General features: G+C 68.5%; 187 protein-coding genes, 5 tRNA genes and 1 pseudogene (1 of these 193 cut by a window edge). 121 read left to right on the top strand and 72 right to left on the bottom strand.

The window, feature by feature from the left end; translation table 11 throughout:
* Positions 1-459 precede the first annotated feature (459 nt).
* The 6 genes from ABZV44_RS03345 to ABZV44_RS03320 are packed head-to-tail and all read left to right on the top strand — an operon-like array spanning position 460 to position 5,264.
* On the top strand, positions 460-1,401 hold the full coding sequence (locus ABZV44_RS03345; protein WP_354831315.1) for a DUF4129 domain-containing protein: 942 nt from the start codon (positions 460-462) through the stop codon (positions 1,399-1,401).
* Positions 1,402-1,450: 49 nt separating this feature from the next.
* Complete coding sequence (locus tag ABZV44_RS03340; protein ID WP_354831313.1) at positions 1,451-1,954, top strand: hypothetical protein; 504 nt, start codon at positions 1,451-1,453, stop codon at positions 1,952-1,954.
* 20 nt (positions 1,955-1,974) lie between these two features.
* Positions 1,975-2,937 carry a MoxR family ATPase gene (locus tag ABZV44_RS03335; protein ID WP_354831310.1) on the top strand — a complete coding sequence of 321 codons (963 nt, stop codon included), beginning with the start codon at positions 1,975-1,977 and terminating at the stop codon, positions 2,935-2,937.
* Positions 2,938-2,944: 7 nt separating this feature from the next.
* Complete coding sequence (locus ABZV44_RS03330; protein ID WP_354831308.1) at positions 2,945-4,219, top strand: DUF58 domain-containing protein; 1,275 nt, start codon at positions 2,945-2,947, stop codon at positions 4,217-4,219.
* The gene (locus ABZV44_RS03325) at positions 4,216-4,671 is read left to right on the top strand and encodes a hypothetical protein (protein WP_354831306.1); all 456 of its coding nucleotides are present in this window, start codon (positions 4,216-4,218) and stop codon (positions 4,669-4,671) included. Before ABZV44_RS03330 ends, ABZV44_RS03325 begins: the two co-directional genes overlap by 4 nt.
* Positions 4,672-4,718: 47 nt before the next feature.
* A complete protein-coding gene (locus ABZV44_RS03320) occupies positions 4,719-5,264 on the top strand; it encodes an RNA 2'-phosphotransferase (protein WP_354831303.1) in 546 nt (181 codons plus the stop codon).
* Positions 5,265-5,285: 21 nt separating this feature from the next.
* Here the strand turns inward: ABZV44_RS03320 and ABZV44_RS03315 are convergent, their stop codons facing one another.
* From ABZV44_RS03315 to kstD, 3 genes are all read right to left on the bottom strand, one after another.
* Positions 5,286-5,633, bottom strand: a complete 348-nt coding sequence (locus tag ABZV44_RS03315; protein ID WP_354831300.1) for a hypothetical protein — start codon at positions 5,631-5,633, stop codon at positions 5,286-5,288.
* A 344-nt stretch (positions 5,634-5,977) separates the two neighbouring features.
* Positions 5,978-6,838: a MaoC/PaaZ C-terminal domain-containing protein gene (locus ABZV44_RS03310; RefSeq protein WP_354831297.1), complete on the bottom strand. Its 861-nt coding sequence runs from the start codon at positions 6,836-6,838 to the stop codon at positions 5,978-5,980.
* A gap of 265 nt (positions 6,839-7,103) precedes the next feature.
* Positions 7,104-8,807: a 3-oxosteroid 1-dehydrogenase gene (gene kstD, locus ABZV44_RS03305; RefSeq protein WP_354831294.1), complete on the bottom strand. Its 1,704-nt coding sequence runs from the start codon at positions 8,805-8,807 to the stop codon at positions 7,104-7,106.
* Positions 8,808-8,959: 152 nt separating this feature from the next.
* Here kstD and ABZV44_RS03300 point away from each other — a divergent pair, with 152 nt between their 5' ends.
* The 5 genes from ABZV44_RS03300 (at position 8,960) to ABZV44_RS03280 (ending at position 14,107) form a co-directional block, all read left to right on the top strand.
* Complete coding sequence (locus ABZV44_RS03300) at positions 8,960-9,745, top strand: 2-keto-4-pentenoate hydratase (protein ID WP_354831291.1); 786 nt, start codon at positions 8,960-8,962, stop codon at positions 9,743-9,745.
* 58 nt (positions 9,746-9,803) lie between these two features.
* Entirely contained in the window at positions 9,804-10,712 is a 909-nt protein-coding gene (locus ABZV44_RS03295) for an acetaldehyde dehydrogenase (acetylating) (RefSeq protein ID WP_354831289.1), read from the top strand.
* Between the two features lie 12 nt (positions 10,713-10,724).
* Positions 10,725-11,789: a 4-hydroxy-2-oxovalerate aldolase gene (gene dmpG, locus ABZV44_RS03290; protein ID WP_354831288.1), complete on the top strand. Its 1,065-nt coding sequence runs from the start codon at positions 10,725-10,727 to the stop codon at positions 11,787-11,789.
* 380 nt (positions 11,790-12,169) lie between these two features.
* Positions 12,170-13,105: an NADP-dependent oxidoreductase gene (locus tag ABZV44_RS03285; protein WP_354831285.1), complete on the top strand. Its 936-nt coding sequence runs from the start codon at positions 12,170-12,172 to the stop codon at positions 13,103-13,105.
* Between the two features lie 69 nt (positions 13,106-13,174).
* Entirely contained in the window at positions 13,175-14,107 is a 933-nt protein-coding gene (locus tag ABZV44_RS03280) for an AraC family transcriptional regulator (RefSeq protein ID WP_354831282.1), read from the top strand.
* Positions 14,108-14,198: 91 nt separating this feature from the next.
* Here the strand turns inward: ABZV44_RS03280 and hsaB are convergent, their stop codons facing one another.
* From hsaB to hsaA, 4 genes are read right to left on the bottom strand one after another with little or no spacing between them, the layout of a single operon-like run.
* Positions 14,199-14,783 carry a 3-hydroxy-9,10-secoandrosta-1,3,5(10)-triene-9,17-dione monooxygenase reductase subunit gene (hsaB, locus tag ABZV44_RS03275; RefSeq protein WP_354831279.1) on the bottom strand — a complete coding sequence of 195 codons (585 nt, stop codon included), beginning with the start codon at positions 14,781-14,783 and terminating at the stop codon, positions 14,199-14,201.
* A 21-nt stretch (positions 14,784-14,804) separates the two neighbouring features.
* Positions 14,805-15,704, bottom strand: a complete 900-nt coding sequence (gene hsaC, locus ABZV44_RS03270; RefSeq protein WP_354831276.1) for an iron-dependent extradiol dioxygenase HsaC — start codon at positions 15,702-15,704, stop codon at positions 14,805-14,807.
* 2 nt (positions 15,705-15,706) lie between these two features.
* The gene (gene hsaD / locus ABZV44_RS03265; protein ID WP_354831274.1) at positions 15,707-16,585 is read right to left on the bottom strand and encodes a 4,5:9,10-diseco-3-hydroxy-5,9,17-trioxoandrosta-1(10),2-diene-4-oate hydrolase; all 879 of its coding nucleotides are present in this window, start codon (positions 16,583-16,585) and stop codon (positions 15,707-15,709) included.
* Between the two features lie 5 nt (positions 16,586-16,590).
* On the bottom strand, positions 16,591-17,760 hold the full coding sequence (gene hsaA, locus ABZV44_RS03260; protein ID WP_354831271.1) for a 3-hydroxy-9,10-secoandrosta-1,3,5(10)-triene-9,17-dione monooxygenase oxygenase subunit: 1,170 nt from the start codon (positions 17,758-17,760) through the stop codon (positions 16,591-16,593).
* Between the two features lie 196 nt (positions 17,761-17,956).
* On the opposite strand from hsaA, the gene ABZV44_RS03255 reads away from it, so the two are divergent.
* Complete coding sequence (locus tag ABZV44_RS03255; RefSeq protein ID WP_354831268.1) at positions 17,957-19,162, top strand: Rieske 2Fe-2S domain-containing protein; 1,206 nt, start codon at positions 17,957-17,959, stop codon at positions 19,160-19,162.
* Positions 19,162-19,491: a hypothetical protein gene (locus ABZV44_RS03250; RefSeq protein ID WP_040854414.1), complete on the top strand. Its 330-nt coding sequence runs from the start codon at positions 19,162-19,164 to the stop codon at positions 19,489-19,491. Before ABZV44_RS03255 ends, ABZV44_RS03250 begins: the two co-directional genes overlap by 1 nt.
* 84 nt (positions 19,492-19,575) lie before the next feature.
* Here the strand turns inward: ABZV44_RS03250 and ABZV44_RS03245 are convergent, their stop codons facing one another.
* Both ABZV44_RS03245 and ABZV44_RS03240 read right to left on the bottom strand, forming a co-directional pair.
* The gene (locus ABZV44_RS03245) at positions 19,576-19,986 is read right to left on the bottom strand and encodes a cupin domain-containing protein (protein WP_354831265.1); all 411 of its coding nucleotides are present in this window, start codon (positions 19,984-19,986) and stop codon (positions 19,576-19,578) included.
* 78 nt (positions 19,987-20,064) lie between these two features.
* Positions 20,065-21,123: a saccharopine dehydrogenase NADP-binding domain-containing protein gene (locus ABZV44_RS03240; RefSeq protein ID WP_354831262.1), complete on the bottom strand. Its 1,059-nt coding sequence runs from the start codon at positions 21,121-21,123 to the stop codon at positions 20,065-20,067.
* A 96-nt stretch (positions 21,124-21,219) separates the two neighbouring features.
* On the opposite strand from ABZV44_RS03240, the gene ABZV44_RS03235 reads away from it, so the two are divergent.
* Positions 21,220-22,134: an AraC family transcriptional regulator gene (locus ABZV44_RS03235; protein WP_354831261.1), complete on the top strand. Its 915-nt coding sequence runs from the start codon at positions 21,220-21,222 to the stop codon at positions 22,132-22,134.
* Positions 22,135-22,208: 74 nt separating this feature from the next.
* Positions 22,209-22,946: a Sir2 family NAD-dependent protein deacetylase gene (locus ABZV44_RS03230; RefSeq protein WP_354831259.1), complete on the top strand. Its 738-nt coding sequence runs from the start codon at positions 22,209-22,211 to the stop codon at positions 22,944-22,946.
* A 5-nt stretch (positions 22,947-22,951) separates the two neighbouring features.
* On the opposite strand, the gene ABZV44_RS03225 is transcribed toward ABZV44_RS03230, so the two are convergent.
* Positions 22,952-23,704 (bottom strand): DUF427 domain-containing protein, encoded by a 753-nt coding sequence (locus ABZV44_RS03225; protein WP_354831256.1) that lies wholly within the window; start codon positions 23,702-23,704, stop codon positions 22,952-22,954.
* A gap of 163 nt (positions 23,705-23,867) precedes the next feature.
* Here ABZV44_RS03225 and ABZV44_RS03220 point away from each other — a divergent pair, with 163 nt between their 5' ends.
* Complete coding sequence (locus ABZV44_RS03220; protein WP_354831254.1) at positions 23,868-25,358, top strand: amino acid permease; 1,491 nt, start codon at positions 23,868-23,870, stop codon at positions 25,356-25,358.
* Positions 25,359-25,380: 22 nt separating this feature from the next.
* Here ABZV44_RS03220 and ABZV44_RS03215 read toward each other — a convergent pair whose 3' ends face one another.
* From ABZV44_RS03215 to ABZV44_RS03180, 8 genes are all read right to left on the bottom strand, one after another.
* Positions 25,381-25,707 (bottom strand): heavy metal-binding domain-containing protein, encoded by a 327-nt coding sequence (locus ABZV44_RS03215; RefSeq protein ID WP_354831663.1) that lies wholly within the window; start codon positions 25,705-25,707, stop codon positions 25,381-25,383.
* Between the two features lie 216 nt (positions 25,708-25,923).
* Positions 25,924-27,174 carry an MFS transporter gene (locus tag ABZV44_RS03210; RefSeq protein WP_354831660.1) on the bottom strand — a complete coding sequence of 417 codons (1,251 nt, stop codon included), beginning with the start codon at positions 27,172-27,174 and terminating at the stop codon, positions 25,924-25,926.
* Positions 27,175-27,284: 110 nt separating this feature from the next.
* Positions 27,285-27,743, bottom strand: a complete 459-nt coding sequence (locus ABZV44_RS03205) for a MarR family transcriptional regulator (RefSeq protein ID WP_354831252.1) — start codon at positions 27,741-27,743, stop codon at positions 27,285-27,287.
* A 133-nt stretch (positions 27,744-27,876) separates the two neighbouring features.
* Positions 27,877-28,920: an acyl-CoA dehydrogenase family protein gene (locus ABZV44_RS03200; RefSeq protein WP_354831249.1), complete on the bottom strand. Its 1,044-nt coding sequence runs from the start codon at positions 28,918-28,920 to the stop codon at positions 27,877-27,879.
* Positions 28,921-29,002: 82 nt separating this feature from the next.
* A complete protein-coding gene (locus tag ABZV44_RS03195) occupies positions 29,003-30,046 on the bottom strand; it encodes an acyl-CoA dehydrogenase family protein (protein ID WP_354831247.1) in 1,044 nt (347 codons plus the stop codon).
* Between the two features lie 19 nt (positions 30,047-30,065).
* A complete protein-coding gene (locus ABZV44_RS03190; RefSeq protein ID WP_354831245.1) occupies positions 30,066-31,217 on the bottom strand; it encodes an acyl-CoA dehydrogenase family protein in 1,152 nt (383 codons plus the stop codon).
* A complete protein-coding gene (locus tag ABZV44_RS03185) occupies positions 31,218-32,135 on the bottom strand; it encodes an enoyl-CoA hydratase (RefSeq protein WP_354831242.1) in 918 nt (305 codons plus the stop codon).
* 89 nt (positions 32,136-32,224) lie between these two features.
* On the bottom strand, positions 32,225-33,772 hold the full coding sequence (locus ABZV44_RS03180) for a FadD3 family acyl-CoA ligase (protein ID WP_354831240.1): 1,548 nt from the start codon (positions 33,770-33,772) through the stop codon (positions 32,225-32,227).
* Between the two features lie 71 nt (positions 33,773-33,843).
* On the opposite strand from ABZV44_RS03180, the gene ABZV44_RS03175 reads away from it, so the two are divergent.
* The 8 genes from ABZV44_RS03175 (at position 33,844) to ABZV44_RS03140 (ending at position 42,744) form a co-directional block, all read left to right on the top strand.
* Entirely contained in the window at positions 33,844-35,064 is a 1,221-nt protein-coding gene (locus ABZV44_RS03175) for an acyl-CoA dehydrogenase family protein (protein WP_354831657.1), read from the top strand.
* Positions 35,061-35,855, top strand: coding sequence for an SDR family oxidoreductase (locus ABZV44_RS03170; protein WP_354831237.1), 795 nt, complete (start codon positions 35,061-35,063; stop codon positions 35,853-35,855). The genes ABZV44_RS03175 and ABZV44_RS03170 overlap by 4 nt, the downstream gene beginning before the upstream one ends.
* Positions 35,856-36,062: 207 nt before the next feature.
* Positions 36,063-36,815, top strand: coding sequence for a hypothetical protein (locus ABZV44_RS03165; RefSeq protein WP_354831234.1), 753 nt, complete (start codon positions 36,063-36,065; stop codon positions 36,813-36,815).
* A 47-nt stretch (positions 36,816-36,862) separates the two neighbouring features.
* Positions 36,863-37,471, top strand: coding sequence for a TetR/AcrR family transcriptional regulator (locus tag ABZV44_RS03160; RefSeq protein WP_354831231.1), 609 nt, complete (start codon positions 36,863-36,865; stop codon positions 37,469-37,471).
* An 83-nt stretch (positions 37,472-37,554) separates the two neighbouring features.
* Entirely contained in the window at positions 37,555-38,706 is a 1,152-nt protein-coding gene (locus ABZV44_RS03155; protein WP_354831654.1) for an acetyl-CoA C-acetyltransferase, read from the top strand.
* A gap of 148 nt (positions 38,707-38,854) precedes the next feature.
* A complete protein-coding gene (locus ABZV44_RS03150; protein WP_354831651.1) occupies positions 38,855-40,684 on the top strand; it encodes a multicopper oxidase domain-containing protein in 1,830 nt (609 codons plus the stop codon).
* A gap of 66 nt (positions 40,685-40,750) precedes the next feature.
* Positions 40,751-41,158: a hypothetical protein gene (locus ABZV44_RS03145; protein WP_354831228.1), complete on the top strand. Its 408-nt coding sequence runs from the start codon at positions 40,751-40,753 to the stop codon at positions 41,156-41,158.
* A gap of 206 nt (positions 41,159-41,364) precedes the next feature.
* A complete protein-coding gene (locus ABZV44_RS03140) occupies positions 41,365-42,744 on the top strand; it encodes a solute carrier family 23 protein (RefSeq protein ID WP_354831226.1) in 1,380 nt (459 codons plus the stop codon).
* Here the strand turns inward: ABZV44_RS03140 and ABZV44_RS03135 are convergent.
* Positions 42,733-43,611: a metallophosphoesterase gene (locus ABZV44_RS03135; RefSeq protein ID WP_354831223.1), complete on the bottom strand. Its 879-nt coding sequence runs from the start codon at positions 43,609-43,611 to the stop codon at positions 42,733-42,735. The two genes, ABZV44_RS03140 and ABZV44_RS03135, sit on opposite strands and share 12 nt — an antisense overlap.
* Positions 43,612-43,696: 85 nt before the next feature.
* Here ABZV44_RS03135 and ABZV44_RS03130 point away from each other — a divergent pair, with 85 nt between their 5' ends.
* Positions 43,697-44,530, top strand: coding sequence for an SDR family oxidoreductase (locus tag ABZV44_RS03130; protein ID WP_354831221.1), 834 nt, complete (start codon positions 43,697-43,699; stop codon positions 44,528-44,530).
* A gap of 175 nt (positions 44,531-44,705) precedes the next feature.
* Here the strand turns inward: ABZV44_RS03130 and ABZV44_RS03125 are convergent, their stop codons facing one another.
* Positions 44,706-45,617, bottom strand: a complete 912-nt coding sequence (locus ABZV44_RS03125; protein ID WP_354831218.1) for an SDR family oxidoreductase — start codon at positions 45,615-45,617, stop codon at positions 44,706-44,708.
* A gap of 28 nt (positions 45,618-45,645) precedes the next feature.
* Complete coding sequence (locus ABZV44_RS03120) at positions 45,646-46,434, bottom strand: SDR family oxidoreductase (protein WP_354831648.1); 789 nt, start codon at positions 46,432-46,434, stop codon at positions 45,646-45,648.
* A gap of 56 nt (positions 46,435-46,490) precedes the next feature.
* Here ABZV44_RS03120 and ABZV44_RS03115 point away from each other — a divergent pair, with 56 nt between their 5' ends.
* The 7 genes from ABZV44_RS03115 (at position 46,491) to ABZV44_RS03085 (ending at position 53,403) form a co-directional block, all read left to right on the top strand.
* Positions 46,491-47,255 (top strand): enoyl-CoA hydratase family protein, encoded by a 765-nt coding sequence (locus tag ABZV44_RS03115; RefSeq protein ID WP_354831217.1) that lies wholly within the window; start codon positions 46,491-46,493, stop codon positions 47,253-47,255.
* 15 nt (positions 47,256-47,270) lie between these two features.
* Positions 47,271-48,149, top strand: a complete 879-nt coding sequence (locus ABZV44_RS03110) for a CoA-transferase (RefSeq protein WP_354831215.1) — start codon at positions 47,271-47,273, stop codon at positions 48,147-48,149.
* Positions 48,149-48,907 carry a CoA-transferase gene (locus tag ABZV44_RS03105; protein WP_354831212.1) on the top strand — a complete coding sequence of 253 codons (759 nt, stop codon included), beginning with the start codon at positions 48,149-48,151 and terminating at the stop codon, positions 48,905-48,907. Before ABZV44_RS03110 ends, ABZV44_RS03105 begins: the two co-directional genes overlap by 1 nt.
* Positions 48,904-49,983: a nitronate monooxygenase gene (locus ABZV44_RS03100; protein ID WP_354831210.1), complete on the top strand. Its 1,080-nt coding sequence runs from the start codon at positions 48,904-48,906 to the stop codon at positions 49,981-49,983. Before ABZV44_RS03105 ends, ABZV44_RS03100 begins: the two co-directional genes overlap by 4 nt.
* A 601-nt stretch (positions 49,984-50,584) precedes the next feature.
* The gene (locus ABZV44_RS03095; RefSeq protein WP_354831208.1) at positions 50,585-51,829 is read left to right on the top strand and encodes a hypothetical protein; all 1,245 of its coding nucleotides are present in this window, start codon (positions 50,585-50,587) and stop codon (positions 51,827-51,829) included.
* A 10-nt stretch (positions 51,830-51,839) separates the two neighbouring features.
* Complete coding sequence (locus ABZV44_RS03090; protein ID WP_354831205.1) at positions 51,840-52,352, top strand: ImmA/IrrE family metallo-endopeptidase; 513 nt, start codon at positions 51,840-51,842, stop codon at positions 52,350-52,352.
* A gap of 19 nt (positions 52,353-52,371) precedes the next feature.
* A complete protein-coding gene (locus ABZV44_RS03085) occupies positions 52,372-53,403 on the top strand; it encodes a hypothetical protein (RefSeq protein ID WP_354831203.1) in 1,032 nt (343 codons plus the stop codon).
* Positions 53,404-53,991: 588 nt separating this feature from the next.
* Here ABZV44_RS03085 and ABZV44_RS03080 read toward each other — a convergent pair.
* The gene (locus tag ABZV44_RS03080; RefSeq protein WP_011207048.1) at positions 53,992-54,408 is read right to left on the bottom strand and encodes a helix-turn-helix domain-containing protein; all 417 of its coding nucleotides are present in this window, start codon (positions 54,406-54,408) and stop codon (positions 53,992-53,994) included.
* Between the two features lie 358 nt (positions 54,409-54,766).
* Positions 54,767-55,933 carry a steroid 3-ketoacyl-CoA thiolase gene (locus ABZV44_RS03075; protein ID WP_354831197.1) on the bottom strand — a complete coding sequence of 389 codons (1,167 nt, stop codon included), beginning with the start codon at positions 55,931-55,933 and terminating at the stop codon, positions 54,767-54,769.
* Between the two features lie 206 nt (positions 55,934-56,139).
* Here ABZV44_RS03075 and ABZV44_RS03070 point away from each other — a divergent pair, with 206 nt between their 5' ends.
* Entirely contained in the window at positions 56,140-57,336 is a 1,197-nt protein-coding gene (locus tag ABZV44_RS03070; protein WP_354831645.1) for a cytochrome P450, read from the top strand.
* Between the two features lie 118 nt (positions 57,337-57,454).
* Here the strand turns inward: ABZV44_RS03070 and ABZV44_RS03065 are convergent, their stop codons facing one another.
* Genes ABZV44_RS03065 through ABZV44_RS03050 form a run of 4 tightly spaced genes read right to left on the bottom strand, consistent with a single transcriptional unit; the run spans position 57,455 to position 61,006 of the window.
* Complete coding sequence (locus ABZV44_RS03065; protein WP_354831195.1) at positions 57,455-57,871, bottom strand: nuclear transport factor 2 family protein; 417 nt, start codon at positions 57,869-57,871, stop codon at positions 57,455-57,457.
* Positions 57,868-59,034 carry a thiolase domain-containing protein gene (locus tag ABZV44_RS03060; RefSeq protein ID WP_354831192.1) on the bottom strand — a complete coding sequence of 389 codons (1,167 nt, stop codon included), beginning with the start codon at positions 59,032-59,034 and terminating at the stop codon, positions 57,868-57,870. The genes ABZV44_RS03065 and ABZV44_RS03060 overlap by 4 nt, the downstream gene beginning before the upstream one ends.
* Positions 59,031-60,065, bottom strand: coding sequence for a thiolase domain-containing protein (locus ABZV44_RS03055; protein ID WP_354831189.1), 1,035 nt, complete (start codon positions 60,063-60,065; stop codon positions 59,031-59,033). Before ABZV44_RS03055 ends, ABZV44_RS03060 begins: the two co-directional genes overlap by 4 nt.
* A gap of 17 nt (positions 60,066-60,082) precedes the next feature.
* A complete protein-coding gene (locus ABZV44_RS03050; RefSeq protein WP_354831642.1) occupies positions 60,083-61,006 on the bottom strand; it encodes an OB-fold domain-containing protein in 924 nt (307 codons plus the stop codon).
* 134 nt (positions 61,007-61,140) lie between these two features.
* Here ABZV44_RS03050 and ABZV44_RS03045 point away from each other — a divergent pair, with 134 nt between their 5' ends.
* The 4 genes from ABZV44_RS03045 to ABZV44_RS03030 all read left to right on the top strand — a co-directional run bounded on the left by ABZV44_RS03045 (position 61,141) and on the right by ABZV44_RS03030 (position 66,248).
* Positions 61,141-62,187 (top strand): LLM class F420-dependent oxidoreductase, encoded by a 1,047-nt coding sequence (locus ABZV44_RS03045; RefSeq protein ID WP_354831187.1) that lies wholly within the window; start codon positions 61,141-61,143, stop codon positions 62,185-62,187.
* Between the two features lie 274 nt (positions 62,188-62,461).
* Complete coding sequence (locus tag ABZV44_RS03040) at positions 62,462-64,111, top strand: acyl-CoA synthetase (protein WP_354831184.1); 1,650 nt, start codon at positions 62,462-62,464, stop codon at positions 64,109-64,111.
* Between the two features lie 105 nt (positions 64,112-64,216).
* Positions 64,217-65,212, top strand: a complete 996-nt coding sequence (locus ABZV44_RS03035) for a sigma-70 family RNA polymerase sigma factor (RefSeq protein ID WP_354831182.1) — start codon at positions 64,217-64,219, stop codon at positions 65,210-65,212.
* Positions 65,213-65,603: 391 nt separating this feature from the next.
* Positions 65,604-66,248 (top strand): hypothetical protein, encoded by a 645-nt coding sequence (locus ABZV44_RS03030; protein ID WP_354831180.1) that lies wholly within the window; start codon positions 65,604-65,606, stop codon positions 66,246-66,248.
* A gap of 12 nt (positions 66,249-66,260) precedes the next feature.
* Here ABZV44_RS03030 and ABZV44_RS03025 read toward each other — a convergent pair whose 3' ends face one another.
* The gene (locus ABZV44_RS03025) at positions 66,261-67,097 is read right to left on the bottom strand and encodes an AMP-binding protein (protein ID WP_354831178.1); all 837 of its coding nucleotides are present in this window, start codon (positions 67,095-67,097) and stop codon (positions 66,261-66,263) included.
* A 69-nt stretch (positions 67,098-67,166) separates the two neighbouring features.
* Positions 67,167-67,580 carry a VOC family protein gene (locus tag ABZV44_RS03020; RefSeq protein ID WP_354831175.1) on the bottom strand — a complete coding sequence of 138 codons (414 nt, stop codon included), beginning with the start codon at positions 67,578-67,580 and terminating at the stop codon, positions 67,167-67,169.
* Between the two features lie 94 nt (positions 67,581-67,674).
* Between ABZV44_RS03020 and ABZV44_RS03015 the strand changes: the two genes are divergently transcribed.
* A complete protein-coding gene (locus ABZV44_RS03015) occupies positions 67,675-68,871 on the top strand; it encodes a nucleotide disphospho-sugar-binding domain-containing protein (RefSeq protein WP_354831172.1) in 1,197 nt (398 codons plus the stop codon).
* Between the two features lie 75 nt (positions 68,872-68,946).
* On the top strand, positions 68,947-69,642 hold the full coding sequence (locus tag ABZV44_RS03010; RefSeq protein ID WP_354831169.1) for a maleylpyruvate isomerase family mycothiol-dependent enzyme: 696 nt from the start codon (positions 68,947-68,949) through the stop codon (positions 69,640-69,642).
* A gap of 123 nt (positions 69,643-69,765) precedes the next feature.
* Here ABZV44_RS03010 and ABZV44_RS03005 read toward each other — a convergent pair whose 3' ends face one another.
* Together ABZV44_RS03005 and ABZV44_RS03000 are read right to left on the bottom strand one after the other, a co-directional pair.
* Entirely contained in the window at positions 69,766-70,893 is a 1,128-nt protein-coding gene (locus ABZV44_RS03005; protein WP_354831166.1) for an acyl-CoA dehydrogenase family protein, read from the bottom strand.
* 20 nt (positions 70,894-70,913) lie between these two features.
* Positions 70,914-72,107: an acyl-CoA dehydrogenase family protein gene (locus ABZV44_RS03000; protein ID WP_354831163.1), complete on the bottom strand. Its 1,194-nt coding sequence runs from the start codon at positions 72,105-72,107 to the stop codon at positions 70,914-70,916.
* 153 nt (positions 72,108-72,260) lie between these two features.
* Here ABZV44_RS03000 and ABZV44_RS02995 point away from each other — a divergent pair, with 153 nt between their 5' ends.
* The 20 genes from ABZV44_RS02995 (at position 72,261) to ABZV44_RS02900 (ending at position 102,479) form a co-directional block, all read left to right on the top strand.
* Positions 72,261-72,449 carry a ferredoxin gene (locus ABZV44_RS02995; RefSeq protein ID WP_040854753.1) on the top strand — a complete coding sequence of 63 codons (189 nt, stop codon included), beginning with the start codon at positions 72,261-72,263 and terminating at the stop codon, positions 72,447-72,449.
* A gap of 45 nt (positions 72,450-72,494) precedes the next feature.
* Positions 72,495-73,397, top strand: coding sequence for a 3-oxoacyl-ACP reductase (locus ABZV44_RS02990; RefSeq protein ID WP_354831159.1), 903 nt, complete (start codon positions 72,495-72,497; stop codon positions 73,395-73,397).
* Positions 73,398-73,720: 323 nt separating this feature from the next.
* On the top strand, positions 73,721-74,485 hold the full coding sequence (locus ABZV44_RS02985) for an ABC transporter permease (RefSeq protein WP_040854757.1): 765 nt from the start codon (positions 73,721-73,723) through the stop codon (positions 74,483-74,485).
* Between the two features lie 4 nt (positions 74,486-74,489).
* Positions 74,490-75,341: an ABC transporter permease gene (locus ABZV44_RS02980; RefSeq protein ID WP_354831156.1), complete on the top strand. Its 852-nt coding sequence runs from the start codon at positions 74,490-74,492 to the stop codon at positions 75,339-75,341.
* A 130-nt stretch (positions 75,342-75,471) separates the two neighbouring features.
* Positions 75,472-76,605, top strand: a complete 1,134-nt coding sequence (locus ABZV44_RS02975) for an MCE family protein (protein ID WP_354831639.1) — start codon at positions 75,472-75,474, stop codon at positions 76,603-76,605.
* Positions 76,602-77,636 carry an MCE family protein gene (locus ABZV44_RS02970; protein ID WP_354831154.1) on the top strand — a complete coding sequence of 345 codons (1,035 nt, stop codon included), beginning with the start codon at positions 76,602-76,604 and terminating at the stop codon, positions 77,634-77,636. The genes ABZV44_RS02975 and ABZV44_RS02970 overlap by 4 nt, the downstream gene beginning before the upstream one ends.
* The gene (locus ABZV44_RS02965; RefSeq protein ID WP_354831152.1) at positions 77,633-78,700 is read left to right on the top strand and encodes an MCE family protein; all 1,068 of its coding nucleotides are present in this window, start codon (positions 77,633-77,635) and stop codon (positions 78,698-78,700) included. Before ABZV44_RS02970 ends, ABZV44_RS02965 begins: the two co-directional genes overlap by 4 nt.
* The gene (locus ABZV44_RS02960) at positions 78,697-79,947 is read left to right on the top strand and encodes an MCE family protein (protein ID WP_354831149.1); all 1,251 of its coding nucleotides are present in this window, start codon (positions 78,697-78,699) and stop codon (positions 79,945-79,947) included. The genes ABZV44_RS02965 and ABZV44_RS02960 overlap by 4 nt, the downstream gene beginning before the upstream one ends.
* Positions 79,947-81,185, top strand: coding sequence for an MCE family protein (locus tag ABZV44_RS02955; RefSeq protein WP_354831147.1), 1,239 nt, complete (start codon positions 79,947-79,949; stop codon positions 81,183-81,185). Before ABZV44_RS02960 ends, ABZV44_RS02955 begins: the two co-directional genes overlap by 1 nt.
* The gene (locus tag ABZV44_RS02950) at positions 81,182-82,591 is read left to right on the top strand and encodes an MlaD family protein (protein ID WP_354831145.1); all 1,410 of its coding nucleotides are present in this window, start codon (positions 81,182-81,184) and stop codon (positions 82,589-82,591) included. The genes ABZV44_RS02955 and ABZV44_RS02950 overlap by 4 nt, the downstream gene beginning before the upstream one ends.
* Positions 82,588-83,484, top strand: coding sequence for a hypothetical protein (locus tag ABZV44_RS02945; RefSeq protein ID WP_354831142.1), 897 nt, complete (start codon positions 82,588-82,590; stop codon positions 83,482-83,484). The genes ABZV44_RS02950 and ABZV44_RS02945 overlap by 4 nt, the downstream gene beginning before the upstream one ends.
* Positions 83,481-83,969 (top strand): h domain protein, encoded by a 489-nt coding sequence (locus ABZV44_RS02940; protein ID WP_354831139.1) that lies wholly within the window; start codon positions 83,481-83,483, stop codon positions 83,967-83,969. The genes ABZV44_RS02945 and ABZV44_RS02940 overlap by 4 nt, the downstream gene beginning before the upstream one ends.
* Before the next feature lie 396 nt (positions 83,970-84,365).
* Positions 84,366-85,289 carry an acyltransferase domain-containing protein gene (locus ABZV44_RS02935; protein ID WP_354831136.1) on the top strand — a complete coding sequence of 308 codons (924 nt, stop codon included), beginning with the start codon at positions 84,366-84,368 and terminating at the stop codon, positions 85,287-85,289.
* A gap of 3 nt (positions 85,290-85,292) precedes the next feature.
* Entirely contained in the window at positions 85,293-86,519 is a 1,227-nt protein-coding gene (ccrA, locus tag ABZV44_RS02930) for a crotonyl-CoA carboxylase/reductase (RefSeq protein ID WP_354831134.1), read from the top strand.
* Positions 86,516-91,516, top strand: coding sequence for a type I polyketide synthase (locus tag ABZV44_RS02925; RefSeq protein ID WP_354831131.1), 5,001 nt, complete (start codon positions 86,516-86,518; stop codon positions 91,514-91,516). The genes ccrA and ABZV44_RS02925 overlap by 4 nt, the downstream gene beginning before the upstream one ends.
* Entirely contained in the window at positions 91,513-97,773 is a 6,261-nt protein-coding gene (locus ABZV44_RS02920) for a type I polyketide synthase (protein ID WP_354831128.1), read from the top strand. The genes ABZV44_RS02925 and ABZV44_RS02920 overlap by 4 nt, the downstream gene beginning before the upstream one ends.
* 19 nt (positions 97,774-97,792) lie before the next feature.
* Positions 97,793-99,253 carry a polyketide synthase gene (locus ABZV44_RS02915; RefSeq protein WP_354831126.1) on the top strand — a complete coding sequence of 487 codons (1,461 nt, stop codon included), beginning with the start codon at positions 97,793-97,795 and terminating at the stop codon, positions 99,251-99,253.
* 52 nt (positions 99,254-99,305) lie between these two features.
* Entirely contained in the window at positions 99,306-100,115 is an 810-nt protein-coding gene (locus ABZV44_RS02910) for an acyl-CoA thioesterase domain-containing protein (RefSeq protein WP_354831123.1), read from the top strand.
* Between the two features lie 19 nt (positions 100,116-100,134).
* The gene (locus ABZV44_RS02905; protein WP_354831120.1) at positions 100,135-101,328 is read left to right on the top strand and encodes an acyl-CoA dehydrogenase family protein; all 1,194 of its coding nucleotides are present in this window, start codon (positions 100,135-100,137) and stop codon (positions 101,326-101,328) included.
* 26 nt (positions 101,329-101,354) lie between these two features.
* Positions 101,355-102,479: an acyl-CoA dehydrogenase family protein gene (locus tag ABZV44_RS02900; protein ID WP_354831117.1), complete on the top strand. Its 1,125-nt coding sequence runs from the start codon at positions 101,355-101,357 to the stop codon at positions 102,477-102,479.
* Positions 102,480-102,539: 60 nt separating this feature from the next.
* Here ABZV44_RS02900 and ABZV44_RS02895 read toward each other — a convergent pair whose 3' ends face one another.
* On the bottom strand, positions 102,540-104,438 hold the full coding sequence (locus tag ABZV44_RS02895) for an alpha/beta fold hydrolase (protein ID WP_354831114.1): 1,899 nt from the start codon (positions 104,436-104,438) through the stop codon (positions 102,540-102,542).
* A gap of 341 nt (positions 104,439-104,779) precedes the next feature.
* Between ABZV44_RS02895 and ABZV44_RS02890 the strand changes: the two genes are divergently transcribed.
* Genes ABZV44_RS02890 through ABZV44_RS02865 form a run of 6 tightly spaced genes read left to right on the top strand, consistent with a single transcriptional unit; the run spans position 104,780 to position 109,932 of the window.
* Complete coding sequence (locus ABZV44_RS02890) at positions 104,780-105,907, top strand: cytochrome P450 (RefSeq protein WP_354831112.1); 1,128 nt, start codon at positions 104,780-104,782, stop codon at positions 105,905-105,907.
* Positions 105,907-106,848, top strand: coding sequence for a ketoacyl-ACP synthase III (locus ABZV44_RS02885; protein WP_354831109.1), 942 nt, complete (start codon positions 105,907-105,909; stop codon positions 106,846-106,848). The genes ABZV44_RS02890 and ABZV44_RS02885 overlap by 1 nt, the downstream gene beginning before the upstream one ends.
* Positions 106,849-106,873: 25 nt before the next feature.
* Positions 106,874-107,611 carry an SDR family NAD(P)-dependent oxidoreductase gene (locus ABZV44_RS02880; protein ID WP_354831106.1) on the top strand — a complete coding sequence of 246 codons (738 nt, stop codon included), beginning with the start codon at positions 106,874-106,876 and terminating at the stop codon, positions 107,609-107,611.
* Positions 107,602-108,072, top strand: a complete 471-nt coding sequence (locus ABZV44_RS02875; RefSeq protein ID WP_354831103.1) for a nitroreductase/quinone reductase family protein — start codon at positions 107,602-107,604, stop codon at positions 108,070-108,072. The genes ABZV44_RS02880 and ABZV44_RS02875 overlap by 10 nt, the downstream gene beginning before the upstream one ends.
* Positions 108,069-108,881: a class I SAM-dependent methyltransferase gene (locus tag ABZV44_RS02870; RefSeq protein WP_354831101.1), complete on the top strand. Its 813-nt coding sequence runs from the start codon at positions 108,069-108,071 to the stop codon at positions 108,879-108,881. The genes ABZV44_RS02875 and ABZV44_RS02870 overlap by 4 nt, the downstream gene beginning before the upstream one ends.
* A gap of 55 nt (positions 108,882-108,936) precedes the next feature.
* Positions 108,937-109,932: an oxidoreductase gene (locus ABZV44_RS02865; RefSeq protein ID WP_354831098.1), complete on the top strand. Its 996-nt coding sequence runs from the start codon at positions 108,937-108,939 to the stop codon at positions 109,930-109,932.
* Between the two features lie 57 nt (positions 109,933-109,989).
* Here the strand turns inward: ABZV44_RS02865 and ABZV44_RS02860 are convergent, their stop codons facing one another.
* Complete coding sequence (locus ABZV44_RS02860) at positions 109,990-111,471, bottom strand: trehalose-6-phosphate synthase (RefSeq protein ID WP_354831095.1); 1,482 nt, start codon at positions 111,469-111,471, stop codon at positions 109,990-109,992.
* Between the two features lie 3 nt (positions 111,472-111,474).
* On the bottom strand, positions 111,475-111,642 hold the full coding sequence (locus ABZV44_RS02855) for a hypothetical protein (protein WP_162958162.1): 168 nt from the start codon (positions 111,640-111,642) through the stop codon (positions 111,475-111,477).
* Positions 111,643-111,871: 229 nt separating this feature from the next.
* On the opposite strand from ABZV44_RS02855, the gene ABZV44_RS02850 reads away from it, so the two are divergent.
* The 3 genes from ABZV44_RS02850 to ABZV44_RS02840 all read left to right on the top strand — a co-directional run bounded on the left by ABZV44_RS02850 (position 111,872) and on the right by ABZV44_RS02840 (position 113,323).
* The gene (locus ABZV44_RS02850) at positions 111,872-112,705 is read left to right on the top strand and encodes an alpha/beta hydrolase (protein ID WP_354831092.1); all 834 of its coding nucleotides are present in this window, start codon (positions 111,872-111,874) and stop codon (positions 112,703-112,705) included.
* Positions 112,706-112,843: 138 nt separating this feature from the next.
* Positions 112,844-113,086 carry an MbtH family protein gene (locus ABZV44_RS02845; RefSeq protein WP_019931522.1) on the top strand — a complete coding sequence of 81 codons (243 nt, stop codon included), beginning with the start codon at positions 112,844-112,846 and terminating at the stop codon, positions 113,084-113,086.
* Between the two features lie 165 nt (positions 113,087-113,251).
* Positions 113,252-113,323: transfer RNA gene (locus ABZV44_RS02840), tRNA-Thr, on the top strand.
* A gap of 196 nt (positions 113,324-113,519) precedes the next feature.
* On the opposite strand, the gene ABZV44_RS02835 is transcribed toward ABZV44_RS02840, so the two are convergent.
* Positions 113,520-114,476 (bottom strand): helix-turn-helix domain-containing protein, encoded by a 957-nt coding sequence (locus ABZV44_RS02835; RefSeq protein WP_354831087.1) that lies wholly within the window; start codon positions 114,474-114,476, stop codon positions 113,520-113,522.
* Positions 114,477-114,783: 307 nt separating this feature from the next.
* Here ABZV44_RS02835 and ABZV44_RS02830 point away from each other — a divergent pair, with 307 nt between their 5' ends.
* Together ABZV44_RS02830 and ABZV44_RS02825 are read left to right on the top strand one after the other, a co-directional pair.
* Positions 114,784-115,521, top strand: coding sequence for a response regulator transcription factor (locus ABZV44_RS02830; RefSeq protein WP_354831085.1), 738 nt, complete (start codon positions 114,784-114,786; stop codon positions 115,519-115,521).
* A complete protein-coding gene (locus tag ABZV44_RS02825; RefSeq protein WP_354831082.1) occupies positions 115,518-116,996 on the top strand; it encodes a HAMP domain-containing sensor histidine kinase in 1,479 nt (492 codons plus the stop codon). Before ABZV44_RS02830 ends, ABZV44_RS02825 begins: the two co-directional genes overlap by 4 nt.
* Before the next feature lie 37 nt (positions 116,997-117,033).
* Here the strand turns inward: ABZV44_RS02825 and ABZV44_RS02820 are convergent, their stop codons facing one another.
* Complete coding sequence (locus ABZV44_RS02820; RefSeq protein WP_354831079.1) at positions 117,034-117,459, bottom strand: HIT family protein; 426 nt, start codon at positions 117,457-117,459, stop codon at positions 117,034-117,036.
* Between the two features lie 92 nt (positions 117,460-117,551).
* On the opposite strand from ABZV44_RS02820, the gene purD reads away from it, so the two are divergent.
* Positions 117,552-118,835 carry a phosphoribosylamine--glycine ligase gene (purD, locus tag ABZV44_RS02815; protein WP_354831076.1) on the top strand — a complete coding sequence of 428 codons (1,284 nt, stop codon included), beginning with the start codon at positions 117,552-117,554 and terminating at the stop codon, positions 118,833-118,835.
* Positions 118,836-119,046: 211 nt separating this feature from the next.
* Here the strand turns inward: purD and ABZV44_RS02810 are convergent, their stop codons facing one another.
* Entirely contained in the window at positions 119,047-120,141 is a 1,095-nt protein-coding gene (locus ABZV44_RS02810) for a M23 family metallopeptidase (protein WP_354831073.1), read from the bottom strand.
* Between the two features lie 71 nt (positions 120,142-120,212).
* Between ABZV44_RS02810 and ABZV44_RS02805 the strand changes: the two genes are divergently transcribed.
* The 5 genes from ABZV44_RS02805 to ABZV44_RS02785 all read left to right on the top strand — a co-directional run bounded on the left by ABZV44_RS02805 (position 120,213) and on the right by ABZV44_RS02785 (position 125,247).
* Positions 120,213-121,370, top strand: a complete 1,158-nt coding sequence (locus tag ABZV44_RS02805) for a pyridoxal phosphate-dependent aminotransferase (RefSeq protein ID WP_354831070.1) — start codon at positions 120,213-120,215, stop codon at positions 121,368-121,370.
* Between the two features lie 69 nt (positions 121,371-121,439).
* The gene (locus tag ABZV44_RS02800) at positions 121,440-122,045 is read left to right on the top strand and encodes a TetR family transcriptional regulator (RefSeq protein ID WP_354831067.1); all 606 of its coding nucleotides are present in this window, start codon (positions 121,440-121,442) and stop codon (positions 122,043-122,045) included.
* 107 nt (positions 122,046-122,152) lie between these two features.
* Entirely contained in the window at positions 122,153-123,574 is a 1,422-nt protein-coding gene (gene purB, locus ABZV44_RS02795; protein ID WP_354831064.1) for an adenylosuccinate lyase, read from the top strand.
* A gap of 146 nt (positions 123,575-123,720) precedes the next feature.
* Positions 123,721-124,155, top strand: a complete 435-nt coding sequence (locus tag ABZV44_RS02790; protein WP_354831062.1) for an HIT domain-containing protein — start codon at positions 123,721-123,723, stop codon at positions 124,153-124,155.
* Between the two features lie 132 nt (positions 124,156-124,287).
* Positions 124,288-125,247, top strand: coding sequence for an alpha/beta hydrolase family protein (locus ABZV44_RS02785; protein ID WP_354831059.1), 960 nt, complete (start codon positions 124,288-124,290; stop codon positions 125,245-125,247).
* 42 nt (positions 125,248-125,289) lie between these two features.
* Here the strand turns inward: ABZV44_RS02785 and ABZV44_RS02780 are convergent, their stop codons facing one another.
* A complete protein-coding gene (locus ABZV44_RS02780) occupies positions 125,290-125,562 on the bottom strand; it encodes a DUF397 domain-containing protein (RefSeq protein WP_083868551.1) in 273 nt (90 codons plus the stop codon).
* A gap of 384 nt (positions 125,563-125,946) precedes the next feature.
* On the opposite strand from ABZV44_RS02780, the gene ABZV44_RS02775 reads away from it, so the two are divergent.
* Entirely contained in the window at positions 125,947-128,103 is a 2,157-nt protein-coding gene (locus ABZV44_RS02775) for a S9 family peptidase (protein ID WP_354831056.1), read from the top strand.
* A 104-nt stretch (positions 128,104-128,207) separates the two neighbouring features.
* Here ABZV44_RS02775 and ABZV44_RS02770 read toward each other — a convergent pair whose 3' ends face one another.
* Complete coding sequence (locus ABZV44_RS02770; protein ID WP_354831054.1) at positions 128,208-129,716, bottom strand: glutamate decarboxylase; 1,509 nt, start codon at positions 129,714-129,716, stop codon at positions 128,208-128,210.
* A gap of 131 nt (positions 129,717-129,847) precedes the next feature.
* On the opposite strand from ABZV44_RS02770, the gene ABZV44_RS02765 reads away from it, so the two are divergent.
* Positions 129,848-130,057 (top strand): hypothetical protein, encoded by a 210-nt coding sequence (locus tag ABZV44_RS02765; protein ID WP_354831051.1) that lies wholly within the window; start codon positions 129,848-129,850, stop codon positions 130,055-130,057.
* Between the two features lie 13 nt (positions 130,058-130,070).
* Positions 130,071-131,453 (top strand): dipeptidase, encoded by a 1,383-nt coding sequence (locus tag ABZV44_RS02760; protein ID WP_354831049.1) that lies wholly within the window; start codon positions 130,071-130,073, stop codon positions 131,451-131,453.
* A gap of 99 nt (positions 131,454-131,552) precedes the next feature.
* Here ABZV44_RS02760 and ABZV44_RS02755 read toward each other — a convergent pair whose 3' ends face one another.
* Positions 131,553-132,197, bottom strand: a complete 645-nt coding sequence (locus ABZV44_RS02755) for an MBL fold metallo-hydrolase (RefSeq protein WP_354831047.1) — start codon at positions 132,195-132,197, stop codon at positions 131,553-131,555.
* A gap of 153 nt (positions 132,198-132,350) precedes the next feature.
* Here ABZV44_RS02755 and purS point away from each other — a divergent pair, with 153 nt between their 5' ends.
* Both purS and purQ read left to right on the top strand, forming a co-directional pair.
* The gene (gene purS, locus ABZV44_RS02750; RefSeq protein WP_040803258.1) at positions 132,351-132,584 is read left to right on the top strand and encodes a phosphoribosylformylglycinamidine synthase subunit PurS; all 234 of its coding nucleotides are present in this window, start codon (positions 132,351-132,353) and stop codon (positions 132,582-132,584) included.
* Positions 132,581-133,258 (top strand): phosphoribosylformylglycinamidine synthase subunit PurQ, encoded by a 678-nt coding sequence (purQ, locus tag ABZV44_RS02745; RefSeq protein WP_354831043.1) that lies wholly within the window; start codon positions 132,581-132,583, stop codon positions 133,256-133,258. Before purS ends, purQ begins: the two co-directional genes overlap by 4 nt.
* Positions 133,259-133,275: 17 nt before the next feature.
* Here purQ and ABZV44_RS02740 read toward each other — a convergent pair whose 3' ends face one another.
* Complete coding sequence (locus ABZV44_RS02740) at positions 133,276-134,343, bottom strand: substrate-binding domain-containing protein (RefSeq protein WP_354831040.1); 1,068 nt, start codon at positions 134,341-134,343, stop codon at positions 133,276-133,278.
* 47 nt (positions 134,344-134,390) lie between these two features.
* On the opposite strand from ABZV44_RS02740, the gene ABZV44_RS02735 reads away from it, so the two are divergent.
* Positions 134,391-134,828 carry a MarR family transcriptional regulator gene (locus tag ABZV44_RS02735; protein ID WP_354831037.1) on the top strand — a complete coding sequence of 146 codons (438 nt, stop codon included), beginning with the start codon at positions 134,391-134,393 and terminating at the stop codon, positions 134,826-134,828.
* Positions 134,829-134,995: 167 nt separating this feature from the next.
* On the top strand, positions 134,996-136,303 hold the full coding sequence (locus tag ABZV44_RS02730) for a M18 family aminopeptidase (protein ID WP_354831034.1): 1,308 nt from the start codon (positions 134,996-134,998) through the stop codon (positions 136,301-136,303).
* On the opposite strand, the gene ABZV44_RS02725 is transcribed toward ABZV44_RS02730, so the two are convergent.
* Entirely contained in the window at positions 136,293-137,549 is a 1,257-nt protein-coding gene (locus tag ABZV44_RS02725; protein ID WP_354831032.1) for a glycosyltransferase 87 family protein, read from the bottom strand. The two genes, ABZV44_RS02730 and ABZV44_RS02725, sit on opposite strands and share 11 nt — an antisense overlap.
* Before the next feature lie 317 nt (positions 137,550-137,866).
* Between ABZV44_RS02725 and purL the strand changes: the two genes are divergently transcribed.
* Positions 137,867-140,161, top strand: coding sequence for a phosphoribosylformylglycinamidine synthase subunit PurL (gene purL, locus ABZV44_RS02720; RefSeq protein WP_354831029.1), 2,295 nt, complete (start codon positions 137,867-137,869; stop codon positions 140,159-140,161).
* 94 nt (positions 140,162-140,255) lie between these two features.
* Here the strand turns inward: purL and ABZV44_RS02715 are convergent, their stop codons facing one another.
* Positions 140,256-140,543 (bottom strand): YiaA/YiaB family inner membrane protein, encoded by a 288-nt coding sequence (locus ABZV44_RS02715; protein WP_354831026.1) that lies wholly within the window; start codon positions 140,541-140,543, stop codon positions 140,256-140,258.
* A 151-nt stretch (positions 140,544-140,694) separates the two neighbouring features.
* On the opposite strand from ABZV44_RS02715, the gene ABZV44_RS02710 reads away from it, so the two are divergent.
* Genes ABZV44_RS02710 through ABZV44_RS02700 form a run of 3 tightly spaced genes read left to right on the top strand, consistent with a single transcriptional unit; the run spans position 140,695 to position 143,533 of the window.
* Positions 140,695-142,449: an alpha/beta hydrolase gene (locus ABZV44_RS02710; protein ID WP_354831023.1), complete on the top strand. Its 1,755-nt coding sequence runs from the start codon at positions 140,695-140,697 to the stop codon at positions 142,447-142,449.
* A 2-nt stretch (positions 142,450-142,451) separates the two neighbouring features.
* Positions 142,452-143,195, top strand: a complete 744-nt coding sequence (locus ABZV44_RS02705) for a CPBP family intramembrane glutamic endopeptidase (protein WP_354831020.1) — start codon at positions 142,452-142,454, stop codon at positions 143,193-143,195.
* Positions 143,147-143,533 carry a sterol carrier family protein gene (locus ABZV44_RS02700; protein ID WP_354831017.1) on the top strand — a complete coding sequence of 129 codons (387 nt, stop codon included), beginning with the start codon at positions 143,147-143,149 and terminating at the stop codon, positions 143,531-143,533. Before ABZV44_RS02705 ends, ABZV44_RS02700 begins: the two co-directional genes overlap by 49 nt.
* Before the next feature lie 10 nt (positions 143,534-143,543).
* Here ABZV44_RS02700 and ABZV44_RS02695 read toward each other — a convergent pair whose 3' ends face one another.
* Positions 143,544-144,848: an ABC transporter permease gene (locus ABZV44_RS02695; protein WP_354831638.1), complete on the bottom strand. Its 1,305-nt coding sequence runs from the start codon at positions 144,846-144,848 to the stop codon at positions 143,544-143,546.
* A 167-nt stretch (positions 144,849-145,015) separates the two neighbouring features.
* On the opposite strand from ABZV44_RS02695, the gene purF reads away from it, so the two are divergent.
* The 6 genes from purF to purM all read left to right on the top strand — a co-directional run bounded on the left by purF (position 145,016) and on the right by purM (position 153,617).
* Entirely contained in the window at positions 145,016-146,581 is a 1,566-nt protein-coding gene (purF, locus tag ABZV44_RS02690; RefSeq protein WP_354831015.1) for an amidophosphoribosyltransferase, read from the top strand.
* A 277-nt stretch (positions 146,582-146,858) separates the two neighbouring features.
* Positions 146,859-148,445, top strand: a complete 1,587-nt coding sequence (locus ABZV44_RS02685) for an ABC transporter substrate-binding protein (RefSeq protein ID WP_354831013.1) — start codon at positions 146,859-146,861, stop codon at positions 148,443-148,445.
* Between the two features lie 118 nt (positions 148,446-148,563).
* On the top strand, positions 148,564-149,574 hold the full coding sequence (locus tag ABZV44_RS02680; protein ID WP_354831635.1) for an ABC transporter permease: 1,011 nt from the start codon (positions 148,564-148,566) through the stop codon (positions 149,572-149,574).
* A complete protein-coding gene (locus tag ABZV44_RS02675) occupies positions 149,574-150,596 on the top strand; it encodes an ABC transporter permease (RefSeq protein WP_354831010.1) in 1,023 nt (340 codons plus the stop codon). The genes ABZV44_RS02680 and ABZV44_RS02675 overlap by 1 nt, the downstream gene beginning before the upstream one ends.
* Positions 150,589-152,325 carry an ABC transporter ATP-binding protein gene (locus tag ABZV44_RS02670; RefSeq protein ID WP_354831008.1) on the top strand — a complete coding sequence of 579 codons (1,737 nt, stop codon included), beginning with the start codon at positions 150,589-150,591 and terminating at the stop codon, positions 152,323-152,325. The genes ABZV44_RS02675 and ABZV44_RS02670 overlap by 8 nt, the downstream gene beginning before the upstream one ends.
* Positions 152,326-152,537: 212 nt before the next feature.
* A complete protein-coding gene (purM, locus tag ABZV44_RS02665) occupies positions 152,538-153,617 on the top strand; it encodes a phosphoribosylformylglycinamidine cyclo-ligase (protein ID WP_354831006.1) in 1,080 nt (359 codons plus the stop codon).
* A gap of 342 nt (positions 153,618-153,959) precedes the next feature.
* Here the strand turns inward: purM and ABZV44_RS02660 are convergent, their stop codons facing one another.
* The 4 genes from ABZV44_RS02660 to ABZV44_RS02645 form a co-directional block, all read right to left on the bottom strand.
* Positions 153,960-154,172 (bottom strand): DUF3073 domain-containing protein, encoded by a 213-nt coding sequence (locus tag ABZV44_RS02660; protein WP_354831003.1) that lies wholly within the window; start codon positions 154,170-154,172, stop codon positions 153,960-153,962.
* Positions 154,173-154,359: 187 nt separating this feature from the next.
* Positions 154,360-155,322 (bottom strand): asparaginase, encoded by a 963-nt coding sequence (locus tag ABZV44_RS02655; protein WP_354831000.1) that lies wholly within the window; start codon positions 155,320-155,322, stop codon positions 154,360-154,362.
* A gap of 47 nt (positions 155,323-155,369) precedes the next feature.
* Positions 155,370-156,041: an MOSC domain-containing protein gene (locus ABZV44_RS02650; RefSeq protein WP_354830997.1), complete on the bottom strand. Its 672-nt coding sequence runs from the start codon at positions 156,039-156,041 to the stop codon at positions 155,370-155,372.
* Positions 156,038-157,159 carry a folate-binding protein gene (locus ABZV44_RS02645; RefSeq protein ID WP_354830994.1) on the bottom strand — a complete coding sequence of 374 codons (1,122 nt, stop codon included), beginning with the start codon at positions 157,157-157,159 and terminating at the stop codon, positions 156,038-156,040. The genes ABZV44_RS02650 and ABZV44_RS02645 overlap by 4 nt, the downstream gene beginning before the upstream one ends.
* Positions 157,160-157,419: 260 nt before the next feature.
* On the opposite strand from ABZV44_RS02645, the gene ABZV44_RS02640 reads away from it, so the two are divergent.
* The 5 genes and pseudogenes from ABZV44_RS02640 to ABZV44_RS02620 all read left to right on the top strand — a co-directional run bounded on the left by ABZV44_RS02640 (position 157,420) and on the right by ABZV44_RS02620 (position 164,863).
* Positions 157,420-158,346 carry an aminodeoxychorismate lyase gene (locus ABZV44_RS02640; protein ID WP_354830992.1) on the top strand — a complete coding sequence of 309 codons (927 nt, stop codon included), beginning with the start codon at positions 157,420-157,422 and terminating at the stop codon, positions 158,344-158,346.
* A 179-nt stretch (positions 158,347-158,525) separates the two neighbouring features.
* Positions 158,526-160,001, top strand: a complete 1,476-nt coding sequence (locus ABZV44_RS02635) for a cytochrome ubiquinol oxidase subunit I (RefSeq protein ID WP_354830989.1) — start codon at positions 158,526-158,528, stop codon at positions 159,999-160,001.
* 9 nt (positions 160,002-160,010) lie between these two features.
* Positions 160,011-161,060, top strand: coding sequence for a cytochrome d ubiquinol oxidase subunit II (cydB, locus tag ABZV44_RS02630; protein ID WP_354830986.1), 1,050 nt, complete (start codon positions 160,011-160,013; stop codon positions 161,058-161,060).
* Between the two features lie 66 nt (positions 161,061-161,126).
* Positions 161,127-162,851, top strand: a pseudogene (cydD, locus tag ABZV44_RS02625) (thiol reductant ABC exporter subunit CydD); the annotation flags it as partial.
* Positions 162,852-163,186: 335 nt separating this feature from the next.
* On the top strand, positions 163,187-164,863 hold the full coding sequence (locus ABZV44_RS02620; RefSeq protein ID WP_354830983.1) for an ATP-binding cassette domain-containing protein: 1,677 nt from the start codon (positions 163,187-163,189) through the stop codon (positions 164,861-164,863).
* Between the two features lie 410 nt (positions 164,864-165,273).
* Here ABZV44_RS02620 and ABZV44_RS02615 read toward each other — a convergent pair whose 3' ends face one another.
* The 6 genes from ABZV44_RS02615 to ABZV44_RS02590 form a co-directional block, all read right to left on the bottom strand.
* The gene (locus tag ABZV44_RS02615; protein WP_354831633.1) at positions 165,274-165,942 is read right to left on the bottom strand and encodes an FABP family protein; all 669 of its coding nucleotides are present in this window, start codon (positions 165,940-165,942) and stop codon (positions 165,274-165,276) included.
* A gap of 274 nt (positions 165,943-166,216) precedes the next feature.
* Entirely contained in the window at positions 166,217-166,522 is a 306-nt protein-coding gene (locus tag ABZV44_RS02610) for a DUF1416 domain-containing protein (protein ID WP_354830981.1), read from the bottom strand.
* 6 nt (positions 166,523-166,528) lie between these two features.
* Complete coding sequence (locus ABZV44_RS02605; protein ID WP_354830980.1) at positions 166,529-167,362, bottom strand: sulfurtransferase; 834 nt, start codon at positions 167,360-167,362, stop codon at positions 166,529-166,531.
* A gap of 69 nt (positions 167,363-167,431) precedes the next feature.
* Entirely contained in the window at positions 167,432-167,941 is a 510-nt protein-coding gene (locus tag ABZV44_RS02600) for a DUF4395 domain-containing protein (RefSeq protein WP_354830978.1), read from the bottom strand.
* A gap of 255 nt (positions 167,942-168,196) precedes the next feature.
* Positions 168,197-168,655, bottom strand: coding sequence for a thioredoxin family protein (locus tag ABZV44_RS02595; protein WP_354830975.1), 459 nt, complete (start codon positions 168,653-168,655; stop codon positions 168,197-168,199).
* Entirely contained in the window at positions 168,652-169,527 is an 876-nt protein-coding gene (locus ABZV44_RS02590; protein WP_354830973.1) for an LmeA family phospholipid-binding protein, read from the bottom strand. The genes ABZV44_RS02595 and ABZV44_RS02590 overlap by 4 nt, the downstream gene beginning before the upstream one ends.
* Positions 169,528-169,773: 246 nt before the next feature.
* Between ABZV44_RS02590 and ABZV44_RS02585 the strand changes: the two genes are divergently transcribed.
* The 7 genes from ABZV44_RS02585 to ABZV44_RS02555 all read left to right on the top strand — a co-directional run bounded on the left by ABZV44_RS02585 (position 169,774) and on the right by ABZV44_RS02555 (position 177,487).
* The gene (locus tag ABZV44_RS02585) at positions 169,774-170,529 is read left to right on the top strand and encodes a response regulator transcription factor (RefSeq protein WP_040854884.1); all 756 of its coding nucleotides are present in this window, start codon (positions 169,774-169,776) and stop codon (positions 170,527-170,529) included.
* On the top strand, positions 170,529-171,425 hold the full coding sequence (gene mshD / locus ABZV44_RS02580) for a mycothiol synthase (protein WP_354830969.1): 897 nt from the start codon (positions 170,529-170,531) through the stop codon (positions 171,423-171,425). Before ABZV44_RS02585 ends, mshD begins: the two co-directional genes overlap by 1 nt.
* 230 nt (positions 171,426-171,655) lie before the next feature.
* Positions 171,656-172,774: a phosphate ABC transporter substrate-binding protein PstS gene (gene pstS, locus ABZV44_RS02575; protein WP_354830968.1), complete on the top strand. Its 1,119-nt coding sequence runs from the start codon at positions 171,656-171,658 to the stop codon at positions 172,772-172,774.
* Positions 172,775-172,888: 114 nt separating this feature from the next.
* Positions 172,889-173,860 carry a phosphate ABC transporter permease subunit PstC gene (gene pstC, locus ABZV44_RS02570; protein WP_354830965.1) on the top strand — a complete coding sequence of 324 codons (972 nt, stop codon included), beginning with the start codon at positions 172,889-172,891 and terminating at the stop codon, positions 173,858-173,860.
* Positions 173,857-174,756 carry a phosphate ABC transporter permease PstA gene (gene pstA, locus ABZV44_RS02565; RefSeq protein ID WP_354830962.1) on the top strand — a complete coding sequence of 300 codons (900 nt, stop codon included), beginning with the start codon at positions 173,857-173,859 and terminating at the stop codon, positions 174,754-174,756. The genes pstC and pstA overlap by 4 nt, the downstream gene beginning before the upstream one ends.
* 12 nt (positions 174,757-174,768) lie before the next feature.
* Positions 174,769-175,545 (top strand): phosphate ABC transporter ATP-binding protein PstB, encoded by a 777-nt coding sequence (gene pstB / locus ABZV44_RS02560; RefSeq protein ID WP_040854892.1) that lies wholly within the window; start codon positions 174,769-174,771, stop codon positions 175,543-175,545.
* A 325-nt stretch (positions 175,546-175,870) separates the two neighbouring features.
* The gene (locus tag ABZV44_RS02555; protein ID WP_354830959.1) at positions 175,871-177,487 is read left to right on the top strand and encodes an MFS transporter; all 1,617 of its coding nucleotides are present in this window, start codon (positions 175,871-175,873) and stop codon (positions 177,485-177,487) included.
* 57 nt (positions 177,488-177,544) lie between these two features.
* On the opposite strand, the gene phoU is transcribed toward ABZV44_RS02555, so the two are convergent.
* The 8 genes from phoU to ABZV44_RS02515 form a co-directional block, all read right to left on the bottom strand.
* Positions 177,545-178,216, bottom strand: a complete 672-nt coding sequence (gene phoU / locus ABZV44_RS02550) for a phosphate signaling complex protein PhoU (protein ID WP_354830957.1) — start codon at positions 178,214-178,216, stop codon at positions 177,545-177,547.
* Between the two features lie 110 nt (positions 178,217-178,326).
* Positions 178,327-180,480, bottom strand: a complete 2,154-nt coding sequence (locus ABZV44_RS02545) for an LCP family protein (protein ID WP_354830955.1) — start codon at positions 180,478-180,480, stop codon at positions 178,327-178,329.
* A 264-nt stretch (positions 180,481-180,744) separates the two neighbouring features.
* Positions 180,745-181,893 (bottom strand): tRNA dihydrouridine synthase DusB, encoded by a 1,149-nt coding sequence (gene dusB / locus ABZV44_RS02540; protein ID WP_354830952.1) that lies wholly within the window; start codon positions 181,891-181,893, stop codon positions 180,745-180,747.
* Between the two features lie 72 nt (positions 181,894-181,965).
* Complete coding sequence (locus ABZV44_RS02535) at positions 181,966-182,787, bottom strand: hypothetical protein (RefSeq protein WP_354830949.1); 822 nt, start codon at positions 182,785-182,787, stop codon at positions 181,966-181,968.
* A 4-nt stretch (positions 182,788-182,791) separates the two neighbouring features.
* Positions 182,792-183,565 (bottom strand): alpha/beta hydrolase, encoded by a 774-nt coding sequence (locus tag ABZV44_RS02530; protein WP_354830946.1) that lies wholly within the window; start codon positions 183,563-183,565, stop codon positions 182,792-182,794.
* Between the two features lie 137 nt (positions 183,566-183,702).
* Entirely contained in the window at positions 183,703-184,689 is a 987-nt protein-coding gene (locus ABZV44_RS02525) for an acyl-ACP desaturase (RefSeq protein WP_354830944.1), read from the bottom strand.
* A gap of 210 nt (positions 184,690-184,899) precedes the next feature.
* Complete coding sequence (locus tag ABZV44_RS02520; protein WP_354830942.1) at positions 184,900-185,484, bottom strand: DUF937 domain-containing protein; 585 nt, start codon at positions 185,482-185,484, stop codon at positions 184,900-184,902.
* 134 nt (positions 185,485-185,618) lie between these two features.
* Positions 185,619-185,691: transfer RNA gene (locus tag ABZV44_RS02515), tRNA-Lys, on the bottom strand.
* A 1,119-nt stretch (positions 185,692-186,810) separates the two neighbouring features.
* Between ABZV44_RS02515 and ABZV44_RS02510 the strand changes: the two genes are divergently transcribed.
* The 6 genes from ABZV44_RS02510 (at position 186,811) to ABZV44_RS02485 (ending at position 188,982) form a co-directional block, all read left to right on the top strand.
* Entirely contained in the window at positions 186,811-187,476 is a 666-nt protein-coding gene (locus ABZV44_RS02510; RefSeq protein ID WP_354830940.1) for a TetR/AcrR family transcriptional regulator, read from the top strand.
* Between the two features lie 92 nt (positions 187,477-187,568).
* Positions 187,569-187,641 (top strand) — tRNA-Glu (locus ABZV44_RS02505).
* A 35-nt stretch (positions 187,642-187,676) separates the two neighbouring features.
* Positions 187,677-187,750: transfer RNA gene (locus ABZV44_RS02500), tRNA-Asp, on the top strand.
* Positions 187,751-187,807: 57 nt separating this feature from the next.
* A tRNA-Phe gene (locus ABZV44_RS02495) sits at positions 187,808-187,881 on the top strand.
* Positions 187,882-187,986: 105 nt separating this feature from the next.
* Positions 187,987-188,157, top strand: coding sequence for a hypothetical protein (locus ABZV44_RS02490; protein WP_354830937.1), 171 nt, complete (start codon positions 187,987-187,989; stop codon positions 188,155-188,157).
* A 123-nt stretch (positions 188,158-188,280) separates the two neighbouring features.
* A complete protein-coding gene (locus ABZV44_RS02485; protein WP_354831630.1) occupies positions 188,281-188,982 on the top strand; it encodes a polyprenol monophosphomannose synthase in 702 nt (233 codons plus the stop codon).
* On the opposite strand, the gene ABZV44_RS02480 is transcribed toward ABZV44_RS02485, so the two are convergent.
* Both ABZV44_RS02480 and ABZV44_RS02475 read right to left on the bottom strand, forming a co-directional pair.
* Positions 188,983-190,512: an HAD-IB family hydrolase gene (locus tag ABZV44_RS02480; protein ID WP_354830934.1), complete on the bottom strand. Its 1,530-nt coding sequence runs from the start codon at positions 190,510-190,512 to the stop codon at positions 188,983-188,985.
* Positions 190,509-192,878 carry a glycerol-3-phosphate 1-O-acyltransferase gene (locus tag ABZV44_RS02475; RefSeq protein WP_354830932.1) on the bottom strand — a complete coding sequence of 790 codons (2,370 nt, stop codon included), beginning with the start codon at positions 192,876-192,878 and terminating at the stop codon, positions 190,509-190,511. Before ABZV44_RS02475 ends, ABZV44_RS02480 begins: the two co-directional genes overlap by 4 nt.
* Before the next feature lie 208 nt (positions 192,879-193,086).
* On the opposite strand from ABZV44_RS02475, the gene ABZV44_RS02470 reads away from it, so the two are divergent.
* On the top strand, positions 193,087-194,421 hold the full coding sequence (locus tag ABZV44_RS02470; RefSeq protein ID WP_354830929.1) for a salicylate synthase: 1,335 nt from the start codon (positions 193,087-193,089) through the stop codon (positions 194,419-194,421).
* A 3-nt stretch (positions 194,422-194,424) separates the two neighbouring features.
* On the opposite strand, the gene ABZV44_RS02465 is transcribed toward ABZV44_RS02470, so the two are convergent.
* Positions 194,425-195,294 (bottom strand): oxidoreductase, encoded by an 870-nt coding sequence (locus tag ABZV44_RS02465; protein ID WP_354830926.1) that lies wholly within the window; start codon positions 195,292-195,294, stop codon positions 194,425-194,427.
* 23 nt (positions 195,295-195,317) lie between these two features.
* Complete coding sequence (locus ABZV44_RS02460; RefSeq protein ID WP_354830924.1) at positions 195,318-196,955, bottom strand: AMP-binding protein; 1,638 nt, start codon at positions 196,953-196,955, stop codon at positions 195,318-195,320.
* 141 nt (positions 196,956-197,096) lie between these two features.
* On the opposite strand from ABZV44_RS02460, the gene ABZV44_RS02455 reads away from it, so the two are divergent.
* The 4 genes from ABZV44_RS02455 (at position 197,097) to ABZV44_RS02440 (ending at position 203,521) form a co-directional block, all read left to right on the top strand.
* Complete coding sequence (locus ABZV44_RS02455; protein WP_354830921.1) at positions 197,097-200,627, top strand: amino acid adenylation domain-containing protein; 3,531 nt, start codon at positions 197,097-197,099, stop codon at positions 200,625-200,627.
* A 282-nt stretch (positions 200,628-200,909) separates the two neighbouring features.
* On the top strand, positions 200,910-201,791 hold the full coding sequence (locus ABZV44_RS02450) for an oxidoreductase (protein WP_354830919.1): 882 nt from the start codon (positions 200,910-200,912) through the stop codon (positions 201,789-201,791).
* Positions 201,792-201,810: 19 nt separating this feature from the next.
* Positions 201,811-202,173, top strand: a complete 363-nt coding sequence (locus tag ABZV44_RS02445; RefSeq protein ID WP_354830917.1) for a PH domain-containing protein — start codon at positions 201,811-201,813, stop codon at positions 202,171-202,173.
* A gap of 250 nt (positions 202,174-202,423) precedes the next feature.
* Positions 202,424-203,521, top strand: a complete 1,098-nt coding sequence (locus tag ABZV44_RS02440) for a 3-deoxy-7-phosphoheptulonate synthase (protein ID WP_354830915.1) — start codon at positions 202,424-202,426, stop codon at positions 203,519-203,521.
* 128 nt (positions 203,522-203,649) lie between these two features.
* On the opposite strand, the gene ABZV44_RS02435 is transcribed toward ABZV44_RS02440, so the two are convergent.
* Entirely contained in the window at positions 203,650-204,231 is a 582-nt protein-coding gene (locus ABZV44_RS02435; RefSeq protein ID WP_354830911.1) for a GNAT family N-acetyltransferase, read from the bottom strand.
* A 96-nt stretch (positions 204,232-204,327) separates the two neighbouring features.
* On the opposite strand from ABZV44_RS02435, the gene sigJ reads away from it, so the two are divergent.
* From sigJ to ABZV44_RS02420, 3 genes are all read left to right on the top strand, one after another.
* Positions 204,328-205,257 carry an RNA polymerase sigma factor SigJ gene (sigJ, locus tag ABZV44_RS02430; protein ID WP_354830908.1) on the top strand — a complete coding sequence of 310 codons (930 nt, stop codon included), beginning with the start codon at positions 204,328-204,330 and terminating at the stop codon, positions 205,255-205,257.
* A gap of 69 nt (positions 205,258-205,326) precedes the next feature.
* On the top strand, positions 205,327-206,511 hold the full coding sequence (locus ABZV44_RS02425) for a pyridoxal phosphate-dependent aminotransferase (RefSeq protein WP_354830906.1): 1,185 nt from the start codon (positions 205,327-205,329) through the stop codon (positions 206,509-206,511).
* A gap of 140 nt (positions 206,512-206,651) precedes the next feature.
* Positions 206,652-207,296, top strand: a complete 645-nt coding sequence (locus ABZV44_RS02420; protein WP_354830903.1) for a LysE family translocator — start codon at positions 206,652-206,654, stop codon at positions 207,294-207,296.
* A 56-nt stretch (positions 207,297-207,352) separates the two neighbouring features.
* On the opposite strand, the gene ABZV44_RS02415 is transcribed toward ABZV44_RS02420, so the two are convergent.
* The 4 genes from ABZV44_RS02415 to ABZV44_RS02400 form a co-directional block, all read right to left on the bottom strand.
* Positions 207,353-208,756 carry a M1 family metallopeptidase gene (locus tag ABZV44_RS02415; protein ID WP_354830900.1) on the bottom strand — a complete coding sequence of 468 codons (1,404 nt, stop codon included), beginning with the start codon at positions 208,754-208,756 and terminating at the stop codon, positions 207,353-207,355.
* A gap of 63 nt (positions 208,757-208,819) precedes the next feature.
* A complete protein-coding gene (locus ABZV44_RS02410; protein WP_354830898.1) occupies positions 208,820-209,458 on the bottom strand; it encodes a LysE family translocator in 639 nt (212 codons plus the stop codon).
* A gap of 63 nt (positions 209,459-209,521) precedes the next feature.
* Positions 209,522-210,190 (bottom strand): DUF3239 domain-containing protein, encoded by a 669-nt coding sequence (locus tag ABZV44_RS02405; RefSeq protein ID WP_354830895.1) that lies wholly within the window; start codon positions 210,188-210,190, stop codon positions 209,522-209,524.
* A 37-nt stretch (positions 210,191-210,227) separates the two neighbouring features.
* A complete protein-coding gene (locus tag ABZV44_RS02400; protein ID WP_354830892.1) occupies positions 210,228-211,886 on the bottom strand; it encodes a DNA repair helicase XPB in 1,659 nt (552 codons plus the stop codon).
* Positions 211,887-212,114: 228 nt separating this feature from the next.
* Between ABZV44_RS02400 and ABZV44_RS02395 the strand changes: the two genes are divergently transcribed.
* Both ABZV44_RS02395 and ABZV44_RS02390 read left to right on the top strand, forming a co-directional pair.
* Positions 212,115-213,737, top strand: a complete 1,623-nt coding sequence (locus ABZV44_RS02395) for a cellulase family glycosylhydrolase (RefSeq protein ID WP_354830889.1) — start codon at positions 212,115-212,117, stop codon at positions 213,735-213,737.
* Between the two features lie 322 nt (positions 213,738-214,059).
* On the top strand, positions 214,060-214,590 hold the full coding sequence (locus tag ABZV44_RS02390) for a hypothetical protein (protein WP_354830886.1): 531 nt from the start codon (positions 214,060-214,062) through the stop codon (positions 214,588-214,590).
* Between the two features lie 93 nt (positions 214,591-214,683).
* On the opposite strand, the gene ABZV44_RS02385 is transcribed toward ABZV44_RS02390, so the two are convergent.
* On the bottom strand, positions 214,684-215,630 hold the 3' end of the coding sequence (locus tag ABZV44_RS02385) for a helicase-associated domain-containing protein (protein ID WP_354831627.1). 1,327 nt of this gene lie beyond the right edge of the window; only the last 947 of its 2,274 coding nucleotides appear in the window; the start codon falls outside the window, past its right edge; it ends in the stop codon at positions 214,684-214,686.

The following is a 215,630-nucleotide window of genomic DNA, read 5'->3' as shown; positions in this document are numbered from 1 at the left end:
GTGTCGCCGGGCTGCTGTGTCGCTGGGCTGCTGTGTCGCTGGGCTGCTGTGTCGCTGGGCTGCTGTGTCGCTGGGCTGCTGTGTCGCTGGGCTGCTGTGTCGCTGGGCTGCTGCGCCGCCGGGGGGCGGCCTGGTGTCCTCCCGGCCTCGAATGTGCCGAAGATGGGCCGAGCGGCCCGCCTGCCTCGCGGGACCGGCCGGCCTCTGGCAGTGCCGCACGATCTTGATCCGCGCGCCGGGTTGCCCGGATCGTGCACGGATGGTGATAAGTGGGGTTGCGGCGGCAGGCTCGGCCTCGACCGGGATGACCTGGGTTTTCGGGTCTGGCGCGGGATGCCGCGCAGGTGGGGGATTTATGCGCGGCGGGTATGTGATTCCAGCTTCACGATTTTGGTCCTGACGGACCGCTCGGCATGTAACTATGTGCCTGATTCCGCTGGACTCTGGTTAGGAGTATTCGTGACTGGGGTGGGGACGGTGGCAGCACGCGCGATCGCATTGATCGGGCTCGTGATGCTGGCTGTCGTCGCACTGCGCGGGTACATTCCGGGAACCGGAGGACCCGCGGCGCCACATCCGTCGTCGGCGGTGTCACTGGCCTTGATGCCGGTGCTGCTGCTGGTCTCGATGGTGATTCTGGTGGCGGGTGTGATCAACAGCCAGCATCGCCTCCCGCTCGCCATGCCCGAACCCGACCGCGAGTCCGCGGTGCGCGTGCCGGGCCTGCGGCGGCTCGGGCTCCTGCTGCTGGTCGGGATCGCGGCCATCGCGCTGATCGTGACCGCGGTGCTGTCGGTGTACCTGGTAACGCCGGCGCGGCAGACCCAGGTGGGGACCCCGCCGAGCGTGTCCGCCACCGGGACCGCCCCGCAGCCACAGGAGACCGCGGCACCGCCGGAGGAGGCGGTCCCCGAGCCCACCCTCACGGGCACCGCGCTGCTGCTGGTCGGCATCACCGCCGGCGTGCTGGTGCTGATCGCCATGACCGGCCTGGTCGTGGTGGCGGTGGGCTCCAATCGCCGGCCCTCGCTGGAGCGCACGCCTCTGCCACCGCCCACGGCCACCGAGGCGGTCTCACTGGCCAAGGTCGCCGAGATGGGCCTGGCGGCCATGATCGCGCCGGGCCAGGACCCGCGCACCGCCATCATCGCCTGCTATGTCGCCATGGAACGCGGTCTGGCGCAGGCGCGGGAGGTCGCCCCGCTGGCCTCCGACACCCCGTCCGAGGTGCTGGCGCGAGCCTTCGACCGCGGCTTCCTGCACGACGCGTCGGCGCGGGAGCTGGTGGCCCTGTTCGAGGAGGCGCGGTTCAGCCCGCACTCCATGCTGGAGTGGCAGCGGATGCGCGCCGAGCAGCTGCTCCGCATCGTGCTGGCCGATCTACAGGGGCAGGCGGCATGAAAGACGGTGTGGCAGTGCGGACCCCGACGGATCGAACGGGGGTCCGGCCATGAATCGGAGCGCGATCGTGGTGGGCGCGGTGGCGCTGGCTCTGCTGTTCGAGCTGCTCGCTCTCGGCGATCAGCGCGAGCATCTGGTCGCCCTCACCGCCGTTCCGGTGGCCGCGGCGCTGGGACTGCTGCTGTGGTCGCTGGTGGAGCGTTCGCGCCGGCTCGCCCCGCCCGAACCGGACGACAACGACATCGACAACGGCCCCGTCGAGATGCTGCGCCGCTGGCAGGCGCGCGCTCAGATGCTGGCCGACCGCTCCGAGGGCTCGCGCGCCGACTGGGATCGGCACCTGCGGCCGCTGCTGGCCAAGGAATTCGAACTGACCAGCGGGCACCGGATGGCCAAGAACCGGCGTGCGCTGGAGGTGGCGGGACAGCTGCAGTTCGGGCCCGAGCTGTGGCGCTGGGTGGACCCGGCGAACTCGGCACCGCGCGATCAGGTCAATCGGGCCCCCGGCCGGGAGGCCCTGGACGAAATCCTGCGCCGACTGCAGAACATGTGAGATGAGATGCGAGACATGCGATGACATCACCGATGGACGTGACCATCAAGCGCACCGACGCGGTGCTGCGTGAAGTATCCCGGGTCGTGGTCGGCAAACGGGACGAACTGCAGCTGATCATGGTCGCGGTGCTGTCCGGGGGCCACATCCTGATCGAGGACCTGCCCGGACTGGGCAAGACCCTCATCGCGCGCTCCTTCGCGACCGCGCTCGGGCTGAACTTCACCCGCGTGCAGTTCACCCCGGATCTGTTGCCCGCCGACCTCATCGGGTCGACGATCTACGACATGCATTCGGGCCGTTTCAGTTTCCGGCGCGGCCCGGTCTTCACCAATATGCTGCTGGCCGACGAGGTCAACCGCACCCCGCCCAAGACCCAGGCCGCCCTGCTGGAGGCCATGGCCGAGGGGCAGGTCTCCATCGACGGCGAAACCTTCCCGCTGCCACAGCCTTTCGTCGTCTTCGCCACCGACAACCCGATCGAGTACGAGGGCACCTACCCGCTGCCCGAGGCCCAGCTCGACCGCTTCGCCATGCAGCTGCGGCTGGGCTACCTGTCGGAGACCGACGAGATGAACATGATCCGCCGCCGCCTGGAACGCGGCTCGCAACCCGCCCAGATCGGGCAGGTGGTGGATGCCGACGGCCTGCTGGAGATGCGGCAGTCGGTGGAATTCGTGACGGTGCACCCGGATGTGGTGGGCTACGTCGTCTCCCTCGCCTCGGCCACCCGCGGGCATCCGCAGGTGGAGGTCGGCGCGAGCCCCCGCGCCGAGCTCGACCTGGTGCAGATGGCCCGCGCCCGGGCCCTGCTGCACGGCCGCGACTACGTGGTCCCCGAGGACGTGAAGGCGCTCGCCGTGCCGGCCATGGCCCATCGCATCACGTTGCGCCCCGAGATGTGGGTCCGCCGCATCCGCGGCGAGGACGTGATCTCCGAACTGCTGCGCCGCCTGCCGGTCCCACGCGCCACCCAGGCCTGAGGCGCGTATGAAGCATCGCGACACGAGTACGGCGGTCGAGGCCGAATTGCGCTGGCGGCCCGCACCGTTGGTGTTCATGCTCGCCGCGGTGTCCGTGCCCGCCCTGGTGCTGGCGCTGGTACTGGGCAAGTGGCAGCTGGTGGTGTTCGCCGCGCCCATGCTCGGGGTGCTGGCCACCGCGCCGCTGCAGCAGTCCCGCACCTTCATCCAGGTGGACGGGGCGGGGGTGCTGCGCTGCTTCGAGACCGAAGAGGTGGTGCTGACCGCCGCGGCGTTCGTGGAACGCGGGCACGCACTGCTGCGGCTGCATCCGGAACCCTTGCAGAGCATGGAGATCCACGTCGAGGAGACGGTGGACTCCGGCCCCGCGCCCGCCGGGTTGCGGCTGGCGCTGTCGGCCCCGCGCTGGGGCCGATATCCGGTGCCGATGCGGGTGACCGCGCTGAGCCCGGCCGGGCTGGCGGTGGCCTCGGTGCGATTGCGCGCCGGGGAGGTGTACGTCTATCCGATCACCGATCCGCAGCGGATGCGCCTGCCGCGCACCGAACTTCCCGAACGGATGGGCACCCATCTCACCCGGCGGGCCGGGCCGGGCGTGGAGTACGCGGATATCCGCGCGTACACGCCGGGGGATCAGCTGCGCACCGTGAACTGGCCGGTGAGTGCGCGGCGCGGGCAGCTGTTCGTGACCGAGCGCTTCACCAACCGGGCCGCGGATGTGGTTGTGCTGGTGGATACGTCGATGCAGGCGCCCGGGCCCGCGTCGGACTCGCTGGAGCTGTCGGTGCGCGGCGCCGCGCAGGTGGCCCAGTCCGCGTTGCAGGCGGGCGACCGCACGGCCGTCGTGTGCCTGGGCCGCACCCCACGCTGGCTGCGACCGGATATCGGCCGCCGCCAGTTCTATCGCATCGTGGACGCCGTGCTGGATGTCGGCGACGAGCACATCCTCACCGAGGGCACGCTGGCGCCGCACGCCGCGGTGCCCGTCGGGGCGGTCATCGTCGCCTTCTCCACGCTGCTCGACACCCAATTCGCCCTGGCCCTCATCGATCTGCGCAAGCGCGGCCACGTCGTGGTGGTGGTCGACGTGCTGCGCGGAACGCCGTTCGGCGACGGCCTGGACTCCACCCTCGCGCGCATGTGGCAGCTGGAACGCACCTCCATGTATCGCGATATGGGCACCGTCGGCGTCGACATCGTGCCCTGGCCCGAGGACACCCGCCTCGATCAGGTCATGCGCCTGCTGCCCGAACACCGCCGCACCGTGAGGGTTCGCCGATGACCAAGTTCCTCGCCGTGCTGTCCGGGCTGCTGCTGGCGGGCGCGGTGGCCATCGTGCTGCCGTGGGCCGCGATACCGGTGATCGTTCTGGCGGTGGCCGGCTGGCGCTGGCGGGTGTGCGCGGTGCTGGCCGTGCTCGCGGCCATGGCGGCGCTGGCCTGGGTCGGGACCGGGGCGCTGGTGGCGGGCGGCATCGGGCTGGTCGCGACCACCTACCTGCTGAACACGGCGACCGTGTCGGCTCCGGTGGGCGTGGTGCCGACGACGATTCCGTCGGTGGCGGGCGCACTGGTGTTCACGGTGGCGGCGGGGGCCGCGACGGTGCTGCCCACCGGACTCACCTGGGTGCCGATCCTGGCGCCGTTCACCGTGATCGCGTTGTACGCCTTGCTGGTTCGCGGACTGACGGACGACCGGACGGTCGGCCGAGCCGAGAACACGCCCGGCGGCTGAGCCGAAAATCGCTTCGAATCCGGCTGTGGGACTGGTTCACTCGCGCCATGAACGAACAGCAGATGATCAAGACCTCGAAACGGTTGTCGAGGCATCTACGGCACGCGCCCGAGGCCATCGGCATCGAGCTGGATCCGGCCGGGTGGGTGGACGTCGCCACGCTGCTGTCGGCGCTGGGCCGGCACGGGCGGGCGCTCTCGCGTCCCGAACTGGACGAGGTGGTGGCGCGGAACAACAAGCGCCGCTTCGAATTCGATGCGACGGGGACCCGGATCCGCGCGAGTCAGGGGCACAGTGTCGACGTTGACCTGGAGTATCGGGCGACCGTGCCGCCCGCGGTTCTCTACCACGGCACCGTTGCCGCGGCCCTGCCCGGAATTCGCGCCGAGGGGCTGAAGCCCATGCGCCGCCACGACGTTCACCTGTCGGCGGATATGGAGACCGCCGTCAAGGTCGGGGCACGACGTGGCAGACCCGTGGTACTGACCGTGGCTGCCGGCGCGATGCACCGCGACGGGCACGAATTCCGGGTCAGCACCAATGGGGTCTGGCTGGTGGCCGCCGTCCCGCCCGGATACCTGTCCGGACTCTGAGCGGGGCGGCCGCCGCGGCGACTACTGGAGGGCGGGGGGCATGCGGGTCGGCTTGATGCGGCCGGCGTCGATGAGCGCCCGGAATGCCGCGGCCTTGCGCGCGCACTCCGCAACCGGGCAGCGGCGGTGCTGCTGCATGGTGCGATGGGCTTCCTGGACGCCCAGCGGGTGATCCGGAGCGAGGTGCGACCAGGTGGAGGTGTCGGGAGTTGCCAGCGCTGATACGCTGCGTTCCTTGTTGATTCGATCGCGGATGCGTTCTACGGAGAGTCGGTCCGGATCGTGATGGGGGTGGTGCAGGCTCATGATGGTGACAGCCATGATCACGAGCGTTGCGAGGGTGGCCGTGAACACTTGCCAGGCGGCCATTTGTTCACCTTCTCCATGTCTTTCGGTAGTAGTCAGCTAGATATTCAGTTGGTTAGCTAGATATTCACCGTATGCCTGAAGACGTTACGCCTCCAGCGCGTCTTGGGTCAGGTTCAATCGAATTTCGGCCGCTTTGAGCAACTCGGCTGTCGCCGATCCCGCTGTCGCGCTGCAGATTTGCGGCCATCTCCATATCCGGTATGCGGCTTATGGCCGAATTGTCGTGTCACCCACCGGGTCTCGGCCTCGGCGCCGACTGCTCAACGAGATCAGGGAGCTCCCACGGGGGAAATCTGTCCGATTTCCCGCGGTGAGAGCTCCCTGATCTCGAGGCTCTGTTCGGGTTACGAGTGGGTGAGGACCACGTCCGCGAGGACGGGGGCGTCGTCGCGCTCGACGACGGTGACCGCGATGACGAGTTCCCCGTCCTGCTGCCAGATTCGGGAGCGCAGGGTCTCACCGGGGTACATGACGCCGGCGAAGCGGGCGCGGAAACCCTTGACGCGGGACGCATCCGAGGCCAGGACGGTGTCGGTCGCGGTCTTCAGGACCAGGCCGTAGGTGCACAGGCCGTGCAGGATCGGGTTGGGGAAGCCGGCATTGCGGGCGAATTCGGGGTCCGAGTGCAGCGGGTTGCGGTCGCCGCACATGCGGTAGAGCAGCGCCTGCTGCGGCAGGGTGGGGGTCAGGACCTCGAAATCCGGTGCCCGGTCCGGAAGTTCGGTCTTCGCGCTGGGGCCGCGGTCGCCGCCGAAGCCGCCCTCGCCCTTGGCGAAGATGGAGGAACGCGATGTCCACAGGGGTTCGCCGTCGGAGCCGACGGCGGTGTCCTCACGCCAGATGACGGCATTGGAGCCCTTGTCCCAGATCTCGCTGATGCGGCCGGAGATGCTGCCCTTGCCGGAGGCCGGGATCGGGCGGTGCACGATGATCTCCTGGCTGCCGTGCACGACCTTCGCCAGATCGATGTCGATGCCGTCGAACTTCACCTTCGGCGGCTCGGTCTCGTGGAAGGACGGCGCGACGGTCGCGAAGGACGGCAGCACCTGCGGCTCGCGATCGTCGACGTAGCGCAGCTCGGCGGCGTCGGTCCAGCGGTTGCCCGCGCCGAGCGCCAGGTTGTAGGTCTGCACATCACTGGCGGACCAGCTGAATTCGCGCGCGGGAATCTGCGCGCCGAGCGCGACACTCAAATCGATGGGCATGAAAGGTTCTCCTCGTCACTCGCGTCCGATGGTCCGGCGCGGCTCGCCTCCCCGCAAGCCGCCGCCCCGCTGACCGGGTCGCGCTCGAAAGTCTGGTTCCCGGCCCGCCGCGGGAAAGAGCGTTCGCGGCGGCGGGCACGGGCTGTTCAGTTGTCCGCGCCCCGCCGGGATAGAGCGGTACGGCGGGGCATGCGGGGTGGGTTGGGCGCGGACTCGACGTGACCCGACTCGCGCCCAACCCGATCCTGAACCGGGTTGGGACGGTTCAGGATGCTTTCTCGGCCAGCGGCGCGCCGTTCTTCGCCTTGGCGGCGATGTCCAGGGCGGCCAGGTAGCCGAAGGTGATGGCGGGGCCGATGGTCGCGCCGGGCCCGGCGTAGGTGTGGCCCATCACCGGGGACGAGGTGTTGCCGGCGGCGTACAGGCCCTCGATGACGGTCCCGTCCTCGCGCAGCACGCGGGCATCGTTGTCGGTGACCAGACCGCCCTTGGTGCCGAGGTCGCCGGGGACCATCTTCACCGCGTAGAACGGGCCGACCTCGAGCTTGTTCAGGCACGGGTTCGGCTTGATGGTCTGGTCGCCGTAGTAGCGGTCGTAGGCGCTGTCGCCGCGGTTGTAGTCGAGGTCCTTGCCGGTCGCGGCGAAGCCGTTGAAGCGCTCGATGGTGGCGGCCAGCTTGTCGGCCGGGACGCCGATCTTCTCGGCCAGTTCGGCCACCGTGGGCGCGACGACGATCAGGTCGTTTTCCATCCACCGGGACGGAATCCGCTGGCCAGGCTGCAATCCGGCGAAGATGTACCGGGACCGGTAGCGCTGATCGAACACCAGCCAGCACGGCACGTTCTCGCCCGGACCCTCACCCTGCCCGTATTCGCCGCCGTACATGGTGTGCACAGCCTCGACGTAAGGAGCGGACTCATTACCGAATCGCTGACCTTGCGTATTGATCATGATGCTGCCGGGCAGATTTCGCTCCGCGAGGCAGAACCAGGGCTTTCCTTCACCGCGGAAGGTGGTCGGACCCCACCAGGCGTCGTCCATGAAGTCGATGTCCGCGCCCGCCGCGATGCCGGCCCGGATGCCGTCGCCGGTATTGGCGGCCGCGCCCGTGGTCCATTCGGTGGTGATGGGCTCGCGCTGGTACTTGTGCCGCATGTCGGCGTTGTGCTCGAAACCGCCGCTGGCCAGGATGACGCCGTACTTGGCGTTGAACCGGACGGCCTGCCCGTTCTCCTCGGCGTCGACGCCGGTGACCACGCCGTTGTCGATGACCAGTCCGGTGAGCGGGGTGTTCAGCAGCACCGGCACATTCGCGTCCAGCAGGCCCTTGCGCAGGCCGGCGATGATGGCCTGGCCCATGCCGACCAGCGCCTTGCCGGTGACCTTGCCCCACGCCCAGCGGGTGCCGACGCGCAGCACACGCGCGATGCCGACCGGGTGGCGGCGAATCAGGTTGAGCTTCTTGTAGTCCGCCTGCATGACGACGACGTTCAGCGGCGCCTTGCTGTAGGCCGGCTCCAGCTTGAAGCGCTCCTCGCCCAGGACTTTGAGGTTGAACGGCTTGGGCTCGCAGCTGCGGCCGTCCGCCTTGCCGCCCGGTGCCTCCGGGTAGTAGTCGGAGTAGCCGGGCACCCAGGTCATCTTCAGGGCGGAGTGGTCGAGCACGTAGTCGAAGGCTTCGGCGCCGCGATCGATGTAGGTGTCGATCTTCTCCTTGGGCACCACGTCGCCGATGATGCTGTACAGGTAGGTGCGCGCCTCGTCGAGGTCGTTCCCACGGCCCGCGGCCTTCAGCACCTTGTTTCCGGGAATCCAGACGCCACCGCCCGATCGCGCGGTAGAACCGCCGTAATGAGCGGCCTTTTCGATGAGCACCGTGCGCAGACCGTGGTGCGCAGCGGTGAGGGCGGCGGACATACCGGCGGCACCGCTGCCGACCACCACCACGTCGTAATCCCGATCAGTCATGTAGAACACGTTATAGAATCGATCCTGGTTTGGTCTATGTTGGTCTGGCAGATGGGACTGCTGAAGCGACGTTATTCACAAAAACTCGTTTCAGTTTCTAGTCTCGTTACTGGATGGCCACCGGCCGGTACCCCCGATGGAAGGAACACAGCGTGCTGACCGACGCGCTACGTAAGGAACTGGCCGACGAGCTCGCGGCGGCCGAGCGGACCCGGGTTCCGATCGATCCGCTGGCCGTGCGGCATCCCGAGATCGACGTGGTCGATGCCTACGAGATCCAGCTCATCAATATGCGGCAGCGCTTCGACGGCGGCGCCAAGGTCGTGGGCCACAAGGTGGGCCTGTCCTCCAAGGCCATGCAGCAGATGATGGGCGTGGACGAACCCGACTACGGGCACCTGCTCGCGGAGATGGAAGTCTTCGAAGACGTTCCGGTCGACACCTCCAAGTACCTGTACCCGCGCGTCGAGGTCGAGGTCGGCTTCATCCTGGGCGCCGACCTGCCCGGCGAGGACTGCACCGAGGAGGACGTGCGCAAGGCCACCGTCGCCTACGCGCCCTCCATCGAGCTCATCGACACTCGCATCAAGGACTGGAAGATCGCGCTCTGCGACACCATCGCCGACAATGCGTCCTCCGCCGGATACGTGCTGGGCAAGCAGCGGGTCTCGCCGGACCAGCTGGATATCAAGAACATCGACGCCGTGCTGACCCGCAATGGCGAGGTCATCGCCGAGGGCCGCTCGGACGCCGTGCTGGGTGACCCGACCATCGCGGTGGCGTGGCTGGCGCGCAAGGTCGCCTCCTTCGGGGTGCGCCTCAAGGCCGGCGACATCGTGCTGCCCGGCTCCTGCACCCGCGCCATCGACGCCCGTCCGGGCGACGAGTTCATCGCCGAGTTCGCCGGACTCGGTTCCGTCCATCTGGGTTTCGCGTAGACCTGAGCCGATCAGGCCGCGTCGCACAGACACTGACCTCACCGAGTAGGAGAAAGCCGTGACTGCAAGCAAAGTCACCGCCGCGATCGTCGGGTCCGGCAATATCAGCACCGATCTGCTGTACAAGCTGCTGCGTTCGGAGAAGATCGAGCCGCGCTGGATGATCGGCATCGACCCGGAGTCCGAGGGCCTCAAGCGCGCCCGCGGCCTGGGCCTGGAGACCTCCGCCGAGGGCGCGGACTGGCTGCTGGCGCTGCCGGAGAAGCCGGACCTGCTGTTCGAGGCCACCTCCGCCTACGTGCACCGGGCCTACGCGCCCAAGTACGCCGAGGCCGGCATCCGTGCCATCGACCTCACCCCCGCCGCCGTCGGCCCGGCCGTGATTCCGCCGGTCAACCTCGACTCGCTGCGCGACGAGATGAACGTCAACATGATCACCTGCGGTGGGCAGGCGACGATTCCGATGGTGCACGCCGTGTCCCGCGTGGTTCCGGTCGAATACGCCGAGATCGTGGCGTCGGTGTCCTCGGTGTCCGCCGGTCCCGGCACGCGCGCGAACATCGACGAGTTCACCAAGACCACCTCCGCCGGTGTCGAGACCATCGGCGGGGCGAAGCGCGGCAAGGCGATCATCATCCTGAACCCGGCCGAGCCGCCGATGATCATGCGCGACACCATCTTCTGCGCCATCCCCGAGGACGCCGACCGCGACGCCATCACCGAGTCGGTGCACCGGATGGAGAAGTCCATCCAGGAGTACGTGCCCGGCTACCGGCTGCTCAACGAGCCGCAGTTCGACGAGCCGTCGCTGGTTTCCGGTGGCATGGCGAAGGTTTCGATCTTCGTCGAGGTCGAGGGCGCGGGCGACTTCCTGCCGCCGTACTCGGGCAACCTCGACATCATGACGGCCGCCGCCACCCAGGTGGGCAACGTGCTGGCCGACCAGATCATCTCGGCTCGGGTGTAAGGAGTACCGACAGTGAGCAATTCGAATATCGTCAAGCCGTTCTCTGCGGATCTCGACATCCGTGTCACGGACACGTCGCTGCGTGACGGCTCGCACCACAAGCGCCACCAGTTCACCGTTCAGGAAGTGCGCGACATCGTCGCGTCCCTGGACGCGGCCGGCGTGCCGGTCCTCGAGGTCACCCACGGTGACGGCCTCGGCGGTTCCTCGTTCAACTACGGTTTCTCGAAAACCCCTGAGCAGGAACTGATCAAGGCCGCCGCGGAGACCGCCAAGCAGGCCAAGATCGCCTTCCTGATGCTGCCGGGCGTCGGCGTCAAGGAAGACATCAAGATCTCGCAGGACAATGGCGCGAGCATCTGCCGCATCGCCACCCACTGCACCGAGGCCGACGTCTCGATCCAGCACTTCAACATGGCCCGCGACCTCGGCCTCGAGACCGTCGGCTTCCTGATGATGGCGCACTCCACCACCCCGGAGAACCTCGCCAAGCAGGCCCGCATCATGGCCGACGCGGGCTGCCAGTGCGTGTACGTCGTCGACTCCGCCGGTGCGCTGGTGCTGGAGCAGGTCACCGACCGCGTCTCCGCCCTGGTCGCCGAGCTGGGCAATGACGCGCAGGTCGGCTTCCACGGCCACGAGAACCTGGGCCTGGCCGTCGCCAACTCGGTCTACGCCGTACGCGCCGGCGCCACCCAGATCGACGGCAGCGCACGCCGTTTCGGCGCGGGCGCGGGCAACCTCCCCGTCGAGGCCTTCATCGGCGTCTGTGACAAGCTCGGCATCAAGACCGGCGTCGACTTCTTCGCCGTCACCGATGCCGCCGAGGACGTCGTCCGCCCGGCCATGCCGAGCGAATGCCTTCTCGACCGCCAGGCCCTGATGATGGGCTACGCCGGCGTCTACTCGTCGTTCCTGCGTCACGCCGAGCGCCAGGCCGAACGTTACGGCGTCTCCGCCGCCGAAATGCTCGTCCGCGCCGGCCGGCGCAAGCTGGTGGGCGGCCAGGAAGACCAGCTGATCGACATCGCCCTGGAACTCCAGCGCGAAAAGGAGAAGTCGGCCGCCAACGCCTGACTCCACCCAGTCACTGGGCCGCAACCGACTCCGGTTGCGGCCCAGTCTTGTTCAGTACCGATGCCTCGGCCGAGGGGTGGTTCAGCGTGCGGTCACTGTGGGCTTGGGTGCGACGGATGTATGACGTGCGACGGCGATCGGCCGCGCTGGCGCGGCTGCAGAAGGCGGTTGCGGGCGGCGCGGTCGATCTTGGTGTGTTGGAGGATAAGCGGAACTACCGACGCTGAGTATTTGAACACCGCCTTCGTGGTCACGTACGTCTCTGCATGGATACGTAGGGATAAAAATCTAAGACTCTGTGGCATTCAAAGTCTTTCTAGCCCTGCCTAACGTTGTCGATGTTCGGTTCGAGGAACGGGCCGAGTGACAGCGTCAGGGAGATGAAGGCGATGCGTGCGGTGATTCAGAAGAGCTTTGGTGGGCCTGAGGTTTTGGAGGTTGTGGAGGTCGAGAAGCCGGAGTTGTTGTCGGGGGAGGTGCTCGTCAGGGTGAAGGCCAGTGCGGTCAATCCTGTTGATGTGGCGGTGCGGTCGGGGGCGTTCCCGTTGCTGGGGGAGCCGCCGTTCGGGGTCGGGTGGGATATTTCCGGGGTGGTGGAGGCTGCTGGGCCGGGGGCGCGCTATGAGATCGGGGAAGAGGTTTATGGGATGCCGTTCTTTCCCAGGGCCGCAACGGGTTACGCGGAGTATGTGGCTACGCCCTCGCGGCAGGTGGCTCGGAAGCCGAAGTCGCTGAGCCATGTTGAGGCTGCGGCGCTGCCGCTGGCGGCGCTGACCGCGTGGCAGGGGCTGGTGGACAAGGCGGGTGTCAAGGAGGGGGATCGGGTGCTGATCCACCGGGCGGCCGGTGGGGTCGGGCATCTGGCGGTGCAGATTGCGAAGGCGCGGGGTGCGTATGTGATCGCGCTGGCCAGTGCCGGGAAGCACGACTACGTGAAGAGCCTCGGCGCGGATGAGGTGATCGATTACCGGACAACCGATTTCACCGCGGTCGTGAAGGATGTCGATAGTGTCTTCGACTCTGTCGCTGACGGTGCGCGGTCGCTTCAGGTGTTGAAGACGGGTGGGGTGCTGGTGACGATTCTCGAGCATGTGAATCCGGAGCTGGAGCGGGCCGTGAAGGAAGCCGGGCGCCGGTTCGCGGGTGTTTCGGTGGAACCCGACTACTGGGCGCTGGAGCAGATCGCGGAGCTGGTCGACGCGGGGAAGCTGCGGCCGACCATTGCCGAGACGCTGCCGCTGGAGGAGGCGGGGAAGGCGCACGAGATCGTGGCGTCGGGGCAGACCGTGGGCAAAGTGGTGCTGAGCGTCGAGTGAGGGGCGGGGCGAATAATCGGGGCGGGATCCGGGTTGCAGGGCGCGGATTCGAGGTGAAGGAGATCTGTCATGGATGTGCTGAGTGAGGCCCTGGCTTCGATGCGGACCGGTGCGCCGAACTCGGTGCGGACGGATGGGCGGGTGCCGTGGGCGCTGCAGCTGCCGCCGACGGCGGGTGCGGGATTCCATGTGGTGCTGCACGGGACCTGCTGGTTCTATCCCTCGGACAGCAGTGCCCGGCCGATCGCGCTCGGGCCCGGCGATGTGGTCTTCGTCCGGGACGGAGCGGGGCATATTCTCGCCGACCACCCGTACACCCCTCCGGAGATTCCCCGGCCCGAGCAGTACACCCAGCGTCCGCCCGTGGGCGCGTTGCAGATCGGCGGGGACGGCCCGGCCACCAGTCTGCTCTGCGGCAACTATCACCTCGACGGGCAGCGGCCGCATCCGTTGCTGCGGCAGCTGCCGGAGGTGATCCATCTGCCCGCCCGCCACGGCCGGCACCCGGAGTTGAATGCCGCGATCCAGCTGCTCGGCGCGGAGCTCGACAATCCGCGCATCGGATCGCACGGCATCGTGCCGGCGCTGATCGACTCGCTGCTGCTGTACATCCTGCGCGCCTGGATCGAGGAGCAGCCGCAATCCGAGGCGGTGGGATGGGCTGCGGCGCTGCGTGATCCGGCCGTCGCCCCGGCGCTGGAAGCCATGCACGGCGATCCGGCCGCGCCCTGGACCGTGCAGTCCCTCGCCGATCACGCGGGCCTGTCCCGCGCCGCGTTCGCCCGCAAGTTCAATGCCATGGTCGGCGAACCGCCGCTGGCGTACCTGACCCGCTGGCGGCTCACCACGGCGGCCCGCCTGCTGCGCGAGGACGAGCTGGCCATCGAAAAGGTCTCCGCCCGAGCGGGATACAGCTCGGAGTTCGCGTTCGGGAAGGCATTCAAGCGTGAATATGGCCTTGCCCCTGGCCAATACCGTCGGCAGGCTCGCGCTGCTGCGTGATCCATCCACAACACTCACAGATGCAAAGTGCCCCTGTGGATGAATTCCACAGGGGCACTTTTCTATCGCCAGGGTTCTGGAGGAACCCGATTCACAACCAGGTGTCCAGGGTGGTGGTCGTGAGGAAGTGTTCGAGGTCCGCGCGCCAGGGCGCGGGCGTCGTCTTCTCCGGTTCGATGGCCGTGTACTGGCCCCGGTAGAAGAGCAGCGGCCTGCCGGAGTCGGTGGACTCCGACAGGGCCTGGACCCGGCCGATCACGATGTAGTGATCGCCGCCGTCGAGCACGTTGTCCACAGTGCACTGGATCGTGGCCAACGCGCCGTCCAGCACCGGGAGATCCAGTTCCGAGGTGTGCCAGTCGATTCCGGCGAACTTGTCGGGTTCGCGGGAGCCGAAGCGGGCGCACACCGGCTGTTGCTCCTCGGCGAGCATGTTCACGGCGAAGCTGCCGTTGCGTTCGATCGCCGCCCAGGAGCGGGACTCCTTGGTGGGGCAGAAGAGCACCAGCGGCGGATCGAGGGACAGGGCGGCGAACGACTGGCACGCGAAGCCGATGGGGGCCCGCGCGCCGTCGACGCCGTCGAAGGTGGTGATGACGGTGATGCCGGTGCAGAACTGCCCCAGCACGTTCCGGAACTGACGCCCGTCGATGACGGGATTGGCGTCGGTGGTCATTGGCCGCCCCTGTTCGTCTCGCTACTTGAATCCGACGCTGAAGTCGTGGCCCCACAGGCTGACCGCGGTGGATTCCCGCGCGATCCACGAGTGGTCGTCGACTTCCAGTCCCTCACAGCCGAATTCGATATCGAACCCGCCCGGCGTCTTCATGTAGAACGAGAGCATCTTGTCGTTGATGTGCCGCCCGAGGGTGGCCGACATCTTCACCTTCTTGCGGTTGGCGCGGTCCAGGCAGAGGCCGACGTCGTCGGAGTTCTCCACCTCGACCATGAGGTGCACGATGCCCGTCGGGTTCGGCAGCGGCAGGAACGCCAGCGCGTGGTGGCGCGGGTTGCAGCCGTAGAAGCGCAGCCAGGCCGGGTCGCCGTCGGCGGGACGGCCCACCAGCTGCGGAGGCAGCCGCATGGAGTCGCGCAGCCGGAAGCCCAGCACGTCCTGGTAGAACGCCTGCGCCGCAGCGTCGTCCGTGCAGGTGAGGACCACGTGGCCCAGGCCCTGCTCGGCGGTGACGAACTTGTGGCCGTAGGGGCTCACGAAGCGGCGGCCCAGGTACTGCGCGCCGTAGAACGCCTCGAGGGTGTTGCCGGCCGGATCCTGGAATCGGATCATGCCCTCGACCCGGCGCTCGCCGAGCTCCTCCTTGGTGCCCTCGGTGAAGGCGACCCCGGCCTTGGACAGGGTCTCGCGCAGCTGCTGCAGCCCGCGGGCGTCGGTGACCTCCCAGCCCGAGACCAGCAGCCGGTCCTGCTCGCCGGGGACGATCACCAGCCGTGCGGCGAAATCGTCCATGCGCAGGTAGAGCGCGTCGGGGTTGAGCCCGTCGCCCTCCATCATGCCGAGCACCTTGAGGCCGTACTCGCGCCAGGCCGCCATATCGGTGGCCTCGATGCGCATGTAGCCGAGCGCCTTGATACTCATGCTCACTTCTCCTTGACGCCGAGCAGGAAGTCGGTTGCCAGGCGGTTGAATTCGTCGAACTTCTCCAGCTGTGCCCAGTGTCCACAACCGCCGAAGACATGCAACTGCACGCGCGGCACCATCTTCAAGGCGACCAGGGCGCCGTCGATCGGGTTGACCCGATCCTCACGGCCCCAGATCATCAGCACCGGCTGCCGCAGCTTGAACGCGTCGCGCCAGATCATGCCCTTGGCGAAATCCGCTCCGGCGAAGGACTTGCCCATCGCGCGGGTGGCGGCCAGCGACTCCGGCTGCGAGGCCGAGGCGAAGCGCTCCTCGACGAGTTCCGGCGTGATCAGCTTCTGGTCGAAGACCATGATCCGCAGGAACGCCTCCAGGTTCTCCTTCGTGGGTTCGAAGTTGAACTTGGACAGCAGCTTCACGCCCTCGGTGGGATCCGGCGCGAACAGGTTGGTGGACAGGCCGCCCGGGCCCATCAGCACCAGCTTGCCGGCGCGGTCCGGGTAGTCCAGCGCGAAGCGGGTGGCCGCGCCGCCGCCGAGCGAATTGCCCAGCAGGTGTACGCGTTCGGTGATGCCGAGGGTGTCGAGCAGGTCCTTCAGCGCCGAGGCCGAGTGCACGAAGTACTGCGGGTGCTCGGTCGGCTTGTCGGATCGGCCGAAGCCCGGCTGGTCGACCGCGAGGACGTGAAAGTCCTCGGCCAGCACCGGAATGTTCTTGGCGAAGTTGGACCACGAGGACGCGCCCGGGCCGCCGCCGTGCAGCAGCACGATGGTGGGTCCGTTGCCGACCCCGGCCTCGTGGTAGTGCAGCTTCAGGTCCGGCCGCACCTGCGCGAAGCGCGAGGTGGACTCGTAGGTGATTTCTCCCACTGCGGTCATGGGGATTACACCATTCCGTCGGTGACCGGGAGACCGAAGGCGTGGGTGCCGTACATGACGTAGGCGCGCTCCGGATCCTGCGAGGCGTGCACGCGGCCGGCGTGGGCGTCACGCCAGAAGCGCTGCAGCGGAGTGCCTTCCACGAGCGCGGTGGCGCCGGCGGCCTCGAACAGGCGGTCGACGGACGCGATCACGCGGCCGGTGGCGCGCACCTGGTCACGGCGCGCGGCGGCGCGCATCTCGAACGGAACGTCCTTGCCCGCCACGATGCACGCGTACTCGTCGGCGATATTGCCCGACAGCTGACGCCAGGCGGCGTCGATGTCGCTGGCGGCCTCGGCGATCCGGACCTTTGCGAACGGGTCGTCCTTGGTGTTCTCGCCCGCGAAGGCGGCTCGGACGCGCTTGCCCTGGTGCTCCACGTGGGCCTCGTAGGCGCCGTAGCCCATGCCGATGATCGGCGCGGTGATGGTCGCGGGGTGGATGCTGCCCCACGGCATCTTGTACAGCGGGTCGGTATTCTGCTCCAGGCCAGGCGATTTCAGTTCGCCCATGGTTCGCATGCTGAGGAAGCGGTGCCGGGGGACGTACACATTCTCGACCACGACGGTGTTGGAGCCGGTACCGCGCAGGCCGACCACGTGCCACACGTCGTTGATCTTGTACTCGCTCCGGGGGATCAGGAACGAGCCGAAGTCGACCGGCTTGCCGTTCTTGATGACCGGTCCGCCGACGAACACCCAGTCGGCGTGGTCGGAGCCGGAGGACCAGGCCCACGAGCCATTGACGATGTAGCCCTCGCCGTCCTCGGTCACCACGCCCGCGCCCATCGGGGCGTAGGAGGAGGAGATCCGGACCTCGGTGTCGTTGCCCCACACCTCTTCCTGTGCGCGCTGGTCGAACAGCGCCAGGTGCCAGTTGTGGATGCCGAGGATGCCGGCGCACCAGCCGGTGGAGCCGCACGCGCTGGCGATCTTGCGGACGGTGTCGTAGAAGATCACCGGGTCGCAGGCGTAGCCGCCCCACTGCTTGGGCTGCACGAGCTTGAAGAAGCCGGTCGCCTGCAGATCCTTGACGGTCTGGTCGGGAAGGCGGCGCAGATCCTCGGTCTCCTGGGCGCGCTCACGCAGGGTCGGCAGCAGCGCCTCGACCCGCTCAACTACTTCTTGCGTCATCTCGCCAGTTGCTCCTGCCTGGTGTTACGGGAAGCGGTCTTCGTTTGTCCCTGAGAGTAGAACACGTTCTTATTCCTGTCGAGAACGTAGTACAAGCGCAGCTCAGAGAGCCCCTATCCAGGTAGTGGGACCTATCGCTGGCCAACTGTCAGCCGATTTTGTAACGTGTTCTAGTACATCCATAGGAGGATCAACGATGGCGACAAGCGCCCAAGGGCCCCGCGGGAAGGTCCGCGAGATCGACGTGGGCTCGACGCCCACCCGCTACGCCCGGGGTTGGCACTGCCTCGGCCTTGCCAAGGACTTCCGTGACGGCAAGCCGCATGCGGTCAACGTATTCGGTACCAAGCTGGTCGTTTTCATGAACAGCCAGAACGAACTGAAGGTACTGGACTCCTACTGTCGTCACCTGGGCGGCGACCTCTCCATGGGTGAGGTCAAGGGCGACTCCATCGCGTGCCCGTTCCACGACTGGCGCTGGGGCGGCGACGGCAAGTGCACCGGCATCCCCTACGCGCGACGCGTGCCCCCGCTGGCCCGCACCCGCGCGTGGATCACGCTCGAGCGCAACGGCCAGCTGTTCGTCTGGCACGACCACGAGGGCAACCCGCCGCCGGACGAGGTGACCATCCCGTACATCGAGGGTCCCTACACCAATGCCGACGGCAGCTCCTCGGAGACGCTCAACGAGGGCTGGACCGACTGGACCTGGCACTCGCTGCTGATCGAGGGCTCCAACTGCCGCGAGATCATCGACAACATCGTGGATATGGCGCACTTCTTCTATATCCACTACGCCTTCCCCACGTTCTTCAAGAACGTGCTCGAGGGTCACGTCGCCACCCAGTACCTGGAGACCAAGGCCCGGCCGGACATCGGCAACGCGGCCAAGGCCGGCATCGACGTGCTGCTCAAGTCCGAGGCGTCGTACTTCGGGCCGTCGTACATGATCAACCCGCTGCTCAATATCTACAGCGGCTTCGAGGTCAAGACGGTCCTCATCAACTGCCACTACCCGGTCACGCAGAACTCCTTCATGCTGCAGTGGGGCGTCTCGCTGGAGAAGCCGAAGGGGCTGCCCGAGGAGCAGGCGCAGATGTTCGCGGCCAAGATGACCGAGGGCGTCAGCGAGGGCTTCCTGCAGGACGTCGAGATCTGGAAGCACAAGTCCAAGATCGACAACCCGCTGCTGACCGAGGAGGACGGGCCGGTCTACCAGCTGCGCCGCTGGTACGACCAGTTCTACGTCGATGTCGCCGACATCGACCCGAAGTCGGTGCAGCGCTTCGAATTCGAGATCGACACCTCCAAGGCCAACGAGGCCTGGGGTCTCGAGGTCGAGGAGAACCTGCGGAAGAAGCGGGAGGCCGACGAGGCCGCCGCGCAGGAGGCGAACGTCTGATGACCAGCTGGGCGAAGGCACCCGATTTCGCGGACCGTCCGGAACAGCGAGCACAGGTGCGCGCCCAGACGGTTCTCGACAAAGAGCACTACATGGAGTCGGGGCTGACACCGATCGCGTGCCAGACCTGCGGCACCGAGGTGCTGGTGCGCAAGCACAGTCACAATCAGAAGACGGTGCAGTGGACGGTCGATCCGGCCGCGCACTGCCCGGTCTTCCGCAAGCTGGCCGAGTCCGGGCCGACCACCGGTAAACCGGACTCCTGCCCGAACCTGGAGAAGACCATCGACCACGCGGTCGCGGAGGGTCTGCTCGGGATCGACGACTGAGAGTCGCCGGACCGCCGATTTCCTTGCTTCGTGCCCGCCGCGCACAGCGCGGCGGGCACGCGAATCGCAGAGCAGGTTCGCGGCTCAGTCGAGCCGGAAGTCGGCGAAATCGAATCCGGGGGAGACTACACAACTCACCAGCACGTAGTCGTCACCCGCCGGACGGGCGGCCTGGCTGATTCCGCCGGGAACCACCGCCTGGGGGCGTTGCCCCTGCTCGACATCGGGTCCGAGGACGATCTCCTCACCCCCGATGTTCAGCAGCAGGGGACCACCCCGGTGCCAGAACCAGATCTCGTCCGATGTCACGGTGTGCGGCGCGGACTTCTCGCCGGGTAGCAGCAGGAAATAGATGGCCGTGCCGGTCGCGCGCGGGCCCGGGTAGCCTGCCGGCTCGAATTCCACTCCGCTGCGCCATGTTTCCCGATACCAGCCGCCCTCGGGATGCGGCACCATATCCAGTTCAGCGGCCAGCTTCGGACGGTCGTCACTCATGGTCCCCACTGTATTGCGGGGCTCGACCGAATTCCCTGTACTGCGAGCGCGTTCGGCCGGGCGTCATCGACGGCCGTCTCATGCCCCGGTGATCGTCCAGGTGATGCCATGGGTCGCGAGCGAATCCAGGAAGTCCGTGGCGTCGAAGGCCTCCGAGGGCGTGAGCGCACCCGGCTTCGCGGCGCCGCCGGCGAGCCGCACGGCCGCTTCGACCGCCATCAGGCCCGAATCCCGGTAGGAATCGACCCCGCTGACCACGCCGCGCCGTGTCCGGCCGTCCGCGGCGGTGGCGTCCACGATCATGTCGTAGCGAAGATCCGAAGCGGCACTGGGCTTTTCCGGCAGGCCGGCCACCAGCTCGGCGGTCAGGCCGGTGATGTTGGCCCGGAACACGCTGTCGACGGCGCCGGTGACCGACGTGGCATCGGTGTGACGCGGGATGGTGAGCACCGCGGGGAAGGCGAACTTGGCCACCGCGGTCGGCTCGGTGTCGCCGGGGTACAGCATGGGCGCCGGATCCGCCGGGCCGGTGCGGAACTCGCCGTCGGCATAGTGCCAGCCGCCCGCGCGGAACCAATCCAGGCTGGCCAGTACGGTTTTCGCGCTGCCGCGGGAGCCGTCCCCGCCGCTGCGGCTGCGGTGGCTGATCACGAAGCCGACCGGTCCGGCGAGACGCGCGGCGAGCAGATCCGCGAGCAGGTCGGCGGGGAGATTGCTGTCGGTCACCGAGGAGAGGACCGTCACCCCGGCACGCTCGGCGCGCGGGCCGTACTCGTCGAGGACCCGGCGGAGGAACAGTTGCTCGCCCGAGATGTCGACATAGTGCGTGCCCGCGTCGAGGGCGGCGGCCAGGATGGGCTCGCCGAGGTCCACGTAGCCGGGCAGGCTGCTGATCACCACATCCGCGCCGGTGAACGCCGCGACCAGGGCGGCGTGATCGTCCACCGCCGCGACCCGGAGCTCGGCTTGCGGCAGCCCGGCCGCGTCGGCAGCGGCGCGTAGCCGATCGGCATTGCGGCCCACCAGGATCGGGGTCAGGCCGCGGCGATCCAGCTCGGCCAGGATGTAGCCGCCGGTGTGGCCATTCGCGCCGTATACGGCGATGGTGGGGGTCTGCGTGGCTTCTTGTGTCGTCATGTGAATGAAGTTATTCGCGTGCAGTGAGCATATGAATGGCTGAATTACTCAATCAGATGCTCAAAACGCTCACTGATTGAGCGGTATGGTGGCGAGGTGGACATCCTCAGCGAGACCGTCGCCGCCATCCGCACCGGCAACCCGGCCTCGGGACTCTTCATCCGGCACGCGCCGTGGGGCCGTCGCTATCCGAAGGTGCCCGGCGCGGGATTCCATGTGGTGCTTCAGGGTTCGTGCTGGGTGCTGCCGCCCGGCGGGGAGCCGGTCGCGCTGGGGGCCGGCGATTTGCTGTTCATGCCGCGCGGCGAGAACCATGATCTGGTCGACGCGCTGGGGACGCCGATCACCGAGGTCGCCGTGCCGGGCGAGCCGCGCGAGATCGCGGGTCCGGGCGCGCGGACGGCGCTGGTGTGCGGTGCGTACGAGCTCGGGCGGCACCGCAGCCACCCGCTGCTCGACGACCTGCCGGAATTCATCCACCTTCCCGCCCGCCCCGGCCGCCACCCGGCCCTGCGGTCCGCGGTCGATCTGCTCGCCGCCGAGATCGCCGAACCGCGACCCGGCACCGATGCCGCCATCCCCGCGTTGCTCGACACCCTGTTGCTGTTCATGCTGCGCGCCTGGTTCGACGAACAGTCCACCGCGCCGACCGGCTGGGCCGGCGCCTTCGGCGACCCGGCCGTATCCGATGCGCTGCGCGCGATTCACGCTGCGCCGGAACGGAGTTGGACGGTCCCGGAACTGAGCGCCGTCGCCGGGGTCAGTCGCGCCACCCTCGCTCGCCGCTTCCTCGCCACGGTCGGCGAGCCGCCGCTGTCCTATCTGACCCGCTGGCGCATGCTCACCGCGGCGCGGCTGCTGCGCGAGACCGACACCCCGCTGGCCGGCGTGGCGAGGAAGGTCGGCTATCAGAGCGAATTCGCCTTCGCCAAGGCCTTCAAACGCCAGTACGGCTCGGCTCCCGGCCAGTACCGCCGCGTCGACGATGAACCCGCTGTTCTGGCGGTCTGAACGCGGGCCCGGCTCGTCGCGCGGCAGGCGGTAGTAGGCGGCGGGCCGGGTGGGGTCGGCATAGGCTGAGCAGTGTGACGGACTGGCGTGCACGCAGGGGACCGATCGGCGTCTTGACCGGCGCGGGGATTTCGACCGACTCCGGAATACCGGATTTCCGTGGGCCGCGCGGGGTTTGGACCGAGGATCCGATCGCGGAGCTGCTGTCGACGTATCAGAACTATGTGGCGGATCCGGAGCTGCGCACCCGGGCCTGGCTGGCGCGGCGGGACAATCCGGCCTGGCGGGCGACACCCAATGCGGCACATCAGGCCCTGGTGCGGCTGGCCGCCTCGGGACGGGAGGTCGGCATCATCACCCAGAACATCGACCGGCTGCACCAGCGGGCCGGGTCGGACAGCGTGGTGGAGATCCACGGCAATATGTTCGAAGTCGTCTGCATCGACTGCGATTTCACCGATTCCATGGCCGCCACCCTGGAACGGGTGGCCGCGGGCGAGCCGGATCCAGCGTGCCCGGACTGCGGCGGCATCCTGAAGGCGGCCACCGTCATGTTCGGCCAGCAGCTCGACACCGCCGCCATTCGCGCGGCGGTGCAGATCGCCGAGAACGCCGAAATCTTTCTGGCCGTGGGCAGTTCACTCCAGGTCGAGCCCGCCGCGTCCATGTGCGCGGTGGCGGTGGACGCGGGGGCCGACCTGGTCATCGTGAACAACGAGCCGACCCCCTACGACGACTACGCCGCCGAGATCGTGCGCGACCCGATCGGGGCGGCGCTGCCCCGGCTGGTGTCGGAGATCCTGGGGGACTGAGGGTTTCAGCTGAACGGCGTCTTGGGGCGCGGCACCATCTCGCCGTCCACCCAGATGTCGACCTTCTCGTTGTAGAAAGAGGCCAGCCCGGCGATCTTCTGGCTCTCCGGCAGCGGGGTGCGGTAGATCCACACCAGGTCCGGGTGGCTGGTCTCGCCCAGCTGGACGTTCCAGTACTCGGCGTGGCCCTTGTACGGGCACGACGTCCTGGTCGCCGACGGCCGCAGCAGGTCCATGCGGATATCGGTGAGCGGCAGGTAGTAGCGGGCGGGCAGCCCGGTCTCGAACAGGATGCGCGGGGAGTGCGAATCGGCCAGGGTCTCGCCGTCCAGTTCGACCCGGATGTGGCGGGAGCTGGCGAGGATGTCCACCCGGGTGTACGGGTCGCGGGGGTGGACGTAGATGGGCTCGTCCTCCTCGAACCACTCGTCCATGGCCTGGAAGTCCAGTTTCACCAGGTCGCGCAGTTCCGGAATCGGGGAGTCCAGGTGCCGGACGGCCGCGCCCGCCGCGGTGACGTCGTCGGCGATCACATCGAATTCGGTGCCGTCCCCGCGGCTGGGGGAGTGGCGGGTCTTGCCATTGGGCTCCAGCTTCACCCGCAGGTCGGCGACCGGCAGATAGTAGGTGGGGTAGTGGGGTCCCTCCCATACCAGCGTCGGGTTGACGGTATCGGCGGCCAGGTGACCGCCCAGGTAGGCGCGTACCCGCTTGGCGCTCGGTTCGACGCGTACCCGGCCACGCTGTGTCTCGGTCATACCTCCTGACGGTACGCCGGTGGGTAAACCGCTGTCGGGGAGCAGAATTCGCGTACCGGCGGCAGCCCGGGAAACCGTGACCCGACCGGCGATTTTCCCTGCCTGACCAGGGCCGATATGGTGTTCGGGCAACACTCGAGCAACACAAGAAGGTGGCGGTCAGATGTCGGAAACCGGCAGTGTCCAGAAGCCGGAGCCCGGCAGTGCCCTGAAGCCGGAGCCCGGCAGTGCCCTGAAGCCGGGAACCGCTAGTGCCCAGCCGGCGGAAGCGGGCGGGGAGCAGCAGGGACTGCGTACCGGACTCCGGCGCCGGCACATGACGATGATCGCCATCGGCGGCGCGATCGGCGCGGGCCTGTTCGTGGGCAGCGGCTCGGTCATCCAGACCGCCGGGCCCGCCGCCATCCTGTCCTACGCGGGCGCCGGACTCGTCGTGCTGTGCGTCCTGCGGGCGCTCGGCGAAATGGTGGTGGCCCGCCCGGTCGCCGGATCCATGGGCGAGTACGCGCGGATGGCCATGGGACCGTTCGCCGGCTTCACCGTCGGCTGGCTGTACTGGTACCTCTACGTGATCCTGGTCGGGGCCGAGGCGGTGGCCGGCGCGGCCATTCTCGGCAACTGGATCGACCTCGACCAGTGGGTCCTGTCCGCTGGACTGCTGATCGTCATGACCGCGGTCAACCTGGTGTCGGTGAAGTCGTTCGGCGAGTTCGAGTTCTGGTTCGCCTCCATCAAGGTGGTGGCGATCGTAGCCTTCCTGGCCATCGGACTGGCCTGGGTGTTCGGGCTGTGGCCGGGCTCGGACGCGGGCTTCGCCAACCTGACCCGGCACGGCGGCTTCGCGCCCAACGGGATCGGCGGCGTCTTCTCCGCCATCGTGGTGGTGATGTTCGCGTTCGGCGGCACCGAGATCGTGACGGTGGCGGCCGCGGAATCCAAGGAGCCCGGCCCGGCGGTGGCCCGCGCCACCAATAATGTGCTGTGGCGGGTCGGCCTGTTCTACGTGGCCTCGATCTTCCTGGTGGTGACCATCCTGCCGTGGAACGACGCCAAGGTACTGACGAGCCCGTTCGTGAGCGCGCTCGAGCACATCGGGATTCCGGCCGCCGGCACCATCATGCAGGTCGTCATCCTGACCGCGGTGCTGTCGGTGCTGAACTCGGCCATCTACGTCTCCTCCCGCATGCTCTACGTCCTCACTCGCGACGGCGACGCCCCCGCCTCCCTGGTGAAGCTGAACAAGCGCGGCGTCCCCGCCCGGGCCGTCCTGCTCGGCACCGTCGCCGCCTGGGGCGCGGTCATCGCCTCCTACGTCTCACCCGACCAGGTCTTCACCTTCCTGGTGAACTCGATCGGCGTCGTCCTGGCCTTCGTCTACGTGGCGATCATGTTCTCCCAGTTGCGACTTCGCGCCCGCCTCCGCCGCGAGGATCCCTCCGCCCTCACCTACCGCATGTGGGGCTACCCCTACATCAGCTGGGCCGTCATCATCGCCCTCTTCGCCGTCTTCGTAGCCATGGCCCGCAATCCGGACCAGCGCAATCAGCTCATCGCCTCCACCATCAGCCTCCTGGCAGTCATGGCGATCTACCCCCTGCGCGCCAAATTCGGCCGCAAGAAGCCGGTCCGCGACGTAGAGATCCTCCACCACTGACCGGCGGGAGCGGCGCGCCCGGCTACTGCCCGACGGGCTTCACCACGACGGCGGTGCCGTAGGCGGCGACCTCGCTCATGGTGTTGGCGATCTCGTTGCAGTCGAAGCGCATGGCGATCACCGCGTTCGCGCCATAGGCCATGGCATGTTGGCACATTCGCATGATGGCCTCGTGCCGTGACTGGTACAGCAGCTGGGTGTATTCGTGGATTTCGCCGCCGCCCAGGGCGCGGAAGCCGGCTGCGAAGTTGGCGCCCAGGCCGCGGCTGCGGACGGTCAGGCCCGCGACCTCGCCGATCACCTTGACGATTTCCTGGCCGGGTACGTCGTTCATGGTGGAGACCAGGATGGGGAACTGGGGGCCCGGCTGCTGCTGCGGTTGCGGCTGGCCCTGCTGGGGGTAGGGGGCCTGACCCTGTTGCGGGTACTGCTGCCCGGGGCCCTGCTGGGGGTACTGCTGGTAGGGCTGCTGCGGCGGCATGGGTTGGTTCATGAGCGGGATCGTACGGGGTGAAACGGAACGCGGACCGCATCCAGTGGGTGCGGTCCGCGAACGCTGGGCGAATCAGTCGTCGCCGAGGGCGATGGCCTGGGCTTCGGCCGGGGTGTGGGCAGCGGGGGCGTGATCGTCCATGTGGGACAGGAGCTTTCGGCCGGAGCACAGAACTGCGACCGCGGCGGCGGTGCAGGCGGCGCCGACCCAGAAGGGGAGGGACGCCTGGTGTTCGCCGAGCTTGCCTGCCAGGTAGGGGGCGGCCGCGCCGCCGGCGAAGCGGACGAAGCTGTAGGCGGCCGAGGCGGTGGACCGCTCGACGGGGGCGGCCTCCATGACGGCCTCGGTGATCAGGGTGTTGTTGACGCCGAGGAACAGGCCCGCCAGGACGGTGCCGGCGATGAGGACCGGCTTGTGGTCGGTGAATACGGCCATCACCGCGAGATCCGCCGCGAACAGGGCGAGCGCGAGCGCCATCATGGGCACGGTTCCGAAGGCGCGCTGCAGTTTCGGGGCGAAGACCACCGAGGACAGGGCGAGCAGCAGACCCCAGCCGAAGAAGATGAGCCCGATCGAATAGGTGCCCATGTTCAGCGGGAACGGGGTGTACGCGAGCAGGGTGAAGAAGCCGTAGTTGTAGAGCAGCGCGGTCACGCTCACCAGCAGCAGGCCCGGGTAGGTGAGGGCCTTGAACGGCGCGACGATCGAGGTCGGCTTCGCTGGCTTCGGCGACTCCGGCAGCAGCACCACCAGGGCGACGAACGCGACCGCCATCAGGACCGAGACGCCGAAGAACGGTGCGCGCCAGGTGAAGTGGCCGAGGAACCCGCCCACCAGCGGACCCGACGCGATGCCGATGCCCAGCGCCGCCTCGTAGAGGATGATGGCGCGGGCGACGCCGCCGGTGGCCGCGCCCACGATGGTGGCCAGCGCGGTGGCGATGAACAGCGCATTGCCCAGACCCCAGCCGGCGCGGAAGCCCACGATCTGCCCGACCGTGCTGGAACTGCCTGCGAGAGCGGCGAATACGACGATGATGGCCAGGCCGGCCAGTAGGGTCTTCTTGGCCCCGAAGCGGCTGGAGATGACGCCGGTGATGAGCATGGCCACGCCCGTGACCAGCATGTAGCTGGTGAACAGCAGTGTCACCTGGGACGGCGAGGCGTGCAGCTGCTCGCCGATCGGTTTCAGGATCGGATCCACCAGCCCGATGCCCATGAAGGCGATGACCGAGGCGAAGGCGACGGCCCACACCGATTTGGGCTGGTTGGGTTTCGAGGTGGCGGCGCTGGTTTTCGACAGGATGGCGTTGTCGGGGCCGATGGCCGCGGGGAAGGCGGGCCGGGTGATCGGGCTGGTGGTCACTGGAGAGTCCTCGTCTACGAATGATGGTGAGTCGCAGCTGCTTTCGGTCGAGTTGCGAGGGGCCGGATTCAGGCTCCGGCGGCCTTGAAGGCCTCGGCGAGGTCGTTCAGGTCCCGGCTCAGCCGGGTGAGCAGGGCCGGATCGAGGTCGGGAAGGCGTGCGGCGAGGGAGTTTCCGAGGTGGTCCCGGGCGTCGGCCAGCCGGTCTCGTCCCGCGGGCGTGAGTTCGACGACCACGGCTCTGGAGTCGTCGGGATCCTTGGTCCGCGTGGCGAGACCGGCATCGGTCAGCCGTCCGATCAGCGCCGTTGCTGCCGGTTGCGAGCATCGGTCGAGGCGAGCGAACTCGCTGATCCGCAGGGGGCCGTACTCGTCGAGGGTCCCGAGGGCCCGCATGACGGCGTGCGGAAGATCGATGCCGCCGAGTACTCCGGCCAGGCGGTTGAGCCGTGAGGTGGCGACGACGATGTCGACCAGTCTGTCCCCGGTGTCTTCCGGGGTGAGCTCGGTTGCCTGTCTCGGCTGCACCCGTCGATTGTTGCATAAGCTAACTATGTAGTTACATGGGCTAACGATATTTGGTCGCGTGAGATACGGCACAACGCAAACGGCCCGTGCGCAGCGAACTGCGCACGGGCCGTTTCCGGAAAGGATTCGCCGGCTAGGCCGGACGGGCCAGCGGACGGGCGGGAGTGCCGAAGAGCTGGGCGTCGGCGTGGGCGCGCTTGAAGAACAGGTGCGCGTCGTGCTCCCAGGTGATGGCGATACCGCCGTGCATCTGGACGGTCTCGGACACCACCGAGTTGAAGGTGTCGATGGCATGCAGGCGGGCGGACTGCACGTCGACGGCCTCGACCGCGCCCGAGGCCAGGCCCGCGATGGCCAGGTACGCGATGGAGCGGGTCGACTCGACCAGCACGTACATGTCGGCCATGCGGTGCTTGAGCGCCTGGAAGCTGCCGATCGGGCGACCGAACTGCACACGGGACTTGGAGTACTCGACGGTCATGTCGAGGCACTGCTCGGCCGCGCCGAGCTGCTCGGCAACCACTGCCGCCCAGGCGATTTCACGCAGCCGGGCGACACTCGGGTCGCCCAGCGGACGGGCCTCGACCGAGTCGAAATCGATGCGCGCCAGCTTGCGGGTCGGATCCTGGGTGACGACCGCGGTGCGGGTGACGCCCGCGGCCGTGCCGTCCACCTCGAACAGGCCCGCGGCGGTCAGCACCAGCAGGGTGTCGGCGTGCACGCCGTCCAGCACGTAATGCGCGGAGCCCGAGAGCTTTTCGCCCTCGGCGGTGACCCCGAACGAGTCCCAGCCGCGCGGCCCGGCCCAGCACAGCGCCAGCGTGCGGACACCCTCGGCGACCTCCGGCAGCAGCCGCTCATTGGCCTCGGCGTTCCCGGCCAGCAGCAGCGCCTGTACACCCAGCACGGCCGAGCCGAGCATGGGCGGCGCGGACAGCGTGCGCCCGAGCTCCTCGACCACCAGCAGCGACTCGACCAGACCGACCCCGACGCCGCCGAACTCCTCCGGAATCGCCAGCGCGGCGACACCGACCTGCTCGCACAACAGCTTCCACAGCTGCTCGTCGTAGCCGCGCTCGCTCTCCAGCCCGCGCCGCATGGCCGCGCTGTCCCCGTGCTTGGCCAGCACCGCGCGCACGGTGGTCGCGAGTTCCTGCTGTTCGGCGGTGAGGCTCATGCCTTCGCTCCCATGTCGTAGAAGTGATTCGAGTGTGTCGCCCGGCGGCCGGGCGTGGTCGGCGCCCCGGCCGCCGGGGTGCTCATGCGACGTTTCCGGCGCGGAGAGCGGCGGCGATGCGGGCGCGGTGTTCGGCCGGGGTGCCCCAGGCCGAGCGCAGCGCGGTGACCTTGGTCAGCCACAGTGACAGATCGCATTCGGCGGTGTAGCCGATGGCGCCGTGCACCTGCAGCGCGATGCGGGCGGCCTGGTAGGCGGCCTCGCCGCAGGCCAGCTTGGCCGCGGAGATGTCGCGGCCGCGGGTCTGCGGGTCCGCGCCGGACTCCAGGGTCAGGGCCGCCCGGTAGAGCAGCGGCTGCGCCATGTCCAGCCCGATGTGGGCATTGGCCACGTGGTGCTTGATGGCCTGGTAGCGCCCGATCGGGGTGCCGAACTGCTGCCGCTGCTTGACGTACTCGACGCTGGTGTCCAGCAGCGCCCGGCCCGCGCCGAGCAGCTGCGCGGCGGCGGCCAGGGCGGCGGTGTCGAAGGCGAGATCGATGGCGGCGCCGACGCCTTCGCCTTCGGCCAGGGTCTCGCCGGCGGCCACGGTGAACAGGCGGCGGGCGGCGTCCACCGACCTCACCAGCGCTCCGGCGGTCGCCAGCGCGATGCGGTCGCCCTCGGCGATCAGCACCAGATCGGCGATGTCGGCATCCAGCGCGGTGGCCGCACCCTCGGCCCGGCCCGCATTCGCGCCGGCCGTAGCCGTCACCGCGAGGGTGCCCAGCTTCGCGCCCTCGGCCAGCTCGGGCAGCCGCTCGGCGGCGAGCGCCGAGTCCGGAAGCGCCTGCAGCAGTGCGGGAATCGCGGCGGCGGTCTCCACCAGCGGGCCCGGCACCGCGGCCCGGCCGAGCTCGGTGAAGGCCACGATCATCTCGACCGGTCCCGCGCCGAAGCCGCCGTTCTCCTCGGTGACGGTCAGGCCCAGCGCGCCCGCCTCGGCCAGCTGGCCGATGAGTGCGCGCCCGGCGGCGGAATCGCCTGCGCCCCACGCCCGGACGACGCCGGGAGTCTTGGCGGCCTCGCCCATCTTGCGCAGGCTGGCGGCGAAATCGTTCTGTTCTGCGGTCAATGCGAATCGCATGTCGTCGTCCTCCGGGTGGCTATCGCGGCAGGCCGAGCAGGCGTTCGGCGATGATATTGCGCTGGATCTCGTTGGTACCGGCGTAGATCGGGCCCGCCAGCGAGAACAGGTAGCCGTCCGTCCAGGCTGATTCCTGTTCCGCGGCCGCGCCGTGCAGATCGAGCGCGGTCTCGTGCATGGCGATGTCCAGATCCGACCAGAACACCTTGTTCACCGAGGATTCCGCGCCGAGCTGACCGCCCTCGGCCAGCCGGGTCACGGTGGCCCAGGTGTTGAGGCGGTACGCCTCCGCGCCCACCCAGGCGTCGACCACACGGTCGGCGAGGGCGGTGCCGGACTCGGCGGCCGCGCCTGTTCCGGAACCTGTTGTGCCCCGCCACAGCTCGATGAGCTTGTTGGCGGTGGCATTGAATCGGCCCGGCGAACGCAGCGACAGGCCGCGCTCGTTGCTGGAGGTGGCCATGGCGACCTTCCAGCCGTTGTTCGGCTCGCCGATCACGTCCGCATCCGGCACGAACACGTTGTCCAGGAAGATCTCCGCGAAGCCCGGTTCGCCGTCCAGCTGCGGAATCGGCCGCACCGTAATGCCTTCCGCGGTGAGCGGGAACATCAGGTAGGTCAGGCCGCGGTGGCGCTCGGCCTCCGGGTCGCTGCGGAACAGGCCGAAACCCCAGTCCGCGAACGAGGCTCGCGAACTCCAGGTCTTCTGGCCGTTGAGCAGCCAGCCGCCCTCGGTGCGCTTGGCGGTGGAGCGGATGCCCGCCAGGTCGGAGCCGGCCTCCGGCTCGGACCACGCCTGCGCCCAGATGTCGTCGGCGCGCGCCATTCTCGGCAGGATGCGGGCCAGCTGCTCCGGCGAGCCGTGCTCGAACAGGGTCGGCGCGAGCAGGAAGATGCCGTTCTGCGAGACGCGGCCCGGCGCGCCCGCGGCGTAGTACTCCTCCTCGAAGATGACCCACTCGGTCAGCGAGGCGTCGCGGCCGCCGTACTCGGCGGGCCAGGCCACACACGACAGGCGGGCCTCGGCGAGCTTGGCCTCCCACGCGCGGTGCGCCTCGAAGCCCTCCTTGGTGTCCATGGAGGGCAGGGGAGTGGCGGGCACATTGGCCGCCAGGAACTCGCGCACCTCGGCGCGGAACTCCTCTGTCTTGGCGTCGAATTCGAGATCCACTTATTTCGCCCCGTCGTTGTTGGCGGATTCTGTTTCGCGGCCGGCGGCGGCGTCGGTCGCGGCGGCCTTCATGGACTTGGCGTTCATCCCGCCCAGCGAGTCCGCGCCGACCTCGGCATTGTGGGCGTGCGCGAAGTGGTGCAGCCCGAACACCGAGTCCATGCCGGCCCGCATGCCCATGAGGTCCTCACACTGGTTGACGGCCTTCTTGGTCAGCGCCAGCCCGAACTGCGGCATCTCCGCGATCTTGTCGGCCAGCGCGAAGGTCTCGGTCTCCAGATCCGAGCGCGGGACGACACGATTGACCATGCCCCACTCGTAAGCCTGTGCGGCGGTGAAGCGTTCGCCGGTGAACAGGATCTCCTTGGCGCGGCGCGGCCCCAGCACCCACGGGTGCGCGAAGTACTCGACGCCCGGAATGCCCATGCGGACAACCGGATCCGAGAAGAACGCGTCCTCGGAGGCCACGATCATGTCGCAGGACCAGGCCAGCATGAGCGCACCGGCGATGCACGCGCCCTGCACCATGGCGATGGTCGGCTTGGGGATCTCCCGCCAGCGGCGGCACATGCCCAGGTAGACCTCGGACTCACGGGCGAAGCGCTGATCGCCGCCCGGGCGATCGGTGTGGTCCCACCACAGCGCGGCCTTGTTCTCGTACTTGATGTGGTGGTCGCGGCCCGGCGTGCCGATGTCGTGGCCCGCGCTGAAATGCTTTCCGGCGCCGCCCAGCACGATCACCTTGACCTCCGGATCCTCGACGGCCCGCACGAAGGCGGCGTCGAGTGCGTAGGTCATGACCGAGTTCTGCGCATTGCGGTAGTCCGGCCGGTTCAGCGTGACGACCGCGATCGGCCCCCGCTTCTCGTAGAGGACGACCTCGCCCTCGTCCGGGATGGCACCCAGTTCCTGGCTCACACTGTCTCCTTTACGCGTGATCGAGCGCCCTGCGTGGTTACGCTCCGCAAGCGCTGAGTGGAGGAGCGGCGCCTCCGGGCTTGACTCGCTCACGCGGTCTCCGCACGTAATTGCCGCTTGAGAACCTTCCCCGCGGCGTTGTAGGGCAGCTCGTCGCGGAATTCCACGTACTTGGGCACCTTGAAGTTGGCCAGCTGCGCCTTGGCGTAGGCCTGCACGTCGTCGGCGGTCAGCTCCGAGCCGGACCGGCGCACCACGAACACCTTGCCGACCTCGCCCATGCGCTCGTCCGGCACGCCGATGACCGCGGTCTCGGCGACACCCTCGAGCCGGGCCATGGTCTGTTCCACCTCGGCGGGATACACATTGAAGCCGCCGGAGATGTACATGTCCTTGAGCCGGTCGGTGACCTTCATGTAGCCGCGGTCGTCGATGACGGCGACGTCACCGGTGTGCAGCCAGCCGTCGGCGTCGATGGTCGCTGCCGTGGCCTGCGGATCGTCGAGGTAGCCGCGCATCACCTGGTCGCTGCGCAGCAGCAGTTCGCCGTTGTCGGCGAGCTTCATCTCGAAGCCGTCGATGGTGCGCCCGCAGGTATTGGCGATGGTCTCGCTGGAGTCCTCGGGCCGGCACATGGTGCCGAACCCGCCGGATTCGGTCTGCCCGTACGCGGTCAGCACCACCTCGAAATCGAGCTCGCTGCGCATTCTTTCGATGAGCACGACCGGCACGGTGGCCGCGCCGGTGACCGCGACGCGCAGGCTGGACAGGTCCGCCCCGTCGCGCTCCGGGTGGTCGAGGATGGTCTGGTGGATGGTCGGCGGACCGGTCAGCACGGTGATGCGCTCGCCCTGGATGAGCCGCATGGTCTCCCGCACGTCGAACACGGCCTGCGGAATCATGGTCGCCCCGGTGACCAGGCTGGTGATGATGCCCGCCTTGTATCCGAAGCTGTGGAAGAACGGCGGCACGATCAGATAGCGGTCGGTGTTGTTCAGCGTCGCGCAATCGGCCCAGGCCCGGGCGCTGCTCAGCACCTGATGGTGCGCGATGAGCACGCCCTTGCTGCGCCCGGTGGTGCCGGAGGTGAACAGGATGTCCGAAAGATCGTTCGGCGATACCGATTCCGCGCGGGCGATGACCTGCTCGAGGCTCACCGCCTCGGCCACCTTGCCCAGTTCCGACCAGACGATGGCGTCCTCGACGGGGGCCTCGCCCTCGACGGGGATCACGATGGTGGTCTCGATGCCCAGTTCCGGTGCGGCGGTCCGCAGTTCGGTCAGCCGGTCGCGCCCCAGGAATTCGCCCGTGATGAACAGCGCCTTGGCATGCACCCGCGACAGCACATCCGCCGCCTCGGCGGCCACGTACCGGGTATTGAGCGGAACGATCGCCGCACCCACATAGTGGCTCGCCAGCACCGCGGTCACCCAGTGATGCGTGTTGGGCGCCCAGATGCCGATGCGGTCGCCGCGCTCAATGCCGCGCGCCATCAGCGCACGCGCGGTCTCACGCGCCGAGTCCAGCAGTTGCGACCAGCTCAGTCGCACGGCACCGTCGCCGACAGCGGGCGCGTCACCATAGGCGTGCGCGGCCGCGTGCAGGGCGAGCGGTGTGGTCTGCGGAGGAGATGTCACAGGGCTTCCTCGCTGTCCGGGAATGGGTCTAACAAAGCAAGTGCTTGGTAGGTTACTCTACCGACGTGAGCATGATCCAGACCCCCGAACCGGCCAGCGGGATTGAGCCCCCCGAGGACGCCGAATTCCGTGCTGAGGTGCGCGAATGGCTGGCCGAGAACCTGAACGGCCAGTTCCGCGAGCTGCGCGGTCTGGGTGGTCCCGGGCGCGAGCACGAGGCCTTCGAGGAGCGGCTCGAATGGGATCGTGCCCTCGCCGCCGCCGGCCTGACCTGCCTGGGCTGGCCCAAGGAGTGGGGCGGCCGCGACGCCACCCTGCGCCAGCAGGTCATCTTCCACGAGGAATACGCCAAAGCCGATGCCCCGAGCCGGGTTTCGCACCTCGGCGAGGAGCTGCTCGGACCCACGGTCATCGCCTTCGGCACCGAGGCGCAGAAGAAACGCTTCCTGCCGGGCATCCGCAATGTCACCGAGCTGTGGTGCCAGGGCTATTCGGAGCCGGGCGCGGGCTCGGACCTGGCCGCCGTCACCACCTCCGCCCAGCTCGAGGGCGACGAATGGGTGATCAACGGCCAGAAGATCTGGACCTCGCTGGCGCACCTGTCCGACTGGTGCTTCGTGGTCGCCCGCACCGAGAAGGGCTCGACCCGCCACCACGGCCTGTCCTACCTGCTCGTCCCGATGAAGCAGCCGGGTGTCGAGGTGCGGCCCATCATCCAGCTCACCGGGACCGCGGAATTCAACGAGGTCTTCTTCGACAATGCCCGCACCGCCGCCGATCTGGTGGTCGGGCAGCCCGGCGACGGCTGGAAGGTCGCCATGGGCACGCTCACCTTCGAGCGCGGCATCTCCACCGTCGGCCAGCAGATCCGCTACGCGCGCGAACTCGCCGACCTCGAGGCCGTGGCCCGGGAGAACGGGGCACTCGAGAACCCGGTCCTCGCAGACCGTTTCGACAAGGCGTGGGTCGGCCTGCGGGTGCTGCGCGCGCACGTGCTGCGCACCCTGGAGTCCGGCCACGACGGAGCCTCCGTGGATGCCCGCACCGCCGCCGGGCAGGCCTCGGTGACCAAGCTGCTGTGGGCCAATTGGCATCGTGGCCTGGGCGAACTGGCCATGGACGTGCTCGGCGCGCCCGGCCTGATCGCCGACGGCCCGGGCGATGACCTCAATGCCTGGCAGCGCATGTTCCTCTTCACCCGTGCGGACACCATCTACGGCGGTTCGAACGAAGTGCAGCGCAATATCATCTCCGAGCGCGTGCTCGGACTTCCCCGAGAGGCTCGACCGTGAGTGACCTGTCCACCGCCCCCGAAATCACCCCCGGCCACAACCTGCTCGCGGGCAAGATCGCGGTGGTGACCGCCGCCGCGGGCACCGGCATCGGTTCGGCCACCGCGCGCCGCCTGCTCTCCGAGGGCGCGGACGTGGTGATCTCCGACTGGCACGAGCGTCGCCTGAAGGAGACCGAGCAGGCGCTGCAGGCCGAATTCCCGGACCGCCGAATCGCTTCCGTGCCCTGTGACGTCAGCTCGACCGAGCAGGTGGACGCGCTGGTCGCCGGTGCCGTCGCGGCGCTGGGCCGGATCGACATCATGGTCAACAATGCGGGCCTCGGTGGTGAGGTGCCGGTCGTGGACATGACCGATGAGCAGTGGGACAAGGTCCTCGACATCACGCTGAACGGGACTTTCCGCGCAACTCGGGCGGTGCTCAAGTACTTCCGCGAGGCCGGCCACGGCGGCGTCATCGTCAACAATGCCTCGGTCCTGGGCTGGCGCGCCCAGCACGGCCAGGCCCACTACGCCGCCGCCAAGGCCGGCGTCATGGCGCTGACCCGCTGCAGCGCGGTCGAGGCCGCCGAGTTCGGCGTGCGTATCAACGCGGTGGCCCCCTCCATCGCCCGCCACGCCTTCCTGGACAAGGTCACCTCGGCCGACCTGCTCGACCGCCTGGCCGCGGGCGAGGCCTTCGGCCGCGCCGCCGAGCCGTGGGAGGTGGCCGCGACCATCGCCATGCTCGCCAGCGACTACACCACCTACCTGACCGGCGAGGTGGTCTCCATTTCCAGCCAGCGCGCGTAATTCGAATTACGCGCCGGCGCGGCCGAATTAGTGCGTTCGGCCGACGCGAAATGCTGTGCCGTGTGGTCGCAGCTTTTCTGACTGCCGTGTCCCCTTCCGGGGCGCGGCAGTGCGCGTTTTATCGGCGGCCGAAAATGGCTGGCGCGTCGGGGGTGCGGTTGTGCAATCCTGGTTTAGGCCGGTACCGCTAGTCGAAGGGCACGACCCATGGGTCCGGATCGCCGACAACAAGCAGCCCCAGCACAGGCCCACGAGGAATTGGAACTCGAGCTGGTGCGTGAGGTCGTTCTAGCGCGCCGAAGGCTCGACAATGTCGTTCTGGCCGCACTGACTTTGGGTGCGGAATTACTGGATCACGACTCCGAGTGCGCCACCGCCATGCGGGCGGCGCAGATCCTGGAACAACACGCCGTGGACGAAACCGACGTGACACGCGACCCGCGTGGCGCGTTGCGCCGGGACATGGTTCGTGATCGTGAGCGCGCCCGCCGCATCGGCCTGTCCCGGATCGGGTTTTCGGACAGCGAGGCGGATCGGCGCCGCCGGAAAAGGACGGCCCTGCTCTGCGAGGTCCGGGCCGATCTGCTGGAGGTGGTACGCAACTGCCGCCGCCTGCGCTACGACCATGCCGCCTTCACCGACGGTATCGCACAGGGATTATGCGCTGCCACAGACAAATTGGTGGTGGGCGCCGATATGGAGACCTATCGGGCCTGGCAGCGGGGGATGGTCCTCAAGCTCATCGAGGAACCCGGTCGCGACGGCATACCGCCGCGGGTCATGGCCACCGTGGACGCCGGGCCGGGCCGGGAGCCGCTGACCGTCGAGTGGGACAGTCCCGAACGGCGGTTGGCGCTGGTGGCGCGGATGGCGCGGGCGGGGGTGTCACCCGTGGTCATCTGCGATCGCCTGCTGGCCGACCTGTCGGTCTCGTCGCCGCTGCGGTACTCGATGCGCTGAACGGGAGGCAGGTGGACCAAGCAAATGCTTGGTTGTATATTGACGGGGTGACCCAACCTGACCCCTCCAAATCAGCACGTCGCACCGAGCTGCTCGGCCTGGCCGCGAATCTGTTCGCGGAACGGGGCCTGCGCGCCACCACGGTTCGCGACATTGCCGACGCGGCGGGGATTCTATCCGGGAGTCTGTACCACCACTTCGATTCCAAAGAAGCCATGGTGGACGAAATCCTGCGCGGGTTCCTCGACGACCTCTTCGGTCGCTACCGTGAAATCGTGGCGGCCGGCCTCCCCGCCCGCGACACGCTGGAAGCCCTGGTCATCGCTTCCTACGAATCCTTCGACCGGTTCCACGCGGCCGTCGCCATCTACCAGGCCGAGGCCAAACGACTCAGCGGCACACCGCGATTCGACTACATCGCGAAATACAACAGCGAGTTCCGTGAGCTCTGGCACCAGGTGCTGACCAATGGCGTCGCCGACGGCAGCTTCCGGCCCGAGATGGACATCGAGCTGGCCTACCGGTTCCTGCGCGACACCGTCTGGGTGTCGGTGCGCTGGTACCAGCCCGGCGGCCGGATCACCGTCGACAACCTCGCCAAGCAGTACCTGACCATCGTGCTCGACGGGCTCACCAGCCCCGAAAAGCGCACATGACCAACCCTCCAGAGCCACAACTTCACCAGCAGCAGTCAGTAGGAGTTCCCATGTCAGCACCGTCCCGCCGTCAGTATTCGCCGATGCGTGAGGCGTATGTGATCGACGCCGTGCGCACGCCGGTCGGCAAGCGGGGCGGCTCACTGGCCGCCGTGCATCCGGCCGATCTGGGCGCCGCCGCCATCAAGGGGCTCATCGAGCGCACCAACCTGGACCCGGCCGCGGTGGACGACGTGGTGTTCGGCTGCTGCGACACCATCGGCCCGCAGGCCGGAAACATCGCGCGCACCTCGTGGCTGGCCGCGGGCTACCCCGAGTCGGTGCCGGGCGTGACGGTGGACCGGCAGTGCGGTTCCTCGCAGCAGGCCATCACCTTCGGCGCCCAGGCCATCATGTCCGGCACCGCCGAGGTGATCGTGGCCGGCGGCGTGCAGAACATGAGCGCCATCCCGATCTCCGCGGCCATGCTGGCCGGGCAGGCCTACGGCTTCGACTCGCCGTTCGTCGGCGCGCAGGGCTGGGACCACCGCTACGGCACCGGTGAAGTGTCGCAGTTCAATTCGGCCACCATGATCGCCGAGAAGTGGGACATCTCCCGCCGCGACATGGAGGAGTGGGCGCTGCGCAGCAACGAGCGCGCCCGCAAGGCCATCGTGGACGGCAAGTTCGATCGCGAGATCGTGCCGGTGGGCGACTTCTGGATCGACGAGTGCCCGCGCGAGACCACCCTGGAGAAGATGGCCGGGCTGCAGCCGCTCGCCGAGGGCAGCCGCATCACCGCGGCCCTGGCCAGCCAGATCTCCGACGGCTCCAGCGCCACCCTGCTGGCCTCGGACTGGGCGGTCCAGGAGTACGGGCTCACCCCGCGGGCGCGCATTCACCACGTGAGCGCGCGCGGCGCGGACCCGATCTACATGCTGACCGCGCCCATCCCGGCCACCAGGTGGGCCCTGGAGAAGACCGGTCTGACCATCGACGACATGGACGTCATCGAGATCAACGAGGCCTTCGCCTCGGTGGTGCTGGCCTGGATCAAGGAGACCGGCGCCAACCCCGACAAGGTCAATGTCAACGGCGGCGCCATCGCGCTGGGCCACCCGCTGGGCGCGACCGGCGCCAAGCTGTTCGCCTCCCTGCTCAATGAGCTGGAGCGGGTGAACGGCCGCTACGGTCTGCTCACCATCTGTGAGGGTGGCGGCACCGCCAACGTCACCATCATCGAGCGCCTGAGCTAGTCCGGTACGGCTTTTGGGAAGCGGCACACCGAGTTTCGCGGCGCGGAGAGGCGGAGTCGCGCCGCTTTCGCGTCCGGGGCCTGGCAATGTCCGCTATCGTCGAACGGCAGACCGGTTGAAGGCGTAGTTGTCCGGGGTGGGGACCGTGATGGAGGAGTACCTGCCGAGAAGGGGTTTCCTGCTGGGGGCCTTCGGTTTAGCGGGCATGGGCTACATGGCTGCTGCGGCCGCCGATCCGGTCCCCCTGCCCCCGCCGCCCGTGCCGCTGCCCCCGCTGCCCCCGCCGACGTTCACGCCGTTCAACTACCATTCGCCCGCACTGCAGCCGTTCGTCGACGACCTGCCCATTCTCGAAACACGGCGGGCGGCAGGGGAATTGGCGGCCATCTCGGGAACCCATCGCTATCACCGGGAACTGCCGGAGACCCGCAGCTGGGGCTTCGGGCAGCCGGTGCTCGGGCCGAACCTGGAGGCGCATCGGGATCAGGTGGCGCGTATCGGCTTTCGCAATGAGCTGGGCACCCATGTGCTGGCCCAGCATGTGGACCTGACCATGCACGGCGTCACCGAGCTGGATCGCACCGATCCGCGCTTCACCGTGCACCTGCACGGCGGCGCGAATTCCCCCGACTCCGACGGACATCCGCTCATCGGCTGGCGCAATGGCGGCGGGCCCAGCTTCGCGTACGGCAACCGCCAGGAGGCCGCCACCCTCTGGTACCACGACCACGCCATGGGGATCACCAGGTTGAACATCCAGGCCGGGCTGGCCGGAATGTATTACCTGCGGGACGAATTCGACACCGGGGGCGACGACAACCCGATCGGCCTGCCCAGCGGCGAGTTCGAGATCCCGCTCATCGTGCAGGACCGGACCTTCAATGCCGACGGCAGCCTGCAACCCATGGTGGCCACCTATATTCCCCAGGGCTACAACCAATCCGGGCAGCTGGGGGACGTGTGCTGCGTGAACGGGGTGGTGTGGCCGCGGCTCGAGGTGCGGCGCACCGTCTACCGGTTCCGGCTGCTCAACGGCTCCAACTCGCGGCCCTACATCTTCGAGTTCTCCAACGGCATGCCGTTCTTCGCGATCGGCGGGGACCTGGGCCTGCTGGACCGGCCGGTGCCGACACCGTCGATCCGGGTGAGCCCCGGTGAACGGGTGGACCTGCTCGTCGATTTCAGTAGCCTCGGGGACGACGAGACCGTCGACCTGATCAATACCGCCGAAAACGATTTCGGCAATGCCGTGTTCATGGCCCCCGAGCTGCGTCCCATCATGCGCTTCGCCGGCGCGGGCGACGGTCCGGCCCACGACATCCCGCGACTGCTCCGGGGCGGCCCCGGCCTGCCGGACCCACTGGAACCCACCTACCGGCCGGGCTCGGTGCGCACGGTGACGCTACTCGGCCTCAATGACGATTCCCGGGCCGCGGCGGTCTTCCCGACCATGATGTCGCTGAACAATCTGCCCTTCCTGAGCGCGGACATCGATACCGCGCGGGCCGGGGCGGTGGAACAGTGGGACATCGTCAACACCACCCCGTTCGATCACCCCATCCACCTGCACCTGGCCCGGATGCGGGTGATCGGCCGCCAGCCCATGCTCACCTCGGCCTACTTCCTCGCCAACTACCCGCCGGCGTTCGGTACCCGCTGGGCGCCCTCGGCCGACGGGTTCGCCATCGGGCCCCAGCAGGGGCCGCCGCCCTGGGAGGCCGGGTGGAAGGACACCATCGAGTGCCCGACCGACACCATCACCCGGATCCTGGTGAGGTGGCCATCGGTCGAGGAGCTCGGCTTCGATCCCGATGCGGTGGTCCCGGTGCCGCCCGGCGCGGAGGCCATGGCGCCCACCGGTGCCGGCATGGCGGGCGGGATGGCGGACACCCCGGAGATCCACGGCTATGTGTGGCACTGCCACAACCTCGACCATGCCGACCACGACATGATGCAGCAGATCCGCGTCCAGCCCTGACTCCGCAGGGTGCGCGAAGTTACCGGGATGCCACGGCATTTCGGCCGGGATTCCTACACTGCGTGCATGTCGAGATCGGTGGAGGGCCGGTTCGAGGAGATAGCCCGCAAGGCCCGGCGGGTACAGGACGCCGTCGACGGGGTGCGGGCTCGCGCCGACGTGGACGGAGTGCGGATCGTGGTCGCACCGGACGGCCGCATCACCGCCCTGGAGCTACCGGATTCGCGGATGGCACAGGCGATTTCGCATGCCCACGAACAGGCGCTCGCGCACGCGCTCGAATGCGCCGATCGCCTGCGAGGTGAACTCACCGCCGATCCCGCGGTGGCGACCGCTTGGCGTCTGTTGATGCGACCGGCCCCGGAGTCGTCGAAAACTGCGGCACCGCACGATAATTCGGCCGCGTCGCAAGTGGATGCCCCGAACCCGTACGCCCTGCCCACCGCCGTCCGGCACCGATACGGCCTGCCCTGAACCGGTCGGCGTCCCCGCGCGCCGGGAGGGGTTGCGGGACATTGCCCAGCGGTGTGAAGACGGCCCACCGGACCGGCCCGGGTGGGCTCGTACCGCACCGGCCGGGCTCTACGGGCACGGTGGGGAGCGCGCCGCGAGCTGGGGATTTGCTCGGATTAGGATGGCCGCGGACTTGTTTCGGGCCTCAGGGAGAAAGCGGGCGGTTCATGGATCTGGGTGTCCGCTGGAAGGTGCACGGCGACGGGCGCTCGCCCGCGCCGGGGGCGGTGGTGCGGCCGGACGAGCGGCTGTCGTGGCCGCGCACCTTCGGGCTGGGCGCGCAACACGTGGTGGCCATGTTCGGTGCGAGTTTCGTTGCGCCCGTGCTGATGGGGCTCGATCCCAACCTCGCTGTCATGATGTCGGGCGTCGCGACCGTGCTGTTCCTGCTCGCGACGCGCGGCCGGGTACCCAGCTATCTGGGCTGCTCGCTCTCGTTCGTGGGTGTGGCCGCGGTGATCCGGGCACAGGGCGGTAGTAGCGCGACGGTTACCGGCGCCTGCTTGGTGGTGGGCGCCGCGCTCTTCCTGATCGGCCTGGCCGTACAGCGGTTCGGGGCGCGCATCATTCACGCCGCCATGCCACCGGTGGTGACCGGCGCGGTGGTCATGCTCATCGGCTTCAACCTGGCCCCGGTCACCGCCTCGACCTACTGGCCGCAGGATCAGTGGACCGCGCTGCTGGTCATGCTGTTCACCGGGCTGGCCGTGGTGGGCCTGCGCGGATTCTTCGCACGCATCGCGATCTTCCTGGGCCTGGTGTTCGGGTACGGGCTCTCGTGGGTGCTGGACCGGGTGTTCGGGCAGATCCATTCCGCCGACGGCAGCGGCAAGGTCACCGATCACTGGCGGCTGGATCTGTCCGGTGTGGCCAAGGCGGATTGGCTCGGCCTGCCCAGCTTCCACGCCCCGTCCTTCCAGTGGTCGGCGGTGCTGGTGGCGCTGCCGGTGGTGATCGCGCTGGTCGCCGAGAACGCCGGGCACGTGAAGGCGGTCGGCGAGATGACCGGCGCCAACCTGGACGACAGGCTCGGCACCGCCATCGCCGCCGACGGCGCGGCCTCCATGCTGTCCACCGCGGTCGGCGGCCCGCCCAATACCACCTACTCGGAGAACATCGGCGTCATGGCCGCCACCCGGGTGTACTCCACGGCCGCCTACTGGGCCGCCGCGTTCTTCGCGCTGCTGTTCGGCCTGTGCCCCAAGTTCGGGGCCATCGTCGCGGCCATTCCGGGCGGGGTGCTGGGCGGGATCACCGTCATCCTGTACGGCATGATCGGCCTGCTGGGCGCGCAGATCTGGACCAATGCCCGGGTCGATCTCCGCAATCCGCTGAACCTGGTGCCCGCCGCCGCGGGCCTGATCATCGGCATCGGCAATGTGAGCATGAAGTTCACCAGCAACTTCACCCTGAGTGGCATCGCCCTGGGCACCCTGGTCGTCATCACCGGCTACCACGTGCTGCGCGTCTTCGCGCCCGCGCACTTCAAGGGGGAGGAGCCGCTGCTCGACGAGGGCACCTCCTCCTACGACGAATCAGGCAGGTAGCGAACGGGGTTCGGCCGCGGCCGGTCCGTCCGCCTGCTCTCCGGCGTAGGGCAGCTGCAGCACGTACCAGGAGTGTTCGGACGAATACTCGAGGTACCGCGCGGCTTCCGGGTCGCAGGCCAGCCCTTCGATCCGGGTCCACTGCCCGTCATCGGCGGCGATGGTGTCGGTGTAGCGGACGTGCAGGTGGCCGTGGAACAGCACGCTGGGCCGCAGCGTCCGCACCACCCGCTGGATGCGGTCCTGGTTGGGATAGCACTCGTCCGTGTCCTTGCGATTCCACTTCGGCTGCGAGGCTCGCGGTTTGTCGTGTGTGAGCAGCACGTCCACCGGTGAGTTGTCGGCATCGAGCAGGCCGGTCAGCTCGGCGTCGGTCATCTCCTCCTCCGGAAACCACAGCATGCCCGCGGTCTCGGGCCGTTTCGAGGAGCCGTAGCCGCGTCGCTTGGCGATCTGCTCGGCCTTGCGGGCCTCCCGGGCCAGCCGCCAGCCCTTGTCGGTGGAGCGGGCCCCGCCGAAGGCGGCGAAGCTGGTGCCCTCCCAGGTCCAGCGGTGCCCGCGTGGGGCGTACCTGAGGTGCTTGCGGCACACCAGGAATCCCTCGTCGTCCGGATGCTCGTCGTAGAGCTCGTGCAGCAGCGAGCTCTTGTCGTGATTCCCGTCCAGGAAGTACACGGTGACCCCGGCGCGCTTGGCCGCCCTGTTCACCACGTCGAAGTACCGCCGTCCCGAGTGCATGTGCTCCCACGCCCCGAAGTCCCCCACCGCGAACACCCGCTCGCAGTCATTCCGCGCCGCGACCCGTATCAATGCCAGCGCATGCGCGGTGTTCCCGTGCAGGTCTCCGACGATCAGGACATTCCCCATCGCCACATGGTGGCACCCCCGTCCCCGGACGGCATCCGCAATGCCCGGACGCCGCTTTCGGCCGGCCCGAATTAGGCTGACCTCCATGAACTCTGTGTTGGTTACCGGCGCGGCGCGCGGCATCGGCAAGGCCGTCTGCCTGCGTCTGGCGCAGCAGAACTGGCAGGTCTACGCCGGCGTCCGCAAGCTCTCCGATGGTGAGGCGCTGGCCGCGGCGGACTCCCGCATCACTCCGGTCGTCCTCGATGTCACGAATCCGGACCACATCGCCGCCCTCGACGAGGTGCTGCCCGCGGACCTGACGGCCGTGGTCAACAATGCGGGCATCGTCGCCGACGGTCCGGTCGAGCTCCTCGATCTGGACACCCTCCGAAACCAGTTCGAGGTCAATGTCTTCGGTGCGGTCGCGGTCACCCAGGCCGTTCTCCCGCGCCTGCGCGCCACCCGGGGCCGCGTGGTCTTCATCTCCTCGCTGTCCGGCCGCATCTCCACCCCCGGGACCGGCGCCTACAACTCCTCCAAGTTCGCCCTCGAGGGCCTGGTCGACGCCCTCAGGGTGGAGCTGCGCCCGTGGGGAATCCACACGTCCCTGATCGAGCCGGGCCCGATCGCCACCGACCTCTGGTTCGGTGCGACCGACATGGTCGACACCACCACCGCCCACCTCACCGATGCCCAGCGCGAGCTCTACAGCGCCCACCTCGCGGGCCTGCGCAAGATGTCCCAGCAGGTCCCGAGGATCGCCGCCCCCGTCGACTCGGTCGTCAACGAGGTGGAAAAGGCTCTCACCGCGAAGCGCCCCAGGGCTCGCTACATCCCGGGCCTCGCCGGAAAGATCCAGGTGGTGGCCACCTCGCTCACCCCGACCCCGATCCTGGACGCCCTCTTCGCCCTGGTCTCCGGCATTCGCAAGAAGTAGCGGGCACAGCGCAGGGTCGGAGCAGATCGGTAATCGGATACGGGACAACCGATTTCGCGAGATCGGGTTACTCGCCGGGTACGTCCGGAACTGTCGGGCACCCTACCGCCGGCACGGAATGCCAACGGTAGGGGCTCTCTGCCCGTCCGCTGAAGGCCCGGAGAGGCGGGGGAGATTACGCGCCGTAGACCGGCTCCGGGGTGGTGGCCTTGGACAGCAGGTCGCGCACGACCGGGCCCAGCTCGGCCGGCTCCCAGCGGGCGCCGCGGTCGATGGAGACGCCGTGGCGCCAGCCGTCGGCGACGGTCACCTTGCCGCCCTCGACCTCGAACATGCGGCCGGTGACACCGGCGGAATCGGCGCTGCCCAGCCAGACCACCAGCGGCGAGACGTTTTCCGGGGCCATGGCGTCGAAGCCGTCCTCGGGGGCGGCCATCATGTCGGCGAAGACCGTCTCGGTCATGCGGGTGCGGGCCGCCGGGGCGATGGCGTTGACGGTGATGCCATAGCGCGCGAATTCGGCCGACGCGGTGAGGGTCAGGCCCGCGATGCCGGACTTGGCGGCGGAGTAGTTGCCCTGGCCGACCGAGCCGAGCAGGCCCGCGCCGGAGCTGGTGTTGATGATGCGGGCCTCGGGGGTGCGCCCGGCCTTGGCCTCGTTGCGCCAGTACTCGGCGGCGTGCCGCATGGGCGCGAAGTGGCCCTTGAGGTGCACCTTGATGACCGCGTCCCACTCGTCCTCGCCGAGGTTGACCAGCATCCGGTCGCGCACGATGCCGGCATTGTTGACCAGCACGTCCAGGCGGCCGAAGGTGTCGACGGCGGTCTGGATCAGCCGGCGCGCGCCCTCCCAGTCGGAGATGTCGTCGCCGTTCACGATGGCCTCGCCGCCGAGGGCCTTGATCTCCTCGACGACCTGCGCGGCCGGGGAGTCCGGGCTGGGCGCGCCGTCGAGCTCGGCGCCGAGGTCGTTCACGACCACCTTCGCGCCGGCGGCGGCGAAGGCGAGGGCGTGAGCACGGCCGATGCCACGACCGGCGCCGGTCACGATGACGACGCGGCCGTCGCAGATCTTGTTGTCGGTCATATCGATTACCTCTTCGTGTTCGATCGGTCTAGTGGCCCGAGACGGCGGGGACGTCTGCGGTGGATGCTTCGAGGAAGGCGGGCTTCTCGCCGCCGCCGTGCACCAGCAGCGCGCTGCCGGTGACGTACGCGGCCAGGGGCGAGGCCAGGAACGCGGCGGTGCGACCGATGTCCTCGGGCGTCGCCATGCGCTGCATGGGAACCGTTCGGCTCACCGAGGCGATGCCCTCCTCGTCGCCGTAGTGCAGGTGCGAGGACTCGGTGTTGACCAGGCCGCAGATGACGGAGTTCATCCGCACCTTCGGAGCCCACTCCACGGCGAGCGACGAAACCAGGCTGTCCACACCGGCTTTGGCCGCGCCGTAGGCCGCGGTGCCCGGGGAGGGCCGATGCCCGGAGACGCTGGAGATCATCACGATCGATCCGCCCGTCTCCTGCTTCTGCATGACCTCGTTGGCCACCTGCGAAACCAGCAGCGGCGCCAGCAGATTCAGCTGCACGATCTTGGCGTGGAAGTTGGCGCTGGCGTCGGCGGCCAGGGCGAAGGGCGCGCCACCGGCATTGTTCACCACGGTGTCGAGCCGCCCGTACTTCGCGACGATGGCCTCGATCAGCCCGCGCACCGAGTCCGGATCGCGCACATCGCACGGCAGGAAGTCGATGCCGCGGCCATTGCTCTCGACGGGGGTGTCGCCGGGCCGTCGCGCGCAGGCCACCACGGTCGCGCCCGCGTCCAGGAAGACCCGGCTGATGCCGGCGCCGACGCCGCGCACGCCGCCGGTGACCAAGACGACCGAGCCGGACAGGTTTACTTCGATTCCCACCGTGATAACCTACCAAGCACTTGCTTGTTTTGCCAACGATGGGACATTCGATGGGGATCAACCGTCACACCGAAACCGAGGGCGTCGAAGTCGTCACTGTCGACTACCCGCCGGTCAACGCGCTGCCTTCCGACGGCTGGTTCGCCCTGGCCGACGCCGTCACCCAGGCCGGCCGCAACCCGGAGACCCGGGTCGTCGTGCTGCGCGCCGAGGGCCGCGGCTTCAACGCGGGCGTGGATATCAAGGAGATGAACGCGGACACCGGGCACACCGCCCTGATTCGCGCCAACCACGGCTGCTTCGCCGCCTTCGCCGCGATCTACGACTGCGAGGTTCCGGTCGTCACCGCCGTGAACGGCTTCTGCCTCGGCGGCGGCATCGGCCTGGTCGGCAACTCCGACGTCATCGTCGCCTCCGACGACGCGACCTTCGGCCTCCCCGAGGTCGACCGCGGCGCGCTCGGTGCGGCCACCCACTTGGCGCGACTGGTCCCCCAGCACCTGATGCGGACCATGTTCTACACCGCGGGCACCCTCACCGCGCAGCAGCTGCACCACTACGGCTCGGTCTTCAAGGTGGTGCCGCGCGCCGAACTCGACGCCGCCGCCATGGAGGTCGCCAAGAACATCGCCAACAAGGACGGCCGCGTCATCCGCGCCGCCAAGAAGGCGCTCAACGGCATCGATGTGCAGGACGTGCACCGCTCCTACCGCTTCGAGCAGGGCTTCACCATGGAGCTGAATCTCGCGGGCGTGGCCGACGAGATCCGGGCGCGCTTCGACGACGACCTGGCCGCTCAGAAAAAAGCAAAGTAGAAGGGGCGAAACACTATGCGCGACAAGCGAATGAGCCTCGACGAGGTCGTCGGCGAGCTCCGCAGCGGCATGACCATCGGCATCGGCGGCTGGGGTTCCCGGCGCAAGCCGATGGCGTTCGTGCGCGCCCTGCTGCGTTCGGACATCACCGATCTGACCGTCGTCACCTACGGCGGCCCGGATCTGGGCCTGCTGTGCTCGGCGGGCAAGGTGCGCAAGGCCTACTACGGCTTCGTGTCCCTGGACTCCGCGCCGTTCTATGACCCGTGGTTCGCGAAGGCCCGCACCGAGGGTGCGATCACCGTGCGCGAGATGGACGAGGGCATGGTCAAGTGCGGTCTGCAGGCCGCCGCGGCCCGCCTGCCGTTCCTGCCCATCCGTGCCGGATTGGGTTCTGCCGTCATCGATTTCTGGGAGGGCGAGCTCGAGACCGTCCAGTCCCCGTACGCCGATGCCGACGGCCGCCGCGAAACCCTCGTCGCCATGCCCGCTCTGAACCTGGATGCCGCCTTCGTGCACCTGGACCTGGGTGACAAGCACGGCAATGCCGCCTACACCGGCGTCGATCCGTACATGGACGACCTGTACCTGCTCTCCGCCGAGAAGCGCTACCTGTCGGTGGACCGTCTCATCGAGACCGAGGAACTGGTGAAAGCCGTTCCGACGCAGGCCCTCATCCTCAACCGCATGATGGTCGACGGGGTGGTCGAGGCCCCCGGCGGCGCGCACTTCACCTTCTCCGGCAGCTACGGCCGCGACGAGAAGTTCCAGCGCCACTATGTCGAGGCCGCCAAGACGCCCGAGTCGTGGGCCGAGTTCAAGGCTCGCTACCTGGACGTGTCCGAGGCCGAATACCAGGCCGCCGTCAAGGCTTTCGCCGAGGAGCAGAAGTAATGACAGACACCACCACGATCACTCGGGCCGAGATCTGCGTCGTCGCCGCCGCCGAGATCTTCCGGGGCGCGGGCGAGATCATGGCCTCGCCCATGTCCACCGTCACCACCATCGGCGCGCGGCTGGCGCGGCTCACCTTCGAGCCGGACCTGCTGCTGTCCGACGGTGAGGCGCTGTTCTTCGCCGAGATCCCGCCGATCGGCGGCAAGGCGCCCATCGAGGGCTGGATTCCGTTCTCGAAGGTCTTCGATGTGGTGAATTCCGGTCGCCGCCATGTGGTCATGGGCGCCAATCAGATCGACAGGTACGGCAACCAGAACTTGTCCGCGTTCGGTCCGCTGCAGCAGCCGACCCGGCAGATGTTCGGTGTGCGCGGCGCGCCGGGCAACACCATCAATCACGCCACCAGCTACTTCGTGCCCAAGCACAACAAGCGGGTGTTCGTCGACCAGGTCGACATCGTGTCCGGAATCGGTTACGACAAGGTCGATTCCGAGAATCCGGCCTACCGCTTCCACCACCTGCACCGGGTGGTCTCGAACCTGGGCGTGTTCGACTTCAACGGCCCGGACCACACCCTGCGCGCGCTGTCGCTGCACCCGGGTGTGACCGCCGACGAGGTCGCGGAGAACACCTCCTTCGAGATCGCGGGGCTGACCGAGGCGGGCGAGACCCGTTTGCCCACCGAGGAAGAGCTCACCATCATCCGGACCGTGCTGGATCCCAAGGGCTTCCGTGAGAAGGAAGTGACGGCATGACCGCGCAACGGCTCGAGACGCCGCTGACCGAACTGGTCGGCATCGAGCACCCGATCGTGCAGACCGGCATGGGCTGGGTCGCCGGTCCGGGCCTGGTCGCGGCCACCGCGAACGCGGGCGGCCTCGGCATCCTCGCCTCGGCGACCATGACCCTCGACGAACTCGAGGTGGCCATCGCCAAGACGAAGGCCAAGACCGACAAGCCCTTCGGCGTGAACATCCGCGCCGACCTGTCCGACGCGCCCGACCGCATCGACATGATGATCCGCGACGGCGTGAAGGTGGCCTCCTTCGCGCTGGCTCCCAAGAAGGAGCTCATCGCCAAGCTCAAGGACAACGGCGTGGTCGTCATGCCGTCCATCGGCGCGGCCAAGCACGCGGTCAAGGTCGCCTCCTGGGGTGCGGACGCGGTGATCGTGCAGGGCGGTGAGGGCGGTGGCCACACCGGTTCCGTCGCGACCACGCTGCTGCTGCCGTCCGTGCTCGACGCGGTCGACATCCCGGTGGTCGCCGGCGGTGGTTTCTTCGACGGCCGCGGTCTGGCCGCCGCGCTGTCCTACGGCGCGGCCGGTGTCGCCATGGGCACCCGCTTCCTGCTCACCCAGGACTCGAGCGTCCCGGACTCGGTCAAGCAGGAGTACCTCAAGCGCGGACTGCAGGACACCGTCGTCTCCAAGAAGGTCGACGGCATGCCGCACCGCGTGCTGAACACCGAACTGGTGGACAAGCTGGAGCATTCCAGCGGCCTGCGCGGACTCACCGCCGCCGTCTCGAACGCCGTCAAGTTCAAGAGCATGACCGGCATGAAGTGGTCGACCATGATCAAGGACGGCATCGGCATGCGGAAGCAGAAGGGCCTCACCTGGTCCCAGGTCATCATGGCCGCCAACACCCCGATGCTGCTGAAAGCCGGTCTGGTGGAGGGCAACACCCACGCGGGCGTGCTCGCCTCCGGCCAGGTCGCGGGCATCATCGACGACCTGCCCACGGTGCAGGACCTCATCGACCGCATCATCACCGAGGCCATCGAGCGCATCGACAGCCTCAACACCTACCGCGTCACCACCACCGCCTGACGCGTCCCCGAACGTGCGCGGCCACCACAGCCCGACCGCGCACCCGGATCCGGCCAACCCTCGGATCCTTGCGCGCGCCCATCCGGCGCGCGCCGAGCCGTCCCCGGAACCTCTCGCCCGGGGGCGGCTTCGCGCGTTTATCGACTCATGACGCAACGTTGGGGCGCCTTTGTGCGGAATCCATGTCGGGTCGTCGGGGCACCTGCGAGTTAGCTGCCTTTTGCCTGATTTGTCAGCTTTCGTACGAGGTTTCAGACCTCACAGTTGTTCTGTTCCGACGGTGAGGACTGGCCCAAAGCGCCTGGCCCAGGCCAATTGGCCTGGGCCGCTGGTGATATTGGGTACATGGGGTGTCGCGCAGGCGTACGGTTTGTGAGCCCCCCTAATGCAATCGGGGACTTGCGCGGATTGCCGTTGTGACCGGTACGATGGCCGCGTTCCGCAACGGTCCGGCAATCGGGGCGACAGTGTGAGCTCGAGACCTGTCCCGATCTGCCTGGTGCGGATCGGGATTCCGTACCCCTGGTGCGGAGCAAGCCAAGCGCGCGGTATCTGATGAGGGGATGGCTGTCGCATGATCGTCGATCGTGCAATGCGCCTGGTGGCAGTGATCGCAGCTGTCACCGGTTCGGCGCTGCTCGCGCCCGCGGTTGCCGATGCACAGCCCGGGGGCATCCCGCTCGATCCCGTACCCGCGGGCCAGGATCCGACCCTGCCCGCGCCCGTCGGTTCGCAACCGCAGGCGCCCGCCGTCACGCAGCCTCAGGCAATCGGTGCCACTCGTCCGCAGCCCGTCACCCCGGTGGCCGGGCCGCAGGATCTGCTGTCCATGCTGCTCGCGCTCGGAACCGGCTCGGCCGGTGTCGGTTCCGCCGGTGTCGGCTCGGCCGCGGTCGGTTCGGCCGGACTGGGCACCGTGCTGGGCGGTACCGGCTCCGCGGCCCTGGGCGCCGGGTCTGCCGTAACGGGTTCCGCCGGTGCGGGATTGGGTTCGGCCGTCGGCGGTACCGGCTCGGCCGGGGCGGCCACCGGTTCGGCCGCGCTCGGAACCGGTTCCGCCGCAGTCGGTTCCGCCGGTCTCGGGACCGCGGGCGTGCTCGGCCTGGGTTCGGCGGGCGTCGGCTCGGCGGGCGTGGGCACCGGTTCCGCACTGCTGAGTGTGCTGCTCGGCACGGGTTCGGTGGCAACCGGTTCGGCCGCGGTGGGCTCGGCCGCAACGGGTTCGGCCGGGCTGGCCGCGTTGTGCACCGGTTCGGCCGCGGTCGGTTCCGCCGGAATCGGTTCCGCCGGTGTGGGTTCCGCGGTCGGTGCACTCACCGCGACGGGCTCGGGTGTCGGTTCGGCCGGGGCGGGTTCCGCCGCGGGTTCGGCCGATCTCGGATCGGCCGTGGTGGGTTCGGCGGGGCTCGGTTCGGCGGGGCTCGGTTCCGCCGCGGTCTGCGCCTCGCCACTGCTGCTGTTGCTGATCCCGCCGCCCGCCGCACCTGCGGTGCCGCCGGTGCCGCTGGAGATTCCGCAGCCCCCGGCCGTGCCGCAGTTGCCCGCCGTCGTGGCGCCGGCGGCCGCGCTGCCCGAGCCGGAGGTCGCACCTGCCGCGCCTCCGCCTCCGCCGCCCCCCGCGCCGGCACCCGCTCCCGTTCCCGTTCCGGCCCAGCCGAATCCGGATGTGAAGCCGACCTCGAACACCAGCCCGCTGCCGCCGTGGAAGCCACTGTCGGTGCTCGGCGGGCTGATCGCCATGGCGCTGGTGGGCACCGGCTCGGGCGCGGTGAGCTTCCAGAGCGCGTCCGCGGCCCAGGCGCGCGTCGATGCCGCGCGCGCTGCTTTCTTCGGACCGAGGGTATGAGAGGACCGCGATGACCGGGAGCAAGGCTCATAGCATCGGGTCCTACCGCCGGGTGGCCGCCGCGGTGGACGCGGTGTGCGCGGTGGCCGCCGATTTCGACGCCACCGACCTGGACGAGGTGGTGCTCGCCATCTCGGCGGAGCGGCGGCGGATCATCGAGATCGCCAGTGCCCAACTGGGTCCGGGCGTGTGCGGCCAGCGCCGCAGCTATCCGGACCGGGATGTGATCGTGCTGGCGCAGTCGCTGCCCAGTCGTGAGCACACCCTGGCGCACGAGCTGGGGCACATCGTCTTCGACCATCCGGGCGAGGCGGCGACCGAGGTGGTGCTGGAGGCCAGCGACGATCTCATCGCCTACATGCTCAGCCAGCGCGCGCATCAGAAGGCCATCGATCTGGGCGACGACGAGCAATGCGAGTGGGAGGCGGAGACTTTCGCGAGCATGCTCATGACTCGCCTGCGCGTTTTCAACAGCCGGGGCGCGGGCGTCTCGGTCCTTCGATTCGATGAGGCGTTGGGATGACCGAGTCAGGGGATGCGGCATGACCTTCTGGGTGACGGCCATGCTGGTGTGGATGGCCTCGGGTGCACGCGTCGGGCGCGTGCTGGTGAAACCGGCGACCACCGCGCGGGTCGCGATCGTGATCGCGGTGGCCGCGGTGGCGCTGGCGGTGACCGTCGGCGTGCCGGAAATCGCTCTGGCCGTTGATCATTCGGCGCCGGGTGGCGTGCACGGCCAGTGGCTGGGCGACCGGGTGGTCACCGCGGCGTGGATCATGTTCGCGACCGCTACCTCGGTGGTGGCGGCCGCGGCGTGGCCGGTGGTGTCGCGTCGCAATCTGCGACAGATCGGCATGATGATCTACACCGGCGGCGCGGTCGCGATGATGCTCACGCTGCTCTGGTCGCTGACCCTCGGCTGGGTGATCGTGCTGCTGGAGTGTGTGTTCATCGTGATTACCGGTGTGCGCAACCTGGATTGGACCACGCTGGGCCGCGGCATCGCGCTCTACACCAGCGGTACCGCGGTGGTCGGCGTGCTGGCGGCGATGTCGATTCGCCGCGAGATGCGCGACGAGCCGCTGCCGAAGCCCGGCGACGAGGGCTGGTTCTGGCCGATGTGGCAGATCGCGGCCATGCTCATCGCCGTCGGCGCGGTGTGGATCGTGATCGAGCTGTGGTGGCGAGCCCGGGTGCTGCTCAAGCAGATTCACACCCTGCACCGGGTGTTGATCGCGCGCTTCCCGGAGGTGGTGGCGCATGAACAGACCGGATCGGGCACGCAGCTCAAGGCTTCCGATCAGGTCGCGCAGATCATGGACGCGCTCTATCTGCAGTCCGGTGGCGGAGTGGAGCTGGCCGCGGCGGCGGCGCCACCGGTCTCGGTGGCCGAGCGCGCGCAGCGGGTGGCCGAGTGGTCGCGGAATCCGTTCGGCGAGGTGGTGATCGACGGTCGCTGGATCTCGCCGCCGGCGGGGGTCAGTCCGCGTGGCTGGGTGCAGGCCATCGCCCGCGCCTACGACGCGATGACGGCCGCGTCGCCGAGCACGATTCAGGGCTCTGCGCAACGGTAGTCATTACTTTTCCATTACTATTCGGCCGGATCTGCGCATTACCCCTCGGTGGCCTCCGAACTTGATCACGCGGAGATCACCGACTCAATTGCGATCTTGTCGCAAATGCGCAAGTCCCGTACCGCGCGCGATTGCCAAGGGCGTGGCATTCCGGCGGGCCCTGCGCGATGAGACTTCGTATCCGAGGTTTCGTCTCATCGAACCCGTCGTGCGCAGTACGGGACTTTGCTTGTCAGTAGATGTTGTCACTCTTGCTTGTCGCAGATGATGCATTGGGGGCCGAAACATCCACAGTGCACAAAACGACATAGTGCACAAAACAACTCATTAGACCGACCGGACTCGCCCAGTTGGTGTTATGCCAGGTTTGTGCATACTGCACCAGCGCAGGGGTCTACGCCACATGGACTCAGCACGCTGAGACCGGTGCAACATCCTTCACTCGAACCGAATGGTCCGGCGGGTCACCGGCACTGCCCTGCAAGCAGTGCCGGTGACCCGTTCATGTCCAGTCCGGAGCAAGCCCTGTAACAAACCAACACAGTGCGGCCTCCGAGCTAGCCGCACTGTGTTGCTCTGTGGCAGTGCCTATTCCGTGCCGTCCGGAGGAATTTCGGGCAGTCCTTCGCTTGCCCGCAACTTCTCCGCCATGGAGGTGAGGAGGTTCTGAGATTCTTCGGACAGGTCGAACGCCCTACTCGACAGACGACGGAGTCCGTAGCCCTGCAGCTGGGACAGCAGCTCGAGATCGTGATCGATCTTCGCCGCGTAGATGTCGTTGAAGAAGTAGTCCGGCTTGACCTTGAAGAACTTTGCCAACGCTGCCACCGTCTCATCCGACGGGTTCGTGCGCTGTCCCGACCGCAACTGCGACAGATACGGTTTCGAGATCGGATGGCCGGATGCCGTCAAGGCGGCCGCCACCTCTGCGTTCGTGTGCGGCTTACGCCCCGGGGGATGCACGGTTTCGAACAGCTTGTTCAGCCGCGCCGCGAAATCAGCCATTGTGAGCCGCCCAATTCCCTTCGCTGTACTAACAGTCGTTATCTCGGATACGTATCATTGATATTAGCGGCTCAGTAACTGAAAACCTACGCCTGATTCGCGATTTCCTTGAAGCTTCTAGGCGGTCATCCGCTTGACCCGCTGTGGCTTGGGCGTTTGCGGGCTAACCCTACGGTTCTTGCCGAGCGCTTAAGAGCCCCGGTTCTGGCCCGTCGCGAGGCTCTTCCCGGACGGGCCACGGGTAGCCACAAGATAGCTGACGTCTCATCTTCCTGTCGCTGCCGCTGAGCATGTGGCGTACGCCACGTTTTGCGGCCAGCAGGATGAACGTTCAACCTGGCCGAAAATCATTGAGGGACTAGATCCGTTCGATGATCGTGCCCGTCGCGAGGGCGCCGCCACAGCACATCAGGACCATGGCGGTGGTCTTGTCCGTGCGCTCCAGCTCGTGCAAAGCCGTTGTGATCAAGCGGGATCCGGTGCTGCCGACCGGGTGGCCGAGCGCGATGGCGCCGCCATTGACGTTGACGCGATCGAAATCCGGCTTGTGCACCGAGGCCCACGACAGCACCACGGACGCGAAAGCCTCGTTGATCTCGAACAAGTCGATGTCGGAGATGCTCATGCCGCTGCGCTCGAGCAGTCGCTCGCACGCCTGCACCGGACCATCCAGGTGGAATTCGGGCTCGCCGCCCACCAGGCACTGCGCCACGATGCGGGCGCGCGGGCGCAATCCCTCACGCTGCGCGGCCTTTTCGTCCATGAGCAGCACCGCGGCCGCGCCATCGGAGATCTGCGAGGAGGTGCCGGCGGTGTGAATTCCGCCCTCCAGCACCGGCTTCAGCTTCGCCAGGCCCTCGCGGGTGGTCTCGCGCAGACCCTGGTCGCGGCTGATGTCGGCGAACTCGCCGGTGAGGTTGCCCTCCTTGTCGACCTGCGGCGCGTTCTTGATGGTCAGCACCTCGCGGTCGAAACGGCCCTCCGCCCACGCCTGCGCGGCCAGTCGCTGTGAGCGCTCACCCAGCTCCTCGACATCGTCGCGAGTGATGCCGCGCCGCTTGGCGATTCGCTCGGCGGCCTCGAACTGGTTGGGCATGTCGATGTTCCAGGACGCGGGCCGGCGCGGGCCGGCATGCGTTCCGACGTTGGCGCCCAACGGAACATGGCTCATGGACTCGATGCCGCAGGCCATGCCGACCTCGATGGCGCCGGTGGAGATGAGCCCGGCCACCAGGCCCGCGGCCTGCTGCGCCGAACCGCACTGGTTGTCGATGGTGACCGCGCCGGTCTGCCACGGCAGCCCGGCGTGCAGCCAGGCGGTGCGGGTGACGTTGTTGCCCTGCTCGCCGACCTGCATGACGCAGCCGCCGATGACCTGTTCGACCAGCGCCGGATTCAGTTCCGCGCGCTCGAGCACGCCCTGCTGTGCCGCGCCCAGCAGCTCGGCGGCGTGCAGGCCGGCCAGCCAGCCATTGCGCTTGCCGATGGGCGTGCGGGCGGCCTCGACGATGACGGGAGTACCCATGTCTTTCCTTCCGGATTAGAACTGCAACGAGTTCACAACCAGTAACGTAAGCCTGTTCCGGACCAATACCTAGTCCCTTCTCTTGTTTTACCTCCTGTGCTTCAATAGCGGTAGAACGTGTTTCAGTTGGTCAAAGGAGACTGCTGGTGGTCGACACTGCAGCCCGGCCCGATGTGCCGGATGGATTCGATGTCACCGACCCGGAAATGTGGGCGCACCGGGTCCCGGTCGAAGAACTCGCCGAACTGCGCCGCACCGCCCCCATCTGGTGGAACCCCAAGTCGCCGGAGGTCGGTGGCTTCACCGACGACGGCTTCTGGGTGCTCAGCAAGCACGCCGACGTCAAGACCGTCTCGCGGCGCGACGACGTGTTCTCCACCTATGAGAACACCGCCATCCCGCGGTTCCAGGACGACATCACGCGCGAGCAGATCGATCTGCAGCGCTTCGTCCTGCTGAACAAGGACGCCCCGGAGCACACCAAGCTCCGCAAGATCATCTCCAAGGGTTTCACCCCGCGGGTCATCAACGGCCTGCGGGCCGAGCTGACCGCCCGGGCCGAGGCCATCGTGAAGGCCGCCGCCGACTCCGGCACCGGTGACTTCGTGGAGCAGGTGGCCGCCGAGCTGCCGCTGCAGGCCATCGCCGAACTGATCGGCGTGCCGCAGGAAGACCGCATGAAGTTGTTCAAGTGGTCCAACGACATGACCAGCTACGACGATCCGGACAGCGACGCCGACCCGGTGACCGCCTCCACCGAGATCCTCGGCTACTCGTACCAAATGGCCGAGGCCCGCCGGGCCTGCCCGGCCGACGACATCGTCACCCAGCTCATCAATGCCGACATGGACGGCGAGGCGCTGCTGCCGGAGGAATTCGGCTTCTTCGTGATGATGCTGGCCGTCGCGGGCAACGAGACCACCCGCAATGCCACCACGCACGGCATGATCGCGTTCATGGAGAACCCGGACCAGTGGGAGCTCTTCAAGAAGGAGCGGCCCAAGACCGCCGCCGACGAGATCATCCGCTGGGCCACCCCGGTCAGCTCGTTCCAGCGCACCGCGCTCGAGGACGTTGAAGTCAATGGCGTGCAGATCAAGAAGGGTCAGCGGGTCGTGCTGTCCTACCGCTCGGCCAACTTCGACGAGGAGGTGTTCGAGGATCCGTACACCTTCAATATCCTGCGTGATCCGAACCCGCACCTGTCCTTCGGCGGCACCGGCGCGCACTTCTGCATCGGCGCGAACCTGGCCCGGCTCGAGATCGAGATCATCTTCAATGCCATCGCCGACCACATGCCCGACATCTCCAAGCTCGGGGATCCGCGACGGCTGCAGTCCGGCTGGCTCAACGGCATCAAGGAATTCCAGGTCGACTACAAGACCTGCCCCGTGAAGCACTGAGCCGCAGATGATTTGATCCGCTCCGTTCCCCTCTCACTCCTCGGGGCGGAGAAAAAGGAAGCGGGCGACTGGTTGAATCCAGTCGCCCGCTTCGTCTTTCGTATGCCGGACCGAGGGCCTAGGCCTTCTTCATCGTCGACATGGCGCGCTCGGTCTCCCAAAAGGCGCGCAGGGCAAGAATTTTCCCGTCCTCGTCGACCTTGTAGGTGAAGACCCCTTCCGCGTCGACGATATGACCGCCCATGGTGGTGCGGATGCGGCCCGTGTAGGCCACCTCACGACCGCAGGCGAAGGAGTCGTCGAAGAGGAACTCGATGGACTCGGTGGGGGCAATCGCCGTGTCCCAGAAGGCCGCGATGGCCTCCGCGCCGCGATGCCCGACGCCCTCGGGATCGAAGAAGGACGGCCCGATGGGGTCCTCCACGATCCCGTCGGCGGCGAACAGCGCCACCCAGGCCTCCTTGTTCTTCGCCCGCACCGCGGCCTGCGACGCCGTGCCCGCTACCCGGGCCGGGTGTTCGGTCGTGGTGGTCACGGCTGCTCACTCCCGACCACCCACATCGAGAAGTACTGCGAGCCACCGCCGTACGCGTGGCCGTAGGCCTTGCGGGCGTTCTCCACCTGGTAGTCGCCGGCCCGGCCCATGACCTGCTTGGCGGCCTCGGCGAAGCGGATCATGCCGGAGGCGCCGATCGGGTTGGAGGAGAGCACGCCGCCGGAGGGGTTGACCGGCAGCTTCCCGCCGATGGCGGTCTCCCCGGCGTCCGTGAGCTTCCAGCCCTCGCCCTCGGGCATGAAGCCCAGGTTCTCCAGCCACATGGGCTCGAACCACGAGAACGGGACATAGATCTCGGCCGCGTCGATCTCCTCGAGCGGGTTGGTGATCCCGGCCTGCTTCCACAGCGCCTTGGCGGCTTCCTGACCGGCCTTGGGGTTGACCTGGTCGCGGCCGGCGTAGGCGAGCGGCTCGGTGCGCATGGCGGTGCCGTGCACCCAGGCCACCTTCTTGCCCTGCGCCTCCACGGCCTTGCCGGACGCCTCGTCACCGATCACGATGGCGCAGGCGCCGTCCGAGGACGGGCAGGTCTCGTCGAAACGAATAGGGTCCCACAGCATTTGGGAGGACATCACCGATTCCAGGGTGATGTCGGGCTGGTGCAGGTGCGCGAACGGATTGCGCGCGCCGTTGCGGCGGTCCTTCACCGCGACCATGGCGCCCACGTGCAGCGGGGCGTTGGAGCGGCGGATGTAGGCGCGCACATGCGGGGCGAAGTAGCCGCCCGCGCCCGCGCCGACCGGCATGGTGAACGGCACCGGATTCGACAGCGCCCACATGGCGTTGGACTCCGACTGCTTCTCCCACGCGATGGCCAGCACCTTGCCGTACACGCCGGCCTGCACCTGGTTGGCCGCGACGATCGCGGTCGAGCCGCCCACCGAACCGGCGGTGTGCACCCGGAGCAGCGGTTTTCCGGTGGCGCCCAGGGCATCCGCGAGGAACAGCTCCGGCATCATGGAGCCCTCGAAGAAGTCGGGGGCCTTGCCGACCACCACGGCGTCGATATCGGCCATGGTCAGGCCGGAGTCCACCAGGGCGCGGTCGATGGCCTCGCGGACCATACCCCCCATGGATACGTCCGACCGTTTGGTCACGTGATGGGTCTGTCCGGTGCCGAGCACCGCGGCGGGGAAAGTCATCGTGCCTCCAGGGTGGCAACCAGGTTCTGCTGCAGCGCGGGGCCCGAACTGGCGTGGGCCAGTGCGCGATTCGCGGTGCCGTTGATGATTTCGGTGGCGGCGAAGCCGATGCGCTCCAGGCCCGCGGCGAACATCGGATTGCCCGACAGCGGACCGCCGGACGGATTGATCCGGGTGGTGCCGTTCAGGCCGATGGCCTGCTTCAGGATCAGCTCCTCGTGGCTGAACTGCGCGTGCAGCTCGGCGATGTCGAAGCCGCTCGCGTCGCCGCCGGTGACGGCGTCGGCCGCCTTCTTGGCCGAGGCCGAGACCGTCAGGTCGCGCGCACCCAGCACCGGCGTGTCGATGTAGTGGGCCATTCCGGTCAGCCAGGCCGGACGCTCGCACAGCTCGCGGGCGCGATCGCCCACGGCCAGCACGATGGCGGCCGCGCCGTCGGTGATGGGCGCGATGTCATGGGCGCGGAAAGGATCGGCGACCTTCGGTGCGGCCAGCAGCTTTTCGGCGTCGGATCCGGTGCTGCGCGCGGCCACCGCGGCCATGTCCGACTCGGTCCAGCGGCCCGCGTCCAGGCCCGCGCGGGCCTGCAGGCCGGCGATGGACACCGAGTCCGGCCACAGCGGCGCGACCAGGTACGGGTCGGTCTGCAGGGTGAGGATCTGGCGCAGGGTACCGGCCGAGGCCTTGCCGAAGCCGTACACCAGGGCCGTCTCGGCCTGTCCGGAGCGCAGTTTCACCCACGCCTCGTACAGCGCCCAGGCCGCGTCCATCTCCACGTGCGACTCGTTGATCGGCGGCACCGCGCCGATGGAGTCGATGGCCGAGATGAACGAGAAGGCGCGTCCGGCAAGGTAATCCGAGGAACCGGAGCACCAGAAGCCGATGTCGGAGACCCCGATGCCGAGCTTGGCGTAGAGCTCCTGGAAGCAGGGCGCGAGCATCTCGACGCCATTGGTGGTGCCGAAGGTCTCCGGCACGTGCGGCGCGTGCGCGAAGCCCACGACCGCGATGTCAGTTGCCTTGTGGTTCAAGGTGGTTCAGCGCCTCTCTACAGGTGGTGCGCGAAGCTGTCGTAGTCGGCGTCGGGTTCGCCGGTGGGCCGGAAGTGGTCGATATTGGCCATGGACAGGCCCCACTCCTCGCGCGGCTTCCACACCGCCTCCACCCGCATACCCATCCGGACCTCGGTTGCCTCGACGCCGAGCACCAGGTGCAGGAAGGGGATGTCGGCGCCGTCGAGCAGCACGTAGGCTGCCACGTACGGGGGCTTGAGGCGCTGGCCCATGAACGGCACGTTCACGATGCAGAAGGTCGTCACGATGCCCTTGTCGGACACCTCGACGTAGTCGTCGGTCGGCGAGCCGTCGCGCGGGTCGGCGCCGCGCGGCGGGAAGTACACCTTGCCGTCCATCCGGGCGCGGGCGCCCAGCAGGCGGCCCTCCATGAGCGCCTTCAGGAAGACGGCCTCCTGCGGGGCGGCGGTGTGCTTGATGGAGAAGTCGACCGGGGTCACGATGCCGGTCACCGGTTCGAGGTCACTCGCGGAATCCGCCGGGGCCGTGGAGGTCTCACCCGGTTCGAAGGCCGCGATGTCGTGAATGTCGCCGGTGCGCTCGGCGGCCCAGCGCGCCCGCACCCGCATCCCGGTGGCGATGTCGGCCGGGGAGGCCACATCCACCGCGTGCAGGATGGCGGTGTCCGCGCCGTCCAGCTTGATCAGCGCGTAGGCGAAGGGCCGGTCGAAGGGCTGGCCGCGCACCGGCTCGGCCACCCACGACCAGGTCTGGACGGTGCCGACGTCGGACACGCCGACGAACTCCGACAGCGCCTCGCCGGTGGCCGGATCGAATTCCGCGGGCGGCACGATCACGCGCCCATCGGAACCCCGCACCCCGACGACCTTGCCGGATCGCAGTTCCGTCAGGAAGCGACCGATGATCGGACCGGTGGAGCGGGTGTAGTCGAATTGCATCCGCAGCGGTGCGGACAGTATTTCGGTGTTCCCCAGAGTCACGAGATCGAGTAGAACAGGTTCTAGTGACGGTGGCAAGAGTACGGGCTGCGGCCCTGACGACCGGCCCCGGATGTTCTAGGAAGGACATGGAAATGCGCTTTGGTTTGCAACTGGGATATTGGGGCGCGCAGCCGCCCGCCAATCACCGGGAACTGGTGCTGGCCGCGGAGCAGACCGGCTTCGACGCCATCTTCACCGCGGAGTCCTGGGGATCGGACGCCTTCACGCCCCTGGCGTGGTACGGCTCGGACACCAGCCGGGTCCGGCTGGGCACCTCCGTCGTGCAGATGTCGGCGCGCACCCCGACCGCCACCGCCATGGCCGCGCTGACCCTCGACCACCTCAGCGGTGGCCGGCACATCCTCGGGCTCGGCGTCTCCGGTCCGCAGGTGGTGGAGGGCTGGTACGGGCAGCCGTTCGCCAAGCCGCTGGCCCGCACCCGCGAGTACGTCTCGATCGTGCGGCAGGTGCTGGCCCGCGAGGGCAAGGTGACCAGTGCGGGCCCGCACTACCCGCTGCCTTACTCCGGATCGGGCGCAACGGGATTCGGCAAGCCGCTCAAGCCCATCACCCACCCGCTGCGCGCGGACCTGCCGATCTGGCTCGGCGCGGAGGGCCCCAAGAACGTCGCGCTGACCGCGGAGATCGCGGACGGCTGGCTGGCCATCTACTACACGCCGCGGCTGGCCGACATGTACAACGAGTGGCTCGACGAGGGCTTCTCGCGCCCGGGCGCGCGGCGCTCGCGCGAGGACTTCGAGATCGCCGCCACCGCGCAGGTGATCCTGACCGATGACCCCAAGGCCGAACTGGATCGGCTGCGCCCGTTCATGGCGCTCTACATAGGCGGCATGGGCGCCGAGGAACTCAACTTCCACGCCGAGGTGTACCGGCGCATGGGCTATGGCGAGCAGGTGGACGAGATCACCCGGCTGTTCCGCACCGGCCGCAAGGAGGAGGCCGCGGCGGTCGTGCCCGACGAGCTGATTCTCGACACCACCATCATCGGCAACGAGGCGCAGGTGCGTGAGCAGCTGAAGGTGTGGGAGCAGGCCGGCGTCACGATGATGCTCGTGGGTGTCCGTGACGTGGCGCAGTTCGAGGCACTGCGCCCGCTGATCGAGTCGCAGGGGCACTGAGTCGCTCGCAGGGGCACTGAGTTGGTCGCAGGGGCACTGAGTTGGTCGCAGGGGTACTGATTCAGCCGTGGAACTAGTTCCAGAAATCCGGCCTCGAAGAAGCGCTTCGCGGCCGGTTGGAAAGGGCGCGCCCCGGTGAGTGGGTCGCGCCCTTTCGCATCTGTTCCAATTCAGCGTAAGTCGCCGTAGGGTGTGACGGGGGGCACATCCGGTCACTGGACCAAAGCCGAATCTGTGGCTTGTCACACACAAGAACACGTTCTATTTTGAAGCAGTGAGCTACAACATTGCGGACCTTGTCGAGCACACCATCGACCTCATGCCGGAACGTGTCGCGCTGGTTGACGACGCTCGTTCGGTGACCTACGCCGAACTCGAGGACCGAGCCAACCGGCTGGCGCACTACCTGCAGGATCAGGGTGTGCAGCCGGGTGACAAGGTCGGCGTGTACTCGCGCAACACCATTGAGGCCGTGGAGGCCATGGTCGCCATCTTCAAGGCGCGGGCAGTCATGATCAACGTGAACTACCGCTACGTCGAGAACGAGTTGCAGTACATCTTCGAGAACTCGGATATGGTCGCGCTTATCCACGAGCGGCGATACAGCGACAAGGTGGCCAATGTGCTGCCGAACGTGCCGAAGATCAAGGCGGTCGTCACCGTCGAGGACGGCACCGACCTGCCGCTGCCCCCGACCGCGGTGGAATACGAAGCGGCGCTGGCCGGCTCGCGCGGCGAGCGCGATTTCGGCGAGCGTTCCGCCGACGACATCATGATGATCTACACCGGCGGCACCACCGGCATGCCCAAGGGCGTCATGTGGCGGCAGGAGGACTGGTGGCGCGTCCTCGGCGGCGGCATCAACTTCTACACCGGTGAATTCATCCAGGACGAGTGGGAGCAGTCCAAGGGCGGCGCGAGCGGCAACTCGCCGATGGTGCGCTACCCGATTCCGCCGCTGATCCACGGCGGCGCGTTCACCGCGACCCTGCACAGCCTGTTCGACGGCGGCAAGGCCGTCATGCTGCCGGAGTTCAGCGGACACGGTGTGTGGCAGGCGATTCAGCGGCACGGCGTCAACATGATCTTCATTACCGGCGATGCCATGGCCCGTCCGATGCTGGACGCACTGGCCGAGGGCAATGCGGAAACCGGTGAGGCGTACCAGCATTCGAGCCTGTGGGTGCTGGCCAGCAGCGCGGCGCTGTTCTCGCCCGCGCTGAAGGACCAGTTCATCGAGAACTTCCCGAACGCGCTCATCACCGACTCCATCGGCTCCTCGGAGACCGGCTTCGGCGGTCTGGCCGTGGCGGCCAAGGGCGCCACGCACACCGGCGGCCCGCGGGTGAAGATCGACGGCTCCACCAAGGTGATCGACGAGGAGGGCAACGAGGTCGCGCCCGGCTCCGGCCAGGTCGGCATGCTGGCGCGCACCGGCAACATCCCGCTCGGCTATTACAACGACCCGGTCAAGACCGCCGAAACCTTCAAGGTGTTCAACGGCGTTCGCTACTCCATCCCCGGCGACTTCGCCCGCGTGGAGGAGGACGGCACCGTCACCATGCTGGGCCGCGGCTCGGTGTCGATCAACTCCGGTGGCGAGAAGATCTACCCCGAAGAGGTCGAGGGCGCGCTCAAGGCGCACCCGGAGATCTTCGACGCGCTGGTGGTCGGCGTGCCGGACGAGCGCTGGGGCCAGCGGGTGGTCGCGGTCGTGCAGTGCCGCGGCGGCGCCCGCCCGACGCTGGAGGAGCTGCGCCCGACCCTGGTCAAGGAGATCTCCTCCTACAAGATGCCGCGCAGCCTGTGGTTCGTGGACGAGATCAAGCGCTCGCCCGCGGGTAAGCCGGACTACAAGTGGGCCAAGGCGCAGACCGAGGCCCGCGAGGCCGACCACCACGCCCAGGCCTCGAATACCAAGTAACGCGGCTCAGCTCGTGGTGTGTGCCGGTGCCCGTCTGCGATCGGAGACGGGCACCAGCCTTTTCGCGGGTGTTTCTTGTCGGTGGGCTGTGCGACGCTGTCTGGCATGAGCGAGAAGGTGGGCGGCACCGTTTCCGACGATGTACTGCGGTCTTTCGAGGGGCATCGGCGGGAGCTGTGCGCCTACGCGTATCGAATGCTCGGGTCCTCGTTCGAAGCCGAGGACGCGGTGCAGGAGACCTTCACGCGGGCGTGGAAGTCCTACGACTCCTTCGAGGGCCGGTCCAGTCTGCGGTCCTGGCTGTACAAGATCACCACCAATGTCTGTCTGGACATGCTGGACGGTCCGCAGCGCCGCGCCAGACCCATGGATCTCAGTGGTCCCTCGACCCCTGATTCGCAGCTGCCCCCGCCGGAGCCGGATTACGTGTGGGTGGAACCGATTCCGAACGCCCTCGCCTTCGGCGCCGATCCGGCCGAGGCCGCCAGCGCGAAGGACACGCTGCGCCTGGCCTTCGTGGCGGCGGTCCAGCATCTGCCTGCCAGTCAGCGCGCCATCCTGATCATGCGCGAAGTGCTGCGCTTCTCGGCGGGCGAGACCGCCGACATGCTCAATGTCTCCCCGGCCTCGGTGAACAGCGCCCTGCAGCGGGCCCGCGCCACCATGTCGAAGGTGCAGGAGACGGCCACGGTGTCGGACCCCTTCGACGAGAGCAACGAGCAGCAGCGCAAACTCGTCGACGATTTCGTCAAGGCCTTCGAGGCCTACGACATGGACGCCCTCACCGACCTGCTGAAAGCCGATGTGGCCCTGTCCATGCCGCCGTTCTCGCTGTGGATCTCCGGTCCCGAGAACGTGGCCGCCTTCATGCTCGGCACCGGCCACGCGTGCCGCGACTCCCGCCTGGTCCCGCTGGCCGGCGCCAACGGGCTACCCGCCTTCGGCCACTACAAGCCGAGTGACGAGCCCGGCCGCTGGATCCCGTGGTCCATCACCACTCTCGAACTCGACGGTGACCGCATCTCCGGTCTCACCTTCTTCCTCGACACCGAGAAGCTCTTCCCGCTGTTCGGCCTGCCCATGGAGCTGGGCTCGAACTAGGGCGGGCTCGTCACGGCCGTCGCCGCGCTCCGGTGGTATTCCGCGGGCCGGTCACCCTCCGTCCACATCTCGGACGGCGGTGGACTCCGGCCCGCGGACCGGCTTGGCGCGCAACCTCCGTCGAAAGACGGAGGACATCGGTGGCCGTCGCTGATCGCCGTTGATCGGAGGCTCCGCACGAACTAGCCGGTTCCCCTACCCTCACGGTCGGCGCCACCACCGGTCAAGATCGGCGACTCACCCGTTTTGGGTGACACCCAGCGCATGCAGTCCATCCGGAACACTGATATCTCGCCGGTGCCCGGGGCGCGGACCACGGCGGTGTGTTCGCTGAACCCGCCGGCCGGGAATCGAAATATGCTCTCCCACAGGTGCTCACGAGAGGTGCGTGATGACGGTAGAGCTGCACGCGGACGAGCTGTGGGCGGAGAATCTGCGCCGCATGCTGGTGGGGGTGCGTCACGAGGCCGTCATGGCCATCGCCCGCCCCGTCCGCCCGGAGACCGAATACGGTTCGGAGGATACGGTTTTCCGGCAGCTGCACGCCGCCGGCAAGCAGGTCCGACTGCTGTTGTCGGCCGCCTATGTGGGCGCGCGCGGGCGGCAGTCGGTGCTACGGCAGTTCGCGGTCGGCTCGCGGATCCGGGTCACCGACACCGACTTCTGCAATGTGCTGATCGTCGATCGCGAGCGGGCGGCGCTGTGGTCGGCCGCGCCCGGGCAGCAACCGCGCGGCCTGCTGGTGGCCGAACCGGCGCTGCTGGGCGTGGTGCACCAATTCGCCGTCCGCACCTGGCATTCCGCGCGTCAGCTCCGTGATCATCTGGATCTGGGGGAGCGCGGGCTGGACGCGGTGGCACTCGCGGTGGTCGAGCAGCTATACGCCGGAGCGAAGGACGAGACGGCGGCGCGGGCGCTGGGGGTGTCCCTGCGCACCTACCGCCGCTATGTCGCGCAGCTGATGGCCCGCTTCGAGGTCAGCACCCGATTCCAGCTCGGGGTACGGGTGCGTGACCTCGGGCTGTTGAGCAGCTGACCGCACACCCGGTCAGCGGGGACTGCGCATCCCTTCGGCGTGCTCGGCCGCATACCGCTTGGCGGCGGGATAATTCGCCTTGCCGCTGGGCTGCCGCATGACCTCGTCGACCAGCCAATACCCCCGGGGCGCTTTGTATCCCGCGATCCTGGTGCGCAGGTGCGCGTCGAGCTCACCGAGCGCGAGCGCGGCTCCCGGCCGCGGCTGCACCACCGCTGCCACGGCCTGTCCGAAGCGATCGTGCGGAATGCCGATCACCAGGGCGTCGAAGACCTCCGGATGGGATTTGAGAGCGGTCTCGACCTCTTCCGGGAACACCTTCTCGCCGCCGGTGTTGATGCACTCCGAGCCGCGCCCGAGCAGGGTGACGGTGCCGTCGGCCTCATAGCGCGCGTAATCGCCCGGCGCCACATAGCGTTTGCCGTCCACCTCGGCGAAGATCGACCGCGTCTTCTCGGGATCCTTGTAATACCCGAGCGGCACATGCCCGGTCCGCGCCATCCGGCCCACCGCGCCCGGCCGGGGTTCGACCAGGTTGCCGTCGTCGTCGAGCAGGACGGCCTGCGCACTGAACTTCACCCGCGGGCCCTGCGTGTGGTCGACGCACACCGACACCGCCCGCAGTTTGTAGGTCGCGAGCATCGTTTCCAGGGCCTCGGCCGAACTGCGTGCGTACACGCCGACATGATCGCCCGCGCCGATGCCGCAGGCGGCCAGGTGGTGCGCGAGCCGGTTGGCCCGCTCGTCCAGTTCGCGGTAGGTGAAGTGCCGGTCGGCGCAGATCAGGGCGATCCGGTCCGGAACCGCGTCGACGGCGTGCTCGAACAGGTCTGCAACGTTGAAAGCCATGGGTTCACCCTGGTTGGCACCCGGGTGAACCGACACTTCATCGGATGGCAGGAAGCTGCCGATCGGCGGTCAGGCGGGGTAGGTCATGTGGAAGGGCTCCCACTGGTGGCCGTCGAGGTCGAGGAAGGTGCGGCTGTACATGCCCACCTGGGCTTCCTGGGCGCGGCGGTCGGGGTTGAGTTCTTCGGTGCCGCCGGCCTGGAGGGCCGCTTCGACGAGGCTGTCCACTTCGTGGGGGCTGGACAGGGCCAGGGCGTAGACGCCGTTGACGGTGCCGCGGGGGTCGCCGAGGGGGCGGGTGCCGAAGGTGGTGAAGAAGTCGCGGGTCAGCAGCATGACGCAGATGTTGTCGTCGACCACGATGCAGGCGGCATTGCCGTCGGTGAAGTCCTGGTTCACCTTCCAGCCCACGGCCTCGTAGAAGCGCTTGGACCGGTCCAGGTCGGCGACGGGCAGATTGATGAAGATCATCTTGCTCGGCATGGCGGGTCGATCCCTCTCATTCGATGTACTGATGGGGACGAAGCGGGTGCGGAAAACTCATCGGTCGTGCAAGAGTGACTGGGGGAGGTGCCCGATGACTCACAGCTACCTGGTCGCCCTCACCGGGAGCGGCGGAACGGTTCCACCGGAGCTGGGTGTGGTGCGGCGTCTGGTGCGGCGTGGCCATCGGGTGACCGTGCTGGCGGAGGAATCGCTCACCGGCCCGGTGACGGCCACGGGCGCGCGGCTGCGCCCGCGCGCGGGGGCCGGATTCGCCCGTGACACCGCCGACGAAATCGATGCCGAGCGACCCGATCTGGTGCTGGCCTCCTTCTTCGCCTTCGGGGCCATGGTCGCGGCGCAGGCCTGTGAGGTGCCCTTCTCGGTGCTCATTCCCGGCATCTACCCGCTGCCGGTGGAGGGTGGCCCGCCGCCGGGTTCCGGCTTCGGCAAGGCGCACGGGCCACTGGGCCGGTTGCGCGACCGGGTGGTGGGCTCGCTGGTGCAGCGGCGCTGGGACGAGGAACTGCTCCCGAAGCTCAATGTCCTGCGCGCGGATTTCGGGCTGGAGCGGCTGGCCCACTATCAGGATCAGGCGCAGCTGGCGCGCCGGCAGCTGGTGCTGTCCAGTGCGGCGTTCGACTTCCCGGGGCAGGGGCCCGACAGGGTGCGCTGGGTCGGCCCGATCCTCGACGAGCCGGATTGGGTCGAGGGCGCCACATGGACGCAGACCGACGGCGGCGACCCGCTGGTCCTGGTCGCGCTGTCCACCACCTTTCAACGCCAAACCGATTGCCTGCAGCGCATTTCCGAGGCCCTGGGCCAGCTCCCGGTGCGCGGCGTCATCACCACCGGCCCCGCCGTCGACCCGGACGAGCTGCGCGTCCCGCCGAACGTGACGGTCCTGCGCGCCGCCGGGCACCGGGAAATCATGCGGCATGCCAGCCTGGTCGTCACCCACGGCGGCCACGGCACCCTGATGAAGTCCTTCGCCGCCGACCTACCGGTCGTGGTCCTGCCGCACGGCCGCGACAATGCCGACAATGCCGCGCGCGTCCGCGCCCACCATGCCGGAATCACGGTGCCGCGCACCGCGACCCCGCAGCGCATCGCCCGCGCGATCCGCCACGTCCTGCGCACCCCGGCCCACTACCGGGCCGCGGCCGAACTGGGCCGCGCCATCCGCCACGACGCGCGCGGCGAGGCCCTGCTGTACGAACTGGAACCGTCGACGGATCATCACGACCCGGTGGGTGAGCGCATCTCCTCCGTCCGTGAATTCGAATCCTGATGTTTGGCCGGATTTCGCGTTCGACCGGCCGCATATGGCTGGCAGGCCGGGTTTTCGCTGGTTAGCGTGGGCCGCATGGATTTCGTGGCCATTTTGCGCGACAAATTGAGCGAGCTCGGACAGCTGATCACGCCGGGGGTCGATCTGGCCGCACCGGTTCCCAGCTGCGGGGATTGGACCTTCTACGACCTGGTCGACCATGTCGGCCAGGGCAATCTGTGGGTGGTCACCGGTATCCGGGAGGGCCGCGGCGACTATCAGGGCGCACCCGCTCCGAAGGATCCCGTCGAGCTGCGGGCCTGGTACGACGAGACCGTGCAGGCCCTGCTCGAGGCGGTGGCGGTCGCCCCGGAGACCCCGGCCTGGACCTTCACCAAGCTGCTGTCGCGCACGGTCGGGTTCTGGCAGCGCCGCCGCGCCCAGGAGACCCTCATGCACGTGTGGGACGGCAAGAACGCGCTCGGCATCGCGGAGGAATTCGATCCGGCGCAGGCCGCCGACGGCATCGCGGAGGTCTTCGAACTGTTCGCGCCGCGCATGATTCAGCGTGGGCTGGCGAGCGAGCCCGAGGTGGCGATCAGGGTCCGCGCCACTGATACCGGTGCGAGCTGGACCTACGGCCCGGGCACCCCGGTCGCCGAAATCTCCGGCACCGCTTCGGATCTGCTGCTGGCGCTGTGGCAGCGCAAGCCCGCCGAGGACGCGGCGCTGACCTGGCAGGGCAACCGGTCGGCGGGGGAGCGGGTGCTCGCCGGTCCGCTGGTGCCGTAAATCGTTCCCGGACAAAGAAAAACGGCGAGGTGGTGGCCGGTATGGGAGCCACCGCCTCGCCGTCGGCCGCAGTGCAGGGTTCGGCCGAGTCTCCGGGAGTTGGTACCGAGTCTCCGAGAGTTGTTACTGCGCAGCGTCGGTCAGCAGCGACCCGAGTGCGCGCAGGTGGTCGGTGGCGCCGCCGAGGGCGAACTCGTTGTGCTTGGCGGCGGTGAAGTACTGGTTCACGATGTGGTCGCGGTCGATGCCGACACCACCGTGTACGTGCACCACGGTGTGTGCGACGCGGTGGCCCGCTTCGGCGGCCCAGAATTTGGCGGTGTGGACCTCGGCCGCGGCGGGCAGGCCCTCGGCGAGCCGCCAGGCCGCCTGCTGTACGGCCAGGCGCACGCCTTGGACGTCGATGTAGGCGTCGGCCAGGCGCTGGGCCACGGCCTGGAAGCTGCCGATCTTGCGATTGAACTGCTCGCGCTCGCGGGCGTAGTCGGCGACGAGTTCCAGGCCCTTCTCGACCACGCCGAGCTGGGTGGCGGCCAGGCCGAGCCAGGCGCGCTCCAGCAGCCAGGTCAGGATCTCGGCGCCCTGGTCGACGGTGCCGACCAGGGCGGCGGGGGTGCCGGCGAATTCGACCTCGGCCTCGGGGGAGCGGTCGGTGACGATCTGGTCCTCGACGCGCACGGAGGCGTGCGACGGGTCGACCAGGAAGACGGCGGGGGAGCCGTCGACGCTGGCGGACACCAGGATTCGCGCGGCCTGGCGGGCGAAGGGGACCGTGGTCTTGAGACCGGTCAGCTGCCAGCCGTCGCCCGCCATCGCGGTGGTGACCGGGCTGGTGGGCTCCCAGTTGCGCTCCTCGCTCAGCGCGGCGGTGAGGATGACCTCGCCGCGCGCGGCCTGGGCGGCCAGCTCGCGCTGGGACGCGGAGCCGAACTGCGCGAGCGCGCCGGCGCCGAGCACGATCGACCACAGGTACGGCACGGGCGCGACGGACTTGCCGATCTCGCGCAGGATGGCGGTCTGCTCCAGGACGCCGAAGTCGCTGCCGCCCACCGTCTCCGGCAGGGCCGCGGCCAGCACGCCGGTCTCGGCGAGCGAACTCCACAGCGACTCGTCGAAGCGCACGGTCGGGTTGCCCGACGCGTCGGTGTTGCGGTCGAGCTCACGCAGCCGGTCGGCGGTGACCAGCTTGCCGGTGACCTCGGCGGTGAGGCGGGCGAGATCCTGCTGCGCCTCGGTGAGGGTGAAATCCATGATGGTTACCTCGGTTTCGATTAGCGCGCGGCGGCGGGCTGCTTGAGGGCGGTCATGGCGATGATGTCGCGCTGCACCTCGTTGGTGCCGCCACCGAAGGTGAGGATCAGGCAGGCGCGGTGCATGCGCTCCAGGCGACCCCGCAGCTGCGAGCCCGCCGAGTCCTGGCGCAGGTAGGCCTGCGGGCCGAGGATCTCCATCAGCGCGCGGTAGGACTCGGTGGCCAGCTCGGTGCCGTACACCTTGGTGGCGGAGGCGTCCCACGGGCGCGGGGCGGCATCGCCGCCGGCGTCGGCGCGCGAGGCGATCTCCCAGTTGGTCAGCTTCAGATACTCGACCTTGGCGTGGATGCGGGCCAGGCTGATCTGCACCCATTCCTGGTCGATGACCCGGGCGCCATTGGCGGTCTTGGTGTTGCGCGCCCACTCGGTCACCTGCGCGACGGCCAGGGCAAGCGGCGCGGACGAGGTCAGCGCGACCCGCTCATGGTTGAGCTGGTTGGTGACCAGCGCCCAGCCGCCGTTCTCCGGGCCCACCATGTCGGAGTGCTTGACCCGCACGTCCTGGTAGTAGGTGGCGCTGGTGTCGGGCCCGGCCATGGTGTGCACCGGCGTCCAGGAGAAGCCCTCTGCCGTGGTCGGCATGATGAACATCGAGATGCCCTTGTGTTTCTTGGCGTTCGGGTCGGTGCGGGCGGCGAGCCACACGTAGTCGGCGTAGGCGATGAGGGAGGTCCACATCTTCTGGCCGTTGATGATCCAGTCGTCGCCGTCGCGGACCGCGGAGGTGCGCAGCGAGGCCAGGTCGGTGCCGGCGCCCGGCTCGGAGTAGCCGATGGCGAAGTGCAGCTGGCCGGCGGCGATCTTGGGCAGGAAGAACTTCTTCTGCTCCTCGGTGCCGTAGTGCATGATCGTCGGCGCCACCGAGTTGATGGTCAGGAACGGCACCGGGGCGCCGGCGATGGCGGCCTCGTCGGTGAAGATCAGCTGATCCATGGTGGAACGGTCCTGGCCGCCGTACTCCTTCGGCCAGCCGAGGGCGAGCCAGCCGTCGCGGCCCATCTCCTCGACCACCTCGCGGTAGACATTGCCCTCGCCGTACTCTCCGGTCTGCGCCGAAAGCGCTTGCCGCCGTTCGGGAGTGATGAGGCGGGTGAAATAGTCACGCAGCTCGGCACGCAGCTGTTCCTGTTGCGGCGTGTAGGCGATACGCATAGCAGTACCTCTAGCCTTCGTTTCTCGGTTCAGCCGATCATCGCACGCAAGTGAAACATGTTCCAGTATTCGTTCCGGTTAGGGCTACTTTGCTGTTCTGACCACGGGTCCGCTTGTTAGGCTCGGGAAGAACCTGTGGTTAAGGAGAGAACTATGAAGGTGATCGTCGATTTCGATCAGTGCGAAGCCAACGGAATCTGTGTCGGAATCGCCCCTGACGTCTTCGATCTCGATGACGACGACAACCTGCACGTCAACGAGGCCGAGGTCACCGAGGCCAACCGTCGCGATATCGAGTCCGCCGTGGCCCAGTGCCCCAAGGCGGCATTGAAGCTGGTCTGAGCGCACGCTTGCCCGGCGGGTGGAACACGTTCTAGAGTCGGCCCGGTGAGCGATTCTGATGTAAGTCTTTCGGGCCGGGTTGCCATCGTCACCGGCGCGGGCGCCGGGCTGGGCCGGGCCGAAGCCCTCGAGCTGGCCCGGGCCGGCGCGTCGGTCATCGTCAACGACCTTGCCGAGAACGACGCGGTGAGCGCAACCCTCGCCGACATCCGGGCGCTGGGCGTCAAGGCGGAGTTCGTGGGCGGCAGTATCGCCGAGCGCGCGACGGCCGACGCATTGATCCGCACCGCCGAAGAGACCTTCGGCGGGCTGGACATCGTGGTGAACAATGCCGGGATCACCCGGGACAAGATGTTGTTCAACATGTCCGATGAGGATTTCGACGCGGTCGTCGCGGTCCATCTGCGCGGGCATTTCCTTTTGACCCGTAATGCGGCCGCCTTCTGGCGTGGCAAGTACAAGGAGACGGGTGCTCCCGTTTATGGGCGCATCATCAACACCTCCTCGGAGGCCGGTCTGCTCGGCCCGGCCGGGCAGGCGAATTACGGTGCGGCCAAGGCCGGCATCACCGCGCTGACGCTATCGGCCGCGCGGGCGCTGGAGTCGGTCGGCGTGCGCGCCAACGCCATCGCGCCGCGAGCGCGGACGGCCATGACCGAGAAGGTCTTCTCCGCGGCTCCCGACCAGGGTCCGGACCCGCTCTCGCCCGATCACGTCGCGCGGCTGGTGGCCTACCTGGCCTCGCCGGCGGCCGAGACGATCAGCGGTCAGCTGTTCGTCGTCTACGGCCCGATGGTGGCCCTGATGGCGGCTCCGGTGGTGGAGCAGCGCTTCGACGCCGAGGGCGAGTGGACCCGCGAGGGCCTGGCCGCGACCCTGGGCGGCTATTTCTCCGAACGCGGTTCGGACGCTACGTTTTCCGCCTCCTCGCTGAAGGATCTGGGCTGAGACTGGCCTCGGTGTCCCGTCCGGGGGTCGTGGGTTCCTGAAGACACGGCCCGGCCCCCGGCGTCTGCGGTTGATCACGAGATCGATCGTTGGTAAGAAAAGGGACAACTATGTGTGTCGCCTCACAATGCGGCATACCTGTGATGGTTAGGCTGACGTGAACCTGTTCTCAAAACTGGACGCCAGTTCAGAAAGATGACCTGTTCAAAACCGTCGAAACCTTCCCGAACCGTATGAGAACGTGTTCTAATCTTCGAGCGGGACCGAGATCACATTCAGATCTCGGTTGCTATAGCTAGGCAGGGGCAGGAGGAATAGCGGGAATGAATGAAGTCCTTGCCGTACCGCTGCGGGCGGTCGGAGGGTTCTTCGAACTCGCCGGTGCGGTCGCTCGCGCCGCGGTACGGCCCCCGTTCCAGCGACGGGAATTCATCGATCAGTCCTGGTTCATAGCCCGGGTATCCATCTTCCCCACCCTGATGGTGGCAATTCCGTTCACCGTGCTGGTGAGCTTCACCCTCAACATCCTGCTGCGGGAGATCGGCGCGGCCGACCTTTCCGGCGCGGGCGCCGCCTTCGGTACCATCACCCAGATCGGCCCCATGGTCACGGTGCTCATCGTGGCCGGCGCGGGCGCGACCGCCATCTGCGCGGACCTGGGCGCGCGCACCATCCGCGAAGAGATCGACGCCATGAAGGTGCTCGGCATCGATCCGATTCAGCGACTGGTGGTTCCGCGCGTGCTCGCCTCGATGTTCGTGGCCTTCCTGCTCAATGGCCTGGTGTCCACCATCGGCATCCTGGGCGGCTTCCTGTTCTCGGTCTACCTGCAGGGTGTGAACCCCGGCGCCTTCGTCAACGGCCTCACCCTGCTGACCCACCTGCCGGAGCTCGTCATCTCCGAGGTGAAGGCCATGCTGTTCGGACTCGTCGCCGGACTGGTCGCCTGTTATCTGGGCCTGAACGTGAAGGGCGGTCCCAAGAGCGTCGGCGACGCCGTCAACCAGACCGTCGTCTTCGCCTTCATGGCGCTGTTCGTCATCAACGTCGTGGTCACCGCCGTTGGCATCAAGTTCACGGCGCGGTGATCAGATGGCGTTCGTGATCCAGTCTCGTTTTCCCAAGGTGACCAAGCGTTTTCAGCGCTTCACCGAGGCCCTCGATTCGGTCGGCAAGCACGCCGTGTTCTATGCGCGGTCGATCGGCTCGGTGCCCAAGGCACTGGTGCACTACCGCACCGAGACCATCCGGCTGATCGCCGAGATCTCGATGGGCACAGGCGCTTTGGCCGTCATCGGCGGCACCGTCGTGATCGTCGGGTTCTTGACCCTGGCCGCCGGTGGCACCATCGCCGTGCAGGGTTACAGCTCGCTCGGCAATATCGGTGTCGAAGCTCTGACCGGCTTCTTCGCCGCGTTCATCAACGTTCGCATTGCGGCCCCGGTCATTTCGGGTATCGGCCTGGCGGCGACGCTGGGCGCCGGCACCACGGCACAATTGGGCGCCATGCGCGTCTCCGAAGAGATCGACGCCCTCGAGGTGATGGCCATCCGGCCGGTCCCCTTCCTGGTGGGCACTCGCATGCTGGCGGGCATCATCGCCATCATTCCGTTGTACTCACTGGCGGTCATCGCCTCGTTCATCGCCTCGCGCTTCGCGACCGTGGTGATCTACGGCCAGTCGGCCGGTGTGTACGACCACTACTTCTCGACGTTCCTGATCCCCAGCGACATCCTCTGGTCCTTCGCGCAGGCGATCTTCATGGCCATGGCGGTCATGCTGATCCACACCTACTACGGCTACAACGCCGCAGGCGGACCGGTCGGCGTTGGCGTGGCGGTAGGTAATGCGGTGCGGGCCTCGCTGATCGCGGTCGTCATGGTGACGCTGCTGATGTCGCTGGCCATCTACGGCACCTCCGGCAATTTCCATCTCTCCGGGTAGGGGCGGGACGACACACATGGTCCAACAACAGCACGGAATGGCGAGCCCGATCGGCTCGCCGTTCGTCGAGAAACCCAAGCCGAAACGCTATCTCGAACAGGGGTGGGTCATTCGGCTGGCCGGCGTGGGCATGGTGCTCGGCCTGGCCGCGGCCGTCGCGATCTGCCTGGTGATGTTCGCGGGCGGGTTCGAAGACAAGGTCAAGGTCACGGTCACCGCACCGCGGGCCGGACTGGTCATGGACAAGGACGCCAAGGTCAAGATCCGCGGGGTCGAGATCGGGCGGGTCACCAACATCACCGACAGCGCCGACGGGGCGCGCATCGAACTGGCGATGGACCCGGACAAGCTGAAGATGGTGCCCGCCAACGCCACCGTCGACATCAACTCGACCACGGTGTTCGGCGCGAAGTACGTCAACTTCATCGAACCGCAGCACCCCTCCTCCGACTCGCTGAAGGCGGGCTCGGTGGTGCAGGCGGGGGCGGTGACGGTCGAATTCAACACGCTCTTCCAGCATTTGAACGATCTGCTGGCGAAGGTGCAGCCGGAGAAGCTCAATGCGACGCTGACCGCACTGGGCACCGCCCTGCAGGGCCGCGGCGACAAGCTGGGCCAGCTCATGGTCGACAGCGATCAGCTCCTCAGGGACATCAACCCGAGCCTGCCCGACCTGCAGCGTGATCTGCAGACCTCGGTCGGCGTGACCAACCTCTACGCCGACACCGCGCCGGATCTGTTGCGCACCACCGGGAATATGACGGTCACCGGCGGCACCATCGTCGATGAGAAGGGCAACTTCGACAAGGTGCTGCTGAACCTGGTCGGCCTGGCCAACGACACCGGCGGCGTGCTCTCGGACAACCAGAAGGCGCTGGTCGACACCCTCGGTGTGCTGCGCCCGACCACCGAACTGCTCAATGAGTACAACCCGGCCCTGTACTGCCTGGTCGTCGGCGCGGCCAATGCGCTGCCGGACGGCAACCGCATCTTCGGTGGCGACGGGCCGTGGGTGACCCTGAACGCCGGCTTCATGGCCGGTGGCACTCCCTACTCGTACCCGAAGGATCTGCCGAAGGTGAACGCCACCGGTGGCCCGCACTGCGAGAACATCCTCGACCGGGTGCCGGGCAGCAACTCGAACTATCTCGTCACCGACACCTCCGAGGGGGAGGTGTGGACGCCGTCGACGTCCACGCACCTCAACGGCCCCAGGGTGTTCCAGTTGCTGTTCTCGGACATGCCGGGGGTGCCGCACCCATGAGACTCAAAGTGCATTCGAGCAGCGTGAAATTGGGAATCTTCACGCTGATCATGGTGCTGGTCCTGGCCGCGCTGGGCATCGTCTTCAGTCAGATGCGCTTCGCTCGCTCGACCGGTTACCACGCGATCTTCACCAGTGCGACCGGGATGCTGCCCGGTTCGAAGGTACGCATCGCGGGGGTTCCGGTGGGCTCGGTGAGCCGGGTCTATGTCGGCAAGGACCATCTGGCCCATGTCGACTTCGACATCGACAACCAGTACCACGTGTACTCCGGCACCCAGGCGGCTGTCCGCTACGAAAACCTGGTCGGCGACCGCTATCTGGAGCTGATGGACGGTCCGGGCACTGCCCAGCCGTTGCGCAAGGGCTCCACCATCGGTACCGACAAGACCAAACCCGCCCTCGATCTCGACCTGCTGCTCGGCGGGTTCAAGCCGCTGCTGCGCGGCCTCAACCCGCAGCAGGTGAACGATCTGACCGGTGCGCTGCTGCAGGTGTTCCAGGGACAGGGCGGCACGCTGGTCGCGCTGCTGAACAGCGGCGGCTCGTTCAGCAAGACCCTCGCCGACCGGGACGCCCTGATCGGGAGCGTGATCGAGAATCTCAAGACCGTGCTGGGCACCATCGACGAGCGCAATGCGGATTTCACAACCACGCTGAACGAATTGCAGCGCCTGGTCAGTGGTCTGGCGGCCGACAAGGATCCGATCGGCGACGCACTGCCCCGATTGGCCGGGGCCACCGGCGATCTCACCAGTCTGCTGCAGCAGGTCCGCCCGGACCTGAAGGCGAACGTGGAACAGCTCGGCAAGCTGTCCCAGAACTTGGACGACCGCAAGAACGACGTGCAGTACGTGTTGAACCTGCTGCCCGAGACCTACAAGAAGCTGATCCGTATCGGCTCCTACGGCTCGTTCATGAACATGTACGTCTGCGGTACGGCCGTCATCGTCGACGGACCTGACGGCCAGCATCAGACGCGTCTCGTCACGCCCGGCGGTCAGTCCACCGGAAGGTGCTCGGACAAATGAATCAACAGCGCTCACCCCTGATCGATATCGGGGTCACGGGCATCGTGCTGGCGGTGACGATCTGTCTCACCGCCCTGCAGTTCGACCGGTTGCCCTTCATCCGCTCGGGCGCGGAGTTCACCGCCTACTTCGCCGACGCCGGCGGGCTGCTGCCCGGCGACCAGGTGCAGGTGGCCGGCGTGAAGTCCGGCCGCGTGGAGAAGGTCGCGCTGGACGGCGCAAAGGTCAAGGTCAAGTTCACCCTCGATGAGGCGATCGTGCTGGGTACCAAGACCACCGCGGCCATCAAGACCAATACGGTGCTGGGCCGCAAGTCGCTCGAGGTGGTGCCGACCGGTGACGGCGCGCTGCGTCAGGATCAGCCGATCCCGTTGGAGCGCACCACGTCTCCGTACTCGCTCACCGACGCGCTGGGCGATCTGGCGACCACGGTCAAGGGCCTCGACACCGACCAGGTGAACAAGACCCTGGACACCCTGTCGGAAGCGTTCACCGATACGCCGGGACCGCTGCGGTCGGCGCTCGACGGCGTCACCCAGCTCTCCCGCAGCCTGAACAACCGCGACAAGGCGCTGACCGAACTGCTCTCGCACGCCCAGAACGTCACCAAGGTGCTGGGTGATCGTGCGGCGCAGATCAATTCGCTGCTGGTCGACGGCAACAGCCTGCTCGGCGAGCTGGATGCCCGCCGCGCGGCGCTGAGCCAGCTGATCGTGTACATCAACGGGCTCGCCCAGCAGCTCACGGGCTTCGTCAACGACAACGAGGCGCAGCTGAAGCCGACGCTGGACAAGCTGAATTCGGTGCTGAAGCTGTTGCAGGACAACCGGGACAACCTGGGTAAGGCGGTCGACGAACTCGGGCCGTTCGAGGCCGCACTCGGCGAGCAGGTCGGCAGCGGGCCGTACTTCCAGGCGTACCTGGCCAACGGAACGAGTCCGGGCCTACAGGTCCTGGTCGACGCCATGGTCTGGCCGCAGCATCTGCCCGACACGTTCCAGCACTTCCTCACCGACAACGGGGCCCTCACGATCCAGACCGTGCCAAAGGAGCCGGAGCGTTGAACGCAATTCGCAAGCTGCCCCGGTGGACCCGGATCGCCGCAGCGGCCCTGGTGGTCGCGCTGGCCGGGTGGCTGGTCTACGGGCTGGTCTCCGACATCGGCAGGAAGCACATCACCGCCTACTTTCCCTCGACCAACGGCCTGTACGCCGGTGACGAGATCCGCGTGCTCGGCGTGAAGGTCGGCAAGATCGACTCCATCGATCCGGGCAAGGACCGGGTGACGGTGAAGATGACCGTCGACCGCGGCATCGATCTGCCTGCCGACGCCAAGGCCGTGATCATCTCGCCGTCGCTGGTGTCGGCGCGCTTCATCCAGCTCGCGCCCGCCTACACGACCGGGCCGAAGATGGGCGACGGCGCCTCGATTCCGGTGGAGCACACCGCAGTTCCGGTGGAATGGGACGACATCAAGGCCGAACTGACCAAGCTGTCCACCGCGCTCGGCCCGATCGGCGAGGACAAGCAGGGCTCCTTCGGCCGGGTCATCAACACCGCCGCCGACAACCTCGGCAACGGCAATGCCCAGGCCTTCCGCGACACCTTGAAAGAGCTGTCAGCGACGCTGAATACGCTCTCCGACGGCCGCACCGACCTGTTCGGCACCATCCGCAACCTGCAGCAGTTCGTCGATGTGCTGTCGAAGTCCAATGATCAGATCGTGCAATTCGGCGGACGGCTGGCCTCGGTCTCCTCGGTGCTCGCCGGGGTATCCACCGATCTCGGTTCGGGCCTGGACAATCTGGATTCCGCTGTGGCCGATGTGAAGCGCTTCCTCGATGCACGCGGCGGGGCGCTGACCGAGAGCGTGCAGCGGCTGGCCGATGCCACCCAGGTGCTCGCCGACAAGAAGCCCGAACTGGAGCGGATCATGCACTCCGCGCCGACCGCGCTGGTGAACTTCTACCAGCTCTACAAGCCGGCGCAGGGCACGATCGCGGGGTCCCTCGCGGCACCGAACTTCGCTAATCCGTTCGCCTTCCTGTGTGGTGCGGTCGAAGCCACCGCCACCAACGACTCTCAGCACAGTGCTGATCTGTGCAAGCAGTATCTGGCGCCTGTCGTTCAATCGCTCATGATGAATTACCCTCCGCTGCTGGTGAATCCGGCGACTCAGCAGTCGGCGTTCCCGAACCAGCTCACCTACAGCACGCCCGATCTGGCCAACCAGGTACCCGCGCCGGACGCCGCACCGGTGGCGTCACCGAAGTCCCTGACCGATCTGCTCGTTCCTGGAGGTGGACGATGATGAGCCGCCGACGGATTCGCCTCGCGGGCGCGGCGATCAGCCTGGTCGCGGTGCTCGGTGTGAGCGGCTGCGAATGGGACGGGCTGAACTCGGTGCCCATGCCCGGTGCGGTCGGCACCGGGGAGGGCTCCTGGCAGGTCGATATCCAGATGCCGAATGTGACTACCCTGACCCGTAATTCGCCGGTCATGGTGAACGACGTGCCCGTGGGCACCGTCACCGGCATCAAGGTCGAGAACTGGCACGCGCTGGTCACCGTTTCCCTGGAGAAGGGAATCGCGTTGCCGGCCAACGCCATCGCGCGCATCGGGCAGACCAGTCTGCTGGGCAGCAACCATGTCGAGCTGTCGGCACCGACGAACGAGCCGGCGCAGGGCCGATTGAAGGCCGGGGACGTGATCCCGCTCGAGCGCGCCGGGGCCTATCCGACGACCGAGCAGACGCTGTCCTCACTCTCGGTGGTGCTCAACGGCGGTGGTATCTCCCAGGTGGAGACCATCACCAAGGAACTCGACGCGACCTTCAAGGGCCGCACCGACGCCATCCGCGACCTGCTACCGCAGCTGAATCAGCTGACCGGCACACTGGACAAGCAGACGAACGACATCATCGCGGCCATGAGCGGTCTGGACCGGTTCGCCGGGGTGCTGTCGCAGCAGAAGGACGACGTCGCCGACGCCGTGACCAAGATCCACCCGGCGTTGACGGTGCTGGCCGATCGCCGCGAGAACATCACCAGAACCTTGACGGCACTGGGCGGTCTGAGCGATACCGTGCAACAGATCATCGACCAGGGCGGTGGCAACCTCAAGGCCGACCTGGCCAACCTGGAGCCGGCATTGCAGTCGCTGGCCGCCACCGGTGGCAAGCTCGCGGATTCGCTGCAGTGGCTGCTGACCTTCCCGTTCCCGATCAAGAACATCGACAAGGTCATCAAGGGCGACTACATGAACCTGTTCATGACGGTCGATCTCACTGCCGCCCGGCTGGATTCGAACTTCCTGACCGGTACTCCGCTGGGCGGTACCTTCGGCGGCGCGCAGGCCACCCTCGGCGAGGGAACGCATCCCGCTCCGCCGCAGGGTAAGGGCGATCCGCTGACCGATCCGCTGAAGCCGTCGGCCCAGAACCCCACGCCGGCTCCGACGCCGAGTATCGCTGGGCTGCCGCCGATTCCGGGCCTGCCGGCCATTCCGGGACTCACCGTGCCCGCGCAGCAAGGGGCTGACGGAAAGTGAAACTGACCAAGTTCGTCAAGGTTCAGCTGGCCATCTTCACGGTGCTGACCGTGATCGGTCTGTCCGTCATGGGCGGCAACTATGTGAAACTGCCGGCCATGTTCGGCATCGGAAGATACGGCGTCACAGTGCAATTGGACGCCACCGGCGGCCTGTACCAGACCGCCAACGTGGCCTACCGCGGCACCAATGTCGGGAAGGTGGAGGAGGTCCGGCTCACTCCGGCCGGGGTGGACGCCAAGCTGTCCATCGACAGCGACTACAAGATCCCCGCCGATGTGCAGGCCTACGTGAAGAGCGTCTCGGCGGTCGGTGAGCAGTATGTCGACCTGGTCCCGCCGGATGCCCCCACGAGTGGGAATCTGCACGACGGCTCGGTGATCCCGGTGGAGCGCACCAAGCTGCCGCAGGACGTCGGCGCCATGCTCGACCAGGCCGACCGGCTGTTGTCCACGGTCGCCGACACCAAGCTGCAGGAGGTCATCAACGACGCCTTCGTCGCCTTCAACGGCGCCGGGCCGGATCTGCAGCGGTTCATCGACTCCGCGTCCCTGCTGGTGCAGGAGGCCAAGAACAACACCGATCAGACCAAGGATCTGCTGGACAAGATCGGTCCGCTGCTGGACACCCAGAACCAGTCCGCGGACTCCATCCGCGGCTGGACCAAGGACCTCGCCACGGTCACCGACCAACTGCGCCAACATGATCCGTCGCTGCGTGCGGTGCTGCAGCAGACACCGTCCACGGTGCAGAAGGTGAACAAGACCTTCCAGGACCTGAAACCGACCCTGCCGATCGTGCTCGCCAACCTGCTCAGCGTCGGACAGGTGGGGCTCAAGTATCACGCCGGGCTCGAACAGATTCTGGTGATCTACCCGCCGCTGCTCGGCTCGCTGCTCACCGCCATCCGCGGGCCGGTCCAGAACGGCGCCATGGTGGACTTCATGCTCGGCCTGAACGATCCGCCGGGCTGCACCACCGGCTTCCTGCCGCCCAGCGAGCGGCGTTCGCCCGCCGATCTGAGCGCGATCGACACGCCCGACAACCTGTACTGCAAGGTGCCTCAGGGTGCGAAGGAAGCCGTGCGCGGCATCCGCAACACACCCTGTGTCGATGTGCCGGGCAAGCGGGCCCCGACTCCGGATCTGTGCCACGACCCGAACGGCTATGTGCCCGAAGGCGACAATCCGCCGTTCGGTGATCCTCAGCCGGTGGACAACAACGGTCAGCCGCTCGATAAGCTGCTCGGTAACCAGAACGCACCATTCATTGGGCATTCGGACCCGGCTACCGGCACCTTCGTCGGACCTGACGGTCACGTGTACCGTCAGGGGGACGTCAATGCAGATGGTTCCACTAAAGTCCCGTCGAGTTGGCAACAGTTGCTTCAGGAGCCACCACGATGAGCGATAATCCAGCAAATCGAAACCGCACTCGGCGGCGTGTTGTCCGGCAGGCGGGTCCGCCCGTCGAGGACGACCGCGCCGGCATCGAGGTCCAGGAGACCATCGTCGAGGCCGTGAGCCCGGAAGCGACCGCCGTTGAGGCTGCCGCGCCGAGCCCGGTCGCCGACGCCGCGACGCCGGAAGCTGCCGAGCCGAAGCCAGTGGCGGACAAGCCGGCTGGAGACGCGGAAGCGAAGCAGACCGGAAACATGGAAGGGAATCCGGTCGAGGACGAATCCTCTGATCCGGAACCGGAAATCGTGATCGCGCCCCCGGCTGCCGGGGACGCGACCGACGAATCCGCCGAGGACGCGGACGAATCCGAGGACGGCGCGCAGCCTTCCCGGTTGCGCCGGATCACCGCTTCGCTCGGTCGGCTGGGTACGGTTGCCGCGGTAGTCGCCCTGGTGTCGGCGCTCGTGCTGATCGGCTCGGGCGGCCTGTTCTTCTACCACCAGAATCGGGCCGACGCGTTGCGCGATCGACGCGCGGAATACGTCCAGGTCGCCAAGCAGGCCTATCTGGACATGGTCACCGTCAAGAGCGACACCGCCGATCAGGACATCGATCGGCTGCTCCAGGTGGCGGGCGGCAGTATCAAGGACGAGTTCGCCACCAACCGGGACGAGTACAAGAAGCTCTTCGAGCAATTGAAGGTGCAGTCCTCCGGCAAGGTCATCTCCGCGGCGATCGAGCGTGACGACTCCGACTCGGCCACCGTGCTGTTGCTGGCGCAGCAGACGGTCTCGAATGTCGCATCCAACGGTCCCATGCAGAAGGACTACCGCTTCCGGGTGACTGTGACCCGCAAGGGCGACTCCGTGACCGCGTCGTCGATGGAGCTGGTGCCGTGAAACTCAACGCACGTTCGATTGTCATCACCGTCGCCGGCGCCCTGCTCGTCGCGGCCGTCGTAGTCGGCTCGATCGTCGGGGACCGATTCTGGTCCGAGCGGCAGGCCGAGCAGAATCGTTCCTCCGCAACCGCTTTCGCGGCGGACACGGTGGAGTCGCTGTTCACCTACAACTACGATTCCGCCGAGAAGGACCTGCCGGCCGTCGCCGACAAACTGACCAGCGACTACCGGGACTCCTACCTGAAGGTGATCCACGAGCAGGCCATTCCGGCGGCCAAGGAGAAGAAGCTCTCCGTCCAGACCACGGTTCAGGCGACGGGCGTGATCACGACCACCCGGGACCGTGCCACCGTCCTCGTCATCGCGGATCAGCGCTTCTCGAGCGCTGATACGCCGCAGGACACGCTCATGAGCGATCGGCTGCAGGTGGAGCTCACCAAGCAGAGCGGGCACTGGCTCATTTCGGACGTCAAGCCGATCTAGGTCACCGGCTCGAACCGAGCCGAGTCGATATCGGGCGCGCAACCCCGGGCACTGCCCGGGGTTGCGCGCTTTTTCGGCGTATGTACGCGGGCGACTTCTCGAAGTGCGTTGAGTGACAGCAACTTTCGGAATTCTTCGCCTTGACACCTTCTGGAACCGGTTCTAGATTTGGAAGTGCGTCCCACACGGGCGGGGCGCGGCACAGCGCTGATGCGCAATGGGGGTATCGGGGGTTTCACGGTAGGAATCACGAAAGATATTTCTTTCGTGTTCTTTTCGATGCTGCTTCCTTCGAGAGGCTCGCGCGCATAGGCGGGAACTGTTACGCAACCGAATTTCTACGGTTGGCAAAGGGGGGATTTCGCGACCCTTCGTCGACTGGAAAGGGTCCGCGGTGTGACTACTTCTTATCTGCTCGGGGGGCATATCCCACTGACCGATTCCTCGGTCCAGGAATTCTATGACCGGTACCCGGAAATTCGCCGCTCGTACGAGGAGACCGCCGAGTGGACCGGCGTTTCCGTCCCGGAACTGCTGGAGGGCGGCCGGCACACCGAACGCGAATTGCTGCACGCCTTCGATGGATTGCGTCAGGCGGCGCTGGTCCTGGGGCTGCACGATGTGCTGGCGGCGCGCGGCGTCCATCCGGACGCGGTCGGCGGGATCAGTCTGGGCGGACTGCTCAGTGCCTGCCTGGCGGGCGCTGTCGATCGGCGTGAGCTCTTCGAGATGCTGCACTATCACCGGCTGGTCCCGCCGCAGCCGGCCGGCACCCGGGCGCAGGGAATGGCCGTGGCCGCCTTGCGATTCGGCGACGACCCCGAGGACTACTACGGCGAGCGGCGGCCCGGGGTGTACCTGGCCGCGGACTACGACGCTGCCTACGGCGGGGATGTGCACGTCATCGTGCTGTCGGGGTATGTCGACGCGCTCGAGGAGCTGGTGGCCCAGCACCCGCGCCGGATGCAGATGCTGGACGAGTATCCCGGCGCCTTCCACAGTCCGCTCGCACAGTATGCGACCGACTTCATGGCGCCGCACATCGCTGGGATGACCTTCCGGGATCCCAAGATCACCCTGTTCTCGCCGCACGTCGCCGGCGCGGTGACCACGGCCGACGAGGTTCGAGACTTCTTCCTGTACAACCATGTCCGGCCGGTGGGCGTCAAACCGCTGATGACCGAGGTCGAGCGGATCGGCACCACCGCGGTGGTCGGACTCGGGCCGGGGCTGCCGCAGAGTCTCGTGGTGGAGCCGCTGACGATGACATTGATACTCACGCCCGGTGAACTGGATGAGGCCGCGGAAGCGCTGAGGTGACCGGTGAAGAAGTCGCTGTACGAGCTCGGCGAGCTGCCACCGGTCGGGTACGTCCCGCGGAAGATGCTGGCCTCGGTCATCCGCCCCGATCGCTACGGCGAACCGATCGACGCGTTTCGCGAGGAAATCGTCGACGTCCCGGGGATCGGGCCGAACGAGGTGCTCGTCTACGTCATGGCCGCCGGGATCAATTTCAACAATGTCTGGGCGGCCCGGGGTAAACCGCTCGATGTGATCGCGGCACGGCGCAAGCGCGGTGCGGCCGAGGACTTCCACATCGGCGGTTCGGAAGGCTCCGGAATCGTCTGGGCGGTCGGCGATCGGGTGGACCATGTCGCCGTCGGTGATTCGGTCGTCCTGTCCTCGTGCCTCTGGGATGAATCGGCACACGATATCCGGATGGGCGCGGACCCGATGACATCGTCGAGTCAAAGTGTCTGGGGATACGAGGAGAATTTCGGTTCCTTCGCCCAATTCACGGTGGTGCAGGACTATCAGTGCCATCCCAAACCGGCGCGGTTGTCCTGGGCCGAAGCCGCGGCCTTCATATTGACGGGCGCGACCGCGTATCGCCAGTTGCTGGGATGGCATCCGAATGTGGTGCGGCCCGGCGATCCGGTGCTGATCTGGGGCGGCGCGGGCGGGCTGGGATCCATGGCCATCCAGATCGCCCGGGCCTACGGCGGGCGGCCGGTCGCGGTCGTCTCCAACGCGGAGCGTGCGAAGTACTGCGCGAAACTGGGGGCCGTCGGTGCGGTCGACCGGCGCGAATTCTCCCATTGGGGAAGGCTTCCCGACATCGGCGACGAGGCCGCGATGGCGGCCTGGTTCGCGGAAGTGCGGCGCTTCGGTGCCAGGTATCGGGAAGCGCTCGGTGCGAAGCGCGCGCCGCGGATAGTTCTCGAGCATTCCGGGCAGGACACCATCCCGACGTCGATCTACCTGTGCGACAACGCCGGCATGGTCGCCATCTGCGGCGGGACCACCGGATACAACGCGGATATCGACCTGAGATACCTGTGGATGCGCCAGAAACGTTTGCAGGGATCGCATTTCGCGAACCTGCAGCAGTGCCGAGCCATCACCGAGCTGGTGTCGACCGGCGATATCGATCCGTGTCTGTCGCAGGTCGGCGCGTTCGCCGACATCGGAAAGATGCATCAGTTGATGTGTGACAACGAGCAGCCGCCCGGAAACATGGCGGTGCTGGTCAACGGGGGGCCGTCGTGACAGATCATGTTCTTGTCGAAGACTCGATCGCCGTGGTCGGAATGGCGTGCCGACTGCCCGGTGGCATCGATTCGCCGGAATCGTTGTGGCGCAGTCTGATCGAAACAAGAGATGCCGCCGCGGGGGTCGTCGTCGGCGAACCGGATGGATTCGATCCGGAGTTCTTCGGCATCAGCCTGCCCGACGCCGAAGCCATGGACCCGCGTCTGCGGCTGGCACTCGAAACAGGCTGGCAGGCACTGGAGTACGCCGGGATCGACCCGGCAACGCTGCGGGACAGCGACACCGGCGTCTACCTCGGCGCCCCGGGCGGCGACTACGCCCGCGTCGCTACCATCCTGGGCTTCCGTGGCCCCGCGCTGAGCATCGACACGGCGGGCTCGGCCGCACTGGTCGCCGTGCATCTCGCGGCGCGGGCGATCGCGGCCGGCGACTGTTCGCTCGCCCTGATCGGCGGGGCCGACGGGCCGCACGAGGGTGTGGCGGTCCTGGTCCTGGCGCGACTGTCCGAGGCCCACCGCCGTGGTTACCAGGTGCTCGCCGTGCTGCGCGGCTCCGCGGTCAAGCACGAGGGTGCCGCCGGGCCCGGTGCGCAGGAGGGCCCGATCCGGGCCGCCCTGGCCAATGCTGAACTCGCGGCCGCCGGCATCGATGTCGTCGCGGGGCCCGAAACCGGGTCTGCGGCAGCAGGACTCGCGGGCGTCCTCACGACGATTCAGGCTATCCGGCACGGGCTCGTGCCACCCACCGTCGCCGCCGCCCCGGCCGTCCCGTGGCCGGAACACGACCGCCCGCGCCGGGCCGCGGTGGCGGTATTCGGTGTAAGCGGCACCAATGCCCATGTCATCCTCGAGCAGGCCCCGCCCGGGCCCCCGCTCACGCCGGTCGATCCCACCCGGCGGGTGCCCCTGACCGTGTGGCCGTTTTCCGCCCGGACTCCGGAGGCGCTGGCCGAGCAGGCCGCGCGTCTGGCCGACCATGTCCGGGCGCATCCGGAATTCACTGCCCGCGAGGTCGGTCACGCCCTGACCACGACCCGCACCGTGTTCGACCATCGCGCGGCGGTATTGGGCCGCAACCGTATCGACCTGCTGGCCGGGCTGGCGGCCGTCGCGGAGGGTAAGCCGGTCGGGCCGATTCGCGGGCTGGCCGCCGATCGCCGGGTGGTCTTCGTCTTCCCCGGGCAGGGCCAGCAGTACCAGGGCATGGCGGCCCAGTTGCTGGCCGAGTCCCCGGTTTTCGCCGCCGAGATCGCCGCGTGCGAGGCGGCGCTGTCGGAGTTCGTCGACTGGTCGCTGACCGATGTACTCACCGAGGCCGAGGGCGCGCCGTCGCTCGAGCACGTCGACGTCGTGCAGCCCGCCCTGTTCGCGACGATGGTTTCGCTTGCGGCACTGTGGCGTTCGTTCGGTATCGAGCCCGCCGCGGTGCTCGGTCACTCGCAGGGCGAGGTGGCGGCCGCGTATGTCGCGGGCGCGTTGACGCTGTCCGACGCCGCCCGGATCGTGGCACTGCGCAGCAGACTGCTGCGCGAATTGGACGGCACCGGCGGAATGGCGTCGGTCAATGCCCCGGTGGCGCGGGTGCGCGAATTCATGGCGGGCATCGACGATCTGCACGTCGCCGCCGTCAACTCCCCGACCGCCACCGTCGTGGCGGGCGGGGTGGACGGCGTGGCCCGCATGCTCGAGGTCTGTGAGCGGGCGGCCGTGCGGGCGCGGCGGATTCCTGCCGACTGCGCCGGGCACACCGCTCATGTCGATGTCCTGCGGGAGCGGCTCGACGCCGCCGTGGCACCGATCACCGCGCGGGCCACCGGCATCACCTTCTTCTCCACCGTCACCGGCGGGGTGCTGGGCGGCGAACAGCTGGGCCCGGACTACTGGTTCCGCAACCTGCGCGCGGCGGTGAGTTTCGAGGCAGGCTTCCAGGCCGCGGCCGAGTCCGGATACAACGCCTTCCTCGAGATGAGCGCGAACCCGGTGCTGACCGCCGCCATGCACGAATCCCTCGGCGCCGCAGCCGATTCCTGTCTCGTCACCGGCTCGCTCCGGCGCGACGACGCCGGTATCCGGCGCCTGCTGGCCTCCGTGTCCGAGGCCCATGTCGGAGGGGTGTCGCCACAGTGGTCGACCATCTACCCGGTCGGCTCCGCACGACCGATTCAGTTGCCCACCTATGCCTTCCAACACCGGACGTACTCGACAGCCGGCGTGGCGGAGACGGGCGGCGAGGAGCCCGGCGACCTCGGTCTGGCCGCGGCCGGGCATCCGCTGCTCGGCGCGGTGGCCGAGGTTCCCGGCGCGGACCGCTTCCAATTCGTCACCCGCACCTCCCGGGCGACCCGGGGCTGGATCGCCGATCACGCCCTCCGCGGCACCGCGGCGCTGCCCGCTGCGGCGCTGGTGGAGCTGGCTTTTCACGTGGGCGGCCGGCTCGGCGTCCCGCGGGTCCGGAAGCTGACCATGCACGAACCGGTCACACTGCCCACCGCGGGCGCAGTGGACCTGCAGGTCGTGGTGGGCGAACTGGGGGAATCCGGTCAGCGCACGGTGGCCGTCTTCTCGAGCCCGGAGGACGCGGATGCCCCACTCGGGCAGCGCCATTGGACCCGGCACGCGGACGGCGTGCTCACTTCCGGCTCCAGGACCGCGGATACCGACACCCACGGGCTGACCGTCTGGCCCCCGGTCGGCGCGACGCCAGGGTTGGAGCCCGGTCCGGTATATGAGACCCTCGCCGCGCTCGGGTACCGGTACGGCCCGGCTTTCCAAGGCGTGCGGCGTATCTGGCACCGGGGCGACGAAATATTCGCCGAGGTCGCCCTGCCCGATTCCGTGGCCGACGCGGATAACTACGGACTGCATCCGGCACTATTGGACGCTGCCCTGCAACCGGTCTTCGCGGCCGCTACGCCCTTGCAGGCAGACGGGATCCGGCTCCCCGTGATGTGGGAAGACGTGGAACTGCGTGCGGTGGGCGCGAAGACGCTCCGGGTGCGGCTGACCTCAGCGGGGACGGACCGTTTCCGCTGGGCGCTCGGCGACGGCACCGGCCGGATCATTGCCGAGGGCACCGTGGGAATGGGTGTCGTCGCACCGACCGAGCGCGCCGCCGGCGGATCTGCGCGGCGGAATGCGCTCTACAGCGTCGACTGGCTGACTGTGCAGGCGTGGCGGGGGCGTTACGCCACCCGTCAGGGCGAGTGGGCCATCGTCGGAAAGACGCCTTTCGGAGCGCGCGGCGAGGCCGGTCCGGCTCGCTATACCGATCTCGAAGCTCTCTACACCGCAGTGGATTCCGGAGCCGAGACGCCGTCGGTCGTGGTGTGGTCGCGGGTGGCCTCCGCCACCGTCGTCGAACCGGGGACGAATCAGCCCCGGGCTCTGCGCGACGAACTCGCGCTGATGCTGCGTCAGCTCCAAACCTGGCTGGCCGCACCACCATTCGCCGACACCAAGCTGCTCATCCTCACCCGCGGCGTGCAGGCGGCCGAGGCCGACGAGGACGTCTCGGATCTGGTGGGCGCGAGCGTGTGGGCGCTGGTGCGTACGGCGCAGTGGGAGCATCCGCACCGCATCGTGCAGGTCGATCTCGACGAGGCCGGCGTCAGCCTGGATCAGATAGCGACGGTGCTGCGCCTCGACGAGCCCGAACTGGCACTGCGGCGCGGCGAATTCCTCGCCCGGCGACTGCGCTCCGGCATCGACCCGGTGGCCACCCAAGATCCCGGGTTCACCGGATCCGGTCCGTCCGCCTTCGATCCCGACCGCACCGTGCTGATCACCGGTGGCACCGGCAAGATCGGCGGCATCATCGCCCGGCACCTGGTCTCCGCCTACGGCGCCCGGCACCTGCTGCTCACCAGTCGCAGCGGCGGCAATGCCGACGGAATCGCCGAACTGACAGCGGAATTGGGTGCGCAGGGCGCCGAGGTGACGGTCGCGGTCTGCGACGCGGGCGACCACGACGCGCTGGCCGAGGCGATCGACGGCGTCCCGGCCGCACATCCGGTCGGAGCGGTCGTCCATCTGGCGGCCACGCTGGCCGACGCGACCTTCGCCGCCCTCACCGAGGCACAGCTCGACGCCGTGCTGCCCGCCAAGGCCAATGGCGCCTGGCACCTGCACGAGCTCACCCAGCATCTCGATCTGTCGATGTTCGTGCTGTTCTCGTCGTCCGCGGGCGCTTTCGGCTGGGCCGGCCAGGCCAACTACACGGCGGCCAATGTCTTCCTCGACAGCCTCGCCCGATACCGGCATCGCCGCGGGCTGCCCGCCACCGCCATGGCGTGGGGCTGGTGGGCCGAGGACACCTCCAATACCGGTGGGCTCGACGACAAGGGCCGGGCGCGGCTCGGCCGCATGGGTCTGACCCCGATGCCGACCGCCGCGGCCATGGAGCTCTTCGATGCCGCCCTGGGTACCGGACAGCCGTACGTGCTGCCGATCGGGCTCGACCTGACGCGGCTGACCGCGGCCGAGCCGACCGGCGAACCCGCCCCGCTGTTCCGGGCGCTGGCGCCCGCCCGGCCGCAGGCCGCCCAGCAGGCGGGTGATTCGACGGAACTGGCTGCGCGCATGGCGGGGCTCGGCCCCGCGGAGCGGCACCAGGCGATGACCGACCTGCTCAAGACGCCGGTGTCCATCGTGCTCGGTTACGCCACACCCGATGCGGTGCAACCGGATCGGCCGTTCGCCGAGATGGGCCTGGACTCGCTCAGCTCCATCGAACTCGGGGCCCGGCTGCGGGCGATGACCGGGGTGAAGCTGGGCAATGCGGTGATCTATCAGCACCCGACGGTCAGGCTGCTGGCCAAGCACGTGCTGGACCAGGTCACCCCGCGAGCCGCTGAACTCGCCGCCCCGATCGTCGCCGAGGTCGAGCTGCTGCTCGAGCGCCTGTCCGAGATCTACGAGGGCGGTCCGATACCCGACGCGCTCCTGGCCCGCCTGACCGGCGTGATCGACGCCCAGTCGATGAGGACACCCGCATGACCATCGCTTCCGGCGAGCCCGTCGCCATCATCGGCATGGCGGGCCGCTTTCCCGGCGCCGCGGACATCGACGCACTGTGGGAGCTGCTCGACGCGGGTGGCGACGCCATTCGCCCGGTACCCGCACAGCGCTGGGACGCGAGCGCACCGCTGGACCGCGAGAAGCGGATCCAGGCCGTCGGCGGATTCGTCGATGGTGTCGACGGTTTCGACGCGGCGTTCTTCGGCGTCTCCCCGCGCGAGGCCGCCGACATCGACCCACAGCAGCGTCTCATGCTCGAAATGGCCTGGCGCGCTGTGGAAGACAGCCGCGTTCCACCGGAAGCGCTGCGCGGCACGCGCACCGGGGTCTATGTCGGGGCGTCCTGGCACGACTATGAGATCCTGCGCAGGCAGCGAGGTGTCGGGGCGAGCCAGCACAGTTCGGTCGGCAATGCCCTGGATGTGATCGCCTCGCGGGTCTCCTACGCCCTGGGCCTGACCGGGCCCAGCATGACCGTCGAGACCGGGTGCTCGTCCGCGCTCGTCGGACTCGACCTGGCGGTCCGGGCGATCCGCTCGGGAGACATCGACGCGGCGCTGGTCGGCGGCGTGAATCTGATGCTCGCACCGGACGTCTCGATCGGGCTCACCCACTTCGGCGGGCTGTCCGAGGACGGGCGGTGCGCGGCCTTCGGCGCCGGCGCGGACGGATTCGTCCGCGGTGAGGGCGTGGCCGCGCTCTACCTCAAACCGCTGCGGGACGCGGTGCGGGACGGCGACCGGGTGCGGGCCGTCATCGTGGCGTCCGTCGTGAACAACGACGGTGGCGGCGAGAGTTTGGTGACGCCCAGTGGCGCGGGCCAGCGCGACCTGTTGCGGCGCGTGTACCTGGACCATGACCTGGACATCGATCGGCTCGCCTATGTGGAGGCGCACGGAACCGGAACGCGGCGCGGCGATCCCATCGAAGCGGAGGCGCTCGGGGAGATCCTGGGAACCGCGCGCAGTGCCGGCAGCGGACCGCTGCTGATCGGGTCGGTCAAGACCAATATCGGTCACCTGGAGGCGGCTGCGGGCATCGCTGGACTGGTCAAGGCCGTGCTGTGTCTCGAACACGGCACGGTGCCACCGAGTCTGCACTCCGAGGTGCCGAATCCGGATATCGCCTTCGACAAGCTGAACCTGCGAATAGTGCGGGAGCGCACGGTGCTTCCGGCGCACGACGATGTCCACATCGGCGTGAACTCGTTCGGGTGGGGCGGCACCAATGCGCATGTGGTGCTGCGTGGCACGGCATCGGCCGCGCGGGTGATCAGCGAGGTTGCGCGCGAAACCGAATCCGAGCCAATGGGTTTCGTGCCGGTGTCCGCGCACACCAGCGCCGCGCTGCAGCAGCGTTGCCGCGATATCGCGGATCTGGTCGACGCCGAACCCGACCGGCTGGACGCGATCACCGCGGCGCTGGCCGGGCGGGCACCGGCCCTGCCGCTGCGGAGCGCGGTGTTGGGCGCATCGCCACCGGAAGTGGCGGCGGCCCTGCGCCAGCACGCCGATGACCCGGCCGCTGAGCTCCCGTCCGTGCTTACCGGCCGGGCTCACGAGGTCGGCCGCACCGCCTTCGTCTTCCCCGGCCAGGGCAGCCAATGGCACGGGCTGAGTGCCGCACTCTACGGACAGGATCCGGCCTTCACCGAGACGATCGACGCATGCGCCGCGGCACTGCGGCCGTATGTCGACTGGGATCCGGCCGCGGTGCTGTCCGGCGCCGCCGGACCGGGCTGGCTCGACCATGTCGATCAGGTGCAGCCGGTGCTGTGGGCGCTGTCGCTGGGTATCGCGGCCGGGTGGCGGCGCGCGGGCATCGTGCCCGATGTCGTCATCGGCCACAGCCAGGGCGAAATCGCGGCGGCCACCGTTGCGGGGCTGCTCAGCCTCGATGACGCTGCGCTCATCGTGTCCCGGCGCAGCGCGCTGCTGCGCTCGGTCGCGGGCACCGGCCGCATGCTGGCCGTCGAGCTGCCCGTGGCCGAGATTCCCGCTGCCATCGCCGGATTCGAGGATCTGGTGGCGCTGGCCGTGCACAACGGGCCGACCTCGTGCGTGCTCTCCGGCGATACCGACGCCATCGAGGCGCTCGATGAGATCCTGGCGGCCGACGGCGTGTTCTGCCGGATGGTGAATGTCGACTACGCCTCGCACAGCCCGCGGATGGCCGGGGTACGGGTACCGCTGCAGGCCGCGCTCGCCGGGGTCGTATCGCTACCGGGCGGCACGGAGTCACCGCTCGACGGCACGGCGGCGCTGCCGGATGCCGTGGAGATGATGTCGACGGTCCGGCTGAAGGCCGTGACCGCCACCGATCTCGTCGGCGACTATTGGGTGGAAAACCTGTGCAGCCCGGTATTTTTCGCCGAGGCGATGACCGCGGCGTTCGACGACGGTGTCACGCACGTGATCGAGATCAGCCCGCACCCGGTGCTGCTGCCCGCCGTGGAGCAGCTGGCCGCCGAGCGCACCGACCCGCCGATGGTGCTGCCGTCGTTCTACCGGGACTGCGACCCCCGCAGCGAGCTGCGCCGCAGCCGCGCCCGCGCCTTCGTCGCCGGACTGCGGCCCTTCGCGACGGCCGCCGTGCCGGCGATCGCGCTGCCACCGTATCCGCTGCGGCCGCAATCGCATTGGCTGCCGGACGCCGGTCCGGGTGCTCCGAGTGACACGGCAGCCGGCACGCTGCAAGCTCCGGTGTACCCCAGCCGGCTCGAGCCGGGGGCCTGGCAGGCGACCGTGCCGATCGATCTGGAAACGCTGCCGTGGCTGGCCGATCACGTGGTCGGCGACGCGGTGGTGGTGCCGGGAGCCATGCTGGCGGTGCTGGCCATGGCGGTCACTCGCACCCACCTGGGCACCGGCCCGGCGGGCCTGTCGGGATTGCGGTTCGTCGAAATGCTCACCGTCGGTGACGCTCCGGTCCGGGTCGAGGTCACCCTGCGTGAGGACGTTCCGGCCGGGATCAGCTTCGAGATCGCGGCGCTGAACGCCGGCACGCACAGCTGGACGGTACACGCGCGGGGCTGTGCCCTGCACACGCTCGAGTCCGCGGCCGCGCCGCCGCCGTTCCCCTTCGGTCCCGGTGAGCCGACAATCGGCGAGCCGATCCCGGTCGCCGACTTCTACGCGGCCTGCGCCCGCCGCGGGGTGGAGCTCGGCCCGGACTTTCAAGGCGTGCGGGAACTCCGGCGCTGGCGGGACGGCACGACCTTGTTCGCACTGGCCAGGATCGCTCTGAGCGAACACGCCCGGGCGATGTCGCACCCCGGTGAGCTGCACGCCACGCTCGTGGACTGCGCCATGCAGGCCGGACTGGCCCTGTTCGACGGCGAGAACACGATCCTGCCCGGCGGCATCGAAGAACTGATCCTGGACGCCGAACCGGCCGGACATGTCGACGCCGCCTGGGCGTATGCCATCCGGCGCTCGGACACCACCGCCGACATCCATCTCTACGACGAGCAGCGCGCGCCACTGGCCCGCATCCTGGGCCTCGAGCTCCTCTCGATCGACGACGACCGTGCCGACGCCAGGTCCTACGACCGGGAGCTTGCCTTCACCTGGCACGCGCTCGCGCGCGGCGAAACGACCAGCGCCCCGGACTCATTCGCCATCACCGGGTCCGCCGGAACAGCCGGCGAGCTGACGGAGGCTCTGCGGCGGAGGGACGCCGAGGTCGGCGCCGCTGCCGATCGGGCCAGCACGGTGGTCTTCGCCGCGCCCACGGCCCGGGACGGCCTGGACGCACAGCGCCGGGGCCTGCTCGAGCTCGCCGAACTCGTCGGCTCGTGTGTCCGATCGACTTCGGCGACACCGCGTCTGGTCGTGGTGACCACGGCCGCCCAGGCGGTCGGGAACGGTGAGCGTCCTGATCCGGGCGGCGCGCTGTACTGGGGATTCGTCCGGGTCCTGCGTCGCGAGCACCCCGAATTGTCCGCCGAGATCATCGATCTCGCCGCGCCGCCCGACACCGAGCGCGGGGAGCTGTTCGACGACTGCGCCGCCGAACTCCTGGCCCGCACCGGTGAGGACCAGCTCGCCCTGCGCCCCCGTCGGCGCTACGCCGGACGCATCGAACAGGGCGAGCAAGCGGAAAGCACTGCGGCAGCGCGGCCCTGGCGAACCACGGCACAGCCCTTCCGGCTCGCGGTGACTCCCGGCCGCTCCTGGCAGGGTCTGTGTTACCGGCCCCTGGAAACCCGCCCACCCGGGCCGGGTAAGGTGCTGATCGAAATCGAAGCTGCCGCACTCGATTTCATCGATGCCCTGAAGGCGGCGGGCGCCTATCCCGACGACTCGGCGGGCCACGACCCGCTCGGCCTCGAATGCGCGGGCGTGGTTCGCGCGGTCGGCCCCGAGGTGACCGGACGCGCTGTGGGCGATCGCGTGGTGGGCTGTGGATTCGGTGCGCTGGCCTCGCATCTGACGGTGCGCGCCGATCACACGCAACCGATACCGGATGCCCTGCCCGCCACCATCGCGGCGGCCCTGCCCATGGTGTCCACCACGGCCTGGTACGCGCTCGTCACACTGGCCCGGCTCGCACCGGGGGAGACCGTGCTGATCCACTCCGCCGCAGGCGGACTGGGACTGGCCGCCATCGGCGTCGCCCGTGGTCTCGGGGCGCGGATCATCGCCACCGCGGGCAGCGCGGAGCGGCGGGAATACCTGCGCCGCGCACACGGGCTCGAGCACGTCTTCGATTCCCGGACGCTGGGCTGGGCGGACGAGGTGCGGGCGGTGACCGGCGGGCACGGCGTCGACGTGGTGCTCAACTCGCTCTCCGGCCGCGCGATCGATTTCGGCATCGACGTGCTCGCCGAGGACGGCCGGTTCATCGAGGTCGGCAAGCGGGACATTCACGCCGATCGCCGGGTCGGCCTGCGGCCGTTCGCGAAGGGAATCAGCTTCGCGGCCGTCGATCTCACCGGATTGATGGCACGCCGTCCCGAGCGCTTCGCCGCCGCGCTGGCCGAGACGTGGGAGCAGATCGGCACGGGCCGGGTCGTTCCGGGACCCGTCACCGTGCACGACTTCGCCGATGCCGCCACCGTGCTGCGGGACCTGGCCCGGGATGAGCACATCGGCAAGCTGGTGCTCGCGAGCCCGGACACGGTGACCGACATCGTGCCGGAGCCGTTGCCGGAGGGGCGTTTCCGCGCGAACGGCACCTATCTCGTCACCGGTGGCCACGGCGCCCTGGGGCGCAGCCTGGCCGACCATCTGCTCGCGAACGGTGCCGGCGCGGTGGCACTGGTCGGCCGCAGTGCGCCGGACACCATGGACACGGCGTCGGTGCGCAGCTATCGGGCCGATGTCGCGGACGCGGAAGCCCTCGCCGCCGTGCTGGATTCGATCCGGGCGGAGCTGCCGCCGCTGCGCGGGGTCTTCCACGCCGCGGGCGTCCTCGACGACGCCACCATCCTCGGTGTCGACGCGGACCGGATGGAGCGGGTGCTGCGGCCGAAGATCGACGGCGCCCGGCACCTGGACGCGCTCACCGCCGATGACCCCCTGGATCTGTTCGTGCTGTTCTCCTCGGCCGCCGCGCTGATCGGCAACCCCGGGCAGTGCGCGTACGCGGCGGCCAATGCCTATCTCGACGCGCTGGCCGCGGCCCGCCGGTATGCGGGGCGGCCCGGACTGAGCATCGAGTGGGGATACTTCGCGGAGGTCGGTCTCGCCGCGGCAGAACACAATCGCCACGCCCGGCTCACCGAACACGGCATCAGCAGCTACCCCACCGATGAGGCGTGGACCGCCATGGCCGCCTTCCTCACCGAGGAACGCACTGTCGTGGGCTACATGACCTTCGATCAACGGCAGTGGTTCGACGCGTACCCCGATGCCGCCGCCCAGCCCAGCTGGCAACTGCTGCGGCAGCGCGCCGCCGTCGAGTCGGCGGGGCGGGCTGCCGGTGAATTCCACACCGCGCTGGCGGATTCGGCTCCCGCGGACCGGCACGTGTTGGTGCGGGACAAGATCACCGAGGTGGCCGCGCGCGTGCTCCGCATGCAACCGGCCGACCTCGACGCCCGGACACCCTTCAAGGCGCTCGGACTCGACTCGCTCATGAGCCTGGAAATGCGGAACCGGCTGGAATCCGCATTCGCGCTGCGGCTTTCACCCACGCTGCTGTGGACCTACGGCACCGCCGAGACCCTGGCGGGCGCGATCGGCGAACGGCTCGCCGCCTCGCTGTCCACGGCCGACGTGACCATCGGCTGACCCCTCAGGAGGCACTCCCATGGACAATCCGAATTCGAGCGAGGCACTGACCGCGGCCCTGCGCCGTGCCACCCGGACCATCAAGCAGCTGCGCGAGCAATCGGCGGGGCAGAGCCCCGGCGGGCCCATCGCGGTCGTCGGCGTGGGCCTGCGGCTGGCCGGCGGCATCACCGATCTCGACCGCTACTGGGCGGCACTGCGGGAAGGGCGCAGCCTGATCACCGAGATGCCCGCGCATCGGCGCTGGCCCTTCGAGGACGAATGGGACTTCCTGCCCACGCGAGGCAGTTTCATCGACGACGCCCTCGACTTCGATCCCGACTTCTTCGGGCTCAGCCCGCGCGCGGCCCAAGCGATGGACCCGCAGCACCGCATACTGCTGGAGGTGACCTGGGAAGCGCTGGCGCACGCCGGACTGCGGCCCGACCGGGAGCTGCCGGAGTCGGTGGGCACCTTCGTGGGCATCGCCGGCCGCCAGGACTACGCCGCCTGGGAGCCGCCGCAGGTCGATCCGCACTGGGCGCTGGGCATCGGCAACGCCTTCGCGGCGGGACGTATCGCCTACCACTTCGGATTCACGGGTGCCGCAACAGCTTTCGACAGCGCGTGCTCTTCTTCGCTGGTCGCCGTCCATCACGCGGTCGCCGCTCTGCGGCGCGGCGAATCCGAGATCGCGCTGGCGGGCGGGGTGAGCCTGATGCTGGCCCCCGGGTCCACCGCGGTCATCCAGCAGACCGGAGCCCTCGCACCAGACGGGTTGTGCAAGACCTTCGACGCCCGTGCCAACGGCTATGTGCGAGGCGAAGGCTGCGCCATGCTCGTGCTGAAGCGCCTGGCCGCCGCGGAACGCGACAATGACCGGGTGCTCGGGGTCATCCACGGCACCGCCGTCAACCAGGACGGCCGCTCCTCCGGTTTCACCGCACCCAACGCGGTCGCCCAGCGCCGCGTGATCGAGGCGGCCCTGGCCGACGCCGGGTGCAAACCCGAGGAGATCGGGATGGTCGAAGCGCACGGCACCGGCACCTCACTCGGCGATCCCATCGAGGTCAGTGCCATTGTCGCCGCGCTGGGCTCCCGCAATGGCGGCAGACCGCTGCACGTGGGCGCGGCGAAGACCAATGTCGGTCACCTGGAGGCCGCCGCCGGTGTGGTCGGGCTCGTCAAGGCGCTGCTGTGTATTCGTGAGCGCACGGTGCCGCCGCTGGCCCACTTCCAGACCTTGAATCCGCGAATCGACCTGGAGGGCACCGACGTTCGGATCTCGGGCCACAGCACCGACTGGGCGCTCGCGGAGTCCGGCCCGCTCGCCGGGGTGAGTTCGTTCGGTGCGATCGGCACCAATGCGCACGCGATCGTCGGACCCGCGCCGGAGACCACCGCCGCGTTCCCGCCGGGCGGCGACATCCCCCGGCCAGCATGGAACCGCGGACCCTGCGTCCCGGCATTCCTCGGTGCGGCCCCTCCGGCACGGAGCTGAAACACGGTTCTACTCACCATAATTCGAGACTCTTTGGGGGTAATGCACAGTGGTGGCATTCTTCGACATGGTCGGCGGTCGCTACGCCCCGACCGAGATCGCGGTCAGCCCGTGGGCGCCGAACCAGGTGAGCGGGACCGCGGTGTCCGGACTCCTCGCGCGCGAGGCCGAAACACACAGTCCCGGCGGCGCATTCCTGCCCGGGCGGTTCACCGTGGATCTGTTCCGGCCCGTCCTCGCCGAACCGATCGAACTGCGCAGCGAGGTGGTCCGCGACGGCCGCCGCGTGCGGGTGGTCGACGTCTCGGCCGTGCAGCAGGACCAGGTGCGGGTGCGCGCGACGCTCATGTATCTGGCCGCCGGAGCATCGGCGCCGGGGGAGGTCTGGCAGCCGGTGCGGCAGTTACCGGTACCCGAGCCGAGCGCCGAGTGGCACCCGCTGCGGTTCAAGTCGGGTGCGCTCGACTGGACCGGCGACTTCCTCACCGGCCAGAACAGCGAGCGCAAATGCATGTGGCACGACATGGCGCCGCTGGTCGAGGGCGAACCCAATTCGCCGTTCCAGCTGGCCGCCTATGTCGCCGACACCACCAATATGGTGTGCAACTGGGGTACCGCGGGCATCGGCTACATCAATTGCGATGTGACCCTGGCACTCTCGCGCCTGCCCGTGGGGCCGGAGGTGGGATTGCAGGCGCAGGACCAGGTCACCGGCGACGGCGTCGCGATCGCCGCGGCCACCCTCTACGACCGGACCGGCCCGCTGGGCGTCTCCGTCGCCACCACCATCTCGAATGTGCGCCGGGCGGTGGATCCGGCCGCCTTCGCGGCCGAGACATTCTCGGCGCCGCACCCACAGTGAACCCCGGGGAGGAACCGTCATGCGGATTGCGTACACGCCGCAACAAGAGGAACTACGTGCCGAGCTGCGGGACTACTTCGCCCGCCTGATGACCGACGAGCGGCGCACCGCGCTGGCCGCGCCGACCGGCGAATACGGCGAGGGCGACGTCTATCGTGAGGTCATCGCGGAGATGGGCCGCGACGGGTGGCTCGCGCTGGGCTGGCCGGAGGAGTACGGCGGCCGGGGCGGCTCGGTCATGGATCAGCTGATCTTCACCGACGAGGCCGCCGTGGCCACCGTCCCGGTGCCGTTCCTGACCATCAATACGGTCGCGCCGACCATCATGTACTACGGCACCGACGAGCAGAAGCAGTTCTTCCTGCCCCGGATCGCCGCCGGTGAATTGCACTTCTCCATCGGCTATTCCGAGCCCGGCGCGGGCACCGACCTGGCCTCGCTGCGCACCTCCGCGGTCCGCGACGGCGACGACTGGGTGATCAACGGCCAGAAGATGTGGACCTCCCTGATCAGCTACGCCGACTACGTCTGGCTGGCGGCGCGCACCGACCCGGATGCCGAGAAGCACAGCGGCATGTCGATGTTCATCGTGCCGACCACCGCCGAGGGCTTCTCGTGGACGCCGGTGCACACCATGGCCGGGCCCGACACCAGCGCCACCTACTACCAGGACGTCCGAGTCGGGCAGTCGGCGATGGTGGGCCCGGAGAACGGCGGCTGGGGGCTGATCACCAACCAGCTCAACCATGAGCGCGTCGCGCTGAGCGGGGCCGGGCACCTGACGATGGCGCTCCGCGAAACCATCGAATGGGCGAAGAACACCAAGGCGGCCAATGGTATTCGTGTCATCGACCACGAATGGGTGCAGCTGAATCTGGCGCGGGTGCACGCCAAGGTCGAGTACATGAAGCTGCTGAACCTGGAGATCGCCTCGCGCGCCGACGCCGGCGGTGACGCAGCGCCGCGCCCGTGGGACGCCTCCGGCCTGAAGGTGTACGGCACCGAGTTCGCCACCGAGGCCTACCGGCTGCTCATGGAGGTGCTCGGCCCCAACGCGCACCTCTGCCAGGACTCGGCGGGCGTGGAGCTGTTCGGCGTGCTCGAACGGCTGCATCGCGCCGGCCTCATCATGACCTTCGGCGGCGGCACCAATGAGATCCAGCGCGACATCATCGCCATGTTCGCCCTGCGCCTGCCGCCCGCCACCCGCTGACCACGCCCGAAAGGCCGGTAATCATCATGGATTTCACTCCGACCGAGGCCCAGCGGGATCTCGCCCGCCTGACCGGTGAGGTGTGCGCGAAGCTGGTCACCCCGGACCGGCTGCGCGAACTCGACAAGCACCTCGACGCCGCCGGTGACCGCACGGTGCGTTTCGACCGGCAGCTGTGGAACGCACTCGCCGAGACCGGCGTGCTGGCCGCCGCGCTGCCGGAGTCCGTGGGCGGCAGCGACTTCGGCGTCCTGGAACAGACCGCCGTCCTGCGCGAGCTGGGCAAGGCCCTGGCCCCCGTGCCCTACCTGTGGTCCATCGTGCTGAGCGCGGCCGCCCTCGCCGAATTCGGTACCGCGAACCAGCGGGACCTCGCCGTGCGGGCGGCCACCGGCGAGATCATCCTGACCGTGGCCCTCAGCGAAGCCCGGAACTGGGAGCCCACCGCACCGGTCACCACGGCGGCCGAGGATGCGGGCTGGACGCTGAACGGCGCCAAGACCACCGTGCCGTTCGCGCGCCAGGCCGATCGTATCCTGGTGCCCGCCAGCGTATCCGGGACGGTCGCCCTGTTCCTGGTCGATCCGTCGGCGGCCGGCGTCACGGTCACCGAGCAGATCACCACCGATCGCAGTCCCGAATACGCGGTCGAATTCGATTCCGCACCGGCGGAACCGGTGGGCACGGTGGCTGGCGGAGCCGAGATGCTGAACCGGCTGCTGGACCGGGCCTGGCTGGGGCTGGCCGCGCAGCAGCTGGGCACCCTCGAACAGGGGCTGGAGCTGGTGGCGGCGTACGCCCGGGAGCGCGAGCAGTTCAATCGCAAGATCGGGAGCTTCCAGGCCGTGGCCCAGCGCCTGGCCGACGCCTACATCGACGTCCAGGGCGTCCGGCTCGTGGTGACGCAGGCGGCGTGGCGGCTGGCCGAGGGCCTGCCCGCCGGGGCCGAGGTGCACACCGCCAAGTTCTGGGCCGCCGAGGCGGGTCACCGCGTCGCACACACCGTGGTGCACGTGCACGGTGGTGTCGGTATCGACCGCGACCACATCGTGAACCAGTACTTCACCGCCGCCAAGCACAACGAGTTCGCCCTCGGCGGCGCGACGGACCACCTGCGCGCACTGGGTGCGGCGATGGCGGCCGCCCTCTAGCGGGGGAGACCGGCGTGATCCCGGAACTCCGCGATCACGCCGGTCCGTTCGCCGCCGATGTCACTGTCGCACAGCCGGAGTGCCGGTTCGCGCGATGATGCTCGCACCGTAGCGCCGGGTCTCGTTCTCGATCTGGCGGGGAGTCCCCGAGCGGGCCAGCGCGATTCGGGCCCCGCTCACCAGCGCCGCGCCCGTCGCGGCGAATACCTGCGGATCCGACAGTGCACCAACACAATACAGTGTGTCGCGGTAGTCGATGCCGATGGCGGGCACCATGCCGTACGCGCTGAGGGCCCACTGACGATTGGTGATCCGCTCGACCGTCGGCGTGGGGGTCGCGAAGTCGACCGCGAGGAAGGCGAGGTCGTCGGCGGTCCCGGGATTCGGGGTGTACCAATCGGGTAGGCGCACGGTCCGGAGGTCGATGGCGTCCAGATCGGTGTACTTGTCCGCCACAGCTTTCCGGCCGGCGCGCACGCCGTCATCGCCGACCACCAGTAGTCGATGGTCGTGCTCTCCGCCGCGGTCGATGTCCGACTGGCCGGCGATGACGGTGCCGATGCCGGTGGCCGCTACGGCCGCGGCCAGTTTCTCGTCCGCGGGAAGCAGCACCGCCACCGCGCCGAGCCGCGACAGGGCCGCCGTCGCGATCAGAGCCCCCGGTCGCATCCCCATTACCACGCCCACCTGATCGGCGGGCTCCACACCCACCGCGATGAGGGCCCGCGCCACCGTGTCGATACGGGCGTTCACCGCGGCCTCGGTGCGCATCCGGCCCGCATAGAGCAGGCAGTCGCGCGAGGAGGTGCGCGCACCCCAGGCCGATCCCGGCGAAATCCTGATGCCCGGCAGCAGCTTTCCGGGGCGCGCGGGCCGGGGCGGGGCGAACAGCGCCCGCTGGGCCCGGCTCCGCGGCCGGGGCGGCGGCGATGTGACCTCGGGCATGTCGACGATCTGCTCGGGGCGCGGCCCGTCGCCACCGTGCCAGTGCAGCCAGTCCGCGATGGCCGGCCAGGTCGTCCGTACCGCGACACCGCCCGCGACCATCTTGTAGTGCCCGGCATCGACACCGAACTCGTACACGGGCGCACTGCGCGCCGCGTGCCGGATGCCGCGCACCGAGGCGGCGGGCGCGAGCTGATCCTTCGACCCGACGATCCCGAGAATCGGGCAGGTCAGCTCGCCCAGGCTGTGCACCCGCTCGCCGACCACGAACCCGCCGGAGTGCAGGCGATTCCCGATCGCGAACTGCCGCAGCAGATCCGAGGCCGCCGGACCCGGGTAGCCGATGCGGCCCTCGCCCGCCATGAACCGGCGGCGGCGTTCCTCGGCGGGGGACAGGCGCGGTGCGGAGCGGTGGCGCAGGGTGTGCACGCGATTGCGCACCGCGTTCACCGGATCGACCAGATCCCACCAGGTCTTCAGGATGGAGTCGGTGATATTGCTGCCCTCGCGCACCGTTTCGGCGAGGAAGTTCGCGATGCGCGGGCCGAACGGGAGCCCGGCGGCCGTCCAGTCCACCATGCTGCCGATCCCGACCATGCTCGCGATCCCCTCACCGCGCCGGTGTGCCGCGGCCAGGTAGCCGAACATGCCGCCCTGGCAGTAGCCGACCAGGTGCACCGCGTCGCCGGTGTGGTCACGCATGGTGTCGACGGCGGCGGCCACCGCAAGGACGTGATCGTCCAGGGTCCGTTCCCAGCCGTTCTCTTCCGTTGCCGGAGAGCCGAAGTCGAGGACCCACGGATCGATTCCGGCCCGATGCAGCAGCGTCACCGCCCCGGTCTCGGTGTCCAGGTCGAAGACCTCGGCGGTCATCATGAGCGGCGGTACCAGCAGGGCGGCCGGGCCCGCCGCCGGTTGCTCCGGAAAGTAGCGCCGCAACCGGTACATGGGCCGGCCTTCGACCACGGCGAACGGGCTGGTGACGGGATCGGGTGTACTCCCGATGAATTCCATTGCACTCCCCAGAAATGAAACGTGCTCTAGTCAAAGGTCCACCGCGAGTCCATATGCGTTTGGTCACAGCAGATTTGCCGACCGAAGCCCTGCATCGAGTTCTAGAACAAGTTACAGTGCGAAGGAGTCGATGGGGTGGGTTCATGGACGTTGAAAGTCACTGAGACGCAATAGATCTGCGCATGGTCGCGCGGCAATCGGAAACAGCCGGCCGTGAAACGGATTGGCGGAGAAGCGCAGTCGTGCCATCCGCCGATGGGAGGGGTTCTATGGATATGCTGCGGTGTCCCGTACACAGATACCCGTCGGAGACAACGAGATCACTGGGCCTGGACCCGGTCATGGACGAGGTCCGCGGATCCGGCGGCATCGCGCGGGTGCAGTACCCGTACGGCGATGCGGCCTGGCTGGTCACCGGCTACGAGGATGTGCGAACCGTCTATTCGCAGAAGGCGTTCAGCCGCACCGGAATGTCCCAGGACACCGCGCCGCGGCTCACCGCCGGACTGCTGCTGCAGGGCGGCATCGGCAGTCTCGACGACAGTATCCACACCAAACTGCGCCGCGTCATCGGGCGGGAACTGACCGCTGGGCGGATGACCGCGCTGCGCGCCACCGCCGAGGCCCTCATGACCCGGCGGCTGGCCGAGCTCGAGCGGTCGGCGGCCACCGACTACGTATCCGCTGTCGCCAAACCGTTTTCGCTGAATGTGCTCGGTGAGCTGGTCGGCATTCCCGAAGCCGAGCAACCCGAGGTGGCCGACTGGGTGAGTGCGCTGCTCACCGACGCCTCCGTGGCCGACGCCGGCGCACGCGGCGCCGACGCCGCGCTGCAGGATCTCGGCAAATACGTGCTGCGGCTCATCGCCGACCGGAAGGCCGCTCCCACCGGGGATTTCGTCTCCGATCTGGTCCGCCACGGCGACGATCTGGCGAAATGGGAGCTGGTGACCGTCGTCTTCGCCCTCATCGTGGGCGGTTATGAATCCTCGGCCCACATGCTGAGCAAGCTCGTGCTGCGCCTGCTGCTCAGCCCGGACCTGTGTTCCGAGCTGCGGGCGCATCCGGACCGGATCCCGGGTGCGGTCGACGAGCTGCTACGCACCATCGCCCTGGCCGGTGGTGAGGGACTGCCCTGGCGGGTCCGCGAGCCCATCCGGCTCGGCGGGGTGGACCTGGTGCCCGGCGACTACGTCGTCCCGGCCATCGGCGCCGCCAATCTGGACCCGGCCGTCTACACCGATCCCGAACGCATCGACCCGGCACGATCGGCCAAGCCCCACCTGGCCTTCGGTTACGGGACCCGCTACTGCCTGGGCTCCCAGATCGCCCGCATGGAACTCGAGGTCGGCATCGGCACGCTACTGCGGGACTACCCCGGCGTCCGGCTCGCGGTCGCACCCGAGCAGGTGCGCTGGCACAGCGGGTCGGCGGTCTGGCAGCTGGCCGAACTGCCGGTGTGCCTGTGATGGCGGTCGGAATCCTGCGCACCGGCGCCTACGTGCCGCCCACCGAGATCGGCAATGCCACCATCGCGGCCTGGGCGGACACCACACCGGAGTGGGTGGGCGAGCGCACCGGCATCGACAGCCGCCGCTACGCCGGCCCGGACACGGCCACCTCCGATCTGGCCCACCGAGCCGCCCTCGATCTGCTCGGGCCGCGGGAGACATGGCCGCGGATCGGCAGCGTCATCGTCGCCACCTCGACAGGGGATCAGCCGCAGCCCGCGACAGCCGCTGCGCTGCAACACAAATTGGGGCTCAGCGGCATACCCGCCTTCGACCTGAACTCGGTGTGCGTCGGCTACCTCTTCGCCCTGACCGTCGCCGCCGGACTGCTGGAACGCGAGGGGGAACGGGCGGACCCGGCGCTGGTGGTCGGGGCCGACATCTACTCCCGGATCATGAACCGCGCCGACCGCAAGACCGTGAGCCTGTTCGGTGACGGTGCGGGCGCGACCCTGGTCGGACCGGTGCCGCCGGGCTACGGGTTGCACGCGAGCCGTCTGGTCACCAATGGTGAATTACGTTCTCTCGTCGAGGTTCCCGCGGGGGAGCGGCTGTTCCGGATGGACGGCCGCGCGGTCCGCGACTACGTGCTGACCATGCTGCCCAAACTCATCGCGGAGGCGCTGGCGGAATCCGGCTTCACGCTCGCCGACATGGACCGGATCATCCTGCACCAGGCCAACACCCGGCTGCTGGAGACCTGTATCCGGGAACTCGGCATGGATCCCGCCCGGGTGCCGCTGACCGCTCCCCGCTACGGGAACACCGGCGCGGCCTCCATTCCCATCACCCTGCACAGCACCCATCTCGAACGCCCGCTGCAACGCGGTGAGCGCATTCTGCTGGCCGGCGTCGGCGGCGGCATGAGCGCCGGAGCGGCGGTGCTGACGTGGTATTGACCCGAACGAAATCGGAGGACTCCTGATGCGGCTCGAAGGAAAGGCCGCCGTCGTCACCGGCGGCACCCGGGGGCTCGGCTTCGCGATCGCGAAAGCGTTTCTCGCGGAAGGCGCGTCGGTCATGTGCTCGGCGCGCACGGCCGGGGACTACCAGCTCCTCAAGGAGGAATATCCGGACCGCTGCCTGTTCCATCCGGCCGATGTCGCCGATCCGGCGGCCGTCGAGCAGCTGATGGCCGCGGCCGCGGAATCGCTGTCCGGGCTGGACGTGGTGGTGGCCAATGCCGGGGTGAGCCGGGACGGGCGGATCGAACAGCTCGCCCCGCACGACTGGGACGCCATGGTCGCCACCAACCTGACCGGCACCTTCCTGTGCACCCGTGCGGCCGTGCCGCACCTGCGGGAACGCGGCGGCGTGATCATCAATATGTCCTCGTCCATGGCGAGCCGGATAGCGGTCGGCGCGGCCGGCTACAGCGCCACCAAGGCCGCCATCGAGATGTTCACCCGGACCAGCGCAATCGAACTGGGGCAGTACGGAATCCGGGTCAACGCCCTCTCGCCCGGCATTCTCGACGCCGGCATGGGCGGCCGGCTGGCCGACAACGACCGGGTCTGGGCCGCCTACCGCAAGCGGTTCGCCCTGGGCCGGGCCGGGCGGGTCGAGGAGGCCGCGCAGGCGGCCGTCTTCCTCGCCTCCGACGACGCCTCCTACGTCAACGGGGCGATTCTCGATGTCAACGGAGGTTTGATGTGGGCCTGACCGACCAGCGCAACAATCCGTTCAGCGAACCCGAGCAGGCCAAGCTGGTGGAGCTCGGGCGCAAGCACGTGATGGGCATGGAATACACCGATGCCGAGGAGGTCTGGATCAGCTCGGGCATGGAGCATCTGCTGCTGCAGACCGTCGGACGGCGGAGCGGGAAGACCCACAAGGTGGCGCTGCCGTTCTGGGTCGACGCGGCGGGGCACCGCATCGTCGTCGCCTCCTTCATCGGGGCGCCGCAGCATCCGGCCTGGTACTGGAACCTCACCGATACCGCGGCCAATGCCGAGGTGCGGGTGAAGCTGCGCGCGGCTGACCTCCGGGCGCGTCCCCAGATCCTCGAAGATCCCGAGTACCAGGAGGTTTGGGACGCCTTGACGACCGACCGCGAGTTCTACCGCGACTATCAGTCCCGGACCGAACGCCGGATACCGCTGGTCCGATTGCGCGAACTGTGAGCGAGGCGAATGCGGCGGCGCTGCAGGGTGTTCCGGTGACCGCGCTGTGGACACTGTGGAGCCGGGCGTCCGAATCCGCCCGGACCGATTCGGACTTCCGCGATTTCCGTGCCGAGGAGCTGTGCCGGTCGATCTACTTCGATTACCGGAGCTTCGGCAGGCCCGCCCAGACCCAGGTGCTGCGCGCCCGCACCATCGACGCGGAAATCGAACGCTTCCACCGGAACTCGCCCGGCGGCACCGTGGTCGCCCTCGGCGAGGGACTACAGACGACCTACTGGCGGCTCGGCACGCCGGACCTGAACTGGATCTCGGTGGACCTGCCGGAGATGATCGCCCTGCGTGAGCAGCTGCTGCCGGAGGAGTCACGGGTCCGCACGGTCGCCGCGTCGGCGCTGGACCGGTCCTGGTTCGACCTGGTCGGCGCCGGGGACGTGCTCATCACGGCCGAGGGCCTGTTCATGTACCTGCAGCCGGACGAGGTCTATGCGCTGATCGGCGATATGGCACAGCGGTTTCCGGGCGCGAGCGTCATCTTCGACGTCCTGCCGCCCGGCCTGACCGAGCGCACGCTGAACGGGACCAAGCTGGCCCGCGGATCGGACTATGTATTGCCGCCCATGCCCTTCGGCCTGACCGCCGCCCAGACCCGGGCGCTGCCGCAGCGGATCCCGGGCGTCTCCGGCTACCTGGAGCTTCCGATGGTGCCCGGACGCGGCTGGTGTGCACCGGTGATGCTCGGCCTGCAGCGCAGGCTGCCGCTGGTCCGGAACCACCGCCATCTGATCGCGCGGCTCACCTTCGCGTAGGGGCCGCGGCCCGGCGCGGCTGCGGCCCACCGGTGACCGGGTTAAGGTCACAGAGTTGAGCGAAACCCGACCGGTCAGGATGCAGCACGTGGAGAACAAGAAGGCGCCGTGGACCGCCGCCGACATCCCGAATCTGCAGGGGCGCACCGCCATTGTGACGGGGGCCAGTGCCGGGCTGGGGTTGGAGACCGCGCTGCGGCTCGCCGAACACGGCGCCCGGGTGATCCTGGCATGCCGCAATGCCGACAAGGCCGCTGCCGCGGCGGAAACCATCCGCCGGATCGTGCCGGACGCCGACCTGCCGCTCGTGGAACTGGATCTGACGTCGCTGAAATCGGTCCACCGGGCCGCGGCACGGCTGCACGACGACTTCGGGCAGATCGACCTGCTGGTGAACAATGCGGGCACGCTGAGCCGGGAGCGGACCGTCACCGAGGACGGGTTCGAAACCACCTTCGGCACAAACCATCTGGGCCCGTTCGCATTCACCGGACTCCTGCTCGATCTGCTGCACGCGGCGCCGCAGGCCCGCGTCGTCACGGTGACCAGCGGGGTCCCCGCGCAGAAGGGCACCTGGCTCGACCTCGACGACCTCGCCTACGAGCGGCGCACCTACAAGGCCTACCCCGCCTACGCGCAGTCCAAGCAGGCCAACGCCAGCTTCGCATTCGAACTGCAGCGGCAGCTCAACGGCACCGGCAGCCGGCTGATCTCGGTGCTGGCCCACCCGGGCGCCGCCGAATCCGACTTCGCCCAGAACTTCGGTCCCGCAGTCGCCTTCCTGTCCCGGCCCTCGCTGCGCTGGGTGTTCCGGATCGTCATGCAGACCGTCGAGATGGGTGCGCTGCCGAGCCTGCGCGCCGCCACCGACCCCGGCGTGCGCGGCGGTGACTTCTACGGCCCCACCGGCTCGACCAAGGGCTACCCGGTGCCGAACGCGGCCGGGGAACGCACCCGCGATCCCGAGCTGGCGGCCCAGCTGTGGACCGAATCCGAACGGCTCACCGGAGTAACCTACCGGTTCGACCAACTCGACGGCGAGGCGGACTAGGCCCGATACGCCGAACGCCCCCTGAAATCCTCAGGGGGCGTTCACCTTACGACCGGGTCAGCGGCTCAGGTCCGGATCCACGTCGTCGTCGGTCAGCAGGGCGCTGCCGGCGACGCGATCGGTGGCCAGGGCGTCGAGGAAGGCGCGCGCCCACCGGTCGACGTCATGGGTGAGGACCTGGCGCCGCATCGAGCGCATCCGGCGGCGACGGGTGTCGCGGTCGTCGTCGATCGCGCCGATCAGGGCGTCCTTGACACTGTCGAGATCGTGCGGATTGCACAGGTAGGCCTGTCGCAATTCCGCTGCCGCACCGGTGAATTCGCTCAGTACCAGCGCACCGTTGAGGCTGCCCTGACACGCCACGTACTCCTTGGCGACCAGGTTCATGCCATCGCGCAGCGGCGTCACCACCATGACATCGGCGGCCACGAAGAACGCGATCAGCTCGTCGCGCGGGATCGGGCGGTGCAGGTAGTGCACCACCGGATAACCCACCCGGGAGAACTCGCCGTTGATCCGGCCCACCTGGCGCTCGATATCGCCCCGCATCTGCTTGTAGGACTCGACCCGCTCCCGGCTCGGCGTGGCCAGCTGCACCATCACCGTGTCCGCCGGATCGATCCGGCCGTCGTGTAGCAACTCCTCCAGCGCGGCCAGCCGGATGTCGATGCCCTTGGTGTAGTCCAGGCGGTCCACACCCAGCAGGATCGTCTTCGGATTGCCCAGCTCCGCACGGATTTTCGCGGCCCGCTCCCGCACTCCGCGGCGGCGCGAATACTCGTCCAGCTCGGTGGAGGTGATGGAGATCGGGAACGCGCCCACCCGCACGGTGCGGAAACCGACCTGCACCACACCGAGTTTCGAGCGCACGCCCACATTGCCGCGCGACGTGGGCTGCCCGGCCAGCCTTCTGGCCAGATACAGGAAGTTCTGCGCGCCGCCCGGCAGATGGAATCCGATCAGGTCGGCGCCCAGCAGGCCCTCGACGATCTCGGTGCGCCACGGCATCTGCATGAACAGTTCCACCGGTGGGAACGGAATGTGCAGGAAGAAGCCGATGGTCAGATCGGGCCGCAGCATGCGCAGCATCTTCGGCACCAGCTGCAACTGGTAGTCCTGCACCCACACCGTCGCGCCCTCGGCGGCCACCTTGGCGGTGTACTCGGCGAAACGGCGGTTCACCTGGACGTACGCCTGCCACCATTGGCGGTCGTAGACCGGCCGCACGATCACGTCGTGATACAGCGGCCACAGCGTCGCGTTGGAGAAACCCTCGTAGTAATCGGCGACCTCGTCGCCCGACAGTGGCACCGGATGCAGTTCCAGACCGTCCTCGACGATCGGATCCAGATCCACATCCGGGACGCCGGCCCAGCCGACCCAGGCGCCCTTGTTGTTGCGCAGTACCGGTTCCAGCGCGGTCACCAGGCCGCCGGGGCTGCGCTTCCAGCGAGCGGTTCCATCGGGTAGTCGCTCCAGGTCGACCGGAAGCCGGTTGGCGACGACGACGAAACCGGAGCCGGAGCTATCCGGGTGCACGGGTCATTCGCCTCGCGTCGGACCGATGCCCAGCATGGACAGCAGCATGCGGCACTCGTCGGCATCGGTGGCGTAGGCGGCCACCACGCGCTGGGCCTGTCGAGCGGTTTCGTCGGCGAGCGGTTCCAGATCGTCGTCCGCGATGTCGTTTGCGCCGGTCTTCGCGGCCATCTCATGTCCTCTCGGGGAAGTCTGCTCGGTGCGAGGAGTCCATCGTATCTGCCAGGAAAGTCGGGACCGTGCGCTGCGTACATTGCGAGCCCTAACCGCAATGGTCGTGGTCGCGAGACCTGCCGGCCAGACCGCACGGTCGGCGGCACCGGGCGAAACGTTCCAGGCCCCGATGCCTATACGGTCTACGGAACGTGGAAATCGGAAACATGGCGAAGGGGTCGGAAGTATGCCGTTGGCGACGGTGAACGGAATCTCGCTGAACTACCAGGTCAAGGGAGACCGGTCCAAGGGCACCGACGTCAAGGGGTCCGCGCCGCTGGTCGTCATGATCATGGGCACCGGCAGCGGCGGCCGGGTGTGGGAACTGCACCAGGTGCCCGCGCTGGTCGCCGCCGGATTCCGGGTCTGCACCTTCGACAACCGCGGCATCGCACCGTCCTTCGAATCGCCCGCCGGGATCACCATCGAGGACCTGGTGCGCGATACCGCCGCCCTCATCGAATTCCTCGACGAGGGACCGGTCCTCGTGGTCGGTCAGTCCATGGGCGCACGGGTCGCGCAGGAACTCGCGCTGGCCCGGCCCGACCTGGTCCGCAAGGCCATCTTCATGGCCGGACACGCCCGGCTCGACCAGTTCCAGAAGACGCTCTCGTTCGGCGAGCACGAACTGGACGCCTCCGGCTTGCGGCTGCCCGCCAAATACGAGGCCGCCATGACCGCCATCATGAACCTCTCGCCGGCCACCATGGCCGACCCGCACGCCGCTCGCGACTGGCTCGACCTGTTCGAATTCACCGGCGGCCCGGCCGCGCCGGGCGTGCGCGCCCAGCGGCGCATGGACCACGACTTCGACCGCACCCAGGCCTATCGGGCCATCACCGTGCCCTGCCTGTCCATGGGCTTCGCGGACGATCGGATGATCCCGCCCTACCTTTCCCGCGAAGTCGCCGATATCATTCCGGGAGCCCGTTACCAGGAGGTTCCCGACGCCGGACACTTCGGCTACCTGGAACAACCAGATGCCGTCAACAAGATCCTGCTCGAATTCTTCGCGGCCTGAACGAAGTGCAGGTAACCGCCCAGCGGTAACGCCTGCCTTGCTAGGGTCGAATCAACGTCGGGGGCTCGTTCCATCACTGCGGTGACTGGACGATCCGTCTACGTTCCCGTACACAGCGCCAGTATCCAGTGAGGTGAAATGAGCACCAATCCCTTCGATGACGAAGACGGCCGGTTCTTCGTCCTGGTCAACGATGAGGAACAGCACTCCCTGTGGCCCGCCTTCGCCGAGGTTCCGGCGGGTTGGCGAGTCGTTTTCGGCGAGGACAGCCGCGCCGCGTGCGTCGAGTACGTCGAGAAGAACTGGACGGATATGCGTCCGAAGAGCCTGCGTGACGCCATGGCGGCGGACGACGCGGCTCGTCAGGCGGCTCAGTCCTGACACCCTGCGGTTAGTCCGATACTGCGCGAACGGCTTCCGAACGCGGCCGGTCGATGCCACGAGCGTCGCCCGGCTGCGCTCCGGTCTTCCACGCAGCATCGTTCCGACTGGGACGCCGGCTTTTCCGCGCAGCCGGCCGCCCCGGTTATGATGGCACCGCTTTCCGCCTCCTTAGCTCAGTGGTAGAGCACCGCTCTTGTAAAGCGAAGGTCGTCAGTTCAATCCTGACAGGGGGCTCAAAGAGGCTCTGACCTGCGAAAGCAGGTCAGAGCCTGCTTTTTTTTGAGTGAGAACAACCCTTGGATAGCGCTGAACTCTGCTGCCGTCGTTGCATGACCGCATCGCGGGGCCGCATCTGCGGTGTGAGACCAATCACACCGATTGGTCCCAGGTAGGGACCGACGATGTGAAGTCGTGGATGGTGTGGCTCTGGCTAGACGCTTCGTTGCCGTAGCTGGCCAGGAGAAGCGTGGTATCTGTCCCGGCAGGCCTTGTTGAAGACCGACAGAGCCGAAAAACCGCTGTCGTAGGCGATATCGGCGATGGTTCGGCGTTGATTCCGTGGATCGGAGAGGCGTGCCACCGCCCGTTCGAGACGGGCGGTGAGCAGGTAGCGATGGGGAGTAGTGCCCGCCAGTCGCATGGCGCGTTCGAGCTGGCGGCGCGTGATGCCGAGATCTTCGGCGACGGTTTCCACCGTGACCCGCGGATCATCGGAGCATCTGCGGATGTGCAGGCGCGCATCTCGGGATATCGCGGCCAGTTTCGTGTTCTCCGGGGCCCAGCGTTCGTCCAGAGCAGCAGCCAGCAGCCCGGTCCAGTGCGTGCTGATCTTCAAGAATTGGGCCGCCGTCATCGTGTCGCCGTGGCGGTCGAGCTGTTCGGTGAGTGCGACCACGGACCCGAGCAGCGGGTCGTGGGTGTCCAATGCCAGATGCGGCGGCCCATCGGGAGACAAGCGCAGGATGTCGGCAGGAACGTTCAGGATCCAGCTCCGCACATGGTCGCCGTGGGAGAGCACCATGCGCCGGCCCCAATCGACGACGCCCATCTGGCCCGGCCGCAGCAGCACTCGCGTGCCGTGTTGCTCGATGCCGACGGTTCCGCTGCGCGGGATCAGCAATCGGGCGCTGCGGTCGCCGTCCGCCTCGACCTCGGCCGGCGTGCGTTCGTAGGAAATCTCGGTGGATTCGAACTGCACATTCTGGAAGTCGCCCAACCTGTAGCCCGCCAGGCGCTGAACCCGCAGCGCGCCATCGAAGTTCGGCCAATCGCTGAAGTCGATCCGTGCTCCGCCCTGATTGATGGAAACCTGCTCGCGCCAGTACGCCGGTCTGTCGTCCTCCGGCACCTCGGAGGTGGTGTCGCTTGACAATTCCAGCTCAGACACCTGCGTACCTCGTCAGCGTTGTCGCAATCCCGGAAAAGGTTCGTCGCAAATCCGGTCGACCCGAATCTATACGCGCACTTAGCCTTTGACTAAGTGAGTCGCTCGCAACGCTGCTCGACGAAATCGAACGCGAACAGGGCTGACCCGCACCGCTGTCGATGTTGCTGATCTACGAAGGGGGTAGATCAGCAACACCTCACCGTCGCTCGCTCACGCGGCCGCACCCACCGGCCGCGCCTTCACTCCTCGCAGGAAACTCCCAGGGAAGGGTCAGGTTCTTCGCGGGGGAAGCGCAGAATATGGCCTTATGACAGGTGTGCCCGTTCAGCCGCGCGAACCCGAGGCGAGGGTGCTCGTCGTTGACGACGAGCCCATGATCGTCGAGCTACTGTCGGTGAGCCTGCGATATCAAGGGTTCGAGGTCGCGAGTGCCGCGAGCGGCACCGAGGGGCTGGACAAGGCCAAGACCTTCCGGCCGGATGCACTGATCATCGATGTGATGATGCCCGGGATGGACGGGTTCGGGCTGTTGCGGCGGCTCCGGGCCGACGGGATCGACGCACCGGTGCTGTTCCTGACCGCGCGCGACGACGTGGATGACAAGATCACCGGACTGACGCTCGGGGCCGACGACTACGTCACCAAGCCGTTCAGCCTCGAAGAGGTGGTCGCGCGGTTGCGGGTGATTCTGCGGCGGTCCGGGCGCTCGGCGCCGGAGACCAAGACGTCGCGGCTGCGGTTCGCCGATATCGAACTCGACGACGACACCCACGAGGTATGGAAGGCCGGCGAACCGGTCGCCCTGTCGCCCACCGAGTTCACGCTGCTGCGGTACTTCCTGGTCAATGCCGGCACGGTGCTCAGCAAGCCGCGGATCCTGGACCACGTGTGGCGCTACGACTTCGGCGGCGAGGTCGGCGTGGTCGAAACCTATGTGTCCTACCTGCGCAAGAAGGTCGACACCGGACCGGACCGGCTCATCCACACCCTGCGCGGGGTCGGCTACGTCATGCGGGAGCCGCGCGGTAAGACGGCCAACGCGTGAACGCTGCCCCGGTCGATGGCAAAGGCACGGCTCGCAGTCTCCGGGGCAAGCTCGCCGACCGGCTCGCCGCGGTGCCGCTGCGCACCACCCTGGTGCTCGCGCTGGTGTCCCTGGTCGGGTTCGGGCTGCTGGTCTCGGGTATCGCGGTCACCTCGCTGATGCGCAATGTGCTGGTCGAACGTATCGACCGGCAGCTCTACGACGCCGCTCACAGCTGGGCCGCGCCCGGCGCGCAACGCCCGGAACCGCTGCCCACCGTGCGCGGGCGGGAACGGCCGCCGCACCTGTACTGGGTGCAGGTGCAGGATGCGAAGGGCCAGATCACGCTGAGCCTGTCGGCGGGCGTGCAGCAGCCCGAAGTGCCCGCGGACCTGGGTAATCGGCCGGAGACCGTCGGCTCGGTGGGCGCGTCCACCGAGGAGTGGCGGGTGCTGCGGACCGTCAACGAGTACGGCACCAGCACCATCGCGCTGCGCATGGACGAGACGAACTCGCTGCTGGACAAGCTGATCGTGCTGCAACTGGTGATCGGCGCACTGGTGCTGGCGGCGCTGGCGGCGGTGGCACGCATCGTGATCCGGCGCAGTCTGCGGCCGCTGCGGGAGGTCGAGCGCACCGCTGCCGCCATTGCGGGCGGTGACCTGCATCAGCGAGTTCCGGTGCGCGGCACCGACACCGAGGTCGACCACCTCTCACAGTCGCTGAACACCATGCTGACCCAGATCCAGCAGGCCTTCGCCGCCACCGAGGCCTCCGAGGAGGCGGCGCGGCGCTCCGAGGCCAAGATGCGGCGCTTCGTCGCCGACGCTAGCCACGAACTGCGCACCCCGCTCACCACCATCAAGGGCTTCTCCGAGCTGTACCGGCAGGGCGCGATCACCGATCCGGACATGCTGATGGACCGCATAGAACGCGAGTCCAAGCGGATGGGGCTGCTGGTCGAGGACCTGCTCATGCTGGCCCGGCTGGACGCGCAGCGACCGATCGAACGGCGGCCGATGGACCTGCTCATGATGGCCAGCGATGCCGTGCACAGTGCGCGCGCCCTGGCGGCGGCCCAGCACCCGGAGGGTCCGGAACGCAAGATCGACCTCGAAATCCGGCCCGGGCCCGGCACTCTGGAGATGCTCGGCGACGAGCCGCGACTGCGGCAGGTGCTGGCCAACCTGATCAACAACGCGCTGGTGCACACCCCGCCCGAGGCGGAGGTGACGGTGCGGCTCACCCCGGCCGCCGACGAGGTGCTCATCGAGGTCGCCGACACCGGGCCGGGACTGGATACCGAACAGGCCGAGCGGGTCTTCGAACGCTTCTATCGCACCGATGCGTCCCGCAGCCGGGACAGCGGCGGTACGGGACTGGGACTGTCGATCGTGCATGCGCTGGTCGACGCGCACGGCGGCAAGGTGTCGGTGACCAGCGAGCCGGGGGAGGGCACCACGTTCACCGTCCGGCTGCCGCGCGAACCGCGCTGAGCGGGGTGCCCGCGCGGGACGCGGGCACCCGGGTTCACTACGCGGGGACGTTCGCGCCGTAGCCGAGGTCGCGCAGGGCCTGCTTGATCATGGCCTGCGCCTCGTCGAGGGATTCCTTGCTGGGTTCCGGGTCCGCCCCGCTGATGTCGAAGTCACCCAGGTGGAAGGCCGGGAAGACGTGCATGTGCAGGTGCGGCACCTCGAGACCCGCGATGAGCAGGCCCGCCCGCGGGGCGTCCCAGGCGGCCCGCACGGCCTGGCCGATCTTCTGGGCGACCGCGGTCAGGCGCGCGAAGGTGCCCGGATCGACGTCCTGCCACTGGTCGATCTCCTTGCGCGGCACGACAAGCGTGTGCCCCTGCGTCACCGGGGCGATCGTGAGGAAGCCGACGAATTCGTCGTCCTCCCAGACGAACCGGCCCGGCAGCTGACCGTCGATGATTGCGGAGAAAACAGAAGCCATGCCCCGGACCTTACGCGGGGAAGGACACCCCCGCGCGAACGCACAACAGACCGCTACCGGTTGCGTCTGCCCAGCCCTTTAAGCTGTCTGCCGTGCGCGTACTCGTCATCGGTTCCGGAGCCCGTGAACATGCCCTCGTCCTGGCGCTGCGCAAGGACCCGGCGGTGTCCGCCGTGTATGCGGCGCCCGGCAATGCCGGCATCGCCCAGCACGCCGAGGTGCGTGCGGTGGACGCCACCTCCGGGGCGGAGGTGACCGAGCTCGCCCAGGAGCTGGGCGTCGATCTGGTCGTGGTCGGACCCGAGGTGCCGCTGGTGCTCGGCGTGGCCGACGCGGTGCGGGCAGCCGGGATCCCGGCATTCGGCCCGTCCGCCGCCGCCGCGCGGATCGAGGGCTCGAAGGCCTTCGCCAAGGACGTCATGAACGCGGCCGGGGTGCGCACCGCGCACAGCGAGATCGTCGACCATCCGGGCGAATTGGATGCGGCGCTGGATCGTTTCGGGCCGACCTGGGTGGTCAAGGACGACGGCCTGGCCGCAGGCAAGGGCGTCGTGGTGACCCCGGACCGGTCGGTGGCCCGCGAGCACGGCGCCGAGCTGCTCGAGCAGGGCCACCCGGTGCTGCTGGAGTCGTTCCTCGATGGCCCCGAGGTGTCGCTGTTCTGCCTGGTCGACGGCGAGACCGTGGTGCCGCTGCTCCCCGCCCAGGACCACAAGCGGGTCGGCGACGGCGACACCGGGCCGAACACCGGCGGCATGGGCGCGTACACGCCGCTGCCGTGGCTGCCGGAGCAGACGCTGCAGGCCATTGTCGACGATGTGGTGAAACCCGTTGCGGCCGAGATGGTTCGCCGCGGCGTGCCGTTCAGCGGCCTGCTGTACGCCGGTCTCGCCGTCGGGCAGGCCGGGCCGGCCGTGGTCGAATTCAACTGCCGCTTCGGCGATCCCGAGACCCAGGCCGTGCTGGCCATGCTGGACAGCCCGCTGGGCGAGCTGCTGTACGCCACCGCGACCGGCACCCTGGACCAGGTGCCCGCGCCGCGCTGGAAGGACGGCGCCGCCGTCACCGTGGTGCTGGCCGCCGAGAACTACCCGGCCCGCCCGCGCAGCGGCGACGTCATCACCGGAGCCGAATCCACCGGCACCGGAACCGAATCCGAGGTGCTGCACGCCGGCACCGCGCAGCGTGAGGACGGCGCGCTGGTCTCCGCGGGCGGCCGCGTGCTCGCCATCGTCGGCCAGGGCGCGGATCTCGCCGAGGCCCGCAAGAACGCCTACGACCGCCTCGCCGGAATCAAGCTGCCGGGCGGCCACTTCCGCACCGACATCGCCCTGGCCGCCACCGAGGGCCGCATCACCGTCCCGGCCTCCGCCTGAAGGCCGACGACCCGAAGTCCGAATGCGGCGCCTGAACTTCGAATGCCAGCGCGACAACTGATTTCGCGCCGATCGGGGTAACTCGCCGGGCACCCCCGAAATTGTTTCGGCCCTGAACCGCCGGCACGCGTCGCCAGCGGTCAACGGCTCCCGAGCGGTGCGCTGAAGTTCCGGGGAGGCGGGGGAGCGGAGGCGGGGGAGCGGAGGCGGGTCAGACGATGATGCCGTGCTGGGCGAGCCAGGGCTGTGGGTCGACGTGCTGGCCGTTGATGATGATCTCGAAGTGCAGGTGCGGACCTGTCGAGTCGCCGCGGTTGCCGATGCGCGCGATCTGCAGGCCCGCCGGGACGCGCTCGCCGACCGACACCGAGAAGTCGTACATGTGCCCGTAGACGGAGATGGTGCCGTCGTCGTGGCGGATGCGCACCCACAGCCCGAAGCCCTGGGCCGGGCCCGCGTCGATGACGGTGCCCGCCGCCACCGCGTAGATCGGTGAGCCGAGCGGCGCGGCGATGTCGATGCCCGCGTGGAAGGTGCCCCAGCGCGCCCCGAATCCGGAGGTGAACACGCCCTTCGCGGGCAGCGCGAACCCGCCGGCGCCGGGAATCACGAAGCCGGGCGGCAGCGAACTGTCCGGTGACGGCGTCATCCACGGCTGCGGCTGCCCGGCGACGGCCGCCGCGGCCTCGGCCTTGGCCCGCTCCAGCGTGGCCGCCGCGGCCGCCGAGACCACCGCCTGCTCGCGCAGATGCTCACCGTTGCTGATGGCGTCCAGATACCGCTTCGACGTCTCCGGGGCGGCCTGCACCTGCAGCGGATACTGCACCGGAACCCGCAGCGCCACACCGGGACCCACCTCGGCGTCGGTGGGCAGCAGGCCCAGCGCGCCGTCCGCGCTCGCGAACACCAGCACCGCGACCACACCGCCGATCAGTACCCGGTGCCGAATGCCCCACGCGCGCACCACCGGCCACTGCCGCCGCGCTTCGGCCCGGCTCCGCCGCACCAGCTCGACGGTCTCGGCCCACGAGCGCGGCCGCCGGCCCCACAGCTCGATCGCACGGGCTCGCGCGATCGGCGCGTACCACCGCAGCCAGGCGATCGCCCGCCCCGCGAACCGGACGACCGACCGCCGGACCCGTTCCAGCGCCTCCTGACCCCGCGACGGCTCGTCCTGGAATGCCAGCTGCGACCGCACACCCGGCGTATAGCTGTCCGTCGCGCCGGCTGTCCGCGGTGGTGCGGATTCGGGTGGGCTCGGGTCGGCCTCCGGGGTGGTCCCGGTGGTTGCTGGTCCCCCCTGCACAACCGCCTCCTCAGGCATTCGGGTGGCAGTTCCCGGACAGGCGGGGGAGTCGGTGCTCTACCGTCTGTCGAGTGCGTATCGAATCTCGCCGGTCGACCATCCCACCTTTTTACGTGATGGACGTCTGGAAAGCAGCAGCTGAACGGGCCCGGACACACGGAGATGTGCTGGTGCTGGCCGCGGGGCAGCCGTCCACGCCCGCTCCGGCGGCGGTTTTGCGCGCCACCAAGGCGGCCATGGATTCCGAATTGCTGGGCTATACCGAGACATTCGGGACGCTGGCGCTGCGGGAGGCCATCGCGGAGCATCATCGCAGCACCTACGGGGTGCGCGTGGACGCGGACGATGTCGTGGTGACCACCGGTTCCTCCGGCGCGTTCACCCTCATCTTCCTGGCGGCCTTCGATCCCGGCGACACCGTGGTGGTGGCCCGGCCGGGCTATCCGGCCTACCGGAACACGCTGACCGCGCTGGGCTGCGACGTGGTCGAACTGGACTGCGGGCCGGAGACCCGGTTCCAGCCGACGGTGGCCATGCTGGAGGCGCTGCCGGAGCCGCCCGCGGGGCTGATCGTGGCGAGCCCGGCCAATCCGACCGGGACCATGATCGCGCCGGAGGAGCTGGCGGCGCTGGCCCGCTGGTGCGACGAGCACGGGACGCTGCTCATCTCCGACGAGATCTACCACGGCATCGTCTACGCCGGCACCGAGCCGACCTCCTCGGCCTGGGAGACCTCCCGGGAGTCGGTGGTCATCGGCTCGGTGTCCAAGTACTTCTCCATGACCGGTTGGCGGCTGGGCTGGATGCTGGTGCCGGAATCGCTGCGCCCGGCGCTGCAGCGACTGGCGTCCAATATGACCGTGTGCCCCCCGGCTATTTCTCAGTTCGCGGCGGTGCACGCGTTCGGCGCGGAGGCCAAAGCCGAACTGGACGGTCATGTGCGGCGCTATGCGGCGAATCGCCAGCTGCTGCTGTCGGGGCTGCCCAAGCTCGGCATCACCGACCTAGCCCCCGCCGACGGCGCGTTCTATGCCTACGCGGATATCGCTCACCTGACCGATGATTCGATGCGCTGGTGCACCGAGGTGCTCGACGCCACCGGTGTGGCGCTGGCGCCCGGCATCGACTTCGACACCCGCAACGGCCACCACACGGTTCGCTTCTCGTTCGCCGGAGCCGGCGCCGACATCGAAGCGGCACTGGACCGGTTGGAACGGTATTTGGCCTGATCTGCCAAGGAGATTGAGCGCAGTGGGCAAAATGAACACAGCGCCGGTGATGACTGGCACGATTGCATCGTGACCACTGCGACGACTCCGAAAGGCGAACGGCGTCGCCAAGCGCTGGTTTGTGCCGCCGCCGAGCTCCTGCTCGAAGGTGGCTTCGAAGCGGTCCGGCACCGCTCGGTGGCAACCCGGGCGGAGCTGCCGCTCGCGTCGACCACCTACTACTTCGAATCGCTCGAGGATCTGATCGCGCGCGCGGTCGAGTTCTCCGGCAATGCCGAACTGGAGGCCATGCGCCGCCGCGTCGGCGAGGTGACGCACCGCCGGCGCGGGGCGGAGGCCACCGTGGAATTGGTGCTGGACCTGTTGGTGGGCCCGGAGATTCAGGACCTGGACGCGCGGGGCCAGCTGATCGCCCGCTACGAGCGCTCGGTCGCGTCCGCCCGGCACCCGGAACTACGAGAGGTCCAGCTGCGACTACGCGCCCAGTTGGACGAGCTGCTGACCGACGTGCTGCGCCGCTCCGACCGCGTGGTGCGCACCGAACAGACCCGCCGCCTGGTGGCGGTCGTCGATGGGGCGGTGGTGACCGCGCTCGGTGAACTCGACCCGCAGCCCCGGCGCATGGCGCGGGGCGCGCTGCTCGAGATCATCGACATCGTCGCCCCACCGGCATAACTCGGCCCGACTCCCGGGAACTCTCGGGAAGCTCCGGCCGGAGCGAATTTCCGCCGCGATGATGGCGGGGCAAACCGGTGGGAAACCCACCGGTAAACTGGGACAACGTGAGTCTTGTGCCGAACGTCCTTGCCACCCGCTACGCCAGCCCCGAGCTGGTTCATCTGTGGTCGCCCGAGAACAAGATCGTGCTCGAGCGGCGGTTGTGGCTGGAGGTGTTGCGGGCCCAGGCCGAGTTGGGGGTGAATGTTCCGGCGGGGGTCGTCGAGGACTACGAGCGGGTCATCGATCGGGTGGATCTGCGGTCGATCGCGGAACGCGAGCGGGTCACCCGGCACGACGTGAAGGCCCGGATCGAGGAGTTCAACGCGCTCGCGGGGCACGAGCACGTGCACAAGGGCATGACCTCGCGGGATCTCACCGAGAACGTGGAGCAGCTGCAGATCCGGCTGTCGCTCGAGCACGTGTACGGCCACGGCGTGGCCATCGCGGCCCGGCTGGCGGAGCGGGCCGCCCAGTATCAGACGCTGGTGATGGCGGGCCGCTCGCACAATGTGGCGGCGCAGGCCACCACCCTCGGCAAGCGATTCGCTTCCGCCGCAGACGAATTGCTCATCGCGCTGACCCGGCTGCGGGAGCTGATCGACCGATACCCGTTGCGCGGCATCAAGGGTCCGATGGGCACCGCGCAGGACATGCTGGATCTGCTCGGCGGCGACGCGGCCAAGCTGGCGCAGCTGGAGCAGAAGGTGGCCGGCCACCTGGGTTTCGCGAACGTGTTCACCAGCGTGGGCCAGATCTACCCGCGTTCGCTGGACCACGATGTGCTCTCCGCGCTGGTGCAGGTGGGCGCGGGCCCGTCCTCGTTCGCGCACACCATTCGCCTGATGGCGGGCCACGAGCTGGTCACCGAGGGCTTCCAGCCCGGCCAGGTGGGCTCCTCGGCCATGCCGCACAAGATGAACACCCGCTCGTGTGAGCGCGTCAACGGCCTGCAGGTGGTGCTGCGCGGCTACGGCTCGATGGCGGCCGAGCTGGCGGGCGCGCAATGGAACGAGGGCGACGTGTTCTGCTCGGTGGTGCGCCGGGTCGCGCTGCCGGACGCCTTCTTCGCCATCGACGGCATGATGGAGACCTTCCTGACCGTGCTGGCCGAATTCGGCGCGTACCCGGCCGTGGTCGACCGCGAGCTCAACCGCTACCTGCCGTTCCTGGCCACCACCCGCATCCTGATGGCGGCGGTGCGCGCGGGTGTGGGCCGCGAGACCGCCCACGAGGTCATCAAGGAGCACGCGGTCGCGGTGGCGCTGGCCATGCGTGAGCAGGGCCGCGAACCCGATCTGCTGGACCGCCTGGCCGCCGATGACCGCATGCCGCTGGACCGGGCCGCCCTGGATGTGGCCCTGGCGGACCGTTCCGCCTTCATCGGCGCGGCCGAGGCGCAGACCGCCGATGTGATCGCGCAGGTCCAGAAGCTGGTCGACGCGAATCCGGAGGCCGCCCGCTACACGCCGTCGCCGATCCTCTAGGGATACAACGACTCTCGAATCTCGCCCCCGGCTCCGGAACGGAGCCGGGGGCGAACGAGTTGCAGGCGAAGTATTGCTGGGACGCTCGCCCGGCCACTGGGCCGAGTCGGGCGGGTGTGGGGTAGGGGGCTCTAGGCTCTGCGGGCATGAACCCTTACACGATCTTCTCCGACATCGTTGCCGGGCGGGCACCGTCGTCCAAGGTGTACGAGGACGAGGATTGCCTGGCGTTCATGGATATTCGGCCGGTGACGCCCGGGCATGTGCTGGTGATTCCGAAGACGCCTGTCCCGAGCCTGGCGGAGCTGGATCCGGCGTTGGGCGGCAAGCTGTTTCAGGTGGGGCAGCGCATCGCGGCGGGCCTGCGGGAGTCCGAGGTGCACTGTGACGGAGTGAATTTCTTCCTGGCCGACGGGGTCACGGCGGGCCAGGAGGTTTTCCACGTGCATCTGCACGTGATTCCCCGCACTCCGGGCGACGGATTCGGGCTGCGGGCGCGGCCGACCAGTCCGGCGCGCGCGGACCTGGATTACCTGGCGGGATCCATTAGGGGCGCATTGTCCCGAATTGCCGCCGACTGATAGCCGATTCGCATTACCATATCCGGACCGCGTGGTTAGCCAACGACACGCCATAACCTCATTCCCGCGCGTCGCAATAGCCACTCGAGTTACGTTTGATGGTGATTGTGGTGGGCTGATGAAGGTGGGGACATGCGTCGAAGAGTCGTTGCCGCAGCTGTTTTGGCGATCGCTGCAGGTTTGCTTTATCCGGTGGCCGCCCCGCCGGCAATCGCGCACGCGGGCCAGGTCGTCCGCGTCGACCAGCTGAGCGCCACCCGCTCGGCGATCGTCATCGACTCCGCGGCCATGGGCCGCACCATCCAGGTTCAGGTGCTGCATCCGGCCGGCGGCGGCGACCGCCCCACCTACTACCTCCTCGACGGCCTGGATCCCGGTGCGACGCAGAGCACCTGGACCAATGCCACCGACGCCGAACCCTTCTTCCAGGGCAAGGACGTGAACGTGGTGCTGCCCATGGGCGGCCAGGCCAGCTACTACACCGACTGGGTGTCCGACGACCCGCGCTTCGGCCGCTACAGGTGGGAAACCTTTCTGACACAGGAGCTTCCGCCCATCATCGACGGATACTTCGCCGGTAGCGGGGTGAACGCCATCGGTGGTCTGTCGATGGGCGGCATCGCGGCCTTCGTGCTGGCGGTGCGGCATCCGGAGCTGTACCGGGCGGTGGCGGGCTACAGCGCCTGCCCGGACACCACGATCGCGCAGGGCGCCATGATGTTCTCGGTGGCCAATCGCGGTGGCAACCCGCTCAATATGTGGGGCGCGCCGGGCAGTCCGGCCTGGGCCGAGCACAATCCGGCGGTGCTGGCCGAGGCGCTGCGCGGCAAGACCATCTTCCTGTCCACCGGTACCGGCCTGCCCGGCCCGCACGAGCTCGAGATCAAGCCGCAGCTGCCGGAGAACATCTTCTTCGGCGGCCCCATCGAATTCGGGGTGGACGCCTGTGTCACCGCCTTCGAGCAGCGGCTGCGTGCCATGAACATTCCGGCGCGGGTGGAGCACTCGCCGGTGGGCACGCACTCGTGGTCGTACTGGCAGGACACCCTGCACGAGTCGTGGTCGACCATCGGCGCGGCGATAGGGGCCTGAACAGTGTTGTGCCCGGCTCGTTTCGAGCCGGGCACGCCCGAATCAGGCTCCGGGCCGGTTGAATTCGCCGTCCTTGGCCCCGGCCACGAAGGCTTCCCATTCGCCGGGGGTGAAGATCAATACTGGCCCGTCCGGATTGCGGGAGTCCCGTAATCCGATGTTTCCACTGGCCAGAAAGGCGATCTCGACGCCGTCGGCGGTGTCGTCTCCGCGCCGCCACACTGCATCGGCCTCGATGACGCGGTTCTTCGCTTCCACTGTCGGCCTCCCCTGTGCGCACCAGCAGTACTGGTCGGTGATGTAGATCGCACTCATGATGCCAGGGTTTGTGAGTGCTTCGGATCGGATATTCCATCTTCTGTCAGTGGAAGGAGGTATGTGGTGCGCACGCCATGGTCCCCGCAACGAGCCGCCCCGGTCTCCGACAGCTGTGCGGTGGTTCCGGAGCGCTTCACAGCGGAATTGGCCCACAGCATTCTTCGGATCCACCGGAGTTGCCCGACCGACCAATGCGCTCGTCGCAAGGCCGCCGTCTTCTACCTCTACGAGCAGCATCAGCACGCCAACGGGACGCGGCAGCGACGGATACGGTGACGGCTACCGTGCGACTCCCGCGCTCGACCGGCGCGGGAGCCGCACCACGCCCGGTACCGCCGGGTCGAGGGCCCGCGGTGGGGGATCGCTACTAACGTGGTGCCCATGGCTTTGGACAGTGGTAGCGCGATCTCAGTAGACGGCGCGGTGGTGGCGCCGATCGCCAAGCGGGCTCCGATGGAGCGCGTGCACCACGGGGATGTCTTCATCGACGAGTACGAGTGGCTGCGGGAGAAGACGGATCCCGAGGTCATCGCGTATCTGGAGGCGGAGAACGCCTATACCGACGCGCAGACCGCGAAGCTGGGCCCGCTGCGGGAAAAGATCTTCGAGGAGATCAAGTCGCGGATCCAGGAGACCGATCTGTCGCTCCCGACCCGGATGGGCGAGTTCTGGTACTACTCGCGCACGTTCGAGGGCAAACAGCACGGCGTGCACTGCCGCTGCCCGATCGCCGGTCCGGACGACTGGACCCCGCCCAAGCTGGAGGCGTCGGCCACCATGCCCGGCGAGGTGGTCCTGCTGGACTCCAATGAGCTGGCCGAGGGCCACGACTATTTCGCGCTCGGCGCGTTCTCCATCAGCCACGCCGGTGACATGCTGGCCTACTCGGAGGACACCTCCGGTGACGAGCGCTATGTCCTGCGCTTCAAGAATCTGACCACCGGTGAGCTGCTGCCCGACGAGATCACCGGCGTCACCCAGGGCGCGACCTGGTCGCTCGACGGCGCGTACGTCTTCTACTCGACCTACGACGACGCGTGGCGGTCCGACACCGTGTGGCGGCACAAGCTGGGCACGCCGATGTCGGCCGATGTCCAGGTTCTCCATGAGCCGGATGCCCACTACTCGGTGGGCGTGACGGCGACCAATTCGGAGAAGTACCTGCTGCTCTACGTCGAATCCAAGATCACCACCGAGAACTGGATCCTGGAGGCCGACAACCCCGAGGGCGAATTCCGGCTCATCATGCCCCGGCGCGAGGGCGTCGAGTACTCGGTCGATCATGCGGTGGTGGGCGGCGAGGACAAACTGCTCATCCTGCACAACGACGTGGTCGACGGGGTCAAGGCCGAGAACTTCGTGCTCGCCGAGGCGCCGCTGCACGATCCGACCAACCAGACCATCCTGATTCCGCACCGCGACGATGTCCGCCTCAACGGCCTGGAGTCCTTCTCCGACAAGCTGGCGGTCAGCTATCGGCGCGACGCGATGCAGCGGGCCGCGGTCTGGCCGCTGACCGACACCGGGTACGGCGAACTGCAGGAGATCGATTTCGGTCTCGAGCTGTTCGACTCCGGGTTCGGCGCCAACCCGGAGTGGGAGCAGCCGATGCTGCGGGTCGGGGTCACCTCCTACATCACCCCGATGAGGATCTTCGACTACGTGCCCGACACCGACGAGCTGCTGCTGCGCAAAGAGCAGGTGGTGCTCGGCGACTACAACCCCGACGACTATGTGCAGCACCGGGATTGGGCGGTGGCCGCGGACGGTACCCGGGTGCCGATCTCGGTGGTCATGCGCAAGGATGTCCCGGCCGGTCCGAAGCCGTTGCTGCTCTACGGCTATGGCTCCTACGAGGCGCCGATGGATCCGTACTTCTCGGTGGGGCGGTTGTCGCTGCTGGATCGCGGCATGGTCTACGCGGTCGCGCATGTCCGCGGTGGCGGCGAGATGGGCCGGCGCTGGTACGAGGAGGGCAAGAAGCTCGAGAAGAAGAACACCTTCACCGACTTCGTCGCCTGTGCACGGCATCTGGTGGATTCCGGTGTCACCGCGCCGGACCGCATGCTCGCCGAGGGCGGCAGCGCGGGCGGGCTGCTGATGGGGGCGGTGGCGAACCTCGCGCCCGAGCTGTTCGCGGGCATCCTGACCAATGTGCCATTCGTGGACCCGCTGACGTCCATCCTGGACGAGTCGCTGCCGCTGACCGTCACCGAGTGGGACGAGTGGGGTAATCCCCTGGCGGACAAGGAAGTCTACGAGTACATGAAGTCCTACGCGCCCTACGAGAACGTCGAGGCGAAGGACTATCCGGCGATCCTGGCCATCACCGGGCTCAACGACACCCGCGTGCTGTACGTGGAGCCGGCCAAGTGGGTGGCCAGACTCCGCGCGACCAAGACCGGCGATGCGCAGCTGCTGCTGAAGACGGAGATGAGCGCGGGCCACGGCGGAGTGAGCGGCCGCTACGAGAAGTGGAAGGAGGCGGCCTTCGAGCTCGCCTGGCTCCTCGACACCGTGGGCCTGGCCGGCGCTTAGGCTCCGAGTCCGGAACATGAAGCGGCGGCGGGATTCCCGCCGCCGCTTCGCGGTATTCGCTTGCCGCCGTGGTTATCCGGTGGCGGACGGACTCTCGGCCGCGCTCACTTCTTGCCGGCCTTGGACTTGGCGTGCTTGGTTTTGGCGGGCTTGGTTTCGGCGGGGGTCTCGGCGGTCTTCTTGCCGTTGATCGTGGCCTTGCCCTCGGCCTTGGACCGCACCGGTTTCGCCTTGGGGGTGGGGACGACCGCGCGCGCGTTGTGCGGGAAGCCGCCCGCCTCCTCGCGGGTGAGCGAGGTCGTCATCGGATGCTTGCCGAGCACCTGCAGGCTGCGGTGCAGGTCGGCGAGCAGCAGGTCGGCCATGTCGATGGTGAAGCCGTGGCGCAGCACCGCGCGCATGATGATCTCGTCCCCGCGGTCGGCGGGCAGCGGGTAGGCGGCGATGAGCCAGCCGCGGGTGCGCAGCCGATCGGACAGGTCGTAGAGGTTGTAGTCCGCGCCGCCGGCCAGTTTCCACGAGACGGCGGTGATGCCGCGGCGCGGGTCGGCATCGTGGATGAGCTCGAACGGCCCGGCCTCGGCAATGCCCTTGGCCAGGTGCTGGCTTGCGGTGTAGATGGCGGTCTGCACATTGCGGTAACCGGTGCGGCCCAGCCGGATGAACTCGTAGTACTGGGTGACGGCCTGCCCGCCGGGCCGGGAGAAGTTCAGGTTGAAGGTGGGCATGTTGCCGCCGAGATAGTCGACATTGAAGATGAGCTCTTCGGGCAGATCCTCCTTGGTCCGCCAGATGGCCCAGCCCGCGCCCAGCGGTGCGAGACCGGTCTTGTGGCCGGAGGCGTTGATGGACTTGACCCGCGGAAGCCGGAAATCCCAACAGATTTCGGGTGCGCAGAACGGGGCGAGGAAGCCGCCGCTGGCCGCGTCGACGTGGATGGGAATGTCGAGTCCGGTCGCGGCCTGCAGCGCGTCGAGCGCCTTGCTGATGCCCTCGACATCCTCGAACAGACCGGTGAAGGTCTGGCCGAAGGTGGGCACCACCATGATGGTGTTCTCGTCGCAGTAGGCCGCGATGTCGTCGGGATGCATGGTGTAGCGCTCGCCGCGCAGCGGGATCTGGCGGATCTCCACGTCGAAGTAGCGCGCGAACTTCTCCCAGCACACCTGGACCGGGCCGCACACGAAGTTGGGGGTGCCGGTGCCACCGCGCTTGCGCCAGCGGAATTTGGCGGCCAGGCCGCCCAGCATGGCGGCCTCGCTGGACCCGGTGGTGGAGGTGCCCAGCGTGCCCCGCGGATCGGGGGAGTTCCACAGGTCGGCGAGCATGTGCACGCCGCGCTGCTCGAGTTCGGCGGTCTGCGGGTACTCGTCCTTGTCGACGATGTTCTTGTCGAGGCATTCGTTCATCAGCCGCCGGGCCTGGTCGTCGACCCAGGTGGTGCAGAAGGTGGCCAGGTTCATCCGGGAGACGCCGTCGAGCATCAGTTCGTCGTGGACGATCTGGTAGGCGACCTGCGGGAAGATCTCGTGCTCCGGGAAGCCGCGGTGCGGAGCCGCGCGTCTGATGCCGGGCATCGCGTAGACGTCGTCGGGTTCCGTGGTGCCGGTCATATGGCCTCCGATCGAGATTCGGCATGGGTTTGCCGAGATCATGGTAGCCAGCCGGCCATGATCGAAACTGGTTCGGCCAGCTACCGTTTCGTAATCAAGAGAAAGTTGCTGAACGGTTACTATTCAGCACTATGGACTATCAGCATGTCATAGCGCAGGCGATGTCCGCCACGCAGCCGCACCTCGGGGCGGGTGCGGTAGCCGATCAGCTGCTGACCGACACCGTCGACCGCAATCGCGCCCTCTCCTATCCGATGTCGAGCTTCGGAAACCTGCGCACCCTGGAAACAATCGGTCACCTGAAGAAGGGTGAGACCGTGAAACCCGATACCGCCAAGTGATCAGGAGGATGTGATGACCACGACCGCAGGGGTGCAGGAGGATTCGAAGGTGGCCGCGTTGCGCGCGGCCGTCAAGGAACTCATGCCGCGTGCGAAAAGCGATCTCGCGCAGCTCGTCTCGTTCAAATCGGTGTACGACGCCCGGCAGTTCCCGATCGAGGAGTGCGAGAAGGCCGCGCAGTGGGTGGCGGATGCGTTCGAGGCGGAGGGGCTCACCGAGGTGGGGCTGCACGAGACCCCGGACGGCAGCAATGCCGTCGTGGCCCGGAGCCGGGGGCCGCAGGGCGCGCCGACCGTCATGCTCTACTGCCACTACGACGTGCAGCCGCCGCTCGACGACGCCGCGTGGCAGACGCCGGTCTGGCAGCTCACCGAAAAGGATGGCCGCTGGTACGGGCGCGGTGCGGCCGACTGCAAGGGCAATATCGTCATGCATCTGACCGCGTTGCGGGCGCTGCGCAAGGTGTACGGCGACGAGTATCCGGTCGGGCTGGTACTGGTCTCGGAGGGCTCCGAGGAGCAGGGCACCGGCGGACTGGAGGAGTTCGTGCCCGGCAATGCCGACCTGCTGCGCGCCGACACTCTGATCATCGGCGACTGCGGCAATTTCGCGGTCGGCGTGCCCACCTTCACCCAGACTCTGCGCGGCACTGTGAATGTGGTCGTCACCGTCGAAACCCTCTCCGGCCCCTTGCATTCCGGCATGTTCGGCGGTCCCGCGCCGGATGCGCTGGCCGCCATGATCCACCTGCTCGGCACCCTGCGCGACGTCGACGGCAACACCACCATCGACGGGCTGCGCAATGACCAGGTCTGGCAGGGTCATGAGTATCCGGTGGGCCGATTCCGTTCCGACGCGGGCGTTCTCGACGGCGTCCATCTGCTGGGCACTGGCGAGGTCGCCGATATGCTCTGGGTCCGTCCGGCGCTCACGGTGCTCGGTATGGACGTCCCGCCGGTGGTCGGCTCCTCGGCGGCCATCCAGCCCAGGACCCGGGCCCGCCTCAACCTGCGCATCCCGCCGGGCACCAATCCGGAGGACGCGCTGAAAGCCCTGACCGCGCACCTGAAGTCGCACGCGCCGTGGCACGCGAAGGTGACGGTCGAGACCGAGGCCACCGGCTCGCCGTTCGTCGGCAGCACGGACGGCCCGGCGCGGCGGGCCATGTCCGCGGCCATGCAGGCGGCCTACGGGCGTCCCGCCACCACCGAGGGGCAGGGCGGGTCGATCCCGCTGTGCAATGTCTTCGCCGACACCTATCCGCAGGCGGAGATCATGCTCATGGGCGTGGAGGAACCGAAGTGCCTGATCCACGCGCCCAATGAGAGCGTCGATCCGACGGAGATCGAGCACATGGCCCTGGCCGAGGCGCTGTTCCTGGCCTCCTACCGCTGACCCGGGGCGAGGCAGATTCGCCACGAATCCGCCTCGGCCGCAGTGGGTTACACAGCTCGCGCCGCCGGGCGGTGGCCGCTCCCGCCCGGCGGTGCGACATCAGAATTCCGCGTGATCCTCGGGTTCGATGATCTTGAATTCGGTATTGGCCGGACTCATTTCATTCAGCCGACCGAAATAGATGCCCTGTGCTTCGGGGGCGATGATGCCGTAGTGGATGGGGAACGCGATCCGCGGATTTACCGCACGCAGGTAATCCACGGCCTCACTGATGCGCATCCACGGGGCGACCGCGGGAATGGCGAGAACACCGACCGGAGTCGGCGGAACCCAGAGTGAATCACCGGGATGGACGAGTTGTGCGGGATCGTCCGGAGTACCGAGTTGGAAGACGGTGTTGTCGATAACGGGGATCTCCGGATGGATGACCGCGTGCCGGCCACCGCCGCCGGTAATTTGGACATCACCGACCTCGAGAATATTTCCGGCATGCACCGGCTCCCACGGCTCGCCCCGCAGCAGTGCGGTCTGCGGATCGGACAGCAGCCTGGCCTGCGGATTCGCCTCGATCAGCGCCTCGATCCGGTGCGGGCAGATGTGATCGGGATGCTGATGCGTCACCGCAATGGCATCCAATCCGGTGAGACCTTCGAATCCGTGCGAGAAATTGCCCGGATCGAACAGGATCTTGCTGCCGTTGAGCTCCACGAGAATGCAGGAATGTCCGAAATGGGCTATGTGCATGATTCAACGGTAGCCCGCGGGGGTGTGGTGTGGACCACGGACGGCACGACCCGGCGGTATGTCCGCCGCCCCCGCCAACTACGCTGATCAGCGATACCCCCCGCCCGGCAGGCATGCATGCCGGGCGCCGCCCCACCAGCTGAGGAGCAACGCGTGGCACGTGTCGTGGTCGAGGTGATGCCGAAGGCCGAGATCCTGGATCCGCAGGGACAAGCCATTGTCGGCGCGCTGGGGCGTCTCGGGCACCCCGGCATCTCGGATGTGCGGCAGGGCAAGCGATTCGAACTCGATGTCGATGACAATGTCACCGACGCCGACCTGGAGCAGATCGCCGAATCGCTGCTGGCCAATGTCGTGATCGAGGACTGGAAGGTCGTCCGGCTGTGAGCGCCCGCATCGGTGTCATCACCTTCCCGGGCACGCTCGACGACGTCGACGCCGCCCGGGCGGTGAAACTGGCCGGTTCCGAGCCCGTTTCGCTGTGGCACGCCGATGCCGACCTCAAGCAGGTCGACGCGGTCGTCGTCCCCGGCGGCTTCTCCTACGGCGACTACCTGCGCGCCGGCGCCATCGCCTCCATGGCCCCGGTCATGGGCGAGGTCATCAAGGCCGCCGAGCAGGGCATGCCGATCCTGGGCATCTGCAACGGCTTCCAGATCCTCTGTGAGGCGGGCCTGCTGCCGGGTGCGCTGACCCGCAACGACGGCCTGCACTTCGTCTGCCGCGACCAGTGGCTGACCGTCGAGCAGACCGACACCGCCTGGACCACCCGCTACGAGCCGGGCGCCCAGATCCTCATCCCGGTCAAGAACGCCGAGGGCCGCTACCAGGCGTCCACCGCCGTGCTCGACCAGCTGGAGGGCGAGGGCCGCGTGGTGTTCCGCTACGCGGGCGGCAACCCCAACGGCTCGCAGCGCGACATCGCCGGCATCACCTCGGCCAATCGCCGGGTCGTCGGCCTGATGCCGCACCCCGAGCACGCCACCGAGCCGCTCACCGGCCCCAGCGACGACGGCCTGGGCCTGTTCCTCTCGGTGCTGGACAGCCTCGTCAAGGCGTAGCCCCACATGCGGCGGGACTAGATCCCGTCCAGAATCTCGAAGTCGACTCCGCCCGCCCTGGCCAGCCAGGTCGGGCGGACTGCTTGTATCCCCTCGAAACCGACTTCGCCCCACGGGGTTTCGACGACCCGCCGGTCCGCCACCGCGGCCTGGATGCGCCGCACCTCGAGCGATCCGGCCAGCTCGGCCATGCCGCGCAGGGTGTGGATGGCCTCATAGCTGGTATTGCTGAAATTGGTGAGCGTGGGCGCGAACCAGCCGTGCAGCCGGTGATAGCGGTCCAGCCGCTCCCGATCGCGCGGTCCGTTCACGAAGAAGCCCGACGGCACGAACAGATTGTGGTTCGCGCCGCCGCCCGCGGCCAGCAGCACGTTCTCGTCCACGGCCGGGCTCACCCGCACCTGCTGATCGGACCGCCCGGTCCGGGAGAACTGCAGGTTGAAGCGGGCGACATCGGCGCCCACCAGCAGCACGATGATCCCGTCGGCCAGGTCGAGCCGGGGATCGTCGAGGAACCGGCCGAAATCCCGGGTGCGCATGGGCACGAACAGCTCCAGCGGAATCAGCTCCGGATCCTGCAGTGCCGCGCGCACGGCCTGCGCGGTGCGCCGCGGCCACACGTAGTCGTTGCCGATGATCGCCCAGCGCCGGGCCTCGAAGGAGCGCCGCAGCCAGTCCAGCGCGGGCACGATCTGGTGCTCGGGATCCGCCCCGATCATGAACAGCCCGTCCGGAACCGACTGCACGCCCTCGTGATCGGTGGCGAACAGGTACGGCACCCGCCCGGCCGTCACCCGCTCCACCGCGCGGCGCACCGCCGAGGTGTGCCAGCCGGTGACCGCGTGCACCATGCCGGTGGCCAGCAGTGCCGTCACCTCTCCGGCCACCAGGTGGGGTTCGCGCCCGCCGTCAATGTGGGTGACGCGCAATTCCCGTCCCAGAATTCCGGAACCGGAGTTGATTTCTTCCAACGCGAGAGAAATAGCCGCCTCACAGGATGGCGCGAAGATACCGCCGGGTCCCTGCTGCGGAACTATGTTGATGATCTCGATGGCGTTCTCGGGATTCCCGCCGAACGGGGACATGGGCTACCCTTCCCCTCGTTCAAGCGGTTTTCTGACGGGCGGGAAATATGGCGACAATTCTAGGTGGATTTTCCACCTTGCATGGAGCCCTCCGAGCGGCCGAGCGGAGTTGGCTTCGTCACCTGGACGCCGCATTGTGTGCCAGGCGGCTCACCGCCGACCAGTGGTGCATGCTCACCAATCTGTCCGCTGATATCGGCATCACCATGAGTGAGCTGGCGTCGCGGGCACAGCTACCGCCGTCCTCGGCCACCCGGCACGCCGACCAGCTCGCCGAGCGCGGGCTCATCTTCCGGGTCGCGGCGGCCGACGACCGCCGGCGCATCCTGATCGGACTGAGCCGCCGCGGTGAGGAATTGGTCGAGGAGGTGCGCGCCGAGGAGGCGCGCGCCGAGGCCGAAATGCGCCGCAGTCTCGGAAGTGACGACTATCTGGAGCTGGTGCGGTTGCTGGGCCGCGTCGCCGAAGCCCCGCTGCCCGGGTAGCCGACGCCTGGCGCAGTCCGAATGGGACAACTGATCTCGCAAGGATCGGGGTAACTCCCCGGGTACCCCCAAGATCGGTTCGGCACTCGACGCAGGCACGGAATGCATCCCGTCAACGGCTCTCAGCTGCCCGCTGAAGTCTCGGGGAGGCGGATAAGCTCGAGCCCATGCCAGTTGCCGAGACCACCGCGACCGCCGCAGGCCTGTGCGCATTCATCGATGCCTCCCCGTCGCCGTTCCACGTCTGCCGAACTGTCGCAGCTGAACTCGACGAGCACGGCTTCACCCGGCTGTCCGAATCGGCGCCCTGGCCCGCGGGTGGCGCGGGCCGCTACTACGTGGTGCGCGCCGGTTCCCTGGTGGCCTGGGCCGACGGTGGCCCGGACGCGGCCCCCGGCTCCGGGCAGGCCGGCCCCTTCCGGGTGGTCGGCGCCCACACCGACAGCCCCAATCTGCGGGTCAAGCAGCATCCGGACACCGCCGTGGCGGGCTGGCAGATGGCCGGGCTGGAGCCCTACGGCGGCGCCTGGCTGAACTCGTGGCTGGACCGCGATCTCGGCATCTCCGGGCGATTGTCGATACGTGACGGAAATGCGGTGCGGGAGCAGCTGATTCGCATCGACGAGCCGATTCTGCGGGTGCCGCAGCTGGCCATCCACCTCTCCGACGACCGGCGCGGCGTGCAGTTGGATCCGCAACGGCACGTGAACGCGGTGTGGGGGATCGGCGGCGAGCCGCGCTCGTTCCTGGCGTTCGTCGCCGAACGCTCCGGCATCGACCCGGGCGCGGTGCTGGGCTGGGAGCTGATGACCCATGATCTGGTGCCCTCCAGGCTGATCGGGCGCGACCTGGATCTGATCAGCGCGCCCCGGCTGGACAATCAGGGCACCTGCTACGCCGGGCTGCGGGCCTTCCTGGCCGCCGTCGCCGAACCCGGCGCGGCGACGCCGGTGCTGGCCATGTTCGACCACGAGGAGGTCGGCAGCCAGTCCGACCGCGGCGCCCAATCCGGGCTGCTGCCCACGGTGCTGGAGCGCATCGTGCTCGCCCGCGGCGGCGGACGCGCGGAATACCTGGCAGCCCTGGCCGATTCGGTGTGCGCCTCCGGCGACATGGCGCACGCGACACACCCCAACTATCCGGACCGGCACGAGCCCTCGCACCGCATCGAGGTGAACGGCGGGCCGGTGCTCAAGGTCAATCAGAACCTGCGCTACGCCACCGACGCCACCGGCGCGGGCGCCTTCGCCCTGGCCTGCGCGCAGGCGAACGTCCCGTTGCAGCGCTACGTGCACCGGGCGGATCTGCCCTGCGGCTCCACCATCGGGCCGATGACCGCGGCCCGCACCGGCATGTCCACCGTGGATGTCGGCGCGGCCCAGCTGGCCATGCACTCGGCGCGCGAAATGATGGGCGCCGCAGACGTTCCCGCCTACGCGGCGGCCCTCGCGGCCTTCTTGACCCCTACGCCGTGAGCAGCGCGGCCTTTTCCGGGTCCGGGGTCGGGCGATAGCTCAGCGCCGCCACGACGAAGACGGCGAAGGTGACGATGACGTAGCTGTTGCCGACGATCTGCTGCCACCAGTTCCAGGTGAGTTCGCGGTCGTGGTTGTGGGGGAGCAGCCACATCGGCCCGATGGCGAACATGACCACCGCCAGGCCGGCCGCGCCGAGGAACCACCGGTTGCGGCGGCCGCGGGCGACGGCATCGGCGGCCACGATCAGCGCGGGCGCGATCCACACCCAGTGGTGCGACCAGGAGACCGGGGAAACCAGCAGCACCGCAGCGGCATTCACCATCAGGGCCGCGACCGTCGCGCCGGCGTCGAGCAGGCGCTTCATCCACAGGGCGGCCAGCGCCACCGCGGCCACCGACAGCACCAGCCAGATCAGCGTCGAGATCGAGGTCGAGTAGCCGAGCCGGAACACGAAGCCCTTGATCGACTGGTTGCCCGCGTACCAGGGCGGGCCGATGCGGCCGGTGTCGGACAGGGTGTGGAACCAGTACTGCGGCGAATCCTTCGGGAACAGCACGAATCCCACCGCAATCGCGCCGATGGCGGACAGCACCAGGGTGATCGCGCCCTTCCAGTCCTTGCGCAGCAGGAAGTAGAGGAGATAGCCGCCCGGGGTCAGCTTCACCGACACCGCGATGCCGATCAGCATGCCGCGCGGCCAGAAGGGCTTGCGCACCAGGCAATCCAGCGTCACCGCGGCCATCAGTACCAGGTTGATCTGACCGAACCCGTAGGTCTCGCGGATCGGCTCCAGCAGCTGCAGCAACCCGACCGCGCCGATGACGACGGCCAGCCGGGTCTGCCACGCCAGGCTCGGCCGGATCCGGTCCAGCACCACCCACAGCGTTACACCCAGCGAGGCGATGGAGACCGCGAGCACCGCCCACTCCGCGACGGCCAGCGGCATGATGGCCAGCGGCGCGAAGAACAGCGCGGCGAGCGGGGGATAGGTGAACGGCAACCCGATCCCGTACACCGCCGGCATCGGTCCGTACAGATCCTTGCCGTCGAGCCAGGCCCGCGCGCCGTTCCGATACACCTGCAGGTCGATGAACCCGTGCCACAGAGTCACGAAACTGATCACCGCGGATATCGCGAACAGCGCGACCGCGATCGCCAGCAGTTGCCCCTGGCGCCCTGTCAGCCCTCCGGGCGTGGTCACGGGCTTCTCGGTCGGATCCGCGACCCCGGATCGATCGTTCACCCGGACAGAGTAGCGGGCAACGGTCACTCCCCGGCCTCCCCGGGCCTTCGGCGCCCGGCTCGCGTGCCGCCACCTGACCTGCGTGCGTGCCGGCGGTTGGGAGCCGAAACCATGGTGGGCGTACCCGGGGAGTTGCCCCGGTCGGCGACAAATCAGTTGTCGCCCCGGCATTACGAAGACAGTGGCCGCTGCCACACTGGCGGGCGGGGTAAAGGGCTGGAATGCAGGCAATTAGACTCGCGATCGTATCTCGCCGACATCCAGCAACGCCGGCTTTCGCTTCCGACCTGCCCGGCCGAAAGGACTCTGGTATTCCCGTGACCAGCCACGTCGATACCGTCAGCAACGCCGCGGCCACCTCGGACCACCCGCAGCCCTACAAGGAACTCGGCCTCAAGGACGACGAGTACGCCCGGATCAAGGAGATCCTGGGCCGGCGTCCCACCGACGCCGAGCTCGCCATGTACTCGGTGATGTGGTCGGAGCACTGCTCCTACAAGTCTTCCAAGGTGCACCTGCGCTACTTCGGTGAGACCACCACCGAAGAGATGAAGAAGTCGATGCTCGCGGGCATCGGCGAGAACGCGGGTGTGGTGGACATCGGCGGCGGCTGGGCGGTGACCTTCAAGGTCGAGTCGCACAACCACCCCTCGTATGTGGAGCCCTACCAGGGCGCGGCCACCGGCGTCGGCGGTATCGTGCGCGACATCATGGCCATGGGCGCCCGCCCGATCGCGGTGATGGACCAGCTGCGCTTCGGTGCGGCCGATCACCCGGACACCCGGCGCGTGGTCGACGGCGTGGTGCGTGGCGTCGGCGGCTACGGCAACTCGCTGGGCCTGCCGAATGTGGGCGGCGAGACCGTGTTCGACTCGTCCTACCAGGGCAATCCGCTGGTGAACGCGCTGTGCGCGGGCGTCATGCGGGTCGAGGACCTGCACCTGGCCTTCGCCTCCGGCCAGGGCAACAAGATCATCCTGTTCGGCGCGCGGACCGGTCTGGACGGCATCGGCGGCGTGTCCGTGCTGGCCTCGGACACCTTCTCCGGCGACGAATCCGGTTCCGGCCGTAAGAAGCTCCCGAGCGTCCAGGTCGGCGACCCGTTCGCCGAGAAGGTCCTCATCGAGTGCTGCCTCGAGCTGTACCACGCCGGACTGGTGGTCGGCATCCAGGACCTCGGCGGCGCCGGACTGTCCTGTGCCACCTCGGAACTCGCGGCGGCCGGTGACGGCGGCATGCACATCGAACTGGACCAGGTGCCGCTGCGCGCCGCCAATATGACTCCCGCCGAGATCCTTTCGAGCGAGTCGCAGGAGCGCATGTGCGCGGTCGTCACCCCCGAGAATGTGGACGCCTTCATGGCCGTCTGCAAGAAGTGGGACGTCACCGCCACCGTCATCGGTGAGGTCACCGACGGCGAGCGCCTGATCATCACCTGGCACGGCGAGACCGTGGTGGACGTGCCGCCGCGTACCGTCGCCCACCAGGGCCCGGTCTACGAGCGCCCGGTCGAGCGTCCCGCGGATCAGGATGCGCTGAACGCGGATACGGTCGCGCGCCTGAACCGGCCCGAGACCGGTGACGAGCTGCGCGCCACCCTGCTGAAGATGCTGGCCAGCCCGCAACTGTGCTCGCGCAAGTGGATCACCGAGCAGTACGACCGCTACGTGCGCGGCAATACCGTGCTGGCCGAGCACGCCGACGCCGGTGTCATTCGCATCGACGAGGAGACCGGTCGCGGCATCGCGCTGGCCACCGACGCCTCGGGCCGCTACACCAAGCTGGACCCGTACGCCGGCGCGCAGCTGGCGCTGGCCGAGGCCTTCCGCAATGTCGCCGTCACCGGCGCCACCCCCAAGGCCGTCACCAACTGCCTCAACTTCGGCTCCCCGGAGGACCCGGGTGTCATGTGGCAGTTCCAGCAGGCCGTGCGCGGCCTCGCGGACGGCTGTGCGGCCCTGGGCATTCCGGTCACCGGCGGCAATGTGTCCTTCTACAACCAGACCGGCCAGACCGCCATCCTGCCGACCCCGGTGGTGGGCGTGCTCGGCGTCATCGACGACGTGCACCGCCGCATCCCGACCGGCCTGGGCACCGAGCCGGGCGAGACCCTCATCCTGCTCGGCGAGACCCGCGACGAGCTGGACGGCTCCATCTGGGCGCAGGTCGAGCACGACCACCTCGGCGGTCTGCCGCCCCAGGTCGACCTGGCCCGCGAGCAGCTGATCTCCGAGATCCTGGTCTCGGGGTCCCGCGACGGCATGGTCTCCGCCGCCCACGATGTCTCCGAGGGCGGCCTGATCCAGACCGTGGTGGAGGCCGCGCTGGCCGGTGAAACCGCCTGCCGCATCATCATTCCCGAGGGCGCCGACCCGTTCGTGACCCTCTTCTCCGAGTCCGCGGGCCGGGTCCTGGTGGCCGTGCCGCGCTCGGAGGAGACCCGCTTCACCAAGATGTGCGACGCCCGCGGCCTGCCGTGGGCCCGCATCGGCGTGGTCGACGACGGCTCGGACTCGGTGGAGGTCCAGGGCCAGTTCAGTGTGAAGCTCGACGATCTGCGCGCCGCCCACGAGGGCACTCTCCCCGCGCTGTTCGGTACCTCCGACCACTGAACCGACCCGGCCCGAGGGCCGTGGACATTCCGAGAGCCCGCCGGTTCCCCCTCGATCCGGCGGGCTCTCGCCATTCCTGCGGTGCGGGACAAGCTCAATTGATCTTGAACGGGTCGTGCTCGGCCATCAGCTTCTCCATCCGGGCCTCGTCGATGCGGTGATGCACCTTCGAGGATTCGTGTTGATCGCGAATCACTTTCGCGAGGGTGAAACTGCTGCTCACCAGGAACAGCATTGCCATCAGCAAGAATCCGCGCTGCCAGATGTCCAGGGGGAGATAGACGATGCCGATGATCAAGGCGCAGAAGCTGATCCCGAAGGCGATCGTGGCCTGAGCCAGAAACGCCGTGGTGCTCTTGGTGTGTGCGCTCGGAGTGCTCATGGTTGGTGAGTCTGGCGGCCCCGCCGCCGAATCGACCGAGTACATCTACTCGAGTGCACCGAGTAGAGGCCGCGGGCGACACGCCGGTGGGATGGTCCCTCTCACATGCTGCGGTCCCCGGATTCCGGCCGGTTGCGTCCATACTTGACGGGTGCTGGACTCCGCCGACGCCCTGAACCGGCTGCGCACACGTGGCGCGATGGTGTATCGGCGTGGCACGGTGGCCGCGCGGAAGGTCGAGGACGTCATCGACCTCAACCACACCGGACTGGTGGTGGCGACCATCTTCTTCGCGTGGTCGGTGACGCCGTCGCTGGTGCCGCGCGACTGGCTGTTCCAGGGTTTGATCTCCGGCCTCAATGCCGCCATCGGTTACGGCGTGGGCTGTGTGCTGCAGTGGTTGTTCCGCAAGTGGATTCGGCCGCGGATCAAGATCGCGACTCCGCCCGAGTGGGCGCGCTACGTGATCAAGGTCGTCGTGGTGGTCGTCTGCATTCTGGTGGCGGGCTACATGCTGGTGCTGTCCGCCGACTGGCAGCGCGAGATCACCACCCTCATGGGCATGGAGGGCACCACCCGGGCCGCGTATCTGCGTACGGGCGGGCTGAGTTTCGCGGTCGGCGCGCTGGTGGTGGCGGCCTACCGCACGCTGCGCGAGATCGTGCGGTTCCTGGCGCGGCTGCTCAGCCGCTGGGTGCGGGTGCCGCCCGCGCTCGCGCCCGCGACCGGCGCGCTGCTGCTCACCGTACTCATCGTGACGCTGTTCAACGGCGTCGCCACCCGCGCCTTCTTCGCGGTCGCCAACTCGGCGTTCAGTGTCCGCAACGACAAGGTGACCGAATACGCGGTGCAGCCGGCCCAGCCCGAGCGTTCGGGCAGTCCGGCCTCGCTGGCCAAGTGGGAGACGCTGGGATCGGAGGGCCGCTGGTTCGTCTCGCACGGACCCGACCCCATGCTGATCAGCGCCGTCACGGGAAAGCCCGCGCGCGAACCGATCCGGGTGTACGTCGGGCTGCAGTCGGCGGGCAAGGACACCACCGAGGAAGACCTGGCGGTCGCCGAACTCGAGCGCACCGGGGCCTTCGACCGCAAGGTCCTGGTGCTGGCCACCACCACCGGCACCGGCTGGGTGAACGGGGAGGCCGCGGCCGCCATCGAGTACATGTGGGGCGGCGACACCGCCATCGTGGCCTCGCAGTACTCGTATCTGCCGAGCGTGCTGTCGTTCCTGGCGGACCGGCAGAAGGTCGCGATCAACGGGCGGAAGATTTTCGACGCGGTGTACCAGCGCTGGTCGCAGCGGCCGCCCGAGCATCGGCCCAAGCTGCTGGTGTACGGGGAGAGCCTCGGCTCGCAGGGCTCCGAATCCGCCTTCGACGGCCTGGCCGACCTGCGCTCCAAGGTGGACGGCGCGCTGTGGGTGGGCCCGCCCAACTCGAATCGCCTGTGGCAGCAGTTCGTTCAGCGCCGCGATCCGGGCACCCGCGAGGTGGAACCCATCTACGCCGACGGCCTGGTGGTCCGATTCGCCGCCACCGCAGCCGATCTGGGCAAACCCTCGGCGGACTGGCGCAAGCCGCGCATCGCCTATCTCCAGCACCCCTCCGACCCCATCGTCTGGTGGTCCTCGGATCTCATCTTCTCCCAACCGGATTGGCTCTCGGAGCCGCGCGGTGCGGATGTCTCGCCGCAGATGCGCTGGTGGCCTCTGGTCACCTTCTGGCAGGTCGTCGCCGACCTCACCAATGCCCAGGGCGTGAGCGACGGTCACGGCCACAACTACGGTTCCCTGGTGCTGGACGGCTGGGCCGCCGTCGCCGCCCCACCCGACTGGGACCAGGACCTCGGCGAACGCATCCGCACCCAGATCGAACTCGCGGAGGCGTACGAGCGGGCGGTGAAATAGCCGTGCTCGCCACGGTCCGCGCCCTGCTGCGCCCGAAACCACTTGCCGCGGTAGCGCTCCCGCTGCTGTGGAGCAACCGCATACTGCCCGCACTGGACCTGGACGTGCGCGGCCGCACCGCCGTCAGCACAGCCTTCGCCGCCGCGTACACCCTGTTCTTCCGAGGCACGCCGAACTGGTTGTCACCGCATGGGCTGCGCACCGGCGCGGCGGCGGCGGGGATGGTGCTCTCCGGTTACGCTGTCGCCCTGGCCCTGCCGCCCACCCGCCGTCACCTCGCCGGACTCGCCGATCGCGGCCCGGGCGTCTCCACCGTCGAATGGACTGCCCTGCACATCCCCGGCGGCACCGTCCTCACCGAAGAGCTCGTCTACCGCTCGACGCTGACGCCGCTGCTGGATCGGGCCGCCGGGCGTCCGGGAAACGCGCTGGGCGCGTTCGTCTTCGGTCTGTCCCACATCCAACCTGCCCGCGCCGCAGCCGATCCCGTCCGGGCAACGGTGGCCCTCACCACCGCCGCGGGTCTGCTCTTCGACGGGCTGCGCCGCCACACCGGCAGCGCCACCGCCCCGGCCCTGCTGCACCTGGCCCTCAATGCGGGCGGAGCCCTGGCCCCACGGATCGCCCGTCGCCTTGCCCGAGGTGAGCCTCAGCCCGCGAAAGCGGGACGCCGGGGCGCCGCAGTAGCCTCGGCGGCATGGCGCGACGAGGTGCGGTGGATCCGGCGGAGGTGCGGGCGGCGGTAGCGGCGGTGCGGGAGTGGCTGCGCGACGAGACCACGGTGCCGCCCTCGCGCACCGAGCTCGCGGCCGCCGTGCGCGGGACCGCGCGGGCATTGGCGGCGGATGCGCCCGGGCATTCGGTGGAGGTGCGAGTACCGCCCTTCGTGGCGGTGCAGTGCATCGAGGGCCCCAGACACACCCGGGGGACGCCGCCGAATGTGGTCGAAACCGACTCCCGCACCTGGCTGCTGCTGGCCACCGGGCTGCTCGGCTTCGACGCGGCGCGCGAATCCGGTGCACTGTCCGCCTCCGGCAGCCGGGCGGGCGAGGTCGCGAGGTGGCTGCCGGTGGTGCCGGTCTGACGCCGCGGCGCTAGGCGCCGGCGGGCTCGGCGTGCTTGCCGCCGCCGGTGCCCGGGGTCTCGACGGGCTTGCGCTCCAAGCCCTTTCGATCGTAGACGCGGGTGATGAACAGTCCGCCGACGACGCCGATGATCAGGCCGAGCACCGCCATCCACGCGCCGCGGGTGAGCCCGGCCCGGCCATTGCCGTAGAAGTACAGGATCGAGCGGGTGCCCAGGAAGACCTGGTGCATGGGCTCGAACTTGGCCAGCCAGCCGAAGTACTTGGGTGTCGCCTCGATCGGAATGGTGCCGCCGGAGGAGGGCAGGCCCAGGATGATGAAGATGATCAGGTTGATGATCAGGCCCGCGGTGCCGACCGCGGCCAGCATCGAGGTGCAGGTGACGCCGACCGCCACGATCACCAGGGTGCCGAAGATGAACAGCAGCAGCGGTCTGTCGATCGGCATACCGAGCGCGGCCGCGATGCCCATCAGTGCGCCCGAGACCGCCAGCGCCATCACCACCACCGCCGACCATTTGATGAGCAGCGTCTTCACCCGCGAGATCGATGCGCGCGGATAGTGCACGTACCACGGTCCCCACTCGGTCGGCAGGAACCCGAGGGCCGAATCGATGAGCTGATGGATGATCATCGCCCCGACCATGCCGACCAGCAGGAGCAGCAGGCTGTAGAAGAACGCGGTCAGGCCTTCGCCGGAACCGCCGGGCAGCGGCCAGAATTGGTCGACGACGATATTCAGGGGTTGCGCCAGCACCAGCCGGGTGGCCGCGGTGAGTTCCGTCGGAGGTGCGCCCGGGGCCGGCGCCAGCTGCGCCTTCACCTGGTCGGTCAGCTGCTGCCCGACCTGAGCGTTCACCTGGGTGAGAGCTCGCTCACCGAATTTCTGCACCACGGCGGTGGCGAACGCGCCGGCCCGCGGATTGGTCTGCAGCGTGATGATCGGCTTGGTGATGTCGCCGGGCACCACGCTGCCGACACCCAGAATGCCGAGCCGCTTGGAGAAGTCGGACGGGATGATGATCGTGCCGTACACCCGAGCGGACTGCATCTGCAGCTGCGCCTCGTTGATGCCGAGCACCCGCAGATCGATCTGGTCCGACGGCACCGCCTGCTGTAGACCGTCGGAGATCTGATCGCCGAAGTTGACGTGCTTGCCGCCGATATCGTCGCCGACATCCTGATTCACCAGGGCGATCGGAAAGTCGTGCAGATTCTTCTCCGGATCGACCACGTAATCGAGGTACATGACGCCCAGCAGCGAGGCGAGCAGGGTGACCACCACAATCGGAAACACCCACCTGAACGGGCTCAGATGCCTGGGTCGTGGAGCGGTTTCCGTACTGCCGGTGCTTTCGGTGCTCGCCACGGTCGAACGCTAACAGGAAACCGCCTGCCATCCCGGTTATCCCAACGGTGGGTTGCCTTGGGGTTACCCGTAGAATGGCGAACGCCCCCAGCCCGCCGAACAGGGAGCAAACGGTGACTCTCCCCTCCGCCGCCACCACCTCCGACCAGGACGAGAACGAACCGCGCGAAGAGTGCGGTGTTTTCGGTGTCTGGGCACCGGGCGAAGATGTGGCAAAGCTCACGTATTACGGACTTTACGCATTGCAGCACCGCGGTCAGGAGGCGGCGGGCATTGCCGTCGCCGACGGCTCGCAGGTGCTGGTCTTCAAGGATCTCGGCCTGGTCAGCCAGGTCTTCGACGAACAGACCCTGGCCGCCATGCCCGGCCACGTGGCCGTCGGCCACTGCCGCTACTCCACCACGGGTTCCACCACCTGGGAGAACGCGCAGCCCATCTTCCGCACTACCGCGGTCGGTACCGGAATCGCGCTGGGCCACAATGGAAATCTGGTCAACACCGCCGAATTGAGTACGCGGGCACGGGAACTCGGGCTGGTCACCGGCCGGCTGGCGGGCACCGTGGCCGCCACCTCCGACTCCGATGTGATGACCGCGCTGCTGGCGCACGCGGCCGCCGACAAGAGCATCGAGCAGGCCGCCATGGAGTTGCTGCCGACCCTGCAGGGCGCCTTCTGTCTGACCTTCATGGACGAGCACACCCTCTACGCCGCCCGCGACCCGCACGGGGTCCGGCCGCTGTGCCTGGGCCGGCTGGACCGTGGCTGGGTCGTTGCCAGTGAGACCGCCGCCCTCGACATCGTCGGCGCGTCCTTCGTGCGCGAGATCGAGCCGGGCGAGCTGCTCGCCATCGACGCCGACGGCGTCCGCTCGCTGCGCTTCGCCAATCCGACGCCCAAGGGCTGCGTCTTCGAATTCGTCTACCTGGCCCGGCCCGACTCCACCATCTCCGGCCGTTCGGTGCACGCCACCCGGGTGGAGATCGGCCGCCGCCTGGCCGCCGAGCACCCGATCGAGGCCGACCTGGTCATCCCGGTGCCGGAGTCCGGCACCCCGGCCGCCGTCGGCTACGCACAGGGTTCCGGTGTGCCCTACGGCCAGGGCCTGATGAAGAACGCCTACGTGGGCCGCACCTTCATTCAGCCCAGCCAGACCATCCGACAGCTCGGCATCCGGTTGAAGCTCAATCCACTACGCGAGGTGATCCGCGGTAAGCGGCTCATCGTGGTGGACGACTCCATCGTGCGTGGCAACACCCAGCGGGCCCTGATCCGCATGCTCCGCGAGGCGGGCGCGTTGGAGATCCACGTGCGCATCGCCTCCCCGCCGGTCAAGTGGCCCTGCTTCTACGGCATCGACTTCGCCTCGCGCGCGGAGCTGATCGCCAATGGCGCGGGCCCCGACGGCATCGAGGGCGAGAGCCTCGACGACATGGTGGAGGGCGTGCGCCGCTCCATCGGCGCGGACAGTCTCGGCTACATCTCGCTGGAGGGCATGGTCGCCGCCACCGAGCAGCCGCGCTCGCGGCTGTGCTGCGCCTGCTTCGACGGCGACTACCCGATCGCGCTGCCGGCGGAGAACGCCATCGGCAAGAACGTGCTCGAGGGCATGCTGTCCGGCGCGACCGAGACCGAGCTGCTGGCGGACAATGTCAATGCCTCGGCGCTGAGTCGCCCCTAGGCACAAGCCCGAGTCGCCCATAAGCACAAGCACTCACGGTGCCCGTTCGCGTAATCGCGGACGGGCACCGTGCTTTTCCCGCTCCGAACAGGGAAATTCGGTGGCGCAGTTGCGACATGGGCGTCTCGGGGCGGATGGCTCGATTTGTGTACCGATTGTTCCGAAACGCAACACGCCGGTTATAACCGGTCGATACTGTGCCCAGCCAAAGGATGTCCACCGCGGCGCGGCGGGACCGTGACCCGGCCGCTGCGCTGCGCTTCGAGAGCAGGGCAGTATGCGCGCGAGAAGAGTTGCGGCAGTAGGTTTTGCGGGACTAGCGGTGCTGGCGGTCGCCGGCTGCGGTTCGGGAAAGACATCGGACAGTGGTGGGGGAGCGGGAATCCTGGTCGGCACCACCGACAAGGTCACCTCACTGGATCCGGCCCGGGCCTACGACAACGGCTCACTGCTGGCGGAAACCCAGGTCTACCAGTTCCTGATGAATTTCCCGGCGGGCGAGGCGGTGCCGAAACCCGACGCCGCCGACAAGTGCGAGTTCACCTCGCCGACCGTCTACACCTGCACGCTCAAACCCGGATTGAAATTCGCCAACGGTGATCCCCTCACCGCGCAGAGCGTGAAGTTCTCCTTCGACCGCATGGTGAAGATCGACGACCCGCAGGGCCCGAAGGCGCTGCTGGACAACCTCGATCACACCGATGCCCCCGACGACAAGACCGTCGCCTTCACCCTCAAGAAGGGCAACGACCAGACCTTCCCGGCCATCCTGCCCACCCAGGCGGCGGCCATCGTGGACGAGAAGGTCTTCCCGGCCGACAAGGTGCTCGCCGACGAGGACATCGTGAAGGCCAAGCCGTTCTCCGGTCCCTACACCATCACCAGCTACGACAAGAACAAGCTGGTCGAGTACAAGTCCAACCCGGACTACAACGGGCTGTTCGGCAAACCCAAGACCGACGCCGTCACGGTGAAGTACTACGCCGAGGCGGCCAACCTGAAACTCGATGTGCAGCAGGGCAATATCGACGTCGCCTGGCACACCCTCACCCCGACCGACCTGGACTCGCTGAAGACCAGCGACAAGGTGACCGTGCACCAGTCGCCCGGCGGCGACACCCGCTACATCGTGTTCAACCTCAACACCCAGCCCGGCGGCAATCCCGCCCAGAAGCTGGCCGTGCGCAAGGCCGTCGCCGTCGCCGTCGACCGCGAGGCGCTGGCCAACAGCGTCTTCAAGGGCACCTGGGCCCCGCTGTATTCGCCGGTGCCCAAGGGTGTTCCGGGCGGCACCGAGGCCCTGAAGGACATCTACGGCGCACTGCCGAACAAGGACGCGGCCGCCAAGTTCCTCGCCGACGCGGGCGTGGCCACGCCGGTCGAACTGAACCTGCAGTACACCACCGAGCACTACGGGACCGTCAGCTCCGAGGAGTACGCCGCCGTCAAGAGCCAGCTCGAGGCCACCGGGCTGTTCAAGGTGAATCTGCAGTCCACCGAATGGGTCGCCTACCAGAAGGCCCGCTCCACCGACGGCTACCCGGTGTTCCAGTTCGGCTGGTTCCCGGACTACCCGGACGCCGACGACTACCTGCGCCCCTTCTTCACCGAGGACAACTTCCTGCGCAACCACTTCGGCGATCCGAAGATCACCGCGGAGCTGAACGCCGAACTGACCGAACCGGATCCGGCCAAGCGGACCGCCGCGCTCGCCACCGTGCAGCACGACCTGATGGCCGACTTCCTGCCCATCGTGCCGCTGCTCACCGGCAACCAGATCGCGGTGGCGGGCAAGAACATCCAGGGCGTGGAGAACACCCTGGACCCGTCGTCCAAGTTCCGCTTCGGCGTACTGAGCAAGTAGTCGGATGGTGACGACCACCGAACCCGAGGGCGGGCCGGCGATCCCGGCCCGCCCGGCGGGTACACGAACGCACCGCAGGTTCTTCCCGGCCCGCCGCGGCGACACCCGCTACGGCGCGCTGGCACGGTACCTCGGGGTGCGAGCCCTGCTCATCATCCCCACCACCTGGATCCTGGTGACCCTGGTCTTCTTCCTGATGCGGGTGATCGGCGATCCCATCACCGCCGCGCAGGGCGGGCGGCTCACCCCCGAGGAGTTGCAGCGGCGCAAGGAGGCCGCCGGACTCACCCGGCCCATCCTCACCCAGTACCGCGACTACCTGTCCGGCCTGCTGCGCGGGGATTTCGGCCGCTCCCAGGACAATCGGGCCATCAGCGACGTCATCGTCACCTACGGCGCGGCCACGCTGGAACTGGTGTTCTGGGCGCTCCTCGTGGCCTTCGCGGTGGGTGTGCCGCTGGGCAGATACGCCGCCACCAAACGGGATTCGGCCGCCGACGTGAGCCTGCGATTGTTCGCGATCCTGGTGTACGCGGCCCCGGTGTTCTTCGTGGGGCTGCTACTGAAGCTGATCTTCGCGGTCAAGCTGGGCTGGCTGCCCGTGGCCGGGCGGGCCGGCACGACCGTGGAGCTGCAACTGCAGCACGTGTCGCCGAAAACCAACATCATGATCGTCGACGCGATCCTCTACGGCGACACCGGGAACATCGTCGACGTGCTGAAACACGCTGTGCTGCCGGCGATCGCGCTGGGCCTGCTCACCGCGGGCGTGTTCCTGCGACTGGTGCGGATCAATGTGATCCAGACCCTGCGCTCGGGCTACGTGGAGGCCGCCCGGGCCCGCGGCCTGTCCGACCGCGTCGTCACCGGACGGCACGCCTTCCGCAATGCCCTCATCCCGGTGGTCACCGTCATGGGCATGCAGATCGCCATGCTGCTCGGCGGTGCGGTGCTCACCGAAACCACCTTCGAATGGAAGGGATTGGGCTACCAGCTCGCCACCTACCTGCAGGCGCGCGACTTCGTGGCGGTGCAGGGCATCGTCGCGTTCATCGCCATCGTGGTGGCCGTCATGAGCTTCCTGGTGGACCTGATCGTGGCGCTGATCGACCCGAGGGTGAGGTTCTGATGACCGTCATCGAAACCGGCGTGCGAGCGCCGGTCCCGCCGACCCGCTCCCGGCTGCGGATCCCCGGAACGGCCCTGGTGCGCATGACCTCCGGGCTGCAGCGGGCCACGCTGCTGCTCGGGCTCGCCCTGGTCGCGGGGTTCATCCTGGTGGCCGTCTTCGCGCCCCTGCTGGCGCCCTACGGATTCGCGCAGAACGCCTCCGGCGGCGTCGATTTCGCGCGGCAGCAGGCGCCGTCGGCCGCACACTGGTTCGGCACCTCGGTGCGCGGGGAGGACGTGCTCTCCCGTGTCCTCTTCGGCGCGCGCACCGCGCTGTCGGTGATCGCGGTGTCGCTGGTGCTGTCGCTCATCGTCGGCGTGCCGCTCGGCCTGGTGTCCGGCTACCTCGGGCGCTGGGTGGACCGCGTGCTGGTGCTGTTCATGGACGCCATGTACGCGTTCCCGTCGCTGCTGCTGGCCATCGTGGTGTCGATCGTGGTGTCCGGCGGGCAGTCCAGCAGCTTCGGCGGCATCCTGTCGGCGGCCATCGCCATCACCGTCATCTTCGTGCCGCAGTACTTCCGGGTGGTGCGCAACGCCACCATCTCGGTGAAACAGGAACCGTACGTGGACGCCGCGCGCGTCACCGGCGCGTCCACGCTGCGAATCCTGTTCCGGCACATCCTCGCCAACGTCACCCAGTCGCTGCCGGTACTCGTCACCCTCAATGGCGCGGAGGCCATCCTCACGCTGGCCGGGCTGGGCTTCCTCGGCTTCGGCATCGAACCCACCCAGGCCGCGGAATGGGGCTACGACCTCAACAAGGCGCTGGCCGACGTCTCCAACGGCATCTGGTGGACCGGCGTCTTCCCCGGCGCCGCCATCGTGATCGTGGTGCTCGGCATGACCTTGGTCGGCGAGAGCCTCAACGAGGTGCTCAACCCGCTGCTGCGCACCCGCCGCGCCGCCACCGCGGCCGCCACCGAGGCCGAGCCCGCGGCCACCGAATCCGAACCCGCGCAGGAGGCGGCCGATGCCTGAACCCGTCCTGTCCTTCGACTCCCTCACCGTCACCTTCGCCACCGACGCCGGGGCCGTCGCCGCCGTGAAAAACGTGTCCTACCAGGTGTATCCGGGCGAGGTGCTGGCCGTGGTCGGCGAATCCGGCTCCGGCAAATCGGTCAGCTCGCGCACCGCCATGGGACTGCTCCCGCCGACCGCCGACGTCCGCGGGCACGTCCTGCTGGGTGCGAAAGCGATCACCAGGATGAGCGAGAAGGAACTCACCGCGGTGCGCGGCGGAGCCGTCTCCATGATCTTCCAGGAGCCCGGCGCGGCCCTGGACCCGCTGTTCACCGTCGGCTTCCAGATCGGCGAGGCATTGCGGGCGCACTCGGGCATGAAACGGAAACCGGCCCGCGCCAAAGCCATCGAACTGCTGCGCGCCGTCGGGCTGCCCGACCCCGAGGCGAGAGTGGACTACTACCCGCACCAGCTCTCCGGCGGCCAGAAACAGCGTGTGGTGATCGCCATCGCCATCGCCTGCGAACCCAGGGTGATCATCGCCGACGAACCCACCACCGCCCTCGACGTCACCGTGCAGGCCGAAATCCTGGCACTACTCCGGGATCTGCGCGACCGCATCGGCGCGGCCATCGTGCTCATCACCCACAATATGGGCGTCGTGGCGGACCTCGCCGACCGCGTCGTGGTGATGCGTGAGGGGCGCATCGTCGAAGAGGCGCCGGTGGAAAAGCTTTTCGCCGAACCCGAGCACGAATACACCCGTGCCCTCCTGGCCGCGGTGCCGAAACTACATGTGCTGCCGGATAACTGGGAAGCCGCGGAGCATCCCGGTGACAGTGCACCGGCCGCTGGGGTCGAGGCCCGAACCGACTCCGCGCCCGTGGCCGGGGCGGCACTCGCGAGAACGATTGTCCGCGAACCCATCCCGGCCGACGCCGCCACCGTGCTGGAGGTCTCCGGCCTGGTGGTGGAGTTCCCGGCCCCGCTCGGCCGCCCGTCCTTCCGGGCCGTGAACGAGGTCGGACTCACCCTGCGCCGCGGCGAAACCCTCGGCCTGGTCGGCGAATCCGGCTCCGGCAAGTCCACCATCGGCCGCTGCGTGGCCGGTCTGCAGCGGCCCACCGCGGGCAGCGTCCGGGTACTCGGCACCGATATCGCGGGCCTCTCCGAACGCCGGCTGCGGCCCATCCGCCGCCGCTTCGGCTTCGTCTTCCAGGACCCCGCCACCTCCCTCAACCCGCGCCTCACCATCGGCGACTGCGTGGCCGAACCCCTGCTGGTGCACAAACAGGCCAAGGGCGCGGCCGCCCGCGACCGCGTCCGCCGCCTCCTCGACGACGTGCAACTCCCGGCCGGGGTGGAAAAGCGCTACCCGCACGAACTTTCCGGCGGCCAGCGCCAGCGGGTCAGCCTGGCCCGGGCCCTGGTACTCAATCCCGACCTGCTGGTCGCCGACGAACCCACCAGCGCCCTGGACGTCTCGGTGCAGGCCCGGGTGCTCGAGCTGTTCGCGGGCCTCCAGCGCGAGTTCGGCTGGGCCTGCCTGTTCATCAGCCACGACCTCGCCGTGGTGGATCAGCTGGCCGACCGGATCGTGGTGCTGCGCGGCGGGACCGTCATCGAACAAGGCAGCAACGACGACATCCTGCGCAACCCGCGCGAGGAGTACACCCGCCGACTGGTCGCCGCCGTCCCAGTCCCCGACCCGGTGGAGCAACGGCGTCGGCATCGTTACGAAACCTGACAACAGATTTCGTAGCGCTTGGGGTAACTCACCGGGTACGTCCAAAATAGATGTGGCACCCCGCCGTCGGCACCGGTGCCGGAGTCCGGCGGCTCTGTGCCATCCGCTGAATTCTCGGGGAGACGGGCGAGCCCGCTGAGTTCTCGGGGAGCCGCGTGAGCTAGCGTGAGCAGGCATCTATCCATCGATTCGGCTTGGAGCTCTCTCCGACAATGACTGAACAGATCCCCAGCGGTGCCGGTGCCTCGTACGCGGCGGCCGGCGTCGACATCGAAGCCGGTGACCGTGCAGTCGAGCTGTTCGCTCCCCTGGCCAAGAAGGCCAGCCGCCCCGAAGTGCAGGGCGGACTCGGCGGCTTCGCAGGACTGTTCGCACTGAAGGGCGGCTACAAGGAGCCCCTGCTCGCCGCCTCCACCGACGGCGTCGGCACCAAGATCGCGGTCGCCCAGGCCCTCGACAAGCACGACACCGTCGGCCTGGACCTGGTCGCCATGGTCGTCGACGACCTGGTGGTCTGCGGCGCCGAACCGCTGTTCCTGCAGGACTACATCGCCGTCGGCAAGGTGGTCCCGGAACGCGTCGCGCAGATCGTCTCCGGCATCGCCGAGGGCTGCGTCATCGCCGGCTGCGCCCTGCTGGGCGGCGAGACCGCCGAGCACCCGGGTCTGATGGGTGTCGACGACTACGACCTGTCGGCCACCGGCGTCGGCGTGGTCGAGGCCGACGCCGTGCTCGGCCCGGACCGCGTCCGCCCCGGCGACGTGGTGATCGGCATGGGCTCCTCCGGCCTGCACTCCAACGGCTACTCGCTGGCCCGCAAGGTGCTGCTCGACATCGACCGCATGTCCCTCACCGGGCACGTGGAGGAATTCGGCCGCACCCTCGGCGAGGAACTGCTCGAGCCGACCAAGATCTACGCCAAGGACTGCCTGGCCCTGATCGCCGAGACCGACGTCCGCACCTTCTGCCACGTGACGGGTGGCGGCCTGGCTGCCAACCTGGCCCGCGTGCTCCCCGCCGGCCTGGTCGCCGAGCTGGATCGCGGCACCTGGAACCCGGCCCCGGTCTTCAAGATGATCGCCCAGCGCGGCCGCGTCGAGCGGGCCGAGATGGAGAAGACCTTCAACATGGGCGTCGGCATGGTCGCCGTCGTCGCCCCCGAGGACGCCGACCGCGCCCTCGCCGTCCTCACCGCCCGCCACATCGACTGCTGGACCCTCGGCACGGTGAAGAAGGCCAAGGACGCCGACGCCGCCCGCGCCGTCCTGGTGGGAGACCACCCGCGCTTCTGAGCGCCGGACAGCAACGAACGAAGGCCCCGGCCACTCTCGAGAGTGGCCGGGGCCTTCGCCATATCCGGGGCGAGCCAAATCGCCCGTCTCCCAACGCGACAACTGATTTCGTTCCGGCGAGGGCAACTCGCCGGGTACATCGAGAATCGGGTCGGCACACAACCGGCGGCACGCGTGCGGAATCAGCGACGGCTCCCCATCCATGCGCCAGGGGCGCGGAGAGGCGGGGGAGCCGTTGGTGCTGCTGGCAAACCCTCAGCGCGACGTGCTTCTCGGCTCAAAACGACGTGCTAAAGGGGGAAGCCCATCGGCCTCCCCCTGCAGTACGTCGAAATATCCGAGTCAGCGACGCCAGTCGTCGTAGCTGTCTTCTTCTTCCCAGCTCGACCGCGATTCGCTCGCGTCATGCTCGTCGGAAAGCACACCACTCCGCTGTGTGTCGGAGGCACTCCCCGACAGCTCGCGCTGAAGGCTCGTGAAGTCGGTCGACGGCGAGCTGTACTTGAGCTCCCGTGCAACCTTGGTCTGCTTTGCCTTAGCCCGGCCACGGCCCATGGCTGACCCCCTCGCGTCACTGCGGGGCGGCCTGGGGTGGGTTTGGCGGCCCCGTTCGAATTAATACTCTTCCTGACGAACACTTTAGCGTGTGTCCGGCGGTCGCGCTTCCAGGAGTGGGGGATAAACGTCCCGGGGCCGGGCCGGGCGCTCTCCGGGCCCGTGCGAAAAGGTTGCCGACCGGGGGCTACAGCACCCCGGGAATCGCTCGGACGATGCCCACCCGGGTTCCGCCGCCGAGCACCGCGGGGGCCGCCAGCTCAGCATGCTCGCCGGTCCACGGCACCCCCATACGCTGGAGAATGGCCAGCGTCAGGGGAAGTCGCGCGCGATCGGCGCCGTCATCGATCTTGTAGGCGAAGGCCGAACCATCCGGCAGCGCGCCGGCGTGCACCCCGTCCGCGCCGATCTTGCACACCAGGCCGGGGGTCGCGGTCATCACCCGGAAATCGGGACCGTCCGTGCCGGAAATCACTCGCGGATGCGTGCGAATCGCGTCCGCGACACGGCGTTCCGCGCTGTCCTCGGGCGCGGTGGCGAAGGTCGCGTAGGCGCGCGCCAGATTCACCAGCGACACCGGCACGATCGGCAGGCCGCAGCCGTCGATGCCCAGATCGGTCTCCGGTTCACCGGTCAGCTCGGCGACCGTCTCCAGGACGGCCCGCTGCAGCGGGTGCCCGACCTCGAGATAGCCGCGGGTGGGCCAGTCGTTGATCCGGCAGGTCGCGAGCATGGCGGCATGTTTGCCGGAGCAGTTCATGTAGACGCGGCGGGACGCCTCGGCGCGGTCGCGCCCGGCCAGCGCCTGGGCCCGGGCGTGCTCCTCGAACGGCAGATCGGGCGGGCACTCGAGATCGTCCTCGGTGAAGCCGAAGCGGTCCAGCAGACGCTGGACGAGCTCCACATGATCGGCCTCGCCGAAGTGCGAGGCGGTGGCGATGGCCAGCTCGGCGTCGTCCACCGGTTCGAAACCGTTGCGCAGCAGGGTGAGTGCCTGCATCGGCTTGTTGGTGGAGCGCGGGAAGATCGGGCCGTGCACCGCGCCGACGGCGACCAGCGGCTCGCCGTCCGGGCGCAGCACCACCGCCGAGCCGCGGTGCACGCACTCCCGGAACCCGGACCGCACCACCTCGACCAGATCGACGCTCATGGTGGGGCTCCCCTCGGAAGTCGGTGTCATCGGGTCGGAAGTCGGTGTCATCGGGCGGCCGCCCCGGCGTGACGGCGGCGGTGACGATCGATCTGCATGCGGACGTCGCCGGAGATGGTGGGTTCGGCCTCGGCCAGCAGGTCCAGGCGGGCCGGGTCGGCGCCCGTGAACAGGTCGCGGACGGTGATCCGGTGCTCGGGTACGTACACCACCCGCACCTCGTCGCCCGCGCCGATCGTGCCCTCGGTGAGCACGCGCAGATAGGCGCCCGTATTCGCCTGTGCGGTGAAGCGTTTCACCCACTGCGGTTCGCCGGAGTGCCACTGGAAGGTGGAGCACGGGACGCGCGGGGCGGATACCTCGAGCAGGGTATCGCCGATGGCCCAGCGTTCGCCGATGACCGCGTCGCTCACGGGCAGGCCGGTCAGGCGCAGGTTCTCGCCGAACCAGCCCGCGCCGAGGTCCCGGCCGAGCTCGGTGGCCCAGCGCCGTGCGTCCTCCTCGGCATAGGCGTAGACGGCCTGATCCACGCCGCCGTGATGTTTGGTGTCGCACACGTGGTCGCCGTCCAGCCCCAGCGCCCGGACCGGAACCCGGTGCGGCATCGGGCGTTTGTCGATGGCGGTGCGACCCACCTTGGAGGACCGGGCGGGCACCTCCAGCTCGGCGTGCACGACGCAGACGGCCAGCACCCGGCCGGCCGGAACGACGGCGTTCACCGGCCGCGCAGCTTCTCGACGGCGAGCCGGCCGGCCTGCGGCTCGTCGTGGGCGGGGATCGAATCCGGGTCGATGGCCGCCGCACACGGGCCCGCCACCAGCGCGGTGTCGGCCGGGATGGTGCGTTTGATCAGGGCGAGAGCGATCGGGCCGAGTTCGTAGTGGTCGATCACGGTGCCCAGGACGCCGACGGCCCGGCCGCCCGCGGTCACCGGGTCACCGGTCGCGGGGCGGGAATCCGCGGAACCGTCCAGGTGCAGCAGCACCAGGTGCCGGGGCGGCTTGCCGAGGTTGTGCACCCGGGCCACCGTCTCCTGGCCGCGGTAGCAGCCCTTGTTCAGATGCACCGCACCATGTTCGGCAGGGCCGCCGATCCAGTTCACCTCGTGCGGGATGGTGCGGTCGTCGGTGTCGACGCCCAGGCGCGGGCGCAGCGCGGCCACCCGCAGCGCCTCGAACGCCCACAGGCCCGCGGCCGCCGCACCCGCGTCGCGCAGCCGTGTCCACCAGGTGACCAGCTGGTCGCGCGGGACGATCAGGTCGAAGGAGTCGGCGGTGGGCCAGGGCATGCGGCGCAGAAAACCGCCGCCGGGCAGGGGAACCGCGCGATAGGTGCCGGGAAGGGCTGGGACGCCGAGGGTTTCGGTGAGCTCGGCCACACCCGGGCCCAGCAGGCTCAGCACCGCACGGTCGTTCGCGTCGACAGGTTTCGCGTCGGCCCAGAACACCATCTTCTGCAGGAAGCTCAGCAGCTCGGGGCCGCGCGCGCCCTCGGTGTCGATCCACACCGTGCCGTCCAGGTCGGTGAGCACGAAGTGGTTGAGCACCCGGCCGTTCAGATCCAGGTCCAGATTCTCGGCGGATTCCCCGTCGCCCAGATCGGCGACCGCCTGACTGGAGATGGTGTGCAGCCAGCTCAGCCGTTCCTTGCCCGTGATCGACAGCACGAATCGGTGGGAGCGATCGACCACCGCGACCCTCTGTACCGCCGCACGCTGCTCGCCGAAGGGATCGCCGTAATGCCACGCGACCGCGGCATCCGGTGACTCCGGCAGCCCCGCGACAGCCCCTGGAACCTGCAGAATCGGACTGGGTGCAACCAAGGAGGACACACACATACCCTATGCCAACCCGCCCGCGGGCCTCGCCGGGCTCTACGCGACCCTTGCGGGGGCCCTGGGGATAGCCGCAGCGTGCGGGCCTGTTGTCGCCGCCGGGCCGGGTGGCGTGATGGTGCCACCGGGCTGGGTGCCGCACCCTCGGCGATTGTCGCCAATGGGCCGCGGGCAGAGGTTTACGGCGTGGCGGCAGGCGGGTTGACCGGCCGGGCGGCGCGGTATGGCCGCCGGGGTCCGTCATCTGTCATAGGGTCGAGTCCATGGTGGAACGGGTTTTGGTGACACTCGACGGCGCGATCCGGGATCCGGACGCGCCGTTGTTGTATGCGGACGACATCGGGGTGCTGCGGGGGGACGGCATCTTCGAGACGGTGCTGGTGCGCGGGGGCGTGCCCGGTGCGCTGGAGTTGCATCTGGCCCGGCTACGCCGCTCGGCGGAGGCGCTCGATTTGCCCGCGCCGGATCTGGAGGCGTGGCGGTTCGCGGTGGAGCTGGCCACCGAGCAGTGGGGGAGCGAGCGTGAGGGGACGCTGCGCATGGTGCTCACCCGGGGGCGTGACAGCGATCACGGAGCCGCCGGCGAACGAATGGCGAACAAGGGCGGAGACCTGGCCGGCGCCGAACCGGCAACCACCGGTTACGTTTTCGTGGTGCCGGTGCCGGACCGCGTGGAAAAGGCTCGCGCCGAGGGTGTTTCGGTGATCACCCTCTCGAAGGGCATCTCCATCGACCTGGCGCAGAACGCGCCGTGGCTGCTGCTGGGTGCGAAAAGCCTGTCCTACGCCACCAATATGTCCGCGCTGCGGTTCGCCCAGCGGATGGGCGCCGACGACGTCATCTTCACCAGCACCGAGCATCGGGTGCTGGAGGGTCCGCGCTCGACAGTCGTTGTGCAGCGCGACAACAAGCTCATCACCCCGCCCGCGCGCAATGGCGTGCTGCCCGGCACCACCCAGCGCGCATTGTTCGCGCAGGCGGAGAAGGCGGGCTGGGAGTGCCTGTACGAGCCGCTGTTCACCGCCGACCTGATCACCGCCGACGCGATCTGGATGCTGTCCTCGATCACCCTGGCGGCGCGGGTCAATTCCCTGGACGGACTGCGCATGTCGGCGCCGGAGAACGCGGACGAGATCGTCGAGATGGTCAATCGCGGCATCGCACTGCCCGGGAGCCTCGCCGACTGGTGATCGGCCCGGGTTTCCCTGACGGTCACCAGGTTCCGGCGGTGATCGGTGGGATTCGCCGCGGTGTGTCCGTCACATTCCGGCAAATATCTGGCACGCTGTGGTGAGGCATACGTTGATCTGAGCTCCCATGGGCGTAATGTCTGGTACTACGTCATGTCGTAGATCGGCAGGGAGGTCGGATGAGCGTCGTAGATCTGGCGCGCTGGCAATTTGGAATTACCACCGTCTATCACTTCATCCTGGTGCCGCTCACCATCGGCCTCGCTCCGCTCGTCGCGGGCATGCAGACCGCCTGGGTGATCACCGGTAAGGAGCATTGGCTCAGGCTCACAAAGTTTTTCGGCAAGCTGTTCCTGATCAACTTCGCCCTCGGCGTCGCCACCGGCATCGTGCAGGAATTCCAGTTCGGCATGGGCTGGAGCGAATACTCCCGCTTCGTCGGCGACGTGTTCGGCGCCCCGCTGGCCATGGAGGCGCTGGTCGCCTTCTTCATGGAATCGACCTTCCTGGGCCTGTGGATCTTCGGCTGGACCCGGCTGCCGCAGAAAGTGCACCTGGCCTGCATCTGGCTGGTCGCCATCGGCACCAACGCCTCCGCGTACTTCATCATCGCGGCCAACTCGTTCATGCAGCACCCGGTCGGCGCGAAGTACAACCCGGAGACCGGCCGCGCCGAACTGCACAGCATCTGGGAGGTGCTGACCAACAACACCACCCTCGCCGCCTTCCCGCACGTGGTGGCCGGATCCTTCCTCACCGCAGGCACTTTCGTCGCGGGCATCGCCGGATGGTGGATGGTGCGCAGTGCGCGCAAGGGCAAGGCCGAGAGCAGCGACGCGCCGATCGAGGAGGCCCGCACCATGTGGCGGCCGAGCGCGCGCCTGGGCCTGTACGTGATCCTGGTCGCCTCGGTCGCCCTCATCTTCACCGGTGACATCCAGGGCAAGCTCATGTTCAAGCAGCAGCCCATGAAGATGGCCTCGGCCGAATCGCTGTGCCACACCGAGACCGACCCCGACTTCTCGGTCTTGACGGTCGGCACCCACAACAACTGCGACAGCGTCGACCACCTCATCGAGGTGCCCTACGTGCTGCCGTGGCTGGCCAGCGGCGACTTCACCGGCGTCACCCTCGGGGGCGTCAAGGACCTGCAGGTCGAGTACAACCAGAAGTACGGCGTCGGCGACTACCGGCCCAACCTGTTCGTGACCTACTGGTCCTTCCGCGCCATGATCGGCTTCATGGCCGGCCCGATCCTGTTGGCGCTGGCCGGATTCTGGGTCACCCGCCGCAGCCGGGTACCGGATCAGACCTGGTACAAGTGGCTTTCGCTGCTCGCCATCGCAACCCCCTACCTGGGCAATATCTCCGGCTGGGTGTTCACCGAGATGGGCCGTCAGCCCTGGGTGGTCGCACCCAACCCGACCGGCGACCAGCACATCCGGATGACGGTGCAGCAGGGCGTCTCCGGGGTATCGGCGGGCACGGTGCTCACCTCGCTGATCGTCTTCACGGCGCTCTACGGACTGCTGGCCATCGCGTGGTTCTACCTGATGCGCCGCTACGTGAAAGCCGGACCCGAGAAGGCGTCCACCGGTGCGGGCACCCCGAAGATGACCGGGGAGCCCGTCGAGAAGCTTTCCTTCGCCTACTAGGAGCCGAGGATGAGTCTCCCAGAATTCTGGTTTCTCCTGATCGCGGTGCTGTTCACCGGCTATTTCGTGCTGGAGGGCTTCGACTTCGGCGTCGGCATGCTGATGCCGATCATCGGTCGCGGCGACGAGCAGAAGAAACGGACCGTGCTCAACACCATCGGCCCGGTGTGGGACGGCAACGAGGTGTGGCTGCTCACCGGCGGCGGCGCCATGTTCGCCGCCTTCCCGGAGTGGTACGCCAGCCTGTTCTCCGGGTTCTACCTGGCGCTGCTGCTCATCCTGGTCGGGCTGATCGCGCGGGCCTGCGCCATCGAGTGGCGCGGCAAGATCAACGATCCGCGCTGGCGCACCTGGTGTGACGTGGGCATCGCGCTCGGGTCGTGGATTCCCGCGCTGGCCTGGGGTCTGGCCTTCGCGAACATCGTGCGCGGCGTGCAGCTCAACGAGCACAGGCACATCCAGGGCACGCTGCTCGACCTGCTCAACCCGTACGGCATTCTCGGCGGGCTGGCCACGCTGCTGCTGTTCCTGCTGCACGGCGCGGTGTTCATCGCCCTGAAGACCGGCAGCGAGGTGCGCGACGACGCCCACCGCATCATCCGGCTGATCTTCGCGCCCACCGCGGTGGTGGTGGCGTGCTTCGGCATCTGGACCCAGCTCGCCCACGGCAAGGGCTGGACCTGGATTCCGCTGGCGCTGGCCGTGGCCGGGCTGGTGATGGCGGGTCTCGCCGCCCTCCGGGGCCGGGACGGCTGGGCCTTCACCGGCACCGCGGTCACCATCGCGGCGGCCACCGTGCTGCTGTTCGGGTCGCTGTTCCCGAATGTGCTGCCGTCCACCATCAATGACGCGTACAGCCTCACCGTCGACGGCCGCGGCGGCACCGTGGCGGCGTCCTCGACCCACTACACGCTGGTGGTGATGAGCTGGGTCGCGGTGGCCCTGGTCCCGATCGTGCTGATCTACCAAGCTTGGACGTACTGGGTGTTCCGCAAGCGGCTCACCGTGGAGCAGATCCCGGCCTCGATCGGGCTGCCCATGGAACCCGCGAAGAGCTGAACGGAGCGGGCGCGCCGGACGTGATGTCCACAGGCCCGGCGCGCCCGTTCGCAGAGGAGATCGACCATGGCACGACCGGTGGACCCGCGACTGTGGCGGCACGCTCGCTCCGCCCGCAGGTATCTCGGGCTGAGCGTGGGGCTGTCGCTGGTCACCACGGGGTGCATCGTGGTCGCGGCGCTCGCGCTGGCGCGGGTGCTCGCGGGGGTCATCACCGAACCGGACCAGCGCCGTATCGGCTCCTGGACCGCCGAACTGGTGATCTTCGCGGTCGCGATCGGGTGCCGGGCGGCCGCCACCTGGTGGCAGTCACGGCTCGCGCACCGGGCCGGGGCGCAGGTGGTCGCCGAACTCGAGACCGCCGCACTGGCAGCCGGGGCCCAGCTCCCGCCGCGGGAATTGGAGCGCCGCCGCACCGAACTCGCGGTCGTGGTCGGCTCCGGATTGAGCGGGCTGCGCGCCTACCTCGCGGGCTACCTGCCCGCCCTGCTGCTGGCGCTGCTCGTCCCACCGGTGGTGCTGGCCGTGATCGCGATGCACGACTGGGTCTCCGGCCTGATCATCTTCGTCACCCTGCCGCTGATCCCGATCTTCATGATCCTCATCGGCCTGCTCACCCAGGGGAAATCCGCCGGCACCCTGGCCGCCACCACCCGGCTCTCCGACCAGCTCCTCGACCTCTTCGCGGGCATGCCGACCCTGCGCGCGCTCGGCCGCGAGACGGGACGCGCGGACAGCGGTGGGGGAGACGGCGATTCGCCGCGCGGCATGGCGGGCCGGGTCCGCGAGCTCGGCGATGTGCTGCACCGCCGGACCATGTCGGCGCTGCGCCTGGCGTTCCTGTCCTCGATGGTCCTGGAAATGCTCGCCACCCTGTGTGTGGCCCTGGTCGCGGTCTCCATCGGCATGCGCCTGGTGTTCGGCCACATGGGCCTGTACGCGGGCCTGCTGGCCCTCATCCTCGCCCCCGAGGTCTACCTCCCGCTGCGCGCCGTCGGCGAACGTTTCCACGCCGCCCAGGACGGAATGGCCGCCGCCGACAAGGCTTTCGCCATCCTCGAGCCGGACACCGCGCCGACCGCCGACGCGAACACCGATGCGGCATCCGCGGCGCCGACGCCCGTGCCGGCCGCACCCGAGCAACGGAACCTGCACGGCCACATCGACATCCGCGAACTCGCCGTGCGGTCCCGCGACGGATACGCACCCGAGGGGCTGTCCGCGGCCCTCCGGCCGGGCACGGTCACCGTCCTGACGGGCCCGAACGGGTGCGGCAAATCGACCGCGCTGCAAGCCGTCCTGGGCCTGCTCACCCCGGACGCCGGAAGCGTTCTCGTCGACGGCATACCCGTCTCCGACCTGGACCCCGACCAGTGGTGGTCTCACATCGCCTGGCTGCCCCAGCGCCCCGTCCTCGTCCCCGGCACCCTCCGCGCCAACCTCGAACTCCTGGGCCCCCCGTCCGGCCCCGACCAGGTCGACGCCGCCTGCGCCGCAACCGGTTTCGATGCCGTCCTGGCCACCCTCCCGTCCCGCTGGGACACCGTGCTCGGCGCCGGCGGCATCGGCCTCTCCCTGGGCCAGCGCCAGCGCCTCGCCCTCACCCGCACCCTCGCCGCCCCACGCTCGATCCTGCTCCTGGACGAACCCACCGCCCACCTCGACGACGCCTCCGAGACGACGGTTCTCGCGGCCCTGACCGCCCGCGCTCGCGCCGGAGCCACCGTCGTCGTGGTCGCCCACCGCCCCTCCGTTCTCGCCATCGCGGACCACGTGGTCGAAGTCCGGGCCACAACCACGGCGCGGTCCGAGCATGAACCACAGTCGGATACGACGGCCGCTGCTCCGCGGCAATCACAGGCGGCGACGAACTCGGCTGCCGAGCTCGGCGGCAACGCCGCGCCAGGGTCTTCCGGCGCATCCGCCGGAACAGGGATCGAAGGGTCAGCCCCCGCTCCGGATCCGGGCGCCGGCGGACCCGCGCCGGAAACCGCTGCCGCCGAGTCGATATCGGGTCCGCGAGCGGATCCCAGTCCCCGTCGAGCGGATGGGGGCGCACTCGGCCGAGCCGGGAGCGGCGCGACCGGGAGCGCGGGCGCGGTGAGCTCGATGGAGGTGTCGGCGCGATGAGGGCGGTACTGGCAGATTTTCGGCGGATTCGGGAGCTGCTCGAGCTGTCGCGGGGACGGATGGCGCTGTCGGTGGGGTGGGGGGTGCTGGCGCTCGGGAGCGGGCTCGGGCTGGCGGCGTTGGCGGCGTGGCTGATTGCGCGGGCGTGGCAGATGCCGCCGGTGCTGGATCTGAGCATTGCGGTGGTGACCGTTCGGGCGCTGGGTATTTCGCGCGGGCTGTGCCGGTATCTGGAGCGGCTGGCCACTCACGATGTGGCGCTGCGGTCCATGAGCACCGCGCGGACCACGACCTTTCGGACGCTGGCGGGTGCGGACATCTGGCGGTTGCGGCGAACCGGGTCGGTGGACGGCGATGCCGCCGGACCGGCGGACGCGGAAGACGAAGCCCGGCAGGGGGATCCGACGAATCTGCGGCGCGGTGAGCTGCTCGGCCGGGTCATCAGCGATATCGACGATCTCGGGGCCGTGGTGGTGCGCGCGTTCGTCCCGATCGCGGTGGCGCTGATCCTGTCGCTGCTGGCCGTCGGACTGCTGGCGAGTATCTCGGTGCTCGCGGCGGTGATTCTGGCCGTGGCGCTGGCCGTTTCGGGCATCATCGCGCCGTGGCTGTCGGCGCACGCGGCCCGGGAGGCGGAGCTCGCGGTGCGGACCGATCGCACCGAGTTCACCGCCGAGGCGCTGACCGTGCTGGACCACGCGCCCGAATTGCGGGTGGCGGGCCGGCTTTCCGAGGCGGTGGGCGCGGCCGCCGCGGCGGGGCAGCGGGCGGTCGCGGCGGAGGATCGGGCGGCGGCGCGCAGCGCGTGGGCCGCGGCGGTGCTGCCGCTGTCCATCGGGGCGAGCGTGCTGGGCGCGCTGCTCATCGGAATCGTGCTGTACGGCAGCGGTTCTCCGATCCCGACCGCCGGCTTCCAGACCGTGCCGCCGGGCGGCATCACTCCGATGGCGTTCACCGTGCTGGTCCTGGTGCCGCTGTCCGCCTTCGAGGCCGTGGCGGTGCTCCCGGCCGCCGCGCAGGCCCTCACCACCGGCCGCGCCGCCCTGCACCGCCTGGATCGGCTCGAGCACGGCGAATCCGAGGCGCCCGCACCGCATCTCCCCGCGCTGCCGCCGGGCCGCCGGATCGCCGTGGTCGGCCCCAGCGGCGTGGGCAAGACCACGCTGCTGATGTCCTGGGCCGGGCTCTTCGAGACGCCGCGCCCGGGCGTCACCTTCTTCGCCGAGGACGCGCACCTGTTCGGCACCACGGTGCTGGAGAACCTGCGCGTGGCCCGCGGCGACCTCACCCCGGGCGAGGCCGAATCCGCCCTGCGCGCGGTCGGAGCCGGCGACTGGCTGGACTCCCTCCCCGACGGTGTCGAGACCGATCTGGTCGGCGGCGCGGCCGCGGTCTCGGGCGGTCAGCGCCGGCGCCTGCTGCTGGCCCGCGCCCTGCTCGCCCCGGCCCGCGTACTGCTGCTCGACGAACCCACCGAGCACCTGGAGGCCGAAGCCGGCGCCGAGCTGCTGCGCCGCCTGCTCGACGAGTCCAGCGGCCTGGTGGAGCGCGACCGCACCGTGGTCGTCGTCACCCACCAGCTGCCGCCGGACACGAAGGCGGACACCATCGTTCGCGTCGAGCCGGGCGGAACCGTAGCCATCGCTCGATCTATTCCCACAACGCCGGCCTGACCTGCGATTTCGCAATCCGAGAAAATACGTTGCCGCCACTGGCCCATCCGACTAATTTCGTCGGTACACAGGAAGGAGGTGGTTCGAGAATGATTTCTAGGACGCGTGAGGTGGCTGCCAGCTAGGCGCTACCGCTGCAATCGGATTCCGATCGCGCGAGCCCTCGCGAATCCAAGGCAGTCACCCGGCCCCCGAGTTACGGTCCGTCCGACCGGACCCACGTGAACGTTGCATCCGTGGGTACAACTCGGGGGCCGTACTGTTCCGCCTCCCCCGCGACTTCAGCGGCCGGCTGAGAAGCCGTCCCGGTCGGCATTCCGTGCCTGCGTCGGGTGCCGAAACAATTTTGGGGGTACCTCAGGAGGTACCCCCATCGCTGCGAAATCGGTTGTCGCTTCGAGAATCGACCGCTAGCCGATGTACCGCTGCAAGCGCGCCGAGAGCCGCGGCTCCAGTGCGCCGTCGGCGGCGATGCGCTCCTCGACGTAGCCCAGGTCGCCGCCCTCGACAATGCCGTAGAGCCGCTTCGCGCCGCCCACCACGATGCCGGACTGGCTGCGGATCACCACGTCGGTGGCCAGCTCCCAGGAGGACTGGGTGAGCGCCTGGCCGTAGAACAGCTCGACAATGCCGGTGGAGTGGGTGAGCAGCAGCTCCAGCACCTCGTCGTCACCGTCGATGCCGACCCGCCAGAAACCGCTCTCCCGCAGATCCGGGCCCGCGTACTCGCCCTGGGCGTCCAGCTTCCAGGAGCGCGCCTCCCAGGTCAGGTAGTCGCCGCCGTCGTGCGAGACGACGATCTGCTGACCGAAGCGGTAGTCGCCGGTCTCGAAATCATTGCCCTCGCCCTCACCGCGCCACACGCCGACCAGCGGCAGCAGCGCGAGCATGGAGGAACTCAGATCCGGGCCCAGCCGCAGGTTCGCGGTATCGACGGGCAACGGCAGATCGGGGAGCGTCGGAACGTTCAGCGACCCGGTCGACTTGGCACGCTCGGCCGCGTCCGCGACCGCCTGGTCGCCGCTGCGCCGGGAGGCGGCAGCATCAGCGGGCTTCGCGCCCTCGTCGTCGCGAACGATCGGCGTCGACGACGACGAACCGTTGGCCACTCCGTTTTCGATGTTCTCGTGGGCCGGATCTGTCACGACTCGGTGAACAGGCGGTAGAGGACGTACAGACCGAACCAGGCGATCAGCACGGAGACGAGAACCAGCAGAATCTCGAAGGTAAGCACCACGTCTGGGAGTCTAATCGCACCGCCGGGATCACGTGAAAACGACCCCGGGAAAAACTCCGGCACGCACGAGAACGGCCCCGGGATCACGAATCCCGGGGCCGTTCTTGATGTTTCGCTTACTTGGCGACGCTGACGTCCACGTTGTGGATGCCGGCGCCCTCCGGCGACACCTCGACGGTGCCGTTGCCGGACGCGGACAGCGCGCGCAGGGTCCACGTGCCCGGCGCCGCGAAGAAGCGGAAGTCGCCGGTGCCCGAGGCCACGACCTCGGCGGTGAAGTCGCCGTTGCCGTCCAGCAGGCGGACGAACGCGCCACCGACGGTCTGGCCGTCAGCGGTCAGGACGCGGCCGGTGATGACCGTCTCCTTCTCGACGTCGACATTGGCGGGCAGGGCCTGGCCCTGGGTAGGTGCTGCACACATAGGTAATTACGCTCCCAACTCGATCGGTGCACCGACGAGGGACCCGTACTCGGTCCAGGACCCGTCGTAGTTCTTGACGTTCTGGTGGCCCAGCAGCTCCTGCAGCACGAACCAGGTGTGCGAGGAACGCTCACCGATGCGGCAGTAGGCGATGGTCAGCTTGTCGCCGTCCAGCCCGGCCTCCTTGTAGATCTCCGCCAGCTCGGCGTCGCTCTTGAAGGTGCCGTCCTCGTTCGCGGCCTTGGACCACGGCACGTTGATGGCGGTCGGGATGTGGCCCGGACGCTGCGACTGCTCCTGCGGCAGGTGCGCGGGGGCCAGGATCTTGCCCGAGAACTCGTCGGGGGAGCGCACGTCGACCAGGTTCTTGACGCCGATGGCCTCGATGACCTCGTCGCGGAAGGCGCGGATGGACAGGTCCTGCGCGGCGGCCTTGTACTCGGTGGCTGCGCGGTCCTTGATCTCCTTGGTCAGCTCACGGCCGTCCAGCTCCCACTTCTTGCGACCGCCGTCGAGCAGCTTGACGTCCTGGTGGCCGTACAGCTTGAAGTACCAGTAGGCGTAGGCCGCGAACCAGTTGTTGTTGCCGCCGTACAGCACCACGGTGTCGTCGTTGGCGATGCCACGCTCGGACAGCAGGGCAGAGAACTGCTCCTGGTTCACGAAGTCGCGGCGAACCTGGTCCTGCAGGTCCTTCTTCCAGTCGAGACGCACGGCGCCCTCGATGTGTCCCAGGTCGTAGGCCGAGGTGTCTTCGTCGACCTCGACGAGGACCACGCCCGGGGTGTTGAGGTTCTCTTCGACCCAGTCTGCGGAGACCAGGACATCGGAGCGAGCCATGTTGTTCCTTTCGATGCGGTGCCGGTACAGGCGTTGCGTTCGTGTGGTTGAGGGATGGACGGTCGGGGGTCAGACAGAGGAGTTCACGGAGCTGGTCGAGGTCGGGACGGTGCTGCCCGGGGCCGAGCGGAACCGCCCGACCAGCGGATAGATCTTGCAGCCCAGGCAGATTCCGAAGGCCGCGTTGAGGAAGGCCGCGAACAGCGCGAATCCGGTGAAGATCGCGCCCGCCACGGGGCTGCCGGCCGCGAAGCCCAGCACGCCCAGCACCGCGAAGGCCAGGCCGACCAGCTGCGCGAACCGCAGCGGCGCAACGGGTTCCAGCTCGGTCGGCGCACCGACGCGCGGGGCGACCACGGCGGCGTAGACCCGGCCGTACGGGCTCCGGCGCGGACCGTAGGCCGCACCCACGCCGAACACGATGGCCTGCAGCGCCAGCAGTACGGCGGCGGCGGGAACCGAGACGGCGGCGAGGATCAGAACGAGGGCGAGCACCGCGGTGGTGATCCAGGCGGCGAAGCGGGGGCCGCGAACATCCACCTGCCCTGCGGGTGATGTGCTCGGATGAGGGTTCGACATGGGAGTACTCCTGCGCTGAAGGTGTATTGGCCAGATCGCCGGAGGATCGAAACGATCTCTCGACAGCGGGACAAATCCGGTCGGCGACAGAGGAATACGAAAGGCCGACCGGCTAGCGGCACAGGCAGCAACAACCACCGAGCCGGCACAGGTCTACCGTGCGGCGTCGGGTGAGCATCAGCTCGCGGTTGGATTGCACGAGAGGGAGTTTACCCAATTTTCGGGGGAAATTGGACCCGGGGTCCGTAATGCTGATCACTCAGCGGAGCCGGCGACCGTTAAAGGGGCCAATGACGTGCGCAGATCCGCCGCTTTCGGAACGCCGGAGATACGGAAGCGTTCCAATCCTCGAGAATCCAATCCGAAAGTGGTGGGCAGCGAGAGCACGTTCAGCTCGCGTGCCAGCTCCGGATACGCGTCGATGTCGACCTCGAGATCCAGCGGCGGCAGCTCGGCCGACTCCAGCTCGCCGACCACAGAGGCGACCACCCGGCGCACCGCCGCGCACGGGCCGCACCAGTCGGCCGAGAAGTGCAGCACGGTGGGCCGTCCCGGGATCACGCCGGCCGCGGCCAGCAGCGCGGCCCGATTCGATTCGGGCTCAGGCGGATTCGCCGCGGCCGCGGCGCGCACGCGACCCTCGTTGCGGCGCACCAGGATTCCCACGCCGGTCGCCAGGACCAGCATGACCACCAGGATTTCGATCGCGATCATTGTTTCTGCAACCTGTCCAGGTCGACGATCGCATTGCGGCCGGCGCCCTCCACCACGATCTGCCCGCCGCTGGCCTGGACCCGGGTCGGGACGATGCCGAACGGCATGTTCTTGGTGTCGAGGGTACGGGTGAAGCGGGCCAGCACCGCGGGCCGGTCCTGCTCGGGGATGACGATCCGGTCCTGGTCGGGCAGCACCGAATCGGTGTCGGCCTGCAGATCCCGGCCCGCGATGGCGGTGGCGGTGATCCGCACCTCGTCGCCCACCAGCCGCAGATCGGCCAGCACGTGCACCTTCTTCTTCGTCACCTTCTCGCCGCCGTCGCCGCGCGGATCGGTGACCGCGACGGTGTCGGCGTCGGGGCCGACCGGCACGGTGCCCTCCAGGATGATGGTGCCCCCATTGGTCGTGGGGACACTGCCGGAACCACCGGAGCCGTCCGACTTGTCGGTGGGCGGGCCGAAGACCTGCAGGTCCGGAATCTTGAACAGCCGGCCCAGCTCGGTCGGCTCGATGCGCATGCGGGCCTGCACCTCGTCCACCGGAACCTGGCCCACATTGCCGTCGACGAGATTGCGCATCGACAGATGCACGCCGGTCAGATTGGCCTCGACCGTGATCCGGCCGGGAATGTCCGGGCGCATGGCGCGGGCGCGGACATCGATGTTTCCGTACTGGCCGTCCAGCGCCTGGGCGACGAACGGGTGCCGCAGCGACTCGTGGATGGTGATCTCCGGATCGGCGCTCAGGTCCGAACCGGTCCGCAGCAGTCGCGAGACCCGGTACTCGGAATACGCCGCTACCCCGAAATCGAGTAGGACGGCCAGCCCTGCCAGGCAGAGCAGTCCGATGAGCAGCCTCCGGAAACGCATAGCTGCACCCTAATAGGGAGGAGTGTCGTTACCACCCGCCGACGTCCGACTCGGGCCGGTCGCGGCCCGGTGAATGACAGGTGAATCGGAACCGGACCGGACCGAACGGTTGCGACGGCCGGGCGGAATACGAGGGTGTCGGCCGAGACACGCTAATGTAGGCAGCGATTACCTGTGATGACCTGCATGAGGTAGTGGCGGACAGTGCGGTAGCCACACACATGCCAGATGGGATGGAGGGCCCCCATGGAGCTGCTCCTGCTGACCTCCGACCCCAACCCCGAGTCGGTGTTGCCGTCGCTGGCGTTGCTGCCGCACCACGTGCGACCCGCGCCGACCGAGGTGGCATCGCTGCTCGAGGCGGGTTCCGCTGACGTGGCGCTGGTCGATGCCCGCACCGATCTGGCCGCCGCGCGCGGACTGTGCCGTTTGCTGGGCAGCACCGGATCGTCGGTGCCGGTGGTGGCCGTGCTGACCGAGGGCGGTCTGGTCGCGGTGAACGCGGACTGGGGACTCGACGACATCCTGCTCCCCGGCACCGGGCCCGCCGAACTCGACGCCCGGCTGCGCCTGCTGGTGGCCCGCAACGGCGGGGTCGCCAGCCCGGAGAACACCGGCAAGATCACCCTCGGCGAGCTGGTGATCGACGAGGGCACCTACACCGCCCGGCTGCGCGGCCGCCCGCTCGACCTGACCTACAAGGAGTTCGAACTCCTCAAGTACCTGGCGCAGCACGCCGGCCGGGTGTTCACCCGTGCCCAGCTGCTGCAGGAGGTCTGGGGCTACGACTTCTTCGGCGGCACCCGCACCGTGGACGTGCACGTGCGGCGCCTGCGCGCCAAGCTGGGCAGTGAATACGAGTCGCTGATCGGCACGGTCCGCAATGTCGGCTACAAGGCGGTGCGCCCGGCGCGCACGGCCGGCAAGGGCGACGCGGTCACCTTCCCGGACTCCGACGGTACCGACGACTCCGAATTGACCACGGCGAACGGCGCTCTCTGATGACCTCCTGGACCGACCGCCTGCCCGCCGAGACCGCCGCGCAGGTGCGGGCGGTCCTGGAGCGCGCCACCGCCGCCGACGGTGTGGCACCGGTATCCGAACAAGCGGTGCTCTCGCTCGGAAATGATTCGCCCGCACGACATCTGGTGGACATCCGAGATGGCGCGGTCGCCGGGTACGCGAATCTGGTTCCGGCCCATGACGAGCATCCGGCCATGGCGGAGGTCGCCGTGGATCCGGCGGCCCGCGGGAACGGGATCGGCGCAGGTCTGGTGGCCGCCGCACTGGCCGCGGGCGGACCGGGTGCGCGGGTCTGGGCGCACGGTGACCTGCCGCCCGCGCGGGCGGTGGCGGCCCGGTTGGGCTTGTCCGTTTCGCGTGAATTGTGGCAAATGCGAAGAGAATTGGCTAATTCGGAGCTACCGGAATTGACGGTGCCCGACGGACTCGAACTGCGCACCTACGCAGGGCCTTCCGACGATGCCGAACTGCTGCGTGTGAATAGCGCCGCCTTCTCCTGGCATCCCGAACAGGGTGGCTGGACCGAGCGCGATATCGACACCCGCCGCGCCGAATCCTGGTTCGATCCCAAGGGCCTGTTCATCGCCGTGGATCCGGCGCGGCCGGACCGTGTTCTCGGATTCCACTGGACCAAGGTGCATTCCGACGAGACCCCGCCGATCGGTGAGGTCTACGTGGTCGGCATCGACCCGGATGCGCAGGGGCGCGGCCTCGGCCGGCTGTTGACCCTGGCGGGTCTGCACTATCTGCGGGACCGCGGTCTCGGCGCGGTGCTGCTCTACACCGAGGGCGACAACACCGCGGCCGTCCACACCTACACCCGGCTCGGTTTCACCCGATTCCACAGCGACGTCGCCTACTCGAGCGCGACCTGAAATCCGTTCGGCAACAGTGCGGCTAATGTCACATCCGGTGTGCCGCAAAGAGGGTGGGTTGTTCATCTCTCGTTCACCTGTGCTGGTCCAACTGTCAACCAGGTGCCCTTACGTTGCAAGTGGGCCGCAGACCGCTGCCCGGTGCGCTAGTTCGCAGCGAACAGCCGCCAGATCGCGCCCGTCCGACCGTTGAGGGGTTGGACGTGCAATCGTGATTCCCGGAGGAATAGGTGAATCTCAAGCGCAGCAGCGCCCTGCTCGGTGTGTTGGCCGCGGCCGGTGCCCTGACTCTGTCCGCGTGTGGCAGTGACAACAACAGCACCACCAACGGCGCCGCCAAGATCGACGTCGCGTGTGGCGGCAAGTCGTCGCTGAAGGCCAGCGGCTCGACCGCTCAGAAGAACGCGATGGACCGCTTCGTCGCCGCCTACCAGGCGAACTGCAGCGGGGCCAAGCTGGACTACACCGGCTCGGGCTCCGGCGCCGGCGTGAACGAATTCATCGGCAACCAGACCGATTTCGCCGGTTCGGACTCGCCGCTGGACAGCGCCAAGGGTGAGACCGACAAGGCCGCCGCCCGCTGCGGCAGCCCGGCCTGGAACCTGCCGGCCGTCTTCGGCCCGATCGCCGTCGCGTACAACATCCCCGGCATGGACGACCTGGTCCTGGACCCGCCGACCCTCGCCAAGATCTTCTCCGGTGACATCACCACCTGGAACGACCCGCAGATCAAGGCCCTGAACACCAACAAGGCCGACAAGCTGCCCTCGGACAAGATCGGCGTGATCTTCCGCTCCGACGAGTCGGGCACCACCGACAACTTCCAGAAGTACCTGACCGCCGCCGGTGGCTACACCAAGGGCGCGGGCAAGGCCTTCAACGGTGGCGTCGGTGAGGGCGCCAAGGGTTCGGACGGCACCTCGGGCGCGGTCGCCAACACCAAGTTCACCATCACCTACACCGAGTGGTCCTTCGCCAAGGCGCAGAAGCTGTCCACCGTGCGCGTGCTGACCACCGCCACCTCCAACGACCCGAAGCCGGTCGAGCTGACCGCCGAGTCCGCGGGCAAGGCCGTCGACGCCGCCAAGGTCAAGGGTGAGGGCAACGACCTGGTGCTGGACAACAGCTCGATCTACAAGCCCACCGCCGCGGGCGCGTACCCGATCATGCTGGCCACCTACGAGATCGTCTGCTCGAAGTACAGTGACGCCGACACCGCCAAAGCCGTCAAGGCGTTCCTGACCTCGGCGGTCGGCAACGGCCAGACCGGTCTCGCCGACGCCGGCTACGTGCCGCTGCCGGACGCGTTCAAGACCAAGCTGACGACCGCGATCAACGCCATTCAGTGATCGCCTGATCGAAAAACCACGATGACCGTGCACGACGAAGCTGCATCCTCGGGTCTGTCCGTTTCGACGGACCCGAGGGATGACCGTGCCCAACTGCCGGGGGATACTGCGCTGATGCCGACCGAACCCAGCACCAAACCGGCCGCGGGGCGCGGCGCACCCACGAAGTTCGGCGCGGAGTTCGCGTTCCGCTCGGCGGCCACGGCCGCCGGCGGGATCATCGTCGCCGCCATCGCCCTGATCGCACTGTTCCTGCTGATCCGGGCGTGGCCTTCGATCATGGCGAACAAGGCGAACTTCTTCACCACCACCGAGTTCAACGTCAAGGACGAGAACAACCTGCGCTTCGGCATCAAGGACCTGTTCATGGTCACAGTGCTGAGCTCGGTGTTCGCGCTGGCGATCGCCGTGCCGATCGGTGTGGGCATCGCGCTGTTCCTGACGCAGTATTCGCCGAAGGCGCTCGCGCGGCCGTTCTCGATCATCGTGGATCTGCTGGCGGCCGTGCCGTCGATCGTGTTCGGTCTCTGGGGTCTGCTGGTCGTGGCCCCCAAGCTGGGGCCCTTCCAGGACTTCCTGAACAAGAATCTGAGCTGGTTGTTCCTGTTCTCCGACGGCAATGTCAGCATCGCCGGTGGCGGCACCATCTTCACCGCCGGCGTGGTGCTGGCGGTGATGATCCTGCCGATCATCACCTCCGTCAGCCGTGAGGTCTTCGGCCTCACCCCGCGCTCGCAGATCGAGGCCGCGCAGGCGCTGGGCGCCACCAAGTGGGAAGTGGTGCGCCTGACCGTGCTGCCGTTCGGCCGCTCGGGCGTGATCGCCGGTTCCATGCTCGGCCTGGGCCGCGCGCTCGGTGAGACCATCGCGGTCCTGATCGTGCTGCGCACCTCGACCAAGGCCGGCCACTGGTCGCTGTTCGACGGCGGCTACACCTTCGCCTCCAAGATCGCCTCGGCCGCTTCGGAATTCAGCTCGAAGCTGCCGACCGGCGCCTACATCGCCGCCGGTTTCGTGTTGTTCGCTCTGACGTTCGTCGTCAACGCACTGGCTCGGCTGGCGGCCGGCGGGAAGGTCAACGGATGACCACCACACTCGACAAGCCGATCAAGGCGCCGACCTTCCGGCATGTCAGCGTCGCCCGCCGGCTCAAGAACAATGTCGCCACCGGCCTGGTCTGGCTGTGCTTCGGCCTGGCCCTGGTGCCGCTGCTCTGGGTGCTGTATGTGGTGATCCAGAAGGGCGCGAAGGCCGTCGCCAATATCGACTGGTGGACCAAGTCGCAGAACGGTGTGCTGCCCGATCAGCACGCCGGCGGTGTCTACCACGCCATCTACGGCACCATCGTGCAGTCGGGCATCGCCGCGATCATCGCGGTGCCGCTCGGCATCATGGCCGCCGTCTTCCTGGTCGAGTACGGCCGGGGCTGGCTGGCCAAGACCACCACCTTCATGGTGGACATCCTGGCCGGTGTGCCCTCGATCGTGGCCGCGCTGTTCATCTTCGCGCTGTGGATCGCCACCTTCGGCAACCCGCAGAGCGCCTTCGCGGTGTCGCTGGCCCTGGTGCTGCTCATGCTGCCGGTGGTGGTGCGCAGCACCGAGGAGATGCTCAAGCTGGTTCCGGACGAATTGCGGGAAGCCTCTTACGCTCTCGGCATTCCGAAGTGGAAAACCATTGTGCGGATCGTGATTCCGACCGCCGCGCCGGGCATGATCTCGGGCATGCTGCTGGCCGTCGCCCGCGTCATGGGTGAGACCGCGCCGGTGCTGGTGCTGGTGGGTTACTCGAAGGCCATCAACTTCGATGTCTTCAACGGCAATATGGCCTCGCTTCCGCTGCTGATGTACCAGGAGCTGTCGAATCCGGAGCCCGCCGGCCGCGAGCGTATCTGGGGTGCGGCGCTGACCCTGATCCTGATCATCGCGCTGCTGTACCTCGCCGCCGCGGCGGTCAACAAGCTGCTGACGCGGAACCGATAGAAGGAAAGACTGATGGCCAAGCGAATTGACGTCAAAGACCTCAATATCTACTACGGCAAGTTCCATGCGGTCGCCAATGTCGGGCTGACGGTGCTGCCGCGCAGCGTGACCGCGTTCATCGGTCCGTCCGGTTGTGGCAAGTCGACCGTGCTGCGCGCGCTCAACCGCATGCACGAGGTGACCCCGGAGGCCCGCGTCGAGGGTGCGGTGCTGCTCGACGGCGAGGACATCTACGGCGCCCAGGTCGATCCGGTCGGCGTGCGCCGCACCATCGGCATGGTGTTCCAGCGGCCGAACCCGTTCCCCACCATGTCGATTCGCGACAATGTGGTGGCGGGCCTGAAGCTGCAGGGCATTCGCAACAAGTCCCAGCTGGACGAGGTGGCCGAGCAGTCGCTGCGCGGTGCGAACCTCTGGAACGAGGTCAAGGACCGCCTGGACAAGCCGGGCGGCGGTCTGTCCGGTGGTCAGCAGCAGCGTCTGTGCATCGCCCGCGCCATCGCGGTGTCGCCGGACGTGCTGCTCATGGACGAGCCGTGTTCGGCGCTGGACCCCATCTCCACGCTCGCGATCGAGGATCTGATCACCGAGCTGAAGAAGGAGTTCACCATCGTCATCGTCACCCACAACATGCAGCAGGCCGCGCGTGTGAGTGACCAGACCGCCTTCTTCAATCTGGAGGCGCAGGGCAAGCCGGGCAAGCTCATCGAGATCGACGAGACGGAGAAGATCTTCTCCAACCCGTCGCAGAAGCAGACCGAGGACTACATCTCGGGTCGCTTCGGGTAAGAACAGACTCGCCCGCCTCTCCGTGTCTTCAGTGCACGGCTGAGAGCCGTGGGCGATCGTGTACGCGTGCCGCCGGTTGGTAGCCGAACCAATTTCGGGGGTACCCGGGGAGTTACCCCGGTCGGCATGAAATCAGTTGTCACGAACCATTCGGCGTCAGGAAGCGGTCCGGCTCTCGCAGGCTGGGCCGCTTCTTCTTTTTGTCGTGGCTCAGGCCGGAACGTGTCGTAGGTCATATCTCCTGAGCGTGCCATTGTGTGCAACTGTCGGTAACAGTTAATCTGGCCTGGTTGGTAAACCGATTGGTTTAGTAAGGAGGTGTCGGATGACCGTCTCAACGGCGAGCCCGGGATCCGGACAGGCCGCGGCGGAACTGCCGCAGCGGGCCAAAGTGGCGGCCCTGATCGCCATCTGTCTCGCGGAATTGCTGGTGGTCCTGGACAACACGCTGGTCAATGTGGCCCTGCCGTCCATGGCCGTGCAGCTGCAGGCCGACATGAGCGGCCTGCAATGGATCGTGGACGCGTTCACCCTGGCCTTCTCCGGCCTGCTGCTCGCCATGGGACACCTCGGCGACCGGTTCGGGCGACGGCTGTTCATGATCATCGGACTGAGCGGCGTCGCGGTCATGTCCGCCGCCGGCGCACTCTCCTCCGGCCTCGGACAGGTCATCGCGGCCCGCGCCGGCATGGGCGTGTTCGCGGCCGTGGTCTTCCCGGCCACGCTGGCGCTCATCACCAATATCTTCACCGCGGCCCGCGAACGCGCCGCCGCCATCGCGCTGTGGACGGCCATGGCCGGCATCGCCGTCGCCATCGGCCCGACCGTCGGCGGCTGGCTGCTCGAGTACTTCTCCTGGCACTCGGTGTTCTGGATCAACGTCCCCGTGGCGCTGGTGGGCATCGGGGCGGTGCTGGCCACCGTGCCGGAATCCCGTGCCGACCAGGTGGATCGGCTCGACCGCATCGGCATCCTGCTGTCCCTGGCCGGGGTGACCGCGCTGGTGTGGTCCATCATCGAGGCCCCCAAGCACGGCTGGTTCGCGACCGAAAGCCTTGCGGGCTACCTGCTTTCGATCGCCCTGCTGGCCGCGTTCGTGGGCTGGGAGCTGCGGGTGCCCGCGCCGGTGCTGAACATGCGGCTGTTCCGCAATCGCCGCTTCGCACTGCCGTCGCTGGCCATCACGGCGTCCTACTTCTCGGCGTTCGGCTTCCTGTTCCTGATCACCCAGTACTTCCAGGGCGTGAAGGAGCTCTCACCGCTCGAATTCGGCATCCACTCACTGCCTTTCGCGGTGGCGGTGGGCTTCGGCGCACCCCTCGCGACCATGCTGGCGCAGCGGGTGGGCACCACGGCCATGCTGGTGTCCGGGCTGCTGATCCTGGCGGTGGCCATGTACATCGCGGGCCGGACCACCGTCGAAACCCCTTATCTGGGACCGGTTGTGGTGTCCATGATCCTGATGGGCCTGGGCTTCGCGGTGGTGCAGGGGCCGGCGACCGAATCCATCATGGGCGCGGTGCCGATCGAGGAGGCGGGGGCGGGCTCGGCGGTCAACGACACCACGCGTGAGGTGGGCGGCGCGCTCGGGGTGGCCCTGCTGGGCTCGATCATGACCTCGGTCTACGCCGGGAAGATCGGCGGCCGGATCGACGCGATTCCCGCGCAGATCATGAACGCCCAGCAGAAGGAACTGGCGGGCAATACGCCCATCAGCATCATCGGGATCGTGAAAGCGCCGGTGAATCCGCTACTGGCGCAGGCGAAGGCGGAGCTGATCCACGCCATGAAGGTCGCGGCCATGCAGGGCGCCGAGGCCGCGTCCTCTGTCGCGGTCGGCACCCTGGTGGTGTGCGCGGTCATCGTGGCCGCGACGCTCCCGTGGCGCCCCGAACGGGGTCGATCGATCCTGATGGGCTGGCGCGAGTCCGGCGAGGACTGACCCGCACCGAATCGAGGGAGTTCCGGGGTGCGCCCCGGAACTCCCTCGCTCGTCGTCCTAGATGCTTTCCTTCTCGGAATCCGGGTCGGGCGGCAGCACGCCGGTGACCAGGAACACCACGCGACGCCCGATCTCGACGGCGTGGTCGGCGAAGCGCTCGTAGTAGCGGCCCAGCAGCGCCACGTCCACGGCCGCCGCCACGCCGAACTGCCAGTCGCGGTCCATGATCAGCGTGAACAGGTGCTTGCGCAGGTCGTCCATCGCCTCGTCGTCATCGGTGAGCTTGGCGGCCCGCTCGGGATCGCGGGACTCCAGCACCTCCTTGGCGGTGGCGCCCATCTTGACCGCGACCCGGCCCATCTCCGCGAAGTAGCTGTTGACGGCCTCCGGCACGGCGTGCGCCGGGAAGCGCCGCCGGGTCATCTTGGCCACGTGCAGCGCCAGCACGCCCATCCGGTTCACATCGGCGACGATCTGAATCGCGCTGACCACCTGCCGCAGATCACCGGCGACGGGGGCCTGCAGGGCCAGCAGCGCGAAGGCCTTCTCCTCGGCCAGCTGGATCATCTCGGCGATGCGGTCGTATTCGGTGATCACCTGCTCCGCGAGCTCGAGATCGGCGGTGAGCAGGGACTGGGTGGCCCGCTCCATCGCCGATCCGGCGAGCCCGGCCATGCCGCCGAGCAGATCGGCGAGCTCGGCCATTTGTTCGTTGTAGATGACACGCATGATTCAAGACATTAGTGCGGACCGCTGACCAAGTCACCAACTGCGGGTTAACCGTCGGTGCCGGTCGGCTCCAGCGCCGATGCCGCAGTTCCGGCCAGTGGGACGCGCGGTCACTTACACAGGTCGTCGGCGGCGTTGACGTGCTCGAGATCGGACGGAAGTGTGACCGGAGCCGCACTGGGTCCGCCGGAGTCGGTCGGCGTGTCGGGCAGCGGCTGCCCGAAGGCGGTGGGCGCCTTCACGGTGCCGGTGAAATCGGAACCGGCGACCACTTCGACAATGCTGCCCAGCCCGCCCGCCGGTTCCAGGATGGCGCCCGGAATGGCGCTGGCCACCGTCCCGGCCTCGGCCTCGTGGCCACTGGAGTAGCGGACCTTGGTCCTGGGCGAGGTGCCGTCGGCGTAGTTGCCGGTGCTGTAGATCTGGAAGCCCTGCGCGGCCAGCTTGGTCGCCGTGGTGCTCGCGATGCCCGCCTGGCCGGAGCCGTTGGACACCTGCACCGAGAAGGTGCTCGGATCCACCGCAGCCAGCTTGGGCTTGGCCACGGGCGCGGCGCCGGCGCTGGGCGGGGGGTCGGTCTTCTTCTCGCCGGGCAGCGGCTGGTCGTCGATGACGGCGCGGAAGATGGCCTTGATATCCGATTCGCGCGGGATCTCGTTGCCGTAGGAGGTGGTGCCCGCGGTGGGGACGGTCAGGAAGGTGATGGCCCCGGCCTGCATCTTCTGCATCGAACGGCCCAGTGTCAGCAGGTCTTTGGTGCTGACGTTGTCCATGAAGGAGTGCTTGGCGAAGGCATCGATGAAGCCGTTGAGCTTGCCCGGATCGAAGAGCACCTTGCTCGACAGCGCACTGCGCAGCAGCGAGGACAGGAACCGCTGCTGCCGGTTGATGCGGTCGTAGTCGCTGCGCTCCTCGCCGTACACGTGCCGGGCGCGCACGTAGTCCAGTGCGGTGGAACCGTTCACGACCTGCCTGCCCGGCGTGGTGAGCACGGTGCCGAGGATCTCGTCGACCAGCGGCTTGGTGGTGCACACCTCGACGCCGCCGACCACGTTGACCATGGATTCGAAGCCGGAGAAGTCGATGCCGACGAAGTGGTTGATCTTCAGGCCGGACAGTTTGGTGATCACCTTGGTCAGGCACTTGGGCCCGCCGAGGGCGTAGGTGGCGTTGAGCTTGTCGCCGTCGGCGGCGGGGAACTTCTCGCTGCTGTAGGCGGCCTTGTCGTTGTCCCAGCCCTCGCAGACCGGGCGGGAGACGTCCAGGTCGCGGGGGAAGGAGACGGCGACCACGCGGGACCGGTTGGCCGGGATGTTGACCAGCATGACGGTGTCGGAGCGCGCGCCCTCGGCGTCGTCCACGCTGCCCGCGCCGAGGCTGCCGTTGGCGCCCGCGCGGGTGTCGGTGCCGACGATGAGGAAGTTCTCGTCACCGGTCTGGCCGTCGGCGTCGACCACGTCGGGTGAGTTGTCGTCGAGTGCGGAAACCTGCTGGAAATTGTTGTCCTTGGCACGCAGGTAGCTCCAGCCGGTGCCGGTCACGATGAGCGCGATGACGGCGACGACGGCGAGCGTGGCGCGGCCGGCCAGCCGCAGCCGCCGGTTGCGGCGGCGGCGCGTGCTCGAAATCCATTTGGCCGGTGCGGGTCCCACGGCCGCCGGGAGCGCGGTGGTCGGATAGTCGGCGGGCGACTTGACCTTTCGCGCGAGCAGCGCCCGGGTGCGGGCGGCCGCGCCGGTTGCGGCCGGGGGCGGCGCGGTATCGGTGACCGGGGGTAGTTCCACGGTGACCGGATCCGCGGTCGGGTCGGCCGGGCGCGCGCCGCGATTGCCGGGTGCGTTCGCGACCCGGCGGAGGTGGCTGGTGTCGCGCACGGTGCGCTGGGACCCGCTGTTCGCCGCGGGCTGCGCGCCGGTCGAGGCCGCCGGCTGTGATCCGGTGGCGGGCACGGGAGCCGGTGGTGCTGCCGGTTGCGGCGGCATGGGTGCCGAGCCGTTCGGCCCGGGGGTTTCGCGGCTCGCCTCGGCCGCGGGTTCGTTCGGGGTTTCCGTTTCGGCGCGGCGCCGGCGGCGGGTCTGGCGTTCGCTGTCCACGCGCTCGACCAGGTCCTGGACCGAAATGGATGCGGCGGCAGCGGGTTCGGCGTCGTCGTTGTGCCGGGAGCGGCGGCCGGTGCGCGCCGGATCGTCCCCGTCCGCGGGGTAGCGCTCCCAGGGGGCGCGACCTCCGGGTCGTGGCGTACGCCCGTACCGATCGTCACCCACCAACGAACCTCACTTTGCTTCTGATGCCGAGGGCCATGATAACGATTTCGCCACGACGGACCACTCGAACGTATGTCCACCGCAGGCGGGGACGGTTTTTCCGGTTTGTCGGGTATGTCGCACACCCGGTTGGGCACGCTTCGCAAAGTGTGCCAGGGCGTCGCCACAACGCCCGGGAGCTGCGCCGGGCGGTGATCGGATCGAACTCGAGACGGGGAGCGATCAGCCGGCGCTGTCGATGACGCAGCCGCCGCGGTGCGTGGCTCAGCCGCCGCTGTGCATGACGTCGGCCGCGGTGGGCACGGTCGCGTCCTCGGGATCGTCGAGCCAGCCGTCGGGGAGGGCCACCTTGGTCTGCGGGGAACCCTGGCGTCCGCGCGGGCCGAGCGCGTCGGCCGGGAACGGTACGTCCGGCTCCAGCTGCCCGACCAGATCCGCGATCTGCGCCAGGCTGGTCACGGTGGCGAACTGCCGGCGCAGCGCCGACCCCACCGGGAAGCCCATCAGGTACCAGGCCATGTGCTTGCGGATATCGCGCATGGCCTTGTCCTCGCCGTCGTGCTCGACGAGCAGCGCGGCGTGCCGGTAGAGGATCTCGCCGACCTTGCCGAGGGTGGGGCCCTCCGGAATGGGCTCGCCGCGCAGGGCGGCGCTCAGCTCCGCGAACAGCCAGGGCCGGCCCAGACAGCCGCGGCCCACGACCACGCCGTCGCAGCCGGTCTCGGCCATCATCCGCAGGGCGTCGTCGGCGGTGAAGATATCGCCATTGCCCAGCACCGGGATGCTGGTCACGGTCTCCTTGAGCCGGGCGATGGCGGACCAGTCCGCCTGCCCGGAGTACAGCTGCGCTGCCGTGCGGGCGTGCAGCGAAACCGCCGCGGCGCCTTCGGATTCGGCGATGCGGCCGGTGTCGAGGTAGGTGTGGTGCTCGTCGTCGATGCCGATCCGGAACTTGAAGGTGACCGGCACATCGCCTGCGGCCGCGACCATTTCGCGCACGATCTCGCGGAACAGCCGCCGCTTGTAGGGCAGCGCCGACCCGCCGCCGAGGCGGGTGACCTTGCGCACCGGGCAGCCCAGGTTCATGTCGATGTGGTCGGCCCAGCCTTCGCCGACGACGATGCGCACCGCCTCGCCGAGGGTCTTGGGGTCGACGCCGTAGAGCTGCATGGACCGCGGCGACTCGTCCGGCCCGAAGGCCATCATGTTCAGCGTCTTCTCGTTGCGCTCCACGATGGCGCGGGCGGTGATCATCTCGCACACGTACAGCGAAGTGGCGCTTCCGAATTCGCGGCACAAGGTGCGGAAGGCGACATTGGTGATGCCCGCCATCGGGGCCAGCACGACCGGCGGATCGAGCGGGTAGGGCCCGATCCGCAGCTCGGTCTTGGGGGCTTCGAGCGAGGCAGTCACATCGTCCAGTCTCTCATCCGCGTGCTCGCGGCCAGAGCCGCGTACCGCCCGCAGTGCCCGCGGTCACATGGGTCACCACATACGCAGGCCGCGGCGGCGCACCACGGCGACCGCGAGCACCGTGCCGGCCAGCCACACCGCGAGCCCGACCCCGAGGTGGATCGCACTGCGCAGTTCGCCCGGCATCGAGCGGCCCAGGTGGTAGCCGAGGATGGCACGTTGCTCGCCGTCGATCGGCGCGACGAAGTAGTAGAGCCCGTACGGCAGGACCAGGTGGGTCAGCCAGGGCAGCGTGCTGCGCCAGTCCCGGCGCGCCGCCCAGCGCTGCCCCAGCGCGCGGGGCGGCACCGCGAGCAGCGCCGACACGATATTGCCCACCCCGAGCCAGGCCAGGATCGGCAGCGCCACATCGGTGACCGAAACCCCGGCCTGCTGCATCGGATGCGCGCTGGTCTTGGCGGTGAGCACGGCCGTGGCCAGCAGCGTCGGCAGTCCCACGATGATCAGCAGCGCGAGGTTCTTGACCACCAGGATGCGCTGCACCGGCACCCCGGCGGCCAGGCTCAGCCGGGTCCGGTCGGCGTCCACGCCGAGCACATTCGTGGTGGTGACGTCGGCGAGCACGAAGGTCGCGAAGTAGACGCCGACCAGCACCACCCAGCCGTGCTTGTGCAGGGTGAGCGGCGAGATCAGCAGAAAGAGCCCCGACAGCACCACATTCGCGCCGACGCCCTCGAGCCACAGCGCGGGTGGGGTGAACGACCAGCGCACCTCGCCCGCGACCTGCCGCCACAGCGGCCGTCCGGGCTGGATCGGGCTGGGGGCGGGATGGCGGCGCTCGGTGTGGAACTGGGTGAGCGCGCGTTCCCGCACGGCCAGCAGGGTGCCGCGCATCGGTTCAGTCCAACGAGTCGGCAAAGTCGCCTATCCGGGCGGCCACGGCGCCGGGCAGCCGTCGTGGCAGATGGTGGCCACCCCCACTGATCAGATCGATTCGGGCACAGGGCAACTGCTCGCACAGTGCGTGGGAGGTGGAGATCGGCACGACCTTATCGGCGGGGTCGGCGAGGATCAAGGCCGGCACGCGGATGTCCGCGAGCCGCGCCGTCCACCGGTCCAGCGTGTCGAACATTTCGCGCTGTTCGGTCAGGAAACTGCGCCACACCGGACCGTGGCGGTGGTGCACTCCGGCGAGCAACGCGAGCGCGGTCCCGGCGGCGGTCCCGGCGGGGCTGTGGTCGAGGCCCTTGCGCGCCAGCCACGGCAGCACCGCCCATGCGGTCAATGCCAGCGCGGTGCCGGCGTACGGCGCGGCCAGCAGTTCGTCCCAGGCGGTCAGGCACCCCGGCCCCACACTGGAGACCAGTACCAGTCCGCGCACCCGGTGTGGCGCGAGCGTCGCGGCCGCCAGCGCGACCGCCCCGCCGTACGAATGTCCGGCCAGGACGGCACTGCCGATGCCCTCGTGGTCCAGCCGGTCGAGCAGCCAGCGGGCATTGTCCTCGATGGACCCAGCCGGTTCCGGATTGTCACCGTATCCGGGGCGGTCCAAGGCCAGCGCGGTGAGCGATCCGGGCAGCCGGGCGGTCACCGCGTCCCAGTCGGACCGATCGCCCGGTTGCCCGTGCAGCAGCACCACATTCGCCGTGCGGACCCGGGTGTCGAGGCTCATGCAGTCATGATCGGGCCCGCGGGCCCGGATCGGCTGCGGAATCCCGGTGAGCTTGCTGTGAGTCGCGCGCAGGGCGCGAAACGGCCCCTCCGGATCGAAATCCGGAGGGGCCGTGGCTTATTCGCAGCCCGCAGTCGCTAGCTGCCGGTGGCGGCCAGCTCCTTCTCGCGCTTGGCGGCCTCACGCGCCAGCATGCGATCGCGCTGCTCCTCGAACTTCACGACGTCCTTGCCCAGCTTCTCGAGGAAGGTGCCCAGGCGCTCCCGGATCTCCTCGCCGCGCGCGGTGAAGTCGTCGCGCTCGAAGATCCGCCACTTCTTGAGCACCGGGTTCACCACCTCTTCGAGGTGCTGGCGCAGGTCGTAGATGCCGTGCTTGGCCATCAGCACGCCGTTGCGGCGGAAGTTGGGCATACCGGCGCCGGGCATCTGGAAGTTCTCCAGGATGAGGGTGATGGCCTCGAGGGTCTGGTCGGGCGACAGGTCGAGGGCAGCACCGCACATGTTGCGGTAGAAGATCATGTGCAGGTTCTCGTCGGCGGCGATGCGCTGCAGCATGCGGTCGGCGATCGGGTCGTCGCAGACGCGGCCGGTGTTGCGGTGCGAGACGCGGGTGGCCAGCTCCTGGAAGGTCACGTACGCGACCGAGTAGAGGAATCCGGCATTGTTCGACAGCTGCTCGAGTTCCTCGGTGGGCGAGGCGAACCCGTTGGTCATGTGGATCATGCGGGCCTGCTCGAGGGCGACCGGGTCGACGCCGCGGGTCACGACCAGGTAGTCACGCATGACGATGCCGTGCCGGTTCTCCTCGGCGGTCCAGCGGCCGACCCAGGTGCCCCAGGCCCCGTCCTGCGAGAAGTTCTCGGCGATCTCACGGTGGTACGAGGGCAGATTGTCCTCGGTGAGCAGGTTGGTGATCATGGCCGCCTTGGCGACCTCGCTCAGTTTCGACTGTTCCGGATCCCAGTCGACACCACCCATGGCGGCGAAGTTTCGACCTTCGTCCCACGGCACGTAGTCGTGCGGGTGCCATTCCTTGGCCAGGGAGAGGTGGCGATTGACGTTCTCCTCGGCAACCGGCTCCAACTCCGTCAGCAGCTCGAGTTGAGTCAGATCCTTTGCCATACGTGTGCCCTTCGTGTCGTGCGTCGTGCTGTCGTACCCTCGCCGGCCTGCCGCCGCGCCCATACCTTACGTGACCGTAGGGTGATGTGAAACTCACATGTGCGCCATTGCGGCGTAGGTGAGAGATGTCATATGACAAGCGGCCCACAGCGACGGGTGTATCGCCATGGGCTGTGGTTCGTTAGCCCCGCATCCGGTCGAGATGCCCGATTACTTCTTACCCAGTAGCCCGCCCAGCACGTTGCCGAGCACACTGCCCGCGTTCTGGCCGACCGCCTTGCCGAGTATGTCGCCCAGACCGCCGCCACTGTTTCCACCGGTGGCGCCGCTGAGCAGACTGCCGAGCAGATCGCCGATCCCGCCACCGGACCGGCCGGCCGCGCCGTCGCCCCCGCCCAGGGCCTTCTTGCCGAGGTAGGCCAGCACGATCGGCGCGAGCATGGGGAGCAGCTTGCTCATCAGGTCCTGGCTGATGTTGTTGCCGCCGACATTACCGAGAGCGCTGAGCACCGTGTTCTTCTCGGCGCCGAAGGTCTGATCGACGATCTGGCTGCCGTTGGCGATGTCCACCTGACTCATGTCGACACCGCCGTCGAGCAGGCTGTGCGGCTGGCCGGCGACCTCGTGCTCCAGATTCAGTCCGACCTCGGGGTTGCCGGCCTGTGTCTGGAACCCGCCGAGTAGTACGGGGACGGCCGCATCGATCGCCGTCTTCGCGGTCGCCTCGTCGACGCCGAGCCGCTCGGCGATCTGGGCGACCGGGACATTGGAGAGCAGGTCATCGAAGGAAGTCATGAACTCCGCCTGTGCTGATGGTTCCCGGGAAAGGCTCTGCTCCGGCCACGGTAGGTGAAGTCGGGGCGGATTGCTACAGATTCGCGGATATGGCGAGGGGCCCGGAGGTATCGTTCCGGGCCCCTCCCATGGAGTGCCCCCACCAGGGCTCGAACCTGGGACCTGCGGATTAAAAGTCCGTAGCTCTACCAACTGAGCTATAGGGGCGTGCGGGACGTCAGTTTAATGGGCCGACCCCATAAGTGTTAAACGAGTATCCGATTGCGCTCTGGCAGACGATATTTGCGCAGGTCACGATGCGCCGTCGGGGGCCGGTGCGGTGCGGTGCGGGCGCGCGGCGGGGAACCGCGGGGACCGGTGGCGTCCGGGTGGGGAATGACGCGGTGTGCCGTTGGGGTGACGGGCTGTGCCGATCGGCGGGGCTCGGGGAGCCGAGGCGGTCGGTTGGGGGGACGATGTGGCCCTGTGAGGGTGCGGACCGGTCGGTGCGGCACCGCGAGAAGGTGGACCCGGGGGTGGGCCGGGGTCGGCGCGGAGTGTGGGCGGGGTGGGGTGGCGGTGTGGTTTCGCCGTGTCCATGGCCCGATGGGTTCCGGACGGCCCGGTAAGCGGGCGCTGATTGCCGGTGCCGAGGGGTCCGGCAATCGCCTTGCCACTCAGTTTGTTTCGTTGCGCTGGAGTGTGAATATCATCCAATGGTGATGTATGGCAAGCTATTTGGAGCGGGGGGTGGAAACCGGTCGGAGTCGGCGCGGGTGTGGGGGCGGCGGCTCGGCGGCGATGCGGTGTCGGTGTGGACAGCGCGCGCGGCGGCGATCGGCCGGCCGAACATCGGTGGGATATGGGCGAATTCGTCGATTCGAACCAATCATCCTTACGATTGCTGGGGAATTGCGGCATTCGATAGGGGGTGTGCTGGCTAACTGACTTTCCGGTACACCTCACGCTGGGTGCGCTTTCCGGGTACGGTGACCGACTGGTGAATTCCCGAGGGACCGGGATTGCCCCGGCGGCACGGGATTCGGCTTATCGTTGATGTGCCCGAACGTGTCGCGACCGGTCTGGCCGATCGCGGCTCCAATACGATGAAGCTGCGGGGAGGCGGACCAGGACGACGTGAACGCCCGGGTGCGCACCCGCGGTGGTGCACCCAGGCGGGAAAAACCTATACCTGTTGGTGTGTTTCAAGTTTCTCGCGCTTTTTCGTACCAAAAGTTTGGTAATTCCGGGCGAAGCCCGTTTTGAAGTATTTGAAAGACACGTAACTTTGCGTCGAGGCCGCGCGGCGGTCGGCGACGGTTAGCTAGCTTCGGAGGCGTTTCGAGCATGGCACGGCAGCAAGAGCGGGCCCGCCGGACACGCGCGGCGATCATCAGGTCCGCCGCCGTTGAGTTCGGGAAGAGCGGCTATGCCGCTGCTTCGCTCAACCGCATATTGGAAGGTTCCCGGGCGACCAAGGGGGCCATGTACTTTCACTTCGACTCCAAGGAGGACCTGGCTCGTGCGGTGCTCGAGGCGGCGGTCGACCGCTATCGGGCATCGACCGAAAGGTGGCTCGCCAGAACCGATCTCGGCCCGCTGGATGTGCTGCACGGCATGATCGACGAGATCGCGCTGCGGCTGGAGAACGACATCATCATCCAGGCGGAGTTCCGGCTCATCATCGAGCCGGAGTTCTACCGCGACATCCAGGCCGGCGGCGGCCGCATTCTCGGGCGCGCCATCCGGCAGCTCGCGGTGAAAGCGACCGAGCACAAACAACTGCGCCCGGATTCGGATCCGGACCGGTTCACCCGCACCTTGGCGGCGGCGCTGGCGGGCCAGCGCTATATCTCCGATGTGCTGGCGGGCCCGGTGGATCTGCGGGCCCGGTTCGCCGAGGCGCTCGAGGTGATCGTGGAAGCCACCGCGACGCCGGAGTGGACCGAGGAGTTCCGCCGCACCGGCTGGCGGGTGTCCGCCCGGCTCGAAGATCTCAACTTGGGACTCTGACCAGCTGATTTGGGAATCATGCGGAGCCTGTCATAAGCTATCTCCGCTCCCAACGGAAGCCGTTGAGCAAACGGTCCGGAGAGATCCGGCGGGCCCCCTTCGTCTAGCGGCCTAGGACGCCGCCCTTTCAAGGCGGTAGCGCGGGTTCGAATCCCGTAGGGGGTACAACGATGGCAACATCGTTGTCGGAGCAAGAGCAAGGCCCTGTGGCGCAGTTGGTTAGCGCGCCGCCCTGTCACGGCGGAGGTCGCGGGTTCGAGTCCCGTCAGGGTCGCAAGACTCCTTGCATGGCAAGAAGTGGTACAGCGTGGCATTCGAATCGGGTGCCTACGGCCAGGTAGCTCAGTTGGTACGAGCGTCCGCCTGAAAAGCGGAAGGTCGCCGGTTCGATCCCGGCCTTGGCCACCGGATCTGGAAGACCCCGTCCCTCGGACGGGGTCTTTCCGCGTTCCCGGGTTGTCCGCGTGTTTTTCGACCTGCGGGTCTGATCTTGGTGGAATGCTGGACCTCATGGCTGAGGACAACCAGTGGTATTACTGCATCTCCCATCAGAAGGCGGAGCAGGGGAAGACCTGCTGGGTCGGCGATCGGATCGGGCCCTATCCGGATAAGGCGACAGCGGAGCGGGCGTTGGATATTGTGCGGGAACGAAATCGGCGCGCGGACCAAGAGGACGACTGACGCCGGAGTGACGGGGGTGACGCGCTGTTCGGTGCGCTCACGAGGCACTCAGGTTGACCAGGTACGGTTTCGTAGCCAGAAAACGACCGAGCGGGAGGGTAAACCTTGAAGGTCACCGTGGTGGTGCCGACCTACAACGAGCGGGAGAACCTGCCGGTGGCGGTGGAGCGGCTGACCGCGCTACCGGTGGCCGACCTGCATGTGCTGGTGGTGGACGACAATTCGCCCGACGGTACGGGTGAGGTGGCCGACAAGCTGGCCGCCGACCTGCCGAACGTGGTGGGCGTGCTGCACCGCACCGAGAAGGACGGTCTGGGCCGGGCATACATCGCCGGCATCACCCGGGCGCTCGACGAGGGCGCCGACGTGGTCATTCAGATGGACGCCGACCTGTCGCACCCGGCCGAGGTCATCCCGGCCATGCTGGACAAGCTGGAGTCCACCGATGCCGGCGTGGTGCTCGGATCCCGTTATGTTCCCGGTGGTTCCACCGCGGCGGAGTGGAAGTGGTATCGCAAGGCGCTGTCGGCCTGGGCCAATTTCTACGTGAATATGATTCTGCGCCTGGGCGTGAAGGACGCGACCGCCGGTTTCAAGGCGTGGAAGGCGGACACGCTGCGCGCCATCGACGTGGCCTCGATCAAGTCCAACGGCTATTCGTTCCAGGTCGAGATGAACTACCGGACGGTCAAGAAGGGCATTTCGATCGCCGAGGTGCCGATCCGTTTCGAGGAGCGCACCAAGGGCGCGTCCAAGATGAGCCTGAAGGTGCAGCTGGAGTCCGCGGCCATGCCGTGGAAGCTGCTGTTCGGTCGCGCTGTCTGACTAACTGCCGGGGCGGCTTTCGGGCCAGTGGAGCAGCGTGTCCACGAACAGCTGCCGGACCTGCTCCACCTCGGCGTCCATATCGGCCGGATCCCAGCCGCTGACATCGATCGGCGGTAGGACGGCCACGTCCACGACGCCTTTGCGCACCACGGCCGAATTGCGCCACGCTATTTCGCCGGCATTCCGGATCACCACCGGAATCACCGGCACGCCCGCCTGCCGGGCAATGTGGAACGCGCCCTTCTTGAACGGCCCGATGCGCGGGGTCAGGGATCGGGTGCCCTCGGGCGCGATCACGACCGACAGTCCGCCGCGCAGGGTGTCGACGACGGGTTGCAGCGCGGCCTTGGCGGCCGCGGTGTCGGCGCGGTCGATGAAGGTCACCTCGACGAAGCGCATCAGGGGACCGAAGATCGGGTTCTTGGTGATCTCCCGCTTGGCGATGCCGGTGAATCCGGTGCCCAGTACCTCGGCCAGCACCACGATGTCGAACTGGCTCTGGTGGTTGAAGATGAACACGGCCGGGCGCGGGGCGCGGGCGTTCCCGGCGCCCACCACGCGGACCTTCACTCCGGTGCCGCGCAGGGTGGTGTCCGCGGCGTAGGTCATCATCGAATCCGCCATCTGGCGGCGCTGTTTCGTGTGCGCCTTGGCGGCCACGCCGAACAGGGCCCCGCCCAGCAGACCGGTGAATCCGGCCAGGGTGCGGGCGTAGTCGGTGGCCCCGGGCGCCTGCCGGGGCCGGAAATGCAGCACCGGCCAATCCTTTTCGGCCGCCTCCAGCACGACGCGCGGATCCGGGTTCACCGCCACCGGGTGCCCGGCGGTCTGCAGCAGCGGCAGGTCGGCGGCGCTGTCGGCGTAGGCCCAGCTGTGGGTGAGGTCGATGTCGTGGGTGATGGCGAAGCGGCGCACGGCGTCGGCTTTGCCGTTGCGCCACAGCGGCTTTCCCTCCACGTGCCCGGTGAGCACGCCGTCCTGGACGGCCATGGCGGTGCACAGCACGTGCGGGACGCCGAGTTCCTCGGCCACCGGCCGCACCTGGTAGCAGGTGACCGAGCTGATCAGCACCAGCGTGTGCCCGGCCGCCTCGTGTTCGCGCACCAGCCGCCAGGCCTCCGGGTAGATGTGCCCGTACACGCTGCGCGCGAACGCCTGTCGCCCGAGGCGGGCCAGCTCGTCCTCGGCTGTCCCGGCCCAGCTGTACATCACCGATTGCAGGAAGCGCTCGTACTCGCCCTCGCTGCGCGCCCCGCGAATACTGCCGAGCAGGGTGGCGGTGAGCGCGCCCTGGGTGCTGCTGCGCCGCAGCAGTCGCCGGGGCAGCGGCGGCGGGTTGAACCCGTGGACGACGGTGCCGCCGAAGTCGAAAATCGCTGCGACGCGCGGACCTTGCGGTCCGGTGCGCACGGCTTCGAGGGCCGCGCCGAGATCCTGTGCGCCGACCGGGCGCTGGGTGACGCCGACGCCGGGCCGGAGCGGCAGTGCGGGCCGGCCCGCGCCGATTCCCCGGACCCGGTGTGTCATAGCGCTTCCAGGCGGTTGGACGGGTCGAGGGTGGCGGCCCGGGAGATGCGCTGGCCGATGGCGCGCAGTTCGGCGGCGAAGCTGCTGCGGCGGGCGGCCAGATCGGCGGGATCGTCGGAGGGGGTGAGCAGGCCGTGGTTGTCGGCGAGTTTGATCGCGCTGCCGAACAATTCGGAGGACACCGATTCGGGGCTGTGCAGCCGCTGCTGCAGCAGCATCTGCTTGCCGACCTGCAGGCATTCGTCGATGAGGGCCTTCTTGTCGACCTCGGCGACCGGGTCGCGGGCGGCCAGCCGTTCGGCCACCACCAGTTGCGCGTCGAAGAAGGAGCGCAGCACCCGGTGCGCCATCATGAACCCGGATTCGGCCAGCCGGGCCAGGATGTCGGAGCCGACGGTGCCCGCGGCGGTGCGCTGATGCCAGTCGTGGTCCACCAGCAGCATTTCGGCGGTGAGCTGGCTGGTGAATTCGGCCCGCTCCGGGAAGAAGAATTCGAACTTGAGCAGGTCGCGCAGCCGGAAGGCGGCCTCCCAGCCGACCCGGAGCTGATCGCCATCGGGCGCCTCGACGGCGGTGAGGATGGACAGTTCGAGGATGGCGCGGTTGACGAACCAGTGCACGGCGCTGTTGCGATAGAACGCGGCCTCCAGGTGTGCCCCGGCATTGATGGCGTACACCGGTTCCAGCCCGCCGCGGTAGACGGTGACCACGGTGGCGACGGTCAGCTGTTCGAGCACCACGGCCAGCCCGTGATCGTCGCGCAGCGCGTCGAGTTCGCCGCTGGGCAGGTTCCGGCGCTGGATGTAGCCGAGCACGGGCGCGATGGCGGCGCGCAGTTCGCCGCGGGTGAGGGCGCGCTCGTGTACGCCCAGCAGTACCAGGGTGGTGAGGGCGTTGACGGTGATCGGGGTGACGTCGTTGATGCCGACGGCGACCTCGAAGGCCAGCCGCTGCACGGCCAGGTGCTCGAGTTCGAGGGTCCGCTCGGAAGGCGGATTCGGGTGGACCGTCAGCGGATCGCCGTTCACGGCCAGCCGGTCGCGGGCCGAGAGCGGGGTCCCGAAGCGCACGTACACGCGCCCGGCCGAGTGCTGCTGGTTGCGCACGTAGCGGGCCAGCCAGGTCAGGCCCTCGGGTTGTTTACGGCCGCCGGTCTGTTCGAGGGCGATGGCCCCGATCTCGTTGAGCCGTTCGTAGGTGATGGATACCGGCACCAGCATGACGTCGTCGATGCGTTTCGAACGCAGCGCGGCCGCGAGGTAATTCAGCAGTCCGTAGCGGGGCGGCCGGAGTTTGCCGGTGCGGGTGCGCCCGCCCTCGAAGTACCACTCCAGATTGAAGCGTTTGGTGAGCAGGTAGGCGATGTACTCCTCGACGACCGCCTTGTACACCTCGTCGTCGCCGAAACTGCGGCGGATGAACACGGTTCCGGTGCGTCGCGCGATGGGCCCGATCGGCCAGAACTTGAGGTTGGCTCCGCCGACCACGTGGTTGGGCGGAAAGTCGTTGCGCGCCAGGATGTCCCCGAGCACGAAGGCGTCCACGTAGGACCGGTGCGAGGGCAGGAAGACCAGCGGGTAGCGCCGGTTGAGCGAGCGCAGCCGGTCCAGCCCGGACTCGTCGGCGTCGACCTTCCAGGTGGAGGCGTGCACGGGCCGCATGGCCTGGGTGAACAGGTCCGACACCAGCCGGCTCTGTGCCGCGACGAGTTCGCGCAGGCCCTTCTCGGCCCGCCGGTACACCTCGCGCGGGGGCACACCGGTCTCCTCGGCGATGGCGTCGAGCCGCCGCAGGAATTCGGGCGAGTCCAGGATTTCCTCGACCACCAGCCGCGGCACCTTGTACCGGTCGCCGATGACAGCGCGTTCGGCGCGTTCCAGGGCGACGATGCCGGCCCGCACGATGGCCCGCCCGAAAGCGTCGGGCGCACCGGCGGATCCGGGATTGTTGGCGCGCAGCTCGCTGAGCCGGGCGGGCTGCCCGGTCAGCACCAGGTGCCGGTCGGGGGCCTTGCTGAGCAGCCGCCGCTGCATGAGCCGGTTGGGTTTGCGCGGGTTGGTCAGGGTGAGCAGATCGCTGAAGGTGGTGCGGCGCACGCCGTCTCGCTCGGGCGGCAGCCACAGCACCCGGACCGGCACCACCAGCGGATCGTCGCTGCGCCCGACCAGCCGGGCGGTGACGGCCGCGGGGTCGAGGTCGAGCTGGGTGACGGGGGCGGCGGTGCCGAACTCCTGGGTGATGCCGCCCTCGGCCAGCCAGTGTCCGACGAGGGCGCGCTCCACCGGGGAGGCGGCGTCGACCAGGGCGACCACGGACTGCGGAGCGGTGAGCGCGGCTTCGGGGAGCCGGCTGTCATGATCGAGCATTCTGGTTACCTCCGCATGAGCCGCTGCGATCCATTGAAGCCCAAACGCGCGGCGTCGGTCGGTAGGTCGGGCAATTCCCCGGTCGGAGCGTGGGTTTCGGGGCGGCGCGGGGTGCCGTGACGCAGGTCGCGATCGACCCTTCCCCACTCTGGGAAAGGCAATGCTAACCTCACTCATCAAGTTAGGTAAGCATAACCTTGGAGGTCTGGTGTCGGTCGCTGACGAACGGGTACGGCTCGAGGGGGAGCAGCGGTGGGGCGAACACGTCACCGATCCGGTCGCGGCGGTCACCGCGCTGGCGGCGGCGGATCGCTTCGGCGAATACGTGGTGTACGAGCGGCCCGGCGAATGGGTGTTCGCGGCCGACCCGCTGGGCGGCGTCGAGCTGGACGCGAACGAACTGCGGGTGAGCTGGGACGGGCGCACCACCGCCGGGCCGTGGACGGGGAATCCGGCGCAGGCTGTCGACGGCGCGCTGGCCGCACTGCCGCTGGACGGCCGGAATGCGTTCGGGTGGATCGGATTCGAGTTCTGCGCCTGGTCGCTGGGCGCGACCGCGCACGTGCACCCGCGAGCGACGCTGGCGCACCTGATGATTCCGCGCATCGAGGTGCGCATCGACAGCGCGGGGGTACGGGTGTCGGGCGCGACGCCGTCCGAGACCGGCGACATCCACGCGCTGATCGCGGCCGCGCAGGACACGCCGCTGCCGGTCGCGCACCCCATCGACGTCACCGTGGATCCCACGGGCTACCGGGACCGGGTGGCCACCGGCGTCGCCGAGATCCGGGACGGCAAGTACCAGAAGGTGATTCTGTCGCGGAAGGTGGAACTGCCCTTCGCGGTGAACATTCCGGACACCTACCGGCTGGGCCGCGTGCACAACACCCCGGCGCGCTCGTTCCTGCTGCGGCTGGGCGGGCTGGAGGCCGCGGGCTTCAGCCCGGAACTGGTCGCGGCCGTGGACGGGGACCGGGTGGTCACCACCGAGCCGCTGGCCGGGACCCGGGCCTTCGGGCGCGGCGACGCGGTCGATCTGGCCGCCCGCGCCGACCTGGTGCGGGATCCGAAGGAGATTGTCGAGCACGCCATTTCGGTGCAGACCTCGTTCGCCGAGATCGCGGCCGTGGCGGAGCCGGACACCACCGCGGTCTCGGACTTCATGGCCGTGCGTGAGCGCGGCAGCGTGCAGCACCTGGCCTCCACGGTGCGCGGGCGGCTGGCGGCCGGCCGCAGCCCGTGGGACGCGCTGGAGATGCTGTTCCCGTCGGTCACCGCCTCCGGGATTCCCAAGGCCGCGGGCGTCGATGCGGTGTTCCGCCTCGACCACGATCCACGTGGCCTGTATTCCGGTGCGGTGGTGACGGTTTCGCCCGACGGCGCGCTGGAGGCGACGCTGGTGCTGCGCGCGGTCTATCAGACCGGTGCGGGCGCGTGGCTGCGTGCGGGCGCGGGCGTGGTCGGGCAGTCCCGGCCGGAACGCGAATTCGAGGAGACCTGCGAGAAACTCGGCAGCGTCGCGCCGTACGTGGTGCGCGCCTGAGCGTCAGACGCCGAACTCGACCCCGGTCAACCGCTCGGACAGCTCCCAGAGCTCCCGGGCGGTCTTCTCGTCGTGGGAGGCGGCATTGGAGCCGACCTTGGCGGGGTGACCGCGCCAGTTGAACCGGTCCGGCCCGTAGTAGCCACCCGGTTCGACCGCGGCGGTGGCGGCGTACAGCGTTGGGAGAGCGCCCATCTCGGCGCTCTGCGCCACCAGCCGATTGCCGAGCCCGACGATCTGCTCCAGCAGGTTCTGGGTCTCCGAGCTGATCTCGGTGGCGGCATAGCCCGGGTGCGCGGCCACGGACAGCGTGGGCGAGCCGGTGAGCGTCAGCCGCCGCTGCAGCTCGTAGGTGAACAGCAGCAGCGCCAGCTTGGACTGCGCGTACGCGCCGAAGCGGGAGTAGGCGCGCCGCTCCCAGTTCAGGTCCTCCAGATCGATACGGCCGATGAAGTGGGTGATGCTGGAGGTGTTCACCACCCGCTCCGAAATCCGGTCCAGCAGTAGGCCGGTCAGCGCGAAGTGGCCCAGATAGTTGGTGCCGATCTGCAATTCGAAGCCGTCGGTGGTGCGCTGTTTCGGCACCGCCATCACCCCGGCGTTGTTGATGAGGACATCGGCGCGCTCGACGCTCGCGGCGAAGGCGCGCACCGAGGCCAGGTCGGCCAGGTCGAGCTGGCGGATCTGCACGGTCCCGGGCATGGTCCGGGCCACGGCCTGCGCCTTGATCTCATTGCGGCAGGCCATGATCACCTGGGCGCCGGCGGCGGCCAGGGCCCGCGTGGTGGCCTCGCCCAGGCCGCTGGTCGCGCCGGTGACGATCACGATGCGACCGGTCTGGTCAGGAATGTCCGATGTGTTCCACCCACCCATGGCTGAACCCTAGGGCGTGTGGCTCAGTAGCGCGCGGCGAGGGCCTTCTTGTCGATTTTGCCGACCGCGGTGACGGGCAGGACGTCGGCCTGCCGCAATACATCCGGGAGCTTGTAAGTGGCCAGGCCGCGCTCGGTCAGGAAGGCCTTGACGGCGGCCGACGACGGCAGGTCGCCCGCGGTCACCAGGACCACGCAGACCTTCTCGCCGAGCGCCGGATCGGGCAGGCCCACGGCGGCCGCGTGCCGGACGCCCGGATAGGCGAGCAGGTGTTCCTCGAGCTCGTCACAGGAGATGTTCTCGCCGCCGCGATTGATGACGTCCTTGATGCGGCCCGACACGATCAGGTGGCCGCTGGGCAGGCGGCGCACCAGATCGCCGCTGCGGTAGTAGCCATCCGGGGTGAAGGCGCGCGAATTGTGTTCGGGGGCACGGTAGTAGCCGCGCAGGGTGTAGGGGCCGCGGGTGAGCAGCTCGCCCTCCTGGCCGTCTTCGACGTCGTTGCCCTGCTCGTCCACCACGCGGACCTCGTCGGCGGGGGAGAGGGGACGGCCCTGGGTGGTGCAGACCAGTTCGTCGGAGTCCTCGGCGCGGGTGTAGTTGAGCAGGCCCTCCGCCATGCCGAACACCTGTTGCAGCCGCACGCCCAGGGCGGGGACGACATCGCGGGCGTTCACCTCGGCCAGCTTCGCGCCGCCGACCTGGAGCAGGCGCAGCGAGGACAGGTCGGCGTCCTCCCACTCCACTGCCGCGCACCAGAGCTGGGCCAGCGGCGGTACCACCGCCGTGACGGTGACGCGGTGGCGTTCGATGGCGGCGAAGGCGCTCTCCGGGCTGGGGTCGGTCACGAAGGCCATGGCGCCGCCGGTGGCCACCGTGCCGAGCACGCCGGGGCAGGCCAGCGGGAAGTTGTGGGCGATCGGGAGGGCCGCGAGATAGACGTCGTCCGGGCCGAGCTCGCAGACCTCGGCGCTGGCCTTCGCGTTGTAGGCGTAGTCGTCGTGGGTGCGGGCGATGAGCTTGGGCAGGCCGGTGGTGCCGCCGGAGACCAGCATGAGCGCGATATCGGAGGCGTCGACCTCGGGCAGCGAATCGCCGTCGGCGGGAATGGAATTCAGGTCGGTGAACGAGCCCGGGTCGCCGAGCACCAGCACGTGCCGCAGGGCCGGGACGTGCGCGCTCACCTCGGCGGCGAGGGTGCGGTAGTCGAAGTCGGCGAGCCGGTCCGCCGTCACGTAGGCGACCGCGCCGGAGAGCCTTGTCAGATGCTCGATCTCGGCGCGCCGGTGGGCGGGCAGGGTGAGCACGGGGATGATCCCGGCGCGCAGCAGGCCGAACAGCACCGGAACGAACTCGGGGACATTGGGCAGCTGCAGCACGACCCGGTCGCCCGGCCGGATGCCCAGGGTGAGGAAGCCGTGCGCCATCCGGTCGGCCGCCAGGTCGAGCGCCGCGTAGGAGGTCTCGGTGTCGCCCAGCAGCGCCGGTCGGCCGGGCCACTGCCGGGCCGCGTCGCGCAGGAGTTCGCCCAGCGGCCGGCCCGCCCAATATCCGGCCCGCCGGTACCGCTCGGCCAGGTCGTCGGGGAACGGGACGAAGCCGTCGCGGTGGTCCGTGGCGGGTTTTGCGGTCGATGTCTCCGCGGATGCGGTCGATGTCACAGCTCTGACCTCTGACTAGTAAGGGTGGCCTTGCATAGGTTAGGCAACCCTATCTCAATGGGTTACGCTGCTGTCGAACGACATCCGAATTCCGGATCGGCAGCGGCCATCCCCTCCCTCGAGCAAGGAGTACCAGCGGAAATGGAGTCACCCCAGGGGTCAGCGGCGAGCATCGCCCGGGACGAGATCCGCACCGCCGTCGCCGGCCACCTCGGCCTCGACCCGGCCGTCGTCCCCGACCACGCCGACCTCATCGAGCTCGGCCTCGACTCCATCCGCACCATGAAACTCGCGGGTTCCTGGCGTAAACGCGGCCTGGCCGTCAACTTCGCCCAACTCGCCGCCGAACCCACGGTCGCCGCCTGGCACCGCCTCCTCGGCGGGGCGGAATCGAATGACCGGGCGGACGATGTGCTTGCGGCCGCGAGCGAGCAGGCGGATGACGGAAGTCCGTTCGGGCTGGCGCCGATGCAGCACGCGTACTGGGTCGGGCGGGGCGAGGGCCAGGAGCTGGGGGCGGTCGCGGCGCATCTCTATGTCGAATTCGACGGGGCCGGGGTGGATCCGGAGCGGCTCCGGGCCGCGGTCGAGGCGCTGGTGCGGCGGCATCCGATGTTGCGGACGCGGTTCCTGCCCGATGGGACCCAGCAGACGCTGGAGCGGCCGGGCCGGGATGTCTGGAGTGTCACCGATCTGCGCGCGGCCGACCCCGAATCGGTGGAGCGGACGCTGGAGGCGTTGCGGGAGCGCCGGACTCATCAGCTGATGGCGGTGGAGGACGGCCAGGTCATCGATATCGCGCTGACCCTGCTGCCGGACGGGCGCACCCGGCTGCACCTGGATGTGGACATGCTCGCGGCCGACGCCATGAGCTACCGGATCCTGGTGGCCGACCTGGCGCGGCTCTATCACGGCGAGCAGCTGCCGCCGCAGCACTACACGTTCCGGCAGTACCTGGCCGAACATGCCGGTCCCGCACCGGAACACGCCGCCGATCGCGAGTGGTGGCAGCAGCGGCTCGCGGATCTGCCGGGCGCGCCGGAACTGCCGGGCGGCTCCGAGGTCCAGGAGCGGGCGCGCACCGTGCGGCTGCATCGGTGGCTGTCGCCGGAGGCCAAGGCGCGGATGTTCGCGGCGGCGCATGCGCGGGGGATCACCCCCGCGATGGCGTTGGCGTCGGTGTTCGCCGAGACTATCGGCGGGTGGTCGGCGCAGCGGCGGTTCCTGCTGAATCTGCCGCTGTTCCATCGGGAACCGGTGCATCCGCAGGTGGACGGGGTGGTGGGCGACTTCACCTCCTCGGTGTTGCTGGAGGTCGATGTGGCCGAGCCGGCTACCGTCACCGACCGGGCCCGCGCCCTGCAGCGTGAATTGCATGCCGCCGGAGCGCATTCCGGCTACACCGGCCTCGAGGTGCTGCGAGACCTGGGCCGGCTGCGCGGCGAACCGGTGCTGGCCCCGATCGTCTACACCAGCGCCATCAATCTCGGCGAGCTCTTCGCCGACCAGGTCACCGCTACTTTCGGCGAGCCGGTCTGGATCATCTCCCAGGGCCCGCAGGTGCTGCTCGATGCTCAGGTCACCGAGGTCCGCGGCGGCCTCCTGCTGAACTGGGACGTCCGCGCCGACGCCTTCCCGCCCGCCATGGTCGAGACCATGTTCACCCGCTACATCGACGCCGTCCTGCGCCTGGCGGGCAGTGACGAGCCGGACGTAGAGGTCCGCGACGCGGGGTGGGATGCCGAGGCGGCGGTGCGAATTCCGGTGGAGCAGGCGGTGGCTCGCACCCGGGTGAATGCCACCGATGGTCCGGTGAGCGGGCGGGCGCTGCACAGTGGGCTGTTCGAGTTCGCCGCTGCGAATCCGGATGCGCCCGCGGTCATCTGGGAGGACGACCTCGTGGATACGTCCGCCTCCGCAGCACGGGTGCTGACCTATGGCGAGCTGGCCGGGCAGGCACTCGCGGTGGCGGGTGCGTTGCGTGCGGCAGGGGTGCGGCCGGGTGATGCGGTCGCGGTGCAGTTGCCGAAGGGGCCCGGTCAGATCCTGGCCAGCGCGGGTGTGCTCGCGGCCGGCGGCGTGTATGTGCCGATCGGATTCGATCAGCCCGTGGCGCGCCGGGACGAGATCGTGCGGATCGGCACCGTGGTGGCGGCGGTGACGGCCGGGGCGGAGGTCACCGGGGTGCCGACGCTGGCGCTGACCGAGGCGCGGCGGTATCCGGAACCGTTGGCCGAGGCCGTGATTCCGGATACCGAGGCCATCGCGTATGTGCTGTTCACGTCGGGGTCGACGGGACAGCCGAAGGGCGTGGAGGTGCCGCATCGGGCGGCGATGAACACCATCGACGACCTCAATGAGCGGTTCGGGATCGGCGCTGACGATCGGGCGCTCGCCCTGTCGGCGCTGGAGTTCGACCTGTCCGTCTACGACATCTTCGGCCTGCTCAGTGCCGGGGGTGCGGTCGTCGCGCTGGATGAGGGACAGCGCGGCGAGCCGGGGCGGTGGGCCGAAATGATTCGGCGGCATCGGGTTTCGGTGGTCAACTGCGTCCCCAGCCTGCTGGACATGCTGCTCGAGGCGGCCGCCGGGAAGCCGGTGGACAGTGTGCGCATGGTCATTCTCGGCGGCGACTGGGTGGATGTGGCGCTGCCCGGACGGCTGGCCGCGGTGGCCCCGGACTGCCGGTTCGCCGGATTGGGCGGGGCCACCGAGACCGCCATCCACTCCACCATCTGTGAAGTGGTGAATGCCGAAGTGCCGCAGGAATGGTCGGCCGTCCCGTACGGCACTCCGCTCCGCAATGTGCGCTGCCGGGTGGTCGGGCCCTCGGGACGCGACTGCCCGGACTGGGTCACCGGCGAGCTGTGGATCGGCGGGGCGGGCGTGGCCGCCGGGTATCGCGGCGACCCCGAGCGGACCGCCGACCGGTTCGTCACCCACGAGGGCCTGAACTGGTACCGCACCGGTGATCTGGCGCGGTACCTGCCGGACGGCTGCCTGGAGTTCCTGGGCCGCGCCGACCATCAGGTCAAGATCCGCGGGTATCGCGTGGAACTCGGCGAGGTGGAGAGCGCCCTGCGCGCCCTGCCGGGTGTGCGGCACGCCATCGCGGCGGTGATCGGCGCGGCCGCACCGAAACTCGCGGCGATCGTGGTGGCGGGCGAGGGCGTCACCCTCGAGGTCCCGGCCCTGCTGGCGGCCGCCGCGGACCTGCTGCCCGCCTACATGATTCCGTCCCGGGTCGAACTGCTGGCCGAGCTGCCCTTCACCTCGAACGGCAAACCGGACCGCAAGGCCATCGCGACCCTGCTGGCCGCGGGTGATCGGGACGGCGAATTCGTCGCTCCCCGAACCGGTATCGAGCGCGCCGTGGCCGACATCGTCGCCACGGTGCTGGGCCGCGAGCGGGTCGGCGTGACCGACGACTTCTTCGCCCTCGGCGGCGATTCGGTGCTGGCGACCGCGGTCGTCGGGCGCGTGCGGGATTGGCTGGATTCCCCGGACACCGTGGTCGCCGACTTCTTCGCGGCCCGCACGGTCGCGGGACTGGCCCGCCGCCTGCTGGATCGTGAGGAGCGGGCCGGCGCGGCCGGCCGGCTGGACGAGGTGGCCCGCCTCTACCTGGAGGTGGCCGCCATGTCCGACGACGAGGTCCTCGCCCTGTCCTGAAAAGCCCGATCCCTCTCGGTGAGGGTGGTCTCGATGTCCGTGGCGGTCACAATGTCAGATCAGCACCAGAACGTCAGATCAGCACCAGAACGCCCAGCAAACCCGGGAGCAGCAGGGTGCTCATGGTCGCGGACGCTACCGCTCGGGCAGGTCGCAAGGGTCGACGGCGAGACGGGCACGACGCGCCGGAGCACCCTCGGCAGGCGTCGGCAAATTCCGAATCCGGGAGCGGTTCGCGCCGAGATCAGACGAGCACGCCGCCGCGCCCCTAGACTCGACCCCGTGAGTGGTTGGGACATCTCCGACATCCCCGATCAGGCGGGCCGGACGGTCATCGTGACCGGCGCCAACAGCGGGCTGGGCGCGGTCACCGCGCGTGCGCTCGCCGGCGCCGGGGCGCGCGTGATCATGGCGTGCCGCAATGAGGTCAAGGCGCGGGCCGTCGCCGACGAGATCGGCCCCAATGCCCAGGTGCGCCGGCTGGATCTGGCGGACCTGACCTCGATCCACGAGTTCGCCGACTCCGTCGACGGCGCCGACGTGCTGATCAACAATGCGGGCGTGATGGCGGTGCCGTTCAAGCGCACCACCGACGGCTTCGAAATGCAGATCGGCACAAACCATCTCGGTCATTTCGCGCTGACCGGGCTGCTGCTGGACAAGATTCGCGACCGGGTGGTCACGCTCTCCAGCGGCATGCACGCCATCGGCCGCATCGACCTCGAGGATCTCAACTGGGAGCGGCGCTCCTATCAGCGCTGGGCCGCCTACGGGCAGTCCAAGCTGGCCAATCTCATGTTCGCGCGGGAACTGCAGCGCCGCCTGACAGCCGCCGGATCCACCAAGGTGTCGGTGGCCGCACATCCCGGCTACGCCGCCACCGAGCTGCAGGGGCACACCGAATCCCTGTACGACACGCTCATGTCCATCGGCAACCGGCTGTTCGCGCAGAGCGCCGAAATGGGCTCGCTGCCAACGCTGTTCGCCGCCACCTCGGAGGTCGAGCCGGGTGGCTTCTACGGCCCGACCGGGCTGCGCGGCATGCGCGGCTACCCCGGGCCCAGCACCTCCACCGCCGCCTCCAAGGACGAGGTGATGGCGCGGCGGCTGTGGGAGCTGTCCGAGCAACTGACCAAGGTCACCTATCCGTTCGTTCGCCGCTGACCCGGAGGCCGGAGAACCGATGAGCATTCCATTCGACCGGCGGGATCAGCTCGACAAGATCCAGCAGGGACTGCTGCCGGGTGAACAGATCCTGGCCGTGTACGACGCCATCGGGGTGGGCACCGGATTCCTGGGGATCACCGACCGGCGGGTCGTCATCCAGGACAACTCGTTCGTCGGGAAGAAGATCGCCATCACGAGCATCCCGTACGCGCGGATCTCGAGCGTCAGCATCCTGACCAACAAGTCGTTCGCGGGACAGTTCTTCTCCTCCGGGCACATCGCCATCAGCACCGGGCACCACACCTACGAGGTGGAGTTCCGGGGCGACGAGAAGACCCGCCACGTGCACGATGTGATCCTGCACTACATCCTGCGCTGACCTGGTTCGTCCCAGTATGTGAGAGGCCTGTCCCATCGATAGTGTTCCACGCCACAGGCACGATTCGGGATCTCTGGTACAGTCCGGTGCATGCAGCGTGTGTATTTCTGGTTTAGCCAGCCGGCCCCGGGTGGGTCGCGCGGCGTGAACCTGCGCTGACATCCTCCACCCCGAGCCGGACGAAAACAGACCGGCTCGAAGGGGTTTCGAAGAACTCTCCGTGGGTCGGCCTGGGACAGGAAACCCACCCATGACCACCACCGCCGATCTCGACAAACGGCATGCCGATCTGGACGATCAGCGCACGCTCAGCGTGAGCCCGCTGCGGTCGCCCCGTGAGATCCGTGCCGCCCACCCGATCGACGACACCCTCGCCGACACCGTGCGCGCCGGCCGCAAGGCCACCGTCGACGTGCTCAACGGCTCCGACGACCGCCTGATGGTGATCGTCGGCCCGTGCTCGGTGCACGACCCCGACGCCGCCATGGACTACGCCCGCCGGCTCGCCGCCAAGGCCGCCGAGCTGGACGACCGGCTGCACGTGGTGATGCGCGTCTACTTCGAGAAGCCGCGCACCACGCTGGGCTGGAAGGGTCTCATCAACGACCCGCACCTGGACGGCAGCTTCGACATCAACACCGGCCTGGACCTGGGCCGTCGCCTGCTGGTCGACATCACCGCGCTGGGGCTGCCGGTGGCGTGCGAGTTCCTGGACCCGATCACCCCGCAGTACATCGCGGACCTGGTCGCCTACGGCGCGATCGGCGCGCGGACCGCGGCCAGCCAGGTGCACCGGCAGCTGTCCTCGGCGCTGTCCATGCCGGTCGGCATCAAGAACGGCACCGACGGCGACGTGCAGGTCGCGGTGGACGGCGTGCGCGCCGCGGCCGCCTCGCACGTCTTCCCCGGCACCGACCTGGACGGGCGTTCCGCGCTCATCCGCACCGCGGGCAACCCGGACTGCCACGTCATCCTGCGCGGCGGCAGCAACGGGCCCAACTTCGACGCCGCCTCCTGCGCGGAAGCCCTGCTGCGCCTGGAGAAGTCGTCGCTGCCGCAGCGGCTGGTCGTGGACGCCTCGCACGGCAACTCCAACAAGGACCACAACAAGCAGATCGACGTCGTCACCGATCTCGCCGAGCGGATCGCGGCGGGCGAGGACACCGTGGTCGGTCTCATGATGGAGTCCTTCATCGTGGCGGGCCGCCAGGACCTCACCCTCGGCCACCCGGAGGCGCTCACCTACGGGCAGTCCATCACCGACGCGTGCATCGACTGGGACACGACCGCGGCCCAGCTCGATCGGCTCGCCGACGCCGTCACCCGCCGCCGCGAGGCCCGCGGCTAGCCGGCCCGGCCATCTGACCAGCACCCGCTCGTCGCGATTTCACCTCGCACGAAACGAGTCCGGCGTGCACACTATGTTCGGCGCACACCCAGTCCGGCGGGTGTGCGCCGAACCTGTTTCCGGGTGTGTCAGACACCCTCGGGCCAGTGCGGGCTGGGCGTCGCGGGGTCGTCGCGCAGGCGGCCCGCCACCCAGGTGTCGCGGCGGACGCCGCGCTGGAGCGAGCCGCCGCGCAGCAGTCCCTCATAGTGGTAGCCGGCGCGGCGGGCCACCGCCGCGGAGGCGTGATTGCCGACGAAGGCGCGCCACTCCAGCCGCTCGAAGGCCAGCCCGGCGGGATCCAGTCCCACCGCGGTGACCAGGAGCGCGGCCCGGGTCATCAGGCCCTCGCCGCGGGCGGCGGGGGTGAGCCAGAAACCGATCTCGGCGGTGTCCTCGTCCCGGCGGCGATTGGGCACGGTCAGGCCGATCATGCCGACCACCGGCCCGTCCGTGGCGCGGCGCAGCGCCCAGGTGGGGCTGCGGGTGGCCCAGCCCGGGCCGACGATGTCGTAGATGAACTTCTCGGCGTCGGCGCGGTGATAGGGGACCGGCATGGTGGTCCAGGCGCCGATGGACGGTTCCTGACACAGCGCCGTGATGGCGTCGATGTCGGAAACTGCGGGCGGCGACAGCCGGACCACGCCGTCGGAGAGGAATTCCGCGTCCATGCGGTCATGCTGTCACGGAAACGTGCGCGGGCACAGCGGGTTCTGGCCACCGGGGCGGTGACGAGGTTGTCGGAGCCCGGCCGTAGGATCGATCCGATGGTTGCCGCTCTCCTTGCCGACTTGTTCGAAACGCATCGGCCGCATCTGCTCTCGGTGGCCTACCGGCTCACCGGCAGCGTCAGCGACGCCGAGGACGCGGTGCAGGAGAGCTGGCTGCGGCTCGCGGTGGCCCGCCAATCCGAGATCGAGGATCTGCGCGCCTGGCTCACCACGGTGGTCGGCCGCATCTGCCTGGACCGGCTGCGCAGCGCCGCGGTCCGGCGGGAAAAGTATGTGGGGCAATGGCTCCCGGAGCCGGTGGTCAGCGCGGTGACGCCCTCCAGCACCCCGGACCCGCTGGCGGCCGTGGTGCGCAAACAGGAATTCCGCTTCGCCGCCCTCGTGGTGCTGGACACGCTGACCCCGCCGCAGCGCGTGGCATTCGTTCTGCACGACGGCTTCTCGGTGCCGTTCAGCGAAATCGCCGACATCCTGGGCATTTCCGTGGACTCCGCGCGACAGCTGGCCACCCGGGCCCGCAAGGCGGTGGCGGCCGCGCCCGCCCCGGTCACCGACGACGAGCACAATGCCGCGGTGCGGCGACTGCTCGCAGCGCTGGGCAGCGGCGACGTCGCCGCCATCGTGGCCGCGCTGCACCCGGACGTGCGTACCGTGGGCGACGGCGGCGGCACCGTGTCCACCGCCATCAATGTGGTTGCGGGCGTGGACAAGAACGTCCGCCTCTGGCTGGGCCTGTGGCGCCGATTCGGGCTCTTCGACGCCGAGCACATCGGACCCGCCCGGCAGCTCGAACCGGTGCTGGTCAACGGGCAGTGGGGAATCCTCGCGCACGCGATCCCGGCCGAGAACGGGTCCGCCGGGAACCCGCAGCGCGTGTACGCCTTCACCGTGCGCGAGGGCCGGGTGTGGGGCGTCTACGACGTGGTGAACCCCGCCAAGCTGACGGGCATCCGGCTGCCGCAGTGAACCGCGGGCCGTCGCTGTGAGGTAGCTCACCGTCGCGGGCCGTTTTCGCCGATGGATTAGGCTCCGGACATGCCGCGCATTCCCACCGTCGCCCGACTGCAGCCCTTCGCGTCGACGATCTTCGCCGAGATGACCGAGCTCGCCGTGCGCCACGGCGCGGTCAACCTCGGTCAGGGTTTCCCGGACAGCGACGGCCCCGCGGGCATGCTCGAGGTGGCGCGGCAGGCCATCGCCGACGGGTTCAACCAGTACCCGCCCGGCCGCGGCGTGCCGGTCCTGCGGCAGGCCATCGCCGCCGACCGCGCCCGCCGCTACGGCACCCACTACGACCCGGACACCCAGGTGCTGGTCACCGTCGGCGCCACCGAGGCCATCGCGGCCACCGTGCTCGGACTGGTCGAACCCGGCGAGGACGTGGTGCTCATCGAGCCCTACTACGACTCCTACGCCGCCGCCATCGCGCTGGCCGGGGCGCGGCGCCGCACCGCGCGGCTGGTGCCCGACGGCGACGGCTTCGCCCTCGACCTGAACAGCCTGCGTGCCGCCATCACCCCGAAAACCCGTCTGCTGCTGCTGAATTCGCCGCACAACCCCACCGGGACCGTACTCTCGCGCGCCGACCTCACCGCCATCGCGGACATCGCCATCGAACACGACCTGTACGTCATGTCGGACGAGGCGTACGAGCACCTCTACTACGACGGGCACGAGCACATCAGCCTGTCCACCCTGCCCGGCATGTTCGAGCGCACCATCGTGATCTCCAGCGCCGCAAAGACATTCAGCGTCACCGGCTGGAAGATCGGCTGGGCCTGCGCGCCCGCGCCGCTGCTGGACGCGGTGCTCGCCGCCAAGCAGTTCCTCACCTTCGTCGGCGGCGGGCCGTTCCAGCCCGCGGTCGCGCACGCGCTGAACACCGAGCAGCAGTGGGTGGCCGCGCTGCGGGACACGCTGTCGGAGAAGCGACTTCGGCTCTCGGCCGCGCTCGCCGACGCCGGGTTCGGGGTGAAGCGCAGTGACGGCACCTATTTCGTGTGCGCCGACATCACGCCGCTGGGCGCGAGCGACGCCTACGCCTTCTGCAAAGAGCTGCCCGAACGCCTCGGCGTGGCCGCGGTGCCGGTGAGCGTCTTCGCCGACGACAAGGCCGCCTGGAACCACCTGGTGCGCTTCACCTTCTGCAAGAAGGAAGAGACCATCGCCGAGGGTGTCCGCCGCCTGCGCGCGGGCCACACCGCCGACATCGTCCGCTAGCGCCGGACTTCGGAAAGCCGTCCTCACAGTCGGCAACTGACGCCGCCGATCCGGCTGTGCGTGATGGCTCTGGGTTCGGGGTCCAGATGGTGGTGAGTGGACCGCGACAGCGGGTGGGCAGGGCTCGGAGAATTGGCCGGGTGATCGAGACGAGTGCGGTGCTGGGGGTGGCCGTGGCGGCGCTGGGGCTGGTGCTCACGCCGGGGCCGAACATGATGTATCTGGTGTCGCGGACCGTGTCGCAGGGGCGGCGGGCCGGGCTGGTGTCGCTGGCGGGGGTAGCGGTCGGGTTCGGGGTGTATCTGGCGGCCGCGACCGCGGGGATCACCGCGGTGTTCGCCACGGTGCCGGCGCTGTATCTGACGCTGAAGGTGGCGGGCGCGGTGTACCTGCTCCATCTGGCGTGGAAGACGTTCCGGCCCGGCGGGGTTTCGCTGTTCACGCCGACCGAGCTGCCCGCGGATCCGACGCGGCGGCTGTTCACCATGGGGCTCGTCACCAATCTGCTGAATCCGAAGATCGCCATCCTGTACATGGCGCTGATTCCGCAGTTCGTGGTGCCCGCGCACGGGCGGGTGTGGCTGCAGAGCCTCTGCCTGGGCGCGGTGCAGATCAGCATCGCCATCACCGTGAACGGATTGATCGTGCTCAGCGCGGGCGCCATCGCGACCTTCCTGGCGCGGCGGCCGCTCTGGCTGCGGGCCCAGCGGTTCGTCACCGGCTCGGTGCTCGGCGCCATGGCCGCGCTGGTGCTGTCGGACCGTACCCGCCCGCTTCCGGCCTGACCGGATCACGGTCGCCGCTGCGGTGGCCCGCCGCGCATTCCGCGGCGGGCAACGTCTCACGCGCGCAGGCTGCCGGGGTAGAGGAACTCGTCGGCGGGACGGTCGGTGCGGTCGAGCCAGGCGGTGAAGAAGCCCTTCAGATCGCGGGGTGTGCGGGTCTGCATGAACGCGCGGAACTCGGGCATGGAGGCATTCCCGTACTCGTGTCCCATGACGAAGTCGCGGACCGCCGGAAAGAAGGCGTCATCACCCATGGTTCGGCGCAGCGCGTGCAGGAACAGCGGGCCGCGGTAGTAGACCGAGGTGAATTCGCTACCCTTGCCGGGGTTCTGGAGCGGGATCTCCCAGAACTTCGGATCGTCATGGTATTTCGCGATGGTCTCCCGGTACTCGGCGTCGACGTCCTTGCCGTCCTTGCGTTCCGGCCACAGGTAGTCGGCGGTGTAGCTGGCGAAGCACTCGTTCAGGCAGACGTCCGACCACTGCTTCACCGACACGGAGTCGCCCCACCACTGGTGGGTGATCTCGTGCACCACGGTGTCCAGATCGGTCCAGGGCGCGTAGATGGGCCGGGTCTGGGTCTCCAGCGAGAACTGCAGATCGGTGTCGACGTAGATGCCGCCACCGGTGTCGAACGGGTACGGCCCGTACAGCTGTTCCTGGAAGTCCAGGATCTCCGGCAGCCGCGACTCCACCTCCCTGGCCTTCGACGCGTCCGGCGCGAACGCGCTCAGCAACGGAGTTCCATTGGCGCGCCGCTGTTCCAGGAACTGGAACCGGTCGATGGCGATGGTGGTCAGGTAGCCGACCACCGGCTGGCGCATCTCCCAGGAGACGGTGCGGTCCGCGCCCTGCACGGTGTCGGACACCTTGTCGCCGTTGGACATCACCTCCCACTCCTGCGGCACTGTGGCGTGCAGCGTGAAAGTCGCCTTGTCCAAGGGCGTGTCGTTGAGCGGGTACCAGGCGCTCGCCGAATGCGGTTCGCCCGCAACGAAAGCCCCGCCACTGGGCGAGAACCACCACCCGTCGCCATCGGTGCCGGTGGCCGCGCCCGCATACTGCACCTGCGCGGTGAACGGCAGGCCGGGCAGCAGCGGGATCAGCGGCGTGACGACCAGTTCGTGCTCATCGGTGCGGTCGAACCAGGCCGGCAGCCCGTTGACCGTCACCTTGGAGATCTCCGGCCCGCTGTAATCCAGGTTGAACGTGCGCAGCGCCTGCGTGGCCACCGCGTCGATCCGGGTCGACCCGGTCAGCTGATGGGACGGCGGATCGTAGGAGATGGTGACGTCGTAATGGCCGGCGTGATAGCCGCCATTGCCGTCCATCGGATAGTAGGGATCGCCCAGCCCGGGCGAGCCGGCGAGCGGGTCACCCGAATCCGCCTGCGCGGGAGCCGCATTCGCGCCCGCCAGCAGTACCGCCCCCACCGCCAGGTACCGCCAGTTCCGCCTCATGCGCTGCACCGACCCCTTTCCGTGATCGACCGCCGACCAGCCCGATGCTAATCGGCGCACCCCTCAGTTGGCGCTGCCCGACACGGCGACGCTCGCGCCCAGTCCGATGATCATCACGCCGCCCGCGCCGCCGACCACCTCCAGCCGCCTGGGTGACCGGGCGAACCAGTTCCGCGCGGTACCCGCCAGCAGGGCGTAGACCGAGTCCGAGATCAGCGCGACCACCAGGAACAGCCCGCCCAGGATCAGCATCTGCACCGGGACCGCGCCCGCCCGCGGCGCCACGAACTGCGGCAGCACCGCGGAGAAGAAGATGATGGCCTTCGGATTGGTCAGCCCGACCAGCACCGCCTGGCGCAGCACCCGGCCGTTCTCCATGGGCTCGACCTTCGCCTCGAAGGCCTCGCGCAGCGAACGCCGTTCCCGGACGGCCTGGATGCCCAGGTAGATCAGGTACAGCGCGCCGGCCAGCTTCACGATCGAGAGCGCGATGGCCGAGGCGGCGAGAATGGCGCCGAGCCCGGCGGCGACCAGGCCCAGGATCACCATGACGCCGGCCGAATGGCCCAGCACCGACAGCAGTGCCGCGCGCCGCCCGTAGGTCAGCGCCCGGCCGATCACGAAAAGCACACCGGGACCGGGGATTATGACAATGACAATGGATGCGACGAGAAACGCCAGCATATTCGCGGCGGGAATCATCCGATCATTCTATTTTCGGTGGCCGCGCCTGTCGCCCTTATTGTTGCCTGTCGCCCGGATTGTTCAGCCGCGCAGTTCTTCCGGCAGCTGCTGCGGGTCCAGCAGCAGGCGCTTGGCGTCCGCGCCGCGCACCTTGGTGGCCAGGTCCAGATTGTCGGTGAGCAGTTTCCACTCCACCTCGTTGATGGCCCCGCGTGCGCGCTCGATGATGTTCAGATCCCGGGTGCCCCAGGCGATCGGCATGGCGCTCACCGACTGCCACAGATCCCCGACCGGGCCGGGCGCGCGATCCACCCGCACGGTCACCGCGGGCACGCGCTCCCCGGCGCGGGCCCGATGCCCGGGTAGCGAGCGGACCGTGCGGGTCACCAGCGCGTAGCGCGGCCCCGCGGTATTCGGCTTGGCCAGATCGACCAGGGCCAGCAGGGTGGCCCCGTTCCCGTGGGTCTCCGACACCACGGCGGGCACCAGATCGCCGGCGGCGTACAGCTTGTCCACCCGGCCCCGATGCGGCGTCCAGTACCCGATGAACAGCGCGGTCACCGCGGCGAGCAGGAACGCCACCGCCAGCAGCCAGGACCAGGGGTGGTTCACCCAGATCAGGAATGCCGTGCCCAGTCCCAGCCCGATGGCCGCGCTGTACGCCCAGATGCGAAGCCGCCGCAGGTACGCGACGACCTCGTTGACCGCCCGGGCATGGTCGCGATCCACCGCGAATTCGAAGCGCCGCACGTGCGTCCCTCCCGCCTTATGGAGGCTCTTCCTCCACTTATCCTATCGTCGGCCCCAGCAGGTCGTCCGCATCGGTGATGCGATAGGCATACCCCTGCTCCGCCAGGAAACGCTGCCGGTGCGCGGCATACTCGGCGTCCAGCGTGTCACGTGCGACCACGGAATAGAAGTGAGCCTGGCCGCCATCGTGTTTGGGGCGCAACAGCCGCCCGAGCCGCTGCGCCTCCTCCTGCCGCGACCCGAACGTGCCCGAAACCTGCACCGCCACCGAGGCTTCCGGTAGGTCGATGGAGAAATTGGCCACCTTCGACACCACCAGCACCGGGATCTCGCCGCGGCGGAAGGCGTCGAAGAGCTCCTCGCGCTCCCTGGTGCGGGTGGAACCCTGGATGACCGGGGCGTTCAGATGCTCGCCCAGCTCGTCGAGCTGATCCAGGTAAGCCCCGATCACCAGGCTCGGCGCATCCTGGTGCCGGGCCAGAATCGATTCCACCACAGGCAGTTTCGTGCGCGCGGTGGAGCACAGCCGGTAGCGCTCCTCCGGCTCGGCGGTCGCGTAGGCCATGCGCTCGGCGTCGGTCAGGGTGACCCGCACCTCGATGCAGTCCGCGGGCGCGATCCAGCCCTGCGACTCGATGTCCTTCCACGGCGCGTCGTAGCGCTTGGGGCCGATCAGCGAGAACACATCGCCCTCGCGGCCGTCCTCGCGGACCAGGGTGGCGGTCAGCCCGAGCCGGCGGCGCGACTGCAGGTCCGCGGTCATGCGGAAGACGGGGGCGGGCAGCAGATGCACCTCGTCGTAGATGACCAGGCCCCAGTCCCGGCTGTCGAAGAGCTCGAGGTGCCGGTATTCGCCCTTGGTCTTGCGGGTGATGACCTGGTACGTGGCAATGGTGACCGGGCGGATCTCCTTGCGCTCACCGGAGTATTCGCCGATCTCGTCCTCGGTCAGTGAGGTGCGGGCCAGCAGCTCGCGCCGCCACTGCCGCCCGGCCACGGTATTGGTGACCAGGATCAGCGTGGTCGCCTTGGCCTTGGCCATGGCCGCCGCGCCCACCATGGTCTTGCCCGCGCCACAGGGCAGCACGACCACGCCGGACCCGCCCGCCCAGAAGGAGTCCGCGGCCATCTCCTGGTAGTCGCGCAGATGCCAGGCGCTGGACTCGTAGTCCAGGTTGATCTCGTGGGCCTCGCCGTCCACGTATCCGGCGAGATCCTCGGCGGGCCAGCCGATCTTGAGCAGCATCTGCTTGATGCGCCCGCGCTCGGACGGATGCACGACCACCGTGTCGTCGTCGAGACGCGCGCCCAGCATGGGCTGAATCTTCTTGTGCCGCAGCACTTCTTCCAGCACCGCGCGATCCAGGCTGACCAGTACCAGCCCGTGCGCGGGATGCTTGACCAGCTGCAGCCGCCCGTAGCGGGCCATGGTGTCGACGATGTCCACCAGCAGCGGCTGCGGCACCGCGTACCGGCTGTGGCTGACCAGCGCGTCCACCACCTGCTCGGCGTCGTGCCCGGCCGCGCGGGCGTTCCACAGCGCGAGCGGTGTCACCCGATAGGTGTGGACATGCTCGGGCGCGCGCTCCAGTTCCGCGAACGGCGCGATGGCCTGCCGCGCCGCATCGGCCGACTCGTGGTCGACCTCCAGCAGCAGCGTCTTGTCGCTCTGCACGATGAGTGGACCGTCGGTCACGACACCTCCTGGCTTTGTCCGAGCCCGAATGGGCCTGGTCCATTCTCCAGGAAGTCACCGACAATGCCACGTGACCTGCGTCCTTTTCGCTCATGGCGCACCTGACCGGCCGGGAAGCGGCCGATCTATCTCGCGAAAACGGTCAAGACCCGAGTTTCGGTGGCTACGATCACTCCAAACTTGGACGAATGTCCATTTGGACGATTGACCTGAAAGAACTGAACAGCGATGCCGATACACAGGACCACCACGGCCCGGATCGGGCGCGCCGGGCGCTGGATCCGCGGACTGCTCACCGCGGCACTGGCGGGTGCGCTGATCGCGCCCGCCGCCGTCGCCCAGGCCGCGCCCGCGGGCTCCGCGCTCGCGCGGCTCCACACCGACGGCGTGCGGTTCGTCGACGACAGCGGCCGCGTCGTCCTGCTGCACGGCGTCAACAATGTCGACAAGGAGCCGCCCTTCCTCGAACCCGGCGACGGCCTCACCGTCACCGCCGACGATGCGGCGCTGCTCGCGCGGCACGGCTTCAACACCGTGCGCCTCGGCGTCTCCTTCGACGCGCTCATGCCGACCAGGGGCGTGGTCGACACCGCCTACCTCGATCGCGTCGCCGGCGTAGTGGACACGTTGGCGCAGTACGGGATTCACACTCTGCTCGACAACCACCAGGACGGACTCTCGAGCATCTGGGGCGGCAACGGCTTTCCCGAATGGGCCATCCACGCGCGGCCCAGCGGCCTGGAGCCCAATGTCGGCTTCCCGTTCTACTATCTGATGCCCAGCATGAACTCCGGCTGGGACGAGGTCTGGAACAACACCTACGGAGTGCTCGACTACCTGGGTGACGCGCTCGGGGCGCTCGCGGCGCGGGTGAGCGGACACCCGGGCGCGCTCGGCATCGAATTGCTGAACGAGCCGTGGCCGGGTTCGGCCTTCCTGTCCTGTTTCCCGAACGGCTGTCCGGGCTTCGACGTCAAATACCAGGCGGCCATGCAGAAGCTGACCGATGCCGTGCGTGGCCGTAACGGCGACCTCATGGTGCTGTGGGAACCCAATGTCACCTGGAACGAGACCATGCCCACGAATCTGGGCAAGAATCCGCCGATCAGCGCGCCCGACATCGCCTTCGCGCCACACGACTACTGCATCCCGAGTCAGCTCGCCATCTATTCGGGGCTGCCCGCCTTCCTGCGCGGTCTGTGCCCGGTGCAGCAGGCCAAGACCTGGAGCAATATCGACGCCTTCACCGCCCGCGCCCAGTTGCCCACCCTGGTCACCGAATTCGGTGACGGCGACGCGTCCGTGCTGAGCAATACCCTCGGCCGCGCCGACGAGCGCTTCGTCAGCTGGCAGTACTGGACCTACACCTCGCGGTTCGGCGCGGGCGGGCCGAAGCCGGACCCGTTCCTCGGGGATGTCGGCAAGCAGCTGGTGCGGACCTATCCGCAGGCCACCGCCGGCACGCCGGGGCGGATGATCTTCGATCCCGCCACCGGTGACTTCGCCTACCGGTACACCCCGCGCCCGGCGAGTGGACCGACCGAGATCTATGTGTCGGATCTGCACTATCCGGACGGGTACGCGGTACGGGTCGACGGCGGCCATGTCACCTCCGCGGCGGGTGCCCGGGTGGTGACGGTGGAGGCCGACGCGTCGACGCCGGTGACCGTCTATGTCAACCGGCCGGGGTCGAAGGGTGCGACCGTGCCCAGTGGTCCGATCGGGACGGGTTCGGCGGACGGTGGTTCGGCGAGCGGCTCGGCCGACAGCGGTTCCGCGAGCGGCTCGGCCGACAGTGGTTCGGCCAGTGGCTCGGTGGGCACCGGATCGGGGACCGGTTCGGCACGCTGATGCGCGAAACCCGTTGATGCGCTTGTGTAACGAGTCGAGGGTGGGGAGCGACACAGGGCGCAGGGACAATGTTGGACCTGCGCCCAGTTTGATCCGATCGAGAGGTATAGACCGTGAACGCCTTCAGCCTGCAATTGCTCAGTGCCCTTCCGACCATCCTCGTGAACCTCTCGTGGCTGGGCATGCGCGGGCTGTCCATGCTGCACTGAGAAAATCATGCGATTCTGATATAACCCCCATGTCGGATGCGCGTGCGGGCCGCACACAGGTATTCTCACCGCGTTCACAGCCGTGAATTGTTCGGTGAGAAAGGTTTTCGCTAGTGAAGTTCGCAGGAACGAGGACGCTGGTGCGCCTCGTACTCGCCCTCGTGGCGGTGGCCGTGGCCGTACTGGCCGTTTCCGGCTGTTCGATGCTGAAGGACGCCAGTAAGTCCGACACCGCCAAGTCCAAGGTGGGTGACTGCATCAACGTCATCGAAGGCTCGGCCACCGACTCGAAGACGGCGCCGGTCGACTGCTCCGACCAGAAGGCGGTGTACAAGGTCGCGGCGGTCTACGACAAGAAGACCGACTGCAAGGAAGAGGAGACCTCCTACGAGGAGACCCTCAATGGCGGCACCACCGCGTTCCTGTGCCTGAGCCCGAACTTCAAGGAGGGCGCCTGCTACAACGAGAGCCCGTCCACCGGCTACAAGTACGTGGCGTGCACGGCTCCCGAGGCGTCCTTCAAGGTGCTCAAGCGGATCGAAGGCCAGGACGACGAATTCGCCTGTGACGCCAACACCGCCACCAGCTTCCGCATCATTCACGACCCGAAGACCACGTTCTGCCTAGGTAACCCGAAGGGGTAGCCCGGCGCTCGGGACCTGCGGCCCGGTACGCGGACGACATGACGAATGTCGTTCGGGTACCGGGCTTTTCCTGTTCCAGGGCGACCGAGGCCGCTATTCGACCAGGGCGACCGACGCGATGCGGTGCAGCGTGAAGTGGCGGACCGCGCCGGTGACCGGATCCAGGGCATCGAGCTGGCCGCCGCCGACCTTGAGGGGTTCGACCACGCGCTGGGTGGCGACGCCCTGGGCGTCCACGTAACCGATGTGGACGGGGCGGCGGGTGCGGGCGGCCAGCTGCAGCAGATTGAGGGTGGCGGCGGTGCTGGTGCGGGTGCCGTCGGAGCGCACCGCCTGGCCGGGGCGGACATTGGCGGCGCGTTCGCCCGCGCGGAGTTCGGCGACCAGGGATTCGAGCTGTTCGGTGCTCGGCGGGTTGGGCCGCCAGTTCGGGCGCTGCCGGCCCCGCGCGGACAGGCGGGCCCCGCGGGGTCGCAGGTCGACGATGGCGCCGGACGAATCCTCGCCCGCCGGGCTGAAACCGGCGGCGCGCAGCCGCTCCAGCACCTCGGCCAGCGGCGCCTGCGAGATGGCGACGGTCGGGGCCACGGCACGCAGCGCGAGTTCGCCGGCCACGGGTGCGGCCAGCACCTCCGCGAGCAGCGTCGGGTCCTCACTGCGCACGAAGCTCTGCGCCATGCCCGCGCGCAGGCGTCCGTGGCGGCGGGCCACATCGTCGATGAGATAGGTCAGCGACTGGGGGACCGGGGTGCGGGAGCGCGTGGTGAACAGATTGTGCAGTTCCGCGGCCGTCGCGCCCGCGTCCAGCGCCCGGCGCACCGAGGTGTCGCTGATGCGGTAAACCGTTGCGGCGCCCGCGGATTCGACATCGGCGACCATGGCGACCCGGTCCTGGAGTTCCGGGGTGAGCGGACCGGGCGCGATGACCGTCAGATCCGCCTGTACCAGGACGTGGTCCACCGGCTCCGGCAGCGCGATCGCCATCTCCGATTCGGCGTCCTCCGGACTGCCGTGCAGCAGGGCCCAGCCCGCCGAGCTGA

The organism is Nocardia sp. NPDC004860 (assembly GCF_040609015.1).
Classification (GTDB): Bacteria; Actinomycetota; Actinomycetes; order Mycobacteriales; family Mycobacteriaceae; genus Nocardia.
Note: the sequence above shows the minus strand (reverse complement) of the source record. Positions and strands in the feature narration are given on the sequence as shown.

What these genes read in the sequence shown, in the direction of transcription:
- ABZV44_RS03340 (WP_354831313.1), top strand. Translation starts at nt 1,451, where the DNA reads ATGAATCGGAGCGCGATCGTGGTGGGCGCGGTGGCGCTGGCTCTGCTG.
- ABZV44_RS03335 (WP_354831310.1), top strand. Translation starts at nt 1,975, where the DNA reads ATGACATCACCGATGGACGTGACCATCAAGCGCACCGACGCGGTGCTG.
- ABZV44_RS03330 (WP_354831308.1), top strand. Translation starts at nt 2,945, where the DNA reads ATGAAGCATCGCGACACGAGTACGGCGGTCGAGGCCGAATTGCGCTGG.
- ABZV44_RS03325 (WP_354831306.1), top strand. Translation starts at nt 4,216, where the DNA reads ATGACCAAGTTCCTCGCCGTGCTGTCCGGGCTGCTGCTGGCGGGCGCG.
- ABZV44_RS03320 (WP_354831303.1), top strand. Translation starts at nt 4,719, where the DNA reads ATGAACGAACAGCAGATGATCAAGACCTCGAAACGGTTGTCGAGGCAT.
- ABZV44_RS03315 (WP_354831300.1), bottom strand. Translation starts at nt 5,633, where the DNA reads ATGGCCGCCTGGCAAGTGTTCACGGCCACCCTCGCAACGCTCGTGATC.
- ABZV44_RS03310 (WP_354831297.1), bottom strand. Translation starts at nt 6,838, where the DNA reads ATGCCCATCGATTTGAGTGTCGCGCTCGGCGCGCAGATTCCCGCGCGC.
- kstD (WP_354831294.1), bottom strand. Translation starts at nt 8,807, where the DNA reads ATGACTGATCGGGATTACGACGTGGTGGTGGTCGGCAGCGGTGCCGCC.
- ABZV44_RS03285 (WP_354831285.1), top strand. Translation starts at nt 12,170, where the DNA reads ATGAAGGCGATGCGTGCGGTGATTCAGAAGAGCTTTGGTGGGCCTGAG.
- ABZV44_RS03280 (WP_354831282.1), top strand. Translation starts at nt 13,175, where the DNA reads ATGGATGTGCTGAGTGAGGCCCTGGCTTCGATGCGGACCGGTGCGCCG.
- hsaB (WP_354831279.1), bottom strand. Translation starts at nt 14,783, where the DNA reads ATGACCACCGACGCCAATCCCGTCATCGACGGGCGTCAGTTCCGGAAC.
- hsaC (WP_354831276.1), bottom strand. Translation starts at nt 15,704, where the DNA reads ATGAGTATCAAGGCGCTCGGCTACATGCGCATCGAGGCCACCGATATG.
- hsaD (WP_354831274.1), bottom strand. Translation starts at nt 16,585, where the DNA reads ATGACCGCAGTGGGAGAAATCACCTACGAGTCCACCTCGCGCTTCGCG.
- hsaA (WP_354831271.1), bottom strand. Translation starts at nt 17,760, where the DNA reads ATGACGCAAGAAGTAGTTGAGCGGGTCGAGGCGCTGCTGCCGACCCTG.
- ABZV44_RS03255 (WP_354831268.1), top strand. Translation starts at nt 17,957, where the DNA reads ATGGCGACAAGCGCCCAAGGGCCCCGCGGGAAGGTCCGCGAGATCGAC.
- ABZV44_RS03250 (WP_040854414.1), top strand. Translation starts at nt 19,162, where the DNA reads ATGACCAGCTGGGCGAAGGCACCCGATTTCGCGGACCGTCCGGAACAG.
- ABZV44_RS03245 (WP_354831265.1), bottom strand. Translation starts at nt 19,986, where the DNA reads ATGAGTGACGACCGTCCGAAGCTGGCCGCTGAACTGGATATGGTGCCG.
- ABZV44_RS03240 (WP_354831262.1), bottom strand. Translation starts at nt 21,123, where the DNA reads ATGACGACACAAGAAGCCACGCAGACCCCCACCATCGCCGTATACGGC.
- ABZV44_RS03225 (WP_354831256.1), bottom strand. Translation starts at nt 23,704, where the DNA reads ATGACCGAGACACAGCGTGGCCGGGTACGCGTCGAACCGAGCGCCAAG.
- ABZV44_RS03220 (WP_354831254.1), top strand. Translation starts at nt 23,868, where the DNA reads ATGTCGGAAACCGGCAGTGTCCAGAAGCCGGAGCCCGGCAGTGCCCTG.
- ABZV44_RS03200 (WP_354831249.1), bottom strand. Translation starts at nt 28,920, where the DNA reads ATGAGCCTCACCGCCGAACAGCAGGAACTCGCGACCACCGTGCGCGCG.
- ABZV44_RS03195 (WP_354831247.1), bottom strand. Translation starts at nt 30,046, where the DNA reads ATGCGATTCGCATTGACCGCAGAACAGAACGATTTCGCCGCCAGCCTG.
- ABZV44_RS03175 (WP_354831657.1), top strand. Translation starts at nt 33,844, where the DNA reads ATGATCCAGACCCCCGAACCGGCCAGCGGGATTGAGCCCCCCGAGGAC.
- ABZV44_RS03165 (WP_354831234.1), top strand. Translation starts at nt 36,063, where the DNA reads ATGGGTCCGGATCGCCGACAACAAGCAGCCCCAGCACAGGCCCACGAG.
- ABZV44_RS03155 (WP_354831654.1), top strand. Translation starts at nt 37,555, where the DNA reads ATGCGTGAGGCGTATGTGATCGACGCCGTGCGCACGCCGGTCGGCAAG.
- ABZV44_RS03150 (WP_354831651.1), top strand. Translation starts at nt 38,855, where the DNA reads ATGGAGGAGTACCTGCCGAGAAGGGGTTTCCTGCTGGGGGCCTTCGGT.
- ABZV44_RS03145 (WP_354831228.1), top strand. Translation starts at nt 40,751, where the DNA reads ATGTCGAGATCGGTGGAGGGCCGGTTCGAGGAGATAGCCCGCAAGGCC.
- ABZV44_RS03140 (WP_354831226.1), top strand. Translation starts at nt 41,365, where the DNA reads ATGGATCTGGGTGTCCGCTGGAAGGTGCACGGCGACGGGCGCTCGCCC.
- ABZV44_RS03135 (WP_354831223.1), bottom strand. Translation starts at nt 43,611, where the DNA reads ATGGGGAATGTCCTGATCGTCGGAGACCTGCACGGGAACACCGCGCAT.
- ABZV44_RS03130 (WP_354831221.1), top strand. Translation starts at nt 43,697, where the DNA reads ATGAACTCTGTGTTGGTTACCGGCGCGGCGCGCGGCATCGGCAAGGCC.
- ABZV44_RS03125 (WP_354831218.1), bottom strand. Translation starts at nt 45,617, where the DNA reads ATGACCGACAACAAGATCTGCGACGGCCGCGTCGTCATCGTGACCGGC.
- ABZV44_RS03115 (WP_354831217.1), top strand. Translation starts at nt 46,491, where the DNA reads ATGGGGATCAACCGTCACACCGAAACCGAGGGCGTCGAAGTCGTCACT.
- ABZV44_RS03110 (WP_354831215.1), top strand. Translation starts at nt 47,271, where the DNA reads ATGCGCGACAAGCGAATGAGCCTCGACGAGGTCGTCGGCGAGCTCCGC.
- ABZV44_RS03105 (WP_354831212.1), top strand. Translation starts at nt 48,149, where the DNA reads ATGACAGACACCACCACGATCACTCGGGCCGAGATCTGCGTCGTCGCC.
- ABZV44_RS03100 (WP_354831210.1), top strand. Translation starts at nt 48,904, where the DNA reads ATGACCGCGCAACGGCTCGAGACGCCGCTGACCGAACTGGTCGGCATC.
- ABZV44_RS03090 (WP_354831205.1), top strand. Translation starts at nt 51,840, where the DNA reads ATGACCGGGAGCAAGGCTCATAGCATCGGGTCCTACCGCCGGGTGGCC.
- ABZV44_RS03085 (WP_354831203.1), top strand. Translation starts at nt 52,372, where the DNA reads ATGACCTTCTGGGTGACGGCCATGCTGGTGTGGATGGCCTCGGGTGCA.
- ABZV44_RS03080 (WP_011207048.1), bottom strand. Translation starts at nt 54,408, where the DNA reads ATGGCTGATTTCGCGGCGCGGCTGAACAAGCTGTTCGAAACCGTGCAT.
- ABZV44_RS03075 (WP_354831197.1), bottom strand. Translation starts at nt 55,933, where the DNA reads ATGGGTACTCCCGTCATCGTCGAGGCCGCCCGCACGCCCATCGGCAAG.
- ABZV44_RS03070 (WP_354831645.1), top strand. Translation starts at nt 56,140, where the DNA reads ATGTGGGCGCACCGGGTCCCGGTCGAAGAACTCGCCGAACTGCGCCGC.
- ABZV44_RS03060 (WP_354831192.1), bottom strand. Translation starts at nt 59,034, where the DNA reads ATGACTTTCCCCGCCGCGGTGCTCGGCACCGGACAGACCCATCACGTG.
- ABZV44_RS03050 (WP_354831642.1), bottom strand. Translation starts at nt 61,006, where the DNA reads ATGCAATTCGACTACACCCGCTCCACCGGTCCGATCATCGGTCGCTTC.
- ABZV44_RS03045 (WP_354831187.1), top strand. Translation starts at nt 61,141, where the DNA reads ATGCGCTTTGGTTTGCAACTGGGATATTGGGGCGCGCAGCCGCCCGCC.
- ABZV44_RS03035 (WP_354831182.1), top strand. Translation starts at nt 64,217, where the DNA reads ATGAGCGAGAAGGTGGGCGGCACCGTTTCCGACGATGTACTGCGGTCT.
- ABZV44_RS03030 (WP_354831180.1), top strand. Translation starts at nt 65,604, where the DNA reads ATGACGGTAGAGCTGCACGCGGACGAGCTGTGGGCGGAGAATCTGCGC.
- ABZV44_RS03025 (WP_354831178.1), bottom strand. Translation starts at nt 67,097, where the DNA reads ATGGCTTTCAACGTTGCAGACCTGTTCGAGCACGCCGTCGACGCGGTT.
- ABZV44_RS03020 (WP_354831175.1), bottom strand. Translation starts at nt 67,580, where the DNA reads ATGCCGAGCAAGATGATCTTCATCAATCTGCCCGTCGCCGACCTGGAC.
- ABZV44_RS03015 (WP_354831172.1), top strand. Translation starts at nt 67,675, where the DNA reads ATGACTCACAGCTACCTGGTCGCCCTCACCGGGAGCGGCGGAACGGTT.
- ABZV44_RS03010 (WP_354831169.1), top strand. Translation starts at nt 68,947, where the DNA reads ATGGATTTCGTGGCCATTTTGCGCGACAAATTGAGCGAGCTCGGACAG.
- ABZV44_RS03005 (WP_354831166.1), bottom strand. Translation starts at nt 70,893, where the DNA reads ATGGATTTCACCCTCACCGAGGCGCAGCAGGATCTCGCCCGCCTCACC.
- ABZV44_RS03000 (WP_354831163.1), bottom strand. Translation starts at nt 72,107, where the DNA reads ATGCGTATCGCCTACACGCCGCAACAGGAACAGCTGCGTGCCGAGCTG.
- ABZV44_RS02995 (WP_040854753.1), top strand. Translation starts at nt 72,261, where the DNA reads ATGAAGGTGATCGTCGATTTCGATCAGTGCGAAGCCAACGGAATCTGT.
- ABZV44_RS02985 (WP_040854757.1), top strand. Translation starts at nt 73,721, where the DNA reads ATGAATGAAGTCCTTGCCGTACCGCTGCGGGCGGTCGGAGGGTTCTTC.
- ABZV44_RS02980 (WP_354831156.1), top strand. Translation starts at nt 74,490, where the DNA reads ATGGCGTTCGTGATCCAGTCTCGTTTTCCCAAGGTGACCAAGCGTTTT.
- ABZV44_RS02975 (WP_354831639.1), top strand. Translation starts at nt 75,472, where the DNA reads ATGGTGCTCGGCCTGGCCGCGGCCGTCGCGATCTGCCTGGTGATGTTC.
- ABZV44_RS02970 (WP_354831154.1), top strand. Translation starts at nt 76,602, where the DNA reads ATGAGACTCAAAGTGCATTCGAGCAGCGTGAAATTGGGAATCTTCACG.
- ABZV44_RS02965 (WP_354831152.1), top strand. Translation starts at nt 77,633, where the DNA reads ATGAATCAACAGCGCTCACCCCTGATCGATATCGGGGTCACGGGCATC.
- ABZV44_RS02955 (WP_354831147.1), top strand. Translation starts at nt 79,947, where the DNA reads ATGAGCCGCCGACGGATTCGCCTCGCGGGCGCGGCGATCAGCCTGGTC.
- ABZV44_RS02945 (WP_354831142.1), top strand. Translation starts at nt 82,588, where the DNA reads ATGAGCGATAATCCAGCAAATCGAAACCGCACTCGGCGGCGTGTTGTC.
- ABZV44_RS02920 (WP_354831128.1), top strand. Translation starts at nt 91,513, where the DNA reads ATGACCATCGCTTCCGGCGAGCCCGTCGCCATCATCGGCATGGCGGGC.
- ABZV44_RS02915 (WP_354831126.1), top strand. Translation starts at nt 97,793, where the DNA reads ATGGACAATCCGAATTCGAGCGAGGCACTGACCGCGGCCCTGCGCCGT.
- ABZV44_RS02905 (WP_354831120.1), top strand. Translation starts at nt 100,135, where the DNA reads ATGCGGATTGCGTACACGCCGCAACAAGAGGAACTACGTGCCGAGCTG.
- ABZV44_RS02900 (WP_354831117.1), top strand. Translation starts at nt 101,355, where the DNA reads ATGGATTTCACTCCGACCGAGGCCCAGCGGGATCTCGCCCGCCTGACC.
- ABZV44_RS02895 (WP_354831114.1), bottom strand. Translation starts at nt 104,438, where the DNA reads ATGGAATTCATCGGGAGTACACCCGATCCCGTCACCAGCCCGTTCGCC.
- ABZV44_RS02890 (WP_354831112.1), top strand. Translation starts at nt 104,780, where the DNA reads ATGGACGAGGTCCGCGGATCCGGCGGCATCGCGCGGGTGCAGTACCCG.
- ABZV44_RS02885 (WP_354831109.1), top strand. Translation starts at nt 105,907, where the DNA reads ATGGCGGTCGGAATCCTGCGCACCGGCGCCTACGTGCCGCCCACCGAG.
- ABZV44_RS02880 (WP_354831106.1), top strand. Translation starts at nt 106,874, where the DNA reads ATGCGGCTCGAAGGAAAGGCCGCCGTCGTCACCGGCGGCACCCGGGGG.
- ABZV44_RS02855 (WP_162958162.1), bottom strand. Translation starts at nt 111,642, where the DNA reads ATGGCCGCGAAGACCGGCGCAAACGACATCGCGGACGACGATCTGGAA.
- ABZV44_RS02850 (WP_354831092.1), top strand. Translation starts at nt 111,872, where the DNA reads ATGCCGTTGGCGACGGTGAACGGAATCTCGCTGAACTACCAGGTCAAG.
- ABZV44_RS02845 (WP_019931522.1), top strand. Translation starts at nt 112,844, where the DNA reads ATGAGCACCAATCCCTTCGATGACGAAGACGGCCGGTTCTTCGTCCTG.
- ABZV44_RS02830 (WP_354831085.1), top strand. Translation starts at nt 114,784, where the DNA reads ATGACAGGTGTGCCCGTTCAGCCGCGCGAACCCGAGGCGAGGGTGCTC.
- ABZV44_RS02820 (WP_354831079.1), bottom strand. Translation starts at nt 117,459, where the DNA reads ATGGCTTCTGTTTTCTCCGCAATCATCGACGGTCAGCTGCCGGGCCGG.
- ABZV44_RS02790 (WP_354831062.1), top strand. Translation starts at nt 123,721, where the DNA reads ATGAACCCTTACACGATCTTCTCCGACATCGTTGCCGGGCGGGCACCG.
- ABZV44_RS02785 (WP_354831059.1), top strand. Translation starts at nt 124,288, where the DNA reads ATGCGTCGAAGAGTCGTTGCCGCAGCTGTTTTGGCGATCGCTGCAGGT.
- ABZV44_RS02780 (WP_083868551.1), bottom strand. Translation starts at nt 125,562, where the DNA reads ATGAGTGCGATCTACATCACCGACCAGTACTGCTGGTGCGCACAGGGG.
- ABZV44_RS02775 (WP_354831056.1), top strand. Translation starts at nt 125,947, where the DNA reads ATGGCTTTGGACAGTGGTAGCGCGATCTCAGTAGACGGCGCGGTGGTG.
- ABZV44_RS02770 (WP_354831054.1), bottom strand. Translation starts at nt 129,716, where the DNA reads ATGACCGGCACCACGGAACCCGACGACGTCTACGCGATGCCCGGCATC.
- ABZV44_RS02765 (WP_354831051.1), top strand. Translation starts at nt 129,848, where the DNA reads ATGGACTATCAGCATGTCATAGCGCAGGCGATGTCCGCCACGCAGCCG.
- ABZV44_RS02760 (WP_354831049.1), top strand. Translation starts at nt 130,071, where the DNA reads ATGACCACGACCGCAGGGGTGCAGGAGGATTCGAAGGTGGCCGCGTTG.
- ABZV44_RS02755 (WP_354831047.1), bottom strand. Translation starts at nt 132,197, where the DNA reads ATGCACATAGCCCATTTCGGACATTCCTGCATTCTCGTGGAGCTCAAC.
- ABZV44_RS02740 (WP_354831040.1), bottom strand. Translation starts at nt 134,343, where the DNA reads ATGTCCCCGTTCGGCGGGAATCCCGAGAACGCCATCGAGATCATCAAC.
- ABZV44_RS02735 (WP_354831037.1), top strand. Translation starts at nt 134,391, where the DNA reads ATGGCGACAATTCTAGGTGGATTTTCCACCTTGCATGGAGCCCTCCGA.
- ABZV44_RS02730 (WP_354831034.1), top strand. Translation starts at nt 134,996, where the DNA reads ATGCCAGTTGCCGAGACCACCGCGACCGCCGCAGGCCTGTGCGCATTC.
- ABZV44_RS02715 (WP_354831026.1), bottom strand. Translation starts at nt 140,543, where the DNA reads ATGAGCACTCCGAGCGCACACACCAAGAGCACCACGGCGTTTCTGGCT.
- ABZV44_RS02700 (WP_354831017.1), top strand. Translation starts at nt 143,147, where the DNA reads ATGGCGCGACGAGGTGCGGTGGATCCGGCGGAGGTGCGGGCGGCGGTA.
- ABZV44_RS02685 (WP_354831013.1), top strand. Translation starts at nt 146,859, where the DNA reads ATGCGCGCGAGAAGAGTTGCGGCAGTAGGTTTTGCGGGACTAGCGGTG.
- ABZV44_RS02675 (WP_354831010.1), top strand. Translation starts at nt 149,574, where the DNA reads ATGACCGTCATCGAAACCGGCGTGCGAGCGCCGGTCCCGCCGACCCGC.
- ABZV44_RS02670 (WP_354831008.1), top strand. Translation starts at nt 150,589, where the DNA reads ATGCCTGAACCCGTCCTGTCCTTCGACTCCCTCACCGTCACCTTCGCC.
- purM (WP_354831006.1), top strand. Translation starts at nt 152,538, where the DNA reads ATGACTGAACAGATCCCCAGCGGTGCCGGTGCCTCGTACGCGGCGGCC.
- ABZV44_RS02660 (WP_354831003.1), bottom strand. Translation starts at nt 154,172, where the DNA reads ATGGGCCGTGGCCGGGCTAAGGCAAAGCAGACCAAGGTTGCACGGGAG.
- ABZV44_RS02655 (WP_354831000.1), bottom strand. Translation starts at nt 155,322, where the DNA reads ATGAGCGTCGATCTGGTCGAGGTGGTGCGGTCCGGGTTCCGGGAGTGC.
- ABZV44_RS02645 (WP_354830994.1), bottom strand. Translation starts at nt 157,159, where the DNA reads ATGTGTGTGTCCTCCTTGGTTGCACCCAGTCCGATTCTGCAGGTTCCA.
- ABZV44_RS02640 (WP_354830992.1), top strand. Translation starts at nt 157,420, where the DNA reads ATGGTGGAACGGGTTTTGGTGACACTCGACGGCGCGATCCGGGATCCG.
- ABZV44_RS02635 (WP_354830989.1), top strand. Translation starts at nt 158,526, where the DNA reads ATGAGCGTCGTAGATCTGGCGCGCTGGCAATTTGGAATTACCACCGTC.
- cydB (WP_354830986.1), top strand. Translation starts at nt 160,011, where the DNA reads ATGAGTCTCCCAGAATTCTGGTTTCTCCTGATCGCGGTGCTGTTCACC.
- ABZV44_RS02620 (WP_354830983.1), top strand. Translation starts at nt 163,187, where the DNA reads ATGAGGGCGGTACTGGCAGATTTTCGGCGGATTCGGGAGCTGCTCGAG.
- ABZV44_RS02610 (WP_354830981.1), bottom strand. Translation starts at nt 166,522, where the DNA reads ATGTGTGCAGCACCTACCCAGGGCCAGGCCCTGCCCGCCAATGTCGAC.
- ABZV44_RS02605 (WP_354830980.1), bottom strand. Translation starts at nt 167,362, where the DNA reads ATGGCTCGCTCCGATGTCCTGGTCTCCGCAGACTGGGTCGAAGAGAAC.
- ABZV44_RS02600 (WP_354830978.1), bottom strand. Translation starts at nt 167,941, where the DNA reads ATGTCGAACCCTCATCCGAGCACATCACCCGCAGGGCAGGTGGATGTT.
- ABZV44_RS02595 (WP_354830975.1), bottom strand. Translation starts at nt 168,655, where the DNA reads ATGATCGCGATCGAAATCCTGGTGGTCATGCTGGTCCTGGCGACCGGC.
- ABZV44_RS02590 (WP_354830973.1), bottom strand. Translation starts at nt 169,527, where the DNA reads ATGCGTTTCCGGAGGCTGCTCATCGGACTGCTCTGCCTGGCAGGGCTG.
- ABZV44_RS02585 (WP_040854884.1), top strand. Translation starts at nt 169,774, where the DNA reads ATGGAGCTGCTCCTGCTGACCTCCGACCCCAACCCCGAGTCGGTGTTG.
- mshD (WP_354830969.1), top strand. Translation starts at nt 170,529, where the DNA reads ATGACCTCCTGGACCGACCGCCTGCCCGCCGAGACCGCCGCGCAGGTG.
- pstC (WP_354830965.1), top strand. Translation starts at nt 172,889, where the DNA reads ATGCCGACCGAACCCAGCACCAAACCGGCCGCGGGGCGCGGCGCACCC.
- pstA (WP_354830962.1), top strand. Translation starts at nt 173,857, where the DNA reads ATGACCACCACACTCGACAAGCCGATCAAGGCGCCGACCTTCCGGCAT.
- pstB (WP_040854892.1), top strand. Translation starts at nt 174,769, where the DNA reads ATGGCCAAGCGAATTGACGTCAAAGACCTCAATATCTACTACGGCAAG.
- ABZV44_RS02555 (WP_354830959.1), top strand. Translation starts at nt 175,871, where the DNA reads ATGACCGTCTCAACGGCGAGCCCGGGATCCGGACAGGCCGCGGCGGAA.
- phoU (WP_354830957.1), bottom strand. Translation starts at nt 178,216, where the DNA reads ATGCGTGTCATCTACAACGAACAAATGGCCGAGCTCGCCGATCTGCTC.
- ABZV44_RS02535 (WP_354830949.1), bottom strand. Translation starts at nt 182,787, where the DNA reads ATGCGCGGCACCCTGCTGGCCGTGCGGGAACGCGCGCTCACCCAGTTC.
- ABZV44_RS02530 (WP_354830946.1), bottom strand. Translation starts at nt 183,565, where the DNA reads ATGAGCCTCGACACCCGGGTCCGCACGGCGAATGTGGTGCTGCTGCAC.
- ABZV44_RS02525 (WP_354830944.1), bottom strand. Translation starts at nt 184,689, where the DNA reads ATGGCAAAGGATCTGACTCAACTCGAGCTGCTGACGGAGTTGGAGCCG.
- ABZV44_RS02520 (WP_354830942.1), bottom strand. Translation starts at nt 185,484, where the DNA reads ATGACTTCCTTCGATGACCTGCTCTCCAATGTCCCGGTCGCCCAGATC.
- ABZV44_RS02510 (WP_354830940.1), top strand. Translation starts at nt 186,811, where the DNA reads ATGGCACGGCAGCAAGAGCGGGCCCGCCGGACACGCGCGGCGATCATC.
- ABZV44_RS02490 (WP_354830937.1), top strand. Translation starts at nt 187,987, where the DNA reads ATGGCTGAGGACAACCAGTGGTATTACTGCATCTCCCATCAGAAGGCG.
- ABZV44_RS02480 (WP_354830934.1), bottom strand. Translation starts at nt 190,512, where the DNA reads ATGACACACCGGGTCCGGGGAATCGGCGCGGGCCGGCCCGCACTGCCG.
- ABZV44_RS02475 (WP_354830932.1), bottom strand. Translation starts at nt 192,878, where the DNA reads ATGCTCGATCATGACAGCCGGCTCCCCGAAGCCGCGCTCACCGCTCCG.
- ABZV44_RS02465 (WP_354830926.1), bottom strand. Translation starts at nt 195,294, where the DNA reads ATGGGTGGGTGGAACACATCGGACATTCCTGACCAGACCGGTCGCATC.
- ABZV44_RS02455 (WP_354830921.1), top strand. Translation starts at nt 197,097, where the DNA reads ATGGAGTCACCCCAGGGGTCAGCGGCGAGCATCGCCCGGGACGAGATC.
- ABZV44_RS02445 (WP_354830917.1), top strand. Translation starts at nt 201,811, where the DNA reads ATGAGCATTCCATTCGACCGGCGGGATCAGCTCGACAAGATCCAGCAG.
- ABZV44_RS02440 (WP_354830915.1), top strand. Translation starts at nt 202,424, where the DNA reads ATGACCACCACCGCCGATCTCGACAAACGGCATGCCGATCTGGACGAT.
- ABZV44_RS02435 (WP_354830911.1), bottom strand. Translation starts at nt 204,231, where the DNA reads ATGGACGCGGAATTCCTCTCCGACGGCGTGGTCCGGCTGTCGCCGCCC.
- sigJ (WP_354830908.1), top strand. Translation starts at nt 204,328, where the DNA reads ATGGTTGCCGCTCTCCTTGCCGACTTGTTCGAAACGCATCGGCCGCAT.
- ABZV44_RS02425 (WP_354830906.1), top strand. Translation starts at nt 205,327, where the DNA reads ATGCCGCGCATTCCCACCGTCGCCCGACTGCAGCCCTTCGCGTCGACG.
- ABZV44_RS02415 (WP_354830900.1), bottom strand. Translation starts at nt 208,756, where the DNA reads ATGAGGCGGAACTGGCGGTACCTGGCGGTGGGGGCGGTACTGCTGGCG.
- ABZV44_RS02410 (WP_354830898.1), bottom strand. Translation starts at nt 209,458, where the DNA reads ATGATTCCCGCCGCGAATATGCTGGCGTTTCTCGTCGCATCCATTGTC.
- ABZV44_RS02395 (WP_354830889.1), top strand. Translation starts at nt 212,115, where the DNA reads ATGCCGATACACAGGACCACCACGGCCCGGATCGGGCGCGCCGGGCGC.